The sequence below is a fragment of the Roseateles saccharophilus genome (genome assembly GCF_004342485.1).
Lineage (GTDB): Bacteria > Pseudomonadota > Gammaproteobacteria > Burkholderiales > Burkholderiaceae_C > Pelomonas > Pelomonas saccharophila.
Map to the genome: position 1 here is coordinate 112,074 of NZ_SMBU01000002.1, position 211,849 is coordinate 323,922.

At 68.4% G+C, this 211,849-nt stretch carries 176 protein-coding genes, 8 tRNA genes and 1 pseudogene; 110 read left to right on the forward strand and 75 right to left on the reverse strand.

The window, feature by feature from the left end; translation table 11 throughout:
* Positions 1 to 63: 63 nt before the first annotated feature.
* Positions 64 to 1,011, forward strand: coding sequence for an NAD(P)-dependent oxidoreductase (locus EV671_RS02340; protein ID WP_132569642.1), 948 nt, complete (start codon positions 64 to 66; stop codon positions 1,009 to 1,011).
* Between the two features lie 9 nt (positions 1,012 to 1,020).
* On the opposite strand, the gene EV671_RS02345 is transcribed toward EV671_RS02340, so the two are convergent.
* Entirely contained in the window at positions 1,021 to 3,834 is a 2,814-nt protein-coding gene (locus tag EV671_RS02345; RefSeq protein WP_132569644.1) for a valine--tRNA ligase, read from the reverse strand.
* A gap of 169 nt (positions 3,835 to 4,003) precedes the next feature.
* On the opposite strand from EV671_RS02345, the gene EV671_RS02350 reads away from it, so the two are divergent.
* From EV671_RS02350 to EV671_RS02360, 3 genes are read left to right on the forward strand one after another with little or no spacing between them, the layout of a single operon-like run.
* Complete coding sequence (locus EV671_RS02350) at positions 4,004 to 4,444, forward strand: hypothetical protein (protein WP_132569646.1); 441 nt, start codon at positions 4,004 to 4,006, stop codon at positions 4,442 to 4,444.
* 8 nt (positions 4,445 to 4,452) lie between these two features.
* Positions 4,453 to 5,169, forward strand: a complete 717-nt coding sequence (locus tag EV671_RS02355) for a response regulator transcription factor (RefSeq protein ID WP_132569648.1) — start codon at positions 4,453 to 4,455, stop codon at positions 5,167 to 5,169.
* Complete coding sequence (locus tag EV671_RS02360; RefSeq protein WP_132569650.1) at positions 5,166 to 6,230, forward strand: sensor histidine kinase; 1,065 nt, start codon at positions 5,166 to 5,168, stop codon at positions 6,228 to 6,230. Before EV671_RS02355 ends, EV671_RS02360 begins: the two co-directional genes overlap by 4 nt.
* 83 nt (positions 6,231 to 6,313) lie before the next feature.
* On the opposite strand, the gene EV671_RS02365 is transcribed toward EV671_RS02360, so the two are convergent.
* Both EV671_RS02365 and EV671_RS02370 read right to left on the reverse strand, forming a co-directional pair.
* Entirely contained in the window at positions 6,314 to 7,291 is a 978-nt protein-coding gene (locus EV671_RS02365; protein WP_132569652.1) for a GMP reductase, read from the reverse strand.
* Positions 7,292 to 7,446: 155 nt separating this feature from the next.
* Entirely contained in the window at positions 7,447 to 8,757 is a 1,311-nt protein-coding gene (locus tag EV671_RS02370; protein WP_132569654.1) for a DUF3422 family protein, read from the reverse strand.
* A 108-nt stretch (positions 8,758 to 8,865) separates the two neighbouring features.
* Between EV671_RS02370 and EV671_RS02375 the strand changes: the two genes are divergently transcribed.
* Positions 8,866 to 9,999, forward strand: a complete 1,134-nt coding sequence (locus tag EV671_RS02375) for a beta-ketoacyl-ACP synthase III (RefSeq protein WP_132569656.1) — start codon at positions 8,866 to 8,868, stop codon at positions 9,997 to 9,999.
* 91 nt (positions 10,000 to 10,090) lie between these two features.
* On the opposite strand, the gene EV671_RS02380 is transcribed toward EV671_RS02375, so the two are convergent.
* Genes EV671_RS02380 through EV671_RS02390 form a run of 3 tightly spaced genes read right to left on the reverse strand, consistent with a single transcriptional unit; the run spans position 10,091 to position 13,496 of the window.
* Entirely contained in the window at positions 10,091 to 11,410 is a 1,320-nt protein-coding gene (locus EV671_RS02380) for a carbohydrate porin (protein WP_132569658.1), read from the reverse strand.
* The gene (locus tag EV671_RS02385) at positions 11,407 to 12,834 is read right to left on the reverse strand and encodes a sensor histidine kinase (RefSeq protein WP_132569660.1); all 1,428 of its coding nucleotides are present in this window, start codon (positions 12,832 to 12,834) and stop codon (positions 11,407 to 11,409) included. The genes EV671_RS02380 and EV671_RS02385 overlap by 4 nt, the downstream gene beginning before the upstream one ends.
* Entirely contained in the window at positions 12,831 to 13,496 is a 666-nt protein-coding gene (locus EV671_RS02390; RefSeq protein ID WP_132569853.1) for a response regulator transcription factor, read from the reverse strand. Before EV671_RS02390 ends, EV671_RS02385 begins: the two co-directional genes overlap by 4 nt.
* A gap of 84 nt (positions 13,497 to 13,580) precedes the next feature.
* Between EV671_RS02390 and EV671_RS02395 the strand changes: the two genes are divergently transcribed.
* From EV671_RS02395 to EV671_RS02405, 3 genes are read left to right on the forward strand one after another with little or no spacing between them, the layout of a single operon-like run.
* Entirely contained in the window at positions 13,581 to 14,843 is a 1,263-nt protein-coding gene (locus tag EV671_RS02395; protein ID WP_132569662.1) for a TolC family protein, read from the forward strand.
* Positions 14,844 to 14,860: 17 nt separating this feature from the next.
* The gene (locus tag EV671_RS02400) at positions 14,861 to 16,033 is read left to right on the forward strand and encodes an efflux RND transporter periplasmic adaptor subunit (protein WP_132569664.1); all 1,173 of its coding nucleotides are present in this window, start codon (positions 14,861 to 14,863) and stop codon (positions 16,031 to 16,033) included.
* On the forward strand, positions 16,030 to 19,116 hold the full coding sequence (locus EV671_RS02405) for an efflux RND transporter permease subunit (protein WP_132569666.1): 3,087 nt from the start codon (positions 16,030 to 16,032) through the stop codon (positions 19,114 to 19,116). Before EV671_RS02400 ends, EV671_RS02405 begins: the two co-directional genes overlap by 4 nt.
* Here EV671_RS02405 and EV671_RS27680 read toward each other — a convergent pair.
* Both EV671_RS27680 and EV671_RS02410 read right to left on the reverse strand, forming a co-directional pair.
* Positions 19,096 to 19,218, reverse strand: a complete 123-nt coding sequence (locus EV671_RS27680; RefSeq protein ID WP_277592388.1) for a hypothetical protein — start codon at positions 19,216 to 19,218, stop codon at positions 19,096 to 19,098. The two genes, EV671_RS02405 and EV671_RS27680, sit on opposite strands and share 21 nt — an antisense overlap.
* The gene (locus tag EV671_RS02410; RefSeq protein WP_132569668.1) at positions 19,215 to 19,520 is read right to left on the reverse strand and encodes a hypothetical protein; all 306 of its coding nucleotides are present in this window, start codon (positions 19,518 to 19,520) and stop codon (positions 19,215 to 19,217) included. The genes EV671_RS27680 and EV671_RS02410 overlap by 4 nt, the downstream gene beginning before the upstream one ends.
* Before the next feature lie 192 nt (positions 19,521 to 19,712).
* On the opposite strand from EV671_RS02410, the gene sbcB reads away from it, so the two are divergent.
* The 3 genes from sbcB (at position 19,713) to EV671_RS02425 (ending at position 22,552) form a co-directional block, all read left to right on the forward strand.
* The gene (sbcB, locus tag EV671_RS02415; protein WP_132569670.1) at positions 19,713 to 21,146 is read left to right on the forward strand and encodes an exodeoxyribonuclease I; all 1,434 of its coding nucleotides are present in this window, start codon (positions 19,713 to 19,715) and stop codon (positions 21,144 to 21,146) included.
* A gap of 83 nt (positions 21,147 to 21,229) precedes the next feature.
* Positions 21,230 to 22,162 carry a GGDEF domain-containing protein gene (locus EV671_RS02420; RefSeq protein WP_132569672.1) on the forward strand — a complete coding sequence of 311 codons (933 nt, stop codon included), beginning with the start codon at positions 21,230 to 21,232 and terminating at the stop codon, positions 22,160 to 22,162.
* Positions 22,163 to 22,276: 114 nt separating this feature from the next.
* Entirely contained in the window at positions 22,277 to 22,552 is a 276-nt protein-coding gene (locus EV671_RS02425; protein ID WP_132569674.1) for a flagellar basal body rod protein, read from the forward strand.
* 28 nt (positions 22,553 to 22,580) lie between these two features.
* Here the strand turns inward: EV671_RS02425 and EV671_RS02430 are convergent, their stop codons facing one another.
* Positions 22,581 to 22,979, reverse strand: a complete 399-nt coding sequence (locus tag EV671_RS02430) for a MerR family transcriptional regulator (RefSeq protein WP_132569676.1) — start codon at positions 22,977 to 22,979, stop codon at positions 22,581 to 22,583.
* 75 nt (positions 22,980 to 23,054) lie between these two features.
* On the opposite strand from EV671_RS02430, the gene EV671_RS02435 reads away from it, so the two are divergent.
* Positions 23,055 to 24,293 (forward strand): NADH:flavin oxidoreductase/NADH oxidase family protein, encoded by a 1,239-nt coding sequence (locus EV671_RS02435; RefSeq protein ID WP_132569678.1) that lies wholly within the window; start codon positions 23,055 to 23,057, stop codon positions 24,291 to 24,293.
* A 55-nt stretch (positions 24,294 to 24,348) separates the two neighbouring features.
* Here EV671_RS02435 and acnB read toward each other — a convergent pair whose 3' ends face one another.
* The 7 genes from acnB to EV671_RS02470 all read right to left on the reverse strand — a co-directional run bounded on the left by acnB (position 24,349) and on the right by EV671_RS02470 (position 31,142).
* Positions 24,349 to 26,940: a bifunctional aconitate hydratase 2/2-methylisocitrate dehydratase gene (acnB, locus tag EV671_RS02440; protein ID WP_132569680.1), complete on the reverse strand. Its 2,592-nt coding sequence runs from the start codon at positions 26,938 to 26,940 to the stop codon at positions 24,349 to 24,351.
* 17 nt (positions 26,941 to 26,957) lie between these two features.
* Positions 26,958 to 27,362, reverse strand: coding sequence for a type II toxin-antitoxin system VapC family toxin (locus EV671_RS02445; RefSeq protein WP_132569682.1), 405 nt, complete (start codon positions 27,360 to 27,362; stop codon positions 26,958 to 26,960).
* A complete protein-coding gene (locus EV671_RS02450) occupies positions 27,359 to 27,625 on the reverse strand; it encodes an AbrB/MazE/SpoVT family DNA-binding domain-containing protein (RefSeq protein WP_132569684.1) in 267 nt (88 codons plus the stop codon). The genes EV671_RS02445 and EV671_RS02450 overlap by 4 nt, the downstream gene beginning before the upstream one ends.
* A gap of 112 nt (positions 27,626 to 27,737) precedes the next feature.
* On the reverse strand, positions 27,738 to 28,289 hold the full coding sequence (locus EV671_RS02455) for a hypothetical protein (RefSeq protein ID WP_132569686.1): 552 nt from the start codon (positions 28,287 to 28,289) through the stop codon (positions 27,738 to 27,740).
* A gap of 130 nt (positions 28,290 to 28,419) precedes the next feature.
* Positions 28,420 to 29,421 (reverse strand): HpcH/HpaI aldolase/citrate lyase family protein, encoded by a 1,002-nt coding sequence (locus EV671_RS02460; protein ID WP_132569688.1) that lies wholly within the window; start codon positions 29,419 to 29,421, stop codon positions 28,420 to 28,422.
* Between the two features lie 13 nt (positions 29,422 to 29,434).
* Complete coding sequence (locus tag EV671_RS02465; RefSeq protein ID WP_132569690.1) at positions 29,435 to 29,860, reverse strand: hypothetical protein; 426 nt, start codon at positions 29,858 to 29,860, stop codon at positions 29,435 to 29,437.
* A gap of 295 nt (positions 29,861 to 30,155) precedes the next feature.
* Positions 30,156 to 31,142, reverse strand: coding sequence for a malate dehydrogenase (locus tag EV671_RS02470; RefSeq protein WP_132569692.1), 987 nt, complete (start codon positions 31,140 to 31,142; stop codon positions 30,156 to 30,158).
* A gap of 80 nt (positions 31,143 to 31,222) precedes the next feature.
* Between EV671_RS02470 and EV671_RS02475 the strand changes: the two genes are divergently transcribed.
* The 9 genes from EV671_RS02475 (at position 31,223) to EV671_RS02515 (ending at position 39,286) form a co-directional block, all read left to right on the forward strand.
* The gene (locus EV671_RS02475) at positions 31,223 to 31,951 is read left to right on the forward strand and encodes a GntR family transcriptional regulator (protein ID WP_132569694.1); all 729 of its coding nucleotides are present in this window, start codon (positions 31,223 to 31,225) and stop codon (positions 31,949 to 31,951) included.
* A gap of 93 nt (positions 31,952 to 32,044) precedes the next feature.
* A complete protein-coding gene (gene sdhC / locus EV671_RS02480) occupies positions 32,045 to 32,473 on the forward strand; it encodes a succinate dehydrogenase, cytochrome b556 subunit (protein WP_132569696.1) in 429 nt (142 codons plus the stop codon).
* Positions 32,474 to 32,495: 22 nt separating this feature from the next.
* Positions 32,496 to 32,855, forward strand: a complete 360-nt coding sequence (gene sdhD, locus EV671_RS02485) for a succinate dehydrogenase, hydrophobic membrane anchor protein (RefSeq protein ID WP_132569698.1) — start codon at positions 32,496 to 32,498, stop codon at positions 32,853 to 32,855.
* Entirely contained in the window at positions 32,855 to 34,624 is a 1,770-nt protein-coding gene (gene sdhA, locus EV671_RS02490; protein ID WP_132569701.1) for a succinate dehydrogenase flavoprotein subunit, read from the forward strand. The genes sdhD and sdhA overlap by 1 nt, the downstream gene beginning before the upstream one ends.
* Before the next feature lie 25 nt (positions 34,625 to 34,649).
* Complete coding sequence (locus tag EV671_RS02495; RefSeq protein WP_132569703.1) at positions 34,650 to 35,351, forward strand: succinate dehydrogenase iron-sulfur subunit; 702 nt, start codon at positions 34,650 to 34,652, stop codon at positions 35,349 to 35,351.
* A 25-nt stretch (positions 35,352 to 35,376) separates the two neighbouring features.
* A complete protein-coding gene (locus EV671_RS02500; protein WP_415840391.1) occupies positions 35,377 to 35,628 on the forward strand; it encodes an FAD assembly factor SdhE in 252 nt (83 codons plus the stop codon).
* A 30-nt stretch (positions 35,629 to 35,658) separates the two neighbouring features.
* Entirely contained in the window at positions 35,659 to 36,969 is a 1,311-nt protein-coding gene (gltA, locus tag EV671_RS02505) for a citrate synthase (RefSeq protein ID WP_132569707.1), read from the forward strand.
* Between the two features lie 61 nt (positions 36,970 to 37,030).
* A complete protein-coding gene (locus tag EV671_RS02510; RefSeq protein ID WP_132569709.1) occupies positions 37,031 to 37,954 on the forward strand; it encodes a ribokinase in 924 nt (307 codons plus the stop codon).
* A 21-nt stretch (positions 37,955 to 37,975) separates the two neighbouring features.
* Complete coding sequence (locus EV671_RS02515) at positions 37,976 to 39,286, forward strand: TRZ/ATZ family hydrolase (protein WP_132569711.1); 1,311 nt, start codon at positions 37,976 to 37,978, stop codon at positions 39,284 to 39,286.
* 127 nt (positions 39,287 to 39,413) lie between these two features.
* Here EV671_RS02515 and EV671_RS02520 read toward each other — a convergent pair whose 3' ends face one another.
* Positions 39,414 to 41,336 (reverse strand): DUF5666 domain-containing protein, encoded by a 1,923-nt coding sequence (locus EV671_RS02520; RefSeq protein WP_132569713.1) that lies wholly within the window; start codon positions 41,334 to 41,336, stop codon positions 39,414 to 39,416.
* Between the two features lie 375 nt (positions 41,337 to 41,711).
* Between EV671_RS02520 and purL the strand changes: the two genes are divergently transcribed.
* On the forward strand, positions 41,712 to 45,674 hold the full coding sequence (gene purL / locus EV671_RS02525) for a phosphoribosylformylglycinamidine synthase (RefSeq protein ID WP_132569714.1): 3,963 nt from the start codon (positions 41,712 to 41,714) through the stop codon (positions 45,672 to 45,674).
* 66 nt (positions 45,675 to 45,740) lie between these two features.
* On the opposite strand, the gene EV671_RS02530 is transcribed toward purL, so the two are convergent.
* On the reverse strand, positions 45,741 to 47,072 hold the full coding sequence (locus tag EV671_RS02530) for an MFS transporter (RefSeq protein WP_132569715.1): 1,332 nt from the start codon (positions 47,070 to 47,072) through the stop codon (positions 45,741 to 45,743).
* A 148-nt stretch (positions 47,073 to 47,220) separates the two neighbouring features.
* Here EV671_RS02530 and cyoA point away from each other — a divergent pair, with 148 nt between their 5' ends.
* The 8 genes from cyoA to pal all read left to right on the forward strand — a co-directional run bounded on the left by cyoA (position 47,221) and on the right by pal (position 54,746).
* Complete coding sequence (gene cyoA, locus EV671_RS02535) at positions 47,221 to 48,279, forward strand: ubiquinol oxidase subunit II (RefSeq protein ID WP_132569716.1); 1,059 nt, start codon at positions 47,221 to 47,223, stop codon at positions 48,277 to 48,279.
* A gap of 9 nt (positions 48,280 to 48,288) precedes the next feature.
* A complete protein-coding gene (cyoB, locus tag EV671_RS02540) occupies positions 48,289 to 50,286 on the forward strand; it encodes a cytochrome o ubiquinol oxidase subunit I (protein WP_132569717.1) in 1,998 nt (665 codons plus the stop codon).
* 15 nt (positions 50,287 to 50,301) lie between these two features.
* Positions 50,302 to 50,925 (forward strand): cytochrome o ubiquinol oxidase subunit III, encoded by a 624-nt coding sequence (gene cyoC, locus EV671_RS02545; protein ID WP_132569718.1) that lies wholly within the window; start codon positions 50,302 to 50,304, stop codon positions 50,923 to 50,925.
* A complete protein-coding gene (gene cyoD / locus EV671_RS02550) occupies positions 50,925 to 51,311 on the forward strand; it encodes a cytochrome o ubiquinol oxidase subunit IV (RefSeq protein WP_132569719.1) in 387 nt (128 codons plus the stop codon). Before cyoC ends, cyoD begins: the two co-directional genes overlap by 1 nt.
* A gap of 175 nt (positions 51,312 to 51,486) precedes the next feature.
* On the forward strand, positions 51,487 to 52,200 hold the full coding sequence (locus EV671_RS02555; RefSeq protein WP_132569720.1) for an SURF1 family protein: 714 nt from the start codon (positions 51,487 to 51,489) through the stop codon (positions 52,198 to 52,200).
* On the forward strand, positions 52,197 to 53,543 hold the full coding sequence (locus EV671_RS02560) for an ATP-binding protein (RefSeq protein ID WP_132569721.1): 1,347 nt from the start codon (positions 52,197 to 52,199) through the stop codon (positions 53,541 to 53,543). The genes EV671_RS02555 and EV671_RS02560 overlap by 4 nt, the downstream gene beginning before the upstream one ends.
* The gene (locus EV671_RS02565) at positions 53,527 to 54,090 is read left to right on the forward strand and encodes a response regulator transcription factor (protein ID WP_132569722.1); all 564 of its coding nucleotides are present in this window, start codon (positions 53,527 to 53,529) and stop codon (positions 54,088 to 54,090) included. The genes EV671_RS02560 and EV671_RS02565 overlap by 17 nt, the downstream gene beginning before the upstream one ends.
* A gap of 119 nt (positions 54,091 to 54,209) precedes the next feature.
* On the forward strand, positions 54,210 to 54,746 hold the full coding sequence (gene pal / locus EV671_RS02570; protein WP_424511157.1) for a peptidoglycan-associated lipoprotein Pal: 537 nt from the start codon (positions 54,210 to 54,212) through the stop codon (positions 54,744 to 54,746).
* 64 nt (positions 54,747 to 54,810) lie between these two features.
* Here pal and EV671_RS02575 read toward each other — a convergent pair whose 3' ends face one another.
* Positions 54,811 to 55,302: a MarR family winged helix-turn-helix transcriptional regulator gene (locus EV671_RS02575; RefSeq protein WP_132569724.1), complete on the reverse strand. Its 492-nt coding sequence runs from the start codon at positions 55,300 to 55,302 to the stop codon at positions 54,811 to 54,813.
* A 23-nt stretch (positions 55,303 to 55,325) separates the two neighbouring features.
* Here EV671_RS02575 and EV671_RS02580 point away from each other — a divergent pair, with 23 nt between their 5' ends.
* On the forward strand, positions 55,326 to 56,663 hold the full coding sequence (locus tag EV671_RS02580; protein WP_132569725.1) for a chloride channel protein: 1,338 nt from the start codon (positions 55,326 to 55,328) through the stop codon (positions 56,661 to 56,663).
* Here EV671_RS02580 and EV671_RS02585 read toward each other — a convergent pair.
* From EV671_RS02585 to EV671_RS26640, 5 genes are all read right to left on the reverse strand, one after another.
* Positions 56,639 to 57,619, reverse strand: a complete 981-nt coding sequence (locus EV671_RS02585; protein ID WP_132569854.1) for an LLM class flavin-dependent oxidoreductase — start codon at positions 57,617 to 57,619, stop codon at positions 56,639 to 56,641. The two genes, EV671_RS02580 and EV671_RS02585, sit on opposite strands and share 25 nt — an antisense overlap.
* A 41-nt stretch (positions 57,620 to 57,660) precedes the next feature.
* On the reverse strand, positions 57,661 to 58,524 hold the full coding sequence (locus EV671_RS02590) for an alpha/beta hydrolase (RefSeq protein WP_132569726.1): 864 nt from the start codon (positions 58,522 to 58,524) through the stop codon (positions 57,661 to 57,663).
* Positions 58,521 to 59,879: a type II toxin-antitoxin system HipA family toxin YjjJ gene (yjjJ, locus tag EV671_RS02595; RefSeq protein WP_132569727.1), complete on the reverse strand. Its 1,359-nt coding sequence runs from the start codon at positions 59,877 to 59,879 to the stop codon at positions 58,521 to 58,523. The genes EV671_RS02590 and yjjJ overlap by 4 nt, the downstream gene beginning before the upstream one ends.
* Positions 59,880 to 59,987: 108 nt before the next feature.
* On the reverse strand, positions 59,988 to 60,545 hold the full coding sequence (locus tag EV671_RS02600; RefSeq protein ID WP_165917450.1) for a GNAT family N-acetyltransferase: 558 nt from the start codon (positions 60,543 to 60,545) through the stop codon (positions 59,988 to 59,990).
* On the reverse strand, positions 60,542 to 60,790 hold the full coding sequence (locus EV671_RS26640) for a DUF2917 domain-containing protein (RefSeq protein WP_165917451.1): 249 nt from the start codon (positions 60,788 to 60,790) through the stop codon (positions 60,542 to 60,544). Before EV671_RS26640 ends, EV671_RS02600 begins: the two co-directional genes overlap by 4 nt.
* Before the next feature lie 133 nt (positions 60,791 to 60,923).
* Here EV671_RS26640 and gcvA point away from each other — a divergent pair, with 133 nt between their 5' ends.
* On the forward strand, positions 60,924 to 61,847 hold the full coding sequence (gcvA, locus tag EV671_RS02610; protein ID WP_132569730.1) for a transcriptional regulator GcvA: 924 nt from the start codon (positions 60,924 to 60,926) through the stop codon (positions 61,845 to 61,847).
* A gap of 2 nt (positions 61,848 to 61,849) precedes the next feature.
* Here the strand turns inward: gcvA and EV671_RS02615 are convergent, their stop codons facing one another.
* From EV671_RS02615 to EV671_RS02630, 4 genes are all read right to left on the reverse strand, one after another.
* Positions 61,850 to 62,563, reverse strand: a complete 714-nt coding sequence (locus tag EV671_RS02615) for a YebC/PmpR family DNA-binding transcriptional regulator (RefSeq protein ID WP_132569731.1) — start codon at positions 62,561 to 62,563, stop codon at positions 61,850 to 61,852.
* Positions 62,564 to 62,635: 72 nt separating this feature from the next.
* Positions 62,636 to 63,028, reverse strand: coding sequence for a hypothetical protein (locus EV671_RS02620; RefSeq protein ID WP_132569732.1), 393 nt, complete (start codon positions 63,026 to 63,028; stop codon positions 62,636 to 62,638).
* Positions 63,029 to 63,032: 4 nt separating this feature from the next.
* Complete coding sequence (locus EV671_RS02625; protein ID WP_132569733.1) at positions 63,033 to 64,100, reverse strand: S1C family serine protease; 1,068 nt, start codon at positions 64,098 to 64,100, stop codon at positions 63,033 to 63,035.
* Between the two features lie 84 nt (positions 64,101 to 64,184).
* Positions 64,185 to 64,688: a DUF3761 domain-containing protein gene (locus EV671_RS02630; protein WP_132569734.1), complete on the reverse strand. Its 504-nt coding sequence runs from the start codon at positions 64,686 to 64,688 to the stop codon at positions 64,185 to 64,187.
* Between the two features lie 159 nt (positions 64,689 to 64,847).
* Here EV671_RS02630 and EV671_RS02635 point away from each other — a divergent pair, with 159 nt between their 5' ends.
* Genes EV671_RS02635 through upp form a run of 3 tightly spaced genes read left to right on the forward strand, consistent with a single transcriptional unit; the run spans position 64,848 to position 67,005 of the window.
* The gene (locus EV671_RS02635) at positions 64,848 to 65,561 is read left to right on the forward strand and encodes an acetyltransferase domain-containing protein (protein WP_132569735.1); all 714 of its coding nucleotides are present in this window, start codon (positions 64,848 to 64,850) and stop codon (positions 65,559 to 65,561) included.
* A 41-nt stretch (positions 65,562 to 65,602) separates the two neighbouring features.
* Positions 65,603 to 66,340: a 23S rRNA (guanosine(2251)-2'-O)-methyltransferase RlmB gene (rlmB, locus tag EV671_RS02640; protein WP_132569736.1), complete on the forward strand. Its 738-nt coding sequence runs from the start codon at positions 65,603 to 65,605 to the stop codon at positions 66,338 to 66,340.
* Positions 66,341 to 66,372: 32 nt separating this feature from the next.
* Positions 66,373 to 67,005, forward strand: coding sequence for a uracil phosphoribosyltransferase (upp, locus tag EV671_RS02645; protein ID WP_132569737.1), 633 nt, complete (start codon positions 66,373 to 66,375; stop codon positions 67,003 to 67,005).
* Between the two features lie 4 nt (positions 67,006 to 67,009).
* Here the strand turns inward: upp and EV671_RS02650 are convergent, their stop codons facing one another.
* The 3 genes from EV671_RS02650 to EV671_RS02660 are packed head-to-tail and all read right to left on the reverse strand — an operon-like array spanning position 67,010 to position 69,121.
* The gene (locus tag EV671_RS02650; RefSeq protein WP_132569738.1) at positions 67,010 to 67,552 is read right to left on the reverse strand and encodes a chromate transporter; all 543 of its coding nucleotides are present in this window, start codon (positions 67,550 to 67,552) and stop codon (positions 67,010 to 67,012) included.
* Entirely contained in the window at positions 67,549 to 68,103 is a 555-nt protein-coding gene (locus EV671_RS02655; protein WP_243655547.1) for a chromate transporter, read from the reverse strand. The genes EV671_RS02650 and EV671_RS02655 overlap by 4 nt, the downstream gene beginning before the upstream one ends.
* Positions 68,104 to 68,113: 10 nt before the next feature.
* The gene (locus tag EV671_RS02660; RefSeq protein WP_132569740.1) at positions 68,114 to 69,121 is read right to left on the reverse strand and encodes a D-2-hydroxyacid dehydrogenase family protein; all 1,008 of its coding nucleotides are present in this window, start codon (positions 69,119 to 69,121) and stop codon (positions 68,114 to 68,116) included.
* Positions 69,122 to 69,261: 140 nt separating this feature from the next.
* Between EV671_RS02660 and EV671_RS02665 the strand changes: the two genes are divergently transcribed.
* On the forward strand, positions 69,262 to 69,768 hold the full coding sequence (locus EV671_RS02665) for a DUF1993 domain-containing protein (protein ID WP_132569741.1): 507 nt from the start codon (positions 69,262 to 69,264) through the stop codon (positions 69,766 to 69,768).
* On the opposite strand, the gene EV671_RS02670 is transcribed toward EV671_RS02665, so the two are convergent.
* Complete coding sequence (locus EV671_RS02670) at positions 69,756 to 70,457, reverse strand: GntR family transcriptional regulator (protein ID WP_132569742.1); 702 nt, start codon at positions 70,455 to 70,457, stop codon at positions 69,756 to 69,758. The genes EV671_RS02665 and EV671_RS02670 overlap by 13 nt on opposite strands.
* A 93-nt stretch (positions 70,458 to 70,550) precedes the next feature.
* On the opposite strand from EV671_RS02670, the gene scpA reads away from it, so the two are divergent.
* Genes scpA through EV671_RS02715 form a run of 9 tightly spaced genes read left to right on the forward strand, consistent with a single transcriptional unit; the run spans position 70,551 to position 79,730 of the window.
* Positions 70,551 to 72,734: a methylmalonyl-CoA mutase gene (gene scpA, locus EV671_RS02675; RefSeq protein ID WP_132569743.1), complete on the forward strand. Its 2,184-nt coding sequence runs from the start codon at positions 70,551 to 70,553 to the stop codon at positions 72,732 to 72,734.
* The gene (locus EV671_RS02680; RefSeq protein WP_243655548.1) at positions 72,731 to 73,159 is read left to right on the forward strand and encodes a GNAT family N-acetyltransferase; all 429 of its coding nucleotides are present in this window, start codon (positions 72,731 to 72,733) and stop codon (positions 73,157 to 73,159) included. Before scpA ends, EV671_RS02680 begins: the two co-directional genes overlap by 4 nt.
* The gene (gene meaB, locus EV671_RS02685) at positions 73,156 to 74,136 is read left to right on the forward strand and encodes a methylmalonyl Co-A mutase-associated GTPase MeaB (protein ID WP_243655549.1); all 981 of its coding nucleotides are present in this window, start codon (positions 73,156 to 73,158) and stop codon (positions 74,134 to 74,136) included. The genes EV671_RS02680 and meaB overlap by 4 nt, the downstream gene beginning before the upstream one ends.
* Positions 74,133 to 74,522: a VOC family protein gene (locus tag EV671_RS02690; RefSeq protein ID WP_132569744.1), complete on the forward strand. Its 390-nt coding sequence runs from the start codon at positions 74,133 to 74,135 to the stop codon at positions 74,520 to 74,522. The genes meaB and EV671_RS02690 overlap by 4 nt, the downstream gene beginning before the upstream one ends.
* Positions 74,523 to 74,538: 16 nt before the next feature.
* Positions 74,539 to 76,071, forward strand: coding sequence for an acyl-CoA carboxylase subunit beta (locus EV671_RS02695; protein ID WP_132569745.1), 1,533 nt, complete (start codon positions 74,539 to 74,541; stop codon positions 76,069 to 76,071).
* Positions 76,068 to 76,898, forward strand: coding sequence for a hypothetical protein (locus tag EV671_RS02700; protein ID WP_132569746.1), 831 nt, complete (start codon positions 76,068 to 76,070; stop codon positions 76,896 to 76,898). Before EV671_RS02695 ends, EV671_RS02700 begins: the two co-directional genes overlap by 4 nt.
* A gap of 19 nt (positions 76,899 to 76,917) precedes the next feature.
* Positions 76,918 to 77,208, forward strand: coding sequence for a helix-hairpin-helix domain-containing protein (locus EV671_RS02705; RefSeq protein WP_132569747.1), 291 nt, complete (start codon positions 76,918 to 76,920; stop codon positions 77,206 to 77,208).
* A 15-nt stretch (positions 77,209 to 77,223) separates the two neighbouring features.
* Positions 77,224 to 79,269: an acetyl-CoA carboxylase biotin carboxylase subunit gene (gene accC, locus EV671_RS02710; protein ID WP_132569748.1), complete on the forward strand. Its 2,046-nt coding sequence runs from the start codon at positions 77,224 to 77,226 to the stop codon at positions 79,267 to 79,269.
* On the forward strand, positions 79,269 to 79,730 hold the full coding sequence (locus tag EV671_RS02715; protein ID WP_207911077.1) for a VOC family protein: 462 nt from the start codon (positions 79,269 to 79,271) through the stop codon (positions 79,728 to 79,730). Before accC ends, EV671_RS02715 begins: the two co-directional genes overlap by 1 nt.
* Here the strand turns inward: EV671_RS02715 and EV671_RS02720 are convergent.
* Positions 79,711 to 80,484 (reverse strand): substrate-binding periplasmic protein, encoded by a 774-nt coding sequence (locus EV671_RS02720; RefSeq protein WP_132569750.1) that lies wholly within the window; start codon positions 80,482 to 80,484, stop codon positions 79,711 to 79,713. The two genes, EV671_RS02715 and EV671_RS02720, sit on opposite strands and share 20 nt — an antisense overlap.
* 293 nt (positions 80,485 to 80,777) lie before the next feature.
* Between EV671_RS02720 and EV671_RS02725 the strand changes: the two genes are divergently transcribed.
* From EV671_RS02725 to EV671_RS02840, 24 genes are all read left to right on the forward strand, one after another.
* The gene (locus tag EV671_RS02725) at positions 80,778 to 82,109 is read left to right on the forward strand and encodes a phospholipase C/P1 nuclease family protein (RefSeq protein ID WP_132569751.1); all 1,332 of its coding nucleotides are present in this window, start codon (positions 80,778 to 80,780) and stop codon (positions 82,107 to 82,109) included.
* Between the two features lie 81 nt (positions 82,110 to 82,190).
* Positions 82,191 to 83,084: a LysR family transcriptional regulator gene (locus EV671_RS02730; RefSeq protein WP_132569752.1), complete on the forward strand. Its 894-nt coding sequence runs from the start codon at positions 82,191 to 82,193 to the stop codon at positions 83,082 to 83,084.
* Complete coding sequence (gene leuC / locus EV671_RS02735; RefSeq protein WP_132569753.1) at positions 83,081 to 84,493, forward strand: 3-isopropylmalate dehydratase large subunit; 1,413 nt, start codon at positions 83,081 to 83,083, stop codon at positions 84,491 to 84,493. The genes EV671_RS02730 and leuC overlap by 4 nt, the downstream gene beginning before the upstream one ends.
* A complete protein-coding gene (gene leuD / locus EV671_RS02740) occupies positions 84,493 to 85,140 on the forward strand; it encodes a 3-isopropylmalate dehydratase small subunit (RefSeq protein WP_132569754.1) in 648 nt (215 codons plus the stop codon). Before leuC ends, leuD begins: the two co-directional genes overlap by 1 nt.
* 2 nt (positions 85,141 to 85,142) lie before the next feature.
* Complete coding sequence (gene leuB / locus EV671_RS02745) at positions 85,143 to 86,237, forward strand: 3-isopropylmalate dehydrogenase (protein ID WP_132569755.1); 1,095 nt, start codon at positions 85,143 to 85,145, stop codon at positions 86,235 to 86,237.
* Positions 86,238 to 86,322: 85 nt separating this feature from the next.
* Entirely contained in the window at positions 86,323 to 87,435 is a 1,113-nt protein-coding gene (gene asd, locus EV671_RS02750) for an aspartate-semialdehyde dehydrogenase (protein ID WP_132569756.1), read from the forward strand.
* 274 nt (positions 87,436 to 87,709) lie between these two features.
* Positions 87,710 to 90,238 (forward strand): motility hub landmark protein FimV, encoded by a 2,529-nt coding sequence (locus tag EV671_RS02755; RefSeq protein WP_243655550.1) that lies wholly within the window; start codon positions 87,710 to 87,712, stop codon positions 90,236 to 90,238.
* A gap of 59 nt (positions 90,239 to 90,297) precedes the next feature.
* Positions 90,298 to 91,080: a tRNA pseudouridine(38-40) synthase TruA gene (gene truA, locus EV671_RS02760; RefSeq protein ID WP_132569758.1), complete on the forward strand. Its 783-nt coding sequence runs from the start codon at positions 90,298 to 90,300 to the stop codon at positions 91,078 to 91,080.
* Complete coding sequence (locus EV671_RS02765; protein ID WP_132569759.1) at positions 91,077 to 91,718, forward strand: phosphoribosylanthranilate isomerase; 642 nt, start codon at positions 91,077 to 91,079, stop codon at positions 91,716 to 91,718. The genes truA and EV671_RS02765 overlap by 4 nt, the downstream gene beginning before the upstream one ends.
* Before the next feature lie 8 nt (positions 91,719 to 91,726).
* Positions 91,727 to 92,980 (forward strand): tryptophan synthase subunit beta, encoded by a 1,254-nt coding sequence (trpB, locus tag EV671_RS02770; RefSeq protein ID WP_132569760.1) that lies wholly within the window; start codon positions 91,727 to 91,729, stop codon positions 92,978 to 92,980.
* Positions 92,977 to 93,786 (forward strand): tryptophan synthase subunit alpha, encoded by an 810-nt coding sequence (gene trpA / locus EV671_RS02775; RefSeq protein WP_132569761.1) that lies wholly within the window; start codon positions 92,977 to 92,979, stop codon positions 93,784 to 93,786. Before trpB ends, trpA begins: the two co-directional genes overlap by 4 nt.
* On the forward strand, positions 93,783 to 94,655 hold the full coding sequence (gene accD, locus EV671_RS02780) for an acetyl-CoA carboxylase, carboxyltransferase subunit beta (RefSeq protein ID WP_132569762.1): 873 nt from the start codon (positions 93,783 to 93,785) through the stop codon (positions 94,653 to 94,655). The genes trpA and accD overlap by 4 nt, the downstream gene beginning before the upstream one ends.
* A gap of 128 nt (positions 94,656 to 94,783) precedes the next feature.
* Entirely contained in the window at positions 94,784 to 96,094 is a 1,311-nt protein-coding gene (gene folC / locus EV671_RS02785; RefSeq protein WP_132569763.1) for a bifunctional tetrahydrofolate synthase/dihydrofolate synthase, read from the forward strand.
* Between the two features lie 15 nt (positions 96,095 to 96,109).
* Positions 96,110 to 96,913: an SPOR domain-containing protein gene (locus EV671_RS02790; RefSeq protein WP_132569764.1), complete on the forward strand. Its 804-nt coding sequence runs from the start codon at positions 96,110 to 96,112 to the stop codon at positions 96,911 to 96,913.
* An 8-nt stretch (positions 96,914 to 96,921) separates the two neighbouring features.
* The gene (locus EV671_RS02795; RefSeq protein WP_132569765.1) at positions 96,922 to 97,455 is read left to right on the forward strand and encodes a CvpA family protein; all 534 of its coding nucleotides are present in this window, start codon (positions 96,922 to 96,924) and stop codon (positions 97,453 to 97,455) included.
* An 11-nt stretch (positions 97,456 to 97,466) separates the two neighbouring features.
* Positions 97,467 to 98,978: an amidophosphoribosyltransferase gene (gene purF / locus EV671_RS02800; protein WP_132569766.1), complete on the forward strand. Its 1,512-nt coding sequence runs from the start codon at positions 97,467 to 97,469 to the stop codon at positions 98,976 to 98,978.
* A gap of 10 nt (positions 98,979 to 98,988) precedes the next feature.
* Positions 98,989 to 100,215 carry an O-succinylhomoserine sulfhydrylase gene (locus EV671_RS02805; RefSeq protein WP_132569767.1) on the forward strand — a complete coding sequence of 409 codons (1,227 nt, stop codon included), beginning with the start codon at positions 98,989 to 98,991 and terminating at the stop codon, positions 100,213 to 100,215.
* A complete protein-coding gene (gene gltX / locus EV671_RS02810; protein ID WP_132569768.1) occupies positions 100,212 to 101,615 on the forward strand; it encodes a glutamate--tRNA ligase in 1,404 nt (467 codons plus the stop codon). The genes EV671_RS02805 and gltX overlap by 4 nt, the downstream gene beginning before the upstream one ends.
* A 90-nt stretch (positions 101,616 to 101,705) precedes the next feature.
* A tRNA-Ala gene (locus tag EV671_RS02815) sits at positions 101,706 to 101,781 on the forward strand.
* A gap of 51 nt (positions 101,782 to 101,832) precedes the next feature.
* Positions 101,833 to 101,908: transfer RNA gene (locus tag EV671_RS02820), tRNA-Glu, on the forward strand.
* A 101-nt stretch (positions 101,909 to 102,009) separates the two neighbouring features.
* A tRNA-Asp gene (locus EV671_RS02825) sits at positions 102,010 to 102,086 on the forward strand.
* Positions 102,087 to 102,161: 75 nt separating this feature from the next.
* Positions 102,162 to 102,237: transfer RNA gene (locus EV671_RS02830), tRNA-Ala, on the forward strand.
* 47 nt (positions 102,238 to 102,284) lie between these two features.
* A tRNA-Glu gene (locus EV671_RS02835) sits at positions 102,285 to 102,360 on the forward strand.
* A 100-nt stretch (positions 102,361 to 102,460) separates the two neighbouring features.
* A tRNA-Asp gene (locus EV671_RS02840) sits at positions 102,461 to 102,537 on the forward strand.
* A 53-nt stretch (positions 102,538 to 102,590) separates the two neighbouring features.
* Here EV671_RS02840 and EV671_RS02845 read toward each other — a convergent pair.
* The 3 genes from EV671_RS02845 to EV671_RS02855 all read right to left on the reverse strand — a co-directional run bounded on the left by EV671_RS02845 (position 102,591) and on the right by EV671_RS02855 (position 103,475).
* Positions 102,591 to 102,842 (reverse strand): hypothetical protein, encoded by a 252-nt coding sequence (locus EV671_RS02845; protein WP_132569769.1) that lies wholly within the window; start codon positions 102,840 to 102,842, stop codon positions 102,591 to 102,593.
* Positions 102,843 to 103,025: 183 nt separating this feature from the next.
* Positions 103,026 to 103,116 (reverse strand) — tRNA-Ser (locus EV671_RS02850).
* A 20-nt stretch (positions 103,117 to 103,136) separates the two neighbouring features.
* Positions 103,137 to 103,475, reverse strand: coding sequence for a hypothetical protein (locus EV671_RS02855; protein ID WP_132569770.1), 339 nt, complete (start codon positions 103,473 to 103,475; stop codon positions 103,137 to 103,139).
* Positions 103,476 to 103,632: 157 nt separating this feature from the next.
* On the opposite strand from EV671_RS02855, the gene EV671_RS02860 reads away from it, so the two are divergent.
* The gene (locus EV671_RS02860; protein ID WP_132569771.1) at positions 103,633 to 104,337 is read left to right on the forward strand and encodes a helix-turn-helix transcriptional regulator; all 705 of its coding nucleotides are present in this window, start codon (positions 103,633 to 103,635) and stop codon (positions 104,335 to 104,337) included.
* Between the two features lie 266 nt (positions 104,338 to 104,603).
* Here the strand turns inward: EV671_RS02860 and EV671_RS02865 are convergent, their stop codons facing one another.
* The gene (locus tag EV671_RS02865) at positions 104,604 to 105,515 is read right to left on the reverse strand and encodes an SPFH domain-containing protein (protein ID WP_132569772.1); all 912 of its coding nucleotides are present in this window, start codon (positions 105,513 to 105,515) and stop codon (positions 104,604 to 104,606) included.
* 43 nt (positions 105,516 to 105,558) lie between these two features.
* Positions 105,559 to 105,987, reverse strand: coding sequence for an NfeD family protein (locus EV671_RS02870; RefSeq protein WP_132569773.1), 429 nt, complete (start codon positions 105,985 to 105,987; stop codon positions 105,559 to 105,561).
* 130 nt (positions 105,988 to 106,117) lie between these two features.
* Between EV671_RS02870 and EV671_RS02875 the strand changes: the two genes are divergently transcribed.
* Positions 106,118 to 108,385, forward strand: a complete 2,268-nt coding sequence (locus EV671_RS02875; protein ID WP_132569774.1) for an arginine/lysine/ornithine decarboxylase — start codon at positions 106,118 to 106,120, stop codon at positions 108,383 to 108,385.
* 46 nt (positions 108,386 to 108,431) lie between these two features.
* Here EV671_RS02875 and fabI read toward each other — a convergent pair whose 3' ends face one another.
* Positions 108,432 to 109,214 (reverse strand): enoyl-ACP reductase FabI, encoded by a 783-nt coding sequence (fabI, locus tag EV671_RS02880; RefSeq protein WP_132569775.1) that lies wholly within the window; start codon positions 109,212 to 109,214, stop codon positions 108,432 to 108,434.
* A 251-nt stretch (positions 109,215 to 109,465) separates the two neighbouring features.
* Here fabI and rimP point away from each other — a divergent pair.
* From rimP to EV671_RS02965, 17 genes and pseudogenes are all read left to right on the forward strand, one after another.
* Positions 109,466 to 109,969: pseudogene (gene rimP / locus EV671_RS02885) on the forward strand (ribosome maturation factor RimP); the annotation flags it as partial.
* Positions 109,970 to 110,085: 116 nt separating this feature from the next.
* The gene (gene nusA / locus EV671_RS02890; protein WP_132569776.1) at positions 110,086 to 111,564 is read left to right on the forward strand and encodes a transcription termination factor NusA; all 1,479 of its coding nucleotides are present in this window, start codon (positions 110,086 to 110,088) and stop codon (positions 111,562 to 111,564) included.
* Between the two features lie 50 nt (positions 111,565 to 111,614).
* Entirely contained in the window at positions 111,615 to 114,650 is a 3,036-nt protein-coding gene (infB, locus tag EV671_RS02895; protein ID WP_132569777.1) for a translation initiation factor IF-2, read from the forward strand.
* 102 nt (positions 114,651 to 114,752) lie between these two features.
* Positions 114,753 to 115,136, forward strand: a complete 384-nt coding sequence (rbfA, locus tag EV671_RS02900; RefSeq protein WP_132569778.1) for a 30S ribosome-binding factor RbfA — start codon at positions 114,753 to 114,755, stop codon at positions 115,134 to 115,136.
* Complete coding sequence (gene truB, locus EV671_RS02905) at positions 115,129 to 116,115, forward strand: tRNA pseudouridine(55) synthase TruB (protein WP_132569779.1); 987 nt, start codon at positions 115,129 to 115,131, stop codon at positions 116,113 to 116,115. The genes rbfA and truB overlap by 8 nt, the downstream gene beginning before the upstream one ends.
* A 24-nt stretch (positions 116,116 to 116,139) precedes the next feature.
* Positions 116,140 to 117,963 (forward strand): translational GTPase TypA, encoded by a 1,824-nt coding sequence (typA, locus tag EV671_RS02910; protein ID WP_132569780.1) that lies wholly within the window; start codon positions 116,140 to 116,142, stop codon positions 117,961 to 117,963.
* A gap of 131 nt (positions 117,964 to 118,094) precedes the next feature.
* The gene (locus tag EV671_RS02915) at positions 118,095 to 118,961 is read left to right on the forward strand and encodes a DMT family transporter (RefSeq protein WP_132569781.1); all 867 of its coding nucleotides are present in this window, start codon (positions 118,095 to 118,097) and stop codon (positions 118,959 to 118,961) included.
* Positions 118,958 to 120,073 (forward strand): enoyl-CoA hydratase/isomerase family protein, encoded by a 1,116-nt coding sequence (locus tag EV671_RS02920; RefSeq protein WP_132569782.1) that lies wholly within the window; start codon positions 118,958 to 118,960, stop codon positions 120,071 to 120,073. The genes EV671_RS02915 and EV671_RS02920 overlap by 4 nt, the downstream gene beginning before the upstream one ends.
* A gap of 198 nt (positions 120,074 to 120,271) precedes the next feature.
* Positions 120,272 to 122,383 (forward strand): heavy metal translocating P-type ATPase, encoded by a 2,112-nt coding sequence (locus EV671_RS02925; RefSeq protein WP_243655551.1) that lies wholly within the window; start codon positions 120,272 to 120,274, stop codon positions 122,381 to 122,383.
* Positions 122,383 to 122,568, forward strand: coding sequence for a cbb3-type cytochrome oxidase assembly protein CcoS (ccoS, locus tag EV671_RS02930; protein WP_132569784.1), 186 nt, complete (start codon positions 122,383 to 122,385; stop codon positions 122,566 to 122,568). Before EV671_RS02925 ends, ccoS begins: the two co-directional genes overlap by 1 nt.
* Positions 122,569 to 122,578: 10 nt before the next feature.
* On the forward strand, positions 122,579 to 124,024 hold the full coding sequence (gene ccoN, locus EV671_RS02935; protein ID WP_132569785.1) for a cytochrome-c oxidase, cbb3-type subunit I: 1,446 nt from the start codon (positions 122,579 to 122,581) through the stop codon (positions 124,022 to 124,024).
* Positions 124,025 to 124,035: 11 nt separating this feature from the next.
* The gene (gene ccoO / locus EV671_RS02940; protein ID WP_132569786.1) at positions 124,036 to 124,683 is read left to right on the forward strand and encodes a cytochrome-c oxidase, cbb3-type subunit II; all 648 of its coding nucleotides are present in this window, start codon (positions 124,036 to 124,038) and stop codon (positions 124,681 to 124,683) included.
* Complete coding sequence (locus tag EV671_RS02945; protein WP_132569787.1) at positions 124,670 to 124,801, forward strand: cbb3-type cytochrome oxidase subunit 3; 132 nt, start codon at positions 124,670 to 124,672, stop codon at positions 124,799 to 124,801. The genes ccoO and EV671_RS02945 overlap by 14 nt, the downstream gene beginning before the upstream one ends.
* Positions 124,798 to 125,712 carry a cytochrome-c oxidase, cbb3-type subunit III gene (gene ccoP / locus EV671_RS02950; protein WP_132569788.1) on the forward strand — a complete coding sequence of 305 codons (915 nt, stop codon included), beginning with the start codon at positions 124,798 to 124,800 and terminating at the stop codon, positions 125,710 to 125,712. The genes EV671_RS02945 and ccoP overlap by 4 nt, the downstream gene beginning before the upstream one ends.
* 7 nt (positions 125,713 to 125,719) lie before the next feature.
* On the forward strand, positions 125,720 to 127,162 hold the full coding sequence (ccoG, locus tag EV671_RS02955; protein WP_132569789.1) for a cytochrome c oxidase accessory protein CcoG: 1,443 nt from the start codon (positions 125,720 to 125,722) through the stop codon (positions 127,160 to 127,162).
* 19 nt (positions 127,163 to 127,181) lie between these two features.
* The gene (locus EV671_RS02960) at positions 127,182 to 127,457 is read left to right on the forward strand and encodes a hypothetical protein (RefSeq protein ID WP_132569790.1); all 276 of its coding nucleotides are present in this window, start codon (positions 127,182 to 127,184) and stop codon (positions 127,455 to 127,457) included.
* Positions 127,454 to 127,747, forward strand: coding sequence for a hypothetical protein (locus tag EV671_RS02965; RefSeq protein WP_132569791.1), 294 nt, complete (start codon positions 127,454 to 127,456; stop codon positions 127,745 to 127,747). The genes EV671_RS02960 and EV671_RS02965 overlap by 4 nt, the downstream gene beginning before the upstream one ends.
* Here EV671_RS02965 and EV671_RS02970 read toward each other — a convergent pair.
* Together EV671_RS02970 and fnr are read right to left on the reverse strand one after the other, a co-directional pair.
* Entirely contained in the window at positions 127,710 to 129,047 is a 1,338-nt protein-coding gene (locus EV671_RS02970) for an NAD(P)/FAD-dependent oxidoreductase (RefSeq protein ID WP_132569792.1), read from the reverse strand. The genes EV671_RS02965 and EV671_RS02970 overlap by 38 nt on opposite strands.
* Positions 129,048 to 129,118: 71 nt before the next feature.
* Positions 129,119 to 129,853, reverse strand: a complete 735-nt coding sequence (gene fnr / locus EV671_RS02975) for a fumarate/nitrate reduction transcriptional regulator Fnr (RefSeq protein ID WP_132569793.1) — start codon at positions 129,851 to 129,853, stop codon at positions 129,119 to 129,121.
* Between the two features lie 209 nt (positions 129,854 to 130,062).
* Between fnr and hemN the strand changes: the two genes are divergently transcribed.
* The 4 genes from hemN to EV671_RS02995 all read left to right on the forward strand — a co-directional run bounded on the left by hemN (position 130,063) and on the right by EV671_RS02995 (position 133,848).
* Positions 130,063 to 131,406: an oxygen-independent coproporphyrinogen III oxidase gene (gene hemN / locus EV671_RS02980; protein WP_415840386.1), complete on the forward strand. Its 1,344-nt coding sequence runs from the start codon at positions 130,063 to 130,065 to the stop codon at positions 131,404 to 131,406.
* A 5-nt stretch (positions 131,407 to 131,411) separates the two neighbouring features.
* Positions 131,412 to 132,038 carry an urease accessory protein UreH domain-containing protein gene (locus tag EV671_RS02985; protein ID WP_132569795.1) on the forward strand — a complete coding sequence of 209 codons (627 nt, stop codon included), beginning with the start codon at positions 131,412 to 131,414 and terminating at the stop codon, positions 132,036 to 132,038.
* Between the two features lie 59 nt (positions 132,039 to 132,097).
* Positions 132,098 to 133,354: an NADP-dependent isocitrate dehydrogenase gene (gene icd / locus EV671_RS02990; RefSeq protein WP_132569796.1), complete on the forward strand. Its 1,257-nt coding sequence runs from the start codon at positions 132,098 to 132,100 to the stop codon at positions 133,352 to 133,354.
* 125 nt (positions 133,355 to 133,479) lie between these two features.
* Entirely contained in the window at positions 133,480 to 133,848 is a 369-nt protein-coding gene (locus EV671_RS02995) for a carboxymuconolactone decarboxylase family protein (RefSeq protein WP_132569797.1), read from the forward strand.
* Between the two features lie 71 nt (positions 133,849 to 133,919).
* On the opposite strand, the gene EV671_RS03000 is transcribed toward EV671_RS02995, so the two are convergent.
* Together EV671_RS03000 and EV671_RS03005 are read right to left on the reverse strand one after the other, a co-directional pair.
* A complete protein-coding gene (locus EV671_RS03000; protein WP_132569798.1) occupies positions 133,920 to 136,157 on the reverse strand; it encodes an NADP-dependent isocitrate dehydrogenase in 2,238 nt (745 codons plus the stop codon).
* Between the two features lie 164 nt (positions 136,158 to 136,321).
* Complete coding sequence (locus tag EV671_RS03005; protein WP_132569858.1) at positions 136,322 to 136,564, reverse strand: cold shock domain-containing protein; 243 nt, start codon at positions 136,562 to 136,564, stop codon at positions 136,322 to 136,324.
* Between the two features lie 193 nt (positions 136,565 to 136,757).
* Between EV671_RS03005 and clpS the strand changes: the two genes are divergently transcribed.
* Both clpS and clpA read left to right on the forward strand, forming a co-directional pair.
* Entirely contained in the window at positions 136,758 to 137,138 is a 381-nt protein-coding gene (gene clpS, locus EV671_RS03010) for an ATP-dependent Clp protease adapter ClpS (RefSeq protein WP_132569799.1), read from the forward strand.
* Positions 137,135 to 139,459 (forward strand): ATP-dependent Clp protease ATP-binding subunit ClpA, encoded by a 2,325-nt coding sequence (gene clpA / locus EV671_RS03015; protein WP_132569800.1) that lies wholly within the window; start codon positions 137,135 to 137,137, stop codon positions 139,457 to 139,459. Before clpS ends, clpA begins: the two co-directional genes overlap by 4 nt.
* 48 nt (positions 139,460 to 139,507) lie before the next feature.
* Here clpA and EV671_RS03020 read toward each other — a convergent pair whose 3' ends face one another.
* From EV671_RS03020 to EV671_RS03040, 5 genes are read right to left on the reverse strand one after another with little or no spacing between them, the layout of a single operon-like run.
* Entirely contained in the window at positions 139,508 to 140,281 is a 774-nt protein-coding gene (locus tag EV671_RS03020) for a M90 family metallopeptidase (protein WP_415840392.1), read from the reverse strand.
* On the reverse strand, positions 140,281 to 141,027 hold the full coding sequence (locus tag EV671_RS03025; RefSeq protein ID WP_132569802.1) for a UDP-2,3-diacylglucosamine diphosphatase: 747 nt from the start codon (positions 141,025 to 141,027) through the stop codon (positions 140,281 to 140,283). The genes EV671_RS03020 and EV671_RS03025 overlap by 1 nt, the downstream gene beginning before the upstream one ends.
* The gene (locus tag EV671_RS03030; protein WP_132569803.1) at positions 141,024 to 141,521 is read right to left on the reverse strand and encodes a peptidylprolyl isomerase; all 498 of its coding nucleotides are present in this window, start codon (positions 141,519 to 141,521) and stop codon (positions 141,024 to 141,026) included. Before EV671_RS03030 ends, EV671_RS03025 begins: the two co-directional genes overlap by 4 nt.
* The gene (locus EV671_RS03035) at positions 141,518 to 142,078 is read right to left on the reverse strand and encodes a peptidylprolyl isomerase (RefSeq protein WP_132569804.1); all 561 of its coding nucleotides are present in this window, start codon (positions 142,076 to 142,078) and stop codon (positions 141,518 to 141,520) included. The genes EV671_RS03030 and EV671_RS03035 overlap by 4 nt, the downstream gene beginning before the upstream one ends.
* Before the next feature lie 7 nt (positions 142,079 to 142,085).
* Entirely contained in the window at positions 142,086 to 142,604 is a 519-nt protein-coding gene (locus tag EV671_RS03040) for a tetratricopeptide repeat protein (RefSeq protein WP_132569805.1), read from the reverse strand.
* A gap of 132 nt (positions 142,605 to 142,736) precedes the next feature.
* Here EV671_RS03040 and cysS point away from each other — a divergent pair, with 132 nt between their 5' ends.
* The 9 genes from cysS (at position 142,737) to EV671_RS03085 (ending at position 152,644) form a co-directional block, all read left to right on the forward strand.
* Complete coding sequence (gene cysS, locus EV671_RS03045) at positions 142,737 to 144,107, forward strand: cysteine--tRNA ligase (protein ID WP_132569806.1); 1,371 nt, start codon at positions 142,737 to 142,739, stop codon at positions 144,105 to 144,107.
* Complete coding sequence (locus tag EV671_RS03050) at positions 144,107 to 144,763, forward strand: DNA-3-methyladenine glycosylase family protein (RefSeq protein ID WP_132569807.1); 657 nt, start codon at positions 144,107 to 144,109, stop codon at positions 144,761 to 144,763. Before cysS ends, EV671_RS03050 begins: the two co-directional genes overlap by 1 nt.
* Positions 144,763 to 145,734: an acetyl-CoA carboxylase carboxyltransferase subunit alpha gene (locus EV671_RS03055; protein WP_132569808.1), complete on the forward strand. Its 972-nt coding sequence runs from the start codon at positions 144,763 to 144,765 to the stop codon at positions 145,732 to 145,734. The genes EV671_RS03050 and EV671_RS03055 overlap by 1 nt, the downstream gene beginning before the upstream one ends.
* Positions 145,703 to 147,010 carry a tRNA lysidine(34) synthetase TilS gene (gene tilS / locus EV671_RS03060; protein WP_132569809.1) on the forward strand — a complete coding sequence of 436 codons (1,308 nt, stop codon included), beginning with the start codon at positions 145,703 to 145,705 and terminating at the stop codon, positions 147,008 to 147,010. Before EV671_RS03055 ends, tilS begins: the two co-directional genes overlap by 32 nt.
* A gap of 59 nt (positions 147,011 to 147,069) precedes the next feature.
* A complete protein-coding gene (locus EV671_RS03065) occupies positions 147,070 to 148,344 on the forward strand; it encodes an aspartate kinase (protein WP_132569810.1) in 1,275 nt (424 codons plus the stop codon).
* A 49-nt stretch (positions 148,345 to 148,393) separates the two neighbouring features.
* Positions 148,394 to 148,486 (forward strand) — tRNA-Ser (locus EV671_RS03070).
* 197 nt (positions 148,487 to 148,683) lie between these two features.
* Positions 148,684 to 149,898: a tyrosine-type recombinase/integrase gene (locus tag EV671_RS03075; protein WP_132569811.1), complete on the forward strand. Its 1,215-nt coding sequence runs from the start codon at positions 148,684 to 148,686 to the stop codon at positions 149,896 to 149,898.
* Positions 149,899 to 150,626: 728 nt separating this feature from the next.
* Positions 150,627 to 151,175, forward strand: a complete 549-nt coding sequence (locus tag EV671_RS03080; RefSeq protein ID WP_132569812.1) for a hypothetical protein — start codon at positions 150,627 to 150,629, stop codon at positions 151,173 to 151,175.
* A 119-nt stretch (positions 151,176 to 151,294) separates the two neighbouring features.
* The gene (locus EV671_RS03085; protein ID WP_132569813.1) at positions 151,295 to 152,644 is read left to right on the forward strand and encodes a glycoside hydrolase family 27 protein; all 1,350 of its coding nucleotides are present in this window, start codon (positions 151,295 to 151,297) and stop codon (positions 152,642 to 152,644) included.
* A gap of 47 nt (positions 152,645 to 152,691) precedes the next feature.
* Here EV671_RS03085 and EV671_RS03090 read toward each other — a convergent pair whose 3' ends face one another.
* The 26 genes from EV671_RS03090 to EV671_RS03220 all read right to left on the reverse strand — a co-directional run bounded on the left by EV671_RS03090 (position 152,692) and on the right by EV671_RS03220 (position 199,559).
* Positions 152,692 to 153,450 (reverse strand): LytR/AlgR family response regulator transcription factor, encoded by a 759-nt coding sequence (locus tag EV671_RS03090; protein ID WP_132569814.1) that lies wholly within the window; start codon positions 153,448 to 153,450, stop codon positions 152,692 to 152,694.
* Positions 153,447 to 154,427, reverse strand: coding sequence for a sensor histidine kinase (locus EV671_RS03095; RefSeq protein ID WP_132569815.1), 981 nt, complete (start codon positions 154,425 to 154,427; stop codon positions 153,447 to 153,449). The genes EV671_RS03090 and EV671_RS03095 overlap by 4 nt, the downstream gene beginning before the upstream one ends.
* A 6-nt stretch (positions 154,428 to 154,433) precedes the next feature.
* Positions 154,434 to 155,111, reverse strand: a complete 678-nt coding sequence (locus EV671_RS03100; RefSeq protein WP_132569816.1) for a hypothetical protein — start codon at positions 155,109 to 155,111, stop codon at positions 154,434 to 154,436.
* A gap of 37 nt (positions 155,112 to 155,148) precedes the next feature.
* Entirely contained in the window at positions 155,149 to 155,826 is a 678-nt protein-coding gene (locus EV671_RS03105; RefSeq protein ID WP_132569817.1) for a hypothetical protein, read from the reverse strand.
* A 155-nt stretch (positions 155,827 to 155,981) separates the two neighbouring features.
* Positions 155,982 to 157,322 (reverse strand): alpha-L-fucosidase, encoded by a 1,341-nt coding sequence (locus EV671_RS03110; RefSeq protein ID WP_132569818.1) that lies wholly within the window; start codon positions 157,320 to 157,322, stop codon positions 155,982 to 155,984.
* 14 nt (positions 157,323 to 157,336) lie between these two features.
* Positions 157,337 to 160,192 carry a beta-galactosidase GalA gene (galA, locus tag EV671_RS03115; RefSeq protein WP_132569819.1) on the reverse strand — a complete coding sequence of 952 codons (2,856 nt, stop codon included), beginning with the start codon at positions 160,190 to 160,192 and terminating at the stop codon, positions 157,337 to 157,339.
* A gap of 14 nt (positions 160,193 to 160,206) precedes the next feature.
* On the reverse strand, positions 160,207 to 161,415 hold the full coding sequence (locus EV671_RS03120) for a glycoside hydrolase family 27 protein (protein ID WP_207911078.1): 1,209 nt from the start codon (positions 161,413 to 161,415) through the stop codon (positions 160,207 to 160,209).
* A gap of 19 nt (positions 161,416 to 161,434) precedes the next feature.
* A complete protein-coding gene (locus EV671_RS03125) occupies positions 161,435 to 162,877 on the reverse strand; it encodes a family 43 glycosylhydrolase (RefSeq protein WP_132569820.1) in 1,443 nt (480 codons plus the stop codon).
* The gene (locus EV671_RS03130; protein ID WP_132569821.1) at positions 162,874 to 163,827 is read right to left on the reverse strand and encodes a glycoside hydrolase family 43 protein; all 954 of its coding nucleotides are present in this window, start codon (positions 163,825 to 163,827) and stop codon (positions 162,874 to 162,876) included. Before EV671_RS03130 ends, EV671_RS03125 begins: the two co-directional genes overlap by 4 nt.
* A gap of 15 nt (positions 163,828 to 163,842) precedes the next feature.
* Positions 163,843 to 165,051, reverse strand: coding sequence for a glycoside hydrolase family 27 protein (locus EV671_RS03135; protein WP_132569822.1), 1,209 nt, complete (start codon positions 165,049 to 165,051; stop codon positions 163,843 to 163,845).
* A gap of 45 nt (positions 165,052 to 165,096) precedes the next feature.
* Complete coding sequence (locus EV671_RS03140) at positions 165,097 to 167,049, reverse strand: sialate O-acetylesterase (RefSeq protein ID WP_132569823.1); 1,953 nt, start codon at positions 167,047 to 167,049, stop codon at positions 165,097 to 165,099.
* Positions 167,050 to 167,075: 26 nt separating this feature from the next.
* Positions 167,076 to 169,127, reverse strand: coding sequence for a beta-galactosidase (locus tag EV671_RS03145; protein ID WP_132569824.1), 2,052 nt, complete (start codon positions 169,125 to 169,127; stop codon positions 167,076 to 167,078).
* 2 nt (positions 169,128 to 169,129) lie between these two features.
* Positions 169,130 to 171,793 carry a glycoside hydrolase family 31 protein gene (locus tag EV671_RS03150; RefSeq protein ID WP_132569825.1) on the reverse strand — a complete coding sequence of 888 codons (2,664 nt, stop codon included), beginning with the start codon at positions 171,791 to 171,793 and terminating at the stop codon, positions 169,130 to 169,132.
* A complete protein-coding gene (locus tag EV671_RS03155) occupies positions 171,790 to 174,738 on the reverse strand; it encodes a glycoside hydrolase family 31 protein (RefSeq protein ID WP_132569826.1) in 2,949 nt (982 codons plus the stop codon). Before EV671_RS03155 ends, EV671_RS03150 begins: the two co-directional genes overlap by 4 nt.
* A gap of 44 nt (positions 174,739 to 174,782) precedes the next feature.
* Positions 174,783 to 177,443 (reverse strand): glycoside hydrolase family 3 C-terminal domain-containing protein, encoded by a 2,661-nt coding sequence (locus EV671_RS03160; RefSeq protein WP_243655552.1) that lies wholly within the window; start codon positions 177,441 to 177,443, stop codon positions 174,783 to 174,785.
* Position 177,444: 1 nt separating this feature from the next.
* Positions 177,445 to 179,589, reverse strand: coding sequence for a sialidase family protein (locus EV671_RS03165; RefSeq protein ID WP_132569827.1), 2,145 nt, complete (start codon positions 179,587 to 179,589; stop codon positions 177,445 to 177,447).
* Between the two features lie 247 nt (positions 179,590 to 179,836).
* Entirely contained in the window at positions 179,837 to 181,750 is a 1,914-nt protein-coding gene (locus EV671_RS03175; RefSeq protein ID WP_132569829.1) for a glycoside hydrolase family 97 protein, read from the reverse strand.
* A gap of 29 nt (positions 181,751 to 181,779) precedes the next feature.
* A complete protein-coding gene (locus EV671_RS03180; RefSeq protein ID WP_132569830.1) occupies positions 181,780 to 183,432 on the reverse strand; it encodes an alpha-L-fucosidase in 1,653 nt (550 codons plus the stop codon).
* 135 nt (positions 183,433 to 183,567) lie between these two features.
* Positions 183,568 to 185,208 carry a glycoside hydrolase family 5 protein gene (locus EV671_RS27180; protein WP_243655553.1) on the reverse strand — a complete coding sequence of 547 codons (1,641 nt, stop codon included), beginning with the start codon at positions 185,206 to 185,208 and terminating at the stop codon, positions 183,568 to 183,570.
* Positions 185,209 to 185,373: 165 nt separating this feature from the next.
* Entirely contained in the window at positions 185,374 to 187,860 is a 2,487-nt protein-coding gene (locus EV671_RS03190) for a WD40/YVTN/BNR-like repeat-containing protein (protein ID WP_207911079.1), read from the reverse strand.
* A 94-nt stretch (positions 187,861 to 187,954) separates the two neighbouring features.
* The gene (locus EV671_RS03195; RefSeq protein WP_132569831.1) at positions 187,955 to 189,481 is read right to left on the reverse strand and encodes an alpha-N-arabinofuranosidase; all 1,527 of its coding nucleotides are present in this window, start codon (positions 189,479 to 189,481) and stop codon (positions 187,955 to 187,957) included.
* The gene (locus EV671_RS03200; RefSeq protein ID WP_132569832.1) at positions 189,478 to 191,016 is read right to left on the reverse strand and encodes a family 43 glycosylhydrolase; all 1,539 of its coding nucleotides are present in this window, start codon (positions 191,014 to 191,016) and stop codon (positions 189,478 to 189,480) included. The genes EV671_RS03195 and EV671_RS03200 overlap by 4 nt, the downstream gene beginning before the upstream one ends.
* Positions 191,013 to 193,469, reverse strand: a complete 2,457-nt coding sequence (locus tag EV671_RS03205) for a glycoside hydrolase family 95 protein (RefSeq protein WP_132569833.1) — start codon at positions 193,467 to 193,469, stop codon at positions 191,013 to 191,015. Before EV671_RS03205 ends, EV671_RS03200 begins: the two co-directional genes overlap by 4 nt.
* Entirely contained in the window at positions 193,466 to 194,764 is a 1,299-nt protein-coding gene (locus EV671_RS03210) for a GDSL-type esterase/lipase family protein (protein WP_132569834.1), read from the reverse strand. The genes EV671_RS03205 and EV671_RS03210 overlap by 4 nt, the downstream gene beginning before the upstream one ends.
* An 18-nt stretch (positions 194,765 to 194,782) precedes the next feature.
* Positions 194,783 to 196,408, reverse strand: coding sequence for a GH35 family beta-galactosidase (locus EV671_RS03215; protein WP_132569835.1), 1,626 nt, complete (start codon positions 196,406 to 196,408; stop codon positions 194,783 to 194,785).
* Between the two features lie 76 nt (positions 196,409 to 196,484).
* A complete protein-coding gene (locus EV671_RS03220; RefSeq protein WP_132569836.1) occupies positions 196,485 to 199,559 on the reverse strand; it encodes a TonB-dependent receptor in 3,075 nt (1,024 codons plus the stop codon).
* Between the two features lie 294 nt (positions 199,560 to 199,853).
* Here EV671_RS03220 and EV671_RS03225 point away from each other — a divergent pair, with 294 nt between their 5' ends.
* Both EV671_RS03225 and EV671_RS03230 read left to right on the forward strand, forming a co-directional pair.
* Positions 199,854 to 200,588, forward strand: a complete 735-nt coding sequence (locus tag EV671_RS03225) for a FadR/GntR family transcriptional regulator (RefSeq protein WP_132569837.1) — start codon at positions 199,854 to 199,856, stop codon at positions 200,586 to 200,588.
* A 93-nt stretch (positions 200,589 to 200,681) separates the two neighbouring features.
* Entirely contained in the window at positions 200,682 to 201,416 is a 735-nt protein-coding gene (locus EV671_RS03230) for a FadR/GntR family transcriptional regulator (protein ID WP_132569838.1), read from the forward strand.
* Between the two features lie 23 nt (positions 201,417 to 201,439).
* On the opposite strand, the gene EV671_RS03235 is transcribed toward EV671_RS03230, so the two are convergent.
* A complete protein-coding gene (locus tag EV671_RS03235) occupies positions 201,440 to 202,966 on the reverse strand; it encodes a tryptophan halogenase family protein (protein ID WP_132569839.1) in 1,527 nt (508 codons plus the stop codon).
* A gap of 189 nt (positions 202,967 to 203,155) precedes the next feature.
* Here EV671_RS03235 and EV671_RS03240 point away from each other — a divergent pair, with 189 nt between their 5' ends.
* The 5 genes from EV671_RS03240 to EV671_RS03260 all read left to right on the forward strand — a co-directional run bounded on the left by EV671_RS03240 (position 203,156) and on the right by EV671_RS03260 (position 211,721).
* Positions 203,156 to 204,574, forward strand: coding sequence for a hypothetical protein (locus EV671_RS03240; protein ID WP_132569840.1), 1,419 nt, complete (start codon positions 203,156 to 203,158; stop codon positions 204,572 to 204,574).
* Between the two features lie 181 nt (positions 204,575 to 204,755).
* On the forward strand, positions 204,756 to 208,034 hold the full coding sequence (locus EV671_RS03245) for a TonB-dependent receptor (RefSeq protein ID WP_132569841.1): 3,279 nt from the start codon (positions 204,756 to 204,758) through the stop codon (positions 208,032 to 208,034).
* A 218-nt stretch (positions 208,035 to 208,252) separates the two neighbouring features.
* Positions 208,253 to 209,728, forward strand: a complete 1,476-nt coding sequence (locus EV671_RS03250) for a tryptophan halogenase family protein (protein WP_132569842.1) — start codon at positions 208,253 to 208,255, stop codon at positions 209,726 to 209,728.
* A 21-nt stretch (positions 209,729 to 209,749) separates the two neighbouring features.
* A complete protein-coding gene (locus EV671_RS03255; RefSeq protein WP_132569843.1) occupies positions 209,750 to 210,694 on the forward strand; it encodes a sugar kinase in 945 nt (314 codons plus the stop codon).
* 73 nt (positions 210,695 to 210,767) lie between these two features.
* Positions 210,768 to 211,721 carry a PA14 domain-containing protein gene (locus EV671_RS03260; protein WP_165917453.1) on the forward strand — a complete coding sequence of 318 codons (954 nt, stop codon included), beginning with the start codon at positions 210,768 to 210,770 and terminating at the stop codon, positions 211,719 to 211,721.
* The last annotated feature ends 128 nt before the right edge of the window (positions 211,722 to 211,849 follow it).

The window sequence follows — 211,849 nt, forward strand, 5'->3', positions numbered from 1 at the left end:
GGCGCGGCGATTGTGTCACGCGGGTTGTGACGGTCTGACCCTCGAATCAGCCCCGCTGCCCCGATGACCGTCTTGATCCTGGAACCCCTCGAAGCCGAGGCCGTGCAATGGCTGGCCGAGCGCCATGACGCGCGCTTCGCCCCCGAACTCGTCGGCGACCCGGACGGCCTGCGGGAGGCGCTGCAGGGCTCGCGCGCGCTCGTGGCGCCGCCGGAGGTTCGCATCGACGCCGAGCTGCTGCGCGGCGCGCGCAGCCTGCGCGCCATCGGCCGTGCCAGCGGCGGGGCCGACAACATCGATCTCGAGGCCTGCCGCAAGGCGGGTGTGGACGTCGTGCGTTCGCAGGCGTCCACCGCCAGCGCCGAGGCCGAGTTCGTCATCGGCGCGCTGCTGAGCCTGCTGCGCCGCGTGCCGGTCGAGGGCAGCGACGGCCTCAAGGTCGGCCGCGAGCTGGGCTGCTCGACGATAGGCATCCTGGGCCTGACACCCACCGCCGAGGTGCTGACCCAGCTGCTGCATGCCTTCGGCTCGCGGGTCATCGGCTACGACCCGGCCCTGCACCCGAGCGACGCCATCTGGGTGCGCTGGGGCATCGAGGCCGTCAGCCTGGCCGAGCTGCTGGAGCACAGCGATGGCCTGGTGCTGCTGCTGCCCTATTTCCAGCGCTTTCGCGGCCTTGTCGGCGCGCGCCAGCTGGAGGGCGCCCGGGCGGGCCAGGTGCTGGTCAACCTCAGCCATTCGGGCCTGGTGGACCCGGCCGCGCTGGCCCACGCCCTGCGCGCGGGGCCGCTGCGGGCGGCCTGGTTCGACAGCATGGAGCCGGGCTGGCTGGAATCGGGCCAGCCTCTGCATGGCCTCACGACGCTGCAGGTGACGCCGCGCCTGGCCGGCACGACGCGCGAGTCGCGCGTGCGCGCGGCCTGGGCCGTGGCGCGTGGCATCGACGCCCTGCTGGGCGGGCCGCCTGCCGGCAACAAGGCCCGGGCGAAGGCCGAGCTGGGCTTTTACTGACCCGGCCGCTCAGGCGGGCAGGCGGGCGAGCTGCTCACGCAGTCGCGCCACTGTCTCCTTGAAGCCGGCCACGCGGGCGCGCTCCTGCTCGACGACGGCAGCCGGCGCGCGGGCGACGAAGCTCTCGTTGCCGAGCTTGGCCTCGGCCTTGGCGATCTCGCCTTCCAGGCGCGTGACTTCCTTCGTCAGACGGGCGCGCTCGGCCTCGACGTCGATCTCGACCTTCAGCGCCAGCTTGGCCGCGCCGTGCACCAGCACAGGCGACGTGGCGCTCTGCCTGGCGAACCCGGCGTCGTCGGCGATCAGCTCGACGGCGCTGAGCTTGGCCAGCACCTTGAGCACGGCGGCGGCCTCGGTCAGGAAGGACAGGTCGCCGCCCACCAGCAGCGGCACGCGGTCGCTGGGGCTCAGCGCCATCTCGCCGCGCAGGCTGCGCGTGATGCCGACGACTTCCTTCAGCTGGGCCATCCAGGCGTCGGCATCCGCGTCGATGCGCTCGGGCTGGGCCACGGGGTAGGGCGCCTGGCCGACGTAGTCCGCCGTCTTGCGGCCGGCGATGGGCGCGACGGCCTGCCACAGCTCCTCGGTGATGAAGGGCGCGACCGGGTGCAGCAGGCGCAGCGTCGTCTCCAGCACGCGGATCAGCGTGCGGCGCGTGGCGCGCTGCTCGGCTTCGCCGCCGGTCTGGATCTGCACCTTGGCGATTTCCAGATACCAGTCGCAGTACTCGTCCCAGACGAAGCTGTAGATGCTGTTGGCGACGTTGTCGAGGCGGTACTCGGCGAAGCCCTGGGCGACGGCGGCCTCGACGCGCTGCAGCTCGTTGGTGATCCAGCGGTCCGCCTGGCTGAAGACGTTGTAGCCCGGCGGGCAGGCGCCCTGGTCGTGAGCGAGGCCGCAGTCGTGGCCCTCGGTGTTCATCAGCACGAAGCGCGTCGCGTTCCAGAGCTTGTTGCAGAAGTTGCGATAGCCCTCGCAGCGCTTGGTGTCGAAGTTGATGTTGCGGCCGAGCGTCGCGTAGCTCGCCATCGTGAAGCGCAGCGCGTCGGCGCCGTAGGCCGGCATGCCCTCGGGGAACTCCTTCTTCACGCGCGCCGCCACCTTGGGCGCCGTCTCGGGCTTGCGCAGGCCGGTGGTGCTCTTCTTCGTCAGCGTCTCCAGGTCGCAGCCCTGGATGAGGTCGACCGGGTCCAGCACATTGCCTTCGGACTTGCTCATCTTCTGGCCCTGCGAGTCGCGCACGAGGCCGTGGATGTAGACGTCCTTGAAGGGCACCTGGCCGGTGAAGTGGGTCGTCATCATGATCATCCGGGCGACCCAGAAGAAGATGATGTCGTAGCCGGTCACGAGCACGGAGGAGGGCAGGAAGAGCTGCTGCTCCAGCGTCTTCTCGGGCCAGCCCAGCGTCGAGAACGGCACCAGGGCCGACGAGTACCAGGTGTCCAGCACGTCGGGGTCTCGGGTCAGTTCGCCCAGGTAGCCGGCAGCCTTGGCGCGAGCCTGGGCCTCCTCCTCGCTGCGCGCGACGAAGAGCTCGCCGCCGCTGCCATACCAGGCCGGGATCTGGTGGCCCCACCAGAGCTGGCGCGAGATGCACCAGTCCTGCAGATTGCCCATCCAGTGGTTGTATGTGTTGACCCACTGCTCGGGGTGGAACTTGACCGCGCCGGTCTCGACGGCGGCGATGGCCTTGTCGGCAATGCTCTTGCCGTCGGCGCTCGGCTTGGTGACGGCGACGAACCACTGGTCGGTCAGCATGGGCTCAATGACCTGGCCGGTGCGCTCGCAGCGCGGCACCTGCAGCTTGTGCTTCTTGACTTCGACGAGCAGGCCTAGGGCCTCCAGGTCGGCGACGACGCGCTTGCGGGCGACGAAACGGTCCAGGCCGCGGTAGGTCACGGGGGCGTTGTCGTTGATGCGGGCCTGCAGGTCCAGCACCGAGATCATCGGCAGGCCATGGCGCTGGCCGACGGCGTAGTCGTTGGTGTCGTGGGCCGGTGTGACCTTGACGACGCCGGTGCCGAACTCGCGGTCCACATAGTCGTCGGCGATGACGGGGATCTCGCGCTCGGTCAGCGGCAGCTTCACGAGCTTGCCGATCAGCGCGGCATAGCGTTCGTCCTCGGGGTGGACCATGACGGCCACGTCGCCCAGCATGGTCTCGGGCCGCGTGGTGGCCACGACGACGGAGCCGCTGCCGTCGGCGAGCGGATAGCGGATATGCCACAGCGAGCCGTCTTCCTCCTCGGAGCTGACTTCGAGGTCCGACACGGCGGACTGCAGGATGGGGTCCCAGCTCACCAGGCGCTTGCCGCGGTAGATCAGGCCTTCCTCGTACAGGCGCACGAAAGTCTCGACGACGACGCTCGAGAGCTTCTCGTCCATCGTGAAGTACTCGTGGCCCCAGCTCACCGAGTCGCCCAAGCGGCGCATCTGGCTGGTGATGGTGTTGCCGCTCTCCTGCTTCCAGTCCCACACGCGGGCGACGAAATTCTTGCGGCCCAGGTCGTGGCGACTCTGGCCGGCAGCCTGCAGCTGGCGCTCGACGACGATCTGCGTCGCGATGCCGGCGTGGTCCGTGCCCGGCACCCACAGCGTGTTGAAGCCGCGCATGCGGTGGTAGCGCGTCAGCGAGTCCATCACGGTCTGGTTGAAGGCATGGCCCATGTGCAGCGTGCCGGTCACATTGGGCGGCGGCAGCTGGATGCTGAACGAGGGCTTGGCCGTGTCCAGGGTCGGCGCGTACAGGCCGGCGGCTTCCCAGGCAGGGCCCCAGTGGGCTTCCAGGGCGGCGGGTTCGAAGGACTTGGCGAGTTCGGTCACGGGGCTGGTCTCGGCTGGGCGGGCGGTAGGCAGGGTCGGCGATTTTAAGGGTCGACCCCGATACAAAACGAAACCCGGTGATACCGCGTCGAGATGCTCCCGGGAGGGCCGGCCGGAATGATGAACACCGTCCCAACCACCGGGCCTCGAGCGCCCCAGAGAGCAGGCCATGAACTTCTTTCGTCGCTGGCAAGCACATCACGACTTCCACCATCACTCCATGGGCCACGGCCGTCATGGCCATCCTTTCGGCCGCCACGCAGACGCTGACGGCTTCGTCGAACACATCGCCGCTCGCGTAGGCGCCAAGCTGGACCTCGACGCGGAGCAGCAGCGCCTTCTCGCCGCCTGGTTCGGTCAGCTCCAGCAGCAACGCGCCGCGCTGAAGGGACTGGCCCGCGGCCCCGAGCTGGCCGGCCTCATCGCCGGCGAGCAGTTCCCGCGCGAATCGGCCCAGCAGTTGCTGGACGCCAGGCTCGACGCGCTGCGCGCCGCCGGCCCGGGCGTCATCACGGCCTTCGCCGAGTTCTTCGACGCGCTGGACGGCGAGCAGCGCCAGGTGCTGCGCTTCATGATGCGGCGCTTCGGCCATTCGCGCCGCCGCGAATAATCCGCGCCATGCATCGACTGCTGCTGATCGACGACGACGAGGCGCTGGCCGGCCCGCTGGCCCAATACCTGGCGCGCTTCGACCTGCAGCTCGAAGCCGTCACGCGGCCCAGCGCGGCGCTGGCCCGGCTGGCCGCCGAGCGTTTCGACGCGCTGATCCTCGACGGCATGCTGCCCGAGATGGACGGCTTCGAGTTCTGCCGGCGGCTGCGCGCCGGCAGCGAGCCCTGGCGCGACATTCCCGTGCTGATGCTGACCGCACGCGGCGACCTGACCGACCGCGTCGTCGGTCTGGAGCTGGGCGCCGACGACTATCTGCCCAAGCCCTTCGAGCCGCGCGAGCTGGCCGCGCGGCTGCAGACCATCCTGCGCCGTACGCGGCTGACGCCGGTGGCGGCACCGGCCGCGCCGGCGTCGGCGGCGCGGCTCAGCTTCGAGGGCCTGGAGATCGACACCGCGCGCCGCGAGGTGAGGAGCGAGCGTGGCCTGCTCGAACTGACCGGCACCGAATACGAGCTGCTCCTGCTGCTGGCCCGCGAGCCCGGCCGCGTGTTCTCGCGCGACGACATCCTGAACCGGCTGCGCGGCCAGGAGGCCGAGCTGTTCACGCGGGCGGTCGACATCCTCGTCAGCCGGCTGCGCCGCAAGCTGGAGCCGCTGGTCGCGCTGAAGACGCTGCGCAACGCGGGCTACTGCTTTGCGCTCCCGGAGAAGTTCGCCCCATGAGGCCGCACCACCCCTACGACCACCACTGGCGCGAGCGCAAGCGCCGCAAGCTCGAGCTCGCCTGGCGGCGCGACTGGCGCTGGCGGGCCCGGCATCACTGGCACCAGGGCTGGCATCACCAGCGGGCCCATTTCAAGCATTCGCTCGGCGCACGGCTGATCGCCGTCTTCCTCGTGCTGGCCCTGGTCGGCAGCGCCATCCTGTGGGGCGCGATGGGCCACCCCTATGGCCTGCTGTGGGCCGTGCCGGCGCTGCTGCTGGTCACCGGCTGCGCCTTCGGCGCGATCCGCCACATGGTCCGGCCGCTGCATGCGCTGGCCGTCGGCGCCGAAGCCTTCGGTCGCGGCGAGTTCGGCCACCGCGTGCCGGTCATCCACGAGGACGAGATCGGCGACCTAGCACTGCGCTTCAACCAGATGGCCGCCGACATCCAGGCCATGCTGGACGGCAAGCGCGCCCTGCTGCTGGCCATCAGCCACGAGCTGCGCAGCCCGCTGACGCGTGCGCGCCTGCATGCGGAGCTGGTGGGCGAGGGCGCCTCGCGGGATGCGCTGCTGGGCGAGCTGGCGCAGATGCGCGACCTCATCACGGCGCTGCTGGAGAGCGAGCGCTTGGGGCTAGGCCACCGCGCGCTGCAGCTGGGCGATTGCGACCTGGTGGCGCTGGCGCGCGAGCAGGCCCAGCCCGGCGTGACGCTGCACATCGAGCCCGATCTGCCGGTGCTGCAACTGGACCGGCTGCGCGTGCAACTGCTGTTGCGCAACCTCGTGCAGAACGCGCTGCGCCACAACGATGCGGCGCGAGGTGCGGTTCGGCTCGGCCTCGTGCGCGACGGGGCCGGCGTGCGCCTGAGCGTGCGTGACTTCGGCCCCGGCGTGCCGCCAGAGTCCCTGCCTCATCTGGGCCAGCCCTTCTACCGGCCGGATGCAGCGCGCACGCGGGTCGACGGCGGCGTGGGCCTGGGGCTGTGCCTGTGCCGGCTGGTGGCCGAGGCGCATGGCAGCCGGCTGGAGCTGCGCAACGCCGAGCCGGGTTTCGAGGCGGCGGTGCGCTTCACATGAACAGATGTTCACCCGCGTTCTGGCTTCGCCGGAACGCAGGCCTCGCGCTGCACGCTCGGTGATCGCCTGCCTCCGGCAGCCGTTCACATGAACAGATGTTCACCCGCGTTCTCACCCCCGAGAACGACGTAGTTGACCTTCTTCAGGTCCGCCAGCTGCGTGCCGCCGGCATAGGAGATCGAGCTCTGCAGGTCCTCCTGCATCTCGCGCAGCGTGTCGGCAAGACGGCCCTTGACCGGCTCCAGGATGCGCTTGCCCTCCACATGCCGGTACTCGCCCTTGTTGAAGTCCGAGGCCGAGCCGTAGTACTCCTTGTAGAGCTTGCCGTCGACCTCGACGGTCTGGCCGGGCGAGTCCTCGTGGCCGGCGAACAGCGAGCCGACCATGACCATGCTGGCGCCGAAGCGCACGCTCTTGGCGATGTCGCCGTGGTGGCGGATGCCGCCGTCGGCCACGATGGGCTTGGTGGCCACGCGCGAGCACCACTTCAGCGCCGACAGCTGCCAGCCGCCGGTGCCGAAGCCGGTCTTGAGCCGCGTGATGCAGACCTTGCCCGGGCCCACGCCGACCTTGGTCGCGTCGGCGCCCCAGTTCTCCAGGTCGATGACGCCTTCGGGCGTGCCGACATTGCCGGCGACGACGAAGCTGCCCGGCAGCCTGTGCTTGATGTGGCCGATCATGCGCTGCACGCTCTCGGCATGGCCGTGGGCGATGTCGATGGTCAGGTAGTCGGCGCCCACGCCTTCGGCGGCGAGCCTGTCGACCAGTTCATGGTCGGCCGGCTTCACGCCGACGCTCAGGGAGACCAGCAGGCCCTTGTCGCGCATGGAGCGGGCATAGGCCAGGCTGTCGAGGTCGAAGCGGTGCATCACGTAGAAGTAGCCCTCGCGGGCCAGCATCTCGGTGAAGGGCTCGTCCACCACGGTCTTCATGTTGGCGGGCACGACCGGCAGCTTGAAGCGGCGCGGGCCGAACTGCACCGAGGTGTCGCAGTCCGAGCGGCTCTCCACGCGGCAGCGCCGCGGCAGCAGCAGGATGTTGTCGTAGTCGAAGATTTCCATGTTCAAGTTCGCATCAATCGGCGCGCGTTCATGCAGTGCGCGACCTGGGCTGCGAGCGCTTGACCTGGCGATCCCGGCTGGCGGCCCGCCATTGCAGCGGGCACAAAAAACCGGGCGCCAGAAATTTGGGCCCGGTGATTGATTCTACGCGGTGATCAATGCCCGAAGAACTTGCGGTGGATGCGCCGCGTCGTCCACCACACGGCCGCCAGCACGAGGGGGATGGCGGCGCCCACGGCCAGCTCCGGGCTGACCGGCAGCAGGTCCTCGTGCTTCAGCGCCTTGAAGCCATAGGCCAGCAGGCTGACGACGTAGTAGGTGATGGCCGCCAGCGACAGGCCCTCGACGGTGGCCTGCATGCGCAGCTGGGTGCGCTGGCCGTCGCCGATCTGGGTCAGCAACTGCTGGTTCTGCGACTCGGTCGCGATGTCGACGCGGGTGCGCAGCAGCGCACTGGTGCGCTCGATGCGCTGCGACAGCGCGGCCAGGCGTTGCGCCGTGGCCGTGACGGTCGCGATGGCCGGCGACAGCCGGCGCTGCATGAACTCGCCCAGGGTCTGTACGCCGGCCACCTTGCCCTCGTGCAGCTCGGCGATGCGGTTCTCGACGATGGCGTGGTAGGCCTGGGTCGCGGCGAAGCGGTAGCCGTGGGCGGCGGTGGCGTGCTCGATGCGGGCGGCCGTCGCGATCAGGTCGTCCAGCAGGGCCGCCTCGGAGGCGTCGCGCTGCTCCAGCCGCGCGGTGACGCCTGCAAGGTCGGCTTCCACCTGGGCCAGGGTGGGTGCAAGCGCCTTGGCCACCGGCAGGCCGCGCAGCGCCATCAGCCGGTAGGTCTCCAGCTCCAGCAGGCGCTGCGAGATGCGGCCCACGCGGGTGTCGGGCGTGCCCGGCTCGCTGAAGACCACCAGATGCTCGAAGCCGCTGGCGCGCAGGCGGAAGTCGGTCACGACGATGGAGTGGCCGCCGCCCATCGTCGACGCGACGACCGCGTGCTCGCCGAACCAGCCGCGCGCCTCGGCCAGCGCGCTGGGCGCGAAGGTGAGCGAGCGCTCCAGCAGCACCATCTTGATGGCCACGAAGGTGCGGCCCGGGATGCGGCCCAGCCACTCGGGCGGTACACGCAGCGCCAGCGCGTCCAGCGCGGCGGGGCCGGCCTCCAGCTCGGGCGGCAGGGCCTGCACGACGGAGTAGCGCGTGAACTCGCTGTGCCGCTCCCACTTCAGCGAGAAGCCCTCGCTGCGCAGGCGCAGGAAGTTGCCGTTCAGAGCCTCTGGGGCCAGCGCCTGCTGCCCGGGCAGGCGCTGCAGATGGGCATGCTCCTCGGCGCGGCTGACGCCGTCGTTCAGCACCGCGACGTAGATGATGGCCGCCGGCAGCCGGATGCGGGCAGGCGGGCGGGCGTGGACCTCGTTGTGCAGCACGAGGCGCAGCGGGTCGTCGGCAGGGAGCAGGCTGTCTTCAAGCATGGTGCTGGGCAGGGTTAACCGAGGGGCGGGCCGCCGCAGTGCACCAGGGCGGCCCGATAAAATCATGCCCTTGTTCCAACCTGGGGCGGCGGCGACCCCTTCTCAATCATGCAAGCTTCATTCCCGGCCGTGGTCATCAGCGGCACCGGCCTCTACCGTCCGCCCCACGTCATCACCAATGCCGAGCTGGTCGCGGCCTTCAACGCCTACGCGGACCTGCAGAACGCCGAGCATGCCGCGGCCATCGCCGCCGGCGAGCGCCAGCCGCTGACGCATTCCAGCGTCGAGTTCATCGAGAAGGCCTCGGGCATCAAGCAGCGCTATGTCATCGACAAGGCCGGCGTGCTGGACCCGGCCCGCATGTATCCGCGCTTCGAGCCCCGGCCCGACGAGCAGCTGTCGCTGATGGCCGAGATCGCCGTCGACGCGGCGCGCAAGGCCCTGGCCCAGGCCGGCAAGACCGGTGCCGACGTCGACGCCGTGCTGTGCTCCAGCGCCAACATGCAGCGCGCCTACCCGGCGATGGCGGTCGAGATCCAGCAGGCCCTGGGCGCCGGCGGCTACGGCTTCGACATGAACGTGGCCTGCTCCTCGGCCACCTTCGCGCTGGAGCAGGCGGTCAACGCGGTGCGCACCGGCTCGGCCCGCTGCGTGCTGGTCGTGAACCCCGAGATCACGTCGGCCCACCTCGAGTGGCGCGACCGCGACTGCCATTTCATCTTCGGCGACGTCTGCACGGCCTTGATCGTCGAGCGTGCCGACACGGCCACGGGGGCCGACCAGTGGGAGGTGCTGGGCACCCAGCTGGTCACACAGTTCAGCAGCAATATCCGCAACAACTTCGGCTTCATGAATCGCGCCGAGGACCGCGACCCCAACGACCGCGACCTGACCTTCTACCAGGAGGGCCGCAAGGTCTTCAAGGACGTCGTGCCCATGGCCGCCGCCCATATCGAAGGCCACCTGGCCAAGCTGGGCCTGGAGCCGACACAGATGCGCCGCTTCTGGCTGCATCAGGCCAACCAGGGCATGAACCAGTTCGTCATCCGCAAGCTGGTGGGCGGCGAGGCCGGCAGCGAGATCGCGCCGCTGATCCTGGACGAGTACGCCAACACCGCGTCCGCCGGCTCCATCATCGCCTTCCACCATCACCGCGCCGACCTGGCAGCAGGCGACACGGGCGTGATCTGCTCATTCGGTGCCGGCTATTCCATCGGCAGCGTCGTCGTGAAGAAACGCTGAGTAAAGCCGCCATTGATGCCCTTGCGTACGAGACGCGCGAGGGCCTTCGAGCGCCGTCGGACAGCGCGCAGGCGCTGTCCTCGGTGCGATCTCAGAACTCGGAGTGCAAGCGCACGCCGAGCACGTTGGCGGGTCCCCGCTCCGCGTTGTAACCGGGGTTGCGCAGGCGCTGCAGGTCCAGCGTCGCGCTCAGGCCGGGCGCGAGCTTCATCGCGTAATAGGCCTCGGCGATCTGCTCGCTGGCGTAGTGGCCCAGCCGGCCGTCGCCGACCAGGATGCCCAGGCCGCCGGCCGCGAAATAGCGCTGCGCCGCGCCCGACAGCGAGTTCATCGCCAGCGCGATACCCAGCGTGTGCCCGGGCTGCGACCAGGCCGCGCCGTTCAGCGAGAGGCCCAGGCTCAGCGAGCGGTTGATGTCGGTGAAGTCGAAGGCCTCGGTGCGGCCGTCGTTGCGGCTGTAGCGCAGGAAGCCGCCGAGGTTGGCGGCCAGCTCCTGCTCGGCATTGATGGCGAAGCCCTGCTTGGTTGCCGCCTGCCGCACGCGGGCCGTGTCGACAGGCGCGCCGAGCGCCACCGCGTCGTCGTAGCGGCCCATGCGGGCGAGCGACGCGAAGGCCAGCAGCTTCAGCTTGCCGGGGCGGCCGCCGAGCTGATGGCGGTGCTCGGCCTCGGCCACCCACTGGTGCTGGGCGAAGCTGGCGTCCAGGCGGGTGCCGTTGGGCTCGCGGGACAGCGTGAACAGGCCGACGCGGGCGCTCCAGTCGCCCTGGTTCCACTCCGCCGCGGCGCCCAGGCTGTAGCCCCAGGAATCGGCCGCGTAGTCGAAAGCGCCGGCGTCGATGACGGCCCAGTTCAGGAAATCGGCCCGCGGGTCGTGGGCATAGGCATTGGTGTCGAAGAGGTCGACGATCGAGAACTTGCCGAGCGTGAACGTCAGGTTGTCGGCCGGGCGCGTGCCGGCCAGCTGGTTGGCGGCCGAGTCCTGGGTCTCGCCGGCTTCGCTGCCCTTGCTGCTCAGCACGACGACCTGGCGCAGGAAGGCGCGCGGCAGCTTGCCGTAGGCCGAGTGGTGGCCGACCTTGTAGGCCTCGCCGCTCGGAAAGCCGCCCACGCCCAGCGTGTCGCTGAGGCCGAAGCCGCGGTCGATCTCGGGGTTCAGGTAGAACTCGGCGCCTTGCCACAGCCGCAGGCCGAGGAAGGCGGTGGCGTCCAGCGTCGTCTTGGTGCCTTCGGCGGCCTTCAGGCTGTTGGCGCCCTCGTAGGGCGAGGCGAAATGGTCGTGGCGCTGGGCCACGAGCGTGAGCTGGCCGTGCAGGTTCCAGTTCTCGGGGCCGGCAGCGTCGCCGGCATGGGCGCTGGGGATGTTGAGGGCGAGCAGCAGCGGAGCGGAATGGAGCAGGTGGCGGATCATCGGGGCGGCATTTTCGCCGCATCGGGTGACCGGAATGCGACGCTGGCGCACAGGCCCAGGCCGCCCGGGCCCGCGTCGAGGCGGAAATCGGCCTGCATCAGCTCGGCATAGCGCTGCACGATGGCCAGGCCCAGGCCCGCGCCCTGGCCCAGCCGCGTGCCCTCGTGGCCCTGTCGCCAGCGGGTCTTCAGCGATTCGCGCAGGGCCGCGCCGATGCCGGGGCCGGCATCGGTCACGGTCAGCACGACGTGGCCGGCGTGCTGGCCCAGCTCCAGCCGGATGTGGCCGCGCGCCTCGGGCCCGCGGCCGTAGCGCAGCGCGTTGTCGAGCAGGTTGGCCAGCAGGCCCTCGACCAGGGCGGTGTCGCCCAACGCCCAGGCCGGCTCGTCCAGGCCGCTGGCCTCGAGCTCCATGCCGGCCTTGTCGGCCCGCGCCAGCAGCTGCAGCAGTTGCTGGCGCGCGATGGCGGCCAGGTCCAGGGGCTTGAGCGGCAGGGCCGCGCCGGTCTCGTTGGCCAGGGCCACGGCCAGCAACTGGTCGACGAGGCGGCTGGCGCGCTGCTGGCTTTCCAGCACGGCCTGCAGCTGCTCGCGCCAGCGCGCGGGGTCGTGCTGGGCCAGGCCGTACTCGGCCAGCGCGCGGATGCCGGCCAGCGGCGTGCGCAGCTCGTGGGCCACATTGCCGGCGAACTCGCGCTGCGCGGCCAGCCCTTCGGCCACGCGGCCCAGCAGCGCGTCGATGGCGCTGGCCAGGCCATGCACGTCGCGCGAGGCGGCGCCGGCGAGCAGCCCGCGCGGCAGCGGCGACAGGTCGGCCGCGTCGCGCGTCTCGACCAGTTCCTGCAGCTGCGACAGCGGCTGCAGGTCGCGGTTGACGGCGCGGCGCAGCCAGGCGACCAGGCCGAGCAGCAGCAGCACCTGGGGCGCGATGGAATAGGTCACCAGGCGGCGCAGCAGCGCGCTACGGCTGGTCGTCGTCAGCGCGACGACGATCTGCAGCCGCGGCTCGCGGCGCTCCAGCACGGCGGCGCGCAGCGTCTGGCCCTGGTAGTTCAGGTCGGTGTAGCGGGTGTCGGCGCTGTCGTCTTCGGCCGGCGGCGGGTGCAGGCCGGCGTGGCCGGCGATCAGGTGGCCGTCCAGCCCCTGCACCGCGAAATAGACCATCTCGCTCTGGTCGTAGAGCACGGTGCGGATGTCGTCGGCGCTCATGTTCAGCACCCAGTGCCCGTCCTGTTGCGCCAGGTGGGCGGACAGCAGGTAGGCGTCGTCCAGCATCGCGCGGTCGAAGGCGCGCTGTGTGAAGTAGGACGCGATGCCCAGGGCCAGGGCCGAGCCCAGGCCCCAGGTCAGCAGCAGCGGCAGCGTGACGTGGCGGATCAGGCGCCGGCGCAGCGAGGCACGCGCGCTTGATGGTTCGGGGCTCAAGCCTCGGCCTCGATCAGATAGCCCAGGCCGCGCAGCGTGCGGATGCCCGCGCCGCTGCCCTGCAGCTTCTTGCGCAGCCGCGAGATGAAGGCCTCCAGCGCGTTGGCGGCCAGCAGGTCGTCGAAGCCCGACAGCTTGTCGGCCAGCGTGGCCTTGCTGACGACGCGGCCGGGCGGCGTCAGCAGCTCGCACAGCACGGCGAACTCGCGCGCCGGCAGCTGTAGCGGTTCGGGCCCGATGAAGAGGCGCTGGGTGCGGCGGTCCAGGCTGAGGCGGCCGACGCTGACGCGGTCGTCCAGGTCCAGGCGGCGGCGCACAAGCGCGCGCAGGCGGGCCTCGACCTCGGCCAGGTCGAAGGGCTTGCCGAGGTAGTCGTCGGCGCCCGCGTCAAGGCCGGCGATGCGCTCCTCGGTGCGGTTGCGCGCGGTCAGGATCAGCACCGGCGTGCGGTCGCCGCGGCCGCGCGCGTCGCGCAGCAGTTGCAGGCCGCTGCCATCGGGCAGGGTCAGGTCCAGCAGCACGGCGTCGAAGCCCTGCACCCGCCACAGCCAGCGGGCCTGTTCGGCCGTGGCCGCCAGGTCCACGTGGTGGCCCTCGTCGGCGAGGCTGCGGCTGACGACCTGGCTCAAGGTGGTGTCATCTTCGACAAGCAGGATGCGCATGCCGGCACGGTAGCGCATGAGCCTGACGTCGCGGTGTCCGGCAGGTCAGGTTCTGGTCAGGCCTCGGAGGCGACAAGCTCGTCCATGAAGTTCCCTGTCCTCATCCTCTGCGCGGTGCTCGCGGCCCCGGCTGCCTGGGCCGACGCGCCGGCGCCGCTGAGCCTGGCCGAGGTGCTGCGCGCCGCCGGCAGCAATTTCGACGTCGCCGTGGCGAACTCGGGCCTCGCGGCCGCGCGTGCCGACGTCCTCGCGGCCAACCACGCGCCGTTGCCTCAGCTGACGCTCAAGTCCAGCCAGATGGACCTGCAGCACGGCCTGGGGCGCGGCAACCTGTTCGCCGACAAGCGCATCGACAAGTCCCTGGGCCTGGACTGGACCTGGGAGCGCGGCAACAAGCGCGCGCTGCGCACGGCCGTGGCCGAGGCCGCGGCTACCGCGGCGGCCGGCGACCTGGCCGACGTGCGCCGCCAGCAGCTCGGCCTGGCTCTGGGCGCCGGCGTGGACCTGGCCGCGGCCCAGCAGCGCGTCGACGAAGTCGGCCAGCTCAAGCACAGCGCTGACGACATGCTGGCCGCGATGCGCGCCCGCCACCGCGCCGGCGACATCTCGGCCCAGGACCTGGCGCGCACCGAGATCGAGACCGCGCGCGCCGGTGTCGACCTGGCCGGCGCCGCGGCCGATCGTCGTCGCGCCAGCCTGGCGCTGGCCCGGCTGATCGGCCGCGGCCAGGACGATGTGGGCGTGGACGCCTCGGTCTGGCCGGCCGCTGCGCCGCCTGAGCCGCTGGACGAGGCCCAGCGCAGTGCCCGGATCGCAGGCCGTGCCGACGTGCAGGCTGCCGAGGCCCGCGTGCAGGCCGCGCAGTCGGCGCTGGACGGCACGCTGGCCGCGCGCCAGTCCGACCTGACCTGGGGCGTGTCGGTGGACCATTTCCCCGGCACGTCGACCAAGCTGGTCGAGTTGCGCCTGCAGATGCCGCTGCAGATCGGCTATTCCCAGCAGGGCGAGATCGGCCGCGCCCGCGCCCAGCTGCAGCAGGCCCGGGACCTGGCCGACAAGACCCGGCTGATGGCCGAGGCCGACCTGAACCAGGCCTGGCTGGAGCTGCAGGCCAGCAGCGCGACGCTGGCCGTGCACGAGGCCGAACTGCTGCCCAAGGCCCGCCAGGTGCTGGCCCAGGCCGAGCTGGCCTACCAGAAGGGCGCGATGCCGCTGACCGACCTCATCGACGCACGCCGCAGCCTGCGCGCCGCCGTGCTGGACGCGCTCGCCGCCCGCGCCGACCACGCTCGCGCCGCCGGCGCCTGGGCGCTGCTTACCGACCCCGAATTCGCCAAGACGCCATGAATGCCTTCTCTTTCACTATGACCCGTCTGGCCGTGCTGGCCGGCGCGGTGGCGCTGAGTGCCGGCCTGGCGGCCTGCAACGGCGAGTCCGCCGCCGCACCCGCCGCTGCCGAGGCCGTGCTGCAGGGCCAGCAGCTGATCTTCCCGGCCGGCCATCCGCAGCTGCGCCTGCTCAAGCTGGAGCCGGCCCGCCCCGGCGGCACGGTGGACGTGCCGCTGAGCGCCAAGCTGGTCTGGAACGAGGACCGCACCCAGCGCATCTACCCGGCCTTCGCCGGCCGCGTGGACCGCATCGCGACCGACATCGGCCGCGTCGTCAAGCCCGGCCAGGTGCTGGCCGAGCTGGCCTCGCCGGACTTCGGCGCCGCCCAGGCCGATGCGGCCCGCGCCGAGGCCGACCAGGCCCTCACGCACAAGCAGCTGCAGCGCCAGCGCGAGCTGCTGGCGGCCGGCGTCGTCGCGCAGCGCGACTTCGAGCAGGCCCAGGCCGATGCGGCGCGCGCCGAGGCCGAGCTGGCCCGGGCGCGGGCCCGTGTGCGCATGTACGGCGGTGGCAGCGGTGTGAACCAGCAGCTGGCCCTGCGCGCCGGCATCGCCGGCACCGTCGTCGAGCGCAACCTCAACCCCGGCCAGGAGCTGCGGCCCGACCAGAGCGGCCCCGGCGTGCCGGCGGTTTTCGTCATCAGCGACCCGGGCACGCTGTGGGTGCAGATCGATGCGCGCGAGTCCGAGGTTGGCACGCTGCAGCCGGGCAGCGCCTTCGAGCTGGAGCTGGCGGCCTACCCGGGCCGGCGCTTCGAGGGCCGCGTGACGGCGCTGGCCGACGTCATCGACCCGTCGACGCGGACCATCAAGGTGCGCGGCGCCGTGGCCAATGCCGAGCGGCTGCTGAAGGCCGAGATGCTGGCCACGGCCCATGTGCAGCGCGCGGCGGGCGAGGGCGTCGTCGTGCCCGCCGGCGCGGTGCTGCTGCGCGGCGAGAAGCACTGGGTGTTCGTGTCGCCCCGGCCGGGTGTGTTCGAGCTGCGCGAGGTGCAGGCCGGTGCGATGGGCGCCCAGCAGGTGGTGCTGAGGCGTGGCCTGGAGGTGGGTGAGCAGGTCGTCGTCGAGAACGCGTTGCTGCTTGACCGCCAGATGGCGGCCGCGCAGGCCAGCGCCCAGCCCGTGTCGGCGAAGGCGAGTCAACCATGAGGCGGCTCGTCTCGCTGGCCCTGGGCCAGCCGGTGCTCGTCGTGCTGGCCGTGCTGCTCTTCGTCGGCGCCGGCCTCGTGGCCTTCCTGAACCTGCCGGTCGAGGCCTTCCCGGACGTGACGGACACCCAGGTCACCGTCATCGCGCTGCACCCCGGCCATGCGGCCGAGGAGGTCGAGAAGCAGGTGACCCTGCCGATCGAGGTGGCGCTGTCGGGCCTGCCGAACGCGATCCGCGTGTTCTCGCACACGCAATTCGGCCTGTCCTACACCGTCATCACCTATGACGACGCTGCCACCGTGCAGTCGGTGCGCCAGGAAGTGGCCGAGCGCCTGCGCAGCGTGGATCTGCCGCCCGGCGTGACGGCCGACATCGCGCCCAATGCGACGCCGGTGGGCGAGATCCTGCGCTATCGCCTGAAGGGCGACGGCAAGGACGTGACGGAGCTGCGCTCCATCGAGGACTGGGTCATCGAGCGCGGCCTGCGCCAGGTGCCGGGCGTGGCCGACGTGGTGGCCATGGGCGGCTTCATCAAGCAGTACGAGGTTCAGCCCGACCTGGACAAGCTGCGTGCCTACGGCCTGAGCTTCCAGAACCTGCTGGATGCGCTGGGCCGCGGCAATGCCAATGCGGGCGGCAGCTATGTCGCCCAGGGCGCGCAGCAGTACGCCATCCGCGGCATCGGCCTGCTGCGCTCGGCCGAGGACATCGGCCAGATCGTCGTCACCGCGCGCAACGGCACGCCGGTGCTGGTGCGCGACATCGCGCGCGTCGAGGTCGGCGCCGTGCCGAGGCTGGGCGTGGTGGGCCAGGACGGCGACGACGACGTCGTGACCGGCATCGTCGTCATGCGCAAGGGCGAGAACGCCAGCGTCGTGCTCAAGGGCGTGAAGGAGAAGATCGCCGAGCTCAACGAGCGCGGCCTGCCCAAGGGCGTGCAGATCCTGCCCTTCTACGACCGCACCTGGCTGATGGGCAAGACCCTGTCCACCGTGTTCCGCAACCTCGTCGAGGGCGCGTTGCTGGTGTCGCTGGTGCTCTACCTCTTCCTATCCAACCTGCGCGCCAGCCTGGCCGTGGTGGCCGTCATCCCGCTGGCCCTGCTGGCCACCTTCCTGGGTCTGAAGATCCTCGGCGTGCCGGCCAACCTGCTGAGCCTGGGCGCGATGGACTTCGGCATCATCGTGGACGGCGCTGTCATCGTCGTCGAGAACATCATGCACCGCCTCTCCGAGCGCGGCGAAGGGCTGGACTTGAAGAAGCGCTCCCAGCTGATCGCCAGCGCGACCGACGAGGTGGGCCGGCCGACGCTGTTCTCGATGCTCATCATCATCGCGGCCCACATCCCCATCTTCGCGCTGCAGCGCCACGAGGGCCGCATTTTCCAGCCGATGGCGCTGTCGGTCAGCATGGCGCTGCTGGGTTCGCTGGTGTTCTCGCTGACGCTGGTACCGCTGCTGGCCTTCTGGATGCTGCGCCGCCGCCTGCCGCATGGCGACAACCGCCTCGTGCAGGGCGCCAAGGGCCTGTATGCGCCGGCGCTGGACTGGGCGCTGGAGCGGCCGCGTGCCGTCATGGCCGTGGCGGGCCTCGCCTTCCTGCTGGCGCTGGGCGTAGCCTCGCGCCTGGGCTCGGAGTTCCTGCCCGAGCTCGACGAGGGCACGATCTGGGTGGACCTGCGCCTGCCGTCCAGCGTGTCCATGCCGGAGGCCACGCGCGTGCTGCGCCAGGTGCGCGAGGCGCTGCACAAGGTGCCCGAGGTCGAGACCGTGGTGTCCAAGACCGGCCAGCCCGAGGACGGCACCGACCCCAAGACCATCAGCATGTCCGAGATGTTCGTCGGCATGAAGCCCGCCGAGCAGTGGCGCGCCGGCAAGACCAAGGCCGACCTGATCGCCGAGATGGACGCCGCCGTGTCGGCCATTCCCGGCATGGAGCCGTCGTTCTCCCAGCCGATCCGCGACAACGTGCTGGAGTCCATCTCGCAGATCCAGGGCCAGATCGTCATCAAGGTCGCCGGCGACGACCTGCACGAGCTCTCGCGCATCGCCGAGGCGATGCGGGCCGAGGTGCGGCAGGTGGCCGGCGTCTACCAGGCCGAGATCGACCGCGAGGGCGATTCCCCGCAGCTGGTGGTGGACATCGACCGCGCCCGCGCCGCGCGCCTGGGCCTGAACGTGGGCGATGTGCAGGACGTCATCGAGGCCGCGCTGGCCGGCAAGGCGGCGACCTATCTGTGGGAGGGCGAGCGCAAGTTCGCCGTCACGGTGCGCCTGCCCGAGGCCAAGCGGGCCATCGCCGAGCTGCCGCGCACGCTGATCTCGACGCCCACCGGCGGCACCGTGCCGCTGTCCGAGGTGACGAGCATCCGCGAGACCACCGGTGCGATGAACATTTCCCGCGAGGCGGGGCGCCGCACCAAAGCCATCGCCGTCTTCATCCGCGACCGCGACATGGGCTCGGTCGTGGCCGACATGCGCGGTCGCCTTGCAGCCAAGGTGAGCGTCCCCGAGGGCTACACCGTCAAATGGGTCGGCGAGTTCGAGAACCAGGAGCGCGCGATGAAGCGCCTGTCGGTGGTCGTGCCGATCTCGCTGCTGCTGATCTTCGTGCTGCTGTTCAACGCTTTCAACGACTTCCGCATGGCGGCGCTGATCCTGCTGAACGTGCCGCTGGCGCTGGTGGGCGGCTTCGTCGCGCTGTGGGTGCTGGACATCCCGCTGTCGGTGTCGGCCGCCATCGGCTTCATCGCGCTGTCGGGCCAGGCGGTGCTGAACGGCGTCGTCATGCTCAGCGTCTTCCAGCAGCTGCGCAACGCCGGCGCCAGCGTGCACGATGCGGCGCGCGAAGGCTCGATGCAGCGCCTGCGCACCGTGCTGATGACGGCGCTGCTGGCGGCCCTCGGCCTGCTGCCGATGGCGCTGTCGCATGAGATCGGCGCCGAAACGCAGCGGCCGCTGGCCGTCGTCGTCATCGGCGGCCTCGTCACCGCGACGCTGCTGACGCTGCTGGTGCTGCCGACGCTGTATGTGGCCTGGTTCAGGCCCAAGGGCGGGGAGGCTTCAGAAGCGCAGGCTGGCTGAGACCCGGTCGGCATCCAGGCCGGAGAAGTTCTGCTTGGGGTCGTGGGCGAGGCGCAGGAACCGGTTCGGCCAGTCCAGCGCCAGCCGCAGGTCCTCGGTCACGGCCAGCGGCCGAAGAAGTGCAGGTCGCGCTGGTGGGCGTGCAGGCGGTCGTCGGCGATCAGCGTGACCGACAGCGTGCGCCCGCCCTCGCCAGGCCAGCCGCCACCGACGGTGATGGCGTCGTTGGGGTCCCAGTTCAGCTTGAAGTAGGGCCGCAGATTGGTGCGGCCCCAGCCCACCAGGCCGAATCGGGTGGCGCCCAGGAAGCCGCGTGAGGCGGCCTGCAGCGAGGGCTCCAGGGAAAGGTTCTCGGCAAGGGCCAAGGAGGTGTCGAAGCCGGTGCGCGCCTGGTGGCCGAACACGCTGTCGCGCCAGACGCCCAGCCAGGCATTGGTGTCGCCGGCGCGGCGGCGCAGGTTGAGGTCCAGGCCGGTGTCGCCGGCGTCATAGCGGTAGCCGCCGAGCGTCAGCTTTTATTCGGGGGGCTTCCTCGGCCCGGGCCAGCGCGCAGAGGTGCAGCTTCGTCCAGGGCAGGATGGCGGTATGGTGCGGGCATGAGCGACCTGACCTTCTTCTGGCACGACTACGAGACCTTCGGCCGCGTGCCCAAGCGCGACCGCCCGGCCCAGTTCGCCGGCCTGCGCACCGACGCCGAGCTCAACGAGATCGGCGAGCCGCTGATGCTCTACTGCCAGCCGGCGCCCGACTACCTGCCCGATCCCGAGGCCTGCCTGCTGACCGGCATCCTGCCCCAGCACTGCCTGGAGCGCGGCGTGCCCGAGCACGAGTTCGCCGCTGCGATCGAGACCGCGCTGGCCCTGCCCGGCACGGTGGGCGTGGGCTACAACAGCATCCGCTTCGACGACGAGGTGACGCGGCATCTGTTCTGGCGCAACCTCATCGACCCCTACGCCCGCGAGTGGCAGAACGGCTGCGGCCGCTGGGACCTGCTGGACGTCGTGCGCTGCGCCTATGCGCTGCGGCCGGACGGACTCGAATGGCCGAAACACGACGACGGCCGCCCGAGCTTCAAGCTCGAGCACCTGACCGCCGCCAACGGCCTGGCCCACGAAGCGGCCCACGATGCGCTGTCGGACGTGCGCGCCACCGTCGCGCTGGCGCGCAAGCTGCGCCAGGCCCAGCCCAAGCTGTGGGACTTCTGCGTGAAGCTGCGCACCAAGCAGGCGGTGTGGGACGAGATCGGCATCGGCAAACCCTTCCTGCATGTGTCGGGCATGTACGGTCCCGAGCGCGGCTGCATCGCCCTCGTCTGGCCGCTGGCGCCGCACCCGACGAACAAGAACGAGCTCATCGTCTGGGACTGCGCGGTCGCGCCGGACGAACTGCTGGCGCTGAACGCCGCCGACATCCGCTCCCGCATGTTCACGAAGCAGGACGCGCTGCCCGAGGGCGTCACGCGGCTGCCCATCAAGACCATCCACGTCAACAAGTCGCCGGTCGTCATAGCCAACCTGAAGACGCTGAGCGGGCGACAAGCCGAGCGCTGGGGGCTGGATGTCGAGGCCCAGCTCGTCAACGCCAGGCTGCTGGCCGGGAAGGGTCGCCTGCTCGACGGCCTGTGGGGCGAGGTCTTCCAGCGCGAACCTTTCGCGCCGGCCGACGTGGACGAAGACCTCTACGGCGGCTTCATCGGCAACGAGGACCGCCGCGCGCTGAACCGGGTGCGCACGACGGCGCCCGAGCTTCTCGCAGAACGCGCCGCCCAGCGCAAGCTGGCCTTCCAGGATGCGCGGCTCGACGAGCTCGTGTTCCGCTGGCGGGCCCGCAACTTCCCGCTGAGTCTGGCGCCCGACGAGGCCGAGCGCTGGCGCGGCCACCTGGCTGCGCGCCTGCACGAAGGCGAGGGCGGGGCGCAGACGCTGGCGGCCTTCATGGAGCGCATCGATCAGCTCGGCGAGACCGCGGACGAGCGCGGCGAGGCCATCCTGTCGGCGCTTTACGACTATGCGGAGCAGATCGCGCCGTAGGCGATTTTCCCGTGATCTGCGGCATGGTCGAAAGCCACGAGTCCTGCGATAGTCGGGCGTAGAAGAAGCCCCCAGGAGACCCCATGAGCAGTGCTGCACCCGCCCACGCCGAAGACCCGACCGCCGCCCGGCTGCGTGCGTTGCTGGTGCGATCGCCGACGGCGGTCGCCTTCGTGTCGGGGCAGCGCTTCGAGGTCGTCAGCGAGGAGTTCAACCACCTGTTCGGCTTCGGCGACGACAGCGACCTCGGCGGCCAGGGCACGCGCGTCGTGCACACCACCGACCTCGCCCACACGGCGCTGCAGGAGCGCACCGTCGCCGCCTTCGCCGCCGGCCGGCCGCTCGACGAGGAGATCGAATACGTCAAGCGCGACGGCCATCGCTTCTGGGGCCGGCTACAGGCCACGCCGGTGCACTGGGAGGCCCCGGCGGGCGAGGCGCTGTGGATCGTCGAGGACGTGACGGTCGCGCGCGCCCAGCGCCTGCAGCCGACCTGGACGGCCAAGCACGATGCAGTGACCGAGTTGGCCAACCGCCGCGAGTTCGAGCGCCGCCTGGCCGAGCATGTCGGCAGCCGCCGCAACGAGCCGGTCTCGGTGCTGTGGCTGGACGTGGACAAGTTCGCCGATGTCGTCAAGGGCATGGGCGCCGAGGTGGGTGACCATTTCCTTTACGGCCTGGGCCAGATGCTGATCGGCAAGGTCCGGGCCTCCGACCTCGTGGCGCGCCTGGAGGAGGACCATTTCGCCGTCCTGCTGCCCGATTGCGACCAGCACTACGCCCAGATCATTGCCGAGAAGGTGCGTTCCGCCGTGGCCGGCTACCGCCTGCGCTGGGGCATGCACCGCACGCGGGTCAAGGCATCGCTGGGCGTCGTGCAACTGCAGCCCTCGCTGACGACGGTGGACGCCGTGCTGGGCGGCGCGGCTCTGGCCTGCACCGAGGCCAAGGCGGCGGGAGGCGATAGCGTGCGCGTATTCGTGCCGGCCGGCGGCTACGAGGAACTGGCGGGCTGATTTCACGCTTGCCCGCGCAGCGATCCCCGGAAATGCCGGGTTTTCCGCCGAATGTTCTAAAGTTCGGTCGGTCGCGGCCGATGTAGCGGTCAGGGCGCTCAAAACTGAATCCCGATGAACAACGTCCCGCTGTCCACCGCCTTGTCCGGCATCTCCGCCGCCAACGAGCGTCTGCGCGCGTCGGCGGCCAACATCGCCAACCTCGCGGCCAGCAACCAGAACCGGCCGAGCACCGAGCTGACGAATGTCGACAAGGTGCCCCAGCGCGAGATCAACCCCGCGAACGAGGTTGTGGAGCAGCAGTCCGCCGCCTATGCCTTCGTCGCGAACCTGAAGGTGCTGCAGACCCAGCTGAACACCACGGGCGCGCTGCTGGACATCAAGGCCTGAGCATCCTCGGCTCCTGCGCAAAGCGGCTTCAGGCCGCTTTTTCTTCGCCCGAGGCGTCCAGCGTGAAGCAGCGCCCGGCCGCCCACTCGCTGGCCAGGCGTTCGCGCAGCTCCAGCGTCTCGGCGCGTTGGCGGGCCAGGTCGGCGGCCAACTGGTCGATGCGGGCCAGGCGCTCGTCCAGCCCCTGCAGCACGAGTTCGTGGGGCAGGCCGTCCCGGCTGGCGGCGAACAGCTCGCGCAGTTGGTCGAGGCCGAAGCCCAGGCGTTGGCCGAGCTGGATCATCTGCAGGCGCTGCAGCGCAGCCTCGCCATATTGGCGATAGCCATTGCTGCCGCGCTCGGTGGGCGGCAGCAGGCCACTGGCCTCATAGAAACGGATGGCCGACGTGGCCATGCCCGTGCGCTGCGCCAGTTCACCGATCTTCATGCTTGACAGGCTTGACTTTGAAGTTGGGTTGAAGCTTAGCATTCCTCGCATTGCTACTCCCGACGCCTGCCTGCCATGTCTTCCAGCCCGCTGTTCCAGCCCCTGACCCTGCCCAATGGCAGCCGCCTGCCCAACCGCCTCGTGAAGGCGGCGATGGAGGAGGGCCTGGCCGGGCGTGGCCAACTTCCCGGGCCAGAGTTCGAGCGGCTCTATCGGCGCTGGGCCGCGGGTGGCGTCGGCCTGATACTGACCGGCAACGTGATGGTCGACCCCGCGGCCCTGACCGGGCCCGGCGGCGTCGTGCTCGACGAGCATGCGCCGCTGGAGGGCTTTCGCGCCTGGGCGGCGGCGGCCCGCAGCGGCGGTGCCCAGGCCTGGATGCAGATCAACCATCCCGGCCGCCAGGTCTTCGCCGCGATGGGCGAGGAGGCGCTCAGTGCCTCGGCCGTCGCGCTGGACCTGGGCAAGCATTCCTCGATGTTCGGCCAGCCGCGGGCGATGAGCGAGGCCGAGATCGCCGCCGTCATCCAGCGCTTCGCCACGACGGCCCGGCGCGCGGCCGAGGCCGGTTTCGACGGCGTGCAGATCCATGCCGCCCATGGCTATCTGCTCAACCAGTTCCTGTCGCCGCTGAGCAACCGGCGCGAGGACCGCTGGGGCGGCAGCCTGGCCAACCGGGCGCGGCTGCTGGTCGAGGTGGTGCGCGCGGTGAAGGCGGTGGTGCCGGCGGGCTTCGGTGTCGGCGTGAAGCTGAACTCGGCAGACTTCCAGCGTGGCGGCTTCAGCGAGGCGGATGCGCGCGTCGTCGTCGAGCTGCTCAACGGCGAGGGCCTGGACCTGCTGGAGCTGTCGGGCGGCAGCTACGAGAGCCCGGCCATGCAGGGCCGCACGGCCGATGGCCGCACGCTGGCGCGCGAGGCCTATTTCCTGGAATTCGCGCGTGAGCTCGCCAGTGTGGCGAGCATGCCGCTGATGACGACCGGCGGCATCTCGCGTCCTGCGGTGGCCGAGGCCGTGCTTGCCGGTGGTGTGGCCCTGGTGGGCCTGGGCACGGCGCTGGCGATGGCGCCCGAGCTGCCGCGCCGCTGGCGGGCCGGCGAGGCCGCCGTGGCGCCACGCCCCCAGGTCGGCTGGAAGGACAAGGCCATGGCCAGCCTGGCGACGATGGCCCTGGTGCGCCGCCAGCTGCAGCGCATGGCGGCCGGCAAATCGCCGCAGGCACAGGCCTCGCCGCTGTGGGCGTTGCTGACCGACCAGCTGCGCGCGAAGCGGCTGACGCGGCGTTATAAGGGCTGGCGGCTGGCGCGGGCCTGAAAAAAAGCCCGCCGGGCTTGCGCGCGGCGGGCTCTCGGGTCGTGCGAGCTCAGGCTCAGGCGGTGACCGCCTTGGCCGTGTCCGCGTACTCCTCGATCTGGTCGAAGTTCAGGTACTTGTAGACGCTGGCGGTGTCCTTGTTGATGATGCCCATCGCCTCGTGGTACTCGCCGACCGTCGGGATCTTGCCCAGCTTGGACGCGATGGCGGCCAGCTCGGCCGAGGCCAGGAACACGTTGGTGTTCTTGCCCAGGCGGTTCGGGAAGTTGCGGGTCGACGTGGACACGACCGTCGCGCCTTCACGCACCTGGGCCTGGTTGCCCATGCACAGGCTGCAGCCGGGCATTTCGGTGCGCGCACCGGCCGTGCCGAAGGCGGCGTAGTGGCCTTCCTTGATCAGCTCGCTCTGGTCCATCTTGGTCGGCGGGGCGACCCACAGCTTGACCGGGATGTCGCGCTGGCCGCCCAGCAGCTTGGCCGCCGCGCGGAAGTGGCCGATATTGGTCATGCACGAGCCGATGAAGGCCTCGTCGATCTTGGTGCCGGCCACGTCGGACAGGGTCTTGGCGTCGTCCGGGTCGTTCGGGCAGCAGAGGATGGGTTCCTTGATGTCGGCCAGGTCGATCTCGATGACGGCCGCGTACTCGGCGTCCTTGTCGGCTTCCAGCAGATCGGGCTTGGCCAGCCAGGCCTCGACCTTCTCGATGCGGCGCTGCAGCGTCTTCGCGTCGGCATAGCCGTCGGCGATCATGTTCTTCATCAGCACGATGTTGCTGGTGAGGTATTCCTTGATCGGCGCCGGGTTGAGCTTGATCGTGCAGCCGGCGGCCGAGCGCTCGGCGGAGGCGTCGCTCAGCTCGAAGGCTTGCTCGACCTTCAGGTCGGGCAGGCCTTCGATCTCGAGGATGCGGCCCGAGAACACGTTCTTCTTGCCGGCCTTGGCGACGGTCAGCAGACCGGCCTTGATCGCGTACAGCGGGATGGCATGCACGAGGTCGCGCAGCGTCACGCCCGGCTGCATCTCGCCCTTGAAGCGGACGAGAACGGACTCGGGCATGTCCAGCGGCATCACGCCGGTGGCGGCGCCGAAGGCCACGAGGCCGGAGCCGGCGGGGAAGCTGATGCCGATGGGGAAGCGGGTGTGCGAGTCGCCGCCGGTGCCGACCGTGTCGGGCAGTAGCAGGCGGTTCAGCCAGCTGTGGATGACGCCGTCACCCGGGCGCAGGGCCACGCCGCCGCGGTTGCTGATGAAGGCGGGCAGTTCGCGATGGGTCTTCACGTCCACGGGCTTGGGGTAGGCGGCCGTGTGGCAGAAGCTCTGCATGACCAGGTCGGCCGAGAAGCCCAGGCAGGCCAGATCCTTCAGCTCGTCGCGGGTCATCGGGCCGGTGGTGTCCTGCGAGCCGACGGTCGTCATCTTGGGCTCGCAATAGGTGCCCGGGCGCACGCCCTGGCCCTCGGGCAGGCCGACGGCGCGGCCGACCATCTTCTGGGCCAGCGTGAAGCCGGCCTTGGACTCGGCGGGCGCCTGCGGCAGGCGGAACTGCGTCGAGGCGGGCAGGCCCAGGAATTCGCGGGCCTTGGCGGTCAGCGAGCGGCCGATGATGAGGTTGATGCGGCCGCCGGCGCGCACTTCGTCGAACAGCACGTCGCTCTTGAGCTTGAACTCGGCGACGGTCGCGCCGTTCTTCACCAGCTTGCCGTCATAGGGCAGCACGTCGATGACGTCGCCCATCTCCAGCTTGGAGACGTCGACCTCGATCGGCAGCGAGCCGGAGTCTTCCTGCGTGTTGAAGAAGATGGGGGCGATCTTGCCGCCCAGCGTCACGCCGCCGAAGCGCTTGTTCGGCACGAAGGGGATGTCCTGGCCCGTGGCCCAGATCACCGAGTTGGTGGCGGACTTGCGCGAGGAGCCGGTGCCGACCACGTCGCCGACGTAGGCGACCAGGTGGCCCTTCTTCTTCAGGTCCTCGATGAACTGCATCGGGCCGCGCTTGCCGTCTTCCTCGGGCTTGAAGGCCGCGTCGGAGCGGGTGTTCTTCAGCATGGCCAGGTAGTGCAGCGGGATGTCCGGGCGGCTCCAGGCGTCGGGAGCGGGCGAGAGGTCGTCGGTGTTGGTCTCGCCGGGCACCTTGAAGACGGTGACGGTGATCTTCTTCTCGACCTCAGGGCGGGTGGTGAACCACTCGGCATCGGCCCAGCTCTTCATCACTTCCTGCGCCTTGGCGTTGCCGGCCTTGGCCTTGCTGGCGACGTCGTTGAAGTAGTCGAACATCAGCAGGGTCTTCTTCAGGCCCTCGGCGGCTTGCGTCGCGACTTCGGCGTCGTCCAGCAGCTCGATCAGCGGATGCACGTTGTAGCCGCCGACCATGGTGCCCAGCAGCTCGGTGGCCTTAGGCCGGGAGATCAGGCCGACCTTGATGTCGCCATGCGCGACGGCGGCCAGGAACGAAGCCTTGACCTTGGCGGCGTCGTCCACGCCCGGGGGCACGCGATGCGTCAGCAGGTCCAGCAGGAAGGCGTCCTCACCGGCAGGCGGGTTCTTGATCAGCTCGATCAGCTCGGCGACCTGCTTGGCATCCAGGGGCAGGGGCGGGATGCCGAGGGCGGCGCGCTCGGCGGCATGTTGGCGGTAGGCGGTGAGCATGGGTTCTCCAGTTGAAATCAGGCGCCGGGCACGATGACCCTGAGGCCCTTGAAATAGTCGCGATAGAAGCCGGCGTCGCGCGTGATGAGTGCATCGCACTGCATCATGGCGTGGGCGCCGATGAGGAAGTCGGCCACGGTGCGGCTGCGATTGCCGCCGCGCTGGCGGTAGCGGCGTTGCATCTCGCCGGCGCGCAGCGCGGCCTTGGGTTCCATGGAGCTGTAGGCGATGCCCACGTCCTCCAGCGTGCCCAGCACTTCAGAGCCGCCCTTGAGCGAGGTGCAGAGTTCGGCGAGCGCGACCTCGCACAGCACGAGCGGGCCGATATGCAGGGCCTGGCGGATGGCTTCGGCAGCGGCCGTCGAGTCGTCGCCCTGGCCGCCGATGAGGTCGATGAGGACCGAGGAATCGACGGCGATCAAGACTGGGCCTCGTCCTCGGGCGGCAGATACGGGTCTCCGGGGGCATGGCCGCGAATGGCGCGCATGGCCTCATCGGTGCTCGCGAAGCCATCGAGCTTGTAGCGGCCGCGCAGCCGCGAGATGGCGTCGTCGACATCCTTGCGCAGGATGATGCGACCGCCGTCCAGCTCGACCTTGAGCGTCGTGCCCTTGGTCAGGCCCAGGGCATCTCGGACGGCTTTGGGCAGCGTGATCTGCCCGCGTTCGGCAACGGTGGCTTCCATGGCGCCTCCAGCGGCTGAGCCGCCGCAATGGAGGCAGGGCTCAGGTATGCATCAGAAAGTATGCATTCATTCTACATACCTGAGGCGGCCGATTTCAAGCCGGCCGGCAGCATCACTTCGCTGGCGTGATGCCGATGGAGTTGGCGGCGGCGGTCTCGGGGTGCGCGGCAGCGGCGGCCCTGGCCTCGGCCATCAGGCGGGCCTGCTCCGGGTGAACGCAGTCGTCCACCAGGCGCTGGCCGAGCTTGGTGTCCAGCAGCATGGACTTGTTGGCGATCTGGATCATCAGCGTACGGCCGGTCACGTCTTCCAGGCGCAGCGCGCCGGTGGACGACAGCACGGGCTTCATCGTGATGCGCTGCTTCTGCCAGGCGACGTCGATGTAGCCGGCCATCTTGGGATGCTTCTCGATGTCGATGACCTGCTTGAACTCGCAGTGGTATTCGCCCAGATAGGCCCGGTCGGCCGCGGCCAGTTGCTCTTCGCTGGCCTCGGTCAGCACGGGCTCCGGCGGCGGCGCCTTCTTGGCCGGGGCGGCCTTGGCGATCTTCTTCGTGGCGTGCGGGGCGACAGCGGGCTTGGCCGGCGTGGTCTGGGCCAGGGCGGGCAGGGCGGCGCAGAGGATCAGGGCGGCGGCGCTGCCGCGGAGCGAGAAGGACTGCATTTGGCTTGGGGGTAGGAAAGGGGGGGGTAGGGAAGTGGCCGCGCATCATGGCTGCAACGCGGCCATGGATCAGTGAGCAGATGTGAGGGATTGATTGTCCGGCGCGCGCAGGGGCGTCCGGGGCCGTGCTTTACCCGATGGCCGTCGCGAAGAAGGCTTGGCGGGCCGCGGCCGGCAGCGTGCGGCCGGTGCGCTCGGCGCGCTCCAGCACGGTCCAGAAATAACGGTAGCTGGCGCGGTCGTGCAGGCGGTCGTGGAAGGAGATGGGCGCCCACTGCGCGGCCTGGGCCGCGAGCAGCAGCTCAGCGGCCTCGACGACCTCGTCGGCCGCCGGCGCGAAGGCCTCGACGATGGGGCGGATCTGGTCCGGGTGGATGCTCCACATGCGCGTGTAACCGAACTCGCGCGCGGCGCGGCGGGCGGCCGCGGCCAGCCGTTCGCTGTCGCGGAACTCGGTGACGACGCAGTGCGAAGGCGTCTTGCCGAAGGCGTGGGCGGCGGCGGCGATCTCGAGCTTGGCGCGCACGACCAGCGGGTGCTCGAACTGGCCGGGCAGCTCCATCGCCGCCTTCGGGATCGCGCCGCCGTGGGCGGAGACGAAGTCCATCAGCCCGAAGGACAGGGACTCGATGCGCGGCTGGGCCGCGATGCGGAAGACCTCGCGCAGCGCGCCGTGGGTCTCGATCAGCACCTGCAGCGGCAGCCTGGGCGCCCCGTGGCGCGCGCAGGCGGCGTCGATGGCGGCGACCGCGTGATCCACGTCGTCGGCGCTTTCGGGCTTGGGGATCATCAGATAGGCCAGGCGCTGGCCGGCCCGGGCGACGAGGGTGTCCACGTCGGCCTCGAAGGCCGCATGGCCCCAGGGGTGCACGCGCGCGCCGACGCGGCCGAAGCGGTTGGCGGCACTCGTCGCGAGTTCGGCGATCAGCAGCGCGTGTTCGGCCTCGCCGCCGACCGGGGCGCCATCCTCGGCGTCCAGCGTGATGTCGAAGACGGGGCCGAGCTCGGCCTGCAGCGCCAGGCTCTTGCGCATGCGGGCCTCGACGCCGCAGTAGTGGTCGACGACGGGCAGCGACGGGCGCGCGGCTTCTTGGCCGAACAGGGCCTGGCGGGGGTGGAGGGGGGCGCTCATGGCGCCACTGTACTCAGCCGTGGCCGCAGCCCGAACGCGGCCGGGCATCCGGCGCGGGCTGCAAGGCCGCCGTGGCGGGCGTGGCGAACAGCAGCGGCCTGACCCAGGCCAGCGCTGCGCTGGCTCGATCGAAGACTCGAAAGGGCAGGGCGTGCTCCTCGAAGAGCGGTGCGAACTGGAGGCACATCAGGTCCAGCCCCTCGACGTCGGGGCCGCCGACCCAGGCGACGGCGACATAGTCGTGGCGGCTCCGCATGAAGGCGTCGAAGCCGCGTCGGTAAAGCAGGAAGGCATCCGGCGACATCAGCGCGCTGTCCACCCATTCCATGACGGAGGCCATCTGCTTCGACTCCAGCTTCCAGCGATCGACGGCGGCCTGCCGCTGGCGGCCATAGGCCTGGAGCGCCTCGACATTGAACGGGCCGTGGCTCGTCCACATGAGTACGCCCCGGTCCATATGGCATCTGAACTCGCCATGGGGAGAGAACCCGCCGGCTGCGAAGTCGTTGCTGCTGAGTACCTCAGGATCCATGGCGGGGCCTCATGGCACAAGTTGGCTTCCGGCTGGCGGCATCGCTGGCGCAGACCGCACGCGGCGCGCATCCGCCAGGTCCGCCCAAGTGTGTTGATGGGCGCCGCCCGCGTCAATTGGCGATGCCGAGAGCATGGCCTGGCGCCAAATGACAGACGGCCCCGCGGGGCCGTCTGTGTTGGTGCTGAGTCGCGGAAGACGATTACAGCAGGTGCTTCACGCCGTCCTGCTCGTCCGTCAGTTCCTTCAGCGTCTTGTTGATGCACTCCTGCGAGAAGGCGTCGATCTCGATGCCTTGCACGATCTTGTACTCGCCGCCCTCGCAGGTGACCGGGTAGCCGAACATCACGTCCTTCGGGATGCCGTATTCGCCACCCGACGGGATGCCCATCGTGACCCACTTGCCGTTGGTGCCCAGGGCCCAGTCACGCATATGGTCGATGGCGGCGTTGGCGGCCGAGGCGGCCGACGACAGGCCGCGAGCGGCGATGATGGCCGCGCCACGCTTGCCGACGGTGGGCAGGAAGACGTCGCGGTTCCAGGGCTCGTCGTTGATCATGGCCTTGACCGACTGGCCGTCGATGGTGGCGTTGCGGTAGTCGGCGTACATCGTCGGCGAGTGGTTGCCCCACACGGCCAGCTTCTCGATGGAGGCGACGGCCTTGCCGGTCTTGGCGGCCAGCTGGCTGGCGGCACGGTTGTGGTCCAGGCGCAGCATGGCGGTGAAGTTCTTGGCCGGCAGGTCCGGGGCCGACTTCATCGCGATGTAGGCATTGGTGTTGGCCGGGTTGCCGACCACCAGCACCTTGACGTTGCGCGAGGCGACGGCGTTCAGTGCCTTGCCCTGGGTCGTGAAGATGGCGCCGTTGACGGCCAGCAGCTCGGCACGCTCCATGCCCGGGCCGCGCGGACGCGAGCCGACCAGCAGCGCGTAGTCGGTGTCCTTGAAGGCGGTCATCGGGTCGCTGTGCGCTTCGACGCCGGCCAGCAGCGGGAAGGCGCAGTCTTCCAGCTCCATGATCACGCCCTTCAGCGCGTTCTGGGCCTTCTCGTCGGGGATCTCCAGCAGCTGCAGGATGACGGGCTGGTCCTTGCCCAGCATTTCGCCGGAGGCGATGCGGAACAGCAGGGCGTAGCCGATCTGGCCGGCAGCGCCGGTAACGGCGACGCGAACGGGTTTCTTGCTCATGGAGGTCTCCGAAGGGGCAGTAAAAAAATCGGGGCGAATCCTGTCAAGTGTACGGGCATACCCTGTGCTGCAATGCGCCCATGCCCTCAACGAAGCCCAGGCCTTCCGCGCCGCTCTATGAGCAGATCCGCCAACTCATCGTCGCCGCGCTGGCCGCCGGCGAGTGGAGGCCGGGCGACGCCCTGCCCAGCGAGGCGGCCCTGGCCGAGCGTTTCGGCGCCAGCCCCGGCACGGTGCGGCGGGCGCTGGACGAGCTGACGGCCGAGCATCTCGTCGAGCGCCGCCAGGGCAGCGGCACCTTCGTGTCCACGCATGCGGCGCCGCGCCAGCAGTTCCGCTTCCTGCGCCTGGTGGCCGACGACGAGGCCGGCAGCTTCAGCCGCGAGCTGCTGGGCTGCCGGCGCGTGCGCGCCGCGGCCGAGGTTGCGCGGGCGCTGGGCCTGCGCACGGCGGAGCCGGTCATCGAGGTGCGCCGGCTGTTGCATCGGCGGGACCGACCCGTCGTGCTTGATGAACTCTGGCTTCCCGAGAGGCATTTCGAGGGCCTGACGGCGGACGTGATCCAGAACCATCCGGGTGCGCTCTATGCGCTTTTCGAATCGCGCTTCGGCGTGCACATGGTCAGGGCGGAGGAGAAGCTGCGTGCGGTCGCCGCCACGCCCGAGGCTGCGCGGCTGCTGCAGGTGCCCGAGGGCGAGCCGCTGCTCAGCGTGGAGCGGCTGGCCTACACCTACGGCGACCGTCCGGTCGAGTTGAGGCGAGGGCTTTACCACACCCTCGCCGACCATTACCGCAACGAGTTGAACTGAAGCTGACGATGGCGCAGTGCAGCATTGACGAGCGGCGAGGCAAAGCTTGGCCCTAGAATCGTTTGGTTTCACCCCGATTACGCAGGCTCGACCATGACGGACAGCGCCAAGACAAGACCCGTATACCGAAATATTCACGTCACGCAGATCGTCAGTTACCGTCTGCCCCCCGCCGGCATCGTCTCCATCCTGCACCGCGTCAGCGGCCTGCTGATGTTTGCGCTGCTGCCCTTCGTGATCTGGATGCTGGACGCCAGTCTGAGCTCCGAGATCTCCTACGACGGCTTCACCAACGTCTTCGTGGCTGGCGTCGCCGGCCTGCCGGCCTGGTTCGTAAAGCTGGTCGTGCTGGGGCTGCTGTGGGCCTATCTGCACCACTTCATCGCCGGCGTGCGCCATCTGTGGATGGACGCGACGCACAGCGTCAGCAAGGCCCAGGGCCACAGCTCGGCGCTGCTGACGCTGGGCCTGAGCATCGCGTTGACCGTGGTGCTGGGCGCCAAGCTGTTCGGCCTGTACTGAGCAAACCTGCAAGGACAACAACATGAGCACTTTTGGCTCCAAGCGCCTCGTCGTGGGCGCGCATTACGGCCTGCGTGACTGGCTCGCCCAGCGCGTCACCGCCGTGCTGATGGCCCTGTTCACCGTCGCCGTGCTGGCCCGCTTCCTGATGCCCGGCGAGCTGGGCTACGACCACTGGGCCGGCGTCTTCGCGCCGCAGTGGATGAAGGTCCTGACCTTCGTCGCCATCCTGGCGCTGGCCTACCACGCCTGGGTGGGCGTGCGGGACATCTGGATGGACTATGTGAAGCCGGTCGGTGTGCGACTGGCCCTGCAAGTGTTTTCGATCGTGTGGCTGCTTGGCTGTGCCGGCTGGGCAATCCAGGTGCTGTGGAGACTGTGATGACGGCAAAGATTTCGACCCGCAAGTTCGACGTGGTCATCGTCGGGGCCGGTGGCTCCGGCATGCGCGCCTCGCTGCAGCTCTCGCTGGCCGGCCTCAACGTGGCCGTGCTGTCCAAGGTCTTCCCGACCCGCTCGCACACCGTCGCCGCCCAGGGCGGCATCGGCGCCTCGCTCGGCAACATGAGCGAGGACAACTGGCACTACCACTTCTTCGACACCGTCAAGGGTTCGGACTGGCTGGGTGACCAGGACGCCATCGAGTTCATGTGCCGCGAGGCGCCCAAGGTCGTCTACGAGCTCGAGCACTTCGGCATGCCCTTCGACCGCAATGCCGACGGCACGATCTACCAGCGCCCCTTCGGCGGCCACACCGCCAACTACGGCGAGAAGCCCGTGCAGCGCGCCTGCGCAGCGGCCGACCGCACCGGTCACGCGTTGCTGCACACGCTCTACCAGCAGAACGTCAAGGCCCGCACCAACTTCTTCGTCGAGTGGATGGCGCTGGACATCATCCGCGACGCCGAGGGCGATGCCGTCGGCGTGACCGCGCTGGAGATGGAGACCGGCGAGGTCCACATCCTGCACGCCAAGACCGTGCTGCTGGCCACGGGCGGTGCCGGCCGCATCTTCGCGGCCAGCACCAATGCCTTCATCAACACCGGTGACGGCCTGGGCATGGCGGCGCGCGCCGGCATCCCGCTGGAAGACATGGAGTTCTGGCAGTTCCATCCGACCGGCGTGGCCGGCGCGGGCGTGCTGCTGACCGAAGGCTGCCGCGGCGAGGGCGCCATCCTGCGCAACAGCAATGGCGAGCGCTTCATGGAGCGCTATGCGCCAACGCTGAAGGACCTGGCGCCGCGCGACTTCGTGTCGCGCTCGATGGACCAGGAGATCAAGGAAGGTCGCGGCTGCGGTCCCAACAAGGACTATGTGCTGCTGGACATGACCCACCTGGGCGCCGAGACCATCGCCAAGCGCCTGCCCTCGGTGCTGGAGATCGGCCACAACTTCGCCAACGTCGACATCACGAAGGAACCGATTCCCGTCGTGCCGACCATCCACTACCAGATGGGTGGCATCCCGACGAACGTGCACGGCCAGGTGGTCGTGCCCAAGAACGGCAAGCACAACGACATCATCAACGGCCTCTACGCCGTGGGCGAGTGCTCCTGCGTGTCGGTGCACGGCGCCAACCGCCTGGGCACGAACTCGCTGCTGGACCTGGTCGTCTTCGGCCGCGCCGCGGGCAACCACATCGTCGACTTCAATCTGAAGACGAAGTCGCACAAGGACCTGCCCAAGGACGCCGCCGACCGCACGCTGGCACGCCTCGCACGCCTGGAGTCGGCCACCAACGGCGAGTACGCGCAGAACGTCGCCAACGACATCCGCGCGACGATGCAGAAGCACGCCGGCGTGTTCCGTACGCAGGCGACCATGGACGAAGGCGTCCGCAAGATCAAGGAAGTCGCGGCCCGCGTCGGCGGTATCGGCCTGAAGGACAAGTCCAAGGTCTTCAACACCGAGCGCGTCGAGGCGCTGGAAGTGGAGAACCTCATCGAAGCCGCCCAGGCCACGATGATCTCCGCCGCTGCCCGCCCCGAGAGCCGTGGCGCCCATGCGCACAACGACTACCCGAACCGCGACGACGCGAACTGGATGAAGCACACGCTGTGGTACTCCGAAGGCAACCGCCTGGACTACAAGCCTGTGAACCTGACGCCGCTGACCGTTGAATCGGTTCCGCCCAAGGTCCGTACCTTCTAAGCCGGGTCGACAAGGACATAGAGAAATGAAGCGCACCTTCCAGATCTACCGCTACGACCCCGACAAGGACGCCAAGCCCTACATGCAGACCCTCGAGGTCGAGCTGGACGGCCATGAGCGCATGCTGCTCGACGCCCTGGTCAAGCTGAAGGCGGTCGACCCCAGCCTGTCCTTCCGCCGCTCCTGCCGCGAAGGCGTCTGCGGCTCGGACGCGATGAACATCAATGGCAAGAACGGCCTGGCCTGCCTGACGAATATGCGCACGCTGCCGGGTGTCATCACGCTGAAGCCGCTGCCGGGCCTGCCCGTCGTGCGCGACCTCATCGTCGACATGACGCAGTTCTTCAAGCAGTACCACTCGATCAAGCCCTATCTCGTCAACGACAACCCGCCGCCCGAGAAGGAGCGCCTGCAGTCGCCCGTCGAGCGCGAGGAGCTGGACGGCCTGTACGAGTGCATCCTGTGCGCGAGCTGCTCGACGAGCTGCCCGAGCTTCTGGTGGAACCCCGACAAATTCGTCGGCCCGGCCGGCCTGCTGCAGGCCTACCGCTTTATCGCCGACAGCCGCGACGAAGCCACCGCCGAGCGCCTGGACAACCTCGAAGACCCCTACCGCCTGTTCCGCTGCCACACGATCATGAACTGCGTGGACGTCTGCCCCAAGGGCCTGAACCCCACGAAGGCCATCGGCAAGATCAAGGAACTGATGGTCCGCCGCGCGGTCTGATGAGATGAGCGAAGTGGCTGTCCCGATGATCGACGAACGCGCGCTGTCCAAGCTGCGCTGGCGCTGCCGTCGGGGCCTGCTCGAGAACGATCTCTTCATCGAGCGCTTCTTCGCCCGCCAGGGCGAGCGCGTCAGCGTCACGCAGGCCGAGGGCCTGACGATGTTGATGGACCTGGCCGACAACGACCTATTGGACCTGCTCCTGCGCCGCAAGGAGCCCGGTGGTGAAATCGACACCGCTGCGGTGCGCGAGGTCCTGGGCCTGTTGCGCACCTGAACGAATTACCAAGCCTCAAAGGACTGCTTTATGACCCCGTCCGACGTCAAAGCCACCCTGTCGTTCTCCGACGGCAGCCCCTCGATGGACCTGCCCCTGTACAAGGGCACGATCGGCCCGGATGTCATCGACATCCGCAAGCTCTACGGCCAGACCGGCAAGTTCACCTACGACCCCGGCTTCCTGAGCACGGCGTCGTGCAACTCGACCATCACCTACATCGATGGCGACAAGGGCGAACTGCTCTACCGCGGCTACCCCATCGAGCAACTCGCGGTGAACTGCGACTACCTCGAAACCTGCTATCTGCTGCTGTACGGAGAGCTGCCCAACGCGACGCAGAAGGCCAACTTCGAAGACCGTGTGATGCACCACACGATGGTCAACGAGCAGATGCAGTTCTTCCTGCGCGGTTTCCGCCGTGACGCCCACCCGATGGCCGTCATGACGGGCCTGGTGGGTGCGCTGTCTGCCTTCTATCACGACAGCACCGACATCAATAACCCCGAGCACCGCGAGATCGCGGCGATCCGCCTGATCGCCAAGATGCCGACCTTGGTGTCCATGGCCTACAAGTACACCGTCGGCCAGCCCTACATCTACCCGAAGAACGACCTCAGCTACGCCGGCAACTTCATGCGCATGATGTTCGCCACGCCCTGCGAGGAGTACAAGCCCAACGACGTGCTGGTGCGAGCGATGGACCGCATCTTCACGCTGCACGCCGACCACGAGCAGAACGCGTCGACCTCGACCGTGCGCCTGTGCGGCTCGTCGGGCACCAACCCGTTCGCGGCCATCGCGGCCGGCGTGGCCTGCCTGTGGGGCCCGGCGCACGGCGGCGCCAACGAAGCTTGCCTGAACATGCTGGGCGACATCCAGAAGCAGGGTGGCGTGGCCCGCATCGGCGACTTCATCGGCAAGGTCAAGGACAAGAACTCCGGCGTCAAGCTGATGGGCTTTGGCCATCGCGTCTACAAGAACTATGACCCGCGCGCCAAGCTGATGCGCGAGACCTGCCACGAGGTGCTGAACGAGCTGGGCCTGCAGAACGACCCGCTGTTCGAACTGGCCATGAAGCTCGAGAAGATCGCGCTGGAAGACGAATACTTCGTCGCCCGCAAGCTCTACCCGAATGTCGACTTCTACTCGGGCATCGTGCAGCGCGCCATCGGCATCCCGGTGCCGCTGTTCACGGCCATCTTCGCGCTGGCCCGCACGGTCGGCTGGATCGCCCAGCTCAATGAGATGATCGGCGACCCCGAGTACAAGATCGGCCGCCCGCGCCAGCTCTTCGTCGGCGCCGCCGCGCGCGACGTCAAGCCCATCGGCCAGCGCTGATTCGCTCTCGCTTCACGCGAACCCCTCGGTCCCCCGAGGGGTTTTTTCATTTGGAGCCTTGATGCCCGCACCCGAGATCCTTGTCCTAGGCAGCGTCAACCGTGACCTCATCGTGCACGCGCCGCGTCTGCCGCTGCCCGGTGAGACGCTGCGCGGCCAGCGGTTTGGCTCCTGCCTGGGCGGCAAGGGTGCCAACCAGGCGGTGGCTGCGGCGCGGCTCGGTGCCAAGGTTGCGCTGGCGGCGCGCGTGGGCCGGCTCGAGAACGGCGCGGCCATGGTGGAGCAGCTGAAAGGCGAGGGCGTCGACACGCGGGCCGTCGCCCAGCCTGCCGACGAGGTGCCCGGCGTGGCGCTGATCGTCGTCGGCGCCGAGGATGCCGAGAACCAGATCGTCACCGTCGCCGGCTCCAACGGCACGCTGCCGCTGGATCAGGTCGAGGCGCTGGAGCTGGCCGGCCTGCGCTGGCTGGTGGCCCAGCAGGAGCTGCCGCTGGCCAGCGTCGCCCGTGCCTTCGCGCGCGCGCACGCGGCCGGCGTGAAGACGCTGCTGAACGCCGCGCCCTATCGTCCAGGCTGCGAAAGCCTGCTGCCCCTCGTCGACCTGCTCGTCGTCAACGCCCTCGAGGCTCGGGCGCTGGTGACGACACCGGGCGGCGGCGTGGCCGAGCCCGAGGCGCTGGCCCTGGCTTTGCGCGCCAAGGGGCCATCGGCCGTGCTCGTGTCACTCGGCGCCGAGGGGCTGTGCTGGGTCGATGCCGAGGGCACGCGGCGCGTGCCGGCACGGCGCGTGAAGGCCGTGGACACCGTCGGCGCCGGCGATACCCTGGTCGGCGCCCTTGTCACTGCGCTGGCCGAGGGCCGGCCGGTCGCGCAGGCACTCGCCTTCGCGCAGGCCGCCGCCGCGCTCGCCGTGTCGCGCCCCGGCGTGCAGGACGCGATGCCGCGCCGCGACGAGGTCGAGCCACTGCTTGGCGAACCGAACTGAATCCCACAAGGAGAAGATGAGATGTCCCAGACCCTGCTGCTGCCGCGCTGGCTGCTGACGATGAAGCCCGGTGAGGGCGTGCTCGACGACCATGCCCTGCTGATCGACGGCGAGCGCATCGCCGCCGTCGGCCCGCGAGCCGAGCTGCTGGCCCGATACCCGCAGGCCGAGCGCGTCGAGCTGCCCGAGCAGATCCTCATCCCCGGCCTCATCAACGGCCACGCCCACTCGGCCATGACGCTGCTGCGTGGTGTCGCCGACGACGTGCCGCTGATGGACTGGCTGCAGAACCACATCTGGCCGCTGGAGAAGAAGTGGGTCAGCGAGGACTGGACCTATCTCGGCTCCAGGCTTGCAGCCGCCGAGGGCCTGCGCAGCGGCACGACCTATATCAACGACATGTATTTCTTCCCGACCGCGATGGCGCGCGCCGCCGTGGACTCGGGCATCCGCGCGGCGGTGTCGATCAATGTCATCGACTTCCCGACCGGCTATGCCAGCGGGCCGGACGACTACATCGCCAAGGGCATCGCCGCCTACGAGCAGTACAAGGGCGAGACGCTGCTGGACTGGACCAGCGCGCCGCATGCGCCCTACACGGTGTCCGACGAGACCTTCGTCAAGCTGCGCGACCTGGCCGAACGCCTGGACATCCAGATGCACTGCCACATCCACGAGACGGCGGGCGAGGTCGGCGACGGTCTCAGGGCCCACGGCGTGCGACCCATCGCGCGGCTGGACAAGCTGGGCCTGTTCAACGAGCGCATGATCGCCGTGCACATGGTCCACCTCGACGAGGCCGAGATCGAGCTGATGGCTCAGCGCGGCGTGCATCTGGTGCACAACCCCAACTCCAACCTCAAACTGGCCTCGGGCGTGATGCCGCTCAAGGCGCTGGAGGCCGCCGGCGTGAACACCATCCTCGGCACCGACGGCGCCGCGTCCAACAACCGCCTGGACATGTTCGGTGAGATCCGCTCGGCGGCGCTGCTGGCCAAGGGCATCACCGGCGACCCGACGGTGGCCTCCGCGCGCACCGCACTCGAGATGGCCACCATCCGCGCTGCCAAGGCCATGGGCCGGGCCAGCGACCTCGGTTCGCTGGAGGTCGGCAAGCTGGCCGACTGCGTGGCCGTGTCTCTGGACAGCATCGAGTGCCAGCCGGTCTACAACGCGGCCGCCCAGCTCGTCTACGTGGCCGGCCGCGAGCACGTCAGCAATGTTTGGATCGGCGGGCGCCAGCTGCTGCGCGAGCGCCAGCCGACGACGATCGACGTCCCGGCGCTGCTGGCCGAGGTGGGCGATGTCGTTGCCCGTATGCGGGCCTCCTGAACGGAACAAGCCGGCCTCTGCTTGCAGAGACCGGCTTGTCATCGAGTGACTCTCGCTGATCCGGCTTTGCCGGTCAGTCGAGAGTGCCCCCTCGAGGGGGCGGGCGACGCCCGTAGGGGGTGGGCTGTCAGCCGGGCATGAAGTGGACCTGGACCGCGATCAGCACGCCATCCTTGACCGAGCCCTTGATCTCGACCTTGGCGCCGTTGGCCAGCTTGCTCGCATCACCGTCGATGAACTTCACCGTGGAGCCCGAAGCGTCGACCTTCTGGCTGCCCACCTTGAAGTCGGCGGCGCTGTTGAAGTCGCCGATCAGGCCGCCGAGGTAGACGTAGTCGTTGCCGCTGGCATCCTGCTCGGGCTTCTCCAGCTCGATGGCGAGGGCCGTCAGCGTCACGTTGCCGGCGCTGCCGCTGACCGTGGCCCTGATGCTCAGGCGCGAGCCATTGACCAGGTCGGCCAGCTTGGTGCCGGTCGGCTGCAGCTGCGTGTTCGGCGTGATCTGCACCGTGTAGCTGCCGATCTGCAGGCTGGTGCTGGTCACGTTGAAGGCCACGCCGGAGAAGCCGATGGTCTTGCTGACGCCGGTGGTGTTGACTACCGTCACGCTGGTGGCCGTGAAGACGCCGCTGGCGGCCGAGTAGCTGCCCTCGACGCTGACCGTCACGCCGGCCGCGAGGTTGGCCAGGGACTTGCCGTCCGGGGCGATCTTGGTCGTGTCGCTCCACTGCACCGTCGTGCCCAGCACCGTGAAGGTCTTGGCCGTCGCGTCGACCGCGGTGATGGCGCCGGCCAGGTGCTGCGGCTTGTCGGCCGGCGGCGGCTGCACGGCGATGTCGGTCGCCTTCACGCCGCTGGACGTCAGCTGGCCCGTCACCGTGACCCAGGCACCGGTGCCGAGGTCGGCGGCGCTGCCCTTGCTGAACGTGGCTGCGCTGCCGTCCACTGCAGTGCCGCGCAGCGTGAAGTTGGCCAGCGACACATAGTCGGTGATCTGGCCGACCAGCAGGGCCTTGATGGCGGTGTCGTTCTTCAGCACCTTGATCCAGTCGGCCTTCATCGCGCCGCTGCTCAGCGTGCCATGGGCCAGGGCCTGGGCGCCGTTGACGATGTCGCCGGCTACCGTGCCGTCCTTCAGCGTGGCGGCGCTGGCATCGACGACGACGTCACCCACGCGCAGGCTGGCCAGGCTCTGGAAGTCGCTGATCGGGCCGCCGACGGTGGTGTCACCCGAGTCGGGCAGCTTCTTGGCCCTGACCTCGACGGCGCTGGCCACCAGCACCGTCTTGCCGCCGCTCGCGGCCGGCGCGTTGGCCGACACGACGCTGACCGGTTTGCCGTTCTCGATGACGGCGCCGTCGGGCAGGACCTTGGCCTTGCTGTAGTCGACGGTGACCGTGGTGTTGCCGGTCAGGCCGAAGGTCTTGGCCGTCGTGTCCAGGCCCTGCACGGCGCCGCTGATGCGGAACAGCTCGGTGCCGTCCTTGAGCCTGCGCTCGATGCGAGTGGCCGTGATGCTGCCGTCGCTGGCCACCGTGCCGCTGACCTTGACGAGGTCGCCCAGGGCCAGCTGCGACAGGGCGGAGAAGCCTTCGAAAACCGTGGGCAGCTGGCCCGTCGTCGTGATCTTGATGGTCTGGCCGAAGACCGTCAGCGTGCCGGCCGTGGTGTCCACCGCGCCAATGGTGCCGAGCAGGGCGAAGTTCACGAGTAGGTTCTGCAGCGCGCCGTCCTTCAGCGTGGCCTGCACCTGCATGCCGGTGTGCAGGTCGCCGAGCGTCGCGGCCGTCTGCACATCGGGCTGGTTGGAGAAGGCGACCTTGGCCAGGCTGTCGTCGTAGCGCACGCCGTTGATGACGACGCTGCCGAAGCCCGTGATCGTGCCGTTGACGACGCCGGTGATGCCGGCGCTGGGCGGCGCCGTCGCCGGCGATTGGGAAGCGGTGTCTCCTGCTGCAGCGCCGCCGCCGCAGGCGACCAGTACCGCGGCGCTGAGTGCGCAGCTCAGGGCGCACAGGCCCCACTGCAGATGTTGCTTGAGTTGTTTCATTGGACTGCCTTTGACGTCGGGGCCGCGTGCGGACCCTGGTTGTCGATGAATGCGGATGCCCTCGTGAACCCGCGAGGGCAGTCTGCCGAGCGCGCCTGTTCGTCGGCTGTCGAGCTGTGTCGAGTTGTTGCGGGTGAGGGGTGTCGCCTGTGCCTAAAGTCACGGATCGCCGCGGGTGCTCGACAAGCGGCAGGCCTCGCCGAACGAGCGGCGGGAGGCCTGGTTTCCGTCCGTCGTTCTCCGGTTGCCGCTCGTCTTTTGGCGCCACGGTGAGGGGGCTCAGTAGAATCCCGGGCTTCCGCACATCGCCTCCCGACCGGAGGCGGTGCGTCTCGAGAACCGCGCGCCCCTGCCGCGCCCAGCCTCCCGGATTCCATGGCCCTGACCTCGCATCTGACCCATTTCGAGGGCGGCAACGCCCTTTCCGATTTTCGTGCCCAGGCCCTGCTGGCCCGGCTGCAAGAGGTCAGCGCCCGCATCACCGGCATCAGTGCCCGCGCGGTCCACTGGGTCTGGACGGATGCACCGCTGCAAGCCGGCACGCGCGAGCGCTTCGCCGCGCTGCTGACCTATGGCGAGCCGGCCGTGGCCGGCGCCGAGGGCGACCTCGTCATCGTCACGCCGCGTTTCGGCACCGTCAGCCCCTGGGCCTCCAAGGCGACCGACATCGCCCGCAACTGCGGCCTCGCGCTCAAGCGCGTGGAACGCGTCGTCGAGTACCGCATCGCGACCAGGAGCGGCCTGCTCGGCGGCGCCAAGCCGCTGACCGCCGACGAGCTCGATGCCTGCGCTGCGCTGCTGCACGACCGCATGACCGAGTCGGTCTGCTTCAGGCGCGAGGACACGGCCCACCTGTTCGACGAGCGCACGGCCGAGCCGCTGGCGCATGTCGATGTGCTGGGCGCCGGCCGCGCCGCGCTGGAAAAGGCCAACGTCGAGTTCGGCCTGGCGCTGTCGGCCGACGAGATTGACTATCTCGAGACCAACTTCAAGAAGCTGGGCCGCAACCCCAGCGACGTCGAGCTGATGATGTTCGCGCAGGCCAACAGCGAGCACTGCCGGCACAAGATCTTCAACGCGAGCTTCGTCGTGGACGGTGAGGCCCAGCCGCTCAGCCTGTTCGGCATGATCCGCAACACCGAGAAGCTGCATCCGCAGCACACGGTCATCGCCTATTCGGACAACGCGGCCGTGATGGACGGCCACGCCATCGAGCGCTGGATGCCGGCGCCCCGGCCCGGCGCCGAGTACAAGGCCAGCGCCGAGCAGGCCCAGGTGCTGATGAAGGTGGAGACGCACAACCACCCGACGGCCATCTCGCCCCACCCGGGCGCCTCCACCGGCGCCGGCGGCGAGATCCGCGACGAGGGCGCCACCGGCCGCGGCTCCAAGCCCAAGGCGGGGCTTACGGGCTTCTCGGTGTCCAACCTGCACCTGCCGGGCCTCTCCGAGCCCTGGGAGCAGAACCCCGTCGGCAAGCCAGCCCACATTGCCTCTGCGCTGCAGATCATGATCGACGGCCCGCTGGGCGGCGCGGCCTTCAACAACGAGTTCGGCCGGCCGAATCTGGCGGGCTATTTCCGCGTCTTCGAGCAGAGCGTCGCCGGCCTGCGTCGCGGCTATCACAAGCCCATCATGATCGCGGGCGGCCTGGGCACCATCCGCTCGGACCTGACGAAGAAGATAGCGTTCCCGGCCGGCACGCTGCTGATCCAGCTCGGCGGCCCCGGCATGCGCATCGGCATGGGCGGCGGTGCGGCCTCGTCGATGGCGGCGGGCACGAACACGGCCGACCTGGACTTCGACTCCGTGCAGCGCGGCAACCCCGAGATCGAGCGCCGCGCGCAGGAGGTCATCAACCACTGCTGGGGCCTCGGCGCCGAGAACCCGGTGCTGGCCATCCACGACGTCGGCGCGGGCGGCATCTCCAACGCCTTCCCCGAGCTGGTCAACGACGCCGGCCGCGGCGCGCGCTTCGACCTGCGCAAGGTGCCGCTGGAGGAGTCCGGTCTCGCCCCGAAGGAAATCTGGTGCAACGAGAGCCAGGAGCGCTATGTGCTGGCCATCGCGCCGCAGAGCCTGGAGCAGTTCAAGGCCTTCTGCGAGCGTGAGCGCTGCCCCTTCGCCGTCGTCGGCGTGACGACCGAGGAGCGCGAGCTCAGGCTTGTCGACGAGCTGGCCGGCGACGACCACCCCATCGACATGCCGATGGACGTGCTGCTCGGCAAGCCGCCCAAGATGACGCGCGACGTGCAGCGCGTGGCCCGCAGCGGCGGCGCGCTGGACCTGACCGGTGTGGATCTGGGCAAGGCCGCCTTCGACGTGCTGCGCCACCCGACCGTGGCCAGCAAGCGCTTCCTCGTCACCATCGGCGACCGCACCGTCGGCGGCCTCAACCACCGCGACCAGATGGTCGGCCCCTGGCAGCTGCCGGTGGCGGACTGCGCCGTCACGCTGGCCGACTTCAAGGGCTTCGCCGGCGAGGCGATGAGCATGGGCGAGCGCACGCCGCTGGCGTCCGTGAACGCCCCCGCCTCGGGCCGGATGGCCGTGGCCGAGGCCATCACCAACCTGCTGGCCGCGCCCGTCGAGCTCTCCCGCGTGAAGCTCAGCGCCAACTGGATGGCTGCCTGCGGCGAGGCCGGCGAGGATGCCGCGCTGTTCGACACGGTGAAGGCCGTGGGCATGGAGCTGTGCCCTGCGCTGGGCGTGTCCATCCCGGTCGGCAAGGATTCGCTGTCGATGCGCACCAAGTGGGATGACAAGCAGGTCACCGCACCGGTGTCGCTGATCGTCTCGGCCTTCGCCAGCATTGCCGACGTGCGCGGCACGCTGACGCCCGAGTGGCAGCGTGAGGACTCCTGCGCCATCCTCATCGACCTGGGCCAGGGCCGGCACCGCCTGGCCGGCTCCATCCTGGCGCAGACGCTGAACCAGTTCGGCAGCGACGTGCCGGACCTGGACGACCCGCAGCTGCTGGTCGCGCTGGTCAACGCGATCACCGAGCTGCGCGCCGCGGGCATGCTGCTGGCCTACCACGACCGTTCGGACGGCGGCCTGTGGGCGGCGGCCTGCGAGATGGCCTTTGCCGGCCAGACCGGCCTGAGCCTGAACGTCGACATGCTGGTCACCGAGGGCGACGGCATCGGCGACAGCCGCGCCGACATGGGCGACTCCAAGAACTGGGCCACCCAGGTCAGCGCCCGCCGCGAGGAGCTGACGCTGCGCGCGCTGTTCGCCGAGGAGTTGGGCGCACTGATCCAGGTGCGTGCGGCTGATCGTGACGCCGTCATGCAGGTGCTGCGCGCGCATGGCCTGTCCAAACATTCCCACGTCGTCGCCAAGCCCAATGCGGCGCGGCAGATGGAGGTCTGGCGCGATGCGAAGAAGGTCTTCGGTGCCGACCTGACGGCCCTGCAGCAGACCTGGGACGAGGTGAGCTGGCGCATCGCCCGGCTGCGGGACAACCCGGCCGGCGCCGATGCCGAGCACGCCGCGGCCGGCAGGGCCGACGACCCGGGCCTGCATGTGCACCTGAGCTTCACGCCCGAGGCGCCCTTCGTCAGCACTGGCGCGCGGCCCAAGGTCGCCATCCTGCGCGAGCAGGGCGTCAACTCGCATGTCGAGATGGCCTATGCGATGTCGCTGGGCGGCTTCGACAGCTTCGACGTGCACATGAGCGACCTGCAGTCGGGCGCGGTCAAGCTGGACGGCTTCGCGGCCTTCGTCGCCTGCGGCGGCTTCAGCTACGGCGACACCCTGGGCGCCGGCGAGGGCTGGGCGCGCAGCATCATGTTCAACCCGGTGCTGACCGAGCAGTTCCGCGCCTTCTTCTCGCGCCCTGACACGCTGGCCCTGGGCGTCTGCAATGGCTGCCAGATGCTGGCCGCGCTCGCGCCCATCATCCCGGGCGCCGAGGCTTGGCCGCGCTTCACGCGCAACCAGAGCGAGCAGTACGAGGCGCGGCTGGCGCTGGTCGAGGTGCTGGAATCGCCGAGCCTGTTCTTCCAGGGCATGGCCGGCAGCCGCCTGCCCATCGCCGTCGCCCACGGCGAGGGTTTTGCGAACTTTGCCCGCCAGGGCGATGCGGCCAAGGTCATCAGGGCTATGCGCTATGTCGACAACCATGGCCAGGCGACCGAGGCCTACCCGTTCAACCCGAACGGCAGCCCGGGCGGCCTGACCAGCGTGACGACGCCGGACGGCCGCTTCACGGCGCTGATGCCCCACCCGGAGCGCGTCTTCCGCAATGTGCTGATGAGCTGGACCTCGGGCGACAAGAGCGCCCACAGCCCCTGGCTGCGGATGTTCCAGAACGCGCGCAAGGCGCTCGGCTGAAAGCGTTCGGCCCAAAACAAAGGCGGGCCCTCGGGCCCGCCTTGTCGTTGGTGCGCGACGTGCGCTTCAGTCCTGAACCACCGCTGCCGCCTGCAGCTTCTTGTTGACCCGCAGCGCCATCAGCGTGCCGACCACGCCGGACAGCAGGTAAAGGCTCAGCGACACCAGGCCGAAGCGCGAGGACAGGAAGAGGGCGACGACGGGCGCGAAGGCCGCGCCCAGCAGCCAGGCCATGTCGGCCGTCAGCGCCGCGCCGGTGTAGCGGAAGTGGGGCAGGAAGTTGGACGTCACCGAGCCGGCCGCCTGGCCATAGGACAGCCCCAGCAGCACGAAGCCGACCAGGATGAAGGCCGCCTGGCCCGGCTTGCCGCCGCCCAGCATCACCGGCGCGAACAGCGCGAACACGCCGATGGCCACGGCCAGCGTGCCCAGGTAGCTGCGCCGGCCGATCTTGTCGGCGATCAGGCCCGACATCGGCATCGCGGCCGCGCCGAAGAAGGCGCCGAGCAGCTCCATCTTCATGAAGTCCTCGATGCCCTGGTCGCCGTAGAGCGCGATCCAGGACAACGGGAACACCGTCACGAGGTGGAAAAGGGCGTAGCTGGCCAGCGCCGCGAAGGCGCCGACGACGATGTGGTGGCCCTGGGCCGGCAGCAGCTCGCGCAGGTTGGCCGGGTCGAGCTCATGCTCCTCCATGCGCTTCTCGTACTCGTGCGTGACCACGAGGCGCAGGCGTGCGAACAGCGCGACGACGTTGATCGCGAAGGCCGTGTAGAACGGGAAGCGCCAGCCCCAGGACAGGAAGTCCGCAGGCGCAAGGCTGCTGAAGACGTACAGGAACACGCTGGACGCGACGATGAAGCCCAGCGGCGCGCCGAGCTGCCCCAGCATCGCGTACCAGCCGCGGCGGTGCGGCGGCGCGTTCAGGGCCAGCAGCGAGGGCAGGCCGTCCCAGGAGCCGCCCAGCGCCAGGCCCTGGCCGACGCGGCACAGCGCCAACGCCCAGATCGCCGCTGAACCGGCCTCGGCATAGCCGGGCAGCAGGCCCATGCCGACCGTCGAGCAGCCAAGCAGGAAGAGGGCGGCGGTCAGCTTGGTCGAGCGGCCGAAATGACGCTGGATGGACATGCCGATCAGCGTGCCGACCGGGCGTACGACGAAGGCCAGCGCGAAGATCAGGAACGCGTAGAGCGTGCCGGTCAGGCGGTCGGCGAAGGGGAAGAAGACCTGCGGGAAGACCAGCACCGAGGCGATGCCGAAGACGAAGAAGTCGAAGTATTCCGACGCGCGGCCGATGACCACGCCGACGGCGATGTCACCAGGGGCCAGATCCTCGTCGGAACGGGCGGCCTTGGGGTTGGAATGGGGGGCGGAAAGGGTACTGCTAGCGAGTGCCATGGTGGCTTGTCTCCGTCTGTACGTAGGACAAAATGTCCAATAGTTGATTTGGGTCAATCAACTTACATTTCCGGCTGCCGTGCAAGATCGTTAACCCTCGCGCGCGTTTGTCCGGATGTACCACAAACCTACCCTCCCGTCTCGCGTCATGGCCTGGGGCGCTGCCCTTGCCGCCAGCCTCGCGCTCAGTGGCTGCGACCTGCTCGTGATGAACCCCCATGGGGATATCGCCAAGCAGCAGGCCAGCCTCATCGTCACCTCCACGCTGCTGATGCTGCTGATCATCGTCCCGGTGATCGCGCTGACGCTGTACTTTGCCTACCGTTACCGGCAATCCAACACGGAGGCGACTTATGCCCCCGAGTGGGACCATTCCACCCGTCTGGAACTGGTCATCTGGGGGGCGCCGCTGCTGATCATCATTGCGCTGGGCGCGATCACCTGGATCAGCACGCACAAGCTGGATCCCTTCCGCCCGCTGGACCGCATCGCCGAGGACAAGCCCCTGGTCGCCGACGTGAAGCCGCTGGAGGTCTATGCGGTCGCGATGGACTGGAAATGGCTGTTCATCTATCCCGAGCAGGGCATCGCCCTCGTCAACGAGATGGCCGCGCCGGTGGATCGCCCGATCCACTTCCGCTTCACGTCCACCTCGGTCATGAACACCTTCTACGTGCCCGCCCTGGCCGGCATGATCTACGCGATGCCGGGCATGGAGACGCAGTTGAACGCGGTCATCAACAAGCCGGGCGTCTATGAGGGCCTGTCGGCCCAGTACAGCGGCGCGGGCTTCTCGGGCATGCACTTCAAGTTCCACGGCCTGAGCGACGCGGAATTCGCGCACTGGGTCGAGGGCAACAAGGCCGGCGGCAACACGCTGACGCGCGCCGACTACCTCAAGCTCGAGCAGCCCAGCGCCAAGGAGCCCATCCGCCGCTTCGCCAGCGTGGAGCCGGGCCTGTGGAGCGCCATCGTCGACCGCTGCGTCGACGGCAAGAAGATGTGCACGAGCCAGATGATGGCCATCGACGCCGCCGGCGGTGCCGGCAAGGGCGGCGTGGCCGGCACGATGCGCAGCGCCTGGCGCGACCTCGACGGCGCCCGCCGCGAGCGCACCGTCGTCGCCGCGCTGTGCACGCCGGCGAATCCGCTGGGCCTGCCCGTCGAAACCGCCGAGGCCTCGCCGGCCGTGGCGCAGAAGAACTGAGTCCGACCGATGTCCGCTGAACAACTTCACCCCATCCTCGGCCGGCTGAGCTGGGACGCCATCCCCTACCACGAGCCCATCCTCGTCGCCACCTTCGGGGCCGTCGCCCTGGGTGGCCTCTTCGTGCTGGCCCTGTTGACCAAGTTCCGCCTCTGGGGCCCGCTGTGGCGCGACTGGGTCACCAGCATCGACCACAAGAAGATCGGCATCATGTACATCGTGCTCGGTGTCGTGATGCTGCTGCGCGGCTTTGCCGACGCCATCATGATGCGCGCCCACCAGGCCATGGCCTTCGGTGATAACGCCGGCTTCCTGCCGCCGCATCACTACGACCAGGTCTTCACGGCCCACGGCGTCATCATGATCTTCTTCGTCGCCATGCCGCTGGTGACGGGCTTCATGAACTACGTCGTGCCGCTGCAGATCGGCGCGCGCGACGTGGCCTTCCCCTTCCTGAACAACTTCAGCTTCTGGATGACCGCCGGTGGCGCTGTCCTCGTGATGCTGTCGCTGTTCATCGGCGAGTTCGCCAAGACCGGCTGGCTGGCCTATCCGCCGCTGTCGGGCCTGATGGCCAGCCCCGACGTGGGGGTGGACTACTACCTCTGGTCATTGCAGATCGCGGGTGTAGGCACGACGCTTTCGGGCATCAACCTGATCGCGACCATCCTGAAGATGCGCGCGCCCGGCATGACCATGATGAAGATGCCCGTCTTCACGTGGACGTCGCTGTGCACCAACGTGCTGATCGTCGCGACCTTCCCCGTGCTGGCCGGCGCGCTCGCGCTGCTGACGGCCGACCGGTATCTGGGCACCAACTTCTTCACGAACGACCTCGGCGGCAACGCCATGCTCTACGTGAACCTGATCTGGATCTGGGGCCACCCCGAGGTCTACATCCTGGTGCTGCCGGTGTTCGGCATCTTCTCGGAGGTCGTGTCCACCTACAGCCGCAAGCGCCTGTTCGGCTACGCGTCCATGGTCTATGCGACGGTGGTCATCACCATCCTGTCCTACCTCGTGTGGCTGCACCACTTCTTCACGATGGGCTCGGGCGCCAGCGTGAACAGCTTCTTCGGCATCACGACGATGATCATCTCGATCCCGACGGGCGCGAAGATCTTCAACTGGCTGTTCACGATGTTCCGCGGCCGCATCAAGTTCGAGGTGCCGATGCTGTGGACCGTGGGCTTCATGGTCACCTTCGTCATCGGCGGCATGACCGGCGTGCTGCTGGCTGTGCCGGCGGCGGACTTCGTGCTGCACAACAGTCTGTTCCTGATTGCCCACTTCCACAACGTCATCATCGGCGGCGTGGTGTTCGGCGTGTTCGCCGGCATCAACTACTGGTTCCCCAAGGCCTTCGGCTTCCGCCTGGATGCCTTCTGGGGCAAGGTGTCGTTCTGGTGCTGGCTGATCGGCTTCTGGGTCGCGTTCACGCCGCTGTACGTGCTGGGCCTGATGGGCATCACGCGCCGCGTCAGCCATTTCGACGACATGTCGCTGCAGCCCTACTTCATCGTTGCGGCCATCGGCGGCCTGATCATCGCCTGCGGCATCGGCGCTTTCCTTGTGCAGATCGGCGTCAGCATCTGGCGCCGCAAGGAGCTGGCCGACACCACCGGCGACATCTGGGAAGGCCGCACGCTGGAGTGGTCCACCTCCTCGCCGCCCCCCGACTACAACTTCGCGTTCACGCCCGTCGTGCACGAGCAGGACGCCTGGCACGACATGAAGCAGCGCGGCATCCCGCGTCCGCTGCAGGACTTCGTCGCCATCCACATGCCCAAGAACACCGGTGCCGGCTTCGTCATCGGCATGCTGGCCACGGCCATGGGCTTCGCGCTGATCTGGCATATGTGGCTGATCGCGGGCCTGGCCTTCGCGGCCACCGTCATCTCGGCCATCGTCCACACCTTCAACTACGACCGCGACTATCACATCCCGGCCGATGCCGTGACCCGCACCGAGGCCGAGCGCACCCGCGCGCTCGCATCGGCGGCCTGACCGGGAGCGCATGACATGACTGCAACCGTTGCAACCCACGTGAACGGCGCGCCGGTCTACTACGACCACGCCGGCGCGCATCACCCGCCCAGCAGCACGATGCTGGGCTTCTGGCTCTACCTGATGAGCGACTGCCTCATCTTCGCGGTGCTGTTCGCCACCTACGCCGTGCTGGGCCGCAATTACGCGGCCGGCCCGTCGGGCGCCGACCTGTTCGACCTGCCGCTGGTGGCCGTCAACACGGCCCTGCTGCTGTTCTCGTCCATCACCTACGGCTTCGCGATGATCGCGGTGCAGCACAAGCGCAAGGGCCAGGTGCTCGCGTGGCTGGCCATCACGGGCCTGTTCGGCCTGGGCTTCCTCGGCATCGAGCTGTTCGAGTTCCACCACCTGATCCACGAGGGGGCCGGCCCGCAGCGCAGCGCCTTCCTGTCCAGCTTCTTCACGCTGGTCGGCACGCACGGCCTGCACGTCACCTTCGGCACGATCTGGCTGGTCACGCTGATGGTGCAGGTGAGCAAGCTCGGTCTCACGGCGGCCAACCGTCGCCGCCTGATGTGCCTGTCGATGTTCTGGCACTTCCTGGACGTCGTCTGGATCGGCGTCTTCACCTTCGTTTATCTGATGGGGTCCATGTGATGGCTGCCAATCACGATCACGCCCACGACGACCACCACCATGAGGACGACGGCTTCCACGTCAGCTTCAAGGGCTATGCCGCCGGCTTCATCCTGTCGGTCATCCTGACGGCCATCCCGTTCTGGCTCGTGATGGGCAAGGTGCTGCCGACGCCCAAGATGACGGGCTTCGTCATCCTCGGCTTCGCGGCCGTGCAGATGGTCGTGCACATGATCTATTTCCTGCACATGAATGCCAAGGTCGAGGGCGGCTGGTCCATGCTGGCCCTGCTGTTCACGGTGGCCCTGGTCGTCATCATGCTGGCCGGCTCGGTCTGGGTCATGTATCACATGAACGCCAACATGATGCCGACGCCCGACCCCGCGGCGATGCGCAACATGCCGTGAATGTGAAGCCCCTCGTCCGGTCACGCCGCGCTGAACGCGGGCGTGCCCAACCGGTCCCCCGAGGGGACGGCGATGCTTGGCGGCTCGACCGCCAAGCACATCGCCAGAGCGGGCCGGCTTGGGAGCGGCCCGGCGCTCGGCCCGCAGGAGGCACTACGTGCGGGGATGGGGTTTCATGAACCGCGCTGCGCGCATTGCCCTGATCGTCAGCGCGGCACTGGCCAGCCTGGGCTTCCTGGCGCTGGCCGTCTGGCAGGTCCAGCGCCTGTCCTGGAAAGAGGACCTGATCGCGCGCGTCGAGCGCCAGGTCCATGCCGAGCCGGTGGCGCCGCCGGCAGTGTCCGCATGGGCCTCGGTCGGCAAACCTGATGAATACCGTCGCCTGCGCCTGCAGGGGCGCTTCGAGCCGCGCGCAACCCTGGTGCAGGCGACGACCGAGCTCGGCGGCGGCTATTGGGTCATCGCGCCGCTGCGCCTTGACGACGGCGGCGCCATCCTCGTCAACCGCGGCTTCGTGCCGTCCGAGCAGCGCGCGCCCGAGACGCATGCCGCGCCGGCCGGCCCGGTCGAGATCGTCGGCCTGCTGCGCCTCTCCGAGCCCGGCGGCGGCCCGCTGCGCCACAACGAGCCCGCGCAGGGCCGCTGGTATTCGCGCGATGTGGCCGGCATCGCGGCGCAGGCCGGCGTGGCCGGCCCGGTCGCTCCCTTCTTCGTCGACGAGTCCGCCGACCCCGCCCAGCCGCAGCGCTGGCCGCGCCCCGGGCTGACGGTGCTGCGTTTCGCCAACAATCACGCCGTCTACGCCGCCACCTGGCTGGCGCTCGCGGCCATGGCCGCTGCCGCGGTCGGCTATCTGGTCCGCGAAGAGCGCCGGCGGACCCAGCCTTGACTACCGACACCCACATCACGCCCCCTGCCGAGCCCGTCGTCGTGGCGCCCGAGCGCCGCGCCGGCCGGGCCAATCTGAGCCAGCTCATCGAGCTGCGCTGGCTGGCCGTCGGCGGCCAGCTCGCCACCGTGCTCGTCGTGCACGCGGCCCTCGGCATCGTGCTGCCCTGGGCGGAGATGCTGAGCCTGCTCGGCATCCTCGTCGCGTTCAACCTGTTCAGCCTGTGGCGCAACCGGCTCTCGCAGCCGGTCTCGCAGTTGGAGCTGTGCATCGCGCTGCTGGTCGACGTCGGTGTGCTGACCGGCCAGCTCTATCTGGCCGGTGGCAGCGACAACCCCTTCATCTACCTCTACCTGCTGCAGGTCGCCGTCGCCTCGGTGCTGCTGCGGCCAGCCTATCTGTGGGCCGTCGTGCTGAGCGCGCTGAGCGGCTTCGTCGCGCTGATGCAGTGGCACCGGCCGCTGGCGCTGGACCCGCAGATGCCCACGCTGCTGTCGCCCAACTATCTGGGCGGCCTGCTGCTGTGCTTCCTGCTCAACGTCGGCCTGCTCAGCGTCTTCATCGTGCGAATCAACCGCAACCTGCGCCAGCGCGATGCCGAGCTGGCCGAGCTCCAGCAGCGTGCGGCCGAGGAGGTGCACATCGTGCGCATGGGCCTGCTCGCCAGCGGCGCCGCGCACGAGCTGGGCACGCCGCTGGCGACACTGTCCGTCATCCTCGGCGACTGGGCCCATATGGCGCCCTTCGCCGGCGAGCCCGAGCTGCGCGAGGAGATCGAGGAGATGCAGCGCCAGATCCTGCGCTGCAAGGCCATCGTGACCGGCATCCTGATGTCTGCCGGCGAGATGCGCGGCGAGGCGCCACGGCTGACCTCGCTGCAGGCCTTCATCGACGGCCTGGCCCAGGGCTGGCGCCAGGCCCACCCGAGCGTGGAGCTGATGCTGCGCCGCGACGGCGAATTGCCCGAGCTGGAGATCATTTCCGACAGCGCCCTGCAGCAGGTCATCGGCAACCTGCTCGACAACGCGGCCGAGGCCGCGCCCGGCGCGCCGCTGACCCTGGTGGCCAGCCGCCCGGACGAGGACACGCTGAGCCTGGCCGTGCTCGACGACGGCCCCGGCTTCGCGCCCGAGCGCCTCGAGCACTTCGGCGAGCCCTACCAGAGCAGCAAGGGCCAGCCCGGCCGCGGCATGGGCCTGTTCCTGTCCGTCAACGTGGCGCGCACGCTGGGCGGGCGGCTGCAGGCGCGCAACCGGGAGGAGGGCGGTGCGGCCGTGACGCTCACGCTGCCTCTGGCTTCTCTGCTGCCGCGACAATCTGCTCCTGATGCTTCCCGTTCCTGAAGAAGACCGCCTGCTGCTCATCGTCGAGGACGACGACAGCTTCGCCCGCACGCTGATCCGCTCCTTCGAGCGCCGCGGTTGGCGCGTTGTCCGCGCCACCGGCCTGGACGACATGAAGAAGCTGCTCGACGAACTGCCCGAGGACGAGGAACTCGGCCATGCCGTCGTCGACCTCAAGCTGGCAGCGGGCGCCTCGGGCCTGGCCTGCGTGCAGCATCTGGCCGCCTGGGACCCGGAGGTGCTGATCGTCGTGCTGACCGGCTATGCCAGCATCGCCACCGCCGTCGAGGCCATCAAGCTCGGCGCCTGCCACTATCTCGCCAAGCCGGCCAACACCGACGACATCGAGGCCGCGTTCGCGCGTCGCCAGGGCGACGCCGAGGTCGAGGTCACCGAGCGCCAGACCGCGTCCATCAAGACGCTGGAGTGGGAGCGCATCCACGAGGTGCTGGCGCAGACCGACTTCAACATCAGCGAGACCGCGCGGCGCCTGGGCATGCACCGGCGCACGCTGGCGCGCAAGCTCGAAAAGCAGCGCATCAAGTGACGGATGCCGCGCCGGCCGTGGCATGGTGTCAGCCTCGAAATAGATTTGCACAAAAGTAATTGACTATCATGGCGATCCGGGGCGCGCTTCCTGCGCCTTTGAGGACAACATCCATGAAGCTGATGAATTCGACGCCGGGCGCCATCCTGGCCCTGGGTCTGGTACTTGCCGGTTGCAGCAGCACGCCTGTCACGCCGCCGCCCGCACCGGCGCCTGCCCCCGTGGCTCCGGCCCCCGCGCCGGTCGCACAAGCCCCGGCCCCCGCACCCAAGGTTGCCGCCGTCGAACTGCCCGCCCACCTCGATCCCAAGAGCCTGATCTCGACCGAGCGCAGCGTCTACTTCGACTTCGACAACTTCGCCGTCAAGTCGAGCTACGACGCGATGCTGCAGCGCCATGGCGCCTATCTCGTCAAGAACACCCAGCTGGCCGTCAAGGTCGAAGGCAATGCGGACGAGCGCGGCAGCTCGGAATACAACCTGGCCTTGGGCCAGAAGCGTGCCGAAGCCGTCGTCAAGGCGCTGAAGACCTATGGCGTGCGCGATGGCCAGATGGAAGCCATCAGCTGGGGCAAGGAACACCCCAAGGCCACCGGCCACGACGAGGCTGCGTGGGCGCAGAACCGCCGCGCGGACATCGCCTATCCCCAGCGCTGAGCCCAGCGCCTTCGGAAAACCCGGCGGTCGATTGACCGCCGGGCAAGTCGCCACGATGCAGAGGCTACTGCCCCAGCGGGATCTTGGCGGCGCGGGCGTCGCCGTCCAGCACGTCGATGAGCCGCGCCAGGTCCTCGTCCAGCCGGGTCAGCGTGGCGGCGTCCAGCGACGCCAGCGCCTGCGGCAGCACGCCGCTCAGCGGCATGGGTGCCTTGTCCAGCACGGCGCGGCCCTCGGGCAGCAGCGTCAGCTGCACGGTGCGGCGATCCGCATCGTCCTTGCCGGCCTGCACGAAGCCGCGCGCCACCAGTGCGCGCACGAGGTTGCTCGCGGTCGACTGGTGCACGTCCATCGCCCTTGCCAGCTCGCCGCTGCCCAGGCCGGGCCTGGTGTCGATGAGGCTGAGCGCCCACAGCTGGGCGCCGCCGATGCCGGCCTGCTTCTCGACCTGCTGGAAATGCGTCTTCACCGTGTTGAAGACGAGGCGGAAGCGCCGCAGCACCCGGGTCGCGGGCTCGCTGAGTTCGAGTGGCGGGGCAGGGGTGCGTTTGGGCATCGGCCCATGATAGGGGCGGCCTCGTGAAGGGCGCGCAGGTCTTGCTGCTGCGCGTGCAGCGCGAGCTGTCGGACTGGCGGCTGTGGCTGACGCGCGCCCTCGTGATCGCGTTCGCGGCGCTGGCCGGCCTGGCCATCGTCGGCTTCTCGCGCCTGGGCGACTGGGCGCTGGCGCTGTTCTCCGAGGCCCGCCATGCCGTCTGGTGGCTGCCCCTGGTCTGGACGCCGTTGTGCACCGTCGCCATCGTTGCGCTGGTGCGGCGCTTCTGGCCGGGCGTGGCCGGCTCGGGCATACCGCAGGTCATGGCGGCGCTGGACACCTCGGTGCCGCCCGAGCAGCGCGGCCTCTTCGTATCGCTGCGGTTGTCGGTCGCCAAGGTCGTGCTGACCTGCTGGGGCCTGCTGGCCGGCCTGTCCATCGGCCGCGAAGGGCCGTCGGTGCAGGTGGCCGCCGGCCTGATGCATGCGGCGCGGCGCTGGCTGCCCGAGCGCAGCGGCGTGACGGTCCAGGGTCTGCTCGTCACAGGCGGCGCGGCTGGCATCGCGGCGGCCTTCAATACGCCGCTGGGCGGCGTCATGTTCGCCATCGAGGAGCTCAGCCGCCGCCCCGAGCAGCGCAGCAGCGGCCTCCTGATCGCCGGCATCGTGCTGGCCGGCCTGGTGGCCGCTTCGCTGCAGGGCAACGGGGCCTATTTCGGCGTCATCCACGTCGCCGGCCTGGACTGGTCCCTGCTCGGCCCCGGCCTGCTGCTGGCCGTCGGCAGCGGCCTGCTGGGCGGGCTGTTCTCGCGGCTGCTGATCGCCAGCCTGGCGGGCCCGGGGCGCGACGCCTTCAGCCGCTGGCGGCGGCTGCGGCCGCTGAGCTTCGCCTTCGCCTGCGGGCTGGCCGTCGCCGTGCTCGGCATCGCGATGAATGGCTCCACCTTCGGCAGCGGCTACAGCCACACGCGGGCCCTGCTGCAGGGCGAACGGCTGGACTCCTGGCTCTACGCGCCGCTCAAGCTCGTGGCGACCTGGCTGACGGCCTGGTCGGGCGTGCCGGCGGGCATCTTCGCGCCGTCGCTGGCCATAGGCGCGGCCTGGGGCGCCGACGTGGCGGCCTGGACCGGCACGGCCCAGGCCTCGGCGCTGATTGCTCTGGGCATGGCGGGCTTCCTGGCCGCGGCCACGCAGGCGCCGCTGACGGCCTTCATCATCGTTATGGAGATGGTGGATGGCCACGCGATGGTGCTGAGCCTGATGGCCTGCGCGCTGATCGCCAGCGGCGTCGCCCGGCTGCTGTCGCCGCCGCTGTACTCGGCACTGGCCCGCGCCCAGCTGGCGCGGCTGCCCCAGGGTCAGAGCGAGGCCAGCAACTCGTAGCTGCGCCTGCGCGCCGCGTGGTCGTGCATCGCGCAGGCGACGATGAACTCGTCGGCCTGGGTGCGCTCGCGCGTCGCCGCCAGGCCCGCGCGCACGGTGTCGGGCGAGCCGACGACGGATTCGCTCAGCATGCGCGCCACCTGCATGGCCTCGGCCGGCGTCCACAGCGCCTCCATGCCCGGCACCGGCGGCGGCAGCTTGCCGCGCCGGCCGCGCACCATACCCAGGAAGCGCTGCTGGACCGAGGTGAACAGGAACTGCGCTTCCTCGTCGGTGGGCGCGACGATGACGTTGAGACCGACCATCGCATGCGGCTTCGGGTGCCGCGCACTCGGCCGGTAGGTCGCGCGGTAGACCTGCAGGGCCTGCATCAGCAGCTCCGGCGCGAAGTGCGAGGCGAACGCGAAGGGCAGGCCCAGGTAGGCCGCGAGCTGTGCCGAATACAGGCTGGAGCCCAGCAGCCAGATCGGCACCTCGGTGCCCTGGCCCGGCACGGCGCGCACGACCGCGTTCTCGGCCACCGGCGCGAGATAGGCCTGCAGTTCCAGCACGTCGTTGGGAAAGGCGTCCTCGCCGCTCGTCTCCAGGCTGCGGCGCAGCGCGCGCATCGTCGGCCTGTCGGTGCCGGGCGCGCGGCCCAGGCCGAGGTCGATGCGGCCGGGGAAGAGCTCGGCCAACGTGCCGAACTGCTCGGCGATGGTCAGCGGCGCATGGTTGGGGAGCATGATGCCGCCCGCGCCGACGCGGATGCGCCTGGACGCGGCGGCGAGCTGGCCGATCAGCACGCCGGTGGCCGAGCTGGCCACGCCCTCCATGTTGTGGTGCTCGGCCACCCAGTAGCGCCGATAGCCGAGCTCGTCGGCCAGACGCACCAGGTCCAGGCTGTTGAGCAAGGCCTCGCGCGTCGTCGCGCCTTCGACGACGGGGGCCAGGTCGAGGATGGAAAGCGGGGGCAGGGAACTCATGCCGCCATCTTGCCGGCCGTCCCTTGGCCCCGTCAGCCCGGGGCTTTGCGCAGATGTGATTGGAGCCAGGGCAGCAGGCGGGCGCGGTAACCCGGCGTGTCGAAGTCGTGCAGGTCGACATGGCCGGCACCGGGCACCGGCCACAGCAGCTTGGGCTCGGGCGCGGCGGCGAAGAGCTGTTCGGTCTCGACCCAGCGCGTGGAGCGGTCGTCGGTGCCCGACGCCACCACCAGCGGCGCGCGCACCGTGGAAATGGCCTGCAGCGGCCGCAGTTCCTGCACGCTGAAGCCCAGCCGCAGCGGCACCTGCAGCAGCAACAGCGGCGCGGCCCAGGCGCCGGCCGGGCCGAGGCGGGCGGTCAGGCGGTCTTTCACGGCATCGGTGATGGTCGGGTAGACCGACTCCAGCACCAGCGCATCCAGCTCGGGCCGGCGCTCGGCGAACAGCAGCGAGGCGCCTCCCAGGGAGACGCCGATGGCGCCCAGGCGCTCCCCCGGCAGGCGCTCGCGCAGCCAGCCCTGCGCGGCCTGCACGCCCAGGGCCTCGCGGCGGCCGAAGGTGATGCGCTCGCCGCTGCTCTCGCCGTGCGAGGGCAGGTCGACAGCCAAGCTGCCCATGCCTTCGCGCTGCAGCCAGCGGGCGCGTTCCAGCATCTGCAGCCGGTTGCCGCGCACGCCGTGCAGCAGCACCGCGCCTTCGCCGGCGCGGCCGGGCAGGAACCAACCACTGACCTGTTGCCCGTCGCCGTAGGGGATGCGCACCGCCTGTGCGTTCAAGCCGGCCGGCGGCGGGCCGATGAGGACGCGGGCCGGGCGCGTCAGCCATTCGCCGGCGGCCAGGCTGGCGATGAGGATGCCGAGGCTGGGCAGCAGTAGGGCGAGAAGCAGTCGTTTCATGCGATGGCGACGGCGCGTTCCAGCGCGGCATGGTTGTCGGCGCACAGCGCGCGAAAGCCCGGGCTGATGCGTTCGTCGCCCGCCGCGGCCTGCCAGAAGGCCAGTGCGCGCGGCGCAACGCGCACCCAGCGTTCGCGCTCCGCCGGCAGCGGCAGCGCGGGGGTGAGCGGCGGCGACAGCACTTCGCCGCCGGCCTGCGGGGCGTAGCGCATCGGTAGCTGGTCGTAGCTCGGCGCGAGGCCGAGGCCGCCAGCGCTGTGGAAGAAGCCGAGGTTGCCGCCGTGCATGTCGCTGTTGCCGATCAACTGGCCGAAGAGCTGGCGTTCGGTGGCGCGTTCGGCGTCGGCCGCGCTCAGCAGGCCCAGGCCCGCCAGCGCGCGCGCCACGGAGGTCCAGTCGTCGCCCGGTGCGCCGACCAGGCCGGCATTGACGCTCTCCAGGCTGACGACGCCGCGCCGGCCCTGGGCCCCGATGCGGTCGAAGCGCTCGATCTCCAGGAAGTGGCGCCCACCATGCGCCAGCAGCCGGGTGCGCGCCGACTCATCGCCCAGGGCCTTGGCCGCGAGGTGCTCGCAGACCAGCAGGTCGCGCCAGCGCTGCACGGTGGCCGAGTCGTCCGGGCCGCTGAACTTGACGACGCAATGCGGCGTGGCCATGCCGGCCAGCTCGCGGGCGGCCGTGAACTTGGGGAACTCGCCGCCGGCCGACGAGCCGGGCAGGGCGCCTTCCAGGGCCTGGGCGGCGAGGTCGGCATAGGCAGTGGGCAGTTCGGCTGCGCCCAGCGGCGCGGCGCCGACCAGCCTTGCATCGAGAAAGCGGCGCAGCGCGGCGTCGCCCACCAGCAGGTCACCCGGCAGGTCGTCGCCGCAGGCGGCCAGGCCGAGCAGCAGTGCGTTGTCGTCCCACATTCTCGGGTCGGGTGGCAGGCCCAGCCCGGCCGCATGCCGGCGCGCAAACGCGCGGCCGAGGAAGCCTTGCGGCCTCAGGTCGTAGAGCGGGTAGGGCAGGCCGCCGTACCAACCGTCGCGGGCCTCCTCGGGCGCCGGCCAGGCGGGCGCTTCGGCGTCGAGGTGGCAGCCCTGCGGCCAGACGGGGCTCAGCCGGCCGATGGTCTGGGGACGGCCATCGGCATTGATGCGGTATAGTGATGCCTCGGCACGCTGGCCGCGGAGCTCGCGCCGCCAGGCGATGCGCCGCCGCCGCGTGTGGCCGGCGGCCACGACGGCGTCGCCCGCCGCGCCGACGAGGCGCTGGGCGGTCTTGGTCGAGCAGCCCAGGGCTGCCGCGATGTCCGCGAGCCCGGTGGGGCCGCGCGGGCGCAACAGGCGCTCCAGGCTGGGCAGGTCGGCAGGCATGGCTTCAGGATATTTGTCCTGAATTTTGTCCTGAATTGATTTGAAAAATCAAATGTGTATCAATGATTTGCTTGATGAGTTAATCTTTGAATGTCCTGAATTCAAAGGTCAATCCGCAGCAACATCCAGCGCCAGTACCGCGCGCACGAGCTGGGCGCCGTCGGCATGCGCCCGCAGCCGCATGCCGAACTCGCGCATCAGGGCCAGCATGCGGCGGTTCTCGGCCTGCACATCGCCATACAGCTGCCGCAGGCCCTGGCGGCGTGCCTGGGCAATCAGGTGGGCGATGAGGCGCCGGCCCAGGCCGCGGCCCTGCCAGTCGTCGGCGACCGCCAGCGCGAACTCGGCCATGCCGGGTTGCGCCGGGTCGCAGACGAAGCGCGCATCGGCAATGACCCGCCGCCCCGGCTCGTCGGCCTCGACGACCCAGGCGCGGTGCAGGCGCTGGTCCACGTCGGTCAGCAGCTTCAGCAGTGCCGGGCTCAGCTCGCGCAGGCCGAAGTGGAAGCGCTGCTGGCGCGAGTCCCGCGACAGGCCGTTGAAGAAGGCCTTCTCGGCGCAGAGGTCCTCCGGTGCGAGTGGGCGCAGCCTCACCTGGCGGCCACCCGGCAGACGCCAGACTTCGCTGTCCGCCGCGTGGCCAACTGCCGTCAGTGCGGCGTTCACGCTGGCGCTCCGGCCGGCCGCAGGTCCAGCACCGCCGGGCCGCTCAGCGCGCTGACGGTGACGGCCTCGTCGCTGCGCACCGTGAAGCACTGGCCCGGTTCCAGCACGATGTCGCGCGCGTCGTGGTCGATCGTGACCCACAGCGTGCCGGCCGCGCTGCACAGATGGGTGGCATTGGCTTCGGGCAGGCGGGAGGTCTGGCCGCGCTGCAGCAGCAGCCGGGTGCGGGGGACGTCGATCAGCATGGTGTGCTCCTCGGGCGGCCGATGCTGCATGCCGGATTGGCATGCTTGCGCTTGGGGCCTCTGGCGCGGATAGTGAGCCTCGCCACACCCGCCGACAAACGATGATTCGGAAGGCTTCGCATTCCGCCAGCGCATGCCAGACAAGCCACTCGACCGACTCCCACCGCTGCAGCTGCTGGCCGCCTTCGAGGCGGCGGCGCGGCATCTGAGCTTCACGCAGGCCGCCGCCGAGCGCTTCGTCACGCAGTCGGCCATGAGCCGGCAGATGCGCGCGCTGGAGGAGGAGCTGGGCGTGACGCTGTTCGAGCGCCGCCACCGTGCGCTCGCGCTGACCGAGGATGGCCAGCGCCTGCACGCGGCCTGCGCTGCCGCGCTGAACAGCCTGCGCGTGGCCGTGCGCACGGTGCGCGAGCCCCACCAGCGCCAGCTGCTCGCGCTCACCACCACGCCGGGCTTCGCGTCGCTGTGGCTGATCCCGCGGCTGACCGCCTTCACGCGCGCCCACCCGGGCATCGACGTGCGCCTGGACGCTGGCCTGGGCAACCGCAACCTGGCCAGCGAGGGCTTCGATCTGGCCATCCGCTACAGCCCCGTCGGCGGCGCCCAGGGCCGGCAGCTGTTCGCCGAATCCATGCTGCCGGTCTGCAGCCCGAGGCTGGTGGACGAACTGGGACTGCCGCTGCGCGAGCCGCCCGATCTGGCCCGCCACACGCTGCTGCACCTGGCCATGGACGGCGACAGCGCCGGCATGCCCGCCGAGTGGGAGCCCTGGCTTGGCGCCTGGGGGCTGAGCGACCTGCGGCCGGCGGCGCGGCTGAGCTTTTCCAGCTATGCCGAGGCCATCGCCGCCGCGGTGGCGGGGCAGGGCGTGGCGCTGGGGCGCAGGCCACTGGTGGACGCGCTGCTGGCCAGCGGCCAGCTCGTCACGCCCTTCGACACTGGCATCGCGTCCGCGCGGGCCTACCGGCTCATCGTCGATCCGGCGGCCCGGTCAAGGCCGGCGGTGAAGGCCTTCGAGCAGTGGCTGCTGGCGCAGTGCGCTATGCCAGCGGGCTGACCTCAGCCGGCCAGGCCGGCGTAGACGTGCTGCACGTCGTCGTTGTCGTCCATCGCCGCGAGGAAGCTTTCCACGTCCTCCAGCTGTTCCGCGCTGAGGCTCGCCGGATCGACGGGGTTCTTGGGGCGATAGCCCAGCTTCGCGCTCAGCACCGTGAAGCCCTGGGCGGGCAGGGCGCGACTCACAAGGTCGAGGTCGGTGGGATCGGTCAGGAACACGGTCACGCCGTCCTCGTCCGGCGGCAGCAGATCCTGGGCACCGGCCTCGATGGCGGCCGTATCGGCGTCCGCGCCCGGTGTGGCGGGCTCGGCCTCGATCAGGCCCAGGTGGTCGAAGTCCCAGCTCACCGAGCCCGGCGTGCCCTGCTGCCCCTTGCGGAACAGCACGCGCATGTCCGACGCCGCGCGGTTGGTGTTGTCGGTCAGCACCTCCACCATCACCGGCACGCGGTGCGGTGCGAAGCCCTCATAGATGACCTGCTCGAAGTGCACGGTCTCGCCGGTCAGGCCGGCGCCCTTCTTGATGGCGCGGTCCAGCGTGTCCTTGGGCATGGACACCTTGCGCGCCGCCTCGACGGCCATGCGCAGCTTGGCGTTGTCCTTGGGGTCGGCGCCGTGGCGCGCCGCGATCATGATGTCCTTGGCCAGCTTGCCAAAGAGCTTGCCCTTGGCATTGGCGGCGATGTCTTTGTGTTTGGCTTTCCATTGCGCGCCCATGGGGTGTCCTATCGTTGGTCGGGTTGGCCACGCGCCCGCTGGCGCGTCGGAAGGGCCGCTACTTTACGGGGTTCAGGCCGTCAGACCGTCGCGCTGCCCGCTGATTTCTTCCAGGGTGATCCAGGCGCGGCCGTCTTGATGCGTGACGACCAATTCCGCCAGCACGACGCCGCCGTCGCTCGTAGGCAGCGAGCACTCCACCACCGCAAGCAGGTTCTGGCCGGGCTTGAAGAACGTCGTTCCGATCTGGGCATCGATGCTTGCTGCGAGTCCGCTGGCGCCGGCCTCGGTCAGGGCTATGCGCAGGTCGGCTTCAATTGCTGTAGCGAGTGGTCGGTTGAAAGCCACCGCATAGCCAAAGTGCTTTGCAAGGGCATCGAAGTTTCCGTCGTGCAAAAGCTGTGCGCATTGCTTGCCGAGCGCATGCAGCAAGGCTCGGTCGACCGGTGCGGCGTCGAGTTCCATCGGCTCAGTCCGAGCTTCCCAACGTCGCCACCACCTTCCGCGTCTGCCCCGCCCGCCAAACGGTCAGTGTCACCTTGTCGCCGATCTGCCGCTGCTCCAGCAGCGACAGCATGTCGTCCAGGTCCGCCACCGCCTGGCCGTCGACGGCCGTGATGACGTCGCCCTGCACGATGCGCCCGCTGCGGTCGCGCCCGAAGGGCTTGAGGCCGGCCGCCGCGGCCGGGCTGCCGTCGGCCACGTTGACGAGCAGCACGCCCTTGGGGGCGCCAAGCGCCTGCGCGAGGTTGGCCGGCCCGGACGTGACGCCCAGCGCCGGCCGGATGAAGCGGCCGTCGCGGATCAGCCGCGGCACGATGCGGTTGACCTCGTCCACGGGAATGGCGAAGCCGATGCCGGCGCTCGCGCCGCTCGGGCTGTAGATGGCCGTGTTGACGCCGATCAGCCGGCCGGCCGAGTCCAGCAGCGGGCCGCCCGAGTTGCCCGGGTTGATGGCCGCATCGGTCTGGATGGCGCCCTTGATGGTGCGGCGGGTGACGGATTCGATCTCGCGGTTCAGCGCCGACACGATGCCGGTGGTCAGCGTCTGGTCCAGGCCGAAGGGGTTGCCGATGGCATAGACCTTCTGGCCCACCTGCAGGTCGCGGCTGCTGCCGACCGCGATGGCCGGCAGCTTGTCGCGCGGCGCCTCGATGCGCAGTACGGCGATGTCGCGGTCGGGGAAGGCACCCACCAGCCGGGCCGGGTAGCTACTCTGGTCGGCCAGCGTGACGGTGGCGCGGTCGCCGTCCTGGATGACGTGGAAGTTGGTGACGATGTGGCCGGTGTCGTCCCAGACGAAACCGGTGCCCGTGCCGCGCGGCTGCTCGCTGGTGCGCAGCGAGAAGAAGTCGCGCTGCACGGCCAGCGTCGTGATGTGCACGACCGAGGGCGAGACGCGCTTGAAGACGCCGATGTTGTTCAGTTCCTCGGCATCCAGCGCCGCGCGGGGGGCGATGGCGCGAGGCTGGGCGGGCGCTGCAACGGCCAAGGTCGCGCTGAGCAGAAGGGGGAGAAGCAGCGGTTTGATCGACATGGTGAATAGAACAACGGCGCCTCACGGCGCCGTTTCATCAAGCGGGCCCGGCCCCACAAGGAGGCCGTCGGGCTGCAGGGGGGCTTATGCCTTGCAGTCCTTGCCGCGCGGACCCTTGAAGCCCTTGGCCTTGGCGTCGGCCTCCTTCATGTATTCGCCTTCCTTGGTCTTGCCATACCAGCGGTCGCCTTCGCAGTGGTAGACCTTGGTCTTCTCGTTGGCCCACACCAGGCCGGGGCCGCCGCCGGGCGCGGCCGTGGCGGCGGGTTGCGGGGGCTGGCGCTTGTCGGGCTTGGCCGGGGTTGCCGCCGCCGTCGGCGCGGGGGCAGGGGCGGCTGCAGGCGCAGCCGCCGTGGGCTTGGCGGCCGGAGTGGCCGCAGGAGCCGGGGCGGCAGCGGCGGCGGCGGCGTCGCCGTACCAGTCCTTCACGCCCTTGTGCCCGCGGCAGGCGCCCTTCTTGGCGCCGCTGTAGTAGCTGCCGTCCTTGCACAGGCCCGTGGTGCCGGCCGGTGCGTCGGCGGGCGGAGCCGCCAGTGCCGCCAGCGGCATCGAGGCGGCGAGGAGGGTCGAGATCAGCAATGCCTTCATGTCCACACGCTCTCCATGATTGGCGCCACGACGGCGCGGGTCCATCTTATGGCGTCTCGCGGACCCTGCGCCGAGGCTGCACGCAGTTCGGCTGTATCGCCGGAAAGCGGCTGCGCAGGGGCCAGAATCCGGCGTCCATGCCGACTCCCTAGCCCCTTCATGCCCGAGGCCGCCGCCGCACCGCCCCACCGCTCCGACCGCCTCGACGCGCTGCGTGGCACCGCCATCGTCTGGATGGCGGTCTACCATTTCTGCTTCGACCTGAACCACTTCGGCTGGATCCGCCAGGACTTCTACCGCGACCCGGTCTGGACCTGGCAGCGCAGCTGCATCGTCAGCCTCTTCCTGTTCTGCGCCGGTGGCGGTCAGGCCTTCGCGGTGCTGGCAGGGCAGGGCAGTGGCCGGTTCCGGAAGCGCTGGGGGCAGGTGGCGGGCTGCGCGGCGCTGGTGTCGCTGGGCTCGTGGTTCATGTTCCCGGGCAGCTGGATCAGTTTCGGCGTGCTGCACGGCATTGCGGTGATGCTGCTGTTGCTGCGTTTGGGCCTGAGCCGGCTGCCGAACGTGGCGCTGCTGGTGCTGGCCGCGCTGGCCATCGCCGCGCCGCGGCTGCTGCAACTGGACTTCTTCGACATGCGCTGGACCAACTGGGTCGGCCTGGTCACGCACAAGCCCATCACCGAGGACTATGTGCCGGTGCTGCCCTGGCTGGGACTGATGCTGCTGGGCTTCGTCGTCACGCGCCTGCGGCCGGGACTGTGGGCCGGCGCTGCACCGCGCCCGCTGGCCGTGCTGGGGCGCTGGTCGCTGAGCTTCTACATGGCCCATCAGCCGGTGCTGATCGGGTTGCTGATGGCTGTGCAGATGCTGCGCTGAGGCGGAGTCGAGGCCGGCCAGTTGCACCGACAATCCGGGCCATGAGTTCCAAGTCTGTCCTGTTCGGCTTCCACGCCGTCACCGTCCGCCTCAAGACCCATCCCGACTCGGTCACCGAGGTCCATTTCGATCCGGCCCGGCGCGACCAGCGCATGCGGGCCTTCATCGAGCGGGCGAAGGAGACGGGCGCCAAGCTGGTGGAGAGCAGCGACGAGCGCCTGAGCCAGCTGGCCGGCAGCCCGCGCCACCAGGGTGTCGTGGCCCGTGTGGCAGCCATCGCTCAGCCGCATTCGCTGGACGACGTGCTCGATGCAGTCGACGGCCCGCCCCTCGTGCTGGTGCTGGACGGCGTGACCGACCCGCACAACCTCGGCGCCTGCCTGCGCGTGGCCGATGGCGCCGGCGCGCATGCTGTCGTCGCGCCCAAGGATCGTGCCGTGGGCCTGAACGCGACGGTGGCCAAAGTGGCCAGCGGCGCAGCCGAGACGGTGCCCTATCTGATGGTCACCAACCTGGCTCGCGCGCTGAACGAGCTGAAGGAGCGCGACATCTGGGTCGTCGGTACCTCCGACCGTGCCGAGCGCTCGATCTACGACGTCGACTTCAAGCGCCCCGTGGCCCTGGTGCTGGGGGCGGAGGGCGAGGGCATGCGCCAGCTGACGGCCAAGACCTGCGACGAGCTGGTGCGCATCCCGATGGCGGGCGCGGTCGAGAGCCTGAACGTGTCGGTGGCCTCTGGGGTCTGTCTTTATGAGGCGCTGAGGCAACGCAGTCGATAATTCCGACTACTCAGTAGAAAAGAGATTCAGCCATGGCCGTCATCGAAGTCCAGCACCCCCTCGTCAAGCACAAGATCGGCCTGATGCGCGAAGCCGACATCTCGACGAAGAAGTTTCGCGAGCTGACTGGCGAGGTCGCACGGTTGCTGACCTACGAGGCGACGGCCGATTTCCCGCTCGAGAAGGTCACGATCGACTGCTGGAGCGGCCCGGCCGAGATCGACCAGATCGCCGGCCGCAAGGTCACCGTCGTGCCCATCCTGCGCGCGGGCCTGGGCATGCTGGACGGCGTGCTGGACATCCTGCCCAATGCCAAGGTCTCGGTCGTGGGCCTGGCGCGCGACCACGAGACGCTCAAGCCGGTGAACTACTTCGACAAGTTCGTCGGCAATCTCGAATCCCGTACGGCACTGATCATCGATCCGATGCTGGCCACGGCCGGCAGCATGATCGCGACCGTCGACCTGCTGAAGGCGCGTGGCTGCAAGGACGTGCGCGCGTTGGTGCTGGTGGCCGCGCCCGAGGGCGTGAAGGCCCTGGCGACGGCCCACCCCGACGTGCGCTGCTGGACGGCCGCCATCGACAGCCATCTCAACGAGGTCGGCTACATCATCCCGGGCCTGGGCGACGCGGGCGACAAGATCTTCGGCACGAAAGAAGGCTGACGCCTCACACGAAACCGAGCGCCCCAAGCACGCCGCCGGCCAGCACCATCCACACGAGGCTCAGCCGCGTCTTCAGCGTCAGAGCCACCGTTGCGGCCATCAGTGCCAGCGTGCCCCAGCGGTGCTCCTCGGCCTTCAGGAAGGGCAGGGCCAGCAGCCAGCCCGTGGCGATGATGAGGCCCAGCGTCAGCGGCGTCATGCCGGCCGAGAAGGCTCGCACGCCGACATGCTCGCGGTTGCGGCGCGCCCAGCGCGTCGCGGTCAGCGTCAGCACGCTGGACGGCAGCATGATGCCGGCCATCGACGCCGCCGCGCCGGCCAGCCCGGCCACGTTGTAGCCGAGCACGGCCACGAACAGGATATTGGGCCCCGGTGCCGCCTGGGCCAGCGCGATGGAGGCGGTGAACCCGGTGTCGCTCAGCCAGCCGGTCTTGTCGACCAGGAAGCGGTGCATCTCCGGCACCGTCGTGATCGCGCCGCCGATGGCCAGCAGCGACAGGGTCAGGAAGTGCAGGAAGAGCGCGAAGAGGTCGATCGGTGTGCTCACTTCATCCTCCACCACGCCACGGCCATGCCGCTGCCGCCCAGCAGTGCGAGCACATAGACCAGCGGCCAGCGCAGCAGGCCGATCAGCACGAAGGCCAGCAGCGCTAGGCTCAGGGCCAGAGGCCGGCCGAGCGGGCTCTTCTTCAGCGCCGGCAGCAGCTTGATGCCGGTGGCAAGGATGAGGCCGGCCGACACCGCGCCCATGCCGCGCAGCGCATCCACCGCGACCGGGTAGCGGGACAGCTGGCCGTAGACGGCCGCCAGGGCGAGCACGATGACGGCCGGCGCCGCGAGCATGCCGGCCAGCGCGACGAAGGCGCCGCGCAGGCCGAAGAAGCGGTCGCCGACCATCATCGACAGGTTGACGACATTGGGCCCCGGCAGCACCTGGGCGATGGCCAGGGTTTCGACGAAGTCCTCCTTGCTCATCCAGCCCAGGCGCTCGACGAGCTCGTGCTGGGCCACGGCCAGCACGCCGCCGAAGCCCTGCAACGCCAGCCGCGAGAACGCGAGGAAGAGGTGGGTCAGCGACGCCGGACGGTTCGGGCTCAACGCGGGGCTCTCAGCGCAGGACCTTGAGGGCCTCGGCGTTGACGATATTCGTCGGCCGGGACTGCATGAAGTTCAGCACGTTGTCGAAGGCGGCGTCGAAGTAGAGCTCGTAGCCGTCCTGTTCGACATAGCCGATATGCGGCGTGCACACCGCGTTCTCCAGCCGCAGCAGCGGATGGCCCTGCAGGATGGGCTCGCTCTCGAACACGTCGATGGCGGCCATGCCTGGCCGGCCGCGGTTCAGCGCGGACACCAGTGCGTTCTCCTGCACCAGCTCGGCCCGCGAGGTGTTCACGAACAGCGCCGTCGGCTTCATCTGCGCCAGGTCCTCGGGCGTGACGATGCCGCGGGTCGCGTCGCATAGGCGCAGGTGCACGCTCAGCACGTCGGCCTCGGCGAAGAAGGCTTCGCGGCTGGGCGCGGCCTCGAAGCCGTCGGCCTCGGCCCGCAGGCGCGAGGGCTCGCTGCCCCAGACCAGCACCTTCATGCCGAAGGCACGGCCGTAGCCGGCCACGAGCTGGCCGATCTTGCCGTAGCCCCAGATGCCCAGCGTCTTGCCCTTGAGCACCATGCCGACGCCGAAATTGGCCGGCATGGACCCCGCCTTCAGCCCGGCCTGTTGCCAGGCGCCGTGCTTGAGGTTGCCGATGTACTGCGGCAGCCGGCGCATAGACGCCATGATGAGAGCCCAGGTCAGCTCGGCCGGCGCGACCGGGCTGCCCTTGCCCTCGGCCACCGCGATGCCCAGCCGCGTGCAGGCCTCGATGTCGATGTGGCTGCCGATGCGGCCGGTCTGCGAGATGAGCTTGAGCTTGGGAAGCTTCTCGAGCAGCTGGCGCGGGAAGGCGGTGCGCTCGCGGATCAGCACCAGCACCTCGGCGTCGCGCAGCCGCACCGAGAGCTGCCCGATGCCCTTGACCGTGTTGGTGAACACCTTGGCGTTCAGGGGTTCCAGCTTGGCCGCGCAGCGCAGTTTCCGGACTGCGTCCTGGTAGTCGTCGAGGATGATCACGTTCATGGTCGGGGCCCGCGCGGCCGTCCGGAGGGCAGCGAACGAAGAGAGCGCGGCGGCTTCATGTTGCGGGGCATTTTGCCCCGGGGCGCTGCAGGCCTTCGCCTTGCTGGCTACGATAGTTTTCCCTCAAAGGAGACTGACCCATGACCACGATCTCGATGCACGCCGCGAGCGTCCCCGTCTTCGCGAAGATGCTGGACAACATGCTGAACTGGCTGGAGGCCGCCAAGGCCCATGCCGAGGCCAGGAAGTTTCCGGCCGACAACTACCTGACGCTGCGCCTGGCACCCGACATGCTGCCCTTCACCAAGCAGATTCAGATTGCCAGCGACTCGGCCAAGGGCTGCGTGGCCCGCCTGGCCGGGCAGGAGATCCCGAAGTACGAGGACAGCGAGGCGACGCTGGCCGAGCTGGCCGAGCGCATTCGCAAGACGCGTGATTACGTGCTGTCGGTGCCGGTGGCGGCCTTCGAGGGCAGCGAGGGCCGCGAGATCACGATCCCGCGCCGCTCCGGCGAGCCGCTGAAGTTCGACGGCCTGAACTATCTGCGCCATTTCGCGACGCCAAACTTCTATTTCCATGTGACGACGACCTACGCGCTGCTGCGCCACGCCGGCGTGCCGCTGGGCAAGAACGACTATCTCGGCTGAGCGCAGGCGTCGGGCGGTCGGGAGCTTGGCGCTTCCTGGGTCGCATTCAGCCCGTTGCGGAAATGGGCGCTGACGAGCCCGCGGCAGGCCTGCGCATCGCGCGCCAGCAGTGCCGCCACGATGGCCCGGTGCTCGTCCAGCGACTCTGCCAGCCGTCCCTCCCGGAACAGCGAATGGTGGCGGTTGAGCTTCATCAGCCGTCGCAGGTCGCCCACGATCTGCAGCCGCCAGCGGTTGCCGTCGATCTCCAGCACGCGCAGGTGAAAGCGTTCGTTGGCGGCGAAGAAGGCGTCGCGCGAATTGGTGGATTCAAGCAGGGCCTCCTCCAGCGCGCGGTGCAACTGCGCCAGTTCGGCCAGCTCGGCATCGCTGGCCCGGACGGCGACTTCCGCGGCGGCGTCACTTTCTAGAAGGGACAGCAGTTGATAGGCTTCCCGCACGTCCCGCTCGCTCATCTCGGTCACGTAGGCGCCGCGGCGCAGCTTCATCGTCACCAGGCCCTCGGCGGCCAGCACCTTCAGTGCCTCGCGCAGCGGCGTGCGGCTGATGCCCAGTTCGCCGCAGAGCTTGAGCTCGTCGATCCAGGCGCCCGGCTCCAGCTCGCGACCGAGGATGCGCAGGCGCAGTCGGTCGGCCACTTGCTCGTACAGGGCCGTGGAGGCGAGGGGGATGGAGGTCTGATCTGGCATGGCGGGCGACGTGTCGGCCCAGTGTAGCGATTTTTGATTCATAATTATGAATAACGGTCGACTATGATGTCGGGCAGTTACAGGAGAGTTTCGATGTCGGACGCCAGCCACGCCGGGGACGCCCCGGAGTTCAAGACCGCCACGCTGGAGCAGTGGAACAAGGCCGCGGCCAAGTCAGCCCCCGGGGGCGACGTGGCCGCGCTGAACTGGGTCACGCCCGAGGGCCTGAGCGTCAAGCCGCTGTACACGGCGGCCGACACCGCCGGCCTGAAGCACGCCGACACGCTGCCGGGCTTCGAGCCCTTCCTGCGCGGCCCGCAGCCGACGATGTACGCCGTGCGGCCCTGGACCATCCGGCAGTACGCCGGCTTCTCGACCGCCGAGGAGAGCAATGCCTTCTACCGCAAGGCGCTGGCCGCCGGCGGCCAGGGCGTGTCGGTGGCCTTCGACCTGGCCACCCACCGCGGCTATGACAGCGACCACCCGCGCGTGACCGGCGACGTCGGCAAGGCCGGCGTGGCCATCGATTCGGTGGAGGACATGAAGATCCTGTTCGACGGCATCCCGCTGGACAAGGTCTCCGTGTCGATGACGATGAACGGTGCCGTGCTGCCGGTGCTGGCCGGCTATGTGGTGGCGGCGGAGGAGCAGGGCGTCGGCCAGGAACAGCTGGCTGGGACCATCCAGAACGACATCCTCAAGGAGTTCATGGTCCGCAACACCTATATCTACCCGCCTGCGCCGAGCATGCGCATCGTCGGCGACATCATCGAGTACACGGCGCAGAAGATGCCCAAGTTCAACTCGATCAGCATCTCCGGCTATCACATGCAGGAGGCGGGGGCCAACCAGGCGCTGGAGCTGGCCTTCACGCTGGCCGACGGCAAGGAGTATGTGAAGACGGCCATGGCCAAGGGCTTGGGCGTTGACGATTTCGCGCCGCGCCTGTCCTTCTTCTGGGCCATCGGCATGAACTTCTATCTGGAGATCGCCAAGATGCGCGCGGCGCGCCTGCTGTGGTGCCGCATCATGAAGGACTTCGGCGCCACCTCGCCCAAGAGCCTGATGCTGCGCACCCACTGCCAGACCTCGGGCTGGAGCCTGACCGAGCAGGACCCCTACAACAACGTCGTGCGCACCACCATCGAGGCCATGGCCGCGGTGTTCGGCGGCACGCAGAGCCTGCACACCAACTCGCTGGACGAGGCCATCGCCCTGCCCACCGAGTTCAGCAGCCGCATCGCGCGCAACACCCAGCTCATCATCCAGGAAGAGACCCACATCACCAATGTGATCGACCCCTGGGCCGGCAGCTACATGATGGAGAAGCTGACCCAGGACATGGCCGACAAGGCCTGGGCCATCATCGAAGAAGTCGATGCGATGGGCGGCATGACCGCGGCCGTGGACTCCGGCTGGGCCAAGCTCAAGATCGAGGCCAGCGCGGCCGAGAAGCAGGCCCGCATCGACTCGGGCGCCGACGTCATCGTCGGCGTCAACAAATACAAGCTGGCCAAGGAAGATCCGGTCGAGATCCTCGAGGTCGACAACGTCAAGGTGCGCGACGCGCAGATCGCCCGGCTGAAGGCCATCAAGGCCCGCCGCGACACGGCCGCCGTGCAGGCCGCCCTGGGCGCGCTGACTCGCGCCGCCGAGAACGGCGAGGGCAATCTGCTCGACCTGAGCATCCAGGCGATCCGCCTGCGCGCGACGGTGGGCGAGGTGTCGGACGCGCTGGAGTCGGTCTTCGGCCGGCATCGCGCCGACACGCACAAGGTCAGCGGCGTCTATGCCGCGGCCTACGACTCGGCCGAGGGCTGGTCCCGGCTGCAGGGCGAGATCGCCGCCTTCGGCGAAAGCCAAGGCCGCCGCCCGCGCGTGATGATCGCCAAGCTCGGCCAGGACGGTCACGACCGCGGCGCCAAGGTCGTCGCCACCGCCTTTGCCGATCTGGGCTTCGACGTCGACATCGGCCCGCTGTTCCAGACCCCCGAGGAGTGCGCCCGCCAGGCCATCGAGAACGACGTGCACGCGGTGGGCGTCTCCACGCTGGCGGCCGGCCACAAGACCCTGGTGCCGGCCATCATTGCCGAGCTGAAGAAGCAGGGCGCCGACGACATCATCGTCTTCGTCGGCGGCGTGATCCCGGCGCAGGACTACGACTTCCTGTACGGCGCCGGCGTCAAGGGCGTCTATGGCCCCGGCACGCCCATCCCGGCCAGCGCCAAGGGCGTGCTGGAGGCGATCAAGGCACAGCTGGCGGGAGTGCCTGCTTGATTCCGACGCTGGCGCCCGTCGCCGGCGCGGACTTCGAGGAGATGCTCGCCCTGCGCATCGAGGCGCTGCGCCCGAGCCTGGAGCGGCTGGGGCGCTTCAGCCCCGATGTGGCGCGGGTCCGGCTGCGCAGCCAGTTCCGGCCCGAGTGGATGAAGCATCTCGTCGTCGAAGGCGAGCGCGTCGGCTATTTCACCGTCGAGCCGCGCGAAGACGAACTGCGTCTTCATCACCTTTATCTGAAGCCGGCTGCACAAGGGCGGGGCATCGGCGCCTGGGTGATCGACCGGATCAAGTCGCAAGGCCGTCCCATCACCCTGGCCGCGCTGCGCGAAAGCCGCGCGAACGACTTCTACCGCCGCCACGGCTTCCGGGTCGTCGCCGAGCAGGAGTTCGACATCGAATACCGCTGGGAGGCCCTCGCGTGAGTGATCTTGCCGAGCGCCTGAAGTCCGGCGAGCGCCGTGCGCTGGCCAAGGCCATCACGCTGGTCGAGTCCACCCGGGTCGACCACCGCGAACAGGCTGATGCGCTGCTGACCGAGCTGATGCCGGGGACGGGCGGCGCGCTGCGCCTGGGCATTTCCGGCGTGCCGGGTGTCGGCAAAAGCACCTTCATCGAGGCTTTCGGCCTGCTGCTGCTGGAGCGTGGCCACCGCGTCGCCGTGCTCGCCGTGGACCCGTCAAGCAGCCTGTCCGGCGGCGCCATCCTGGGCGACAAGACGCGCATGGAGAAGCTGTCCATGGACCCGCGCGCCTTCATCCGCCCCAGCCCCAGCAGCGGCACGCTGGGCGGCGTGGCCGAGAAGACGCGCGAGGCCCTGCTGCTGTGCGAGGCGGCGGGCTTCGACATCGTCATCGTCGAGACCGTGGGCGTCGGCCAGAGCGAGACGGCCGTGGCCGGCATGACCGACCTCTACCTCTTGCTGCAACTGCCCAATGCCGGCGACGATCTGCAGGCCATCAAGAAGGGCGTCATGGAGCTGGCCGATCTCATCGTCATCAACAAGGCCGACATCGATCCCGCCGCCGCCATGCGTGCCCAGGCCCAGATCACGTCGGCCCTGCGCCTGCTGGGCAGCGGGCGCATGGCCGAGCATGCCTCGGCGCTGCAGCGCGTGCTGCAGGTCAGCGCGCTGAAGGCCGACGGCATTGCGTCGCTGTGGGATGCCATCTGCGCCCAGCGCGACGCGCGCCGGGCCAGCGGCGCCTGGGACGCCAAGCGCCGCGAGCAGTCTCTGGCGTGGATGTGGGAGCGCATCCAGGCCGGCCTGCGCCATGCCTTCACCCACCAGCCCGGCATGGCCGCGCGCCTGGAGGCCACCACGGCCGAGGTGCGCGAGGGCCGCACGCCGGCCTCCACCGCGGCGCGGCAGCTGCTGGCCGCATTCAGGGAGTCCGCATGATCACCGGCCTGCACCACCTCAATCTGCGCGCGCCGGCCGCGTTGCTCGTCGTGCTGCGCGATTTCTACCGCGACGCACTGGGCCTGACGCCCGGCCCGCGGCCGGACTTCGGCACGCCGGGCTACTGGCTCTATGCCGGCGGCCAGCCGGTGTTGCACCTGTCCGAGCAGGCCGCGCACGAGGTGAAGCGCGGCCCGGTTGATCCCGAGGCGCCGACCACCTACGACCACACCGCCTTTGCCGGCAGCGACCCGGTCGCGACCGCGGCGCATCTGCGGGCGCTGGGCGTGAGCTTCCACGAATCCCGTTCGGCCGTCGCCGGCCAGCACCAGTTCTTCCTGCAAGACCCCGCCGGCAATGGCGTGGAGATCAATTTTCCGTTCTGACGAAGGCGTCAACACCATGCATGACATCCTGCAAGCACTCGAAGCCAAGCGCGCCCGTGCGCGGCTCGGCGGGGGCGAGAAGCGCATCGCCGCCCAGCACGCCAAGGGCAAGCTGACCGCCCGCGAGCGGCTGGAACTGCTGTTCGACGAGGGCAGCTTCGAGGAATGGGACATGTTCGTCGAGCATCGCTGCGTGGACTTCGGCATGGAGGGCAACAAGATCCCCGGCGACGGCGTCGTGACCGGCTACGGCATGATCAACGGCCGCCTCGCCTTCGCCTTCAGCCAGGACTTCACCGTCTTCGGCGGCGCGCTGTCCGAAGCCCATGCCGAGAAGATCTGCAAGGTGATGGACCAGGCCATGAAGGTCGGTGCCCCGGTGATCGGCCTGAACGACTCGGGCGGCGCGCGCATCCAGGAGGGCGTCGCCTCGCTGGGCGGCTATGCCGACGTATTCCAGAAGAACGTGCTGGCCTCGGGCGTCATCCCGCAGATCAGCATGATCATGGGCCCCTGCGCCGGCGGCGCGGTCTACTCGCCGGCGATGACGGACTTCATCTTCATGGTGAAGGACAGTTCCTATATGTTCGTCACCGGCCCCGAGGTCGTGAAGACGGTGACGCACGAGGAGGTGACTGCCGAGGAGCTCGGCGGTGCGACGACGCACAGCACGCGCAGCGGCGTGGCCGACCTGGCCTTCGAGAACGATGTCGAGGCGCTGCTGATGCTGCGCCGCTTCTTCAACTACCTGCCGCTGTCCAACCGCGAGAAGGCGCCGTGCCGCCCCAGCGGCGACCCGGCCGGCCGCCTGGACCTGTCGCTGGACACGCTGGTGCCAGACAACCCCAACAAGCCCTACGACATCAAGGAGCTGATCCTGAAGGTCGTCGACGACGGCGACTTCTTCGAGTTGCAGCCCGACTACGCGAAGAACATCGTCACCGGCTTCGCCCGCATGGAAGGCCAGACCGTGGGCATCGTCGCCAACCAGCCGCTGGTGCTGGCTGGCTGCCTGGACATCAAGAGCAGCATCAAGGCCGCGCGCTTCGTGCGCTTCTGCGACGCCTTCCACATCCCTGTCATCACCTTCGTCGACGTGCCCGGCTTCATGCCCGGCACCGCGCAGGAGTACGGCGGCATCATCAAGCACGGCGCCAAGCTGCTGTATGCCTACGCCGAGGCCACCGTGCCCAAGATCACCGTCATCACCCGCAAGGCCTACGGCGGGGCCTACGACGTGATGGCCTCCAAGCACCTGCGCGGCGACGTCAACTTTGCCTGGCCCAATGCCGAGATCGCCGTGATGGGTGCCAAGGGCGCGGTGGAGATCATCTTCCGCGAGGACAAGGGCGACCCCGAGAAGCTGGCGGCCAAGGAGGCCGAGTACAAGGCCCGCTTCGCCAACCCCTTCGTGGCTGGCAGCCGCGGCTTCATCGACGATGTCATCCAGCCGCACGAGACGCGCAAGCGCATCTGCCGCTCCCTGGCGATGCTGAAGGACAAGAAGCTGGAGAACCCGTGGCGCAAGCACGGCAACATCCCGCTGTGAGTGCTCGTCTTGCAGGGGCCCTGGCCTGGATGCTCGCCCTTGCGGCGGGCATGGCGGCGGGCATGGCGGCCGCCCAGGAACCGCAGAAGCCGTGGGAGCCTGTTGCCGTCCGTGTGGTGCGGTTCGAAAAGCTCGGCGGCGGCGTAGAGCGCCCGACGGGCGAGCCCGTGGTGCGCGAGATGCAGCCGATGCCTGAGAGGTTGTATGCGGTGAAGGACGGGGTCTACAGATCGGCCCTGAGTCGCATCGCGCTGCGTGTGCCGCGAATCGGCGAAGAGAAGCTGGTGGACGTGCGCGAGGCAATTGCCATTATTCGCGCCGACGGCACGCCGTCCACGACGCAGATCATGTTCGATCCAGGCGGCACCCTCGCCGTGAGTGCCTCAACCGACCCGCTGAGCGCAGTCGTCGTGACGCGCTTGCGCGATGACCGGCCGAAGGACGCCGAGCGGGTCTTGGCAGGCATCGACGGGGGCGAGGTGCAGCGCGCCAACTTGTCGGCGCGTGGTGTCGGTTACCACCGAGTGCAGACGCAAATGGGGCCTGGCTTGGCACGGGTCATCCGCAATCGCGTGCGTACGCTGCGCTTCCCCTACGACATCGGGCTGCTTAACGACAGCGGTACGGTTACCTACGGCGTTACCGCCTTCGTCGTCGTCGGCAGAGACAGCATGGTGGAGTTCTCCCAGCTGTTCCCCTGTGGTCAGCGCAGCGACGGCGACTGTCGAGTCGCCGCGCTCAAGGCCCACGAAGCGTTCATCAATGGCGTCACCGGCTTCACGGACTACGCGGCCGTGGGCTACAAGCCCGCGTCTTCAGCGCATTGAGGCTCTGGAGAAATCGCCCATGAGCAAAGCCACATGCGCCGCCGAAGCCCGCCAGCTCACCGACATTCCCAACATCGGCAAGGCCATGGCTGCTGACCTGGTTGGGCTGGGCATCGAGACGCCGGCCGACGTGAAGCGCATGGACCCGCTCGAAACCTACGACCGGCTGCGCGACCCCATGGGCCAACGCCACGATTCCTGCGTGCTGGACACCTTCATGGCCGCGCACGACTTCATGAACGGCGGGCCCGCCCAGCCGTGGTGGCACTTCACTGAGCAGCGCAAGAAGCCGCTCGCGAAAACGAAATAACGAACGAGGCATCACATGTTCACCAAGATCCTTATTGCCAACCGCGGCGAAATCGCCTGCCGCGTCATCGCCACGGCCCGCAAGATGGGCATCAAGACGGTGGCCGTCTACTCAGAGGCCGACAAGGATGCCCGCCACGTCGAACTGGCCGACGAGGCCGTGCTGCTCGGCCCGGCGTCGTCGCGCGAGAGCTACCTCGTGGCCGACAAGATCATTGCCGCCTGCAAGCAGACCGGCGCCGAAGCCCTGCACCCGGGCTATGGCTTCCTGTCCGAGAACGAGGACTTCGCGCGCCGCTGCGAGGAGGAGGGCATCGCCTTCATCGGCCCCAAGCACTACAGCATCGCGGCGATGGGCGACAAGATCGCCTCCAAGAAGCTTGCCAACGAGGCCAGGGTCAGCACCATCCCCGGCCACAACGAGCCCATCCTGTCGCCCGAGGAGGCGGTCGAGATCGCCAAGCGCATCGGCTACCCGGTGATGATCAAGGCCAGCGCCGGCGGCGGTGGCAAGGGCCTGCGCGTGGCCTTCAACGACAAGGAGTGCTTCGAGGGCTTCAGCTCCTGCCGCAACGAGGCGCGCAACAGCTTCGGCGACGACCGCGTCTTCATGGAGAAGTTCGTCGAGCAGCCGCGCCACATCGAGATCCAGGTGCTCGGTGACGGCCATGGCAACGTGGTCTACCTGCACGAGCGCGAATGCTCCATCCAGCGCCGCCACCAGAAGGTCATCGAGGAAGCGCCGTCGCCCTTCATCAGCGAGGCGACGCGCAAGGCCATGGGCGAGCAGGCCGTGGCCCTGGCCAAGGCCGTGAAGTACCAGAGCGCCGGCACTGTCGAGTTCGTCGTCGGCAAGGACCAGGACTTCTACTTCCTGGAGATGAACACGCGGCTGCAGGTCGAGCACCCGGTCACCGAGTGCATCACCGGCCTCGACCTGGTCGAGCAGATGATCCGCGTCGCCGCCGGCGAGAAGCTGTCATTCACGCAGGCCGACATCAAGCGCGACGGCTGGGCCATCGAGTGCCGCATCAATGCGGAAGACCCCTTCCGCAACTTCCTGCCGTCCACCGGCCGCCTGGTGCGCTACCAGCCGCCGGAGACGAGCATGGTGCAGGGCGAGCCCGAGCGCTTCGGCGTGCGCGTGGACACCGGCGTCTACGAGGGCGGCGAGATCCCGATGTTCTACGACTCGATGATTGCCAAGCTCATCGTGCACGGCAAAGACCGCACCGAGGCCATCGCCAAGATGCGCGAGGCGCTGAACGGCTTCGTCATCCGCGGCGTGTCCAGCAACATCCCCTTCCAGGCCGCGCTGCTGGCCCACCCGGATTTCGCGATCGGTAACTTCAACACCGGATTCATCGCCCAGCACTACGCCGGCGGCTTCAGGGCCGAAGACGTGCCCCACCATGACCCGCTCTTCCTTGTCGCGCTGGCCGGCTTCATCCGCCGCAAGGCGCGCGAGCGCGAGGCCGGCATCAGCGGCCAGCTGCCCGGCCACGAGGTGCAGATCGAGCACGAATACGTCGCCGTCGTGAACCTGGGAGGCGGCCGCACGGAGCGCCACACGCTGCACATCAGCGAGTTCGCCGGCGCGCTGGGCGAGGCCCTCGTGCAGGTGGGCGGCAAGGCCTATCGCATCGTCAGCCGCTCGCGGCTGAACGACGTGCGCATCGCCGGCACCGTGAACGGGCAGGCCTTCACGGCCCAGGCCGAGCGCGGCACGGCGAAGAACCCGCTGGCCTACCGCATCCAGCATGGCGGCCTGTCCGTCGAGCTGACCGTGCTCAGCCCGCGCGCGGCCGAGCTGCAGGCGCTGATGCCCTACAAGGCGCCGCCCGACACGTCCAAGCTGCTGCTGTCGCCGATGCCGGGCCTGCTCGTGAACCTGGCGGCCCAGGTCGGGCAGACCGTGCAGGCCGGCGAGCGCCTGGCCGTCATCGAGGCGATGAAGATGGAGAACATCCTCAGCGCGAGCCAGGACGTGACCGTGGCCGAGGTGCTGGCCAAGCCGGGCGAAAGCCTGTCGGTGGACCAACCCATCCTGAGGTTCGCGTGATGACCAAGCCCTATCGCATCCTGGGCATCCAGCAGATCGCCATCGGCGGCCCCGACAAGGCCGCGCTGCGCAAGCTGTGGGTGGACGTGCTGGGCCTGCAGGTCACCGGCAACTTCGTGTCCGAGCGCGAGAATGTGGACGAGGACATCTGCGCCATCGGCCAGGGGCCGCACAAGGTCGAGGTGGACCTGATGCAGCCGCTGGACCCCGACAAGAAGCCGGCCGTGCACGCCACGCCGCTCAACCATGTCGGCCTGTGGGTGGACGACCTGCCCAAGGCGGTCGAGTGGATGAGCGCCAACGGCGTGCGTTTCGCGCCGGGCGGCATCCGCAAGGGCGCGGCCGGCTTCGACATCTGCTTCATCCACCCGAAGAGCAATGACGAGTTCCCGATCGGTGGCGAGGGCGTGCTGATCGAGCTGGTGCAGGCACCCGCCGAGGTCATCGCGGCGTTGGGCTGAGGTCGGCGGCGAACCTCTCGTCCAGGCCATGCCGGTGCTGCAGCGCGGCGAGGGCGGCCGGCTCCTCGTGCAGGAAGCGGTCGAACTGGGCCACCAGCTCGGCATGCCGAGCGCTTGAGAGCCGGTAGTGGTATTCGTAGGGCGCCGCCGGCAGTGCCGTACCGGGCACGAGGGCGCCGGGCTGACCCAGCTGCATGAGTTGGTAGCGTGCCACGGGCAGCGCGACCTGCACGCCGTCGACGCGGCCGGCCAGGGCCATGCGGATGAGCCGCCTCGGGCTGCCGGCCTCGGTCACATGCAGGCGGCCGGCCTCGATCAGCGGCTGGAAGCGCTTGGGCGTGTAGCCGCGCACGATGCCCAGCTCATGCGGCATCTGGTCGCGACGGGCCGCCGGCACCATGACCACGTCCTGGAAGGGCACGGCCGGTTCCGAATAGACGAGGTGAGCGCCCTGCTTGGCGGTGGTCTTCCAGTTCGGGTTGTCGGGGAAGACGGCATCGAGCCGGCCGGCGACATGCTCGGCCGTCAGCCGCCGGGTGGGCAGGGGCCGGTACTCGAAGCTGTGGCCGTGACGGCTGGCGAACCGGTCCAGCAAGTCGCGCACATAACCGCGCAATTCACCGTCTGGCCCGGTGCTCATGATGGGTGCAGCGTCGACGTCTTCGACGCCGATGACGAAATGGTCGGCCAGTGCCGGTCCGGCTGTCGCAAGCAGCGCGGCAAGCAGGACAGGCCAAGCCGGGAGTTTTCGCATGAAGCATCTGCCTCCGAGGCCGCGAGGCCTTCATCGTCGCACAGCCTTCAAGCCTTGATTGCCGGGCCGCGAAGCGTTTCGCTGAAGGCGAAGTGCCGATTCCCGACTTGCCGCTTCCAGGAAGTCAGCCCCCTGCGTAACCTGAGCGCTGCAAAACTTGCGCGTGTCGCGCTGGGCTGACCGGCCCGTGGCACACCGGGAGGCGGGGCGGCCACAAGCCGGTTCGTGAGTTCGGTCGCAAGGCTTTGCACGCGCGCAGCCAAAATCGGCGCCTTCGCCCCACAAGCCGCCCGATGCGCCCGACCCTTTTCCTGGTGTCCCTGCTGCTGCCCACGCTGGCGCAGGCCTGGGGCAACCACAGCCCCATGTGCTATCGCGCCTTCGAGCGCATGCCCGAGGTCGCCAACGCCGCGCCCGTGAGGGCCGAGCCCCTCGTCGACTTCCTGCGCGACCAGGAAGCCGCAATCGCCCGTGAGCTCGATGCCCAGGAGGCCGAGGCCCGCGCGCGGCTGAAGAACCACGCGCCACGCCCCGAGGTGCTGCGCTTCGTGCCGGATGCCGGACGCGGCGATGCCGAGCGCCGTGCCGCCTTCCTGCGCGCGCTGCGGCTGTCACCGCAGTCGAAGCTGGCCCTGTATCTGCAGGTCGACCCGCGTGACCCCGACACCACCCGGCCGGCGATGGACGCGAGCCTCGTCACCGCCGTCAGACCCGGTGCCGGTGCGACGCAGCGCTTCGTCGCGCTGCAGCCCGGCGAGAGGGTCGCGCCCCTGGCCGTGCTGGCCTCGGCCTGCGACGAGCCCGACTACGGCCTCGACCTCAATCTCTTCGACGACAACCCCGGCCACCCGGACTACGGTTTCGGCCCGCAGCCCTTCGGCAATCCGGCCGTCGCCATCGGCTCGCAGGCGCCCTTCCACATGGGCTTCTTCCACCAGGGCGCCATCTTCAACGCGCTGGCACCGGGCTTCACGCGCAGCCTCATCGAGCTGCGGCTGATGCAGTATGCGGGGCTGGCCGGGCTGGCCTGGCGCAGCGGCCACGCCTACTGGGGCTGGCGTTTCGTCGGCCTGGCCCTGCACCACATTGAGGACCTGACCCAGCCTTATCACGCCAGCGCGGCACCCGGCGCCAGCCTGGGTTACATGATGTGGGTCAACCTGAAGGCCGGGCTGGGCGCGCCGGCGGACCGGCAGGGCCTCGTCGTGCTGCAAGGCAATCGCCATTTCGTGCTGGAGAAGTTCCAGACCAACTGGATCATGGACGATGCGCGCCAGCACCGCGAAGGCCCGCTGGAACAGGCGCTGCGCGACCCGAGCCGCGATGCCCGCTACCCGGCCTGGGGGGCGGGCTATGCGCGCGACGTCGTCGCGGCCGAGGCCTTTGCCGCCGGGCCGGCGACGGACGCGGCCGTCGTTGTCGGCGCACCGGCGCGGTTCGTCACCGACCCGCAGCTCGACTTCGCGGCCAACGAGGCCAGGTTCGGCCCAGAGCTTGCACATGACCTGCAGGGCCAGCGCCAGGCCCTGCAGCAGCAGGTGGCGGAACTGCTCGGCCACTTCGGCGCGCACAGCCGCAACGCCTTGCGCGGCATGCTGAGAGAAGCTGCACAGATGCCACGTTGAATTTCGTCTCTGGCGAAATCTCCATCGTTTCTTGGCGCAGAATTGCCTTCTTCACGAAGGCTATGCTGGAGTCAGACGAATATGCGCCACGACCTCACCACCCTCAACCTCGTGCTGGCCATCGAGCAGACCCGCTCGATCACGCGCGGCGCGGCCCAGGAGCATCTGGCCCTGGCCGCGGCGAGCAAGCGCCTGTCCGACCTGGAAAGCCGCCTCGGCGTGCAGCTCTTCGAGCGGCGCGCTCGCGGCGTCGAGCCGACCGAGGCGGGCAGGGCGCTGGTGCGTCACATCCGTTCGCTGCACGCCTCGCTCTATGCCCTCGAGACCGAGGTCATGGAGTTCTCGCGCGGCATCAAGGGCCATCTGCGCATCGCCGCCAACAGCAGCGCGATCACCGAGGCCCTGCCGCCGCATCTGGTGGGTTTCTCGCAGGCCCACGGCCAGATCCGCATCAGCCTCGAGGACCTGACCAGCGCCGAGGCGCAGGCCGCGGTGGCCGAGGGGCGGGCGGATGTCGGCGTCTTCTCGCCGCCGCTGCTCGACAACCGCCTGCAGACCTGGGTCTTCGCCCACGGCCGGCTGGCGGCCCTCGTGCCGCTGAAGCACCCGCTGGCCCAGCGCGAGGAAGTGACCTTCGACGACCTGCTGGCCTATGACCTCATCGGCCTGCATGCCGGCGCCAGCGCCCAGGAGCTGATGCGCGAGCAGGCGGCGGCGCGCGGTAAGACGCTGAACGCGCGCTGGCAGGTGCGCGGCTTCGACGCCATCGCCCAGCTCGTCGAGGCGGGCCTGGGCGTGGCCGTGCTGCCCGAGCAGCCGGCCGAGCGCTTCACGCGGGTCTTCGGCGTGCGCTGCCTGCGCCTTGAAGAACCCTGGGCCGAGCGCGAGTATGTATTGGGTGTGCTGCGCCAACAGCGCCTGCCCACCGTGGTGCAACGCTTCGTGGACACCCTCATTCCCCGAGACAAGCAATGACCTCCCGTACCCTTTACGACAAGCTTTGGGACGAGCATGTCGTGCACTCCGAACCGGATGGCACGGCACTGCTCTACATCGACCGCCACCTCGTGCACGAGGTGACCAGCCCGCAGGCCTTCGAAGGCCTGGACCTGGCCGGCCGCAAGGTCTGGCGCCTGTCCGCCAACCTGGCGGTGAGCGACCACAACGTGCCGACGACAGACCGCTCGCAGGGCATCGCCGACCCGATCTCCAGGCTGCAGGTCGACACGCTGGACGCCAACTGCGACCGTGTCGGCATCACGCAGTTCAAGATGAACGACAAGCGCCAGGGCATCGTGCACGTCATCGGCCCGGAGCAGGGCGCCACGCTGCCCGGTATGACCGTCGTCTGCGGCGACAGCCACACCTCCACGCACGGCGCCTTCGGTGCGCTGGCGCATGGCATCGGCACCAGCGAGGTCGAGCATGTGCTGGCCACGCAGACGCTGTCGGCCAAGAAGGCCAAGAACCTGCTCGTGAAGGTCGAGGGCCAATGCGCCAAGGGCGTCGGCGCCAAGGACATCGTGCTGGCCATCATCGGCCGCATCGGCACCGCCGGCGGCACCGGCTACACCATCGAGTTCGCCGGCTCGGCCATCCGCGCGCTGAGCATGGAAGGCCGCATGACGGTCTGCAACATGGCCATCGAGGCCGGCGCCCGTGCAGGCCTGATCGGCGTGGACGATACGACCATTGCCTATGTGAAGGGCCGCCCCTTCTCGCCGCAGGGCGTGGAATGGGAGCAGGCCGTCGCCTACTGGCGCACGCTGCACTCCGACTCCGGCGCCCACTTCGACAAGATCGTCGAGATAGCCGCCGACCAGATCCGCCCGCAGGTCACCTGGGGCACCTCGCCCGAGATGGTGCTGTCCATCGACGACCGCGTGCCCGATCCCGACAAGGAGCGCGACGCCGTCAGGCGCGGCGCCATCGAGCGCGCGCTGACCTATATGGCGCTTGAGCCCAACAAGGCCATCAACGACATCCATGTCGACAAGGTCTTCATCGGCTCCTGCACGAACAGCCGCATCGAGGACATGCGCGAGGCCGCGGCCGTCGTGAAGCGCGTGGGCGGCCGTGTCGCCAAGAACATCAAGCTGGCCCTGGTCGTGCCGGGATCCGGCCTCGTCAAGGCCCAGGCCGAGGCCGAAGGCCTGGACCAGGTTTTCAAGGCTGCGGGCTTCGAATGGCGCGAGCCTGGCTGCTCGATGTGCCTGGCGATGAACGCCGACCGGCTGGAGCCGGGCGAGCGCTGCGCCTCCACCAGCAACCGCAATTTCGAAGGCCGCCAGGGCGCAGGTGGGCGTACCCACCTCGTCAGCCCGGCCATGGCCGCGGCGGCCGCGATGAGCGGTCATTTCGTCGACGTGAGGACGATCGCCTGATGGACAAATTCACCCTCCACAAGGGCCTCGTCGCGCCCATGGACCGCGAGAACGTTGACACCGACGCGATCATCCCCAAGCAGTTCCTGAAGTCGATCAAGCGCTCGGGCTTCGGCCCCAACCTGTTCGATGAGTGGCGCTATCTGGACCATGGCGAGCCCGGCCAGGACCCGGCCAGCCGCCGGCCCAACCCCGACTTCGTGCTGAACCAGCCGCGCTATGTTGGTGCCAGCGTGCTGATCGCGCGCCAAAACTTCGGCTGCGGCTCCAGCCGCGAGCACGCGCCCTGGGCGCTGCAGCAGTACGGCTTCCGTGCCATCCTGGCGCCGAGCTTCGCCGACATCTTCTTCAACAACTGCTTCAAGAACGGGCTGCTGCCCATCGTCTTGCCCGAGTCGGCGATGAACCAGCTGTTCGACGAGGCCAAGGCCTTCCCGGGCTATCAGCTCGTCATCGACCTGCCGCGCCAGGTCGTCGTCAAGCCCGATGGCGCCGAGATTCCCTTCGACATCGAGCCTTTCCGCAAGGAATGCCTGATCGGCGGCCTCGACGAGATCGGCCTGACGCTGCAGCACAGCGACAAGATCCGCGCCTATGAGGCTGCCCGCATCGCCGCCAAGCCCTGGCTCAACAATCGAGTGATTTGAAGATGAAGAAGATTGCAGTCCTGCCGGGCGACGGTATCGGCCCCGAAATCATGGCCGAGGCCGTCAAGGTTTTGAACGCGCTGGACCTGTCGCTGCAGCTCGACTGGGCGGACGTGGGCGGCAAGGCCTACGAGACAAGTGGCCACCCGTTGCCGCCTGCCACGCTGAAGCTGGCACAGGAAGCCGACGCCGTGTTGTTCGGCGCCGTGGGCGACTGGAAGTACGACAAGCTGGAGCGTTCGCTGCGGCCTGAGCAGGCCATCCTCGGCCTGCGCAAGGCCCTGGGCCTGTTCGCCAACTTCCGCCCGGCCATCTGCTATGAGCAGCTGACGCATGCGTCTTCGCTGAAGCCCGAACTGGTCGCGGGCCTCGATATCCTCATCATCCGCGAGCTGACCGGCGATATCTATTTCGGCCAGCCGCGCGGCCGCCGCACGGCGGTGGATGGGCACTTTCCCGGCGCCGAAGAGGCCTTCGACACGATGCGCTACTCGCGCCCCGAGATCGAGCGCATCGCCCATGTTGCCTTCCAGGCGGCTCGCAAGCGCAACAAGCGCCTGACCAGTGTCGACAAGGCCAATGTGCTGGAGACGTCCCAGCTGTGGAAGGACGTCGTCATCGAGGTCCACGCTCAGTACCCGGACGTCGAGCTGGACCATATGTACGTGGACAACGCCGCGATGCAACTCGTCAAGGCGCCGAAGAAGTTCGACGTTGTTGTGACCGGCAACATGTTTGGCGACATCCTGTCCGACGAGGCCGCGATGCTGACCGGCTCCATCGGCATGCTGCCTTCCGCCTCGCTGGACGCCAACAACAAGGGCCTCTACGAGCCCAGCCATGGCAGCGCGCCGGACATCGCGGGCAAGGGGATCGCCAATCCTCTGGCTACAATCCTGTCCGCTGCCATGATGCTCAAGTTCTCCCTCAACCTGCCCGACGCTGCCGCTCGTATCGAGTCGGCCGTGCAGTCGGTGCTGGCCCAGGGCTTGCGCACCGCCGACATCTGGAGTGAAGGCACGACCAAGGTCTCGACCCGCGAGATGGGCGACGCCGTCGTCAAAGCCATCACGACCACCAAAACCATTAAGAGCTAACGCTCCGTCTCGTCTCGCCCCTCCAAACCCGGCGAACGAGCCGGGGCCCAAAGTGGAAGGGGTTTGGTGAAGCAAAGGAAAGATGATGACGACCCTGGTAGGCCTCGTAGGCTGGCGCGGCATGGTGGGCTCTGTGCTCATGGAGCGCATGAGCGCCGAACGCGACTTCGACCTGATCGAGCCGCTGTTCTTCTCGACCTCCAACGCCGGTGGCACCGCCCCGGCCCAGGCCAAGAACGAGACGAAGCTGCAGAACGCCTTCGACATCGAACAGCTCAAGCGCTGCGACATCATCATCACCGCCCAGGGCGGCGACTACACGACCGAGGTCTTCCCCAAGCTGCGCGCTGCAGGCTGGGCCGGGCACTGGATTGACGCTGCCTCGACGCTGCGCATGAATGACGACGCCGTCATCGTGCTGGACCCGGTCAACATGCCGGTCATCAAGAACGCGCTGGCCGCGGGCGGCAGGAACTGGGTCGGCGGCAACTGCACCGTCAGCTGCATGCTGATGGGCGTGGGCGCGCTGTACAAGGCCGGCCTCGTCGAGTGGATGTCGACGCAGACCTACCAGGCAGCATCAGGCGGCGGCGCCCAGCACATGCGCGAACTGCTGACGCAGTACGGCACGCTGAACGCCGCGGTCAAGCCGCTGCTGGACGACCCCAAGAGCGCCATTCTCGAGATCGACCGCCAGGTCATCGCCAAGCAGCGTTCGCTGAGCGCCGAGGAGACGGCCAACTTCGGCGTGCCGCTGGGTGGCTCGCTGATCCCCTGGATCGACCGCGACCTGGGCAACGGCCAGTCCAAGGAGGAGTGGAAGGGCATGGCCGAGACCAACAAGATCCTGGGCTCGGACAATATTCCCGTCGACGGCTTCTGCGTCCGCGTCGGGGCGATGCGCTGCCACAGCCAGGCGCTGACCTTCAAGCTGAAGAAGGACGTGCCGCTGGCCGACGTCGAGGCCATGATCCGCGCCGACAACGAGTGGGTGCAGTACGTGCCCAACACTCGCGAAGAAACGCTCAAGCACCTGACGCCCGTGGCCGTCACCGGCACAATGACCATCCCGGTCGGTCGCCTGCGCAAGCTGGCCATGGGGCCGGAGTACCTTGGTGCCTTCACCATCGGCGACCAACTGCTGTGGGGTGCGGCCGAACCGCTGCGCCGCATGCTGCGGATCCTGTTGGACCGCTGAGACTGAACGAAACAGGCCTTTGTGGCCTGTTTTTGCTTACGGTCTTTTACGCTCTGACCTAGGGTTCACCCGGGCATCGATATTGAAACCAAGCGACACATCAGGTACCCCTTGAGCATTTCCGCGTATATGCTTGATACCGTTGTGTTTTTGATTCGAAACTCGACGCAGGCCTTAACGTGCAAACCAGCGTACAGACCAGGTTCGCGCAGCGCGTGCTGAAGATCGAGACAGGCGGGGCCCAATGCCCCGCCTTGTTGCTTTGGGGAATGCCTTGAAAGACCACACCCGCGACGCATCCGAGGGAATCCGCCCGACGGGCTTTGTCCGCCATCACCTGGCGCTCGCCGCTGCCCTGCTCGTGGCGGGCAGCGGTGCGCAGGCGCTGGGCCTGGGCAAGCTGAACGTGCAGTCGGCGCTGGGCGAAACCATGCGCGCCGAGATCGACGTCTCCAGCTTGACGGCCGAGGAGGCCGCCACGCTGAAGGTGCGCGTCGCGCCGCCGGAGTCCTACCGGGCGACGGGGGTCGACTACAACCCGGTGCTGACCTCGGCCCAGGTGCTGGTCACGCGCCGCGACGGCCGCACCGTGCTGCGCGTGCTCAGCGACCGCGCCGTGCAGGAGCCCTTCGTCGACGTCATCCTCGAGCTGACTTGGTCCGGCGGTCGTCTGGTGCGCGAATACACGCTGCTGTTCGACCCGCCCAGCCTGCCCAAGCCCGCGCCCGTCGTCACCGCGCCGGCGGCTATTGCTGCGGCGCCTGCCCAGGCCGCCTCCACCGAGGCCGTGCCCGCGCCGGCTCCCGCCGTCACCGCGACGCTGCCGCGCAATGGCGGCGCATCGGCGCCCGCGCCCGCTCCGGTCGCGGCGCGCGCCCCGGCCCAGGTGCAGACGCGTCCGCCGGTCACCGCGGCTTCCGAGTACACGGTGCGCCCGGGCGACTCGCTGTCCAGGGTGGCCGCGCGCACCCAGGTCAGCGGCATGTCGCTGGACCAGATGCTGGTCGGTCTGTTCCGCAACAACCCGGATGCCTTCATCGACGGCAACATGAACCTGCTGAAGTCGGGTGCCGTGTTGCAGGTGCCGTCCAGCGATGCGCTGGCCAGCGTGCCCGCGCCCGAGGCGCGCCGCATCATCCTGGCCCAGAGCGCCGACTTCTCCGCCTATCGCCAGCGCCTCGCGTCCGCCGCGCCGACGTTGCAGAACACCGAGAGCGAGCGCCAGTCCAAAGGCCAGGTGCAGGCCGCGGTCGAGGACCGCAAGCCGGCCGCCGCGTCGACGCCGGACAAGCTGACGCTCAGCAAGGCCGGCGGCGCCGCCAGCGCCGTCGAGTCCAAGCTGTCCAAGGACACCGAGAAAAAGGACGCCGCGGCCCGCGTTGCCGAGCTGACCCGCAATGTCGAGGAGCTGAAGAAGCTCTCCGGCGCCGCCAGGCCCGCGGCGGCCGGAGCTTCGGCCCTGCCTGCAGCGCCCGTGCTGCCCGCGCCCGTGGTCGCCGCCGCCGAGCCGGCCTCCGCAGCGGCTTCGGCGCGTGCGCCGCTGGCTTCGGCCAGCGCCGCGGCCTCCAGGCCGATGGCCCGCGCCAGTGCGCCGGTCGTGCCGCCGCCGGCAGCCGAGCCGCCGGGTTTCATCGAGCAATTGCTGGACAACCCCATCGTGCTGCCGCTGGTCGGCGTGCTCGTCGCCGTGCTGGGTGGCCTGGGCTTGTATCGCCTGCGTTCGCGCCGCCCGGCCCATGCGGCCGAGACCGGTTTCCATGAAAGCCGGCTGCAGCCCGATTCCTTCTTCGGCGGTACCGGCGGCCAGCGCGTCGACACGCGCGACGCGCAGCACAGCGGCCAGTCGTCGATGAGCTATTCGCTCAGCCAGCTCGACGCCATCGGCGACGTGGACCCGGTCGCCGAGGCCGATGTCTACCTGGCCTATGGCCGTGACCTGCAGGCCGAGGAAATCCTGAAGGAAGCCCTGCGCGCCAACCCGACGCGCCTGGCCATCCGCCTGAAGCTGCTGGAGGTCTACGCCAAGCGCCGCGACACCAAGGGCTTCGAGCAACTGGCCGTGCAGCTGTATGCCGAGACCCAGGGCAGCGGCGAGGATTGGTCCAAGGCCCAGGAACTGGGCCGCGGCATCGATCCGGACAACCCGCTCTACCAGCCCGGCGGTGCGCCGGCCCAGGTCGAGGACGGCCCCGAACTGCGCCCCGAGCCGATGAATGCCAGCACGCTGCCGCAGACGGCGCTGCCCAGCGGCGCGAATGCGGTCCAGATGGCCACCGATTCGATGGCCCGGGGCGCCGGCCCCGATACCGGTCCGGTCAGCGGCTTCGACCTGGCCCTCGACCTCGACCTCGACGCGCCCGAGCCCGTCTCGCCGACGGCCATGGCCGCGACCCAGGCCATGCCGGCCTCGGTCGAGCAGGCGCCGATGACGATGGACTTCGACATCTCCAGCCGTGGCGCCCGCACCGCACCGCCCGCGCCGGACCTGAACTTCGACCTCAGCGGCATGGGTGGGCTGTCGCCCAGCCCGTCGGCAAAGCCCGCTGCGGCCTCCAGCGACCTGGACTTCGACCTCGGCGAGCCAACCCGGCCTGGCGAGAGCCATCCTGACCATCTGGCCGATGCGCTGAGTGCTCTGGGCGACGATGACGGCGATCCCTTGATGCGCCAGCTGGAGCTGGCCGACGAGTTCCGCCAGATCGGCGATACCGAAGGCGCCCGCGAGGTGCTACAGGAACTGATCCAGCGTGCCAGCGGCCCGCTGCGGGACAAGGCGCAGGCGATGCTGAACGAGCTTCGGTAAGCGCAGCCGCGATACTTCCACGCCCGGCCTTCTGGCCGGGCGTTTTTGCTTTGGAGCTCATGAGAATCGCACTAGGAGTCAGCTACCGCGGCGGCGGCTACAACGGCTGGCAGAGCCAGCCCGATGGCCGCACCGTGCAGGACGCGCTCGAGAAGGGCCTGTCCGCCTTCGCGGCCCAGCCCATCCGTACCCTCTGCGCCGGCCGCACCGACGCCGGCGTGCACGGCATCAACCAGGTCGTGCACTTCGACACCTCAGTCCTGCGCGAAGCCTTCTCCTGGGTGCGTGGCAGCAACCGCTATCTGCCGCCCGACATCGCCATCCAGTGGTGCCGCTTTCCCGGCGAGGCCTTCCACGCCCGCAACTCGGCGCGTGGCCGGCGCTATGCCTATCTGCTGCTGGAGTCGGCCGTGCGGCCGGCCATCGAGTCGGGCCAGTGCGGCTGGATCTTCCGGCCGCTGGAGCAGGCGGCGCTGGAAGCGGCCGCTGAGCGGCTGATCGGCGAGCACGACTTTTCGTCCTTCCGCTCGTCGGAATGCCAGGCCGCGTCGCCGGTGAAGACGCTGCGCGAGATCAAGGTGCAGCGGCGCGGCGCTTACTGGCGTTTCGAATTCGAGGCCAGCGCTTTCCTGCACCACATGGTGCGCAACCTGATGGGTTGCATCCTGGCCGTCGGCAGCGGCGCGCGCTCGCCCGACTGGGTGTCCGAGGTGCTCGCAGCGCGCGATCGCAAGGCGGCCGCGCCGACCTTCTCCCCTGACGGTCTCTACTTCCTCGGCCCGACCTACGATGCCGAGCTGGACATCCCGCGGCAGGTGGCCGCGCTCGATTGGCTCCCATGACCCGAATCAAGATCTGCGGCCTCACGCGCGAGGCCGACATCGAAGCCGCTGTCGCGGCCGGCGCCGATGCCATCGGCTTCGTCTTCTATGCCAAGAGCCCGCGCGCCGTGACGCCGGAGCGGGCGAGGGCGCTGGCGCGGCTGCTGCCGCCCTTCGTGACGCCCGTGGGCCTGTTCGTCAACGCGACGGACGCCGAGCTGCGGGCCGGCTTCGACGCGCTGCCCAATATGCTGGTGCAGTTCCACGGCGACGAAACGCCCTCCGACTGCGACCGCATCCACCGGCCCTATCTGCGCGCCGCACGCATGGCGCCGGGTGTCGATTTGCTAGACTTCGCGGCACGTTTTTCCAACGCCCAGGCCATCCTGCTCGACGCCCATGTCGACGGCTATGGCGGCGGCGGCAAGGTCTTCGATTGGTCACTCATTCCTCCAAGCGCTCGCTTTCCAGTCGTTTTGTCTGGTGGGTTGAATGCTGCCAACGTAGCCGATGGCATCGCCCGGGTGCGGCCCTGGGCCGTTGATGTGAGTTCCGGCGTCGAGGTGTCCTCTGGGCTCAAGAGCGCCGACCTGATCCACGAGTTCTGCAACGCGGTCCGTCTCGCCGATGAGCGCACCGATGCCGAACTGACCCGATAGGAAAGACCATGTTCCAGTACGACCAGCCCGATGCGACCGGGCATTTCCGCCATGCCGGCACGCCGACCTATGGCGGCAGCTTCGTCTCCGAGACCCTCGTCCATGCACTCGACCAGCTCAAGGACGCCTACGCCCACTACCGCGACGACCCGGAGTTCATCGCCGAGTTCCAGAAGGAGCTCAAGCACTTCGTCGGCCGCCCGAGCCCGATCTATCACGCCGACCGCCTGAGCCGCGAGCTGGGCGGTGCGCAGGTCTACCTGAAGCGCGAGGACCTCAACCACACCGGCGCGCACAAGATCAACAACGTCATCGGCCAGGCCTTGTTGGCCAAGCGCATGGGCAAGCCGCGCGTCATCGCCGAGACCGGCGCCGGCCAGCACGGCGTGGCCACGGCCACCATCTGCGCGCGTTACGGCCTGGAATGCGTGGTCTACATGGGCAGCGAGGACGTGAAGCGTCAGTCGCCCAACGTCTATCGCATGAAGCTGCTCGGCGCGACCGTCGTGCCGGTGGAGAGCGGCAGCAAGACGCTGAAGGACGCGCTCAACGAGGCGATGCGCGACTGGGTCACCAACGTCGAGAACACCTTCTACATCATCGGCACCGTGGCCGGCCCGCACCCGTATCCGATGATGGTGCGCGACTTCCAGCGCGTCATCGGTCTGGAGTGCATCGAGCAGATGCCCGAGCTGGCTGGCGGCCAGCCGGACGCCGTCATCGCCTGCGTGGGCGGAGGCTCGAACGCGATCGGCATCTTCCATCCTTACATCCCCAACGAGGCGGTCAGGCTGATAGGCGTCGAGGCCGAAGGGCAGGGTGTGGCCAGCGGCAAGCATGCAGCGACGCTGACCGCCGGCAGCCCCGGCGTGCTGCACGGCAACCGCACCTATCTGCTGCAGGACGAGGACGGCCAGATCATCGAGACGCATTCCATCTCCGCCGGTCTGGACTACCCCGGCGTCGGCCCCGAGCATGCCCATCTGAAGGACATCGGCCGCGCCGAGTACGTCGGCATCACCGACGCCGAGGCGCTGGCGGCCTTCCATCGGCTGTGCCGCACGGAGGGCATCATCCCGGCGCTCGAGTCCAGCCACGCCGTCGCGCATGCCATCAAGCTCGCGCCGACGCTGGGCAAGGACAAGCTGCTGCTGGTCAACCTCAGTGGCCGTGGCGACAAGGATATCGGCACCGTGGCCGACCTGTCCGGCGCCGCCTACTTCGATCGTCCTTCGCAAGCCGGCGAGAAGGTCAAGCAATGAGCCGCATCACCACCACCTTCGACCAGCTCAAGGCTCAGGGCCGCAAGGCGCTGATTCCCTTCGTCACCGCAGGTGATCCCTATCCGGCGGCCACCGTCGACCTGCTGCTTGCCATGGCCGAGGCCGGTGCCGACGTCATCGAGCTGGGCGTGCCCTTCTCCGACCCGATGGCCGACGGCCCCGTGATCCAGCGCGCGGGCGAGCGTGCCTTGAAGCAGGGCATAGGCCTGCGCAAGGTGCTGGCCTATGTCCGCGAGTTCCGCGCCCGCAACAGCCAGACGCCGCTCGTGCTGATGGGCTATGCCAACCCCGTCGAGCGCTACGGCCTGGACGCCTTCGTGGCCGACGCCAAGGCCGCCGGCGTGGATGGCGTGCTCATCGTCGACTACCCGCCCGAGGAATGCGTGGACTTCGCCGCCAAGCTGCGCGCCGCGGACATGGACGCCATCTTCCTGCTCGCGCCCACGTCCACCGAGGCGCGCATGGCCCAGGTCGGGCAACTGGCCAGCGGCTATGTCTACTACGTCTCGCTGAAGGGCGTGACGGGCGCCGGCCACCTGAACACCGCCGCCGTGGCCGAGGCCGTGCCGCGCATCCGCCGCCATGTCAGCACGCCGGTGGGCGTGGGTTTCGGCATCCGCGACGGTGCTACGGCACGGGCCGTTGCCGATGTTTCCGACGCCGTCGTCATCGGTTCCAAGCTGGTCGAGCTGCTGGAGCGCCAGCCGCTTGATAATGTCGCCTTGACTGGCGCGGCCTTCATCCGTGAAATCCGCGCCGCACTCGACAAGAGGAACGACACATGAGTTGGCTCGACAAACTGCTCCCGCCCAAGATCCAGCAAGGCGACCCGGCTGATCGCCGCACGGTCCCCGAAGGCCTGTGGATCAAGTGCCCGAGCTGCGAGACGGTGCTCTACAAGACCGACCTGGAGCAGAACATCAATGTCTGCCCCAAGTGCAGCTTCCACCACCGCATCGGCGCGCGCGCGCGCCTGGACGCCTTCCTCGACGGCGAGGGCCGTTACGAGATCGGCCAGGAGGTGCTGCCGGTCGACGCGCTGAAGTTCAAGGACAGCAAGAAATACCCGGACCGCCTGAAGGAAGCGCTGGAGACCACCGGCGAGACCGACGCGCTGGTCGTCATCGGCGGCGCCGTGATGAGCGTGCCCGTCGTCGCGGCCTGCTTCGAGTTCGACTTCATGGGCGGTTCCATGGGTTCGGTCGTTGGCGAGCGCTTCGTGCGCGGCGTGGAGACGGCCATCGAGCAGAAGACGCCCTTCATCTGCTTCACCGCCACCGGCGGCGCGCGCATGCAGGAAGGCCTGCTGAGCCTGATGCAGATGGCCAAGACCAATGCGTCGCTGACGCGCCTGGCCAAAGCCAAGCTGCCCTACATCAGCGTGCTGACCGACCCGACGATGGGCGGCGTCTCGGCCTCGTTCGCCTTCGTCGGCGACATCGTCATTGCCGAGCCCAAGGCGCTGATCGGCTTTGCCGGCCCGCGCGTCATCGAGAACACCGTGCGCGAGAAGCTGCCTGCCGGCTTCCAGCGCGCCGAGTTCCTGATGGAGAAGGGCGCCGTCGACATGATCGTGGACCGCCGCCAGCTGCGCGAGACCATCGCGCGCCAGCTCGCCATGCTGCAGCGCCAGAGCGCGGACGCCGTGGCTTGACCCACCCCGTACCGGCTTCGCCGCCCCCTCAAGGGGGCGCTGCCGATGGCCCGGCAAAGCCGGTTCCATGGCAGTTGCTGGATTGATCGCGGCCAGGCCTGATGCCTGGCCGCTCAGCTTTTGATGCCATGACGCTTGACAACTGGCTCGCCCACTGCGAGCGCCTGCACCCCAAGACCATCGACATGACGCTGGACCGCGTCAGGGCGGTGAAGGAGCGGCTGGGCATTGCCTTCGACTGCCCGACCGTCGTCGTCGCCGGCACCAATGGCAAGGGCTCGACCTGCGCGATGCTGGAGTCCATCGCGCTGCATGCTGGTTACCGCGTGGGGCTCTACATCAAGCCCCATCTCGTGCACTTCCAGGAGCGCTGCCGGGTGGGTGGCGCGCCGGTGGCGGCCGAGTCGCTGGAGCCCCACTTCGAGGCCGTCGAGGCCGCGCGCGGTGACATCACGCTGACCTATTTCGAGTTCACGACGCTGGCCATCATGCGCCGCCTGCAGCACGAGCCGCTGGACCTCGTCATCCTCGAAGTGGGCCTGGGCGGCCGGCTGGATGCGGTCAACGTCATCGACGCCGACTGCGCCGTCATCACCAGCATCGACCTCGACCACACCGAATTCCTCGGCGCCGACCGCGAGAGCGTTGGCCGCGAGAAGGCCGGCATCATGCGCGCCGGCCGGCCCGTCGTGGTCAGCGACCCTATGCCGCCGGCCTCGCTCGCCGCGCGGGCGGCCGAGATCGGCGCCGACCTGCGCCAGCTCGGCCGTGACTTCAGCTTCGGTGGCGACCGCACGCAATGGCAATGGGCCGGCCGCGGGAAGCGCTTCTCCGGCCTGGCCTACCCGGCGCTGCGTGGGGTGAACCAGTTGCTGAACGCCGCCGGCGTGCTGGCTGCCTTCGAGGCCCTGGCCGAGCGCCTGCCCATCAGCGCCCAGGCCGTGCGCACGGGCCTGGCCCTGGTCGAGCTGCCCGGCCGCTTCCAGGTGCTGGCCGGCCAGCCCGCGGTCGTGCTGGACGTGGCCCACAATCCCCACGCCGTCGCCGCGCTGGCGCAGAACCTCGACCAGATGGGCTTCTACCCGCGCACCCATGCCGTGTTCGGCGCGATGGCGGACAAGGACCTGGGCGGCATCCTGGCCCGCATCGCACCGCTGGTGGACGTCTGGCATTTCACCGACCTGCCCATCCCGCGCGCGGCCACCGCGGTGCAGTTGCAAGCGGCCTTCCTCGCCGCCGGCCTGAAGACGCCACCCGACGTGGCGACGCGCACCCATGCCAATCCCCTGGACGCCCTGCACGCCGCGTCGGCCGGGGCGACCGCGGCCGATAGAATCCTGGTCTTTGGTTCCTTCTACACCGTGGGCGGGGTGCTCCAACAGGGCCTGCCCCGCGTGACGGCCGGTGCCACCGCACCCCAGCCTCCCACCCTCCACTGACGTCCGACGCCGCCGATGGGCCTGTTTTCCTTCCTCAAGCGCGATGACGCCACCGCCGCGGCGGCGCCCAAGAAGTCTCCGGTCCGGTCCGGCGCCAAGGCCAGCGCGGCCGACGACGTGCAACTGCTGCGCATCCGCGCGCGGCGCCGCCTCATCGGCGCGGCCGTGCTGGTGGCGGCCGGTGTGGTGGGCTTCCCGCTGATTTTCGAAACCCAGCCGCGGCCCATCCCGGTCGACCTGCCCATCGACATCCCGCACAAGGAGAGCGCGCCGCCGCTGGCCGTGCCGACCCGCGAGCCGCTGTCGCAGGCCGTGCCGGCATCGACGCCTGAGCCGGAGCCCGTGGCCACAGTGCCCAGCGCCCCCGTGCCGGTCGAGAAAGTGGCTGAGAAGCCGGTGGACAAGCCAGCCCGGGTCGACAAACCGGTGGTCGAGAAACCCGCGGAGAAGCCGCCCGTCAAGCTCGCCGAGAAGCCGGTGGAGAAACCGGTCGACAAGCCGGTCGACAAGCCCAAGCCCGCTGCCCATGCCAGCGACGGCGCCCGCGCCCAGGCCCTGCTCGATGGCAAGGAGGCGGCATCCGCGCCGGCCGCGCGCTTCATCGTGCAGGTCGGTGCCTTTGGCGAGAACAAGGCGGCCCAGGAGGTCAGGCTCAAGGTCGAGAAGCTCGGCCTCAAGACCTATGCGCAGGCCGTTGACACGGCCGATGGCCGGCGAGTGCGTGTGCGCCTGGGGCCCTTCGCCAGCCGCGACGAGGCCGAGCGCGCCGCCGCCAAGCTCAAGGGCGCGGGCCTGCCCGGCGCCATCCTGACGCTCTGAGAGGCGCCATGGACGTCACACTGAGCTGGGTCGATCTCGCGTTGGCAGCCTTGCTGCTGATCTCGATCGGCCTGGGCCTGTGGCGCGGGCTGGCCTTCGAGGTGATGTCGCTGGCCGGCTGGGTGGTGGCCTATTTCGCGGCTGGGCCGCTGGCGCCTGTCGTCGAGGGGTTGCTGCCCGAGGGCAGGTTCGGCCCCGCGGCGCTCCATGTCGTCGCGTTGGCCCTGGCCTTCTTCGCGGTGCTTGTCGTCTGGAGCCTGGCCACCCGCCTCGTCAAGGCGCTGATCCACGCCACGCCGCTGTCCGTCGTCGACCGCCTCGGCGGCGCCGGCTTCGGTGCGCTGCGCGGCGTCCTGATCGCCCTGGCCCTGGTGCTGGTCATCGGCGCTTCGCCGCTGGCCCGGTCGGCCACCTGGCAGGCATCCCGCGCGGCCCCGGTGCTGGCCGGTGTGCTGCACGATGCCGCGCCGCTGCTGCCCGAACCGCTTTCCCATTTCATTTCCCGCTCGATGACCCCATCTGATGCGGCATCGACTGACTAAGGACTCCTGCCATGTGCGGCATCGTCGGCACCCTCGCTGCCTCCCCCGTCAACCAGCTCATCTATGACGCGCTGCTGCTGCTCCAGCACCGCGGCCAGGATGCGGCCGGCATCGTCACCATGCAAGGCCAGAAATGCTTCATGCACAAGGCCCGCGGCATGGTGCGCGACGTCTTCCGCACCCGCAATATGCGCGCGCTGCCGGGCAATATCGGCCTGGGCCAGGTGCGCTACCCGACCGCCGGCAATGCCTACAGCGAGGAAGAGGCTCAGCCCTTCTACGTCAACGCGCCCTTCGGCATCGTGCTGGTGCACAACGGCAATCTGACCAATGCCCATGCGCTGAAGGACGAGCTCTTCGACATCGACCGCCGCCACATCAACACCGAGAGCGACACCGAGGTGCTGATCAATGTGCTGGCCCATGAGCTGGAGCTGGCCGCGCGCGACCTGCCGCTGACGCCCAAGGAGATCTTCGCCGCCGTGCGCGCGGTGCAGAAGCGCATCAAGGGCAGCTATGCCGTCATCGCGCTGATCGCCGGCCAGGGCTTGCTGGCCTTCCGCGATCCCCACGGTATCCGGCCGCTGTGCTTCGGTCGCGCCGGCAACGGCGACTTCATGGTGGCCAGCGAGAGCGTGGCCCTCGAGGGCACGGGCCACCAACTGGAGCGCGACGTCGCTCCGGGCGAGGCCCTGTTCGTCGACATGACGGGCAAGCTGCACTCCGAGCAGTGCAACGACAACCCGCAGCTCAACCCCTGCATGTTCGAGTTCGTCTATCTCGCACGGCCGGACTCGGTGATGGATGGCATCTCGGTCTACCAGGCCCGCCTGAACATGGGCGAGACGCTGGCCCAGCGCGTCATCTCGACGATGCCGCCGAACGAGATCGACGTCGTCATCCCCATTCCCGAGAGCAGCCGCCCCTCGGCCATGCAGCTGGCCCACCGCATCGGCAAGCCCTACCGCGAGGGCTTCGTGAAGAACCGCTATGTCGGCCGCACCTTCATCATGCCGGGGCAGGGCGCCCGCAAGAAGAGCGTGCGCCAGAAGCTCAACGCGATCGGGCTGGAGTTCAAGAACCGCAACGTGCTGCTGGTGGACGACTCCATCGTGCGCGGCACCACGTCCAAGGAGATCGTGCAGATGGCCCGCGAGGCCGGCGCGCGCAAGGTCTACATGGCATCAGCGGCGCCGCCGGTGCGCTTCCCCAATGTCTACGGCATCGACATGCCGACGCGCGAGGAGCTGATCGCCCACGGCCGCAGCATCGAGGAGATCCGCCAGTACATCGGCGCGGACGCGCTGATCTACCAGGACGTGGACGCGATGAAGCGCGTCGTGGCCGCGCTGCATCCAGGCCTGGCCGGCTTCGAGGCGAGCTGCTTCGACGGCCACTACGTGACCGGCGACGTCAGCGTCGAGGACTTTGCCGCCATGCGTGAGCAGCGCACCTCGCAGGGCGACGAGGAAGACACCGCGGCGCGCAGCCGCCTGGCCCTGCAAAGCGGCGGCGAGCACTGAGGGGCGCCACATGAGCGACGACAAGCGCCGCGGCCTGCCCGAAGGCCTGCGCCCCGAGACCCTGGCCGTGCGCACGGCCCTCGCGCCCAGCCAGCATGGCGAGAACTCCGAGGCCCTGTTCCTGACGACGGCCTATGTCCAGCCCGACGCCGAGACCTCGGCGCGCAAGTTCTCGAATGCCGAGGACTTCACCTATACGCGCACCAGCAACCCCACCGTGCGCAGCCTGGAGGCCCGCCTGGCCGCGATGGAAGGCACCGAGGGTGCCATCGCCACGTCGACCGGCATGAGTGCCATCCTGCTGCTGGCCATGGGCGCGCTGAAGGCCGGCGACCATGTCGTCTGCTCGCGTTCGGTGTTCGGCTCGACCATCAACCTGTTCGCCAAGGAGTTCGGCAAATTCGGCGTCGAGACGACGTTCGTGTCGCAGACCGACCTGGCGGAATGGCAGGCCGCCATCCGGCCGACGACGAGGCTCTTCTTCGCCGAGACGCCCACCAACCCGCTGACCGAGGTCTGCGACATCCGTGCGCTGGCCGGCATGGCCCATGCTGCGGGTGCCATCCTCGCCGTCGACAACACCTATTCGACGCCGGCCCTGCAGCGCCCCGCCGAGATGGGCGCCGACATCGTCATGCACTCGGCCACCAAATACATGGACGGCCAGGGCCGCGTGATGGCCGGCGCGCTGTGCGGGCCGAACAGGCTCATCCGCGACGTCTTCGGCCCCATCCTGCGTACGGTGGGCATGACTTTGTCGCCCTTCAATGCCTGGGTGGTGCTGAAGGGACTGGAGACGCTGAGCCTGCGCATGAAGGCCCAGAGCGAGCAGGCCCTAGCCGTCGCGCGCTGGCTGGAGGCGCAGCCCGAGGTCGACCGGGTCTACTACCCGTCGCTCGCTTCCCATCCCCAGCACGACCTGGCCATGCGCCAGCAAAACGGGCAGGGCGGGGCGGTGCTGTCCTTCGATCTGCGCGCCGATTCGCCCGAGGCTGCGCGCGCCGCCGCCTTCCACGTCATCGACAGCACCCGCGTGCTGTCCATCGCCACCAACCTCGGCGACACGAAATCCATCATCACCCATCCCGCGACGACCTCGCACGGCCGCCTCACCGAGGCGCAGCGCCAGGCCGCGGGCGTCGGGCAGGGTTTGATCCGCCTGTCCGTCGGCCTCGAGCATGTCGATGACATCTGCGACGACCTGCTGCGCGGCCTCTCCACACTGAAGACCCGATGAGCTCCACTTTCGACAAGGTCCGCACGCGCATCGCGCCGTCGCCGACCGGCTTCCTGCACCTGGGCACGGCCCGCACGGCCCTTTACTCCTGGGCCTATGCCCGCCACCACGGCGGCGAGTTCGTGCTGCGCATCGAGGACACCGACGTCGCCCGCTCCACCCAGGACTCGGTCGACCAGATCATCGCCGCCATGAACTGGCTGGGCCTTTCCTACGACGAGGGCCCGATCTACCAGATGCAGCGCCTGGACCGCTACCAGGCCGTCATCGAGCAAATGATCGCCTCCGGCCGTGCCTACCGTTGCTACGCGACCCCCGAGGACCTCGAGGCCATGCGCGAGGCGCAGCGTGCCCGGGGCGAAAAGACGCTGTACGACCGCCGCTGGCGCCCTGAGGCCGGCAAGGTCCTGCCGGCGCCGCCCGAGGGCGTGAAGCCGGTCATCCGCTTCGCCAACCCCATCGAAGGCGACGTGACCTGGGACGACCTCGTGAAGGGCCCGATCACGATCAACAACCGCGAGATCGACGACCTCATCATCGCCCGCACCGACGGCGTGCCGACCTACAACTTCGCCGTCGTCGTCGACGACTGGGACATGCGCATCAGCCATGTCTTCCGCGGCGACGAGCATGTCAACAACACGCCCTGGCAGATCAACATCTTCAACGCGTTGGGCGCGCCGCTGCCGCAGTTCGGGCATCTGCCCATCATCCTCGGCGACGACGGCCTGAAGCTGTCCAAGCGCCGGGGCGCCGTCAGCGTGATGGACTACGCCACCAACGGCTACCTGCCTGAGGGCATGCTGAACTACCTGGCCCGGCTGGGCTGGAGCCATGGGGACGACGAACTGTTCAGCGCCGGGCAGATAGTGTCGTGGTTCGACGGCTCGCATCTGTCCAAGAGCCCGGCGCAGTGGGACCCGGCCAAGCTGGACTGGGTCAACAGCCACTATGTGAAGCAGATCGACGAGGCGCGTCTGGCGGAACTGGTCGTGGCCCAGTTCTCGACCCGGGGCATTGAGGTGACACCCGCGCAGGTCCAGCCCAAGGTCGGCCTTTTCAAGGACCGCTGTGCAACGACGGCAGCGCTGGCCGACTGGCTGGCGATGTACTTCGCCCCGGTGGAGCCGTCCGTGGAGGAGCTTGCGACCCATGTGACCGACGCCGTGCGTCCCGCATTGCGTGCGCTCGCCGATCGCCTCGGCGCCTTGTCCGACTGGACCAAGGCCGGGATTCAGCAGGCGCTCAAGGAAACGCTGGCGGCGACCGGCCTGAAGATGCCGCAACTGGCCGTGCCGGTGCGTGTCGTGGTGTGCGGTCGTGCGCAAACTCCGTCGCTGGATGCGGTGCTCGAGCACTTCGATCAGAAAAAAGTTGTCGAACGCTTGCAAACGGTCTGAAATTCGTCATATACTCTTAGTCTCGCTTGAACAGCGCTGCGAACGAAGCGATTCTTGATGGGCTGGCGACAGCCGAATCAAAATCAAAACGGGGGTATAGCTCAGCTGGGAGAGCGCTTGCATGGCATGCAAGAGGTCAGCGGTTCGATCCCGCTTACCTCCACCAAATCTCCTGAAAAGGGTTTGCGTGGCGCGCAGTTCAAGCGGCGAAGGTTTAGTCCCCTTCGTCTAGAGGCCTAGGACACCACCCTTTCACGGTGATTACAGGGGTTCGAATCCCCTAGGGGACGCCAAATTTCCATCGAAAGATGGAAATTGACAATCCCGTCGCAAGACGGGCGAGTTTGATGAAGCTTGGGTATTGCCGCGAGGCGATATCGAATTCATCCCACGCGGAGTGGTAGTTCAGTTGGTTAGAATACCGGCCTGTCACGCCGGGGGTCGCGGGTTCGAGCCCCGTCCACTCCGCCAAGGATTTCGTTGGGTCCGCCCGACAAAAGAACGGCCAATTTATTGGCCGTTTGCTTTTTGCGACCGGTTTGTGCCGGGGGTATAGCTCAGCTGGGAGAGCGCTTGCATGGCATGCAAGAGGTCAGCGGTTCGATCCCGCTTACCTCCACCAATTTCCCCCTTGGGGATATTGAGTGGCACGCAGGTTTTGAAAATTCTGTCCCCTTCGTCTAGAGGCCTAGGACACCACCCTTTCACGGTGATTACAGGGGTTCGAATCCCCTAGGGGACGCCAGATTCCCATCGAAAGATGGAAATTGACAATCCCGTCGCAGGACGGGCGAGTTTGATGGGCTTGGATATTGCCGGAGTGCGATATCGAATTCATCCCACGCGGAGTGGTAGTTCAGTTGGTTAGAATACCGGCCTGTCACGCCGGGGGTCGCGGGTTCGAGCCCCGTCCACTCCGCCAAATAACAATGCGCCGAAGCCCTCGCGGGTTTCGGCGCATTTTCTTTTGGAAACTTAGGAAACGCCGCGTGGCGGAGCGGGGGCGGTGCCCGCCTCGTCATTGCCGCCATTGCCATGAGCCTGCGGGCCGGTGCTGGTGGCGCGGGACTCGCTCGGTGCGCTGCGCGGCGCCTCGCTCGGGCTGCGCTTGCCGCTGACGACCAGGCGCGCCAGTTTGACGACCTCGCTGGCCTCGGCCGGCAGGCCGGCCGCCACGAGCCCCATTGCCAGGCTCAGGCTCATCCATCCCTTACGCAGTCGCAACATCTCCGGCTCCAGCCTTGCAGACGGCAAGGCACGCTTTGCAGTGTTCAGCAAGCCGCCCGGGCAAACCAGTGCCGGGCGACGAATTGCGCTTTGCGGGGGATGAATTGCGGTTGCGGCTCTCTCGGCCCCGGTCCTGCTGCCACCCCTGGAAAGCAAAACGGGCCCAGAGGGCCCGATAAGCTTTGGCGGAGAGGGCGGGATTCGAACCCGCGGTGGGCTATTAACCCACACACGCTTTCCAGGCGTGCGACTTAAACCGCTCATCCACCTCTCCTGCAAGCCCGCCATCATAACCTATTGCGAGGCCTGGGCGGGCGAGCCGATGCGATGACGTGATTTCAGCCTGTCGATGCACTCGCGCCAGCTCAGCTGGTGAACGATGTTGTTGAGGTGCAGCATGCGCTTGGAGCGCGCGAGCGTGTGGCCTTCGCCGTCGATCAGTGCGACGTTGCACAGGATGTTCATCGGGTCGAACAGGGCGACGACGTCGGGCTGGATTTCGGTCCATTCCCACGCGATCTGGATGGGTTCGCCACCGGCCTCGGTGGCCCAGACCTCCTGGCCCGAGCGCAGGCCTGAGCGCGCATCGTCCACCCGGAGGCTGCTGCCGACTTGGCGGAGATCGAGCGTCACCTTTTCAAACTCGTTTACAGTCCTAATTACCGTTTCGCAGGCCATCAGTTGCCAAGCTGCCATCTGCATTCGGGTCTCCCGTCATTTGGATGGTTTGCAGTGTGCGTTCATCGCGACGGCGCTGCTCCTACCAACCCTAGTAGCGCCCAGTGCCTCAATGAACCTGCAGCGGTACGAACAAGTCAGTCAAGCGGCAGATTTCTCGTCCTTCAGGCAGGGGCTGATCGACTTCGCCAATGACCTGGACTTCGGCCTCATATCCGGCGTCTTGGCCTTTGAGCGCAAGGGGCCCGGGGCCAAAACGGAATACATCTCGATCGGCAACACGCCGGCGGAGTTTGTTGAGGCTTCAAGCAATCCGGAAAACGCCAAGCGCGATCCGGTGCACCGACATGTGATGGGCAATGCGGCGCCGCTGATCTATGACCAAAGGCTCTACGTGGACGCTGGCGCCGGGGACCTCTGGGAGATGCAGGCGCCTTTTGGATACAGGACCGGTCTTGCCGTTAGCGTCCACATGCCCGGTTACCGGCGTTTTCTGCTGGGCGTCGACCGAGAGGAGGTGTTGCCCAGCGATCCGGTCAAGCTCAATCGGATGATTGCTGACCTGCAATTGCTCGCGGTGCATGCCCAAGATGCGGCTGCGCGACTCCTCGTGACCGCCAAGGCGCCGCGCCTGCAGCCCAGGCAGCTGGAAATCCTGAAGCTGACGATGGAAGGTAAGAGTGCCTGGGTTGTCGGCAGCTTGCTGGGAATCAGCGAGAACACGGTGAACTACCACATGAAGCAGTTGTTCAGGCAGCTGGACGTGTCGAACAAGAACCACGCAGTGCTCAAGGCAATGGAGCTGGGCCTCCTGTGAGGCGCGCACTACCAGGGTTTGTAGTTCCCTGGCATCCCTCGGTCCGACAAACTTCGCGCCATCTGAACACGGCCTGACGGCCAGATGGAGCGAGTTATGTGGAAGCTGATTGCTGAAGTCTTCGGTCTGCCCTATACCGGCGGTTGATCGCCTTATCGACAAAAGGAAAAGCGACACCTCCATCGCTTTCGTTCGGTGCCCCCCGAACGTCCTGTTCCCGCGACCGCCCCTTTGCCGGGGTCCTCGCGGGTTTTTTGCTTGTGAGCTCAGGTCTTGCTGCCGCCCTTGAGCAGTCCCATGGCGGTGCCGATCAGGCCGGCGACCTCGGTCATATTGCCCGGCACGATCATCGTGTTGTTCTTCTGGGCCAGGTGGGCGTAGGCCTCGACGGCCTTCTCGGCGACCTTGAGTTGCACGGCCTGGTCGCCGCCCGGTTGCTGGATGGCCGCGGCGATCTTGCGGATCGCGTCCGAGGTGGCCTCGGCCACCGCCGTGATGGCGGCGGCTTCACCCTGGGCCTTGTTGATCTCGGCCTGCTTCTGGCCCTCTGACTTCGCGATCGCCGCCTCGCGTTCGCCGGTGGCGATATTGATCTGTTCCTGGCGCCGCCCCTCGGACGCCGCGATCAGCGCGCGCTTCTCGCGTTCGGCGGTGATCTGGGCCTGCATCGAATGCAGGATGGCGGGCGGCGGCGTCAGGTCCTTGATCTCGTAGCGCAACACCTTGACGCCCCAGTTCAGCGCGGCCTCGTCCAGGGCTTCGACGACGGAGGTGTTGATGACGGCGCGCTCCTCGAAGGTGCGGTCCAGTTCCATGCGGCCGATGACGGAGCGCAGCGTGGTCTGCGCAAGCTGGGTGATGGCGACCACATAGTTGCTCGCGCCGTAGCTGGCGCGCATCGGGTCGGTGACCTGGAAGTAGAGGATGCCGTCGACGGTCAGCTGGGTGTTGTCCTTGGTGATGCAGATCTGGCTGGGCACATCCAGCGGAATCTCCTTCAGCGAATGCCGGTAGGCCAGCCGGTCGACGAAGGGCACCAGGAAATTCAGGCCCGGCGTCAACGTGGCGTGGTAGCGCCCCAGGCGCTCGACGACCCAGGCGTGCTGCTGGGGCACGACCTTGATCGAGCGGACCACGAAGATGGCGGCGATGGCGAGGATGACGAGTGCGATTTCCATGGGGCCTCTCGGGCGGGCGGTGGTCGGGTGAAGGGCAGGGGGCTCAGCGGTCCAGCAGCAGGCAGCTGCCTTCGACGGCGCGGATGACGTGGCGGCCGCTGCGGGCAGGTGGGGCGCCGATGAAGCGGGCCTGCCACGCCGCGCCGCGGTATTGGACCTGGGTCAGACCGTCGGAAGACCAGGCGTCGACCTGCACGCTCTGGCCGATGTCGAGGTTCATGTCGGCGTTGCTGGATGCCGGTGCCGCCTTCGGGCCGCGGCTGCGGCGCCGGTTCAGCACGATGACTGCGGCGCCGCCGACAAGAGCTGCGGCGACGACCTGCGCGGTGACGCCCAGGCCCAGATGCGCTGCCAGCGCGCCGGCGCAGGCGCCCACGGCCAGCATCAGCAGATAGAAGGTGCCGCTGGCCAATTCGGCGGCGACCATCAGGCCGGCTGAAATCCACCAGACGGTGGCCGTACTCCAATCCATCTTGCCTCCCGAGCTCTGCGACGGCGAGCCAGTGTAGATCGCGCTTTTACCGCGTGCGACGCGAGCCGGACATGCTGCGGCCCTACACTTCGCCGCTTCGTTTTTTGATGCCCGCCCGCTGGAGGCCGCGATGATCCGTTTTCACTTTCCCATCGTCATCATCGACGAGGACTACCGCTCCGAGAACACTTCGGGCCTGGGCATCCGCGCGCTGGCCGAAGCCATCCAGAAGGAGGGCATGGAAGTGCTGGGCGTGACGAGCTATGGCGATCTGTCGCAGTTCGCCCAGCAGCAGAGCCGCGCCTCGGCCTTCATCCTGTCCATCGACGACGAGGAGTTCACGCCCGGCCCCGACCTCGACCCGGCCGTGCTGAACCTGCGCAAGTTCATCGGCGAGATCCGTTTCCGCAACCCGGACATCCCGATCTATGTCTACGGCGAGACGCGCACCAGCCAGCACCTGCCCAACGACGTGCTGCGCGAACTGCATGGCTTCATCCACATGTTCGAGGACACGCCGGAGTTCGTGGCCCGCCACATCATCCGCGAGGCCAAGAGCTACCTCGACGGTCTGGCGCCGCCCTTCTTCAAGGCGCTGATGGACTACGCGGCCGACGGCTCCTATTCCTGGCATTGCCCGGGGCATTCAGGCGGCGTGGCCTTCCTGAAGAGCCCGGTGGGCCAGATGTTCCATCAGTTCTTCGGCGAGAACATGCTGCGCGCCGACGTCTGCAACGCGGTGGAGGAGCTCGGTCAGTTGCTGGACCACACCGGCCCGGTCGCCGCGTCCGAGAAGAATGCCGCGCGCATCTTCAACGCGGACCACTGCTTCTTCGTCACCAACGGCACGTCCACGTCCAACAAGATGGTCTGGCACCACACGGTGGCGCCGGGCGACGTGGTCGTCATCGACCGCAACTGCCACAAGAGCAATCTGCACGCCATCATCATGTGCGGTGCGATCCCGGTGTTCCTGACGCCCACGCGCAACCACTACGGCATCATCGGCCCGATTCCCGAGAGCGAGTTCAGCCCGGAGACCATCCGCGCCAAGATCGCGGCCAACCCGCTGCTGGCGCACGTCGACCCGGCCATGGTCAAGCCCTCCATCGTCACGCTCACGCAGAGCACTTACGACGGCGTGCTCTACAACACCGAGACCATCAAGAAGAAGCTCGACGGCTACATCCCGACGCTGCACTTCGACGAGGCCTGGCTGCCGCACGCGGCCTTCCACGATTTCTACGGCCAGTTCCATGCGATGGGCAAGAACCGCCCGCGCCCCAAGGAGGCCGTCGTCTACGCGACCCAGTCCACGCACAAGCTGCTGGCCGGCATCTCGCAGGCCTCGCAGGTGCTGGTGCAGGACTCGCAGACGGTGAAGCTGGACAAGCACCTCTTCAACGAGGCCTATCTGATGCACACCAGCACCAGCCCGCAGTACTCGATCATCGCGAGCTGCGACGTGGCAGCCGCGATGATGGAGCCGCCTGGCGGCACGGCGCTGGTGGAGGAGAGCATCAAGGAGTCGCTGGACTTCCGCCGTGCAATGCGCAAGGTCGAGAGCGACTACGGCGAGGACTGGTGGTTCAAGGTCTGGGGGCCTGACTACCTGCGTTCCGAGGAGGGCAGCGAGCCCGTTTCGGCCGACTGGATGCTGCATGCCGACGAGGACTGGCATGGCTTCGGCGGTCTGGCCGAAGGCTTCAATATGCTGGACCCGATCAAGTCCACCATCATCACGCCCGGGCTGGACATGGAGGGTCGCTTCGCTGCGACCGGCATCCCGGCCTCGGTCGTCACCAAGTTCCTCGTCGAGCACGGCGTCGTCGTCGAGAAGACGGGCCTGTACTCCTTCTTCATCATGTTCACCATCGGCATCACCAAGGGCCGCTGGAACACGCTGCTGACCGCGCTGCAGCAGTTCAAGGACGACTACGACAAGAACGCGCCGCTGTGGCGTATCCTGCCGGAGTTCTGCGCTGCCCACCCGAAGTACGAGCGCATGGGCCTGCGCGACCTCTGCCAGAGCATCCACCAAGCCTATGCCGAGGGCGACATCGCGCGGCTGACGACGGACATGTATCTGTCCAATCTGCAGCCGGCCATGACGCCGACCGATGCCTATGCCCATATCGCTCAACGCAAGACCGAACGGGTCGGCATCGACGAGCTCGAAGGGCGTATCACGACCTCGCTGCTGACGCCTTACCCGCCCGGCATCCCGCTGCTGATCCCGGGTGAGCGCTTCAACAGGAAGATCGTCGACTACCTGAAGTTCACGCGCAGCTTCAACGCCAGGTTCCCGGGCTTTGCGACCGACGTTCACGGCCTCGTGCATGAAGTAGACGAGGAGACCGGCCGCGGCCACTACTACGTGGACTGCGTGAGGCAGTAAAGAAAGAGGGCCCCGCAGGGCCCTCTGTCATTTCAGTGGCGGCGGCTTATTCGCCGTTGGCCAGTGCGACGTGGCTGAAGCCGCCGTCGACATACATGATCTCGGCGCTGACGCCGCCGGCCAGGTCGGACAGCAGGAAGGCGGCGGCATTGCCGACGTCGTCGATGGTCACGTTGCGGCGGATGGGCGCTGCTGCGGCGAACTGGGTCAGCAGCTTGCCGAAGTCCTTGATGCCCGATGCGGCCAGCGTCTTGATCGGGCCGGCCGAGATGCCGTTGACGCGCACGCCCTTGGCGCCCAGGTCGTAGGCGAGGTAGCGCACGCTGGCTTCCAGCGCGGCCTTGGCCAGGCCCATGGTGTTGTAGTTGGGCACATAGCGCTCAGCGCCCAGGTAGCTCAACGTCAGCAGCGAGGCACCCTGGCGCAGGCGCGGCACCGCCAGCTTGGCCATGGCCGGGAAGCTGTAGGCGGAAATGTCGTGGGCGATGCGGAAGTTCTCGCGCGTCATGCCGTCGAGGAAATTGCCGGCGATCGCGTCGCGCGGGGCAAAGCCGATGGAATGAACGAAGCCATCGAATTCCGGCCAGACCTCGCCCAGCTGGTCGAACAGGGCCTGCATCTGCTCGTCGCTGGTCACGTCGCAGTCGTAGACCAGCTTGGAATCGAATTCGGCCGCGAATTCGCTGATGCGCTCCTTGAAGCGCTCGCCCTGGTAGCTGAAGGCCAGCTCGGCACCTTCGCGGTGGCAGGCGCGGGCAATGCCGTAGGCGATGGAGCGGTTGGACAGCACGCCCGTGATCAGCAGCCGCTTGCCGGCGAGAAAGCCCATTCTTGTCTCCTGTGAGGTCTCAAACAGCCCGCGATTCTGGCATGCGCCGAGGGTGGCGGCTTGCCGGCACGGGACTTGCACAGTACAATCCGAGCTTCACCAGAAATGAGAAGTGCCTTTCCAAGGCATTCTCAACGAGCCCCGGACGATATCCCCCGGCGCAGGATTCTGGTGAACGAGTGGGCGGATTCATCCTGCCCATTTTTTTTGCTTTTTCGATTTTTCTCCCGGATCAGGAAACCACGCACCGCATGAGTTGGCAAACCGCTGTAGAGACCACCGTGGCCGGCCTCGGCTACGAACTCGTGGACTGCGAACGCAGTGCCGGTGGATTGCTGCGCGTGACGATCGACAGGCTGCCCGCCCGGGCAGGCGCCGGCGAGCTGATTACCGTGGACGATTGCGAGAAGGTGACGCGCCAGCTGCAGTATGTGCTGGAGGTCGAGGCTTTCGACTACGCCCGGCTCGAGGTCTCCTCGCCGGGGCTGGACCGGCCGCTGCGCAGTGCCGCGCATTACGCGCGCTTCGCCGGCCAGGAAATCGACATCACGTTGAAGCTGCCCTTCCAGGGGCGCAAGAAATACCGTGGTGTCGTCAGCGCCCAGCCGGATGCGGCGAGTGACCAGGCTTGGCGCCTGGTCTTCGACGACGGCACGGCCGAGCAGGCGCTGGATTTCACGCTGGACGAGGTGCGTGAGGCGCGCCTCGTGCCGGCGTTCAGCTTCAAGGGGCGCGGCGGCGAGCCGGCGCCCGACCGCAAGCCCGGCCAGCGGGGCGTCATCAAGCCGAAAAAGGCAGCGACTAAGAAACAAGCGGGCGAGCCCACGACGGCGGCGCCCGGCCAAGACAAGGTTGACGGAGGTCTCAAGCAATGAACCGCGAAATGTTGATGCTGGTGGACGCGATCTCGCGCGAGAAGAGCGTGGAGCGCGATGTCGTGTTCGGTGCGGTGGAAGCCGCGCTGGCCTCGGCCACCAAGAAGATTTACGGCGGTGAGGCCGACATCCGCGTCAGCGTGGACCGCGACTCCGGCGAGTACGAGACCTTCCGCCGCTGGCATGTCGTTCCCAACGAGGCCGGCCTGCAGAACGCCGACGCCGAGATCCTGCTGTTCGAGGCCCAGGAGCAGATCGCCGACATCGAGGTGGACGACCACATCGAGGAGCCCGTCGAGTCCGTGCCCATCGGCCGCATCGGTGCCCAGGCCGCCAAGCAGGTCATCCTGCAGAAGATTCGCGACGCCGAGCGCGAGCAACTTCTGAACGACTTCATGTCGCGCGGCGAGAGGATCTTCGTCGGCACCGTGAAGCGCCTGGACAAGGGCGACATCATCGTCGAGAGCGGCCGCGTGGAAGGCCGCCTGAAGCGCAGCGAGATGATCTCCAAGGAGAACCTGCGCACCGGCGACCGCGTGCGTGCCGTCATCCTCGGCGTGGACCCGACGCAGCGCGGCCCGCAGATCATGCTGTCGCGTTCCTCGCCCGAGTTCATGAAGGAACTTTTCGCGCAGGAAGTGCCCGAGATCGAGCAGGGCCTGTTGGAGATCAAGAGCTGCGCCCGCGACAGCGGTTCGCGCGCCAAGATCGCCGTCATCAGCCATGACCGCCGCGTCGACCCCATCGGCACCTGCGTCGGCGTGCGCGGCTCGCGCGTCAACGGCGTGACCACCGAACTGGCCGGCGAGCGCGTCGACATCGTGCTGTGGAGCGAGGACCCGGCCCAGTTCGTCATCGGCGCGCTGGCCCCGGCCAATGTGCAGTCCATCGTCGTCGATGAAGAGCGCCACGCGATGGACGTCGTCGTCGACGAGGAAAACCTCGCCATCGCGATCGGCCGCGGCGGCCAGAACGTGCGCCTGGCGTCCGAGCTGACCGGCTGGCGCATCAACATCATGTCGGCCGAGGAATCGGCCGCCAAGCACGAGCAGGAAAGCGAATCGGTGCGCAAGCTCTTCGTCGACAAGCTCGACGTGGACGCCGAGGTCGCCGACATCCTGATCGCCGAGGGCTTCACCAGCCTGGAAGAAGTCGCCTACGTCCCGATGCAGGAAATGCTCGAGATCGAGGCCTTCGACGAGGACACCGTCAACGAGCTGCGCACCCGTGCCAAGGATGCGCTGCTGACGATGGAAATCGCCAAGGAAGAGAAGGTCGAGGAGGTCTCGCAGGATCTGCGCGACCTGGAAGGCGTCACGCCCGAACTGCTGGCCAAACTGGCCGAGGGCGGCATCAACACCCGCGATGACCTGGCCGACCTGGCCGTGGACGAACTGGTCGAACTGTCCGGCCTGGACGAAGCGGCTGCACGCACGCTGATCATGAAGGCCCGTGAACATTGGTTCAACGACTGATCGATCAACGCACGCCGCACCGCACCGAAAGCAATCTGAAGGACTCCCACATGGCCGTGACTACCGTCGCCCAATTTGCCGCCGAGCTGAGCAAGCCGGCGGGCACGCTGCTGGAGCAGCTGCATGCCGCGGGCGTCAAGAAGTCTTCCGTCGACGACGCCCTGAGCGAAGCCGACAAGGAACGCCTGCTCGACCACCTGCGCTCCGCCCACGGCACTGCCGGCACCGAGCGCAAGAAGATCACCCTCGTCAAGAAGTCGACCACCGAGATCAAGCAGGCCGACGCCTCCGGCAAGGCCCGCACGATCCAGGTCGAAGTGCGCAAGAAGCGCACCTTCGTCAAGCGTGACGATGCCGGTGACGAGGCCGCAGCCGGCGGCGACGATGCCGACCTGGCGCGTCGCGAGGAAGAGGCGCAGGCGCAGGCCGCTGCGCTGCGCGCCCAGGAAGAGGAGCTCGCCGCCAAGGTGAAGGCCCGCGAGGAGGCCGAGCGCGCCGCGCGTGAAGCTGCCGCCGCCGCCAAGGCCGCTGCCGAAGCCGCTGCCGCCGAAGCCGCTGCCAAGGCGGCTGCCGAAGCCGCCGCCGCTGCGGCCGCCGCCGAAGCCGCAAAGGCTGAGACCAAGGCCGAAACCAAGACCGACGAGCAGCAGGCCGAGGCGCGCGCGCGCAGCGCCGCCGCCGCCGCCGCCGAGGCCGCCGCCATCAACAAGGCCGCGGCCGCCAAGCGCTCCGCGAAGTCCGCGCCGGCCCCCGAGGTGGTGGCTCCGCCGCCGCCCGCGCCGGCACCCGCCGCCGAAGTCGTCGCCCCGCCGCCGCCCGCGCCCGAAGTGGCCAAGCCGGCGCTGCGCGTCGTCAAGGCCGTGGATGCCGCGGCCGAAGAGAAGCAGAAGCAGGACGACCTGGCCCGCCGCCGCAAGGCCGCCGAGGAAGAGGCCGCCAAGATCCGCGCGATGATGAACGCACCCAAGAAGGTGCTGGTTGCGAAGAAGCCCGAAGAGCCCAAGCCTGCCGAAGGCGCTGGTATCAAGGGCACCATCCACAAGAAGGCCGGCGCCCCGGGTGCCGCGCCCGCTGCTCCGGGCGCCGGTGCAGGCACCGGCAAGCCGGGCGACAAGAAGTCGGTCAAGTCCGAGAAGCTGTCGTCCAGCTGGGCCGACGACGCCGCCAAGAAGCGCGGCCTCAAGACCATCGGCGCCGGCCCGGCCGGCGCCAATCGCCCGGGTGGCGGCGGCAACTGGCGCGCCCCGGCGCGCGGTGCCGGCGGCCGCCGCGGCGAGCGCGGCGGCAATGGCCAGTCCAACTTCCAGGCGCCCATCGAGCAGCAGGTGCAAGAGGTGCACATCCCCGAGACCATCTCGGTGGCCGACCTCGCACACAAGATGTCCGTCAAGGCGGCCGAGGTCATCAAGCAGTTGATGAAGCTGGGCCAGATGGTCACCATCAACCAGCAGCTGGACCAGGAAACGGCCATGATCGTGGTCGAGGAAATGGGCCACAAGGCCTTCGCGGCCAAGCTGGATGACCCGGATGCCTTCCTCGAAGAAGAGGGCAGCAGTGCCGAGCAGCAGCACGAGGCCCTGCCGCGCGCGCCGGTCGTCACCGTCATGGGTCACGTCGACCACGGCAAGACCTCGCTGCTGGACTACATCCGCCGTTCCCGCGTCGCGGCTGGCGAAGCCGGCGGCATCACGCAGCATATCGGCGCGTATCACGTCGAGACGCCGCGCGGCATGATCACCTTCCTGGACACCCCGGGTCACGCGGCCTTCACGGCCATGCGGGCTCGCGGTGCCAAGGCGACCGACATCGTCGTCCTCGTCTGCGCGGCCGATGACGGCGTCATGCCCCAGACCAAGGAAGCCATCCACCACGCCAAGGCCGCCGGCGTGCCCATCGTGGTCGCGATGACCAAGGTCGACAAGCCCGACGCCAATATCGAGCGCGTGAAGAGCGAACTCGTCGGCGAAGAGGTCGTGCCCGAGGACTTCGGTGGCGATTCGCCCTTCATCGGCGTGTCGTCCAAGACCGGCCAGGGCATCGACGAACTGCTGGAGCAGGTGCTGCTGCAAGCCGAGGTGCTGGAGCTGAAGGCGCCGGTCGAGTCCCTGGCCAAGGGCCTGGTCATCGAAGCCAAGCTGGACAAGGGCCGCGGCCCGGTCGCCACGGTGCTGGTGCAGAGCGGCACGCTCAAGCGCGGCGACGTCGTGCTGGCCGGCTCCACCTATGGCCGTGTGCGCGCCATGCTGGACGAGGACGGCAAGCCGACCACCGAGGCCGGCCCCTCCATCCCCGTCGAGATCCAGGGCCTGACCGAAGTGCCGCAGGCCGGCGACGAGTTCATGGTGCTGTCCGACGAGCGTCGTGCCCGCGAAATCGCCACCTTCCGTTCGGGCAAGTACCGCGACGTCAAGCTGGCCAAGCAGCAGGCCGCCAAGCTGGAGAACATGTTCAGCGAGATGGGCGCCGGCGACGTGCAGACGCTGCCGCTGATCATCAAGTCCGACGTGCAGGGTTCGCAGGAAGCGCTGGCCGCTTCGCTGCTCAAGCTCAGCAACGCCGAGGTCAAGGTACAGATCGTCCACGCGGCGGTCGGTGGCATCAGCGAGAGCGACATCAACCTCGCCATCGCGTCCAAGGCCGTCATCATCGGCTTCAACGTGCGGGCCGATGCCGGCGCGCGCAAGCTGGCCGAGGGCAACTCGGTGGACCTGCGCTACTACAGCATCATCTACGACGCCGTGGACGATGTGACCAAGGCCATGTCCGGCATGCTGGCGCCCGAGCAGCGCGAGGAAGCGCTGGGCACGGCCGAGATCCGCGTCGTGTTCGTCGCCTCCAAGATCGGCACGGTGGCCGGCTCCATGGTCACCAGCGGTCTGGTGCGTCGTGGCGCGCGCTTCCGCCTGCTGCGCGACAACACCGTCGTCTACACCGGCGAGGTCGAGTCGGTGCGCCGCGAGAAGGACGACGTGCGCGAGGTCAAGGAAGGCTTCGAGTGCGGTATCAAGCTCAAGAACTACAGCGACATCAAGGAAGGTGATCAGCTCGAATTCTTCGAAATCAAGGAAGTGGCCCGCACGCTCTGACCTTCAGCTCTGAGGGTGAACCCCGCCCCTCGGGGCGGGGTTTGTTCTTTGTTGGCTGTTCGCGCGTGAACCGAGCAAACAGCCTGAGCAGGAAACCATGCCATGAAACACAAACGCGCCATCCCCAACCGCAGCTTTCGCGTCGCCGACCAGATCCAGCGTGATCTGGCCGAGCTGATCCGCGAGCTCAAGGACCCGCGCATCGGCATGGCGACCATCAGCGCCGTCGAGGTCACGCCCGACTACGCCCACGCCAAGGTCTTCTTCTCCGTGCTGATCGGCGATGCCGCCGAGACGCAGGAGGCGCTGAACGAGGCGGCCGGCTATCTGCGCAACGGCCTGTTCAAGCGCCTGCAGATCCACACGGTGCCGACCCTGCATTTCCAGTTCGATCGCACGACCGAGCGGGCGGCCGAAATGAGCGCGCTGATCAGCAAGGCCAACGCGACTCGCGCGCTGGACGATGGCGAGGAGCCGAATGACTGACGCCGTGGCCACTGCCGCCAAGCCTGCCCGGGTGCAGGACGGCGACCGCCCGCTTCGCGTGCGGGTGCAGCGACGCCCTCTGCACGGCGTGTTGCTGCTCGACAAGCCGCTGGGCCTGTCGAGCAACGATGCGCTGCAGAAGGCCAAGTGGCTGCTGCGCGCCGAGAAGGCCGGTCACACCGGCACGCTGGACCCGCTGGCCACCGGCCTGCTGCCGTTGTGCTTCGGCGCGGCCACCAAGTTCAGCCAGATCAGCCTGGACGCCGACAAGCGCTACCTGGCCACGCTGGCCCTGGGCATACGCACGACGACGGGCGATGCCGAAGGCGAGGTGCTGGAGCGCGTCGATGCCGACCACATCACGGCCGAGCAGGTCGCAGCGGCCTGTGCCGCCTTCACTGGCGAGATCGACCAGATGCCACCGATGTATTCGGCCCTGAAGCACGAGGGCAAGGCGCTGTACGAGTACGCGCGGGCTGGCGTCGAGATCGAGCGCAAGAGCCGCCGCGTGACGATTCATGCCATCGACATCGTTGCGATGCACCCTGGCACCGTGACACTCGACGTCCGCTGCACCAAAGGCACCTACATCCGCACGCTGGCCGAAGACATCGGCGCAAAGCTGGGCGTCGGTGCGTCGCTGGCCGCGCTGCGCCGCACCGGCTCCGGCGGCCTGACGCTGGACGGCGCGGTCACGCTCAGCGCCATTGAAGCGATGCCCGACGAGCAACGCGCCGCGCTGCTGACCTCGCCCGACCGCCTGCTCGCCGACGCGCCCGAACTGCGCCTGAACACCCAGGACGCGGCCCGCTTCCTGTCCGGCCTGCGCCGCCGTGTCGACGCGGCCGACACGCCGCGCGTGCGCGTCTACGGCCCCGAAGCGCGTGCCTTCCTCGGCAGCGCCCACATCACCTCTGGCGAACTGATCGCCGATCGCCTGTTGACCCCGCCGGAGGTCCAGGCTCTGCTTTCCGCCTGATCCGGTTCTTTTCCAAGCATCACCATGACCACCCCGATCCGCAACATCGCCATCATTGCCCACGTCGACCATGGCAAAACCACCATGGTGGACCAGCTCCTGCGCCAGAGCGGCACCTTCGCCGACCATGAAAAGGTCGTCGACACCGTGATGGACAGCAACGCCATCGAGCGCGAGCGGGGCATCACCATCCTGGCCAAGAACTGCGCCGTGTCCTGGGGCGGCACGCACATCAACATCGTCGACACGCCCGGACACGCGGACTTCGGCGGCGAGGTCGAGCGTGCGCTGTCCATGGTCGACGGCGTGGTGCTGCTGATCGACGCCCAGGAAGGCCCGATGCCGCAGACCCGCTTCGTCACGAAGAAGGCGCTGGCCCTGGGCCTCAAGCCCATCGTCGTCGTCAACAAGGTCGACAAGCCCGGCGCCAAGTGCGACGCCGTCATCAACGCCGCCTTCGACCTGTTCGACAAGCTCGGCGCCAACGACGAGCAGCTGGACTTCCCCGTCGTCTACGCCTCCGGCATCAACGGCTGGACCTCGCTGACCGAAGGCGCCCCCGGCGAGCAGTGGGGCCCCGACATGTCGGCCCTGTTCGAGACCATCCTCAAGCACGTGCCGCCCCAGTCGGGCGACGCCAGCGCGCCGCTGCAGCTGCAGATCTCCGCGCTGGACTTCTCCACCTTCGTCGGCCGCATCGGCGTGGGCCGCATCAGCCAGGGCACCATCAAGCCCGGCATGCAGGTCAGCGTCATGGAAGGCCCGGACGGCAAGTCCGTCAACGGCCGCATCAACCAGGTGCTGACCTTCCACGGCCTGGACCGCGTGCAGGTCACCGAGGCCGGCCCTGGCGAGATCGTGCTGATCAACGGCATCGAGGAGATCGGCATCGGCGTGACCGTGACCGACCCGGCCAACCCCGCTCCGCTGCCCATGCTGAAGGTGGACGAGCCGACGTTGACGATGAACTTCTGCGTCAACACCAGCCCGCTGGCCGGCCGCGAAGGCAAGTACGTCACCAGCCGTCAGATCTGGGACCGCCTGCAGAAGGAACTGCAGCACAACGTGGCCCTGCGCGTCTCGGAGACCGACGAGGACGGCATCTTCGAGGTCTGCGGCCGCGGTGAACTGCACCTGACCATCCTGCTGGAGAACATGCGCCGCGAGGGCTACGAGCTGGCCGTCTCCAAGCCGCGCGTGATGTTCAAGGACATCGACGGCGTGAAGAGCGAGCCGATGGAACTGGTCACTGCCGACGTCGAGGAAACCCATCAGGGCGGCGTCATGCAGGCGCTGGGCCTGCGCAAGGGCGAGATGATCAACATGGAGCCGGACGGCCATGGCCGCGTGCGCCTGGAGTACCGCATCCCGGCGCGCGGCCTGATCGGCTTCGCCAACGAATTCATGAACCTGACCCGCGGCTCGGGCCTGATCTCGTCGATCTTCGACGGCTACGAGGCCCACAAGGGCGAGATCGGCGGCCGCAAGAACGGCGTGCTGATCTCCATGGACGACGGCGAGATCTTCACCTATGCGCTGGGCAAGCTGGACGACCGCGGCCGCATGTTCGTCAAGCCCAACGACCCGGTCTACGAGGGCATGATCGTCGGCATCCACAGCCGCGACAACGACCTCGTCGTCAACGCGACGCGCACCAAGCAGCTGACCAACTTCCGCGTGTCCGGCAAGGAAGACGCGATCAAGATCACGCCGCCCATCGACCTGACGCTGGAGTACGGCGTGGACTTCATCGATGACGACGAGCTGGTGGAAATCACGCCCAAGTCGGTGCGGCTGCGCAAGCGCCACCTGTCGGAAAATGACCGTAAGCGAGCTGCCCGCGCTTAAGCGCGGACCGCCCGCTCCCGGCCGTTTTCCGCGCGTGCCGCGGTTGACCGTTGGGCTCCCCCCAGCCCCCCTCCAAGAGGGTGGCCCTAGCTAGAGCATTGCCCGCGCCCCGTTTCACGGGGCGCTCTTTCATGACGCACCGATCCGCGGTCTCGCTGATGCTGCTGGTCACGCTGATGTGGAGTTCGGCGGGCGTCGTCACGCGGCATCTGGATGCGGCGCGGGGCTTCGAGATCACGTTCTGGCGCAGCAGCTTCAACGCGCTGGCCCTGCTGCTCATCCTGGGCGCGATGCGGGGCAGGGCGCTGCTGGCGGCGATGCGCGGTACGGCGGTCTGGGCCTCGGGCCTCTGCTGGGCCGTCATGTTCACGGCCTTCATGGTCGCGCTGTCGCTGACGACGGTGGCCAATGTGCTGGTCACGATGTCGCTGTCGCCGCTTTTCACGGCGCTCCTCGCACGAATCTTCCTGCATCAACCGATTCCGACCCGGACCTGGTGGGCCATCGCCGTCGCCGGAGCTGGCATAGCGTGGATGTTCGGCGGCCAGCTCGGCGGGCCGCTGCTCGGCGTCCTTGTCGCGCTGGGCGTACCGATTGCGGCGGCGACGAACTGGTGCCTGCTGCAAAAGGTCGGCCAGCGCGGCGACATGCTGCCCGCCGTGCTGATCGGCGCGCTGATCTCCATGGCCGCCACGCTGCCGCTGGCCTGGCCACTGCAGGCCGGCGCGCATGACCTGGGTCTGCTGGCTTTCCTCGGGGTCTTTCAACTGGCCTTACCCTGCCTGCTGGCGGTGCGCCTGGCGCGCGAGCTGCCCGGCCACGAACTGGCGCTGCTGGGGCAGGCCGAGACCTTGCTCGGCGTGCTGTGGGCCTGGGCCTTTGCGGGCGAACACCCGGGCAGCTCGGCGCTGATCGGCGGTAGCCTCGTGCTCGCCGCGCTGGCCGCCAACGAGGCCCTGGCGCCCCCTTCCGTCAAAACCGCTCTGAAGAACGCATGAACGATTTGATCCCGCCCTTGCTTGCAGACGGCCAGATCCTGGCCGAGGTCAACGGCTGCCTGGGCCTCATCACGCTGAACCGCCCGCAGGCGCTGAACGCGCTGTCGCTGGGCATGATCCGCGACATCACGACGCTGCTGAACCACTGGGCCGGCCGACCCGAGATTCAGGCCGTGGCGGTGCTCGGTGCCGGCCGCGAGGGCAAGCCGCCAGCCTTCTGCGCGGGCGGGGACATCCGCTTCTTCCACCAGGCCGCCCATGCGGGCGATGCGACGCTGGAGGATTTCTTCACCGAGGAATACCGCCTCAACCACCTGATCCACAACTACCCCAAGCCCTATGTCGCGCTGATGGACGGCATCGTCATGGGCGGCGGCATGGGCATCAGCCAGGGGGGCAAGCTGCGCGTGCTGTCGGAGCGGTCCAAACTTGCCATGCCCGAGACCGGCATCGGCCTTTTCCCGGACGTGGGCGGCGGCTGGTTCCTCGCGCAATGCCCCGGCCATGTCGGTGAATGGCTGGCGCTGACCGGCCATGCCATCTCTGCGGGCGATGCCATCGAATGGGGCCTGGGCGACGTCTTCGTGCGCGCCGAGCAGTGGGCCGCCCTCGTCGAGGACCTGCGCCATGGCGAGCAGCCCAGCGCCGAGCATGTCGTCGCCACCGTGATGGAGCGGGCCGACCTCGCCCCCGTGTCGGCGCCCAAGGCGACGATGGACCGCATCGACCAGCACTTCAGCCAGCCCGGCCTGGCGGCCATCCTCGCGTCGCTGGCCACGGCCGACGACGAATGGGCCCGCGAAACCCACGCGACGCTGCTGAAGCGCTCGCCGACGATGATGGCCGTCACGCTCGAGCTGGTGCGCCGCGGCCGCCGGCTCAAGCTGGCCGACGACCTGCGCCTGGAGCGCGACCTGGTCCACCACGCCTTCCATCTGCGCGGTGCGGCGCGCAGCGAGACCGTCGAGGGCGTGCGGGCGCTGGCCGTGGACAAGGACCACGCGCCACGCTGGCAGCCGGCCAGCGTCGCCGAGGTCGATGCGGCCGAGGTGGCGGCCTTTTTCGTCAGTCCCTGGCCGGCCGCCGAGCATCCGCTGCGTGACCTGAGCTGAACCGGTGGAGCAGGTCGCCCCCCTGAGGCCCTGAGCAGGGCGCGGGATTTGCGAAAACTTTGATCGGAGTCATGCGCAGGCCTCGGGGCTGCGGCGAAGATAGCCGGCGTGAGCGTTCCTCCCCCTGGCTTGCCCGCGGCTGATTCAGACGCGCGCCTTCTCGCCCCATTCACGACTTGGCCGGACGGTCCGGGCGGGGTGGCGCTGTCCCAATTCCAGGTGGCCGGCATGCATTGCGCGGCCTGCTCGGGGATCATCGAAGCAGCGCTGCTGAAGCTGCCGGGCGTGGAGGGCGCCAGCGTCAACCCGGCCTCGGCGCGCCTGTCGCTGCGCTGGCAGCCGTCGCACATTGCGTTGGCCGATGTGCTCGCTGCGCTGCAGGTCGCCGGCTATGGAGCAACGCCCGATGTGGCGGCGCCGGCGCGCGAACTGCGCCGCCAGGAAAGGCGCCAGGCGCTGTGGCGACTCTTCGTCGCCGGCTTCCTGATGATGCAGGTCATGATGATGGCCACGCCCGCGTACGTGGCCGGCCCGGGCGAGTTGACGCCCGACCTCGACCGCCTGCTGCGCTGGGCCGGCTGGGTGTTGACCCTGCCGGTCATGGTGTTCTCGGCCGCGCCCTTCTTCTTGGGGGCCTGGCGGCAATTGCGTGCTGGCCGGCTGGGCATGGACGTGCCCGTGGCGCTGGGCCTGGCGGTCACCTTCGTGGCCAGCAGCGGCGCGTTGTTCGATCCGGGCGGCGTCTTCGGCCACGAGGTCTATTTCGATTCGCTGACCATGTTCGTCGCGCTGCTGCTGCTGGCGCGCTGGTTCGAGCTCGGGGCGCGCCACCGCGCCGCCGAGGCGCTGGAGGCCGTGGCCGGCGCGCTGCCGACGGTGGCCGAGCGCCTGCTGGACGATGGCAGCAGCGAGCGCGTGCCGCCCGAGTCGCTGCGCGTGGGCGACCGCATCCGCGTCGCCGCCGGCGAGGCCTTCGCGGCGGACGGCCATGTGCTGGCCGGCCAGGGCTGGGTCAACGAAGCGCTGCTGACAGGCGAGTCCGCACCGGTCGCCAAGGCGCTGGGCGATGCGGTCGTGGCCGGCAGTGTCAACGTCGATGGCCCCTTGATCATCGCCGTGCAGCGGGTGGGGGCTGACACCACGGCCCAGGGCATCGTGCGGCTGATGCAGCAGGCCCAGAGCCAGCGCCCCCCGGCCAGCGGCATCGTGGACCGCGTGGCCGCGGGCTTCACGGCCGGCGTGCTGCTGCTGGCGCTGGTGGCCGGCATCGCCTGGTGGTGGATCGAGCCTTCGCGGGCCGTGGCCGTCGCGGTGGCCGTGCTCATCGTGACCTGCCCCTGTGCGCTGACGCTGGCCGCGCCGGCAGCCTGGCTGACGGCCAGCGGCGCGCTGGCCCGGCGCGGCCTGCTGCTGACCGATCTGTCCGCGCTGGAGCGACTGTGCGGTGTCGACACGGTGGTGTTCGACAAGACCGGCACCCTGAGCGAGGACAGGCTGCAACTGCGGCGCCACTGGGCCGAGGGCGCGGACGCCGATGCGCTGCTGGCCGTCGCGCGCAGCCTGGCCGCGCTGTCGCGCCATCCGCATGCGCGCGCGCTGGCCGATGGCTGCGAAGCGGGGGCCTGGGGCGATGTGCGCGAACTCGCCGGCAGGGGCATCGAGGCCTGCGACGCCACCGGCCGCTTGTGGCGGCTGGGCGCACCGGCCTGGGTCGGCGCGCGGCCCGACCCGGCCGCACGGCTGGCCTTCGGATGCGGCGACTGCGTGCTGTGGCTGGACCTGGCCGAGGCGCCACGCGCCGATGCGGCGGAGGCCATCGCGGCGCTGCGCGCCTCGGGGCGGCGCGTGCGCCTGCTGTCGGGCGACCAGCCGGCCGCCGTCGCCCGCATGGCGGCCCGCCTCGACATCGTGCATTGGCGCGGCGGCGCGACCCCCGATGCCAAGCTCGCCGCGCTGCGTGAATGGCAGGCCGACGGCGAGCATGTGCTGATGGTGGGTGACGGCATCAACGACGCGCCGGTGCTGGCCGCCGCGGACGTGCGCATCGCGATGGGGCAGGGCGCCATGCTGGCGCGCAACGCGGCAGACGGGCTGCTGGTGTCGAACCGCCTGTCGGTCCTGCCGCAGGCCCTCGTGCTGGCGAAGAAGACCCGCCGCGTGCTGCGCCAGAACCTGGCCTGGGCGGCCCTCTACAACCTGGCCTGCGTGCCGCTGGCATTGGCCGGCTGGCTGCCGCCGCTGGCTGCAGGCATCGGCATGGCGAGCAGCTCGCTCTTCGTTGTCCTCAACGCCCAACGTTTGAACCGCTGATGGACATCCTCTACCTGCTAATCCCGTTCTCGGTCGTGCTGGTGCTGCTTATCGTGGCGGTATTCGGCTGGGCTGTGAACTCGGGGCAACTCGATGGCTTCGAGCATGAGGCCGAACGTATCCTGCTTGACGAGGATCAAGGCGCCCCGGCCGGTCCCCGCAAAGAATCGTTTTCATCAGACTGAAGGAGCCGCGATGGCGAACGAAAAAGCCCAGGTAGCACCTGGTGCGGTATACGAGGACGGGCCGGTACGCGCATTTGCGCTGGCCGCCGTGCTATGGGGTGTGGTGGGCATGGCGGTGGGCGTCTTCATTGCCGCCCAGCTCGCCTGGCCCGAGATCGGTGCCGGCATTCCCTGGTTGAGCTACGGCCGCCTGCGGCCGCTGCACACCAATGCCGTCATCTTCGCTTTCGGCGGTTGCACGCTGATGGCGACCAGCTACCACGTCGTGCAGCGCACCGGCCAGACGCGTTTGTTCGCACCTGGCTTGGCCTGGTTTCACTTCTGGTGCTGGCAGCTCGTCATCGTCGGGGCGGCCATCTCGCTGCCCCTGGGCTTCACGCGCGGCAAGGAATACGCCGAGCTGGAGTGGCCCATCGGCGTGCTGATCACGATCGCCTGGGTGGCCTATGCCATCGTCTTCTTCGGTACCGTGGGGCGGCGCAAGATCCGCCACATCTACGTCGCCAACTGGTTCTTCGGCGGCTTCATCCTGGCCGTGGCCCTGCTGCACATCGTGAATGGCGCGGTGATGCCGGTCAGCTTCTGGAAGAGCTACTCCGCCTATGCCGGCGTGCAGGACGCCATGGTGCAGTGGTGGTACGGGCATAACGCGGTGGGCTTCTTCCTGACCGCGGGCTTCCTCGGGATGATGTACTACTACATCCCCAAGCAGGCCGAGCGTCCGGTCTACAGCTACCGCCTGTCCATCGTCCACTTCTGGGCGCTGATCTTCACCTACATGTGGGCGGGCCCGCACCACCTGCACTACACGGCGCTGCCGGACTGGGCGCAGAGCGTGGGCATGATCTTCAGCCTGGTGCTGCTGGCGCCGAGCTGGGGCGGCATGATCAACGGCATCATGACCCTGTCGGGCGCATGGCACAAACTGCGTGACGACCCCATCCTGAAGTTCCTCATCGTGTCGCTGTCCTTCTACGGCATGTCGACCTTCGAGGGCCCGATGATGTCGATCAAGACGGTCAACGCGCTGTCCCATTACACGGACTGGACCATCGGCCACGTGCACAGCGGTGCGCTGGGCTGGGTGGGCCTGATCTCGATGGGTTCTCTCTACCACCTGATCCCGCGCATGTTCGGCCGCACGGAGATGTACTCCAGGCGCGCCATCGAACTGCACTTCTGGATCGCGACCCTGGGCATCGTGCTCTACATCGCCGCGATGTGGATCGCCGGCGTCATGCAGGGCCTGATGTGGCGTGCGGTCAACCCTGACGGCACCCTGGTCTACACCTTCGTGGAGAGCGTCAAGGCGACCTGGCCGTTCTACGTGGCGCGACTGCTCGGCGGTCTGCTCTACCTCACCGGCATGCTGGTCATGGCCTGGAACGTCGTGCGTACCGTGCAGGTGGGCAGGGCCCAGCCGGTGCGCATCCCCCAAGTCATGGCCCACGCCTGAAGGAGACGCTGATGTCTGCAAACACCGAACGCGTCACCGGCCACCAGCGCATCGAGACCAGCAATCTGCTGATGATCGTGCTGGTCCTGCTGACGGTCTTCGTCGGCGGCTTCGTCGAGATCGTGCCGCTGTTCTTCCAGCGCTCGACGACGCAGGCCGCCCCCGGCCTCAAGCCCTACACGCCGCTGCAGCTCGCCGGCCGCGACATCTATCTGCGCGAGGGCTGCTACAACTGCCACTCGCAGATGATCCGTCCGCTGCTGGCCGAGACGCTGCGCTACGGCGCCTATTCCACCGCGGGTGAGTTCGTCTACGACCACCCCTTCCAGTGGGGCAGCAAGCGCACCGGGCCCGACCTGGCCCGTGTGGGCGGCAAGTACAGCGACGACTGGCACCGCATCCACCTGAACAACCCGCGCGACCTGGTACCCGAGTCCAACATGCCGGCCTATTCCTGGCTGGCGGGCGCGAGCGTGGACGCCGCCGCGCTGCCGGCCAAGCTGACCGCGCTGCGCCGCCTGGGCGTGCCCTACAGCGACGCCGACATCGCCGGCTCGAGCCAGGCCGCGACCGGCAAGAGCGAGCTGGACGCGCTGATCGCCTATCTGCAGGTGCTCGGCACCACCCCCGTCAAGGAGGCCTCTCATGGGCATCAATGAACTCCGCGTGGCCGTGACCGTGGTGTCGCTGGCCGTCTTCCTGGGCATCGTCGTCTGGGCCTGGCGTGGCCGCTTCGACGACGCCGCCACCCTTCCGTTGCAAGGGGATGATCAATGAGTGACTTCATCAGCCCCGGCTGGTCGTTCTTCGTCGCCGCCGCCACGGTCGCAGGCCTTGCGGCCTGCATCCTGCTGCTGCTGGTGGCCAGCCGCCGCCAGCCCTCCGCCGCCGACAACACCACCGGCCACGTCTGGGACGAGAACCTGCGTGAGCTGAACAACCCGCTGCCGCTGTGGTGGATGGGCCTGTTCGTGCTGACGGTGGCCTTCGCCGGCATCTATCTCGCCCTGTACCCGGGCCTGGGCAGCGCCACCGGCAAGCTTGGCTGGAGCAGCGTGGGCGAGCATGCCGCCGACGTGGCCCAGACGCGTGCCTCCATGGCGCCCGTCTACGCCAGCTTCACCGGCATGAGCCCTGAGCAGCTCGCCAAGGACCCCAAGGCCCACGCGATCGGCGAGCGCCTGTTCGCCAACAACTGCGCCGGTTGTCATGGCGCCGATGCCAAGGGCTCCAAGGGCTTCCCCAACCTGACCGACAACGACTGGCTCTGGGGTGGCAGCTACGACACCATCGTCGAGACCATCACCAAGGGCCGCGAAGGCAATATGCCCGTGATGGCGCCGGCCGTCGGCAGCGCCGAGGACGTGCGCAACGTCGCGCACTATGTGATGTCGCTGTCGGGCAGCCCGCACAATGCGCTCTATGCCCAGCTCGGCAAGCCCAAGTTCGTCGTCTGCGCGGCCTGCCACGGCCCGGCCGGCAAGGGCAACCAGGCCCTCGGCGCGCCCAACCTCACCGACAAGATCTGGTTGCACGGCTGGGGCGAGGAAGCCATCATGGCCATGGTCAATAACGGCAAGCACAATGTGATGCCGGCCCATGGCGAGCGGCTTACGCCCGAGCAGATCCGCGTGCTGGCCGCCTACGTCTGGAGCCTGTCGCAATCGCAGGTCGCCGCTGCCCCCTGAAGTACCGATGTCCGTTCCCCCCGCCAAGCCCCAGGGCGATGCCACCGCCGTCATTCGCCTCTACCGTTCGGAGGACAAGATCCATCCACGCTCCGTGGATGGCCTCTTCGCCCGCTGGCGCTGGGCCTTCGTCGCGCTGACTCAAGGCCTCTTCTACGGCCTGCCCTGGCTGACCTGGGGGGACCGGCCCGCCGTGCTGTTCGACCTCGGCGCGCGGCGGTTCTATGTGTTCGGCCTGGTACTGTATCCGCAGGACTTCGTCTATCTGGCGGCCCTGCTGATGATCTCGGCCTTCGCCCTGTTCCTGTTCACGGCCGTGGCAGGGCGGGTCTGGTGCGGCTATGCCTGCCCTCAGACCGTCTACACCGAGATCTACATGCTCGTGGAGCGCTGGTTCGAAGGCGACCGCAACGCGCGGATGCGGCTGGAGAAGGCGCCCTGGTCCTGGAACAAGCTCTGGCGCAAGTCGGGCAAGCAGATCGCCTGGATCGTCATCGGCCTGTGGACGGGCTTCAGCTTCGTCGGCTACTTCACGCCCATCCACACGCTGGGCGCCGAGGTGCTGTCCCTGGGCCTTGGCCCCTGGGAAACCTTCTGGGTGCTGTTCTACGGCTTCGCGACCTATGGCAACGCCGGCTACATGCGCGAGCAGGTCTGCAAGTACATGTGCCCCTATGCGCGCTTCCAGAGCGCGATGTTCGACCGCGACACCCTCATCATCAGCTACGACGCCGAACGCGGCGAGCCGCGCGGCAAGAATGCGCTGCGCGGCAAGAAGGGCGAGGCCCGCAGCGAGGCCGTGGGCGACTGCATCGACTGCGGCCTGTGCGTGCAGGTCTGCCCGACCGGCATCGACATCCGTGACGGCCTGCAATACGAGTGCATCGGCTGCGCGGCCTGCATCGACGTCTGCGACGGCGTGATGGACAAGATGGCCACGCCGCGCGGCCTGATCCGCTACGACACCGAGAACGGCCTGGAGCAGCACCTGACGCGCGCCCAGCGCTGGCGCCGCGTGCTGCGGCCGCGCGTGATGGTCTACAGCGCCGTGCTGCTGCTGATCGGCTCGGCCGTGCTCTACAGCCTGCTGTCGCGGCACAGCTTCCGCGTCGATGTCGTGCGCGACCGCGCCTCCCTGGCGCGGCTGGTGGAGGACGGCTGGATCGAGAACGTCTACCGCCTGCAGATCATGAACGCCGCCGAGTCGCCGCAGCGCTACCGCGTCGCGGCCGACGGTCTGCCCGGCCTGCAGCTTGGCCAGGCGACGGTCGTCGAGGTCGGGCCTGCCGACGCGCGCTGGGTGGCCGTGTCGCTGCGCATGCCGCCGGAGGCCGCACAGGCCCTCAAGCCCGGAGCCCACCCGCTGCGCTGGCAGGTGAGCCGCGAGGGCCAGAACGGGGGCGACAGCGAGACCGTCTCCGAGAAATCCACCTTTGTCGTGCCGCGCTGACGCGGCAGGAGCTCCCCCGATGGACACCACCCTTACATCCCCTCCCGCATCGGCCTGGCGCGAGCCCATGGTGTGGCTCGTCGTGGCCGGCCCGGCCATCGTCGTCGTCGCGAGCTTCGTGTCGCTGGCCCTGGCCATCCGCCATCCAGATCCGCCGCTGGAACTGCACCAGGCCACGGCCCAGGCTGCCGATGACGTCGAGCCGGCCGACCTGCGTGCCCGCGAGGGCGACGTCGTGCCGGCCATGGTCGCGCGCAACCATGCCGCCACCGGCACCGCGGGCCAGAAACGATGAACGGCCAGCCCGGCCTCTCGCGTGTCAAGCGCTTCGCGCTGGCCGTGGCCTGGTCGTCCTTCCTTTGTGCCGGCGTGCTCGAGGTCCTGGTGTTTGCGGTCATCGACCCGGGCGACCTGCGCTGGTTCGGCGCGGCACCGGTGCAGCTGTCGGCCCAGGCCGTCTACACCGTCAGCTTCCTGATCTTCTGGGGCGTCATTGCGCTGGGTGCCAGCCTGGCGCTGCTGCTGGTCAGCCAGCCGGCCGACGGCGTCAGGCCGGTGCGTCGTTCGCCCGACTGGCCTCGTTGAGGCCGTGGCCCGCGACGACGCGTGCGCTGCGATCATGGGTCCAGTAGGCCCAGGCCCAGTCCATCAGCACGACGAAGCGGTTGCGGAAGCCGATCAGGAACCAGACGTGAGCGAACAGCCAGAACAGCCAGGCCGCATAGCCTGAGAAGCGCAGCGGGCCGAGCCGCGTGCCCAGATCGACGACGGCGCTGTGCCGGCCGATGGTGGCGAGGTTGCCGTAGTCGCGGTAGCGGAAGGCCTGCGTGGTCTCGCCGCGCAGCCGGCGCCCGATGTTGGCCGCCGCGCAGCGGCCCATCTGCTTGGCGGCGGGCGACACGCCGGGCACGGGCCTGGGTTCGCGTCCCGGGGCATGACTCTGCGCCGCGGCGAGATCGCCGATGACCTGGATGTCGGGGTGACTCTTCAGGCTCAGGTCGGCTTCGACGACGACGCGGCCCGCCCGGTCCAGCGTGCAGCCGGTGGCCTGGGCCAGCGCGCGGCCGAGCGGTGATGCCGCGACGCCCGCGGCCCAGACGACGCAACGGCTGGCCAGGCGCTCGGGGCCGGCGGCGGTGGCGATGTCCACCCCTTCGGCATCGATGCCGGTCACTCGTGCATTCAGGCGCACTTCGACGCCCAGCGCGGCGAGTTGCTCGCGGGCGCGCTCGCTCAGGCGTTCGGGCATGGCCTGCAGAACGCGCGAACCGCCTTCGACGAGCAGCACGTGGGCCTGGCGCGGGTCGATGCGACGGAATTCGCCGGGCAGGGTGTGGCGGGCAATCTCGGCCAGCGTGCCGGCCAGCTCGACCCCGGTCGGCCCGGCGCCGATGACGACGAACTGCATCAGCGCCGCGCGCCCGGCCGGGTCATCCTCGCGCTCGGCGGCCTCGAAGGCCAGCAGCACGCGGCGGCGGATCTCGAAGGCGTCGTCCAGCGTCTTCAGCCCCGGCGCGTGCGTGGCCCAGTCATCGCGGCCGAAATAGCTGTGTGTGGCGCCGGCAGCGACGATGAGATGGTCCCAGTGCAACAGGGCGCCGTCCTTCAGCCTGGCGGTGCGCGTGGCGGCATCGATCGAGACGACCTCGCCGAGCAGTGTCGTCACGCTGCGCCGGCCGCGGAACAGGTGGCGTATCGGCGCCGCGATGGACGGTGCCGAAAGGCCTGCCGTGGCCACCTGATAGAGCAGGGGCTGGAAGAGGTGATGGTTGGTCTTGTCGACGAGGGTGACGTCGACAGCGGCAGCGCAGCCTGAGCCCGTCAGGGCCCGCGCCGCCTCCAGACCGCCGAAACCGCAGCCGATGATGAGGACTTGGGGACGCATGGCCCCATGCTACGCCCGATGTTGCTGCGGTGCAGCAAAGGCGCGCCGCGAGAGGGACTGATCAGCGCGTGTCAGCAGGCCGCGTTGGACACCAGGCGCTGCAGGGCCTGCGGGTCGAGCACGGTGATCTGGCGCTGCTTCACATCCAGCACGCCATCGTCCTGGAACTTGGAGAAGGCGCGGCTCACCGTTTCAAGCTTGAGGCCGAGGTAGCTGCCGATTTCTTCGCGCGTCATGCGCAGCACCAGGCTGGACGCGGAGAAGCCACGCGCCTGCAGGCGCTGGGTCAGGTTCAGCAGGAAGGCCGCGAGCCGCTCTTCGGCGCGCATATTGCCCAGCAGCAGCATGACGCCGTGGTCGCGCACGATCTCGCGGCTCATGATCTTGTGGAACTGGTGCTGCAGCACGCTGAATTCGCGCGACAGGCCCTCGAGTTGCGAATAAGGGATGACGCAGACCGAGGAGTCCTCCAGCGCGACAGCGTCGCAGTGGTGGTGGTCGCTGCTGATGCCGTCCAGCCCCAGCAACTCGCCGGCCATCTGGAAGCCAGTGACTTGGTCGCGCCCGTCCTCGCTGCCGACGCAGGTCTTGAAGAAGCCGGTGCGCACCGCATACAGCGCCTCGAAGCGCTCGCCGTTGCGGAACAGGTGCTCGCCGCGCGGCACGGCGCGCCGCTTCGCGACGAGGCCGTCGAGCTGGTCCAGTTCGTTGGCATTCAAGCCGACGGGCAGGCAGAGTTCACGCAGATTGCAGCTCGCGCAGGCGACCTTGAGCGGCTCGATGGCGGCGGAGTTGGGCGTCGTCATGTCGTGCATTATCGGCATGCCGGCTGTTGGAGCGCGGGTCTTCGTCAGCATGGCGTATTTAAGTTGCGTCAACTGGCGGGCATTCTTGGCCGGGTGGCGCGCAGCGGGCTTGACGTGGATCAAGACCCAGCCGCTATGCCCTGGGGCAAAGTGTCCACATGGCTGCTGTGACCGATCGACCGCTGGACCCTGACCTGCTTGACGCCAACATGAGGCGCCATGATGTGGCGGGCCCGCGCTATACCTCCTACCCGACGGCCGACCGCTTCGTCGAAGCCCACCAGGCCCCCCAGCACCTACAGGCGCTGGCCCAGCGTGGCGCGGCCCAGCCGCTGTCGGTCTACGTCCACATCCCCTTCTGCGAGCAGCTCTGCTACTACTGCGCCTGCAACAAGGTCATCACCCGGCATCACGAGCGTGCCCAGCCCTATCTGGCTGCGCTCGAGATCGAGATGGATCTCGTGGCCGCGGCCCTGGGTGGGCATGCGCCGGTGTCCCAGTTGCATCTGGGAGGCGGCTCGCCCACCTTCCTGTCCGATGCCGAGCTCGGCACGCTGATGACCGCGCTGCGCCAGCGCTTTCGCCTGCTGCCGGGGGCCGAGCTCTCGATCGAGGTGGACCCCCGCACGGTCGATGCCGGGCGGCTCGCGCACCTGAAGACGCTGGGCTTCAACCGCCTGTCGTTCGGTGTGCAGGATTTCGACGCCGCCGTGCAGAAGGCCGTGCACCGCGTGCAGCCCATCGAGTCGGTCGCGGCGCTGATGCGCGCCGCTCGCGACCTGGGGTTCGCATCGATCAGCGTCGACCTGATCTACGGCCTGCCACTGCAGACGCCGGCCAGCTTTGCCCGCACGATTGCCCAGGTGGCCGAGTTGCGGCCCGACCGCATCGCGATGTATGCCTACGCCCATCTGCCGCAGCGCTTCAAGCCGCAGCGCCGCATCGTGGCCGAGTTGCTGCCGCCGGCGGGTGACAAGCTCGCCATGCTGTCGGGGGCGATCAGCGCGCTGCTCGGCGAGGGCTATGCTTACATCGGTATGGATCACTTCGCGCTGCCCGACGATCCACTGGCCGTGGCAAAGCGCCAGGGCCTGCTGCATCGCAATTTCCAGGGCTACTCGACGCAGCCGGACTGCGACCTTGTCGGCCTGGGCGTGTCCGCCATCAGCCGCGTGGGGGCCACCTTCGCGCAGAACGCCAAGGCGCTGGACGAATACCAGGACCTGCTGCACCAGCGCCAGCTGCCCGTGCAGCGCGGTCTGGCGCTGACCCGCGACGACCTGCTGCGCCGCGCGGTCATCATGGCGCTGATGTGCCAGGGGCGGCTGGAGTTCGAGTCCATCGCGTCGTCCTACCTCGTCGACGTGCCGAGCTATTTCGCCGCCGAGTTCGAGCGCCTGGGCCAACTGGCCGCGCAGGGCCTGGTCGTGCTGGAGCCGGATGCCATCCAGGTCACGCCGCTGGGCTGGTATTTCGTGCGCGCTGTCGCCATGGTCTTCGACCGCTATCTGCAGGCCGACGCGAGCCGTGAGCGCTTCTCCAAGATTATTTGAGGCTGATGGCCCTTGATGCCGCGCTGATCGCGTCGGCCACGCTGATGGGGCTGGCCGGCACGCCGCATTGCGCGGCCATGTGTAGCGCGCCCTGTGCGCTGGCCGCCGGGCCGCGGCCGGTGCGCCTTCTTGCCGGCCGACTGCTCGGCTACAGCGCGGGTGGCGCCATCGTGGCCGCGTCTGCCGAGGCGCTGGCGCGGGCTTCGCAGGGCGTTGCTTTGTTGCAGCCGGCCTGGGCGCTGCTGCAGGCGGCCATGCTGCTGCTGGGCCTGACGCTGCTGGTGCGCGGGCGCATGCCGGTCTGGCTGGGTGCGGTGAACTGGCGCCCGCAGCCGCGCCATGCCTTCTTCACCGGCATCGCCTGGGTGGCGATGCCCTGCGGGCTGCTGCACGCGGCCTTGCTGCTCGCGGGTCTGTCCGGCTCCGTGGCCGGCGGTACGCTGGCGATGGCCGGCTTTGCCTTGGCCAGCACGCCCGGCCTCATCGTGGCGCCGCTGTGGCGGGCCAAGCTGCTCAAGCGAGGTGCGGGCGGCGAGGTGCTGGCGCTGCGCCTCGCGGGCCTGGCGCTGGCGCTCGGCGCGGGCTGGGCGCTGGGCCATGGCATCTGGCAGCGTGTCCTGCTCGCCTGCTGACCCAGCCATAAACTCGCCGGGTTTCGTTTTCCCTCGTCTCTTTGCGGAGCCCACAAGCCATGTACCAACACATCCAGGTGCCAGAAGGTGGCCAGAAGATCACCGTCAACGCCGACTTCTCGCTGAACGTACCTGACCAGCCCATCATTCCCTACATCGAAGGCGACGGCACCGGCTTGGACATCACGCCCGTCATGCTCAAGGTCGTCGACGCGGCCGTGGCCAAGGCCTATGGCGGCGCGAAGAAGATCCACTGGATGGAGATCTACGCCGGCGAGAAGAGCACTCGGGTCTACGGCCCCGACGTCTGGCTGCCCGAGGAGACGCTGAAGGTGCTGAAGGACTACGTCGTCTCCATCAAGGGGCCGCTGACCACGCCCGTCGGCGGCGGCATCCGCTCGCTGAACGTCGCGCTGCGCCAGGAACTGGACCTCTACGTCTGCCTGCGCCCGGTGCAGTATTTCGACGGCGTGCCCAGCCCCGTGAAGGAGCCCCACAAGGTCGACATGGTGATCTTCCGCGAGAACTCGGAGGACATCTATGCCGGCATCGAGTACGAGGCCGAGAGCGACAAGGCGAGGAAGCTCATCAAGTTCCTTCAGGAGGAGATGGGCGTCAAGAAGATCCGCTTCCCGAACACCTCGGGCATCGGCATCAAGCCGGTCTCACGCGAGGGCACCGAGCGCCTGGTGCGCAAGGCCATCCAGTACGCCATCGACAACAACAAGCCCAGCGTGACCATCGTGCACAAGGGCAACATCATGAAGTTCACCGAGGGTGGCTTCCGCGACTGGGCCTATGCGCTGGCGCAGAAGGAGTTCGGCGCCCAGCCCATCGACGGCGGCCCGTGGTGCAAGTTCAAGAACCCGAAGACGGGCAAGGACATCACCATCAAGGACAGCATCGCCGATGCCTTCCTGCAGCAGATCATCCTGCGCCCGGCCGAGTACAGCGTCATCGCGACGCTGAACCTGAACGGCGACTACATCTCCGACGCGCTGGCCGCCCAGGTCGGCGGCATCGGCATCGCGCCGGGTGCCAACCTGAGCGACTCGATCGCGATGTTCGAGGCCACGCATGGCACGGCGCCCAAGTACGCCGGCAAGGACTATGTGAACCCCGGCTCCGAGATCCTGTCGGCCGAGATGATGCTGCGCCACATGGGCTGGACCAAGGCCGCCGACCTCATCATCAGCGCGATGGAAAAGGCCATCCTGAGCAAGAAGGTGACCTATGACTTCGCCCGTCTGATGGACGGTGCGACGCAGGTGTCCTGCTCCGGCTTCGGGCAGGTGATGATCGACCAGATGGCCTGACGTCGACGGGCGTCGCCCGCTGCGCCTTCGAAGCCCATCGCACCCCGCGGCGATGGGCTTCTTGCCTTCTGAATCCTTGTCGGCTTCGTGTCGCTATGCTGCGATGCAACAACGAAGGAGCCGTCATGGATCTCGACCCCCAAGGGCTTGCCACCCGCCGTGCGGTGCTGGGCGATGCCTATGTCGGCGCCGCGCTGGCCAAGGTCACGCCGTTCACCGAGCCGCTGCAGGAACTCGTGACCCGACACGCCTGGGGCAACACCTGGCAGCGGCCGGGCCTGGACCTGCGCACGCGCAGCATCGTGACGGTGTCCATGCTGGTGGCACTGGGTCGCGCGCATGAGCTCAAGACCCATGTGCGCGGCGCGCTGAACAACGGCGTGACGGCGCAGGAGCTGCAGGAGATCTTCCTGCACGCCAGCGTCTACTGCGGTTTTCCGGCGGCGGTGGATGCCTTCCGCGCGGCAGCCGAGGTGGTCGAGGCCACACCATGAAAAACGCCGCTGGCATCGACTGCGCAGCGGCGTGATCCAGGCGGGGCCGCGGCCCCGTCAGGCAATGGAGGTCAGCTCGCGAGGGACGCCAGCGTCGCGTTGAAGGTCGCGCTCGGGCGCATGACCGCGTCCAGCTTCGCCGTGTCGGGCAGGTAGTAGCCGCCGATGTCGGCCGGCCCCCCCTGAACGGCCTTCAGTTCCGCGGCGATCTTGGCCTCGTTGGCGGCCAGGGCCTCGGCCACGGGCTTGAAGCGGGCGGCCAGCTCGGCGTCGTCCGTCTGCGCGGCCAGCTCCTGCGCCCAGTACAGCGTCAGGTAGAAGTGGCTGCCGCGGTTGTCCAGCTCGCCGGTCTTGGGGCTGGGGCCCTTGCCGTTGTCCAGCAGCTTGCCGGTGGCGGCGTCCAGGGTCTTGGCCAGCACCTTGGCCTTGGCGTTCTTGTTCTTGAGCCCCAGGTCTTCCAGGCTCACCGCCAGGGCCAGGAATTCGCCCAGCGAGTCCCAGCGCAGGTGGTTCTCTTCCACCAGCTGCTGCACATGCTTCGGGGCCGAGCCGCCGGCGCCGGTCTCGTACATGCCGCCGCCGGCCATCAGCGGCACGATGGACAGCATCTTGGCCGACGTGCCCAGTTCCATGATGGGGAACAGGTCGGTCAGGTAGTCGCGCAGGATGTTGCCGGTGGCGCTGATGGTGTCCAGGCCGCGGATGACGCGCTCCAGCGTGTAACGCATCGCACGGACCTGGCTCATGATCTGGATGTCCAGGCCGGTCGTGTCGTGCTCATGCAGGTACATCTTGACCTTGGTGATCAGCTGGGCCTCGTGCGGGCGGTAGCTGTCCAGCCAGAACACCACCGGCATGCCGGAGTTGCGGGCGCGCGTGACGGCCAGCTTGACCCAGTCACGGATGGCGGCGTCCTTGCACTGGCACATGCGCCAGATGTCGCCCTGCTCGACGTCCTGGCTCATCAGCACTTCGCCCGTGTCCAGGTCGGTGATGTTGGCGACGCCATCCTCCGGGATCTCGAAGGTCTTGTCGTGCGAGCCGTATTCCTCGGCCTGCTGGGCCATCAGGCCGACGTTGGGCACGGTGCCCATCGTGCGCGGGTCGAAGGCGCCGTGCCATTTGCAGAAGTTGATCATCTCCTGGTAGATGCGGGCGAAGGTCGATTCGGGCATCACGGCCTTCACGTCCTTGAGCCGGCCATCGGCACCGTACATCTTGCCGCCGCTGCGGATGGCCGCAGGCATGGAGGCGTCGACGATGATGTCGTTGGGCGAATGGAAATTGGTGATGCCCTTGGCGGAGTCCACCATCGCCAGCTCGGGGCGGTGCTCGTGGCAGGCATGCAGGTCGCGCTTGATCTCCTCCTGCTTGCTCTGCGGCAGCGTGGCGATCTTGGTGTAGAGGTCGACCATGCCGTTGTTGACGTTGACGCCCAGTTCCTCGAAGGTCTTGGCGTGCTTGGCAAAGGCGTCCTTGTAGAAGATCTTCACGCAGTGGCCGAAGACGATGGGGTGGGACACCTTCATCATCGTGGCCTTGACGTGCAGCGAGAACATGACGCCGGTCTTGCGGGCGTCCTCGATCTCACGCTCGTAGAAGGCCAGCAGCGCCTTCTTGCTCATGAACATCGAGTCGATGACCTCGCGGTCCAGCAGCGAGACCTTGGGCTTGAGCACGATGGCCTTGCCGCTCTTGGTGATGAGCTCCATCTTCACGTCGCGCGCGCGGTCCAGCGTCATCGACTTCTCGCCGTGATAGAAGTCGCCGGCGTGCATGTGCGACACATGCGAGCGCGAAGCCTGGCTCCACTCGTCCATGCGGTGCGGGTTCTTGCGCGCGTATTCCTTCACCGCCTTGGGCGCGCGGCGGTCGGAGTTGCCCTCGCGCAGCACCGGGTTCACGGCCGAACCGATGCACTTGTTGTAGCGGGCGCGGATGTCCTTCTCCTCGTCCGTCTTCGGCGCCTCGGGGAAGTCGGGGATCTTGTAGCCCTTGTCCTGCAGTTCCTTGATGGCGGCCTTGAGCTGGGACACCGAGGCGCTGATGTTGGGCAGCTTGATGATGTTGGCGTTCGCCTTCAGCGTCAGCTTGCCGAGCGCGCCCAGGTTGTCGGCCACGCGCTGCGCTTCGGTCAGCGCCTCCGGGAACTGGCCCAGGATGCGGCCGGCCACGGAGATGTCGCTGGTGACGACATCGATGCCCGCCTGCGCCGCGAAGGCCTGGACGACCGGCAGCAGCGAGGCAGTGGCCAGGCGGGGTGCTTCATCGGTCAGGGTGTAAACGATCTGGGTCTTTTCGGCGGTCATGAGGTCTTCCGGTAAAGGGGCAATCCGTGCGGCTGGATGCACCAGGCGCCAGCGCGCAGGGCATGAACTCTAGCAAGCCACTCCAGCATTTGGCTGACGCGGCGGGCAGAAAGCGCAAAGCCCCGCGGCCAGTGGCTCGCGGGGCTTCTCGGTCAGGAGGGGGCTCAGGAGGCCAGCGGCTGTGGCTCCATGCCGCGCGCGGCTTCCACAGGCGTGATGTTCTGCGCCAATTGCCCCTTGGGGCCTTGCACTAGATCAAACTGCACCTGACTGCCCTGTTTCAGCGTCCGGAATCCTTCCATCTGGATCGCCGAGAAATGGGCGAAGACGTCATCGCCGCCGGCTTCCGGCTCGATGAATCCAAAGCCCTTGGCATCGTTGAACCACTTGACTTTGCCCAGCGCCATCATCTTGTCTCCGTTCTGTGTGGCTCCTCCCGAGGAGGCGGACGTGGATTCTGGTAGCGCAATAAAAAGCGTCAATTCGGGACCTTCCCGGACGGGTTCACCCTAGACGGTGCCCCGGCTGCTTGCAATCCGGCCGGGTGTCGCCATCTGCCAGCGGTCGGCGAGGGGATACCCCCGTCGATAGAATCGATCCATGCCTGTGCTGTCCGTTTTTTCACCGCGAAACCAGTCGGCTCCGCCCCCGCCAGCACCGCCCCTGAAACCGGGCCGGGACGAAGGCGAGGGCGCGGTCGTCGTCGAGCGCCAGACCCAGAAGACCGAGCCGCCGCGGCTCTATCAGGTCCTGCTGCTGAACGACGATTTCACGCCGATGGAGTTCGTTGTCATGGTTCTGCAGGAATTTTTCCGGCATGACCTCGATACGGCGACGCAGATCATGCTCAAAATCCACCACGAGGGTCGCGGGGTCTGCGGTGTCTTCACCAAGGACGTCGCCGCGACCAAGGTGGAGCTGGTTTTGGCCGCCTCCCGGCGTGCCGGCCACCCCCTGCAGTGCATTATGGAGGCCGCATGATTGCGCAAGAGCTTGAAGTCAGTTTGCACATGGCGTTCGTCGAGGCACGCCAGCAGCGGCACGAATTCATCACCGTCGAGCACCTGCTGCTCGCGCTGCTCGACAACCCCAGCGCCGCCGAGGTGCTGCGCGCCTGCGCCGCCAACCTGGACGACCTGCGCAAGAGCCTGACGCAGTTCATCAAGGAGAACACGCCCATGGTGGGCGGCAGCGACGAGGTGGACACGCAGCCCACGCTGGGCTTCCAGCGCGTCATCCAGCGCGCCATCATGCATGTGCAGAGCACCGGCAGCGGCAAGAAGGAAGTGACCGGCGCCAACGTGCTGGTGGCCATCTTCGGCGAGAAGGACTCCCACGCCGTCTACTACCTGCACCAGCAGGGGGTCACCCGCCTGGATGTCGTCAACTTCATCGCCCACGGCATCAAGAAGACCGACCCCGAGCCGCCGAAGTCGCCTGAGGGCCAGGGCCAGGGCCAGGAAGGCGAGCGCGAGGAAGGCGAGGGCGGCAGCGCCAAGGCTTCGCCGCTGGAGCAGTTCACGCAGAACCTCAACCAGCTGGCCAAGGACGGCAAGATCGACCCGCTGATCGGCCGCGAGTCCGAGGTCGAGCGCGTCGTGCAGGTGCTGTGCCGTCGCCGCAAGAACAACCCGCTGCTGGTCGGCGAGGCCGGTGTCGGCAAGACGGCCATCGCCGAGGGCCTGGCCTGGCGCATCACCGAGGGCGAGGTGCCCGAGGTGCTGGCGGACAGCGTCGTCTACTCGCTGGACATGGGCGCACTGCTGGCCGGCACCAAGTACCGCGGCGACTTCGAGCAGCGCCTGAAGGCCGTGCTGAAGTCGCTGAAGGAACAGCCGCACGCCATCCTCTTCATCGACGAGATCCATACGCTGATCGGTGCCGGCGCGGCCTCGGGCGGCACGCTGGATGCGAGCAACCTGCTCAAGCCGGCGCTCAGCTCGGGCGCGATGAAGTGCATCGGCGCGACCACCTTCACCGAGTACCGTGGCATCTTCGAAAAGGATGCGGCGTTGAGCCGGCGCTTCCAGAAGATCGACGTGGCCGAGCCCTCGGTCGAGCAGACCGTCGAGATCCTGAAGGGGCTGAAGAGCCGCTTCGAGGAGCACCACTCGGTCAAGTACGCGCTGGGCGCGCTGCAGGCCGCGGCCGAGCTGTCGGCCAAGTACATCAACGACCGCCACCTGCCGGACAAGGCCATCGACGTCATCGACGAGGCCGGTGCGGCCCAGCGCATCCTGCCCAAGAGCAGGCAGAAGAAGACCATCACGCGTGCCGAGGTCGAGGACATCGTCGCCAAGATCGCGCGCATCCCGCCCGCGTCCGTCAACAGCGACGACCGCAGCAAGCTCAAGACCCTGGACCGCGACCTGAAGAGCGTCGTCTTCGGTCAGGACCCGGCCGTCGATGCGCTGGCCGCCGCCATCAAGATGGCGCGTTCGGGCCTGGGCCGTCCCGACAAGCCGGTAGGCAGCTTCCTGTTCAGCGGCCCAACGGGCGTGGGCAAGACCGAGGTCGCCAAGCAGCTCGCCTACATCCTGGGCATCGAGCTGATCCGCTTCGACATGTCGGAGTACATGGAGCGCCATGCCGTCAGCCGCCTGATCGGTGCGCCCCCGGGCTATGTCGGCTTCGACCAGGGCGGCCTGCTGACCGAGGCCGTCACGAAGAAGCCGCACGCGGTGCTGCTGCTCGACGAGATCGAGAAGGCCCACCCGGACGTCTTCAACGTGCTGCTGCAGGTCATGGACCACGGCACGCTGACTGACAACAACGGGCGCAAGGCCGACTTCCGCAACGTCATCATCATCATGACGACGAACGCGGGCGCCGAGATCATGAACAAGGCCACCATCGGCTTCACGACCCAGCGCCAGCAGGGCGACGAGATGGCCGACATCAAGCGCCTGTTCACGCCCGAGTTCCGCAACCGCCTGGACGCCATCGTGTCCTTCCGCGCGCTGGACGAGGAGATCATCCTGCGCGTGGTCGACAAATTCCTGCTGCAGCTGGAAAGCCAGCTCGCCGAGAAGAAGGTCGAGGTCGGCTTCTCCGACGCGCTGCGCAAGCAGCTCGCCAAGAAGGGCTTCGATCCGCTGATGGGCGCACGACCGATGCAGCGCCTGATTCAGGACACCATCCGCCGCGCGTTGGCCGACGAGTTGCTGTTCGGCAAGCTGGTCGACGGTGGCCGCCTGACGGTGGACGTGGACGACAAGGGCGAGACGGTGCTGGACATCCAGCCCAACGTGAAGCCCACGAAGGACGGCAAGCCCAAGGCCGAGCCGGCGACAACAGCCTGACCACCGCCGCAAAACGGGAAGGGGCGCCTCGGCGTCCCTTTTTGCTTGTCAGCCCGCCGGGTCCTGCCTGAAGAAGCCGGCCAGCAGTTCGTACATCACCGGCTCCTCTACCCGCATCGCGGCTGGTGCGACGAAGAAGGCCTCCACGGCCACCGCGAAGAACTCTTCGACGGCTTCTGCACCATAGGGGTCGATCAATGTGTCCTCGCCGGCATCGATGCGCGCACAGAACTTCTCCCACTCGGCGTCGATGACGCCTATCCAGCGTTCTCGCTCAGCCGCGTCCAGCGGCGGCACGCCGTCGGCCAGGCCGTCGCGCATGTCGATCACATGCGCGAACTCGTGGATGACGACGTTGTAGACCGCGTCGGCTCCGAACTCCGCCGGGTCGTCACTGACGGCGATGGCCTGCCAGGCCAGCATCAGCGGTCCGCCTTCCATGGCCTCGCCGGCCAGCTCCTCGTCGTATTCGTGGACGACACCATCCTCGTCCTCGAAGCGCCGCTGGGCGACGACCTCGCCCGCGTGCATGACGATGCCGACGAAGCCGTCATACCAGGCTAGGCCCAGCCGCAGCACCGGCAGGCAGGCCTGGGCCGCAACGGCCACGGCGACCTCGTCGGTCACCTCGAAGCCGGCGACGCCGTGGAATTCCTTGGTCGACAGGAAGAGGCTGCACAGGCGCCGCAGCTCGGCGAGGTCGTCCGTGCTGCGCTGGGCCAGGAAGGGGTAGCGCAGCAGCGTCAGCTGCCACAGCGGATCGGGGATGGCGCGGCGCTCGACGGCGCGACGTTCGCGCCAGCTGCGCAGTGCTTTCAGGATCACAGCGGGATGCGTTGCAGGCCGGCGGGGGACAGGCGGATCACGTCGCCACGCGTCGGCATGCCATCGAAGTCCCAGTCGGACAGCACGACGCGCTTCCGGCCGTTGCCGAGGTCGTGCTCGGCCGGCCGGTGCGTATGGCCGTGGATCATGGTCTTCGCGCCGGCTTCGTCCAGCAATGCCCGGCACACGTCGGCATCGAGGTCGCTGGCCATCAGCTGCGCCGCCTGGGCTGCCCGGCTGCCCTCGCGCATCTGGCGGCCAAGTGCCTGGCGGGCCTCCAGCGGCTGTGCCAGCAACTCGGCCTGCCAGTGCGGCGAGCGCACCTGGTTGCGGAACAGCTGATAGGCCGTATCGGCCAGGCATTGCGCGTCGCCGTGCACGAGCAGCCATTGCTGGCCGAAGGCGGCGAGCACCGTGGGGTCGGGCAGGGCGGTCATGCCGCAGGCGGCGAGCATGTCGGTGCCCAGCAGGAAGTCGCGGTTGCCATGCATGAAGAACAGGTCCAGCCGCTGGCTGGCGCTCTTCAGCATTACGGCGCAGCCTGCCTCGAAGGGCAGGTGGCGCGAGTCGTCGCCGACCCAGACCTCGAAGATGTCGCCGAGCAGCAGCACGGCCTGGGCGGGCGTCTCGGCGAGGTGCCGTTCGAGCCGGGCGAAGGTGCCCGGCGTGTCAGGCCCCAGGTGCAGGTCGGACAGCAGGTCGATCTGCTGCCACTGCTTCGGGGCCGTCAGCGTGTGGATCAAACCTCGACGGCCTTCTCGATGACGACATCCTCGACCGGCACGTCGCCATGGCCGCCGCGACCGGCGGTCCTGCTCTTCTCGATCTTGTCGACCACGTCCTGGCCTTCGATGACCTTGCCGAACACGGCATAGCCCCAGCCCGACGGCGATTCGGACTTGAAGTCCAGGAAGCCGTTGTTCGTCGTGTTGATGAAGAACTGCGCCGTGGCCGAATGCGGCGCGTTGGTACGCGCCATCGCCAGCGTGTAGTGGGCGTTCTTCAGGCCGTTGTTGGCCTCGTTCTGGATCGGCGCCTCGGTGGACTTCTGCTTCATGCCGGGCTCGAAGCCGCCGCCCTGGATCATGAAGCCCTTGATGACGCGGTGGAAGACCGTGCCGTCATAGTGGCCGCTGCGGACGTATTGCAGGAAGTTGGCGACCGACAGCGGCGCCTTCTCGGCGTCCAGTTCGATGAGGATGTCGCCGTGGTTGGTGGAGAGTTTGACTTGGCTCATTTTTTGACGGGCTCGACGAGAGCCTTGTTGATGAAGATGGGCTTGACCGGCAGGTTCTCGTGCATGCCGGCCGCTTTGGTTTCCACGGCGCGGATCCTGTCGACGACGTCCATGCCGTCGACGACCTGGCCGAAGACGGCGTAGCCGCTCTTGGGGGTGTCGGGTTCGCCGTCGAGGAAGAGGTTGTCGACGACGTTGATGAAGAACTGCGACGTCGCCGAGTTCGGGTCGCCCGTGCGGGCCATCGCCACGCTGCCGCGCAGGTTGGACAGGCCATTGTGCGATTCCAGCGGAATCGGCGCCTTGGTCGGGCGCTGGTTCAGCCTGGCGTCGTAGCCGCCGGTCTGCACCATGAAGTTGGCAATGACGCGGTGAAAGACCACGCCGTTGTAGTGGCCGGACTTCACGTATTGCAGGAAGTTGGCCACCGTCCGAGGGGCCTTCTCGGCATCCAGCTCGATGCGGATGTCGCCCTCGCTCGTCTGCAGCTTGACGGTCTGGGCCGATGTGGCGGCGGCGGCCAGCAGGGCGGCCAGGAACAATGCGGTCTTGGTCATGCGGGGCTCAGCGGGTCTTGGCGGCGTCGCCGGTCAGCGCCAGCGTGCGGCTGATCTTGTTGGCCAGCGCCTCGCTGGGCGCCAGCGAGGCCTTCTGGGCGCGCTGGTAGGCGCGCAGCGCCAGACGCACCAGCACATCGCCCATGTTCTCCTGGGCCTGGGCGTGTTCGGGCTGCAGGCGCAGGGCCTGCTCCAGCGCGGCCTTGGCCTCGTCGAGTTGGCCGGCGGCGGCGTACAGCACGGCGAGGTTGTTGTAGGGGTCGGCCAGGTCGGGGAAGTCCTGGGTCAGGCCCGTGAATATGCGCACGGCCTGGGCGCGTTCGCCGAGCTCCATATGCATCACGCCGAGGGCGAAGCGCAGTTGCAGGTCGTCGGGCGTGCGCTTGAGCGCCTGCTCGATCTGGTCCACGGCCTGGGTTTTCTGGCCGGACAGCCACAGGCGCTGGGCGGTGGCCAGATCGTCGGCGCGGACCGGCCCGGCGGCTAGTGCGGCCAGCAGCATGAGGAGGGGGAGGGGCAGTCGCATGAGGGTTGTAGCGGGGGGGCGGCGTCAGGGTCGGCCGCTATACTGATTTCATTCTATGAGCCCCGCCTGGGCTGACCCGGTGCGGGGCTTCTTGTTGGTGGTCGCCTGCCAACGGTGCGCCTCTCTTTTCCCATGCCCCTGCGCGTTTACAACTCCCTCAGCCGCAATCTCGAAGACTTCCAACCGCTCGTGCCGGGCCAGGTGCGCATGTACGTCTGCGGCATCACGGTCTACGACCTCTGCCACATGGGGCATCTGCGCATGAACATGGCGTTCGACGTCATCTACCGCTGGCTGCGTGCCAGCGGCTTTGGCGTCACCTATGTGCGCAACATCACCGACATCGACGACAAGATCATCAAGCGCGCCGTCGAGCGTGGCATCACGATCCGCCAGCTGACGCAGGAGATGAGCGCCGCGATGCATGAGGACTTCGCCGCGGTGGGCCTGCTGCGCCCCGACCACGAGCCGCGCGCGACCGAGTACGTGCCGCAGATGCTGTCGCTGATCGAGCGCCTGGAAGCGCGTGGCCTGGCCTATCGCGCCGAGGGCGGTGACGTGAACTACGCCGTGCGCAAGTTCGAAGGCTACGGCAAGCTCAGCGGCAAGAGCCTGGACGACCTGCGCGCCGGCGAGCGCGTGGCCGTGGACGACGGCAAGCTGGACCCGCTGGACTTCGTGCTCTGGAAGGCCGCCAAGGCCGAGGAGCCGGCCGACGCCAAATGGGCCGCGCCCTTCGGCGAGGGCCGCCCGGGCTGGCACATCGAATGCTCGGCGATGAGCTGCGCGCTGCTGGGCGAGAGCTTCGACATCCACGGTGGCGGCGCGGACCTGCAGTTCCCCCACCACGAGAACGAGATCGCGCAGAGTCAGGGCGCCGGCTACCCGTTCGCGCGCTACTGGCTGCACAACGGCTTCCTGAACGTCGACGGCGAGAAGATGTCCAAGAGCCTGGGCAATTTCTTCACCATCCGCGACGTGCTGCAGAAGTTCGACGGCGAGACGCTGCGCTTCTTCATGCTGCGCACGCACTACCGCCGCCCGTTCAACTTCAGCGACTCGCACCTGGAAGACGCCCGCACGGCGCTGACCCGCCTCTACACGGCGCTGGACGCCGTGCCGCCGGCCGATGTCGCCATCGACTGGAGCGAGCCCAGTGCCGCAGCCTTCAAGGCAGCGATGGACGAGGACTTCGGCACGCCCGGCGCCATCGCCGTGCTGTTTGACCTCGTCAACGAGGTCAACCGCGACCGCTCGCCGCAGCGTGCCGGCCTGCTGAAGGCCCTGGCCGGCGTGCTCGGCATCCTGCAGCAGGAGCCACGCGCCTATCTGCAGGGGGGCTCGGGCGACGATGCGGCTTGGATCGAGGAGCGCATCGCGGCCCGTGCGGCGGCCAAGGCCGCCAAGGATTTCGCCGGTGCCGATGCGATCCGTGCCGAGCTGTCGGCCAAGGGCATCACGCTGAAGGACGGCTCGGGCGGCACGACCTGGGTGAAGAGCTGATGGCGTCCAAGAGCCCCGTCGTGGCCACGCCTGAAGTGGTTGTGCCTCCTTATTGGGACGAGGCCTGCAAGCACCTCGCCAAGCGCGACCGGGTGATGAAGAAACTCATCCCCCAGTTCGGCGAGGCGCGCCTGCAAAGCCGCGGCGATGCCTTCGCGACGCTGGCGCGCTCCATCGTCGGCCAGCAGATCTCGGTCAAGGCCGCACAGTCGGTCTGGAACCGCTGGATCGCGCTGTGCCCGAAGTTCCAGCCCGCCGGTGTGATGGCCCTGGGCGTCGAGGAGCAGCGTGCCGCCGGCCTGTCCGCGCGCAAGGTCGAATACCTGCGCGACCTGGCCGAGCATTTCGATTCCGGCCAGGTGCATGTGCGTCAGTGGGCGCAGATGGACGACGAGGCCATCATTGAGGAACTGGTCGCCATCCGCGGCATCGGCCGCTGGACGGCCGAGATGTTCCTGATCTTCCACCTGATGCGCCCCAATGTGATGCCGCTGGACGACGTCGGCCTGCTCAAGGGCATCAGCCAGAACTACTTCTCCGGCGAGCCGGTCTCCCGCGCCGAGGCGCGCGAGGTCGGCGACGCCTGGGCTCCCTATCGATCCGTGGCCGTTTGGTACATTTGGCGCAGCCTCGATCCGCTACCCGTGGACTACTGATGAGCAAAAAACATTTCCTCGAATTCGAGCAGCCCATCGCCGAGCTCGAGACCAAGATCGAAGAACTGCGCTATGTGCAGAGCGAGTCGGCCGTCGACATCTCCGAGGAGATCGACCGCCTCTCCAAGAAAAGCCAGCAGCTGACCAAGGAGGTCTACTCCAACGTCGCGCCCTGGCAGGTCTATCAGGTCGCCCGCCACCCGCAGCGCCCGCAGACGCTGGACTACTGCAACGAGGTCTTCACCGAGTTCCAGGAACTCCACGGCGACCGCCACTTTGCGGACGACGCGGCCATCGTCGGCGGTCTGGCCCGCTTCAATGGCCAGGCCTGCATGGTCATTGGCCACGAGCGCGGCTCCGACGCCAAGGAGCGCACGCTGCGCAACTTCGGCATGCCGCGCCCCGAGGGCTACCGCAAGGCCCTGCGCCTGATGAAGCTGGCCGAGAAGTTCGGCCTGCCGGTCTTCACCTTCATCGACACCATGGGCGCCTACCCCGGCATCGGTGCCGAGGAGCGCGGCCAGAGCGAGGCCATCGGCCGCAACATCCTCGAGATGGCGCAGCTCGAAGTGCCCATCATCGCCACCGTTATCGGCGAAGGAGGCTCCGGCGGCGCCCTGGCCATCGGCGTGGCCGACCAGGTGCTGATGCTGCAGTTCGCGGCCTATTCGGTCATCTCGCCCGAGGGCTGCGCCTCCATCCTGTGGAAGAGCAGCGAGCGCGCGTCCGATGCGGCCGATGCCCTGGGCATCACGGCCCACCGCCTGAAGGCCATGGGCCTGATCGACAAGATCGTCAACGAGCCGGTGGGCGGGGCCCATCGCGATCCCAAGCAGATGGCGTCCAACCTGAAGCGTGCGCTGAACGATGCGTTGCGCCAGGTCAGCGACCTCAAGGTCCGCGAACTGCTGGACCGCCGCTACGAGCGCCTGCAGGCCTATGGCCGATTCGGCGACACCAAGAACCGGTGATTGCGTAGCAGTCGCCTTCAGCGGCGGCCTCGATTCCACGGCGCTGCTGCATGCCACCGTCCGCGCGGCGGCAGGCGGGCAGCGTGTCATCGCCCTCCATGTCCATCACGGCCTGCAGTCGCAGGCCGACGACTGGGCCCTGCACTGCGAGCGCGTGGCGCGCGAGCTGGGTGCGGGCTTTGCCTGCGCGCGGCTGGACGGAGTCCCGGCGCGCGGCGACAGCGTCGAGGCCTGGGCGCGCGAGGGGCGGCATCTCGCGTTGCGCGACATGGCCGTCGCAGCCGGCGCCGACCTGCTGCTGTTGGCACACCACCGCCGGGACCAGGCGGAGACCTTCCTGCTGCAGGCCCTGCGCGGCGCCGGTGTGGCCGGCCTGGCCGGCATGCCGCGCATGCAGTGGCGCGACGGTGTCTGCTGGGCGCGGCCCTGGCTGGATCGGCCCCGCGACCTGATCCGGGCCTATGCCGAACACCAGGGCCTGGGCTGGATCGAGGACCCGAGCAACGCCGACGCCCGCTACGCCCGCAACCGGCTGCGCCAGACGCTGTGGCCGGCCTTCCCGGCGGCCGAGTCCGGTCTCGCCCAGGCTGCGCGCTGGGCCCAGCAGGCTGTGGCGCTGGCGACGGAGGTCGCTGCCGAGGATCTGGCCCGCCTGGTCACGCGCGAGCGCCTGGACCTGGCCGCACTGGGCCGGCTGTCCCCCGCGCGGGCCAGCAATGCGCTGCGGGCCTGGCTGTCCGGGCACACGGCTGCGCCGGCCAGCCTGGTGGAGCGTCTGTTGTCCGAATGGCGACGGGGCGCGACGCTGTCCTGGCCCGCGCCCGGCGGCGCGCTGCATGCCTACCGTGACGGCCTGTTCTGGGAGGCGGCGGGCGGCGGGTCACCGGCACCGTCGGTGCTCGACCTCAGCCGCCCGGGGCGTTATGACCAGCCCGGCTGGCGGGGCGCCTGGATCGTCGAGGCCGCGTCGCCTGGCATCGCGGTGCGGCGCCTGCAGCGGCTGACTCAGCGTGCCCGCGCTGGCGGCGAGCAATTCCAGCGCGCACCGGCCGCGGTGCCGCGCAGCCTGAAGAAGGCCTGCCAGGAGGCCGGTCTGCCGCCATGGCGGCGCGGCGGGCCGCTGCTGTTCGACGACGAAGCCGGGCTGCTTGCCGTCGCCGGCCTGGGCATGGATGCCCGTGCCTTCGCCGAAAAAGATGAGCCCCAGCTTGCCCTGCGTTGGCAGGAGGATTCAGCCTTGTTGCAGAGCGAAGGCGAAGGCGGGGTTGCCGCATAAAATCGGGGGTTTGCGAGCATGCCGTCCCGGCAGCTCCTTCTTCTGCCTTCGCGAAACACATGGCTCTGATCGTCCACAAGTACGGCGGCACCTCGATGGGGTCCACCGATCGCATCCGCAACGTGGCCAAGCGCGTCGCCAAATGGGTGCGCGCCGGCCACCAGATGGTGGTCGTGCCCTCGGCGATGAGCGGCGAAACCAACCGCCTGCTGGGCTTGGCCAAGGAGCTGACGCCGGCCAGCACCACGCCCGAGGTCATGCGTGAACTCGACATGATCGCCGCGACCGGCGAGCAGGTCTCGGTGGGCCTGCTGGCCATCGCGCTGCAGGCCGAGGGCGTGCCCTCGGTCAGCTACACGGGCTGGCAGGTGCCGGTGCGCACCGACTCGTCCTACACCAAGGCCCGCATCGAAAGCATCGACGACGTGCGCGTGCGCGAGGACCTGGCCGCCGGCAAGGTCGTCGTCATCGCCGGCTTCCAGGGCATCGACGAAGAGCAGAACATCACGACGCTGGGCCGTGGCGGCTCCGACACCTCGGCCGTGGCCATCGCCGCCGCGATGAAGGCCGACGAGTGCCTGATCTACACCGATGTGGACGGCGTCTACACGACCGACCCGCGCATCGTGCCCGAGGCGCGCCGCCTGCACACCATCAGCTTCGAAGAGATGCTGGAGATGGCCTCGCTGGGCTCCAAGATCCTGCAGATCCGCTCGGTGGAGTTCGCCGGCAAGTACCGCGTGCCGCTGCGCGTGCTGTCCAGCTTCACGCCCTGGGACATCGACATCAACGAGGAAGCCAAGTCCGGCACCCTGATCAGTTTTGAAGAGGACGAAAAAATGGAACAAGCCGTCGTGTCGGGCATTGCCTTCAACCGTGACGAGGCCAAGGTGACGCTGCTGGGCGTGCCCGACAAGCCCGGTATCGCCTTCCAGATCCTCGGTCCCGTGGCCGAGGCCAACATCGACATCGACGTCATCATCCAGAACGTCTCCCACGACGGCAAGACCGACTTCTCCTTCACCGTGCACCGCAACGACTACGCGCGCACGATGGACCTGCTGCAGAACAACGTCGGCCCGGCCACCAATGCCGCCAAGGTCGTCGGCGACCCCAAGATCTGCAAGGTCTCCATCGTCGGCATCGGCATGCGCTCGCATGTCGGCGTGGCCAGCAAGATGTTCCGCGCGCTGAGCGAGGAGGGCATCAACATCCAGATGATCTCGACGAGCGAGATCAAGACCAGCGTCGTCATCGACGAGAAGTACATGGAACTGGCCGTGCGCGCGCTGCACAAGGCCTTCGATCTGGACCAGGAAGTTTCGGCGGCCTGAGTTTTCGGAAGAGACCGCGCATTCCTGGTATAGAATGCGCGGCTGTGCTGGAGTCGTGACCGAGTGGCCGAAGGTGCTCCCCTGCTAAGGGAGTATGTGGGCAAAACCTGCATCGAGGGTTCGAATCCCTCCGACTCCGCCAAAGATCAGTTCCGGGACGTCTTCTGAAGTCCCGCAAAGAACGCGAAAAGCCCGTTTTCCTCAGTGGAGACGGGCTTTTTTGTTTCCGGACGTCCGTTGGCGTTCGTTGACAGCCTGCGATTCGCGGGGGTACGGTTGGGGGTACGTTGAAGACGGGCTGGGGGTACTTTCCTCCGGCAGCCTTTCGGAGGTGTCCTCATGGCTCTGACCGATACCGCGATCAGGAAGCTCAGGCCCGCTGACAAGCCGCTCAAGGTGAGCGACGAGCGAGGCCTGTACCTGCTGGTCAAGCCGCAGGGGGCGAAGCTCTGGCGATGGAAGTACCGCTTCCAGGGCAAGGAAAAGCTGATGGCCATCGGCGGCTATCCCGATGTCTCGCTTGCCCAGGCCCGTGAGAAGCGCGATGAGGGCCGCAAGCTGCTGGCCGCCGGCACTGATCCCATGGACCAACGCCGCGAGGTGAAGGTCGCGCAGCGCATCGGCCTGGAAGACTCGTTTGAGGCCGTGGCTCGCAAATGGTGGGAGAGCTGGAAGATGGCTCGTTCAAGCCGCCACGCCGAGTATGTGCAGCGGCGGCTGGAAAGCGACGTGTTCCCCATCATCGGCCATCGCCCCATCGCTGAACTCGGGGCGGCCGAGTTGGTCGCGATGATGAAGCGCATCGAAGCGCGCGGCGCGCTGGACATCGCGAAGCGCTCCATGCAAACCTGTGGCCAGGTCTTCCGCTACGCCATCGCGCACGGGAAGGCCTCCCGCAATCCCGCCACCGACGTACGGCCGGGCGACGTCCTGCCCGCGCGCAAGAAGCAGAACTACGCCCGGGTCGACGCCAAAGAGCTGCCGGACCTGCTGCGCAAGATCGAGGTCTACCAGGGCGCATCCATCACGCGCATCGCCATGAAGCTGATGGCCATGACCTTCGTGCGCACCAGCGAGCTGATCGGCGCGAGGTGGGCGGAGTTCGACCTGGACGCAGGGCGTTGGGATATCCCGGCCGAGCGCATGAAGATGAAGACGCCGCACATCGTCCCGCTGTCTACCCAGGCCGTGACGCTGCTGCGGGCGCTGCACACCAGCACCGGCCGCAAGGCGATGCTGTTCCCAGGCGAGCGGGACCCGAAGAAACCCATGTCCAACAACACCATCCTCAAGGCCTTGGAGCGCATGGGCTACAAGGGCCGGATGACGGGGCACGGTTTTCGGGGCATTGCCTCCACGCTGTTGCACGAGCAGGGGTTTGACCACTCTCACATCGAGCTGCAGCTGGCTCACCAAGAGCGTGATGCCGTCTCGGCCAGCTACAACCATGCGCTGTACCTCACGCAGCGGGCCAGGATGATGCAGGCGTGGAGCGACTACCTTGACGCCAGCATTGCCGGCAACGTGGTACCTCTACGCAAGCTCACCGCTTGATGGTCAGGCGTGGGGGCGTGTTTGCGCACTAAGCGGCAAGCCCAACGCCGTCGGGTCAAACGGGATCCATGGCAACTGGGGGACGCATGAACGCCAGGTCAGATGTTCGTTGTCAGCTCTGGGTGCTGGGCGTCAATGTCGCTCAGGATGCCGACTAGGGGCGGCCCGGCTCAGTGCGTACGGGCACGAGCGGCCTCTCGCTGAACCGTGCTCCAGCTGGCGACGACACCGGCTTCGGCGAGGGCCTCGCGGATCAGCTCTATCGAGTACCCCCCGGCGTGAAGCTGGCGAATCTGGTCGGCATAGGCCCTTACCTTGCGGGAGCGTCGCCCAGGCGGCTGCCTGGGGCGCGCATCAGGCGGCGTCGGCGCAGGCGTGGCGATCGACGACGGCTCGTCGTTGTCGTTGTCCAGTCCACGAAGGGTTGACGCTGATGAAACTTGGTTCACTTCTGATCCGCTTTCGACCCACTTTGGACCCGGTTCCCATTCGGTTTCGACCCGGTATGGACCCGCGAGGACCCACTTGCGACCCGCTTGCCATTCGTTTTCGACCCGCTTGCTTTGATGTTGGTTCAGCCCCGAGCACTTGGTCGGGTGGCATTTGCCCTCGAATCCCCCGGCCTGAAGGCGTGGGATCGGGCCAATACTGGGTCTATAGGTGAGTGCAGAGATAGGCGGACTGCCGCCGATTTCACAAGCGCTCCGCGGCCTCCTTTCAGTCGCCTCATGAACGTCTCTCCGCCAGACTTCGTCACCGTCGATATGCGCGGCCTGAAGGCCGCGCTGGTGGACTTTGCGAAGGCCAAGCGGACCTCCGTGTCCGTCGTCGTTCGCGATGCCGTCGCCCGCGAGCTTGGCGACGTCGCGGGCCATGCTGCCGGGCAACCGCACGCGCCCGGACCCGGACCGTGCTCGGATCGATGGGTGAAGCTCTCGATCCGCGTAACGCAGGCTGAGGCGGAGAGGATCGACGCCGGCGCGGGTGCGGCGCGCCTGTCCCGCGGTGCCTACTTGGTTGGTCTGGCCAACGGCGTGCCGGTGCTGACGTCCGGCGGTAGTCGGGCCGAGATGATCATGTCGCTAGTCGCGTCCTGTGCCGAACTGTCTACGCTCAGCCGAAACGTTCACCAGTTCATGGCGTTGCCGCAGGAGGGGAACGTGCAGCGTGCCCTGGAGTACCGCGGAACGCTGGATAGCTTGGCCGGCGATGTTCGCAAGCATCTGATGTTGTGCCCGTTGCCGGATGCCAGCCAAGGCTGCGTTGAACCGCCTTGACGCGCCGCCCTCGTCGATATGTCAAAACTGACATGGGTTGCGTTGAAAACGCCATTGGATGGTTTGGGCGGAAAGTCGTACACCGCTGGCCTGCCCCCATCGAGACACGACAACCTCCCATGCCCTTGAATCGCAGGAACCTGATTGGCTCCGGTCTAGTCAGTATCGCGGCGTCGACTCTGCCCGCCCAAGCCGCCTCCACCGCATCGGCGCCCGCCAAGGGCCTGCTGGCGTCCACCCCGCCGATGGGCTGGAACAGCTGGAACAGCTTCGCCACCACCATCAACGAGGCCCAGGCCCGCGAGACCGCCCGCGTCATGGCGGACAAGCTGCTGCCGTCCGGCTACAACGTCTTCACCATCGACATCCAGTGGTACGAGCCCGGCGCGTCGAGCTACGCCTACAGCGCCAACCCTGAGCCGGCCATGGACGGTCACGGCCGGCTGGTTCCTGCAGTGAACCGCTTCCCGTCCGCTGCCGATGGCTGCGGCTTCGCCCCGCTGGCGGCCGACGTGCATGCCATGGGCCTGAAGTTCGGCATCCACCTGATGCGCGGCATCCCGCGTCTGGCCGTCCAGCGCAACCTGCCCATCCTGGGCACGCCCCATCGCGCCGCCGACATCGCCGACACCACCAGCGTCTGCACCTGGAACCCCGACATGTACGGCGTGGACATGCGCAAGCCCGGCGCGCAGGCCTACTACGACAGCGTCTTCGCGCTCTACGCCTCGTGGGGCGTGGATTTCATCAAGATGGACGACATGAGCCGCCCCTACGACGCCCATGCGTCGGAGATCGAGGCCGCCCACCGCGCCATCGCCCGCACCGGGCGTCCAATGGTCCTCAGCCTGTCGCCCGGCGAGACGCCGGTGAGCCGTGCCGAGCATGTGCGCCGGTATGCGCAGATGTGGCGCATCTCCGACGACTTCTGGGACGAGTGGCCCATGCTGGAGGCGCAATTCACCCGCCTGGAGAACTGGAACCCCTGGCGCCAGCCGGGCGCCTGGCCCGACCCCGACATGCTGCCGCTGGGCCGCCTGGCCCTTGGCGAGCGCGACACCCGCTTCACGCCCGACGAGCAGCGCACGCTGATGACGCTGTGGGCCATCACTCGCGCGCCGCTGATCATGGGTGGTGACCTGCGCCATCTGGACGACGCGACGCTGGCGCTGCTGACCAACCCCGAGATGCTGGCCGTCGACCAGGCGAGCACCGACAACCGGCCGCATTTTGTCGAGGACTTCGTGCGCATCTGGTCGGCACGCCCTGCCGACGGCAAGGGTCGCTACCTCGCGCTGTTCAACCCGTCGGACAAGCCGCGCGAGGTCGGCATCGCGCTGCGGGACCTGGGGCTGGACGGCACGTTGCCGGTGCGCGACCTGTGGGCCCGACGGCCCCTGGCCGCGGTGGCCGGGCGTTTCGTCCAGCAACTGCCGCCGCATGGCGCCGGCCTCTACCGGCTCGGCTGACGGGTCAGCCGCCTTCTCGCTTCGCCGCCGCGGCCGGAGCCGGCACGCTACATCGGCTTGAAGCGCGGCTGGAAGCTCTGGCTGACCTGCAGCCGGGTCCGGCCGTCCTTCAGCAGCACGTCCATGCCGCCAAGGTGGCGCTCGACGCGTGCCACCTGTGCGAGGTTGACGACGACGGCGCGGTGGATCTGCCAGAACTGACCGGGGTCGATCTGGGCCAGCAGCTCGCGCAGGGACAGGCGCAGCAGGAACTCGCCGTCGGCCGTGATCGCACAGGTGTATTTGTTGTCGCTGCGGAAATGGCTCACGTCGGCCACCATCACCAGGTGCAGCCGGTCGGCCTGCGAGGCCTGCAGCCAGCGCAGCGGCGCGGCCGGCGCGGCCGCAGGCAGTGCGGGCGGGGCCCATTGCTGCAGCCAGCGCGCCAGCTCCGCCGGGGGCAGCAGCAGCCGCTGCTGCAGGCGCACCAGCGTCTCCCGCAGCCTCTCGGTGGACAAGGGCTTGAGCAGATAGTCCACCGCGCCCTGGTCGAAGGCGGCCAGGGCGTGCGCGTCGTAGGCGGTGACGAAGACGACGTGGCACAGGCCCTTGATGTGCCGCGCCAGCTGCAGGCCGTCCAGCCCCGGCAGACGGATGTCGACGAAGACGATGTCGGGCCGCAGCTCCAGCACCAGGGCCAGGCCGCGCTCGCCGTCCTCGGCCTCGGCCAGCAGCTGCGGCTCAGGCCAGAGCTCGGCCAGGCCCTCGCGCAGGCGCTGGCGGGGCAGGGCCTCGTCCTCGATCAGCAGGGCGGTGGGATTCTTCATGAGGGGGCGGGCAGTTCGATGCGGGCGCTGACGCCGCCTTCGTCGCGCTGCTGCAGGATCAGGCGGGCTTCTCCGGCGTAGAGGCTGGCCAGGCGGTCGCGCACATTGGCCAGACCCACGCCCTGGCCCGCGGTGGCACTGCCGGGCTGCAGGCCCGCGCCGCTGTCGCGGACCTCCAGCACCAGCCGCCCGGCCTCGCGGAGCGCCTGCACGTCGATGCACCCGCCCCGCGGCAGGGGCTCGATGCCGTGGCGCACGGCGTTCTCCACCAGGGTCAGCAGCATCATGGGCGGCACGGCGTCGGCCTCGCAGCCGGGCTGCGCCTGAACGTGCACCTGCAGGCGGGCACCCAGGCGCGTGCCCATCACCGTCAGATAGGCGCGCGCCAGGGCCAGCTCACGCTCGACAGTGGACAGCGGCTCGCGCATGGAGGGCAAAGCCAGACGCAGATAGTCGTGCAGCTCGCCGAGAAATCGCTCGGCCGTGGCCGGCTGGCTGCGGATGAGCTGCTGCAGGCTGGCCAGCGCGTTGAACAGGAAATGCGGCTCGACCTGGGCCTGCAGGGCCTTCAGCTCGGACACGCTGACCTGGCGCGACAGCTCGGCCATGGCCGCCGCCTGCTCGGCCTGGGCCAGGCGCAGGGCCACGGCCTGCTCCTCGCGCCAGCGCCACCAGCGCAGCGGCAGGTGCATCAGCAGCGCGAAGGCAAAGGCCGGCAGCGCGGCGCGCAGCGTATCGAACAGGCTGGGGATCGGTGGAGGCCAGAGCGCCACCCCCAGCCATGCGCCGCCGGCCGCCGCCAGCAGTACGCCCAACGGCCACCATCGCCAGGGCAGCACCAGCCAGGCGGCGCTGTAGGCCAGCCACAGCTGGGCAGCGACCGTCGGCCAGCGCGCGTTCGGCCATTGCCAGCGCAGCAGCGCCCAGGCCGCCCAGAACAGCAGGGCGGGCGGCAGAGCCTTGCGCAGTGCGAGCATGGCAGCTCAGTCCAGCGCGGGGTTCTGCAGCGGCGCGGGCGGGTACCTGCGCGACTGGGCGTTGGTCCAGGCCAGCGTGCGGCGGATCTCCGGCAGGTCGATGCCGAGGCGCGTCGTGGTCGGTGCCACCTCGGGGCCGACGATCTCGAAGTGCAGGTCGCGCGCCCAGACCTGGCCTTCGCCGGTCAGGGCCAGTCCGAAGTCGATGCGCGGCGTGTCGGCCGGCACGTCCAGCACGACGCTGACCTCATGCCAGCCGCCGTCGGCCGGCACGGCCGTGCCCGGCGGCACCTGCTTTTCCGCGCCGGGCCGGGCGCCCATGAGGCCGGCCAGTTGGCCCGGGTCGCCCTCACCGAGAAAGAGGCCTGCCCAGCCACGCAGCGACTCGGCCTTCAGCTGGCCGCTGAAGCACACGCGCTTGCCGCCGTAGCCGGTGACCGATTGCTCGGCCACGCCGAAGCTCATCGGGCTCATGGGGACGGTCGTTCCGACGGAATGGACCGTCAGGCTGGGCGTGCCGCCGGCCTCGCTGGCGGGGTCGATGCCGATCTCGTAGCCGCCCACAGGGCTCGAGGCGGGCGGCGACGAGAAGACGAACCAGCCCGCGGGTACGCGAAGGCCGGCGGCGCTGACGCTGAGCACCACGGCGGCCAGCGGGGCGATCAGGAGGATGCGGTAGTTCATGTCGAATGTCCTTGGCGTGGGTGACGTGGTCGCGGGTTCATTGCAGCGACAGGTTCTGCGGCGGGCTTGGTGGCTGGTTGCGAAGCTGCTCGCGGAACTGTTTCTGAGCCGCCCCCAGCCACACCCTGAAGGCCGCGGCTGCTTCCACGCCGAAGCGCTGGGTCGTCAGCGGTACGTCCTCCCCAACGGTTTCGAGCTTCACGCCCCGGGCCCAGACCTGGCCGCTGCCCACCAGGGCCAGCCCGACGCTGATCGCGCCACTGCCGTCGTCGGCCGGGATGTCGGCCACCACGCTCACGTCGCACCAGTCAGGGCAGCCGGCCGCGCCGAGCGGCGGCACCTCATCGAACTCTGGCGCCAGGTACGACAGAAAGAGCAGCTGGTAGCTCGAGGCGACCACGATGCCACCCCAGCCGTCCGCGGCGGCCGACTTCACCTGCGCGGAGAAGCGCACGCGCTTGCCGGCATAGCCGGGCACGAACTGGCTGATGCTGCCGGCCTCGTGCGCCGCGCGCTTGCCGATGGACCTGACGGTCAGTGCGCGCTGACCGCTGGTCTCGGTCTCGGGCGCGACGCCGGCCTCGTGCGTGGCGCCGCTGGGCCAGGCATAGCTGGCGCCGGCAATCCAATTGGAGGGCTGGCGCAGCTTGTCAGCGCCGCTGGCGCTGAGGGCCAGCGCTGCCAGCGGGATGGCGAGGAGGGAGCGGTAGTCCATGGCTTCATACTTTCGGAGTGGGGATGGCCGGCAGTCTGGTGGCGATGGCCTTGCGCTGCCCTGGCGATGCGACCGGCCAGCCCGGCGGCGGACAAGCCAGGCCCTGTAGCGACGAAGGCCTCAGCCGGCGCGGCGGTCGTGTCGGGCTTGGCCGCTCACCGCGGGTCCGCGGCTGTGCTGATCTCCAGTACGGTGACCGGCTCGCCGCGCTGCGCAACGGGCACCGAGAGGGTCAGCCCTTGCGGCCCGTCGCGCCAGGCCACTTCGTCGCCCGACAGGTTGCGTACGCCCGTCACCCGCTTCGGCAGCGCGGGCAGGTGCAGCTCGTCGCCGGGCCAGCGTTGCACGAAAAGGTAGAGCTTGTCGCCGCGCTGCGTCATGCCGTAGACGCCGTCCGCCGGCTGCAGCGGGCCTGGCCGCGTGTCGTAGACGGCCTGCCCGTAGCGCTGCAGCCAGCGCCCCACGCCGCGCAGCGTCTCGCTCTGCTTGGGCGGCACGACGCCGTCGGCATCGGGGCCGAGGTTGACGAGCAGATTGCCGTTGCGTACGACGGCGTTGACCAACTGGGTCACCACCTGGTCAGCGGTCTTGACCTGGCCCTCGGGCACGTAGCCCCAGGCGCCGTTGATGGAGAAGGTCTTCTCCCAGGGCCGCGCGCGGATGGGGCCGCCGATCGGCGCATCGCCTTCCTCGGTGTCGAAGTCGCCCTGCCAGCCCGAGCGCGGGTTGATGACGACCTGGGGCTGCAGCTTGCGCACGATGCGGTTGAGCCTGTCCGGCTCCCAGAACCAGGCGGCGTCGGCGTCGCTGCCCTGGTGGGCCAGCCAGCCGCCGTCGTACCAGAGGACGTCGATGCGGCCGTACTGGCTCATCAGTTCCTGGATCTGGCCATAGGTCTGCTGCTTGAACTCGCGTGCGTTTTCCGGCATCTCCCTGGGGTGGAAATAGGCCGGGAAGCGCCAGTCCAGCGGCGAGTAGTAGAGGCCCACGCGCAGGCCGTGGCGGCGCACCGCCTGCACCCAGGGGGCGACGAGGTCGCGCTTGGCGGCCGAGTGCGGCGCATCGAACTGGCCCCAGCTGGCCTTGCTGGCGAACAGCGAGAAGCCGTCGTGGTGGCGGGCGGTCAGCACCATGTAGCGGGCGCCGCCGTCGGCGGCCAGCTGGGCCCAGGCGTCGGGGTCGTAGTGCTGCGGGTTGAAGCGCTCGGCCAGCTTGGCGTATTCGGCCGCCGGCACCTTGTCGTTGAACATATGCCACTCGCCCTTGGCGGGGATGGCGTAGAGGCCCCAGTGCACGAAGACGCCGAACTTGGCGTCACGCCACCAGGCCATGTCCTGGGCCGGCAGCAGCAGGTCGGGGGCCAGTGTCGGGTCGGCGTTGGCGCTCTTGGTGGCCGAGCGTTGCTCGTCGCTGGGCTGGGGCTCCGCGGCGCGCGCGCTGCTGCCGAGCAGGCTGCAGGCGAGGGCGCAAAGGGTGAGGAGGCGGGAAGGCTTCATGGATTGCTCGTGGTTCAGGGGGGCGTGATGTCGAAGGCCAGTTCGGCCGGCGCCAGCCCGTCGCCGATGGCGCGCAGCGTTGCACGGCCGGCTTCGCCGGTGGACTGCAGGATGAGCTGGGCCTGGCCGTTGAAGACGCTGCGCTGCCAGGGCCCGGCGGGCGTGGTGATGCGCAGCGTGGCCCAGCGGCGGCCGGACTGGGCGGCGTCGAACAGCGCGCGCGTGCCGCCGGCGGGCGTCGGGAAGACCAGGGACAGCGTCACTTCCGTGTCGGCCGGCTCAAGGTCGAAGGCGGCCATGCCGGCTTCCTGGCGCAGCTTCACTTCGCGACCGTCCAGGTATACGCGCGTGCCGAGCGCGACGTCGCCGATGAACAGCATCAGGCGCTGGCCGGCCGGGGCATGGCGGCTGAGCCGGGCCTGCACGAGGTTCCACGCGCGGTCGGCCGGCTGCTGCTCGGGCGGTGTCCAGGCGAAGGGGTCGCGCCAGCCGGCGTCGCTGGTGTCGGCCAGCAGCGCCGCGGCGTCCTCGGGACGCTCGATGCCGCGGTGGCGCCAGCCGGTGGCAGCGGCATAACGGTGCAGTTCGGTGGGCTTGTCGGCTTCATGAGAGCCGGGGTCGCCATTGCCCATGCCGATGAGGCGCATGGGCCCCGTCGTCTCGAAGGCGATGCGCTGGCCGGCGGTCGGTACGACGCGGCCCTCGCGGTCGACGACGGTCACGCGCACCAGCGCCACGTCGTCGCCGCCCGCGCGCAGCTTGGCTCGGTCCGCGCTCAGGCCCACGGCGTTGCCATCGCCGGTGGTGGCCACGGTTTCGGTGGCGACGAGCTGGCCGGAGCGGTAGCCGCGCGCGGTCAGGTTGCCGGGTTCATAGGGCACGCTCCATTGCAGGTGGCCGTAGCGCTGCAGCGCCTGGCGGCCCAGCGAGCGGCCGTTGAGCAGCAGCTCGACCTCGTCGGTGTTGGCATAGGCGCGCACATCGATGGGCTGGCCCTCGCGACCCGGCCAATTCCAGTGCGGCAACAGGTGCACCATGGGCTCGGCCGTCCACGCGGCCTTCAGGTAGTAGCCGCTGTCCTTCGGCGCGCCGGTCGTGTCGAGCATGCCGAACTGCGACGAGATGGCGGGCCAGCCGAAGGGTGTGGTCTCGCCGCGGTAGTCGAAGCCGGTCCACACGAACATGCCGGCCAGGAAGGGGCGTTCGGCGTTGAAGCGCCAGCCCTCCTCGATGGAAGCGGTGTAGGGCGGTCCCGTGCGCTTGTCGTAGGCCGCGATGTGCACGCGCGCCGGATCGTCGGCGTAGGCGCCGCGCGTGGCGTGGGTGGCACCTTCCTCGGTGACGACCATGGGCCGGTCGGGGAAGCGGCGGTGCATGGCGTCGATGTCGTGCTGGCCCTTGTAGTTGAAGCCGATCACCTGCGAGCCGACGGACGTGCCCTCGGCATAGCCGGAGCTGGACGCGGCCTGCGTGGCCGGCCGCGTCGGGTCGAGGCGGCGCACGATGGCCTGCATCTCGCGGGTCAGCCGGGTGCCGATCTCGCTGTTCTCGATGGCCCATTCCTCGTTGCCCACCGACCAGAGGATGACGGACGGGTGGTTGCGGCCGCCTCGCACCATGCGCTCCAGCTCGCTGCGGATCTGCGGGGCGGTGCCCATCATGCGGTGCTCGTCGAGGACGAGGATGCCAAGGCGATCACAGGCCTCCAGCAGCTCGGGCGTGGCCGGGTTGTGCGACGAGCGGATGGCGTTGACGCCGATGGCCTTGAGCATTCTCAGCCGCGCCTCGTGCATGCCGTCGGGCAGGGCGACGCCGAGGCCGGCATGGTCCTGGTGGTTGTTGACGCCCTGCAGCTTGACGTGCTGGCCGTTGAGGAAGAAGCCCTGGTTGGCGTCGAAGCGAATCGTGCGGATGCCGAAGGGCGTGTCGACGCGGTCGACGACCTCGCCGCCGCGCTTGACCAGGGTGGTCAGCGTGTAGCGCTGCGGCGTTTCCAGCGACCAGAGCTGCGGCGACTTCACGCGAAGTTGGGCGGCCACATCCAGGCTTGCGTCGGCGGCCACGCGGCGGGTCGGCACGCTGGCGCGGGCGACGATGCGGCCAGCCGGGTCGCGCAGCTCGTGCTCCAGTGCGAAGCTCTCGTCCGCCTTGCCGTCGTTGCGCACCGTTGTGTCAACCGCCACGTCGGCGCGGTCGCTGTCGACGCTGGCGCGAACGAAACTGCCCAGCGGCGCCACATGCAGCGGCCCGGTCTGCGTCAGCCAGACATGGCGGTAGATGCCGGCACCTTCGTACCACCAGCCTTCCTGGGTCGTCGCGTCCACGCGTACCGCGACGACGTTGCGACCGCCGAAGTTCAAGTAGTCGCTGATGTCGACCTGGAAGCCGGAATAGCCGCTGGCCTCGTGGTGCAGATAGTGGCCGTTGACCCAGACGACGCTGTCCCGGAACACGCCGTCGAACTCCAGCACGATGCGCCGGCCGCGCGCGGCCGGCGGGATGTCCAGCTCGCGGCGGTACCAGCCGACGCTGTTCTCGGGGAAGCCGCGTCCAACCGCCTTCATGCCATGCTGGGAGCTGCCGCGCTCGCTGAACGGCAACTCCACCGCCCAGTCGTGCGGCAGGTCGACGCGGCGCCAGGGCCTGTCCTCGAAGTCCGCCGCGGCGGGGCCGTCGCCGAAGCCGGCCTTGCCGAAGAAGAAGGGGCGCAGGCCATGGTCGAAGTCCTGGGCGGGGGCGGTGGCATGGCCGAGCGCGAAGCGCCAGCCGTCGTCGATGCGGCTGCGCTGGCGCGGTGCGTCGGCGGCGGAAGCGCTGCCCACGGCCATGAGCCACGCGATGGTCAAAGGGAAGAGAAGGCTGGGTCGCATCCTGTGCCTCGTGTTCAGCGTTGCGGCGCGACGCGCACCATGACCACGCCATGCGGGGCCACCTTGCTGCCGTAGCTGCCGCTGACGTTCTTCGTGAGCTTCTTGCTCCACAGGTCCCTGACTTCCGCCTTCTGGCCGGCGGGCAGGCCCAGGCTGTCCCAGCTCAGCTTCATGTCGACCGGCGTCTTGCCGCGGTTGAACAGCACGGCCGCGAACTCGCCGCCCTGCAGTGGGCGTACCCAGACTTCGAGCTCGCCTTCCTTCCACATGCGGCGGCCCGGCTTGCCCAGCGGGTCCTGGTCGACGGCGATGACGTCCTTGTTGGTCAGGATGCGCAGGGTGTCGGCGTCCATCCTGGACAGGTCGTTGCCGGCGATCAGCGGCGCGGCCAGCATGGCCCACAGCGAGAAGTGCGACTCGTACTCGGTCGTCGTCATGCCGCCGTTGCCCACCTCCAGCATGTCAGGGTCGTTCCAGGCGTTCGGTGCCGCGTAGGACCACAACTCGGCCTGCCGGTCGAGGATGTTCACCACGCCGAGCGGCCATGGCTCCTTGTTGTCCCAGAGATCGCCGATGTCCGGGGTTGTGCGCCAGAGATGGCCCAGCGGTGGAGCCCAGTGCACGGGCTGGTGGTCGCCCCATTCGCAGATCGACAGCACGATGTCGCGGCCCGACTCGCGCAGGGCCTTGGCCATGATGGTGTAGGCGGCCTCGGCGTTGCGGGGGCCGGTGTGGCACCAGTCGTACTTCAGGTAGTCCACGCCCCATTTGGCGTACTGGCGTGCGTCCTGGAACTCATGGCCAGCGCTGCCGGGGCGGCCCGCGCAGGTCAGCGAGCCGGCGTCCGAATAGAGGCCGAACTTCAATCCCTTGGAGTGCACGTAGTCGGCCAGCGCCCTGATGCCCGACGGGAAGCGCTCGGGGTCGGCCAGGATGTTGCCGTCGGCGTCGCGGCTTGTCTGCCAGCAGTCGTCGATGACGATGTACTGGAAGCCGGCGTCCTTCATGCCGGACGAGGCCATGGCGTCGGCCTGCTGGCGGATCAGCTGCTCTGACACATTGCAGGCGAACTTGTTCCAGGAATTCCAGCCCATCGGCGCTGTGGGCGCGATGTTGGGCTTGGGCGCGTCGAGTTTGAGCGTCTCGTGGGCGTGGGCGGCGCCTGCAGCGATACAGCCGAGCAGCGCGATGGCGTGCATGGCGCGTCGGAGAAAGGGGGGCATGCGGATGATCCTCGGGAAGTTATGGTCCAAGCTGTAGGGGCGAATTCAGGTCGGTGCCGAAAGCGGTGAACTCCCACACGCCGGGGACTCCGGACGTTATGGCAACGCGCAGGTAGCGCGCCACCACCGGGGCTTCCACGACATGCGGCGACCGCACCGACGGCGCGGTTTCGGCGCCCATCAGCTTCCAGTCCCGTGCATCCAGCGAGTACTCCAGCCGGTAGGCATGTCCGCCTGTTGGCATGACGAAAAACAGTTCTACCCGCTCAAGTCGCGTGGCCTGGCGCAGGTCCAGCGTCAGGGTCGGCACCGCGTCGCTGGTATCTGCCATCCAGCGCGAACCGTTGGAGCCATCGATGGCGAAACGGGGATCGAAGGCTTCAGTGCGATCCAGCGATACCAGTGCCCGCGGCACCACACGGCTGGGAGGTCGTGTCGAACTGGCGGACGCGATGGCATGGGCAGCCAGGTTGGGCTTGAGTGGTCCGAAATTTCGCAGCGCGCCGACGCCCTGCATCGAGACACTGACTGGACGTATCGTGCCGTCCGGGTTGAATCGCAGCGGGTCGGCGTAGATCTGCCTCGTCGTGCCGCCGCGGCCGAACTCCAGATAGACCAGATACCAGTCGTCTGTTCCCCGTGGATTGACGACGCAGCCGTGCCCTGGCCCATAGACGCCGGCCTCGAGGTTGGAGACGGCGACGAGGTCCTGCTCGGGGGCCTCCCAGGGGCCCAGGGCCGAGCTGCGGCTCATCATGTAGGCGTAGCGGTAGTTCTCGTGCCCCTCCAGGGTGTAGAGGTAGTAGTAGATGCCGCGGCGCTTGAACAGCAGCGGGCCCTCGGAGTAGCCCTGGCGCTTGGTTGGCACCGCGGTGGCTTCGCCGTCGATGGCCGAGAGATCGGGCTTGAGCCGGGCGATGCCCCGCTGGGCCCAGACCATGTAGACGCTGCCGTCGTCATCGGTGAAGGTCTGCGCATCGATGGGCTTGCCCACCGGCAGCGTCATGGCCGCCAGGCCTGCGGCCCGGTTGACGGGCCGGCCGTCGGGCTGGGTGTAGGGACCGGCGGGCGTAGGCGCCACGACGTGGCTGACGTGCTCGTCCAGAGTCGGGAACAGATGGAACACGCCTCCCCTGGCCACCGGTTCGCTGGGCGCCCAGTACTTCGCATCGAAGCCGGGCGAGAAGATTGATCCTTCGAAGTGCCAGTGCAGGAAGTCTTTCGACTGCCAGACCACCGGCTTGCCGGCGGAGGCAAGGTCGGCGCCAACGCCGTCCGTCGTGGCAAAGAGGTAGAAGGTCCCATCGATCTCGGCGATGGAGGGATCGGCCACCAGATCCGGCACCAGGGGCTGGCCGAAGGGTTGGGCGGGCTTGGGCGCAGGCTGCTGCGCGGCGGCCACCAGGCAATGCATGGCCAGCGCCAGGTACTGCAGTGTCCGAAGAGCTGAGGAGGGTTTCATGCGCGGCGCAGGGCCTCGTACAGGCTCTCGTCAATCGGGAACACGCTGCCATGGCTGGCACCTGCGGGCAGGCGGACCTGCGCGCTGGCGTCGCGCCAGGTCTTGAAGTCGCGTGTCGCGGCGGCCTCGAAACGGTTGTCGCGATAGCTGTCGAACAGCACGATGGTCTCGCTGCCGCGCTGGAAGGCGGCAGGCCCCTCGACCCACGACCGCGTGAAGGGCCGGGAGACGGGGCCGAACGGCCCCAGCGGCGTCCTGGCTTCGCACCACTGCAGCCACTTGTGCTCGGGCTTCAGGCGCTCGTCTTTGAAGATCATGCGCAGCTTGCCGCCGCTGCGGTGGAAGGTCGCATCGATGACGCTGTAGCCCGGGTCGAACAGCAGCTGCGCCGGCGTGAAGCTCTGGAAGTCGCGGGTGCGGGTGCAGAAGATGCGGTGGTTGTAGTCATCCTCCGATGTGCCCGCTGAATCGCTGAAGCGGCCGCGCACGGTGCTGGACCAGAAGATGACGAACTCCCTCCTGTCGGTGTCGAAGACGATCTCCGGCGCCCAGACGTTGCGGGTTCCGGGCACGTCGGCCATCACGGGCAGTGCCACCTGGGCTTCCCAGTTCAGCAGGTCACGCGAACGGGCATAGCCGACAGTGACACCTTCCCAGGCAGTGGTCCAGACCGCGTGAAACCACGGGCCTGCCGGATCCTTCAGGATGCACGGGTCACGCAGCAGCCGGTTCTCGCCCACCGTGGGCAGCAGGACGGGCTCGTCTGCCTGCACCGGCTCGAAGGCCAGGCCGTCGGCACTGACCGCCAGTCGCAGGCCCGGGTGGCCTTCGTCCCGGTTCTTGAAATAACCGAAGGCCCAGCGTTCGGCTCGCACCGCAGCCGCAGGCAGGCACGGCAGCAGGCCTGCCGCCAGTGCCGCGCCCATCAGTTGACGACGGTCAGGATTCATCGAGATGCAGCCCTATCACCGGACCGGCGTGATACGCACCATGACCACGCCATGCGGGGCCACCTTGCTTGCGTAGCTGCCGCTGACGTTCTTCGTGAGCTTCTTGCTCCACAGGTCCTTCACGTCGACCTTGCGGTCGGCGGGCAGGCCCAGGCGATCCCAGCTCAGCTTCATGTCGGCCGCTGCCTTGCCGCGGTTGAACAGCACGGCCGCGAACTCGCCGCCCTGCAGCGGACGCACCCAGACCTCGATTTCGCCTTCCTTCAGGGCACGGTGGCCCTGCTTGCCCAGCGGGTCCTGGTCGATGGCGATGACGTCCTTGTTGGTCAGGATGCGCAGCGTGTCGGCGTCCATCTTGGACAGGTCGTTGCCGGCGATCAGCGGTGCCGCCAGCATGGCCCACAGCGAGAAGTGCGACTCGTACTCGGTGGTCGTCATGCCGCCGTTGCCCACTTCCAGCATGTCCGGGTCGTTCCAGGCGTTGGGGCTGGCGGCGGCCGAGCGCTCGACCTGCATGTCCAGGATGTTGGTCATGCCAGACGACCAGTCCTTCTGGCCTTCCCAGGCGTCGTAGATGTCGCCGGTGGTGCGCCACAGATGGCCAATAGGCGCTGCCCAGCGCTCGGGCTGGTTGTTGCCCCATTCGCAGATGGACAGCACGATGTCTCGGCCCGACTCACGCAGGGCCTTGGCCATGATGGTGTAGGCCGCCTCGGCGTTGCGGGTGCCGGTGTTGCACCAGTCGTACTTGAGATAGTCCACGCCCCACTTGGCGTACTGGCGCGCATCCTGGAACTCATGGCCGGCGCTGCCGGGTCGGCCTCCGCAGGTCAGCGAGCCGGCGTCGGAATAAAGGCCGAACTTCAGGCCCTTGCTGTGGATGTAGTCGGCCAGCGCCTTGATGCCCGACGGGAAGCGTTCGGGGTCGGCCTGGATGTTGCCGTCGGCATCGCGGCTCTTCTGCCAGCAGTCGTCGATGACGATGTACTGGTAGCCCGCGTCCTTCATGCCGGAGGCAGCCATGGCGTCAGCCTGCTGGCGGAGCAGCTGCTCGCTGACGTTGCAGGCGAACTTGTTCCAGGAGTTCCAGCCCATGGGCGGGGTGGGCGCGATATTGGGCTTGGGTGCGTCGAGCTTGAGCGTCTCGTGGGCATGGGCTGGTGCTGCGGCCACGAGGCAGAGCAGGGCGAGCGCGTGCGCCACGCGTTGGATGAATGGGTGCATGTGCAGGTTTCCGTTGAGTTGCGATGGCAGGAGGAGGCGATGGGCTCAGCGGCCGTAGCGGCGGCCGGCCGATTCGAGCGGCCAGTCGTCGGTGCGCAGCGGTGTCAGCGGCAGGCCGTCGCCGCCGACGACGTTGGCTTCGCTGGCGTTGTTGACCCAGGCATAGCGTGCTGCGACCGGGGCCGGCACGGCGGGGCTGCTCAGCACGATGCGGTCGCCGTCGAGGCGTGCCTCGGCCGGCACCCAGCGGCGGTCGGCGCCGGCGACGAAGAAGCCGCGCGGCGCCTCGCCGCTGCGGGCGGTGCGCAGGCCGCCGACGGTGGTGTCGAAGCGCAGCTCGAACTCGCTGCCCCTGGCGGCGTGGCCGCTCAGGCGTGGGCCCGTGGCAGGCGCGGCACGCAACCCCAGCTCGTGCATGGCGAGCCCGGCCAGGCGCTGGCCCACGGTGCGCTTGTTGCGCGGATGGATGTCGACCGCGTCGCCCACGTCGATGGCCGTCGCCATGCCGGTGTGGGGCAGGGTCAGGGCCGCGGCCTGGCTGGCACGCAGCTCGGCCCAGCCATTGCCGTCGGGCCGGTTGTCGGCCAGCGGGAACCAGGACGCCAGCTGTACGAAGAAGAAGGGAAGCTTGGGGTCGCCGAACTGGCCGCGCCAGTCCTGGATGAGGCGCTTGAAGCCATCGGCGTAGGCCGCCGCGCGGCCGGCGTTCTCCTCGCCCTGGTACCACAGCACGCCGCGCACCGACAGGCCTTGCAGCGGCGCGATGAGGCCGTTGTGGCCCAGGGCCGGGGCGTTGTTGGCGACGGGGCCGGCGGTCATCTGCAGCTTTTCGACACGAGCCTTCCAGGCACCAACGAGAGGTACGGGGCCGGCAGCCGTGTCCAGACGCAGGTCGGCGGCCTCGCCGTAGATGCCACCGCCACCGCCGGTGTCGGTCACGCGCACGGCGATCCAGTTGTTCCCGGCGCGCAGCAGTCCAGCGGGCAGCGCGTAGTGGCGCGGCATTTCCCAGCCGCACTGGCCCCCGACCTTGCGGCCGTTGACCCAGACCTCGTCGCAGTCATCCACCTTGGCCAGGTGCAGTTCGGCCGCGCCGGCGGCCTGAGCGGCGTTCAGCTCGACGCGCTTGCGCATCCAGACCACGCCGTCCACGTCGGGCAGGCCCTGGCCTTCCCAGACGCCGGGCGCGTTGAGGGTGGGCCAGTCGGCGTCGATGTCCGCAGCGGTGGACCAGCCCGAGGCGTCCACGCCCTCCAGCGGCAGGCCCTTTTGCCAGGCCACGACACGTGGCAGCAGGCGCTGCGCCAGCGCGTTGCCGAAGGCCGCGTTGTCGGCCGGCAGGGCACGCACCGTGGGGGCGAGGTCGGGGTCGCGCAAGGCGGCCTCGCGGCTCATCCAGGTCTCCAGCATGGAGCCGCCCCAGGCGGTGTTGATGAGCCCGATGGGCACACCCTGCACGGCCTGCAACTGCTTCGCGAAGTGGTAGCCCACGGCGCTGAACTCGCCCACCTTGCCGGGCTCGGCGACGACCCAGGCGGCCGGCGCGATCTCGGCCTCGGGCTTGACGCTGGCGCGCAGCGGCACGCGCAGATGGCGCAGCTGGGCGTTCTGTGGCGAGACCACCTCCTGCGGGCCGGTGTCGGTGTTGGCCAGTGGCCATTCCATGTTGGACTGGCCGCCCAGCAGCCAGACGTCGCCGATCAGGATGTCGTTGAGCACGACGGTCTGGTCGCCCCTGACCAGCAGGCGGTGCGGGCCGCCGGCCGGCAGCGGCGCCAGCTGCACACGCCAGCGGCCGTCGGCACCGACGCGGGCAGTGCCGCTGCGGCCGCCCAGTTCGATGCTCAGCGTCTTGCCGGGCGTGGCCTGGCCCCAGAGGTTCAGCGGGCGGTCGCGCTGCAGCACCATGTGCTCGCCGAAGACTTCGGACAGGCGCACGTCGGCCTGGGCGGTGGCGGCCAGCAGGGCCAGGATCAGGGGCAGGGCAGTCTTCTTCATTGGTGTCATGTCAATTGGTTTTGTGGTTAGTTCCGTTGTTCGAGCAATTCAACGCCGCGCGCCTCCAGGCTTAGGGTCTTGTCCCAGTGCTGGCCGCCGAGCACGCCCTGCATCGCCCCGTCAATGGCGATGTCGACCGGCGCGTTGTTGGTGTTGACGTAGAGCACGCGGCCGCTAACGGCGCGGGCGAACACGCCGTCCGGCGTCTTGGGGCCGGGCTCGATGCCGACGCTGGCGTAGAGCTGGCGCAGCAGCGGCCGCATGATCTGCGGCTGGGCCGGCGTGGCGAGGTAGTAGGCGCGGCCCTTGCCGAAGCGGTTGACGGTGAGGGCCGGCGGGCGGCCATCGAGGTCGCTGAAATGGCTCAGCACCTCGGCGGTGGACGGCTCCAGCACCTCGAAGTGCTCGATCGTGCCCTTGACCTCTTCGTCGCCGATCTTGAACGTGCCCGCGGCGTCGTAGAACTCGTTGGTCCGCAGGCCGAAGACGTCGGTCAACCCGCCCGGCAGCGGCGTGGCGTGCCACTGGTTGTTGTCGTTCACCTTGGCTGACTGCGCTGTCATGATGGCCGTGCCACCGTCGGCGACGAAACGTCGCAGCGCTTCGGTCGAGGCCTCGTCCAGCAGGTACAGGCCCGGCACGATGATGAGGCGGTAGCGGCTCAGGTCTTCGTAGGAGAGCTTGATGACTGCGACGTCGACGTTGTCCTTCAGCAGCGGCTCGAAGGCGCCAAGGGCCTGCTTCAGATAGGGCGTCTTCAGGTACTGGCGCGACGTGTTGCTGGGGCCGTTGGCGCTGTAGGCGGCGGTGTTTTCGAACGAATAGGCGATGGCCACCTTGGGCTCGACGCTGCGCGGGAAGCCGCGCTTTTCGAGCTTGGCGTAGTCGGCGGCGATGCGGGCCCATTCTCCGAGCTTCCACGAGGGCCGGTCATCGTGGTCGATGAGGCCCATCAGCGCCTGCTCCTCGCCGCCGAGGTGGCTGTTGAAGGTCCAGGCCAGCGCGGCCTGGCCGCCCATCAGCAGCACGAAGTGGGCCCACATCCGCGACCAGCCCCTGCTGCCGTAGGAGCCGCCGCCGCCGGCGGCGAACTCGTTGAACCATGTGGGCGTCGTCATGCCGCCCTTGATGAGGGTGGCCTCCCATCCGCCGCCGACGGCGTCGCCGGCATAGAAGCCCATGGCGCCGAAGGTCGTGTGCCGGCGGTAGCTGCCGAGGAAGTCGAAGCCCTTGCGGCCGGACCAGTCCCAGTAGTTGGACAGTACGGGCTTGCCGGGCGTGTTCCTGCGGCGCACGGCCTCCAGGTCGTCGAGGGTGGCGATCGTCAGGTCCGACCAGAAGCGCCGCAGGTCCAGGTAGCGCTCGGCCGGGCCGGGGCCATCGGCGTAGGGCAGGCGCACCTCGTCCCAGTTGCCGACGCGGCGCGACCAGCGCTGGGTGGCCCAGGCCTTGTTCAGGGCCTCGACGCTGCCGTAGCGCTTCTTCAGCCATTGCACGAAGCGCTTGCGGTCGGCCTCGGAGTAGGACATGAAGCCGTTGCCGATCTCGTTGTCATAGCCCACGGCCAGCAGGGCGGGATGCTTGGCGTAGCGCTTGGTCAGCGTGTCGGCCATGCGGACGGCCAGGCGCCGGTAGTCCGGATCGCCGATGTTGTCCATGTAGCGCTCGGCCGGGGCCAGGCGCGTGCCGGCCTGATTGACGATGTCCACGCCGGGGTACTTCTGGTGCAGCCACATGGGCGCCGGCAGGCCGGGGATGTCCAGGATGACCCGGATGCCGGCGGCCTGCATTTCGTTCATCACCGCGTCGAAGTGCTTGAACTCGAACTTGCCTTCGGCGGGCTCGAAGTAGTCCCAGGACAGGTCGCCCATACGCACGACCTTGAAGCCGGACTGCTTCATCAACGCGACGTCGCGCCTGACCTGCTCGAGGCTGCGGTCGACGGGCTGGTAGCAGGTGCCGGCGAAGAGCTGGCCAGCCCCTGGCCAGTCGGGGTGACCTTCGGTGGTTTGGGCCAGGGCGGGGTTGAGCGCAGCCAGGGCCAGCGTGCAGGCAAGAAGCGTTCTATTCAGTTTCATGATCAAAGCCGGATCTCGGCGGCGCGGCCGGTGTAGACCACTTCCTGAAGTGGCGCGGACTGCAGCGGCGGCTGGCCGGGGGCGACGCGATGCAGCCTGAAGCGTCGCGTCTTCAACATGCCGTCGAAGCGCCCGCGACGCGACGCCAGCCGCAGCACGCCGCGCTGGTCGTCCCAGCTCAGGCGGATCACGCTGGCCCCGCCCTTCTCGTAGGCGTAGTCCAGGCCGCCGTCCTCGTAGAGGTCGAAAGTGCCGTCGCGGCCCGGCACGATGTACAGGTCGATGAGTTCGCCGGTGGCCTCGGCGGTGGACTGCAGCACCGGCCCCAGCGGCAGGATGCTGCCGGCGCGCAGGTGCAGCGGGATGCGCTCCAACGGCGACGGCACCTCGTGCGTGCGGCCACCGGCGCGGCGCTCCCCCGTCCAGAAATCGACCCAGCCGCCGGTGGATTGCGGCAGGTAGACCGGCCAGCTCGACACGTCGGGCGCCACGACCGGCGCCACATGCAGCGCGCGGCCGAACAGATAGCTGTGCGCCTGGTCCAGCGCCTGCGTGTCATTCGGGAAGTCGAACACCAGCGGTCGCATGATGGGCGCGCCCTTGGCATGCACCTCGTGGGCGACGCTATATAGATAGGGCAGCAGCCTGTAGCGCAGCTCCAGGTACTGGCGGGCCACCGCCTCCACCGTGTCGCCATAACGCCAGAACTCGGTGTCGGTCATGTAGCCGTGCACGCGCTGCAGCGGCAGGAAGGTCGCGTACTGGAACCAGCGCAGAAAGCGCTCGTGATAGGCCTTGTCGGTGTATTGGCCGTCACCCGGGCGGAAGAAGCCGCCGGCGTCGACTGTCCAGTAGGCATAGCCGGCGGCGGCCATGTTGAGGCCGGCGGGGATCTGCCGCTTCAGCGTGTCCCAGTCGTTACCGACGTCGCCCGACCAGGTGGCCGAGGCATGGCGCTGCTGCCCCGGGAAGGCCGAGCGCGTGAGGATCATCACCCGCTGGTTGGGCAGGGCTTGGCGTTGGCCTTCGTAGACGGTGCGGGTGACGTGCCACGGATAGGCCAGGCGCACGCGCTCGCCACGTCCGGCGGCCGTGCGCCGGCCCGCGAGGTCGTCGTTCTCGGGCTCGGTCGCGTCCTGCCACCAGGCGTCGATGCCGAGCTTGAGCAGGCGCTCGCGCTGGTGGCTCCAGTAGAAGGTGGCGGCCTTGGGGTCGAAGAAGTCGACCCAGTCGGTCCCGTCGATGTAGTGGCGCGCAGCCGCCGTGGCGCGGCCGAGTTCGGTGTCGCGCGCGATCCTGGCCCACACCGACAGCATGAACCGGCCGTTCAAGTCGTGCACGTCGCGCATCAGGGCCGCGGGGTCGGGGTAGTGGGCCTCGTCGAAGCGCATCGCGTTCCAGCCGTGGCGGCCCCAGTACTGCCAGTCCTGCACCATCACGTCGACCGGCAGCTTGCGGCGGCGGAACTCGCGCAGCGTGTCGACGATCTCTTCGGAGGAATGGAAACGCTCGCGGCAGTGGATGTAGCCATAGGCCCAGCGCGGCATCATCGGCGTGGCGCCGGAGATCTCGCGGTAGCCCTCGAACACCTCGTCGGCGCTGGGGCCGGCAATGACGACGTAGTCGATGGCGTCGGCCACCAGCGAGCGCCAGGTCGTGCGGGCGTGCGCGGGGCCGAAGTGCAGCGACGGCTTGTCCTGCTCGTCGGCGTTCACGCGCACGTGGTGCTCGCCCGCCGGCAGGTCCACGACAAAGCCGACCGTCGGCGGTAGCCAGAGGTTGGCCATCTCGACGCAGGGCTTGCCGTCGATCTCCACCGAGTGGCGTGAGCCCATGGCGCGGCCCACGTCCAGCAGGAAGGCGAAACGGCCGGCCGCCTCGGTGCGGAAGCTGCCTTCGAAGCGCACGCCCTTGCGCTCGACCTGGGCATTGCCGGTCGTGGTCGTCACGTCCACCAGCTCGGCCTTGCCGTTGGCGCCCGCGCGGGTCAACGCCACCCGTTGCTCGGGTGGGTTCAGCTCGGCCATGCCGTTGTTGTGCCAGAGCAGGCCGTAGCCGCGGCTGGACAGCATGAAGGGCAGGCTGATCTGTGTGTTCACCTGCGTCAGGCGGCGCGGGAAGCCACGCAGGTCCATGGCGCCGTCCTGGAAGCAGCCGGTGCCGTAGAGCCGCTCGCCCGCCGGCGACTCGAAGGCCTGCTCGGCGACGTAGACCAGCTCCTCGCCGAGCTTGGACGGCGTCAGGCGCCGGCCGCCCGGCGCCTCTTCCAGGAGCAGCGCGCCCTTGCGGTCGAAGAAACGCAGCGCCCCGTTGCCGTTGTCGACCTCGCAGCGGATGGCTGGCAGCGCGAGACCCGTGGTGGCCGCTCCCGGCGTCTGCTGCATGGGCGGCGGCGTGCGGCCAGGCAGCAGCGCGAAGCTGGCCGGCGGCTCTTGCATCGCGGTCTGCGGGGGCCGGACGCGCACGCGCATGGCCCGCTCGCTCAGCGCGCTGATCGTCAGCCTGCCCTGCGGCGTGGCCAGGGCCCATTCGGCAACGTGCGATGGCAGCGCCGCCGAGCCGCTGGCACCGGTTCCCGCTGCGGCGGCCAGCGGCGTGGCGGCCCCGGCCAACGCGGCCTGCAGGGCCTTGCGCCGCGACAGCGAGCTGTCCTTCTTGGAGTTCATGGCGCGAACCGGAGCTCCACGGCTTTGCCTTGGTAGTCCACGGTGCGGGCCTGCTCGGCCTGGCCGGGTACGGCCATCAGCCGCACATTGAGCGTGCGACGTGTCAACAGGCCGGGGTAGTGGCCCTGCCTGGCGTCGACGTGCAGCGTGCGGCGCGCGTCGTCCCAGCGCAGTGTGGTCGTGGCGCGTTCGCCGCGCTCGTAGCGGTAGGTCTCGCCGTCGTCCTCGTAGAGCGTGAAGCGCCCATCGGCGCCGGGGTAGATGCGGATCTCCCAGGGGGCGTCGGGGCTCTGGCCGGCGTACTCCACCACCGGGCCCAGCGGCACGATGGCACCGGCGCGTACGAAGAGGGGGAACTCGTCGAGCGCATAGCTGCGCTCGACGCTGCGGCCGCCTGCATGGCGCTCGCCGGTCCAGAAGTCGAACCAGTCGCTGCTCGCAGGCAGCAGCGTCGCCTGGCGCGGGTCGGGCTTGGGTTGCGCCGCCAGCGTGCGCAACTGGCCGGGCGTGCGCCAGGCCAGGCGCAGCACGCGGCCGCCGCCGGCCTGGAAGTAGTCGATGCGCAACTTGAGCACCTGGCCTTCGCGCAGCGCCAGGCGGTGGCTGTTGAACCGCGCGCCGCCGACGGCCCAGTCGTCCACGACGAGCTGGTCGTCCAGCCAGAGCCGGAAGCCGTCGTCGCCCTCGACGCCGATCTCGTGCTCGCCGCTCTCCGATGCCGTGAGGGTGCCGGTCCAGCGCGCGGAGAAGTTGTTCAGGCTGGCAAGGCCCGGCGGGATGCTGCCCAGCGGCGGGTCGGGCCAGCGGTGGTCGATGACGGTGTCGACGGTGCGGCTGGCCGGCTTCTCGAAGGCCATGCCCTCGAAGTACTCCAGCACCAGGCCGGCCTGACCATCGGGCGTGCGCAGCTGGGTCGGCGGCACGGTGGCGGGCGGCGGCAGCTCCGGGTGGAATATGGGCCGCGTGATCGGCTGCACCAGGAAGGCGGGGCCGAACATATAGGTGTCGTCGAGCTTGCGCAGCGCCGGCTGGTCGGGGAAGTCCATCGCCAGGCCGCGCATCATGATGTAGCCCTCCTGCGTGCTGCGCCAGGCCAGGCTGTAGAGGTAAGGCAGCAGCTGGTAGCGCAGCCGGGCCGCGCCCAGCAGCGATCCATAGACCTCGGGGTCCAGGGTCTTGAAGAGGTAGGGTTCGCGTTCGACGTTGGTGCCGTGGATGCGGTAGACCGGGTTGAAGATGCCGAACTGGTTCCAGCGGGCATACAGCTCGCGCCAGGCCGGGTTGCGCTCGCCGCCGGCGTAGTTGACGAAGAAGCCGCCGGTGTCCTGGGACCAGTAGGGCAGGCCGGCCATGCCGACGTTCAGGCCACCGGCGATCTGCTGCCGCAGCACGGCCCAGGAGGCCGTGGTGTCGCCGGACCAGGGCAGGGCCGCGTAGCGCTGCTGCCCGGCCCAGGCCGAGCGCGTGAGGGTCAGGGCGCGTTTGCCGCCCGGGCCGGCGGCGCGCTGGCCTTCGTAGACGCCGCGCGTCGTCACCAGGCTGTAGACATTGAGGTAGCGCGTGAAGTCGCCCAGCGCGTTGCGGCCCAGCCGCTTGATGTCGGCCTCGACCTCGCCGGGATCGTGGGCGGCGCCGCCCACCTCGACCTCGGTGCCGTCCATCCACAGCGCATCGACGCCGACGTCCAGCAGGCCTCGCTTGACGTGCTTGAAGTAGATGCGCCGGCCTTCGGGGCTGAAGGCGTCGTAGATGCGGGCCTTCTTGGAGATCCAGTGCAGCGGCTCGAAGCGCAGTTGCTTGGCGTCCAGTTCGCGGGCCAGCGCCGTGTCGTTGCCGATGGAAGGCCAGATGGACACCATCAGCTGGGTGTGCAGCTTCGTGTGCAGCTCGCGCGTCATCGCGGCGGGATCGGGGTAGCGTTCGCGGTCCCAGACCATGCCGCTCCACTGGCCGTCCCATTCGGGACCATTGGGGCCGTCCTTCTCGCCACCCCAGTACTGCCAGTCCTGCACGATGGTGTCGAGCGGGATGTGTTCCGCACGGAAGCGCCGCACGACCTCCAGCAACTGCTGCTGCGTCTGGTAGCGTTCCTTGCTCATGTAGAGGCCGAAGGCGGCCTTGGGGAACATGGGCGCAGCCCCAGTGAGCGTGCGGTAGCCAGCCATCACGCCGTCCATGTCGGCCCCGGCGACGACGTAGTAGTCGGCCCCGGCGGGCGCGCTCTCGGCGCGGAAGCTGGCGCCCTGCGGCCCGTCGCTGAAGCTCATCTTGGAGTACACGTCCCACAGCAGGCCCCAGCGCCGCGTGGAGACCATGAAGGGCACGACGATGCCGATGTTGGTCTGCACCATCAGCACCTCGCGGCCGCGATAGTCCATATAGGGCTCGTTGTACTGGCCGAGGCCGTAGAGCGATTCGTCGGGCGTCAGCGTGAAGGTCTGCGCGAGCCTGTAGGTCGGGCTGCCGTCGATGTCGACGCGCTTCAGCTCGGTGGGCGCGGTGTCGCGTTCGCGCAGCAGCAGCCGCCCATCGGCGCCGGAAAAGGCGAGGGCGCCGCTGCGCTTGTCCACCGACACGCGCAGCCCGAGGGCTGACAGCGTGAGGCGGTCCTTGGCGTCATCCACGTCGATGGCGACCGGCCTTGCACGGGCCACGACCACCAGGCTGGGCTGGGTGGTGCAGGCCTCGCCCAGATGGGCCGTCACGCGCACCAGGCCGTGGCCGTAGAACAGCAGGCTCTTGGTCAGCCCGCCGACACGGAACTGCAGGCCTTCGGCCACGCGCCGCCAGGCGAAGCCGTCGGGGCCGGCATCCATCGGCAGGGCCCGCATCTGCCCGGCAGCGTCCAGGGCTGTCGGTGCGCCGGAGGCCGCGAAGGCCGGCGCAGGGAACATGGCCGCAGCCGGGGTACTGGCCATCAGGCCCACAAGGTCACGACGTTTCATTCAGGGATCTCTGGATTCAGGTTGGGGCCCCGGGGGGCTGTCTTTCAAAACGGTGGCAGGTCCGCGCGCCCGGACACCTGGACCTTGAGCATCTGTCCCGGGGCGCGGTGCCCAGTGGCCGCGACCACCGGTTGCCCGCCACCGACCCACAGCGTCATCGGTCCCGCCTCCACCACGCGCCGGCCATCGGCCTGGACCACGCTCAACGCTTTGGCGTCCAGGTTGAAACTGATGCGGCGCGACTCTCCGGCGCGCAGCACGACGCGCTTGAAGGCAACGAGGGTGCGCTCCGGTGCCAGGGCGTCCGAGCGCCGGGCATAGACCTGCACCACCTCGGCCGCCTCGTGCGGGCCTTCGTTCTTCAACAGCACGGACAGCTGCGTGCCCTGACCGGCGGGCACGCGCTTGTGGGCCAGCCTGGCCTGGGCATAGGCAAAGCGTGCATAGCCCAGGCCGTGGCCGAACGGGAATTCGGCCTCGCCCTTGAACCAGCGGTAGGTTCGCCCCTGCATGCCGTAGTCGTTGAATGGCGGCAACTGGTCGACCGAGAGGTAGAAGGTCAGTGGCAGCCGGCCTGAAGGGCTGAAGTCGCCCGCCAGCAGTTCGGCCACGGCCTGGCCGCCTTCGCCGCCGGGATACCAGGCCTGCACGATGGCCGCGGCTTGCTGAATGCCGGCGCCGAAAGCCATCGGGCTGCCGCTGAAGTTGACCAGCACCAGCGGGCGGCCCAGTGCCGCCAGGCGCTCCAGCAAGCGCCGCTGCGGCGCCGGCAGGTCGATCTGCGTGCGGTCGCCGCCGGAGAAGCCGGGGGCCAGCACTGTCATTTCTTCGCCCTCAAGCTCCCAGGTCAAGCCGCTGGCGAACACCACCAGGTCCGCGTCGCGCGCGGCAGCGAGGGCCGCCTCGTCGCTGGCGCCGGGGCGGCTCCACTGCAGGCGCTGCTCGCCGTCCCAGCCGGTCTGCAGCGCCTCGACCCGCACGGCGTAGGTCTGGCCCGCCTTCAGCGTCACGCCGCGGGTGCTGGTGGGCCAGGCGAGGTCCCACAGGTCGACCACCAGTTCGCCATCGATCCAGATTCGGTAGCCGCGATTGCCCTTCAGACGGAGCAGGTGCTCGCCACTCTCGCCAGCGCGCAGGAAGCCGGTCCAGCGCGCCGATTCTTGGCGGTCATGGGCATTGGGCCAGCCCCACTTGAACATGGCCTGCGGTGCGATGGCCGCCGAACTGGGCGCCCCTTCCAGCCTGGTGTTGGCAAAGCGCTCGAAGTTCAGGCCGGTGAGGGTGCAGCCGGCATCGACGCACAGATTGGCTGCCGGCAGGTCTTCCAACGGCGGTGCCACCCAACCGGTACCCTCGACAAAGCCGATGCGGGCTCCGGGGAAGCGCGCCTTCAGACCGGCCAGCAGGGTGACCGGCTTGGACGGCGTGCCGTTGTAGTTGCCCACCAGGGCATCCACGCTGTCGGCATTCGGACCGATCACGGCAATGCGCCGGGGCGCGGCCTTGAGCGGCAACACGCCATCGTTCTTCAGCAGCACCAGTGAGCGGCGCGCCGTCTCGAGGTTGAGCGCGCGGTGGGCCGGGGTGTCGAAGTCGCGCGCCGTGATTTCGGGGAAGGGCCGCTGCCCCGCTGCTGCGAGCAGTCCGAGCCGCAGCCGCACGTCGAACAGGCGCTGCAGCGCACGGTCGAGTTCGGGCTCGCTCAGCAGTCCTTGCTGTACGGCGGCCACGGTGGTGGCTGACTGGGCGGTCTTGTTGCCGCCGAAATCGCAGATGACATCTGTGCCGGCCCGAACGGCCACGGCCACGGCTTCCCCGGGTGTCTTCACGTAGTGGTGGGCCGAGTCCAAGTGGATGTCGGCCACGGCGCCGCAGTCGGAGACCACATGGCCCTGGAACTTCCATTCGTCGCGCAGATAGTGCTGCAGCAAGGGCTGATTTGCGCAGGCGGGCACGCCGTCTACCGCGTTGTAGGCGCACATGACCGATTCGGCTCGGCCTTCGTTGACGGCCGCATGGAAGGCCGGCAGGTAGGTGTCCACCAGATCCCGAGGCGCGACTTTGACGTCCTCCTTGTGGCGGTTTGCCTCCGGGCCGCTGTGAACGGCGAAGTGCTTGACCGCGGCCGACACTCGAGGCCGGTCCGGATCCGGACCCTGCAGCCCCTGGATGAAGGCGACACCCATGCGAGAGGTCAGGTAGGGGTCTTCGCCATAGGTCTCCTGGCCGCGGCCCCAGCGCGGGTCGCGGAAGATGTTGACGTTGGGCGACCACACCGTGAGGCCGCGGTACAGGCCCGACGAGCCGTCGGCGCCGACCGTGTTCAGGAACTTGGCACGGAACTCGGTGCCGATGACCTTGCCCACGCGTTGCACGAGCGGCGTGTCCCAGGTCGCCGCCAGGGCGATGGCCTGAGGGAACACGGTCGCCACGTCGGCACGCGCCACGCCATGTAGACCCTCGCTCCACCAGTTGTAGGCCGGGATGCCCAGGCGTGGGATGGCCGGCGAGTCGTGCTGCAGCTGGCTGGCCTTCTCGGCCAGCGTCATCTGCGCCACCAGGGCCTGGGCCTGCTGCATCGAGGGCGTCAGCGGGGCGGCCGCGGCAGCGGTGACGAGCGACAAGGTCAGGGCGGCCAACTCGACGCCGGCCACCGCGCGCACAAAGCTGCGGCGGCCGGGTTGGGCAGGTGTCTTGGGGCTCATCTCAGTTGCTGTACAGCAGGCCCCGGCCCGTGCCGCTGACGTAGATGCGCCCATAGACGCTTTGGTCGGCCGCCAGCACGCCGATGCCGCCGAACTGGTGGGCGTCGTCATTGAAGCGCGTCCAGGTCGTGCCGCCGTCGTCGGAGCGGTAGACGCCCCACACGCCGCCCCTGACGCCCACGACGTAGACCGCTGCCGAGTAGGTGGCGCCAGGCGCTGCCTTGCCCAGGGCGATCAAACTGGCGCCCGACAGGCCGTTGGCGGAAGCGAAGCCGGTGAGCTGGGTCCAGGTCGCGCCCGAATCCACCGAGTGGTAGACGGTGTTTCCATCCGCCACCCAGAGGTCGCCCTCGACATTGGGGTTGACCGCCATATAGGTCGCGCCCCAGTCGTTCTTCGCCATACCCGCCGAAACGGAGCCTGGGCTCAATGTGAAGGTATGGCCGCCGTCCGTCGAGACGTAGACCTTGCCCTGCTCGTTGCTCCACGTGGCACCGCCGGAGTCGAAGGCATAGACCTTGTTGGGGTTCTTGCGGTCAGCTGCCAGGCGATAGCCACGTCCCCAACCCTGGCCGACGACAGCCAATGCCGGCAGATTCGTTGCCGTCCAACTTGCACCACTGTCCGTGGAGTAGGACGGCACCGAGTTGGCCGGGGACCAGATGACGTTGTTGCGGGACGGGACCGCGACGCTGGCCTGGCCGCCGGTGTTTGCTGCCGCGCCGGCGGGCAGGGTGGCGAAATTCGCCCAGGTCTTGCCGCCATCGCCCGACCAATAGCCGACGGCGGCGCCGGTCGAGTTGATGACGCCGCCGCCCGCGATGTAGAGCGGATCAGACCAATCCATGTCGGCAGCGTTGCCGTTGCTCCAACCGGTGCCGGGATTCAGCGTCGGCTTGGTCGAGAGATCCGTATCGACCCACAGGCCCACGTCACCCGCACTGTTGAGGAACTTGTAGGGGGCGCCAGCCGGTGCTGCAGCCACGGACAGGGTGGCGGTCTCCTCGAAGCCTTCAATGTCGCCGTGCCAGCTGGGCGTGGCCGAGGAGGCGTTGGTGGTCTCCATGATGCCGCCGCCATGCACATGCAGGACGTGATCGCGGTTGGCTGGGTCGATCTCGACATCGTCGACCCAGCCGGAAGCGGTTTCGCCGGGGTTCAGCGCCTCGATTTCACGCCAGGTCTTGCCGGCGTCGTCGGACAGCTGGACGATCTGCTGGCCGTTCCAGTTACCCCAGGAGTTGGTCACGCCGAGCGCGATGCGCGTCGTCGCGCCGCTGCCCTGAACCGACACGCCGCCAAGGCCGAAGTTGGTTCCGCCGTTGGGATCCTCGCTCTTGAGCAGGGTCCAGGTCGTGCCGTCGAACTTGTAGAGGCGGCCGGGGCCCCCGGCACCGGGGCCAGCGTCCTTGGTGAAGACCACGTAGAACACGCCATCGGCGGCACGCACCATGTGCGGAATATGCATGCCGGTAACCGGCGTGGTCACGGGGGTCCAGGTGGTGCCGGCGTCGGTGGACCGGTACAGGCTTGAAGTCAGGCTTGCCGCGCTGACGTAGTCGGGCGAGATGGCGGCATAGAGGGACGGGGTGGCCGTGCCGCTGCCCTTGGTGCCGGTGTCGTAGAGGACCACGGAAACGCCATTGCCGTAGCCCTGGGCTCCCGTCATCGTCACGGGCGAGAGCGAGGTGACCTGGGCCCAGGTCTTGCCCGAGTCGGCGCTCTTCCACAGGCCGGCCTGGCGCGAGCCAAAGAACAGCGTCGTGGGCTTGTTGGGGTCCACCGCCAGGCGCTCGCCCAATGCCCGGCCGGGGTTGTTGCCACCGAGTGCGAATGGCACGTCAACGTGGGTCCAATGGTCGCCCCGGTCGCTGGACAGGTACAACCGGCCGTTGCCCTCGAAGGTGTACATGCCGGCGGCCATGTAGACGAGCTGGTCGTTGTTCGGGTCCAGGGCGATGCTCTCGATGCCGTGGAAGCGGGCCTCGCCACCTCCGAAACCCAGGCCGTCGGTGATGGGCGTCCACGACTTGGTCGCCGGGTTCCAGCGGTAGGCGCCACCGATGTCGGTGCGGGCGTACAGCAGGTTGGGGGTGGTCGGATGGAAGATCAGACCGGTGACATAGCCGCCGCCGCCGAACTTCACGCTCGTCCAGGTCGCGGCAGCTGTGGGAGGCGGCGGAGGCGGGGGCGTCCCGCCGCCGCCGGAGGGCGGGGGAGGAGGAGGCGTCCCGCTGCCGGAGGGCGAGGGCGGGGGCGTCGGGGCCCCGCCACCGCCGCCACCGCCACCGCAGCCCGCCAAAATCGTGGCGGCAACAAGGGAAAGCGCGGTGAGTTGCTTGCTGAACTTCATGGGAAGACCGGTCTGGGTTCGTGGTTTTGCGGCGACGTAATCAAGGGGCGGTGATGGGCTCCAGCACGACCGCGGCGCCGCCGGCCGCGGCGAGCGACAGGCTGAGCACGTCCTTGGAGGTCACCGTGCGTTGCGTGCGCTGCACCTGGCGCGCGCCTTCGCCGTCCTGCCAGATCGTGGCCTTCCAGTGGCCGGGCGGCAGGAAGGTGAGCGAGACCTTCTCGGCGCGCGCCTGGTCGCTCGTCATCGCGCCGAGATACCAGGTCTTGCCCTGGCGACGCGCCAGCACGATGTCCTCACCCGGCTCGCCCTGGATGAAGCGGGTCTCGTCCCAGGCCGTGGGCACGCGCTTGATGAAGTCGAAGCCGGCCTCGCCGCGGTAGGCCGAGGGGTCATCCGAGACCATCTGCAGCGGGCTGTCGTAGACGACGTACATCGCCAGCGTCTGGCCGCGTGTGTTCTGCACCAGGGGCATCTCCGCGCGCACCTCGAAGGTCGCGGGCGTGGCGTTGCGGAAGCCGCCGGGCGTGTAGTCCATGGGCCCGGTCAGCATGCGGGTGTAGGGCAGCATCAAGTTGTGCCTCGGCGTCACACGCCGGTCCATCTTGCTCCACTCGGCGCCGAGCACGCCCTCCTGGGTGATGAAGTTGGGATAGGTGCGCTGCAGGCCGGCCGGCACGTAGGCGCCATGCAGGTCCAGCAGCAGGTGGCGCCTGGCGGTGGCGGCGGCGGCGCGGTGGTAGAAGTCCACCACCTGCTGGTCGTCGCGGTTCATGAAGTCGACCTTGATGCCTTTGATGCCCCAGCGGACGTAGGTGTCCAGCACCTCGTCCATGCGTGCGTCCAGATGCACCCAGTGAACCCACAACAGCAGGCTCACGTCCTTGGCCTGGGCGTACCGCACGAGTTCGGGCATGTCGATGCCGTCGGCCGGGCGGGTGATGTCGGTCTTGGGGTCGGCGTTGCAGCAGCCGCTCGGTCCCGAGGCCCAGTTGGCGTCGATGAGGTAGTAGGGGAAGCCGGACTCGGCGGCGAAGTCGATGAAGCGCTTGTAGGCCGCCATGTCGGGCTTCATGCCCACCAACGGGCCGGACCACCAGTCCCACGCTGCCTTGCCAGGCTTGACCCAGCTGAAATCGCCCGCCGGTGCCGGGTTGAGGTTGCCGACCAGCTGGTTCTCGATGAGCTTGCCGGCCTGGTCGGCCACCATGACGGCGCGCCAGGCGGTCGTCAGCCCGCCCGTCGAGACGTAGGCAGGGCCCTGGCGGCCGGGCACGCCGGACAACTGAACGCGCAGCGCGTCGCCCTCGCGCCGGAACGACGCGCCGGTATAGGCCTGCAGGTGAGCCTGCGTGATGGCGTAGTGGGTGCGGCCGGACGGCGTGGCGCAGACGACGGGGACGTCATAGGCAGCGTCGGCCTTGAGCTGCGAGACGCGCTGGCGCTCGAACTGGACCTCGTGGGCACCATCGAGCGGGCTGATGAGGCAGGACGGGTCGCCGGCCGGCACGAAGGCCGTGCGCTCGCTGCGCAGCTTGACCCCGTCCGTACCTTCGATCCGGTAGCGGAAGGCCACGCCTTCGTCGTAGGCGCGTGCGTCGATGAAGACGCGCCGCCCGCCGCTCGCCTCGCGGAAGCCCAGAGTCGTGGCGACATAGTGGTCGCGCGCAGTCGCCGCCTTGGTTGCGACGAGAGGAATGACGTGGTCTTCCCGCGTGTCCTGGCGCGACTCCAGCTTCAACAGTCCGAAGGCGGGTTGGTCGTCCAGTTCCAGGCCCAGGGGCGAGGGTGCGATGACGGTCTCGCCCTTGCGGACGACGCTGAAGCTGCTGGCGTCGTCGGCGATGCGCAGCAGGGTTTGGCCGTCGGGAGAGACGATGACGAGGTCTGCCGCCTGCGCGCCGGCGGCGGCCAGGGCGAGGACGGCCGTGGCGATGCGATGGGTCTTTTCCATTCTTACTGTCTGTTTTGTGGGGGCGGTCTTCAGGCCACGCCGGCGCCGCGGATCTTCACGGCGACGGCGGGTGAACCGGCCAGGCCTTCGGGGAGCTTGATCTCCAGGCCGCGGGGCGTGCGCTTGAAGCTCAGGCTGTCGTTCGAGCCCACGGCCTCGATGTGGTCGATGGCGCCCGGTGCGACGGCCGAGTCCTGAGCCAGGCTGCGGATGCGCATCACGCCGTCGCGCGGCCAGCCCAGCGCGATCGCGTAGAGGGCGTTACCCTTGGTGGTGAAGCGGATGTCCTCGGCCGTCAGCGCCTTGGATGCGCCTTCGCTGAACATGCCGCCGCCAACCTTGGTCGGGCCTTCTCCGAACGTGCGCCACGGCCGCGTGCCGTAGATGGCCTCGCCGTTGCGCACCATCCAGGCGGCGATGTCCTCGAGGATCTTGCGCTCGTCGGAGTCGATGGTGCCGTCGCCGCGCAGTGGCACCGACAGCAGCAGGTTGCCGTTCTTGGAGACGATGTCGCAGAGGCGGTGGATGACGGTGCCGGCCGGCTTGTACTGGTGGTTCTCGAAGATGCCGCGGCTGTAGTGCCAGTCGCCCAGGCAGGTGTCAGTCTGCCAGGGCAGGGGTTCGATGTTCTCGCGAAAGCCCCGCTCCACGTCCTCGACCAGGGCGGGGCGCCATTCGTCGGGCATCACCTTGCCGTTGACCACGGCTTCCAGCTTGCCGCCGTTCCAGGCCATGCTGGCGTTATAGAAGTGGGCGGTGATGTCGAGGCCGGCCTGGCCCAGGGGTAGGGTCGTGTTGTCGAAATAGACCAGGTCGGGGCGGTAGCTGTCGATGAGGTCGCGGCAGCGCAGGAACCATTGGCGCGTGAAGGCCGGGTTGTGCAGCGGCGGCTTCTCGTCCCAGTGGGCAGTCTGCTCCTGCTGCCAGGCTTCGACGCTGCGGATCGTCTTGAAGCCATCGGGCATGACGATGTTGCGGCCGGTGTAGAGGTCCTGCGGGTCCAGGCCTTCCCACCACTGGCCCTTGCCGTCGGCCTTGGTCAGGTGGAAGGCGTCGTAGCGCTGGCCGGCGTAGGGGCCTTCGGGGTCGTAGCCGTAGGCGGGCTGGAACCAATGCCAGGCATGGGCGCTGTGGTTGCTGACGCCGAAGCGCAGGCCGCGCTTACGGGCGGCCTTCTCCCAGATGCCGATGAGGTCCTTCTTGGGTCCCACGCGCACGGTGTTCCAGCCGTGGTACTTGGAGTTGTAGTTGTCCTGGTTGTCGTGGTGGTTGGCCAGGGCGACGAAGTACTTGGCGCCGGCCTTCACATACAGGTCCAGCAGCGCGTCGGGGTCCCAGTTCTCGGCTCGCCAGAGGTTCTGGATCTCCATGAAGCCGGCCTTGGTGGGATGGCCGTAGGTCCGCACGTGATGGTCGTACTGCCAGTTGCCCTGGATGTACATGCGCCGGGCGTACCAGTCGCCCATCTCCGGCACGCACTGCGCGCTCCAGTGGGCCCAGATGCCGAACTTGGCGTCGCGGAACCAGTCGGGGGTGCGGTAGTTCTCGACGAGGGAGTCCCATGTGGGCTGGAAGGCCGCCGGCGCGGCTCGGGCGCCCGTCAGGCCGGTGGCGCCCGCGGAGGCCGCTGCGGCGCTGAGGAAAGAGCGGCGGGTCCAGGGGAGGGCAGAGTTTGCAGTCATGGCAGTCACGAAGGAAAAGTGCGCGGGAGGCGTTGGCGTCCCGCGCTTGGGAAAAGTGCGGGCGCCGGGCCCGCTGTTCACTGGACGCTGTCGAGAGAGGTGGCGAACGTCGCCAGGGCCCCCTCGAACGATCCATCACTTGGTGGCGTTGACGATGGTGCTGATCTCGTCGGGCGTCTTCACCGCGCCGGTGACGCGGTCGATCATCTCGCCCGTGTCCCACCACATCGGCACCAGGCCATGCAGCCAGGCCGAACGCGTGACGTACTGGGCCCAGGCCTTGCGGTACGGGGCCATGCCCGGGTAGGCCGGCTTGAGGTAGGCACCGTACTCACCCATGAGCACCGGTACGCCCTGGTCGACGAAGCGCGTCTTCATCTTCTGGAACTCCGCGTCGACGTAGGGCTCGTCGGCCCAGGTCTCGGTGGGGTTGGTGGCGGTGGCGCCCCACTGCCACATCGTGCTGTTGCCGTTGATCGTGAAGTCGTAGGGGTCGTAGTAGTGGATCTCGAAGAACAGGCGGTTGGCGATGGTGTCCGCAGGCAGCACCGCGGAAGCGTAGGAGATGTCAATGTTGGTCTCGTAGGCCTGTGCAACGAGATGGCGCTTGGCGTTGTTGCCGCCGGTGGCTCGCACCGCGTTCACGAATACCTGGTTGTAGCCGTTCTGGACGCTCAGCCATTCCGGGTCCTTGGGCGCACCCCAGACCGTGTTCTGCTTGCCGACCTCGTTCATGGCGGCGAACAACAGGTAGTCGTCGTAGTCCTTGAAGTTGTTGGCGATCTGCGTCCAAAGCTTGGTCAGCCGGGCGTTGTTGGCCGGCTGGGCGGCATAGGTGGTGTCGTCCAGCCAGCCGCCCTCGTGGTGCAGGTTCATGACGACGTAGAGGCCGGCGTTGCGGGCGTACTTGACGACCTGGGTGACGCGGGCCATCCACACGGGGTCGATGTTGTCGTTGGCGTCGACGTGCGGCGTCCAGGTGACGGGCAGGCGGATGCTCTTGAAGCCGGCGCTCTTGATGCCGTTCATCAGGGCCTGGTTGATCAGCGGCTGGCCCCATGAAGTTTCGGTGGGCGTTGCGTCCAGCGTGTTGCCGATGTTCCAGCCAGGCGACATCTCCTTGGACATCTGCATGCTGGTGATGTTGCGCATCGGGCCGGCGATGCCGATGGAGAACTGCTGCAGTGACTTGGCGCCGCAGGCGTTGGTGTAGGTGGCCGTGGCCGTGCAGGCGGCGGTGGGCCGGACGGTCTGCTCACGAGCGCCGCCGGCGGTGCCGCAGCCGTTCCAGCTCCACATGCCGCCAGACACCGGCTGTGGGCCCAGGATGGCCGCATCGCCGGCGCTGACGGAGGCGGAGGCGGTCTGCGTCCAGATGCCGTTGACGTTGATATTGGGCGTCAAGGCCGTGGGTGCGCAGTTGCCGCCGCTGCTGGCCGTGGCCGGACCGGAGTTGTAGCTGCCGACGGGCGTCATGAACCGGACCCAGTACCAGTAGGGCGTGCCGGTGCTGGCAGAGGCGTCCGAATAGCTGGTGGCCGTCTTGGCCAGGCTGGCGATGCGGCTTCGGTCGCTGGCATTGGCGGTGGCGCTGCGATACACCTCCAGGCCGTTGACGGCACCGCTGATGGTCCAGTTCAGCTGCACCTGGCCGGCAGCGCCGTTGGCCACCAGGCAGACGGTGGTGCCGCCGCCGCTGCCGCAATTCTGGGCCTGGGCAGCCGTGCCCGCACCGGCACCCAGGGCCAGCAGCAGGGTCGACAAAAGCAGTCTCATGGTTTTACCTTTCAAGTTTTGTTGAAGGGCTCGGCCGGTTGTCTACTCCGGTGACGAGCGTTGTAGTTGGTCGGCTCGGGGCTAGGACGCGGCCTCCGCGACGACGCGTGACTTGGGCCGAGAGGCCGGCGCCGTGAGTTGCGCGCCAGGCCCCGAGTCAGGAACTCAATTGCTGTAGTTCACGCCACGGCAACTGCCGCCGACATAGACGCGACCGTAGGTGGCCTGGTCGGCGGTCATCACGCCCACGCCGCCCCACTGGTGGGCGTCGTCGTTGTGACGCACCCAGGTGCTGCCGCCGTCGTCCGAGCGCCATATGCCCCAGACGCCGTTGTTGATACCCACCACGTAGACCGCAGCCGTGGCCGTCGAGCCGGGCTTGGGCTTGCCCAGCGTAACGATGCTGGCGCCCGCCACCAGAGGGCCGTCCCAATCGTTGCGCCCTGTCCCCCAATTCGGCGCGAAGGCGCTCAGCTTGGTCCAGCTCGCGCCCGAATCGACAGAGTGGTAGAGGGCCAGGCCGTCGGCCACCCAGAGGTCGCCTTCGACATAGGGATTCACCGCCATCGACGAGGCGCCGAAGGGTGCGAAGCGCATGTTGGCGTTCACCGAGCCCTGGCTCAACGTGAAGTTGTGGCCGCCGTCCGTCGAGACATAGACCTTGGCCTGCTTATAGGTCCACCAGGCGCCGCCCGAGTCGTAGGCATAGACCTTGTTCGGGTTCTTGCGGTCGGCGACGAGGCGGTAGCTGCTGGGGATGCTGGTTTGCGTGGGCGCCGGCAGGTTGGTGGCCGTCCAGCTGGCACCGTTGTTGGTGGTGTAGGAGGGAATCGTGTTGCCCGGCGCCCAGACCACGTTGTTGCGTGCTGTGACGACCAGGTTGGATTCCGCACCCGTGTTGCTGGTGGCGCCCGCCGGGAGTGTGCTGAGCGACGCCCAGGTCTGGCCGCTGTTGCCGGACCAGTGGCCGATGCCGAGAGCGCTGCCGTCCGGGTTGTTGATCCGGCCGTTCGCGACGATGTAGGTCGGGTCGGACCAGGCCATGTCGGCGGAGTTGCCGTTGCTCCAGGACTTGTAAGGGCTCAGCGTTGGCGCGGTCGAGAGATTGGTGTAGATCCAGGTGCCGACGTCGCCGGAACTGTTGAGCAAGGTGTAGGAGGCGCCAGCCGGTGGGGCCTTCAGGGACAGCGTGCAGGTCTCTTCCAGGCCGTTGACCGCGCTGCTCCAGGTGGGCGCAGACGCGGAGGCGTTTCGGGTCTCGATGATGCCGCCGCCGTGGACGTGCAGGATACGGTCACGGTTGAAGGGGTCGATCTCGAGGTCGTCGACCCAACCACGGGCGGTGACGCCGGGCGTCCCGTCTTCAATCTCGCGCCAGTTACGGCCGCCGTCGTCGGACAGTTGCACGAGCTGCTGACCGGCGTTCCAGGCGCCGCTCACGCCCACCGCAATGCGCGCGGTCGACCCGCTTCCATAGACGGACAGGCCGCCGAAGCCGCCGGAGTCGCTGCTCTTGAGCAGTGTCCAGTTGCTGCCGTCGAACTTGTAGAGGCGTGCGGGACCGCTGTCGCCAGGCCCTGCACCCTGGGTGAACGCGAAGTAGTACATGCCGTCCGCTGCGCGCACTGTGTGCGGGACGTGATAGCCCGACACCGGCGTCGTGACTGGCGTCCAGGTGGCACCGCCGTTGACGGACTTGTACAGGTTGGAGCTCAGGCTCGCTGCCGTGACGTAGTCCGGCGCGATGGTGGCGTACATGATCCAGGTGGTGGCGCCGCCCCCGACATTCGAGTTGTCGAAGATCAGTTGCTCGACGCCCATGACCTGGCCGCCCAGGTTGTTGATCTGGGTCTGGGTCAAGACCGTGGATGACAGCGAGGTCTGGCTCCAGGTCTGGCCTGAGTCCGAGCTCTTCCACAGGCCGGCGGTGCGCGAGGCGTAGAACAGGATGGTCGGATTGGTGGGGTCGACGGCCAGGCGCTCGCCGATGGCGCGGCCGTTGTTGTTGCCGCCCGCCGAGAACGGCAGGTTGACGGAGGTCCAGCTGTTGCCGCGGTTGTTGGAGATGTACAGCTTGGCGGTGGGGTTGGCCGAGATGGACATGTCGGCGACCATGTAGACGCGCTGGTCGTTGGTCGGGTCCACGGCGATGCTCTCGACGCCGCGGTACTGGCCCTCGGTCACGCCCAGGCCATCGCTCAACGGGATCCAGGACGAGGTGCCGACATTCCAGCGATATGCGCCGCCGACGTCGGTGCGGGCGTACAGGACATCCTGCGTCTTCGGATGGAAGATGAGGCCCGGGACGTAGCCGCCGCCGCCCCACTTGACGTTGGCCCAGATGCCGACGCCGATGTTGAAGGCTTGGGTGCTCTTGGCGCCGCAGCTGTTGGTGTAGGTGGCCGTCGCCGTGCAGGCGCCGGCGGGCGAGATGGTTTGCTCGCGCGAGGCCCCGACGGTGCCGCAGCCACTCCAGCTCCAGGAGCCGCCGGAGGTCGGCTGCGGGCCGAGGATGGCGGAAGCGCCGGTCTTGATGGTGGCGGACGATGTCTGCGTCCAGGTGCCGTTGACGTTGATGTACGGCGTGATGGCCGTCGGCGTGCAGGTCTGCGCGATGGCTGGCAAGGCGCCGCTTGCCGCGAGGGCGAGCATCAGGGGTCCCAACTTCAGTCTCATGGTTCTACCTTTCAGCGAAGGTGCTCGGCCGGTTGTCTCCTCCGGTCACGAGCGTTATGGGGAGACCGGCTCAGGGCCTGGGCACGATCTCGACGACAACGACGGACTTCGGCGGCAGGTCCAGCAGCCCCGACGAGGCGGCGGCGTAGGGCGCGGGCGCAACGGCCTGCGGCTGCTGGAAGGTGTTGTGGGCGTCCATGGACTGTGCGGTCAGCACGCGGCCGCGGGCGCTGCCTGTCAGATTGGTGGCGACTCGGGCCGGGTGGCTGGGGTCGAGGTTGACCAGGGCCAGCAGCAGCTTGCCGTCGGGCGCGCGTGCCGCGCTGGCGTGGACCGCGGGGAGCTCGACATCACCTGTGCGGAAGACGGGCGCGTCGAGCTTGATGGCCAGCGGCGTGGCGCCGCGAAAAGGCTTGTAGAGGTCGAAGGCGTGATAGGTGGGCGTCAGCACCATCTTGTCGCCTTCGGTCAGCACCATGCTCTGCAGCACGTTGACCATCTGGGCGATGTTGGCCATCTTCACGCGATCGGTGTGGCGATGGAAGATGTTGAAGGACACCGCCGCCAGCACGGCATCGCGAAGCGTGTTCTGCTGGAAGAGGGCGCTCGCGCCGGGCGGCGTGTCGTACCAGGTGCCCCATTCATCGACGTAGAGCGCCACCCGCTTGTCCGGGTCGTGCTTGTCCATGATGCGCTTGATCGCCTCGATGCGGCCGTCCATGCCGAGCGCCGACTTCAGCGTGCGCGCCCAGGCGCCGGCGTCGAAGCCGGTGGCATCGCCGTGCCGGGTCCAGTTGTCGGGCAGCGAGTAGTAGTGCAGCGTGAACGCGTCCATATGCCTGGCTGAACGCGACATCAGCACCTCGACACGGTGGTCGTCGCCCTCGCCGTCGCCCGAGGCGACGCGCGTGACGCCCTTCAGGAACGTGGCGTACTGGTTGTGGAGGTCGGATTGGTACTCGGGCCGCATGCTGCCGCCGCAGCCGAAGCTCTCGTTGCCGACGCCGAAGTACTTCAGCTTCCAGGGCTTGTCGCGGCCGTTGCGGCGGCGCTCCTGGGTCAGAGCCGAGTTTTCGCCAGCGGTGATGTACTCGATCCACTGGGCCATGGCCCGCGGCGGCATGGAGCCCATGTTGCCGGACAGGTAGGCCTCGCTGTCCAGCTGTTCCACGAGGTCCATGAACTCGTGCGTGCCGACGCGGTTGGTCTCCAGGCCGCCCCACCAGATGTTGCGGCGCGCGGGCCGCTTGGCCGGATCGCCGATGCCGTCGCGCCAGTCGTAGTCGTCGGCGAAGCAGCCGCCGGGCCAGCGCATCACGGGAATGCCGACGCGACGCAATGCCTGAACCACGTCGTTGCGCCAGCCGCGTGTATTGGGGATGCTGGATTCCGGCCCGACCCAGAGACCGTCGTAGACCCCCCTGCCGAGGTGCTCGACGAAGTGGCCGTAGACCGTCGGTTCGATGCGAGGGGAGGGCTCGTCAAGCGATACGGCCAGGCGTGCCTGGGTCGCCTGGGCGGACGCCAGCGTGGCGGCGCAGAGGGCGAATGCCGCGACCAGGGCTTTGGCGGCGAGGGAGTTGATGCGGAGTGTCATGCGTCGAGGCTTTGGTAGCTGAAATGCCGGAACCGCACTTCGCCCGGGCCGGCTGCGAACAGGGCCGGGCGCAGGCTCAGCAGGGCGCCGAGTCCGTTCTGGTGAAGGGTCGAGATGTCGCGCAGCCAGGGGTTCTGCGTCCAGGGGCCGTCGCTGGCAGCGTGGTGGAAGCTGACGAGGTGGCGCCTGTGGGTCATGCGCAGGCGGTGGTGGCGGCCCTGCGTGGGCTGCCGCATCCAGCGGTGTTCCTGGCCGTAGCTGTAGGTATGCACCAGGCCGTCGCCGATGCCTATGCCCACGAAGCCGCGGGTGTCGTGGAAGAGGGCGAGGCCAGCCTGGACGGTGCCGTCGAGCTCGAAGTCGAGCTCCGCCACATAGCTGTGGTCGCCGACCCGGCAAGTCAGCGGCGAACAGTCGTGCGGCCCGCTGCCCTTGCCGCGCAGCAGGAGGCCGTCGTCGGCATAGCGCGCGCGAAGCAGCTCTCCAGGCCCTGCATCGAAGAAACTCCATTGCAGGCCGAGCCGGTTCTGCCTGAAGTCGTCCGAAAGCGGTTGCGCAGGGTGGTCGCCGCAGCCTCCGCGTGGCTTGCGCATCGGCCGGTCGAGCCGCGCGCCAACGGTGCGGAACCAGCCATCGCGGGTCCACTCGATGGGTTGCAGCAGGGTCTGGCGGCCGAGTGTCCGATAGCCGTGCTCGTGGCCGTGGCAGGCCATCCACCAGTCGCCGCCGGGGCCTTCCACCAGGCTGACGCGGCCACCGGTGCACCAGGGGGCGTCCGCGTCTCCTGCCGAGGCGATCGGATTGAAGGGGCAGTCCTCCCAGGGCCCGAAAACCGAGCGTGACTTCGCCACGGCAAGCACATGGCCTTCCGACGTGGCGAGCGCCGAGATCATGTAGAAGAACTCGCCGCGGCGGAGCAGCCTCGGGCCCTCGGACACCGGCAGGTCCGTGCCGCGTTCGCGCTGCTGCTGGCCGATCCTGTGCGCAAACTGAAGTTCGCCATGGGTGGCCAGGCCGTCATCGGAGAGTTCGATGCGGCGCGCGCCGTTGACGAACAGGTGGCGCCGCCCGTCCTCGCCGACGACGTGGCTGGGATCGAGGCAGCCGTCCAGGCCCAGGTCGAGGGGCGGGCTCCACGGGCCGCGGATGTCCTCGGCATGGATGACGTAGATCGCGCTGCGACGGCCCTGCAGCACGGGGAGGTAGACGAAGTAGCGGCCACCGTGCCTGACCAGGTCCATGGCCGAGACGCTGCCCAGGGGCTGGGTCAGCGCAGCCGTGATGGGCGTCCAGTTCACGAGGTCGCGCGAATGGCAGATCAGGACGCCGGGGCAGGACTGCAGCGACGAGGCCGTCATGTAGTAGTCGGGCCCGTCCTTCAGCAGGGTCGGGTCGGGGTGGTCGCCGGCCACGATGGGATTGCAGAAGCTGCCGTCGCCGCGGTCAGGCTGGCGCGAGCCGCCGCCGTCGCGCTGCACTTGCAGAGTGACGGTCGAGAGCGGCGCGGGCTGCAACAGCGGCGAAGAAGGCGTCATGCACCCGTCCCGAAATCGGCGGGTGCCACGCGGGCGCGGCCCTGGGCGTCCAGTCGCAGCGCCAGGCGTCGCCCGCGGCAGCGCAGCGCGACGCTGGCGTGCGCAGGCCCGCGCAGCTGCAGCCGGCGCAGCCGCCCGTCCTGCCAGTCGACGTCCACCTCCACGCCGCCATGGGCCCGCACGCCATGCAGGCGCCCCTGGGGCCAGGCCTTGGGCAGGGCGGCCAGCAGGTGGATCTCACCACCCCATGACTGCACGATCATGTCCAGGATGGCCGCCGCGCCGCCGAAGTTGCCGTCGATCTGGAAGGGCGGGTGGGCGTCGAACATATTGGGGTAGGTACGCGCCGGCCCGAGCAGCCCCTGCAGGATCTTGTAGGCGCGCTCGCCATCGCCCAGGCGGGTCCACAGCGCCAGCCGCCAGGCCGTGGCCCAGCCAGTGCTCTCGTCGCCGCGGGCGTTCAGCGTCACGCGCGCGGCCTGGGCCAGTTCGGGTGTGTCGCGCACGTTGACCTGCTCGCTGGGGTAGACGGCGTAGAGGTGGGAGACGTGGCGATGGCGCTGGTCGGCAGCGCCCGCGTCCCAGTCCTCCAGCCATTCCTGCAGCTGGCCCTGCGCGCCGATGCGGTCGGCCGGCAGGCGCTCGCGCGCCTGGCGCACGGTTTGCGAGAAGGCCGTGTCCACCGGGCCCAGCTGCTGCTGCGCCGCCAGCGTCGCGTCGAAGAGGTCGCGCAGGATCTGGCGGTCCATCGCCGGCCCGGCGCACAGGGCCACGCCGGCGTGATGCTCGTTCTCGGGCGACAGCGAGGGCGACGTGACCAGGCCGTGGCCTTGCGAGTCCTGGATCAGCGTGTCGAGGAAGAACTCCGTGGCGCCGACGAAAAGCGGCACCAGGCGCCGCAGCAGGGCCTGGTCGGGCTGGTACTGGAACTGCTGCCACAGCGTCGTGCAGAGCCAGGCGCCGCCCATGGGCCACATGCCCCACAGCGGGCCGTCGATGGGGGCCGTGGCCCGCCACAGGTCGGTGTTGTGATGGGCCATCCAGCCGCGCGCGCCGTAGCTGTCGCGGGCGGTGCGGGCGCCGGTGACGGCCAGGTCCTCGACCATCTTCAGCAGCGGCTCAAGACATTCGCCGAGATTGGCCGGCCCCGCGGGCCAGTAGTTCATCTCGGTGTTGATGTTGATCGTGTACTTGCCTTCCCACGGCGGGTGCAGGACTTCGTTCCACAGCCCCTGCAGATTGGCCGGCTGGCTGCCCGGCCGCGACGACGACATCAGCAGATAGCGCGCGTACTGGACGTACATTGCCGTGAGCGCGGCGTCGGGCTGCTGCGGCACGTCCTGGATGCGGGCGTTGGTCGGGCGTGCATTGGCCTCATGGCCGCCGAGGTCGATGTGCAGGCGGCGGAACAGCGCGCGGTGGGCCTTGACGTGGTCGTCGCGCAGCCGGGCGAAGGGCTTGCGCGCGGCCATCGTGGTGTGCTGGCGCACGGTCGCGACCGGGTCGCCGCCTGTGTCCTGGTAGTTGACATAGCTGGTCTCGCCGGCCACCAGCAGCGTCAGCCGGCGTGATCCCCGCACGCGCAGCTGGTCGCCGATGGCCTCGATCTGCCCGTCGCCCGCCGCCTGCACGCGCAGCGCGTAGCGCAGCTGGCCCGCGATGCCGAAGGCAGACACATTGCGGCCCTCGATCAGCAGCGCGTCGCTGCCATCGGCGCGGACCGTCAGCGCGGCCGGCCGCTTCTCGGCATGGAGGGATTCGCGATGATCCCAGGGCGCGCCGACGTAGACCACGCCGTGGGCGTCGTACTTCGTGTCGCCGAAGCCGCCGTAGGGCTGGTAGTCGGGGTGGCGATAACCGAGGTCCAGGTTGATCACGCCGTCGCCCACGACCTCCAGGCGGATCACGGTCACCTGGTCGGGTTCGCTACAGAAGGCCTCCCGCTGGTGGCGTGCGCTGCCGTCGAAGAAGCTGGTCAGCGCGATGGCGCTGTCGAGGTCGAGGCTGCGGTGGTAGCGCGCCGCGCCTTTGAGGCCGGGGAAGTCCAGCAGCAGGTCACCTGCGCCGCTGAAGGGCATCTGCTTGATCGGCCGGCCCATCAACGCCTCGGAGGTCAGCTCGTTGGCCTCCTTCCAGCGCTGCTGGGCTATCAGCTGGCGCACTTGGGGCAGGGCGTCGCGGAACTTGGGGTTGTCCGCGACGTAGGGGCCGCCGCCGTAAAGCGTGTCGATGTTGAACTGCAGGCGCTCCTGCGCCGCCCGGCCGAAGACCATGGTGCCCAGACGGCCGTTTCCCAAGGGGAGGGCTTCGATCCAGGGGCCGGCGGGTTGGTCGTACCAGAGTGTGAGCGCGTCGTCGGCCAGGCGCGCGGCGCCGCTGCGCGCAAAGGCGGGCAGGGCGGACAGGCTGCAGGCCAGCGTGCTGCCGACGATGAAGCTGCGGCGGGTGCTCATCGCGCCACCCCCATCAGCTGCTGCAGCGTCGGTGCCATGGCGCGCTGCCAGATCTCGTAGCCGCGCTCGTTGGGATGCAGCAGGTCGGGCATGACCTCCTTGCTGAGCGTGCCGTCGGGTTGAAGCAGGGCCGCGCCGATGTCCAGGAAGTGGATCTGGCGGCCGTCGGCATAGCCCTGGATGATCTGGTTGACGCGCTGGTTGATGCCGCGCAAGAAGTCGTCGGGCTTCTCGCCACGCGGGAAGATGGCTAGCAGCAGGACCTGCGCGTTTGGCAAGCGCCGGCGGATCTCGTCGAGCAGACGCTTGATGCCGGCGGCCGTGGTCTCGGGGTTCTCGGCGCGGTGGCCGCTGTTGTTGGTGCCGATCATCAGCACGACGGCCTTGGGTGCGAGGCCATCGATCTCGCCATGCTGCAGGCGCCACAGCGCGTTCTCAGTGCGGTCACCGCCGAAGCCCAGCGCCAGCCCGTGGAGGGGGGCGAAATGACGCTGCCAGACCTCGCGGCCCTCCTTCTCCCAGCCCTGGGTGATGGAGTCGCCGATGAAGACGACTTCGGGCGGCGTGCCGGCGGCGAGGAGCTGGCGCTTCTCTTCCAGCTTCTGCTCGTGGCGAGGCTTCCACCAGTCGATGGACCAGGACTCGTTGAGCATGGCCGGCGTGACCGACTCGCTGCGGTAGTCGGGGCAGGCCAGGCCCGGCACGGACGCGCGGGTCAGGCGCACATTGGCGACGCTGACGCGACCGCTGCCGGTGCCTTCGAGCCCAAAGGGCAGGGTGACGGCGGAAAAGTCGGCCCCCTCGCGGGCGAAGCAGCTCATGGACAGGGCCACGTGCTGCCAGCCCTTGCCGGCCCAGCCGCGAGCCGGCTCAAGGAGGTTGACGGCGCGCTCGCAGCCGGCGCCGCAACCCAGCTTCACGCTCACGCCGCCCTGCGCGAGCACGCCGACGTCGAGGTCGAATTCCAGCATGCCGTCGGCGTAGGGGCGCAGGTCGAGCGGCTTGCGGCTTTCGATGCGGAGCATGGACTGCCACAGGTCGCGCCATTCGAAGGTCAGTGCATCGCGCCGGCCGGCGCCGACGTGGGCGCTGGCGCCTGCGAAGGCGTTGCCGCCATGGTCGGCCTTGGGTGCCGGCGCGACGACGCCGTCGCTGGTCAGCTCGGCCTGGGCTTCCCAGTGGCCGACGGTGACGCGCCAGGCGTCGGTCGGGGCGGGCAGGATGACGAGGTCCTGGGCATGTGCCAGAACGGTGGCGGCAAGCAAGGCGGATGCGATGAGGTTGCGGTACTGCATGGAAGCGATGGGAGGGGGTCAGCGGTAGCGGCCCAGCTTGACCTTGATGACGCGCGGATTGGCCGTGAAGTTCAGGCCCCAGTCGACCTGATCGCCGTTCCAGCGGCGCTCCATGACCCACTGGCCGTCGGGGCCGAAGCGGCCTTCCTCGACGTGGTCGATGAGCACCCTGCCGCTGGCCTCGGCGTCGTCGATGCGCACGCGCGCCTGCTGGCCGACGAGGATGAATTCGTCGTCGCCGAGCTGGGCAATGGCCACGCCGCCGGAGGGCGTCGCGGCATGGGCGGGCAGCTCTTTCTGATTGCCAGGCCATTCGCGCTCGCCGAACTGCCACTGGCCGAAGGTCACGTGGGCCTTCCAGCCCTTCATCGCGACGAACTGGTCGGCATGGTCGTCGGGCTCGGCGACGCCATGAGTGCGGCCTTCGTAGGCCCAGCGTGCCCACTGGCGCTGCATGGGCCGGAAGGCGGCATAGACCCTGGCGAAGGGCTCGATCATGCCCTTGTCGCTGGCCTTGGCGCCGAGGGGGAAGTTGGCGTAGTCGAAGTAGTCGATGCCGAAGGGCGCTACACCCAGGCTGCCGCGACCGAGGATTTGATAAACGTAGCGGGCGTATGCGGCGGCGTTGCCGAGTTCGGGCACCCACAGCGGGTTGTCGGCGCGCTGAAACTTGTCCAGATGTGCTGCGACCTTGACCGACTCGGGGTGATAGATGTCCGGGCCGACGATGTCGATATGGGGCGCGACGGCCTTGTAGATGTCGATGACGTCGTAGGTCGGGCCGCCGCTGGCGAAGTCCTTGTTCCAGGGCTTGGGCGGCTGCTCCAGCGGGTCGCGCAGTGCGTTGTTGACGTACATCGGCAGGTTGTGCACGGCGCGGCCGGCCCTGGCGATCTCCTCGATGTAGCGGGCGATGGCCCAGGCATGGAAATACTCGTCGGCGTAGTCACCATAGACCTCGCGCCAGCTGCCCGAGCTCTTGGCCACCGGCTTCTTGCGGGCCAGGACCGCGGCCGGTACTGGTTGCTCGAAGGCAGCTTGTGCGGCCTTGCCGAAGTCGCGCGCCAGGCCGAAGGTGCCGACCTCGTTTTCCACCTGCACCATCAGCACGGTGTGCTGATGGTCATCCACCCGCTTCAGATGCGTCATCAGCGCGGTGAAGGCGCGCTTGTCGGCATGGAGCGTCGCCTCGCCGAAGGGGGACAGGCAATAGCTGTCCTTGCCGGTCGCGTCGACCATGCGCGGGAAGCGCCGGTTGTCGAACTTGACCCAGGCCGGTGTGTATTGGGGGCTGGTGTTCTTCCAGGTGCCGAACCACAGCAGCACGACGCGCACCTGATGCTCGCGCGCCTGCTTCAGCAGGGTGTCGATGAAGGAAAAGTCGAAGCGGCCCTCGACCGGCTCGATCTGCTCCCAGGCCACCGGCACCTCGACTGTGTTGGCGTGGATGTCGGCGATGGCGGGCCAGACCTTGTCCAGGGCCTTGGGATAGTTGCTGGAGTTGTGGACCTGGGCGCCGAGGATGGTGAAGGGCTGGCCGTCGACGAGCAGGGCGTGGCGGTCTCCCTCGTGTACGAGCTGTGGACGCTCTGCCGGCGCGGCGACGGCGAGGGTCCACGGGAACAGGAGAACCAGCGCCGCCATGCGAAGGCGGTTGGAGCGAAGCTTGGGCATAAGTCGGCGTGCCCGTCCGCGCCGTGGCGCGGACGGGGAAGAAGGCTCAGAACGAATAGCGCATTTGCACGGTGTAGCGCCGGCCGGTGTAGAAGGCCGACCTTTGCATCAGGCCGATACCCTGCTGCATGTACTGCTTGTACAGGGCATCGTTGAGGTTCTGCGCTTCGAACGAGACGCCGAGGTCGTCGTTGACCTTGTAGTGAACGCCCATGTCGACCTGGCCGTAGGCTCCGCCCCAGGTCGGCAGCGAGAAGTTCGACGAGAACGGCTTCTTGTAGTTCGGGCTGTTGGGGTTGTAGTCCCAGCCGTTGCCGAAGTCGTCGTTCGTGCCGAAGGCATTGGCCGCCTGCAGGTACTTCGAGCGCCAGCTGTAGGCAATGCGTGCCGAGAGCGGACCGTAGTCGTAGAGCAGGGCGAGGTTGAACGCCCTGCGCGACATGCCCGGCAACGGCAGGTTGCCGATGACGTGGCCGTTGGTGTCGCAGCCGTAGAGATTGCGCGCCAGCTCCGTTTCGACCGTGCCCCGCGGCGTGCACCACTCGAGGTTGATCTTGTCGTACATGGTCATGGTGCTGTCGATGAGGGTGACGTTGCCCGACACCCCAAAGCCCGACAGCCAACCCGGCAGCTTGTCGAAGTACTGCTGGTAACCCACCTCGATGCCGCGCGTCTTGCCCTTGGCGCCATTGACGGGCGCGGTGATCGCGAAGTCATGCGGCTGGCCGCTAGTGTCCGAGACCCGGTAGTAGCCCGTCTGGCCAATGACGACGTCCCTGAGCTGCTTGTCGAACACCGCCACCGTGAAAGAACTGGTCGGGCCGAAGTAATACTCCGCCGTCAGGTCGAGGTTGTTCGACTTGACGGGCTTGAGCATGGGGTTGCCCCGGGCCGACCCGGTGTAGGAGATCGAGTCGACCACCGTGTGGCCGCTGGCATCCTGGTGCGTCTGCACGGTCTGAGAGATCGTCGTGTAGGCCTGCATCTGGTACAGGTCCGGCCGGGAAACACCCTTGGACAGCGCCATGCGGTATTGCAGCTTGTCGTTTGCCTTCATGCGAAGGTTCAGGCTGGGCAAGACGCTGGAGTAGGCGTTGTGGAAAGTTTGCAGCTCGGCCTTGGGTTCGAGTACGGGCACGCCGGGGTTCTGCTGGTAGTTCGGCACCGTGAGGATGGTGTTGCCCACCGCGTCGGCCTGCGTATAGACCGCGCGAACGCCCACGTTGCCGTCCACCGGATAGGCAAGGTCGTCGAAGCTGAAGCGCAGCTGGCCGTAGACCGCCTGGGTGCGTTCGTTCTGCTCGTTGCGGCCCTTGTCGTCGCCGTATTGGGCCGGGTTCCAGTGGGCCCAGCAGGGGCTGACCTGGCAGACCAGGTCGGCATAGCCGTGGACTTTCTTGAAACCGGCGTCGTTGAGCAGGTTCATGTCCGGCACGACGATGGGCGCCGGCATCGGACCCTTGCCGTTGAAGAAATTGTTGAAAGGCTGGATGTGGGTGTCGCCCTTGAAGCGCGGGTCACTCATCCAGGCGAGCTGGCTGAACGGCTGCCATCCATCCTTGCCCACGGCCCACGGCTGCGTGATCTGCGCCCACTCGGAGTCGTGTGTCGACTGGGTGATTGCACCGCGATGGGTCAGTCGGAAGCCGAAGCGCAGGTCGTTGAGCACCGCGTCGTCGAAGTTCAGCTTGCCATCGACGCGCCACGCGGTTTCGCTGGCCGTCGCATGGTCCCGGTGCTCCTGGGCGGAGCCCCAGTAGTAGTTGCTCGCGTCAGCGAGGAAGGCACGGTCAGCGGCGTCGAAATTGAAGCTGGGCGTCGACGTCGTGAAATCGACCTGCTGCTTGGGCATCCAGCCGCCGGTGCCGATCAGGTAGTCGGTGCCGTCGCTGATGGCCTTGATGTGCTGAAGGTCGGAGCGCAGAGTCAGGCTGGGCGACACCTTCGCGGTGATGTTCCAGGCGATGTCCCGGGTGTCCGCCGTGCGGCCGGCGTGACGCGAAAGGGTGGCAAAGCCCAGGCCGTGGATGGCCCCGCCGGGCGCGCCGTCCCCCGGGGCCCGGAGCGTCCCGGTCAACAGCGCGTCATTGGCGTCGAAGGTGGCGCCGGGGTCGAGCGTGATTTGGGTGTTGGTGCCGCCCACGGACATGCCGTTTTCCCGCGTGTCCATCTTGTACTTCGAGCGGAAGTAGGTGAGCGAGGACGAGACGTCGTTCTTGCGCCACTGCAGCGCGCCGTATAGGCCATCGCGCGTGCGGTCGAAGTCGCTTGCGCTCCAGGAGCCGCCCTTGCTGATCCAGCGCAGCTTGCCGCTGGTGTCGCCGATGAGGGCATCGGTGCGCGGGTAATACGGCTCGACGAACACGCCGTTGGCGCGCGTGGCGATCTTGGAGTGCGCGATGTCGAGCAGGGCGCCGATCTCGCCCAGGTCGGTCTTCCAGCGGTTGGACACCAGTCCCGAGAACGACGGCTCGGCCTTGCCGCCGCGCAGTTGCTGGCGCGAGGTCTCGGCGGAGAAGGCCCCCTTGAACCCCTTGAAGTCGAAGGGCAGGGCGGTTCGCAGGTTCACCAGGCCGCCGATGGCGCCTTCGACCTGTTCCGCCGACGGGTTCTTGTAGACGTCGACGCCGGCCATCAGCTCGGGCGGCACGTCCTCGAAGCTCAGCGAGCGCCCGCCATTGGCGGAGAAGGAGTCGCGGCCGTTCAGTTCGGAACGCACGTAGCTCAGGCCGCGCACACTCACGCCGGTGCCCTCGGCGGCGAAGTGCATGACGCCATCGCCGACGCCCTGTTGGGGATCGGCGCGGTTCAGCGTGCGGTCGATGCTGACGCCGGCGATGCGTTGCAGCACCTCGGTGACGGATTTGTCGGGCAGCTTGCCGATGTCGTCCGCGACGATGGAGTCGACGACCTCGTCGGAGTTCTGCTTGATCTTCTGGGCCGATTGCAGCGCCGCGCGCTGGCCGCTGACGATGACGGTCTCGATCTTTTGCGGTTTGGCTTCGGCCGCCGAGGCGGCGGAGGCTGGCGCCGGGGCGGCCTGGCCCCAGGCCACGCCGGTGCAGAGCAGGGCCGCTTGTGCAGCGGCCAGCGAGATGGCGGTTCTGCGATGCTTGTTCACTGTGTCTCCTTTGAAGCTCTCTAGGGCTCTTTGACAGGGATCCGGCTCGGTGGCCGAAAGGGCAGGTCGGCGATCGCTTCCCGGTCGGGGCGCGTTGGCAGCGCTGTCAATGCGCACGCAAAAGTAAGGTCGCTGGTCAAACCAATTCGGTCTTGCCACTTTGCCATAGGTCGATAGTGGTCAGACCAGTGCATACCCCAATACGGTGATTTAAGCTTTGACGAGGTAACATGAAAAAAGGGCCGCGTGGTTGCGATACCATTTGGTCAGTCCAATTGTTGGGAGCTCAGCGGCATGTCTAGCCATCACCGTGCCAGCGAATCGCGCAGGCAATATCAGTTGGTCGCCGACAGAATCCGGGCCCTGATCGAAGAAGAGGGGATCGGTGCCGGTTCGCGCCTTCCGGCCGAGCGCGAGCTCGCGCTGCAGCTCGGCGTGTCGCGCCCCTCGCTGCGTGAAGCGCTGATTGCCCTGGAAATCGACGGCCGGATTGAGATCCGTGGCGGTTCGGGCGTCTATGTCTGTGCGGTGCCGGTGGGCGCCAGCGATGCGGCCACGTCAACGCTCGGCGAAAGCCCGGCCGAACTGATGCAGGCACGCGTCGTGCTGGAGGGGGCCGTCATCACGTTGGCGGCGGCTCGCGTGACCAAGGCCGGCCTGCAGCGTGTCGAGGACGCTCTGGCGGCCATGCGCGAGGAGCACGCCAGCGGCCGCAAGCCGGTCGATGCGGACCGCCGCTTTCATCTCAGCATTGCGGAGATGGCAGGCAATTCCGTGCTTGTGGATATGGTTGGGGCGCTGTTCGACGGTCGCCATGGGCCCATCGCCGCGCGCATGAGTGGCAAGGTCGAATCGACCCACACGTGGGAGGCCGCCGTGGGCGAACACGAGGCCATCTATCGTGCATTGGAGGCGCGCAACCCGCAGGCTGCCGCTGCGGCGATGTGCAGCCATCTGTTGGCCTCCCACGGGCGTTGGGTGGGCGAGGTGGCGGACGTGGCCACCAAGGCGGCCCTCAGCGGCGCGTAGATCGCGGCGTGCCCGGCTGGCCGACCAATGGCGTTTGGCGCCGTCGGGTTCCGATGACTGCGCCTGCGCAAACCATGAGGAAATGAGGGCGTCATGCCCAACCCAAGACATCGCGGCGCTGAACGCCGCCGCCAGTATCAGTTGGTCGCCGACCGCATCCGCGTCCTCATCGAAGAGGAGGGGCTCGGCCCGGGCGCGCGCCTGCCCGCAGAGCGCGAACTGGCGATGAAGCTCGGCGTCTCGCGCCCCTCCCTGCGTGAAGCCCTGATTGCTTTGGAGATCGACGGCCGCGTGGAGATCCGTGTTGGATCTGGCGTGTACGTCTGCACCCCACCGGCGGGAGACGGCGGCGCGACGTCTTCACTGGGCGACAGTCCGGCCGAGCTGATGCAGGCGCGCGCCGTTCTCGAGGGGGCCGTCATCATGCTGGCGGCAGCGCGCGTGACCGCGGAAGGCCTGCGGCGGCTGGACGAGGCCTTGGCCGCGATGCGTGCCGAGCATGCGCGTGGCAGCAAGCCGATCGAGGCGGACCGGCGCTTTCACACCTGCATCGCCGAGATGGCTGGCAATTCCGTGCTGGTGGACATGGTGGGTGCGCTTTTTGATGGCCGCCACAGTCCCATCGCGGCCCGCATGAGCGGCGAGGCTGAATCCACGCGGGAGGCCTGGCAGGTCGCGCTCGGCGAGCACGAGGCCATCTACCGTGCGCTGCAAGCACGCAATCCCCAGGTGGCGGCAGCCGCGCTGAGCCGCCATCTGTTGGCCTCGCATGGACGCTGGGTCGGTGAGGCCGACGAGATGGTGGTCAGCGGCGTCGCCGACGCCTGACTCCACGCCTCCCGCGCGGGACATCAGGCGGGCTGGTTGCCCGCCACGCTGGCGACGAATTTGCCATGGGTCGGCATGCGCTCCACGGCCCGACGGATGGAGTCGTGCACGCCCCACATGTGGCGCCGGATCTGTTCGACGTCGACCAGGTCGATATAGGGGTCATGGCGCTCGGGCAGGACCTCCAGCCCCAGAAACATCGAGGCCCAGGAAGGTTCCAGAAACCCTTCCGGTTCGAGGATGGTCACCCGCCCGGCCTGGCTGAACAACTCGATCTGGTGGGCAAGGCCGTCGGGGATGGACATGGCGGCGCACTGGCGCCAGAACTCGCTGTCGCGACGCTTGCCGAGCTTGTAGTGCAGGATGATGAAATCGCGAACCGACTCATAGCGATAGGCCATCTGGCGATTGAACTCGTCGGCGAGCTTCGGCGCGAAGTCGCGGTCCGGCAGCATGGACGTCAGCCGGCTGACGCCATCCATGATCAGCTGGATGCTGGTGGATTCCAGCGGCTCCAGGAATCCCGAAGACAGGCCGATGGCGACGACGTTCTTGACCCATCCCTGCCTGCGCCGGCCGGTGACGAAGCGTTGCTGGCGCGGCTCGTCCAGAGGCTGTCCGTCGAGGTGGCTCAACAACAGGTCCGCGGCCGCGTCGTCGCCCAGGTGGCCGCTGCAGTAGACCAGCCCGTTGCCGGTGCGGTGCTGCAGCGGGATGCGCCATTGCCAGCCGGCGCCGCGGGCGGTGGACGTGGTGAACGGCGTCATTGGATCGACGCGCGCGCAGGGCACGGCGAGGGCGCGGTCGCAGGGCAGCCAGTGGCTCCAGTCCTCGTAGGGCGAGTTCATCGCGCCGCCGATCAGCAGCGCCCTGAAGCCCGAGCAATCGATGAAGAGGTCGCCTTCGACGCGTCGCCCATCGCTCAGGTGAACGGCCGTGACGAAGCCATCGTGCTCGGAGGTCTCTACGCGCACGATGGTGCCCTCGACTCGCTGGGCGCCGTGGTGAAGGGCGTAGCTGCGCAGGTAGGCGCCGTACAGCGAGGCGTCGAAGTGATAGGCGTAGTTGAAGGCGTTGGTCGGCGATGGTTCGCCAGGCTGCGGCGGCATGAAGCGCATGTTGCGCGCCATCACCGTCGCGGTCGACCATTCCTCGTAGGAGGGCAGGGTGGGGTCCAGTCGCCGCAGCCTCAGCCAGTAGGCCCACAGCGGCCGGTTGTGAATTGCGGGGCCGAATCCGCCGAATCCGTGGAAGAAGCGGTGGCCCACGCGTCCCCAGTCGCGGAACTCGATGCCCAGCTTGAAGCTGGCCTGGGTCTTGCGGACGAAGTCGGCTTCATCGATGCCGAGCATCTGGTTGTAGAAGCTGATGGTCGGCAGCGTCGCCTCGCCGACGCCGACTGTGCCGATCTCGGTGGATTCGACCAGCGTCACCTCGCAGTGATCGGGTTGGCCAGGCCGGCACAGCATGCGCGCCAGCGGCGCCGCCGTGATCCACCCCGCACTCCCCCCGCCAACGATGACGACTTTGCGCAACGCCCGACTTCGCATGAGGACAAGCTCCGATGTTGTTGTGGTCAAGCCACTTTGGTCAGACCAGGAGTTTGCCCTACTTTGGTTTGGTCATACCAGTGGCGTAAGATTTGTTTACCGGGTCGAACTGGCAGTGGGCCAGCACCTATGGGCCGGCGGTGGGGCCTAGATTTGGCCAGACCAGTCTACAGAACAAGGAGACAGAACGTGACGCAGAAAGTATTTCGGCATGGCCAGAAATTGACGCTGTTGGCGACATGTGCGGTGTTGGCAGCCTGTGGCGGTGGCGGCGGTGGCAGCGGCACTTCGGGTGGCCTGATGCAGAGCATCAACATGAGCCTTCCGTTCGGTGCGACATTGTTGACCGGGCCGTACACGCTCAAGGCGACGGCGACTTCGGGACTGCCGGTCACGTACAAGTCCAATACGCCGAGCACCTGCACGGTGTCCGGGGATCAGCTCACGCTGGTCGCGGCGGGCGAGTGCTCGGTCATGGAAAGCCAGCCTGGTGGCACCTCGGCGGACGGCAAGGTCTGGGCTGCGGCAGACAGCCTGAGTGGGGTGTTCGTCGTGCTGAAGCACCCCCAGACGGTCACTTTTGCGCCGCCCGACTATGTGTTGAGTGCCAACGCTTCGTCCGTCACGCTCAGCGCGAGTTCGGATTCCGGGCTTCCGGTGACTTTCACTGCAGACACGCCTGCCAACTGTTCGATCACGGGCAGCACGCTCCAGCTTCTGGGCAAGGGCACCTGCGCGGTGACGGCCATGCAGGCAGGCAACGACAACTACGCGGCCAAGTCGGTGCAGCGCTTCATCGCCGTCGACCCGCTGCTGCTGGCCGATGGATTCAGTGGGACCAACGGCACCGGCGCGGGTTCCTCGAACCAGTTGCTCACCGCGCAGGGCGGCGGCGTCACGGTCAATCCTTGGGACAGCACGCTTGGTTCCGGCTGGGAGTGGTGCGGCAATGACCGCCCCGACTGGTGCTACCACAGCGTATCGACTGACGGCAAGACGCTGAAGTCGGCACTGGAGGTGCCCAAGGACAAGTTCCCGACCGGTTGGCACTACGGTTTCAACAAGATCGACATCTTCGTGCCCGGCAAGACCTCGTTCGCTTCGAGTGGCGACACGACGGGCGGCCTGAGGGTCACGACCGAAAAGGCCCTGGGCTTCACGATGGACATTCCGCAGGGGCTGTATTCCGCCGGGAAGCCGATCGTGGCCTACCTCGATCTGGGCAAGAACAGTGGCGGCTGCAATGTGGAGCTGGCCACGCTGGTCTGGCCCAGGGCAGCGGGCCCCGTGTCCTACAACGTGCCGCTGAGCAACTTTGCGGTGACGAACAATTGCGGCATTTCCGGCGTGACCGCCGCGTCGGTGGACAACGACGTCCGCAATCTTCCCAACCCCTGGGACGCGCAAGGCAACCCGGCGAACCTCGCCGCCTTCAATACGGCGCTCGATGGATTCAAGGACGCGCGCACTTCGGCCACGACGCTGATGGGCTCCTCCGACATCATCCGCATGCGGCTGCGCCTTTTCTCTCCCAACGACACGCAACTGGCGGGTACCAGCTTCTATTCGTCGTCTATCTCGATCATTGGCGCCATCACCATCCAGTAATCCGTCCGTGTGCGCCAGAGCCGCGGCGGGGCGAGTCGGCATCGTGGTGGCCGCTTGCCGGCGAGCGCGGCCATCGCAGAACTCTGGCGTCGGCAAGGCCGTTGCCATGCGTGGCACCCAACATCCCCGGCGCCTTCCATAGCGCGCCGCCAGGAACACCGAAGGAAATCGGAGACACCTCATGAAGAAAAACTTTCAGACCACTGCGATCCATCGCGGCGTCATCCAACTCGCGCTTCTCAGCGCCGGCGGCGTCGCGTTTGCGCAGACGCAGTCGGACGCAGACAAGACCCCGTCCTCGCTCGAAACCGTGGTCGTCACGGGCACGCGCGCAGCAATCCTGAATGCGCTGAAGCGCAAGCAGAACTCCGAGGAGGTCGTCGACTCCATCAGCGCCGACGAAGCCGGCAAGCTGCCCGACAAGTCCATCACCGAGGTGCTGCAGCGCGTCGTCGGCGTGAACATCCAGCGCGTGCGTTCGACCAACAACGACCCCGTTCATTTTTCCGACGGCAGCGACGACCGCATCATCGTGCGCGGCCTGCAGTGGGGCTCGTCCACGCTGAATGGCCGCGAGGTGTTCTCCGCGGGCTGGCCGGGCCGTGACCTGAGCTGGAGCGCCGTGCCGTCCGAACTGATTGGGGGCGTGGACGTCTACAAGAACCCATCGGCCGAAAGGATCGAAGGCGGCGTCGCCGGCCAGGTGGATCTGCGGACCCATCTGCCGTTCGATTTCAACGGGACCCATAGCGTCGTCAGCTTCGGCAGCAACTACGAGCAGAAGACGAAGAAGTCGGCACCGGCGCTCTCCGCGATCTACTCGACCCGCTGGGACAACGATTCGGGCCGCTGGGGTGCGTTGGTGGACCTGGCCCTGAACCACTCGACCTACGAGAGCCAGCATCTCGACCTGCAGCCCTATTTCCCCCGCAACGACATCGCCGGCCACGTCGGCGAGACCTTGTGGGCGCCGGGTGCGGCCAACTGGGGGCAGAACGTCGGCAATTCGGACCGCCAAGGCTTCTTCGGTGCGCTGCAGTGGAAGAAGAACGACATGCAGTCGACGCTGACGTCGTTCGTCTCCAAGGGGCGGGAGCAGAACACCGGCTCCAACATCTATCCCAGCTTTTCCGACCCGAACTACAACGCCTCGCCCTACGGCGTTCGCATCGATAACCCGGTGGTGGATGGCCGCGGCGTGATCGTGTCCGCGCACTACAGCTATCCCCTGAACCTGCCCAAGTACCCCGACGGCACGATCAACTGGCAGTATGGCGGCAAGGGCGCGAACAATTTCGCCGATGGCGGCCTGAGCATGGGCACCAGCCGCGCGTTCACCGAGCATCACAGCGCCACCAGCGAACTGGCCTGGAACTACAAGTGGGCCATCAACGACCGCTGGGCCGTGCAGAACGACCTGCAGTGGGTCAGGTCCTATTTCCGCACAGTCGGCGAGGAAGTGCAGACCGCCACGTTCATGCCCGGCATGGACATCACGACCAATGGCACGGCGCCGGTGCAGATGGGTTTCGACCAGAAGACGCGCGACTTCCTGGCCGATCCCGGCAACTACTACTGGCTGTCGGTGATGCCTGGCCGGCTCAAGGGCGACGCCAACCTGCACGCCTGGAAGGCCGACATCAAGCGCAGCTTCGACGATCCGGTGCTGCGTGACCTCACCGTCGGCTTCCGCACCACCTACCGGACGTCGGTGCGTGAACAGGCAGTCTTCGGCAATCAGAAGCCGGATTCAAGCGCGAGCGTGGGTTGGCAATCGATCGCCGTCCCGTGGCAGGTGCGGCAGACCGGCACGGCCGGCCAGTTGCCCAATATCCAGAAGGACGACCCCAACAACGGTTGGCAGTCGCGTGCCAATTTCGCCTACCTGAGCGATCCGCGCTACAAGGCGGCTGCCCCGGTGGAGGTCTACAGCTACACGCCCTTCGGCGGAAATCAGCCCCCGAGCGTGGTCTTCCCCACCTATGCCGGCATCAAGGACCCCGCCACCTACGCCAAGCTGCTGAACGGTGTGCGCTACCAGCAGTGTCTCGATTCGGTGAAATGGGCGACGGACTGGAACAACGATCCGAAGAATGTCAACAACAAGGTGACCGTTCCGACCTGCGACCCCAAGGCCGCGGACTACAACGTCGACCCCACGCTGTACTACGGCCAGAACCCTTTCAAGATCAGCAACGTGGCGGAGCGCACCCACGCCGTCTACGGCAACCTGCGGTTCGGTTTCGACGACTGGAAGGTGCCGATGGAGGGCAACGTCGGTCTTCGTCTGGTTTACACCGGCCGCGTCTCCCACGGCTTCACATCTTTCGTTCCCAAGTACGACAACACCACGCCGGCGTACGTTCCGAAGTTCGGCGCTGTCGACGATCCGCTGGACGTGCATGCGAGCCATACCGACGCGCTGCCGTCCATGAACCTGAAGTTCAACCTGAACGGCGACAACAAGCTCATCGGCCGCATCGGCATGGCCCAGAGCGTGTATCGCCCGGGCTTTGACCAGGTGCAGGAAGCGGTGACGCTGACGCAGACCATCGACACGGTCAACAACTCGATCAACTACGGGGGCAAGAACAACGGCAACGCGAAACTGAAGCCCCTGCATTCGAACAACTTCGACCTCGCCCTCGAGTGGTATCCGCACGCCGGCCAGGCGCTCACGGCGACGATGTTCTACAAGGACGTCAAGGACCTGGTCTACAACTCCACCTATACGCGCGACTACAACAGCCTGGCGGGCAGTCCGCAGACCTTCGCCATCACCGGCCCCCGCAACGCCGCCAGCGCCAAGCTCAAGGGCATCGAGTTGGGTGCCGAGACCTACCTCGACCATTTCGATGCGCTGAAGGATGTGCTGCCGGACTGGGTCAAGGGCTTTGGTGTGTCGGCCAACTACACCTACGTCGGCAGCAAGCAGAAGTTCTACCGCGATTCCCATACGCTGTACTGCCCGGCCTACAACACGCTGACCGACGATGCCATCAAGGTCTACGGTTGCGACACCAATGGCGTGCCCCTCGGTGCCCTGCCGGTGCCCAATGTGTACAAGAACACCGCCAACTTCGCGCTGCGCTATGACCGCTACGACTTCGGGTTCCGTCTGGCCTACAACTGGACGAGCCGGGTCCTGCAGAACGTAGGCAACAACGGCAGCCCGAGCGGCAACAATGGCACGAGTGCCGATCCGGCGCGGCAGACGGCCTGCCACGGCGGCGTCTGCCAGGATGCCTGGTGGGGGTTGCCGCAGTACCAGGAGGCCTTCGGCCGGTGGGACGGTAACGTGTACTACAAGTTCGCGGGCAAGTTCAACGTTTCGTTCAGTGCGACGAACCTGAACAACGTGGTGGTGCGCCGCACCAACCTGCAGGCACCGGGCTATATGGGGTCGAGCTGGATCTTCCCGGGCCGCAGCTACAACCTGTCAGGAAGCTACGAGTTCTGATGAGAACCGGGGCGCAAGCCCCGGCTCGTCGGTGGGCCGGCTGCGTTTCGCAGTCGGCCGTTTTCGCTTTACTGAGTGAGGCTCATGGCCCTCCAGCGTCGGGATCTCCGTTGCCTCTTCGGCGCGGCACGGGTATTCGCGGAAGAATCTTCCAGGTCGATCGACGCAGGATTGTTCCGGCCCTGATCACTCACCCCTTCGGAATTGAAAGCAAACTCATGGCGCAGAAATACGAGCGCATCGTCGTCGTCGGCGGCGGCAGCGCCGGCTGGATGACGGCCACGGCCCTGGCCACCGAGTTCAAGGGCCGCATCGGCATCGAGCTGGTCGAGTCCGAGGACATCGGCATCATCGGCGTCGGCGAGGCCACCTTTCCGTCGATCCGCGAATACAACCGCCTCGTCGGCATCGACGAGGCCGAGTTCCTGCGCGCCACCAACGGCACCTACAAGCTCGGCATTCGTTTTCACGACTGGCTCGAGCTGGGCAGGGACTACTTCCACACCTTCGGCCACTTCGGCAACCTCTTCGGATCGCAGACCCTCTGGGCCCAGCACCGCCGGATGGGCCTCGCCGAGCCGCTGGGCCAGCAATGCGTGCCCACGGTGATGGCGATGCAGGGCCGCTTCGTGCTCCCCAGCGAGCAGGCCCAGTTCAAGTACGCCTATCACTTCGATGCCGTGCAGTACGCGGCCTTCCTGCGCCAACTGGCAATCCAGCGCGGCGTGCGCCACACCCAGGGGCGCATCGTCGAGGTGGCGCGCCGTGCGGATGGCGGCGTGGCGGCGCTTCAGTTGGACGACGGGCGCCGCGTCGAGGGCGACCTCTTCATCGACTGCTCGGGTTTCCGCTCGCTGCTGCTTGGCGACGCGCTCCAGGAGCCCTTTGTCGACTTCAGCCACTGGTTGCCCGTCGACGGCGCCTGGGCCTGCCCCTGCGAGCGCAGCGGCGAGGAAATCAAGCCCTACACCGAGGCCACGGCGCTGGAAGGCGGGTGGGCCTGGCGCATCCCGCTGCAGAACCGCACCGGGCATGGCCATGTGTTCTCCAGCCGCTTCATCGACGTGGACCGTGCGCGCGAACAGCTGCTGGCGCGGCTCGATGGCAAGCCGCTGGCCGAGCCGCGGCTGCTCCGCTTCACCACCGGGCACCGGCAGCGCTTCTGGGTCCACAACGTCGTGTCCATCGGCCTGTCCTCGGGATTCCTGGAGCCGCTGGAGTCCACCAGCATCTACCTGATCCAGGACGGCATCGCGCGGCTGATGGCGGCGCTGACCACCGGGCGGCCGCTGGACGAGAACGACCTCGCCCTCTTCAACGACGGCGCGGCGCGGCGCTTTGCGCGCATCCGCGACTTCATCATCCTGCACTACTGCCTCACGCGCCGGCGCGACAGCGAGCTGTGGCGCCATGTCGCGACGATGGAGCTGCCCGAGACGCTCGCCTTCCGGCTGGCGCTGTGGCGCGGCTACGGGGTGCTGCACGAGTACGACGAGGAGGGCTTCGACGCCACCAGCTGGCTGGCCATTCATGCAGGGATGGATCATTGGCCAGAGCGGCAGGACCCCGTCATCGCGGAGATCCCGGCCGAGCGCGCGCTGCAGGCCTTGAAGGGCCGCAGCAAGGCCATCGCCGCCTCGGTGGAGCGAATGCCGCTGCATCGCAGCACGCTGCGCCAGGTTTTGGGCCAGTAGATGCCGCCGGCAGTCAAGCCCATGCCGTCATCCCGACGGCCAGTGTCCGTCGCGGCGCTGGGCGAATGCATGCTCGAACTGCAGGGGGAGGCTTTCGCCGGCATGCGTCAGTCCTTTGGCGGGGACACGCTCAATACCGCCGTCTACCTGGCCCGTTGCGGCGGCGCCGGCCTGAACGTGCACTACGCGACTGGCCTCGGCGACGATGGGCTCAGTGCCGGCCTGCTGCAGCGCTGGGCCGCCGAAGGCGTGCAGACCGGTCTGGTGCAGCGCTTGCCCGGGCGCTTGCCGGGGCTCTACATGATCGAGCTCGACGATCGCGGCGAGCGGCGTTTCCATTACTGGCGCGGCCAGGCCGCTGCGCGAGCCTATTTCGACGCGGCGACGACCGCCCTCGAGGAATGCGCCGATACGCTGGACGCGCTCTATCTGTCGGGCATCAGCCTGGCCATCCTGCCGGACGCCGGCCGCGAACGCGTCATCACGCTGATGGCCCGCATGCGCGAGCGGGGTGCGCTGGTCGCCTTTGACAACAACTACCGCCCGCGCCTGTGGGCCGGCGCGGCCGAAGCGCGGCACTGGTACGAGCGTGCGCTGGCCGCGTCGTCTCTGGCCCTGATCACGGCCGATGACCACCAGGCCCTGCATGGCCTCGCCAGCCTCGACGACGCGGTGGCCGATGCCCAGGCCTTGCCGGTGGTCGAGATCGCCATCAAGCGCGGCGCATTGCCGACGCGCGTCGGCCTCGGCGGCGCCTGGCGGGACGTGGCGACAGAGGCCGTGCCCCGCATCGTCGACACGACGGCCGCGGGCGACTCGTTCGCGGCCGGCTATCTGAGCCAACGCCTGCGCGGCGCTGCCCCGGTCGAAGCGGCTGCCTTCGGCAACCGGCTGGCAGCACGCGTCATCCAGTACCCCGGTGCGCTGATACCCCGTGAAGAAATGCGGGACCTGATCGCCGATTGAAAGTCGAAGGATTGGCCCTCGATCCCGCGACTCTGACTCCGCATCCATGACCCAACCAAGCTCCAGGGCGCCCATGAGTTCGTCGTTTTCCATTCGCCCCCGCACCATGACGGAAATCGGGGCGTCGCCGCAGTGGCAGTCCGGGCCTCGTGGCTATGGGCTGGTCGTCACCGTGATGGTCCACCTCCTGCTGCTGGCGGCCGTGCTGTCCTGGCGCTCGCGGGTGCCGCAGCCCAAGCCCCGCGAGATGGATGTGAACATCATCCTGCCGCAGCAGCAGCCCAAGATCCCGGAGCCCCCGCCGCCGCTTCCCAAGCCGGAGCTGGCGATTCCGAACTTGCCGCCCGTTCTCGAGCCCCCGCCTGTCGTGGTCGCCGAGGTTGCGCCTGTGCCCCAGGTTGTCGAGCCGTCGGTGGCTCCGCCCGTCGCGGGTCCGCCCCCTGCGCCTGCCGTCGTGGGCAGCGTCAATGCAGCGGCACCGGTTGCTCCTGCCGCAAGCGCCGTGGGAAGCAGCAGGCTGGTCGAGGAATGTGCCGACGCGCCGGACCGCAAGATGGTGGCCGAGGTCTATCGCCTGAGCACTCGGACCACGTCGGTGAAGGAGATGAGCCGGCGCAAACCCATCCGCACCGTCTGCCTGGCCCAGCTGAATTTCGCGCCGCGCCGCATGGGCCTGGGGCTTCCCGGCCTGGACCTCAGTGAGTGGTACGGGCTGGACATCCGCTTCACGGTCAACGTGCCGCAGGAAGGGCCCAGGGACTTCGTGTTGCTGAGCGACGATGGTGCCATCCTGAGCGTGGACGACACGGACGTCGTCAACAACGATGGGCTTCACAACCCTGAGGCCGTGATGGGCACGGTCAACCTGAGCAAGGGGATGCACAACGTCCGGGTCCGCTACTTCCAGGGGCCGGGTGATGGCGCGCTGATGCTCGGCTGGAAGAAGCCGGCCGAGTCCGACTACCAGCCCATCCCGACTCGTCTGCTCGGGCGTCCGCCGGCGGCGGATGCGCCTGCTTCGCAGTAGGCCGCGATCACTCGGGGGCTGCACGGTCCCCCGCTCACAAGAAACAGAACTGAGGACGGTCGTTCATGCGACTGCCTCCATCGGATTGATCTGGTAGCCCAGGGCAGCGGCACGGCGCTTGAGGGCAG

Bases quoted from the DNA above. Each gene is read 5' to 3' on its own strand.
- EV671_RS02340 (WP_132569642.1), top strand. From the start codon at position 64: ATGACCGTCTTGATCCTGGAACCCCTCGAAGCCGAGGCCGTGCAATGG.
- EV671_RS02350 (WP_132569646.1), top strand. From the start codon at position 4,004: ATGAACTTCTTTCGTCGCTGGCAAGCACATCACGACTTCCACCATCAC.
- EV671_RS02355 (WP_132569648.1), top strand. From the start codon at position 4,453: ATGCATCGACTGCTGCTGATCGACGACGACGAGGCGCTGGCCGGCCCG.
- EV671_RS02360 (WP_132569650.1), top strand. From the start codon at position 5,166: ATGAGGCCGCACCACCCCTACGACCACCACTGGCGCGAGCGCAAGCGC.
- EV671_RS02365 (WP_132569652.1), bottom strand. From the start codon at position 7,291: ATGGAAATCTTCGACTACGACAACATCCTGCTGCTGCCGCGGCGCTGC.
- EV671_RS02370 (WP_132569654.1), bottom strand. From the start codon at position 8,757: ATGCTTGAAGACAGCCTGCTCCCTGCCGACGACCCGCTGCGCCTCGTG.
- EV671_RS02375 (WP_132569656.1), top strand. From the start codon at position 8,866: ATGCAAGCTTCATTCCCGGCCGTGGTCATCAGCGGCACCGGCCTCTAC.
- EV671_RS02380 (WP_132569658.1), bottom strand. From the start codon at position 11,410: ATGATCCGCCACCTGCTCCATTCCGCTCCGCTGCTGCTCGCCCTCAAC.
- EV671_RS02390 (WP_132569853.1), bottom strand. From the start codon at position 13,496: ATGCGCATCCTGCTTGTCGAAGATGACACCACCTTGAGCCAGGTCGTC.
- EV671_RS02395 (WP_132569662.1), top strand. From the start codon at position 13,581: ATGAAGTTCCCTGTCCTCATCCTCTGCGCGGTGCTCGCGGCCCCGGCT.
- EV671_RS02400 (WP_132569664.1), top strand. From the start codon at position 14,861: ATGACCCGTCTGGCCGTGCTGGCCGGCGCGGTGGCGCTGAGTGCCGGC.
- EV671_RS02405 (WP_132569666.1), top strand. From the start codon at position 16,030: ATGAGGCGGCTCGTCTCGCTGGCCCTGGGCCAGCCGGTGCTCGTCGTG.
- sbcB (WP_132569670.1), top strand. From the start codon at position 19,713: ATGAGCGACCTGACCTTCTTCTGGCACGACTACGAGACCTTCGGCCGC.
- EV671_RS02420 (WP_132569672.1), top strand. From the start codon at position 21,230: ATGAGCAGTGCTGCACCCGCCCACGCCGAAGACCCGACCGCCGCCCGG.
- EV671_RS02425 (WP_132569674.1), top strand. From the start codon at position 22,277: ATGAACAACGTCCCGCTGTCCACCGCCTTGTCCGGCATCTCCGCCGCC.
- EV671_RS02430 (WP_132569676.1), bottom strand. From the start codon at position 22,979: ATGAAGATCGGTGAACTGGCGCAGCGCACGGGCATGGCCACGTCGGCC.
- EV671_RS02435 (WP_132569678.1), top strand. From the start codon at position 23,055: ATGTCTTCCAGCCCGCTGTTCCAGCCCCTGACCCTGCCCAATGGCAGC.
- acnB (WP_132569680.1), bottom strand. From the start codon at position 26,940: ATGCTCACCGCCTACCGCCAACATGCCGCCGAGCGCGCCGCCCTCGGC.
- EV671_RS02450 (WP_132569684.1), bottom strand. From the start codon at position 27,625: ATGGAAGCCACCGTTGCCGAACGCGGGCAGATCACGCTGCCCAAAGCC.
- EV671_RS02455 (WP_132569686.1), bottom strand. From the start codon at position 28,289: ATGCAGTCCTTCTCGCTCCGCGGCAGCGCCGCCGCCCTGATCCTCTGC.
- EV671_RS02460 (WP_132569688.1), bottom strand. From the start codon at position 29,421: ATGAGCGCCCCCCTCCACCCCCGCCAGGCCCTGTTCGGCCAAGAAGCC.
- EV671_RS02465 (WP_132569690.1), bottom strand. From the start codon at position 29,860: ATGTGGACGAGCCACGGCCCGTTCAATGTCGAGGCGCTCCAGGCCTAT.
- EV671_RS02470 (WP_132569692.1), bottom strand. From the start codon at position 31,142: ATGAGCAAGAAACCCGTTCGCGTCGCCGTTACCGGCGCTGCCGGCCAG.
- EV671_RS02475 (WP_132569694.1), top strand. From the start codon at position 31,223: ATGCCCTCAACGAAGCCCAGGCCTTCCGCGCCGCTCTATGAGCAGATC.
- sdhC (WP_132569696.1), top strand. From the start codon at position 32,045: ATGACGGACAGCGCCAAGACAAGACCCGTATACCGAAATATTCACGTC.
- sdhD (WP_132569698.1), top strand. From the start codon at position 32,496: ATGAGCACTTTTGGCTCCAAGCGCCTCGTCGTGGGCGCGCATTACGGC.
- sdhA (WP_132569701.1), top strand. From the start codon at position 32,855: ATGACGGCAAAGATTTCGACCCGCAAGTTCGACGTGGTCATCGTCGGG.
- EV671_RS02495 (WP_132569703.1), top strand. From the start codon at position 34,650: ATGAAGCGCACCTTCCAGATCTACCGCTACGACCCCGACAAGGACGCC.
- EV671_RS02500 (WP_415840391.1), top strand. From the start codon at position 35,377: ATGATCGACGAACGCGCGCTGTCCAAGCTGCGCTGGCGCTGCCGTCGG.
- gltA (WP_132569707.1), top strand. From the start codon at position 35,659: ATGACCCCGTCCGACGTCAAAGCCACCCTGTCGTTCTCCGACGGCAGC.
- EV671_RS02510 (WP_132569709.1), top strand. From the start codon at position 37,031: ATGCCCGCACCCGAGATCCTTGTCCTAGGCAGCGTCAACCGTGACCTC.
- EV671_RS02515 (WP_132569711.1), top strand. From the start codon at position 37,976: ATGTCCCAGACCCTGCTGCTGCCGCGCTGGCTGCTGACGATGAAGCCC.
- EV671_RS02520 (WP_132569713.1), bottom strand. From the start codon at position 41,336: ATGAAACAACTCAAGCAACATCTGCAGTGGGGCCTGTGCGCCCTGAGC.
- purL (WP_132569714.1), top strand. From the start codon at position 41,712: ATGGCCCTGACCTCGCATCTGACCCATTTCGAGGGCGGCAACGCCCTT.
- EV671_RS02530 (WP_132569715.1), bottom strand. From the start codon at position 47,072: ATGGCACTCGCTAGCAGTACCCTTTCCGCCCCCCATTCCAACCCCAAG.
- cyoA (WP_132569716.1), top strand. From the start codon at position 47,221: ATGGCCTGGGGCGCTGCCCTTGCCGCCAGCCTCGCGCTCAGTGGCTGC.
- cyoB (WP_132569717.1), top strand. From the start codon at position 48,289: ATGTCCGCTGAACAACTTCACCCCATCCTCGGCCGGCTGAGCTGGGAC.
- cyoC (WP_132569718.1), top strand. From the start codon at position 50,302: ATGACTGCAACCGTTGCAACCCACGTGAACGGCGCGCCGGTCTACTAC.
- cyoD (WP_132569719.1), top strand. From the start codon at position 50,925: ATGGCTGCCAATCACGATCACGCCCACGACGACCACCACCATGAGGAC.
- EV671_RS02555 (WP_132569720.1), top strand. From the start codon at position 51,487: ATGAACCGCGCTGCGCGCATTGCCCTGATCGTCAGCGCGGCACTGGCC.
- EV671_RS02565 (WP_132569722.1), top strand. From the start codon at position 53,527: ATGCTTCCCGTTCCTGAAGAAGACCGCCTGCTGCTCATCGTCGAGGAC.
- EV671_RS02575 (WP_132569724.1), bottom strand. From the start codon at position 55,302: ATGCCCAAACGCACCCCTGCCCCGCCACTCGAACTCAGCGAGCCCGCG.
- EV671_RS02590 (WP_132569726.1), bottom strand. From the start codon at position 58,524: ATGAAACGACTGCTTCTCGCCCTACTGCTGCCCAGCCTCGGCATCCTC.
- yjjJ (WP_132569727.1), bottom strand. From the start codon at position 59,879: ATGCCTGCCGACCTGCCCAGCCTGGAGCGCCTGTTGCGCCCGCGCGGC.
- EV671_RS26640 (WP_165917451.1), bottom strand. From the start codon at position 60,790: ATGCTGATCGACGTCCCCCGCACCCGGCTGCTGCTGCAGCGCGGCCAG.
- gcvA (WP_132569730.1), top strand. From the start codon at position 60,924: ATGCCAGACAAGCCACTCGACCGACTCCCACCGCTGCAGCTGCTGGCC.
- EV671_RS02615 (WP_132569731.1), bottom strand. From the start codon at position 62,563: ATGGGCGCGCAATGGAAAGCCAAACACAAAGACATCGCCGCCAATGCC.
- EV671_RS02620 (WP_132569732.1), bottom strand. From the start codon at position 63,028: ATGGAACTCGACGCCGCACCGGTCGACCGAGCCTTGCTGCATGCGCTC.
- EV671_RS02625 (WP_132569733.1), bottom strand. From the start codon at position 64,100: ATGTCGATCAAACCGCTGCTTCTCCCCCTTCTGCTCAGCGCGACCTTG.
- EV671_RS02630 (WP_132569734.1), bottom strand. From the start codon at position 64,688: ATGAAGGCATTGCTGATCTCGACCCTCCTCGCCGCCTCGATGCCGCTG.
- EV671_RS02635 (WP_132569735.1), top strand. From the start codon at position 64,848: ATGCCCGAGGCCGCCGCCGCACCGCCCCACCGCTCCGACCGCCTCGAC.
- rlmB (WP_132569736.1), top strand. From the start codon at position 65,603: ATGAGTTCCAAGTCTGTCCTGTTCGGCTTCCACGCCGTCACCGTCCGC.
- upp (WP_132569737.1), top strand. From the start codon at position 66,373: ATGGCCGTCATCGAAGTCCAGCACCCCCTCGTCAAGCACAAGATCGGC.
- EV671_RS02660 (WP_132569740.1), bottom strand. From the start codon at position 69,121: ATGAACGTGATCATCCTCGACGACTACCAGGACGCAGTCCGGAAACTG.
- EV671_RS02665 (WP_132569741.1), top strand. From the start codon at position 69,262: ATGACCACGATCTCGATGCACGCCGCGAGCGTCCCCGTCTTCGCGAAG.
- EV671_RS02670 (WP_132569742.1), bottom strand. From the start codon at position 70,457: ATGCCAGATCAGACCTCCATCCCCCTCGCCTCCACGGCCCTGTACGAG.
- scpA (WP_132569743.1), top strand. From the start codon at position 70,551: ATGTCGGACGCCAGCCACGCCGGGGACGCCCCGGAGTTCAAGACCGCC.
- EV671_RS02690 (WP_132569744.1), top strand. From the start codon at position 74,133: ATGATCACCGGCCTGCACCACCTCAATCTGCGCGCGCCGGCCGCGTTG.
- EV671_RS02695 (WP_132569745.1), top strand. From the start codon at position 74,539: ATGCATGACATCCTGCAAGCACTCGAAGCCAAGCGCGCCCGTGCGCGG.
- EV671_RS02705 (WP_132569747.1), top strand. From the start codon at position 76,918: ATGAGCAAAGCCACATGCGCCGCCGAAGCCCGCCAGCTCACCGACATT.
- accC (WP_132569748.1), top strand. From the start codon at position 77,224: ATGTTCACCAAGATCCTTATTGCCAACCGCGGCGAAATCGCCTGCCGC.
- EV671_RS02715 (WP_207911077.1), top strand. From the start codon at position 79,269: ATGACCAAGCCCTATCGCATCCTGGGCATCCAGCAGATCGCCATCGGC.
- EV671_RS02720 (WP_132569750.1), bottom strand. From the start codon at position 80,484: ATGCGAAAACTCCCGGCTTGGCCTGTCCTGCTTGCCGCGCTGCTTGCG.
- EV671_RS02725 (WP_132569751.1), top strand. From the start codon at position 80,778: ATGCGCCCGACCCTTTTCCTGGTGTCCCTGCTGCTGCCCACGCTGGCG.
- EV671_RS02730 (WP_132569752.1), top strand. From the start codon at position 82,191: ATGCGCCACGACCTCACCACCCTCAACCTCGTGCTGGCCATCGAGCAG.
- leuC (WP_132569753.1), top strand. From the start codon at position 83,081: ATGACCTCCCGTACCCTTTACGACAAGCTTTGGGACGAGCATGTCGTG.
- leuD (WP_132569754.1), top strand. From the start codon at position 84,493: ATGGACAAATTCACCCTCCACAAGGGCCTCGTCGCGCCCATGGACCGC.
- leuB (WP_132569755.1), top strand. From the start codon at position 85,143: ATGAAGAAGATTGCAGTCCTGCCGGGCGACGGTATCGGCCCCGAAATC.
- asd (WP_132569756.1), top strand. From the start codon at position 86,323: ATGACGACCCTGGTAGGCCTCGTAGGCTGGCGCGGCATGGTGGGCTCT.
- truA (WP_132569758.1), top strand. From the start codon at position 90,298: ATGAGAATCGCACTAGGAGTCAGCTACCGCGGCGGCGGCTACAACGGC.
- EV671_RS02765 (WP_132569759.1), top strand. From the start codon at position 91,077: ATGACCCGAATCAAGATCTGCGGCCTCACGCGCGAGGCCGACATCGAA.
- trpB (WP_132569760.1), top strand. From the start codon at position 91,727: ATGTTCCAGTACGACCAGCCCGATGCGACCGGGCATTTCCGCCATGCC.
- trpA (WP_132569761.1), top strand. From the start codon at position 92,977: ATGAGCCGCATCACCACCACCTTCGACCAGCTCAAGGCTCAGGGCCGC.
- accD (WP_132569762.1), top strand. From the start codon at position 93,783: ATGAGTTGGCTCGACAAACTGCTCCCGCCCAAGATCCAGCAAGGCGAC.
- folC (WP_132569763.1), top strand. From the start codon at position 94,784: ATGACGCTTGACAACTGGCTCGCCCACTGCGAGCGCCTGCACCCCAAG.
- EV671_RS02790 (WP_132569764.1), top strand. From the start codon at position 96,110: ATGGGCCTGTTTTCCTTCCTCAAGCGCGATGACGCCACCGCCGCGGCG.
- EV671_RS02795 (WP_132569765.1), top strand. From the start codon at position 96,922: ATGGACGTCACACTGAGCTGGGTCGATCTCGCGTTGGCAGCCTTGCTG.
- purF (WP_132569766.1), top strand. From the start codon at position 97,467: ATGTGCGGCATCGTCGGCACCCTCGCTGCCTCCCCCGTCAACCAGCTC.
- EV671_RS02805 (WP_132569767.1), top strand. From the start codon at position 98,989: ATGAGCGACGACAAGCGCCGCGGCCTGCCCGAAGGCCTGCGCCCCGAG.
- gltX (WP_132569768.1), top strand. From the start codon at position 100,212: ATGAGCTCCACTTTCGACAAGGTCCGCACGCGCATCGCGCCGTCGCCG.
- EV671_RS02845 (WP_132569769.1), bottom strand. From the start codon at position 102,842: ATGTTGCGACTGCGTAAGGGATGGATGAGCCTGAGCCTGGCAATGGGG.
- EV671_RS02860 (WP_132569771.1), top strand. From the start codon at position 103,633: ATGAACCTGCAGCGGTACGAACAAGTCAGTCAAGCGGCAGATTTCTCG.
- EV671_RS02865 (WP_132569772.1), bottom strand. From the start codon at position 105,515: ATGGAAATCGCACTCGTCATCCTCGCCATCGCCGCCATCTTCGTGGTC.
- EV671_RS02870 (WP_132569773.1), bottom strand. From the start codon at position 105,987: ATGGATTGGAGTACGGCCACCGTCTGGTGGATTTCAGCCGGCCTGATG.
- EV671_RS02875 (WP_132569774.1), top strand. From the start codon at position 106,118: ATGATCCGTTTTCACTTTCCCATCGTCATCATCGACGAGGACTACCGC.
- fabI (WP_132569775.1), bottom strand. From the start codon at position 109,214: ATGGGCTTTCTCGCCGGCAAGCGGCTGCTGATCACGGGCGTGCTGTCC.
- nusA (WP_132569776.1), top strand. From the start codon at position 110,086: ATGAACCGCGAAATGTTGATGCTGGTGGACGCGATCTCGCGCGAGAAG.
- infB (WP_132569777.1), top strand. From the start codon at position 111,615: ATGGCCGTGACTACCGTCGCCCAATTTGCCGCCGAGCTGAGCAAGCCG.
- rbfA (WP_132569778.1), top strand. From the start codon at position 114,753: ATGAAACACAAACGCGCCATCCCCAACCGCAGCTTTCGCGTCGCCGAC.
- truB (WP_132569779.1), top strand. From the start codon at position 115,129: ATGACTGACGCCGTGGCCACTGCCGCCAAGCCTGCCCGGGTGCAGGAC.
- typA (WP_132569780.1), top strand. From the start codon at position 116,140: ATGACCACCCCGATCCGCAACATCGCCATCATTGCCCACGTCGACCAT.
- EV671_RS02915 (WP_132569781.1), top strand. From the start codon at position 118,095: ATGACGCACCGATCCGCGGTCTCGCTGATGCTGCTGGTCACGCTGATG.
- EV671_RS02920 (WP_132569782.1), top strand. From the start codon at position 118,958: ATGAACGATTTGATCCCGCCCTTGCTTGCAGACGGCCAGATCCTGGCC.
- ccoS (WP_132569784.1), top strand. From the start codon at position 122,383: ATGGACATCCTCTACCTGCTAATCCCGTTCTCGGTCGTGCTGGTGCTG.
- ccoN (WP_132569785.1), top strand. From the start codon at position 122,579: ATGGCGAACGAAAAAGCCCAGGTAGCACCTGGTGCGGTATACGAGGAC.
- ccoO (WP_132569786.1), top strand. From the start codon at position 124,036: ATGTCTGCAAACACCGAACGCGTCACCGGCCACCAGCGCATCGAGACC.
- EV671_RS02945 (WP_132569787.1), top strand. From the start codon at position 124,670: ATGGGCATCAATGAACTCCGCGTGGCCGTGACCGTGGTGTCGCTGGCC.
- ccoP (WP_132569788.1), top strand. From the start codon at position 124,798: ATGAGTGACTTCATCAGCCCCGGCTGGTCGTTCTTCGTCGCCGCCGCC.
- ccoG (WP_132569789.1), top strand. From the start codon at position 125,720: ATGTCCGTTCCCCCCGCCAAGCCCCAGGGCGATGCCACCGCCGTCATT.
- EV671_RS02960 (WP_132569790.1), top strand. From the start codon at position 127,182: ATGGACACCACCCTTACATCCCCTCCCGCATCGGCCTGGCGCGAGCCC.
- EV671_RS02965 (WP_132569791.1), top strand. From the start codon at position 127,454: ATGAACGGCCAGCCCGGCCTCTCGCGTGTCAAGCGCTTCGCGCTGGCC.
- EV671_RS02970 (WP_132569792.1), bottom strand. From the start codon at position 129,047: ATGCGTCCCCAAGTCCTCATCATCGGCTGCGGTTTCGGCGGTCTGGAG.
- fnr (WP_132569793.1), bottom strand. From the start codon at position 129,853: ATGACGACGCCCAACTCCGCCGCCATCGAGCCGCTCAAGGTCGCCTGC.
- hemN (WP_415840386.1), top strand. From the start codon at position 130,063: ATGAGGCGCCATGATGTGGCGGGCCCGCGCTATACCTCCTACCCGACG.
- EV671_RS02985 (WP_132569795.1), top strand. From the start codon at position 131,412: ATGGCCCTTGATGCCGCGCTGATCGCGTCGGCCACGCTGATGGGGCTG.
- icd (WP_132569796.1), top strand. From the start codon at position 132,098: ATGTACCAACACATCCAGGTGCCAGAAGGTGGCCAGAAGATCACCGTC.
- EV671_RS02995 (WP_132569797.1), top strand. From the start codon at position 133,480: ATGGATCTCGACCCCCAAGGGCTTGCCACCCGCCGTGCGGTGCTGGGC.
- EV671_RS03000 (WP_132569798.1), bottom strand. From the start codon at position 136,157: ATGACCGCCGAAAAGACCCAGATCGTTTACACCCTGACCGATGAAGCA.
- EV671_RS03005 (WP_132569858.1), bottom strand. From the start codon at position 136,564: ATGGCGCTGGGCAAAGTCAAGTGGTTCAACGATGCCAAGGGCTTTGGA.
- clpS (WP_132569799.1), top strand. From the start codon at position 136,758: ATGCCTGTGCTGTCCGTTTTTTCACCGCGAAACCAGTCGGCTCCGCCC.
- clpA (WP_132569800.1), top strand. From the start codon at position 137,135: ATGATTGCGCAAGAGCTTGAAGTCAGTTTGCACATGGCGTTCGTCGAG.
- EV671_RS03030 (WP_132569803.1), bottom strand. From the start codon at position 141,521: ATGAGCCAAGTCAAACTCTCCACCAACCACGGCGACATCCTCATCGAA.
- EV671_RS03035 (WP_132569804.1), bottom strand. From the start codon at position 142,078: ATGACCAAGACCGCATTGTTCCTGGCCGCCCTGCTGGCCGCCGCCGCC.
- EV671_RS03040 (WP_132569805.1), bottom strand. From the start codon at position 142,604: ATGCGACTGCCCCTCCCCCTCCTCATGCTGCTGGCCGCACTAGCCGCC.
- cysS (WP_132569806.1), top strand. From the start codon at position 142,737: ATGCCCCTGCGCGTTTACAACTCCCTCAGCCGCAATCTCGAAGACTTC.
- EV671_RS03050 (WP_132569807.1), top strand. From the start codon at position 144,107: ATGGCGTCCAAGAGCCCCGTCGTGGCCACGCCTGAAGTGGTTGTGCCT.
- EV671_RS03055 (WP_132569808.1), top strand. From the start codon at position 144,763: ATGAGCAAAAAACATTTCCTCGAATTCGAGCAGCCCATCGCCGAGCTC.
- tilS (WP_132569809.1), top strand. From the start codon at position 145,703: ATGGCCGATTCGGCGACACCAAGAACCGGTGATTGCGTAGCAGTCGCC.
- EV671_RS03065 (WP_132569810.1), top strand. From the start codon at position 147,070: ATGGCTCTGATCGTCCACAAGTACGGCGGCACCTCGATGGGGTCCACC.
- EV671_RS03075 (WP_132569811.1), top strand. From the start codon at position 148,684: ATGGCTCTGACCGATACCGCGATCAGGAAGCTCAGGCCCGCTGACAAG.
- EV671_RS03080 (WP_132569812.1), top strand. From the start codon at position 150,627: ATGAACGTCTCTCCGCCAGACTTCGTCACCGTCGATATGCGCGGCCTG.
- EV671_RS03085 (WP_132569813.1), top strand. From the start codon at position 151,295: ATGCCCTTGAATCGCAGGAACCTGATTGGCTCCGGTCTAGTCAGTATC.
- EV671_RS03090 (WP_132569814.1), bottom strand. From the start codon at position 153,450: ATGAAGAATCCCACCGCCCTGCTGATCGAGGACGAGGCCCTGCCCCGC.
- EV671_RS03095 (WP_132569815.1), bottom strand. From the start codon at position 154,427: ATGCTCGCACTGCGCAAGGCTCTGCCGCCCGCCCTGCTGTTCTGGGCG.
- EV671_RS03100 (WP_132569816.1), bottom strand. From the start codon at position 155,111: ATGAACTACCGCATCCTCCTGATCGCCCCGCTGGCCGCCGTGGTGCTC.
- EV671_RS03105 (WP_132569817.1), bottom strand. From the start codon at position 155,826: ATGGACTACCGCTCCCTCCTCGCCATCCCGCTGGCAGCGCTGGCCCTC.
- EV671_RS03110 (WP_132569818.1), bottom strand. From the start codon at position 157,322: ATGAAGCCTTCCCGCCTCCTCACCCTTTGCGCCCTCGCCTGCAGCCTG.
- galA (WP_132569819.1), bottom strand. From the start codon at position 160,192: ATGCGACCCAGCCTTCTCTTCCCTTTGACCATCGCGTGGCTCATGGCC.
- EV671_RS03120 (WP_207911078.1), bottom strand. From the start codon at position 161,415: ATGCCCCCCTTTCTCCGACGCGCCATGCACGCCATCGCGCTGCTCGGC.
- EV671_RS03125 (WP_132569820.1), bottom strand. From the start codon at position 162,877: ATGAAACCCTCCTCAGCTCTTCGGACACTGCAGTACCTGGCGCTGGCC.
- EV671_RS03130 (WP_132569821.1), bottom strand. From the start codon at position 163,827: ATGAATCCTGACCGTCGTCAACTGATGGGCGCGGCACTGGCGGCAGGC.
- EV671_RS03135 (WP_132569822.1), bottom strand. From the start codon at position 165,051: ATGCACCCATTCATCCAACGCGTGGCGCACGCGCTCGCCCTGCTCTGC.
- EV671_RS03140 (WP_132569823.1), bottom strand. From the start codon at position 167,049: ATGAAGAAGACTGCCCTGCCCCTGATCCTGGCCCTGCTGGCCGCCACC.
- EV671_RS03145 (WP_132569824.1), bottom strand. From the start codon at position 169,127: ATGAAACTGAATAGAACGCTTCTTGCCTGCACGCTGGCCCTGGCTGCG.
- EV671_RS03150 (WP_132569825.1), bottom strand. From the start codon at position 171,793: ATGAACTCCAAGAAGGACAGCTCGCTGTCGCGGCGCAAGGCCCTGCAG.
- EV671_RS03155 (WP_132569826.1), bottom strand. From the start codon at position 174,738: ATGAAACGTCGTGACCTTGTGGGCCTGATGGCCAGTACCCCGGCTGCG.
- EV671_RS03160 (WP_243655552.1), bottom strand. From the start codon at position 177,443: ATGAGCCCCAAGACACCTGCCCAACCCGGCCGCCGCAGCTTTGTGCGC.
- EV671_RS03175 (WP_132569829.1), bottom strand. From the start codon at position 181,750: ATGGAAAAGACCCATCGCATCGCCACGGCCGTCCTCGCCCTGGCCGCC.
- EV671_RS03180 (WP_132569830.1), bottom strand. From the start codon at position 183,432: ATGACTGCAAACTCTGCCCTCCCCTGGACCCGCCGCTCTTTCCTCAGC.
- EV671_RS27180 (WP_243655553.1), bottom strand. From the start codon at position 185,208: ATGAGACTGCTTTTGTCGACCCTGCTGCTGGCCCTGGGTGCCGGTGCG.
- EV671_RS03190 (WP_207911079.1), bottom strand. From the start codon at position 187,860: ATGCTCGCCCTCGCGGCAAGCGGCGCCTTGCCAGCCATCGCGCAGACC.
- EV671_RS03195 (WP_132569831.1), bottom strand. From the start codon at position 189,481: ATGACACTCCGCATCAACTCCCTCGCCGCCAAAGCCCTGGTCGCGGCA.
- EV671_RS03200 (WP_132569832.1), bottom strand. From the start codon at position 191,016: ATGACGCCTTCTTCGCCGCTGTTGCAGCCCGCGCCGCTCTCGACCGTC.
- EV671_RS03205 (WP_132569833.1), bottom strand. From the start codon at position 193,469: ATGAGCACCCGCCGCAGCTTCATCGTCGGCAGCACGCTGGCCTGCAGC.
- EV671_RS03210 (WP_132569834.1), bottom strand. From the start codon at position 194,764: ATGCAGTACCGCAACCTCATCGCATCCGCCTTGCTTGCCGCCACCGTT.
- EV671_RS03215 (WP_132569835.1), bottom strand. From the start codon at position 196,408: ATGGCGGCGCTGGTTCTCCTGTTCCCGTGGACCCTCGCCGTCGCCGCG.
- EV671_RS03225 (WP_132569837.1), top strand. From the start codon at position 199,854: ATGTCTAGCCATCACCGTGCCAGCGAATCGCGCAGGCAATATCAGTTG.
- EV671_RS03230 (WP_132569838.1), top strand. From the start codon at position 200,682: ATGCCCAACCCAAGACATCGCGGCGCTGAACGCCGCCGCCAGTATCAG.
- EV671_RS03235 (WP_132569839.1), bottom strand. From the start codon at position 202,966: ATGCGAAGTCGGGCGTTGCGCAAAGTCGTCATCGTTGGCGGGGGGAGT.
- EV671_RS03245 (WP_132569841.1), top strand. From the start codon at position 204,756: ATGAAGAAAAACTTTCAGACCACTGCGATCCATCGCGGCGTCATCCAA.
- EV671_RS03250 (WP_132569842.1), top strand. From the start codon at position 208,253: ATGGCGCAGAAATACGAGCGCATCGTCGTCGTCGGCGGCGGCAGCGCC.
- EV671_RS03255 (WP_132569843.1), top strand. From the start codon at position 209,750: ATGCCGTCATCCCGACGGCCAGTGTCCGTCGCGGCGCTGGGCGAATGC.
- EV671_RS03260 (WP_165917453.1), top strand. From the start codon at position 210,768: ATGAGTTCGTCGTTTTCCATTCGCCCCCGCACCATGACGGAAATCGGG.